Consider the following 170,699-nt stretch of genomic DNA (forward strand, 5'->3'; position numbering starts at 1 on the left):
GTGGGCGGTGGCCTCACCCTCGAGCTCCGGTCGCCTCGTAGGCTCGGCCTGCTTGCCGGCGGAGTGGTCGGTGGTGCCGCCGTCATCGCGGTCTGGACTGGCGTACTGCCGGTGCCCACCGCCGCCGTGCTCGGCATGGGGTCCGTGGTCGGCGCGGTGCTCGGCGTGTTCAGCGCCGGCGGGGCGCTGGTGGCCAACCCGGCGCTGACCGGGCTGTTCGACCAGTCCGTGGCGCACGCCACCACGGGCACCCTGGTCGTGGTCGTCGCGGTCGCTCTATTCAACACTCGGCACGGGCTGCGCAAGCAGGAGGTCGACTGGCGTACCGGCGCCCTGCTCGGGGTCATCGGCTTCCTACCGGCCACCCTGGGCGGGCTGCTCGCCACCAACGTTAACGCCTACGGCCCGCAGCTGGCGCTTGCCGTGCTGATGGGCTGGGCGGCGGTCAAGACCTGGGCCGGCGCCAAACGGTCCACCGACTTGGCGCTGGTCACCGGCAAGACCCGCCTGGCGCGGATCGTGCTCATCGGCACCGTCGCCGGGCTGCTCACCGGCATGCTCGGCGTCGGCGGCGCGTTCATGATCATCCCGGCGTTGGTGCTCGCCAGGATCATGGACTTCAAGGCGGCCGGTGACACCGTCGTCATGGTCACCGCGATCAACGCCCTCGGCGGCCTGACCAGTCGATTCGATCAGCTGGGCGCACTGGACTGGGGCGTAATCGGGCCGTTCGCCGCCGCCGCGGTCATCGCCGGCCTGATCGGCAAGCAGATCAAGGCGAAACTCCCGCTGCCGGTCCTGGAGCGGGGTTTCGCGGTGCTGCTGCTCGGCATCGCCGGTTACACCGGCTACACGGCCGGCCTCGCGCTCACCGGCTCGGCGCTCACCGCCGGGATCATCGCGGGCAACCTGGTGATCGGCGGTGCGCTGACCATCACTACCGCCGGCGCGAATACGGTGGCGCACCGTGTGCGCGGCGCGGTGTGGCTGGTGGGCAGCCTCTCGGCGGCACTGGCGATCGCGGCGGGACCGGTGTGGGGGCTGGTGCTTCCGCTCGCCTCGGCGATGGGGATGCTGCTGCGCGGCGTGTTCTCCGTGCTGCGCGGGGCGCTGCCCGGGAATCTGCCGGAGCGGATCGAGAACACCCGCTGGCTGTACCTGAGCCTGTACGGCGGGTACACGGCGACGTTCGTGCTGTCCCTGCACGCGAACGTGCCGGTCGGGGAGATGACCGCGTGGGTGTTCTGGGAGTCGATCGCGTTCGCGGCGGCGCACGTCGGGTTCATCTTCGCCGGCAAGCTGCCCCGGCTGGCCGCCGGCGACCGGGATGCCCTGGACCCGACGGTGAACAGCCTGCCTCGCCGGTGGGGCCGGTTCCTTACCATCGGGCTGTTCGACCTCGGCCACTGGTCGTGGCTCACCCGGCTGTCGCTGCCCGAGCGCGCCGGCGGCAAGGGATTCCTGGGTGATGCGCTGGCCGGCCACTGGCTGAAGGGTGCGGTGCTGATCACCATCGCCTCGATGGCGGTCGACATCGGCTACCAGGCGGTCAACTCGTTCATCAAGGAGATCCGCAACCTGGCGCATCGGATGCGCGGGCCACGGATCACCACCGTGCTCGACGACGGCGCGATGATCGTCGTCGCCGGCGGGTTGATGTGGTTGGCCAGCCCGACCGCCACCATCATCAGCGGTGCCGTGCTGGCCGGGGTGACCGCGTTCGTGCTGGGCTACCTCCGCAAGCGCGGCCCGACCACGGCCAGCCTGTGGAGCCAGATCACCGGTATCGCCGCCGAGCTGCGGTCGGTGCTCGGCAACTGGGCGCTGCCGTTGCCGAACGCGTGGCGCGCGGGGCTGTTCGGCATCGCGGCCGTGGCGGTCGAGCTCTCCCTGGAGCTGCTGCTGTTCACCAACGGGGCGAACGCCGCCCAGATCCCCGGGGTGCTGGTCCTCGGAGTGGCGCTGGTCGCGGCGCTGCGGGTGATGTGGTCGTGGTCGCTGATCCAGCAGCGGGCGCCGCCGTGGCTGTGGCGGTTGCTCGGCGTGTTGGCGCCGCCGTCGCGTCGGTACCTCGAGGCGGTATCCGCCACCTTCGAGACGCCGAGCCAGACCTCGGCGCGGATGCGCGAAGCCGAGCGGCTCGAGCCGTGGGTGACCGCGCGGACGCACCACGCCTACCCTGGGACGACCACAGTTGACCAGCTGGTTCAGTGGCTGGGCGCCTCGGCCAAGGTCGTCATCCTGGCCGCGCACGCCGCCGGGCTGACCGTGGACGAACCCGCCGGCACGGTCGCGCCAGCGAGACCGACCGGCCTCGGCGACACCTTGTCGCGCAAGCAGCTGAACCCCGAGCAACCGGGGCGGGTCCGGGCGGGCTTCGGCCGGCAGGTGGCTCGCGCGGTGACCGTGCTCGGGCTGACCGCCGGCGGGTTGCTGGCGGCCGCGGCTACCGCCTACGGCGCGCCGCTCGTCGACGGCACGCCACCGGTCCAAGCGGGTGCGCTGGTCGTCGACTGGGGCAGGGTTGCGCTGTACATGGCCGGCGTGATCATCGGTGTGGGCGGGCTGGGCTGGCTGTACCGTGCAAAGCTGCGTTCGATTCGGGACGGCGAACGCTACACGCTCGACGCCAGATCGCTCATCTGGATCCTGTTCGGCGCGCTCGCGCTTCGGCTACTGGTCTCGCCGGGCCTGCGCAACCTGGGACCGAGACCGTTCGATCTGTTCAACCACGTAGGGAACCTCCTGGGCGGCGCCCTGGTCGCGCTGGCCGCGGCGTGGCTCAAGGGCAAGATCGAGAAGCGCCGGACCGGCCGGGAGTACCTCACCGGCACGCGGCTGCGCGGCTTCTACCTCTGGTGGTTCCCCGTTGCGCTCCTGGTGACCGCTCTGATCAACACGATCAGCGAGACCCAGTGGCTCATCCAGCCGATCATCGAGCAGTTCCGCAACAAAGCCGCCCCGCCCAGCGTGGCCGACGCCCTCGACGTCATCTACAGCGTCGGATTCGGTGCGCTGACCATGCTGGCCGCCTTCGTACGCGATGACCGCGGAGCAAGCCCGTACGGCCATGCCGGCAACCTCACCTGGCACGCCGATCCGGCCTCGGAAGCGCCGATCGAGCGGGCCGCAAGCGAGGTGACGCTGGGGCGGAAGATCGAGGCCGGGGAGTACACCTGGCCCTCGGACCTGAACCTGGCCCGGCCCGGCGACGTTTGGCTGGCCTCGGCCGAGGAGCTCTTCGAACTGGCGCGGAACGTACATGGGTTGACCGCCCGTGACGCCCACCGGGCGATCGCGAGCACCATGGCGCACACCACCAGGACCGGGCGGGTGCTGGTACTCGACGCCTGGTGGAACCGGCTGACCCCCGAGCAGCGCGGTGTGGCGCTCGCGCATGAGGTTCGGGCACACCGGCACGGAACGGTCGTCGACCACGCCGCGGACACCGCCGACACCCTGGCCGAGCTGCGGCGGCTCGGCGTGGACCCCGCCTTGGTCGACGTCATCGCCACGCTGCTGGACTTCACGGCCGCACGGGAGTCACTGGAGACCTTCGAGGTGGCCGCGCTGCTCGACCGGCCGATCGAGCAGCTGTGGGACGCGGAACTGGTCGAGGGCCGGGCGATCGACGGCCTGTTCGAGCTGGTGGGCGAGCCGGTGTACGCCGACCCGGCCGGGTATCGGTTGTTCATCGACACTCGCGCGCTGGTGATGCTGCGTTCCGGCGCGCTGGACGCGAATCTCGTGTCGCTGTTGGCCGACCACAAGCTGGCGGAGCTGGCCGACGCCAGGGTGCCGAGCCACCGGCGGCCGGTCCGGCCGACGCTGCCATCGCTGCCACCGGCGTCCGAGCTGATGGCGCCGGCTGGGCAGCGCCGCCAGCGGGTGTGGGACTGGGGGCACCGGCTGGCCGAGATGACCGGCGAGACACCGCGGCTCACGCTGGGGGAGATCTTGCGCGCCCAGGGCATGGCCGGCCCGGCGAGGCTGATCGATCCGACCGAGGCGCGGCCCACCGGCGGCGCCCGGGTGTTCTACGGCGTCCCGGGCGCCGGCACCGCCGCCATGGTGGAGGCGATGCTCACCGCCCGGCCGTTCCCCGGCAAGGTCGCCGCGTGGGGTGGCAGCGGATATGGGTTCAGCGACAGACAGGGCGACGCGGCCGAGGGGATGGACGCTGGTGTGCGGCCGCTCGAGGGCTGGCTGCTGGCGCCGGGCGCGAACGTGGTCCGGTTCGAGTGGGCGCGGCGCGCGCAACAGGACGACATCGAACGAGCACTCCAGCTCGAGATGCCTCAGCTGGCCACGCCGCTGCGGGACCTCGGCGTGTGGGCGGCGCTGCGCGGCATCGACGCCCTCGAGTTCCGCAGCCCCTTCGACAGCCGGTACCTGGTGCTCAACCGGGCAGTGCTGCGCATCGAGACCCCGGCGGCCCTCCGGCCCGGGACCACAGGGACGGACCCGGCCGAGGAGCAACTGCGCGCCGAGCTGGCCACCGGCAACCCGCGGCTGCGCGAGATGCCGCACGGCCACGGCGGCGAGTCACGCGTGGACATCGACGGCCGTCCGGTGGCGGTCACCATGCCGAACCCGGAGAACACGCCGTGGGCGGATGGGAGATCCGTTCGGGAGATCGTGGCGTACCTGCTCGTCAAGGTCATCGGCTGGCCACACCTGGTCCCGCCGACCATCCTTTGGCATGGGCCGAACGGACTCGGCGCGGCACAGCGCTACCTCCCTGACCCCCGGGTCTTCCCGCTCAGCGCCCTCCAGCGTGAGGACGTGCAGCGGCTGGTGGCCCTTACCTACATCCTGCTGCACCTGAATCCGGACCCGATGAACGTCCCGGGCAGTCGCCGGGCCGACGGGGTGGTTCGGCCGTGGCTGTTCGGCCAGGAACGCTCCGCCCCCGGCGACGCGGCGATGGAGCTCACCACTCTCCCGCCCCTGGTGCAGGCATTCCTCCGATCGGGCGAGGAGCTCAGCCCCACCGTGCTGCGCGATCTGGTCGCCGCCGACGCCGGCCTGCTGTATCACCTGATCCGCGAGGCCGGCCTGGGCGTCAACGAAAGCGGCTGGTTGGTGACCAGGCTGGGGGAGATCCAGCACCTCGGCAGGATCACCGGCGAGACCCTGGAGGCCCAGCGGAACCGGGCCACCGGCAAGGGTGGCGCGCGGCAGGCGCGACCGACCAGCGAGACGACCAACGTCCCCCAGCGGGGGATCGTCGCGCCGCTGGCGTTGATCAGGCCCGAGCTGTCGCCGGCCGACGTGGAGTTGGACGGCCGGGAACTGACCCATGAAGAGAGCGAGGCGCTAGCTGACCAGCAGGACGCCTGGGACGAGGATCCACCCGTGCCGGGCGATCACGACGATTTGGTCAGGTTGTTCCGGCTATGGGTGGATGCCAGCATCGAGCGCCTGCTGGGCGGAGAGCTGAGCCGAGGCACCATCAACCAGCTCGCCGAGTTCGGCCGAACCGGTCCGATGCCCGACCTGTCGTTCCGCCTGTTGTCCACGCCGCCGCTGGACCCGGTGCTGAAGGTGGCGGCGCTGGCGGGCTACCACCGGGACGGTGACACGCTTCGGGTGTACGTCCGCGACCTGGCCGGGGTGGTCGCGGTGCTGGTCGAGACGGTGTTCGCCCCCTGGCTCGGGCTGAGCCCGGCCGAGTCACAGGTGGCGGCTGCTCTGGCGATCCGGGCGGTGCGTGGTCAGGAGGCCCTCGCCGGGTCCTGGGTGACCTCGCGTGACTTCGTCGCGGCCACGCAGGTCACCGTGGCCGCTCCCGACGCGCTCACCACCCTCAGCGATCAGCGTGCCGCCAACCTCCACCTGGGCATGCTCTTCTCCACCTGGGCGGAGTGGCTTGACCTGATCCGCGACTACCGGATAGACCTCATCAGCCTGTTCACCGGACGCGAGCTGGAGCCGCTGACCGACCCGGACTACGCGCAAGCCATCGCGCGGGCCGCCGGCCACGGGAACATGTACCCCGAGCGACTCGGCCAAGACCTGGCCGTGCGAGGCATCACCGTCACCGCGCTCAATGGTCCGGCGGACCTCATCGACCTGGTCGGCCGCCGGCCCGGGCGGTACGAACTGACCTGGAACCTGCTCGCCGACGGCACCTTGCCGATCCACTTCTCCCGCGAGGGTGCGTTCCAGGCCATCAACGCTCGCGGCCAGCCGGTGCTGGTCGCCGGCCAGGCCGTGGTCGAGGTCCTGGAGAACGGTGCGGTGGTCGGCCGAGAGTTGAACGTCCTCGCCGACTACCACGACCAGGAGCTGGGTGCGCTCGAACCCGAGCTGCTGCGGCTCGCCCACCGCGGGTGGGCACAGCGGGGGATCACCTTCCCGGAGACCGAGCGCGGACTGGATCGGCTGTCCCGGCTCGTGCTGTTCCTGCCGATGGGGACGGACCTGCCCACTCCGGTCCGGGTGGTCCTCGCCGCGGTGCTCGTGGTGGCCGTTGTGTTGCTGGCTGCGCGGTCCTGGCTCGGGTTCCTGGCCTCGGTCTGGGAGTGGGTGTCCCGGGTGCTGGGCCATCACCGCGGGATACTTGCCGTCACCGCGATCGCCGGGCTGCAGTGGTTGCTGACCGACGACCGGCTCTACGCCGCGATCGCGCTGGGCGCCGTGGGCGCGGCCGTACTGGCCGGGTTGCTCGGGTTGGATCCGTTGTTCGCCGTGAACACGGCCGCCGGGTTGAAGGCCGTGGTGACGGGGATCGCAAGCCTGGTGACTTCGGCGAAGGTGGACCGGCGCGGCCGGGCACACCCGCTGGCTTCGGACTTGGAGGAAGGCTGGGAGCCGGCCATCGATGCGACCGTGCGGCGGGCGCGACGGACCGGCAAACTCGAGCCGCGCGAGCACAACTGGTCGGAGGCGGCCAGGGACGCGCCGACCGTGATCCTCTACGACGCCGCCCATCACGCCACGCTGCTGGATGTGCGGTTGGGTGCCGGTGTCGGCGTCCGGGTGGTCGAGCGCCTGAGGGCCTACACCGCCGACGACGGACGGATCTTCCTGCCCGGCACCGCGCGGAAGCGATACAACACCGCACAGCTGGCACTGATCATCAACCACGAGTGGGGCGTCTACACCGGCGAGATCACCGACCACGACGCGCACGCCGAATGGACCCTGAACGCACTGCGCTACCTCGACTACCTCGGCAACCTGTCCGAGGGCATGACGTGGGAAGACCTGGCCGGCCGGCTCGGGATACTGGAGGATTTGGACGCGGTCGGCGGGCTGGAGATGCGCAAGCCGGACTCGGGGGAGGCGGCGAAGCCGGCCCGCGTGCGGGAACGCCATGTGCTGGGCTTGCTGGCCGGCGAGGAGCACGAGGTAGACCTGGTCTTCCAGAACGACGGGTACCCACAGTCGGTCCGAGACACCCTGGCCGACATGATCTCGCTGGTCACCAGCTCCGGGGAGCGGTGGCTGAACGGGGACCTGGTGCGCGAGACGGTGCGCATGGTCGCACTCGCCGACCTGTTGTCCCGTGACACACACGACGAGATGTTGAAGCGGGTGCGGGCGTTCTGGCTGCTGGTGCGCGAGCACAACCCAAGCGACCTCGACGCGCACGAGCGGACCAACCGGCTGTTGCGCGAGAGGCTGAGCAGGCTCCGAAACATCCACGAAGCCCATCGGGAACATTTGTTCGAGACGCTCTCGTCGGCGGTGCGGAGTCCGCATGGCCGGTGGCCGGTCAGCATCCAGATGGAGGCCATCGAGGGCTTGGACAAGCGAATCGGCGATGCGATCGACGTGTTGGGCCGGGACGACCACCTGCTCGAGATCTTCCGGTTGCACGAGGAGCGCGCGCAGCGGTTGCTTGAGGCGCGTGAGCTGAGCGCCGAGATCAAGGAGCCGCTGGCCAAGGCCGAACGGCTCGCGTTCGACGGCCTCACGGAATTGGGCTTCATGAAGCTCGGCGGCGGCTCGATAGACCTCTTCGAGGCCCTGACCACGCTGGCCACCTGGGACCGCCGAGCGGACGAGGCCCTGGCAAGCATCGAACCAGCGGGCCAGATCGGGTGGGCGGTGCAGATCCGCGGATACCTCCGCTCACTGCAGCGAGTGATCGCCGAGCAGCGCCGAGCGCTCACCGGGGGCGCAACGCGGCACAACAACTGGGGGGTGTTGGTCGGCGGGGCGCCCGCGGCGAGCGACTGGCTCCACAGCCTGATGCCCACCAACCCCATGGCGGCCGTCATGGTCACGCTCACCGCCGTGCTGGTGGTCATCCTGCTGGTATCCGAGTTGCGCAGCTCCGCAGGCAAGTTCCTCCGCTGGTTGCTGACCCGGGTCACCGGCCCGCCGGGCGAGGCAGCAACGACCGAGGCGCCCGCCGCCAGGTCCGACGACGACATCCAGATCGCCGCCGACCGCATCGCCGCCGTCTTCAGCCGCGCCGCCAACTACCTCGAGAGCGGGGAAGGGCACCCGATTGCGAGAAAGTTGGCAAACCACGCCATGATCGACCTCACCGTGGTCCACGCCAACCTTCGCTCCCGAGGGCTGGACGAGACGTCCCTCCGCGTGATCGATGACAACTTCCAAGCCCTGAAGTCCACGGTTGCCAAGCTCAATGAGGAAGGCGGTTGGGCGGCGGGATCGACCGAGGCGGGCACGCTGCGCATCGCCTCGGGCATGATCGCGCTGAATCTCGAGTGGTCGTTGTCGCGCGCGCAAGCGGTGCCGACCGTGATCGAAGCCGTCACCACCACTCCCTCGGAACACTCCGGGCCGGCTGTGGGCCAGCTCATCAACCGGGTCGACGAGCTCACGCTCAACGCCATTCATGCGGCCAACCAGTTCGTGAACCCGACGCCGGTGGGTACGCGGCGCACCAAGGCCCAGGAGCACGTAGCCGTTGGCCTGCTTGCCGCCCTGGCCGAGGCGATTGGTGCGCTGCGCGCGGCGGCGGCGCGGGCGGAGCCGGACGACGGGGACCGGGCGCGGATCGTGGCGGCGGCGGCCGAGCACCAGCACGATCAATGGCTGAGCCTGGTCCAGCCCGGTGTCCTCGGTGTTGGCGTGTTGGGCCGGGCCGATCGGGTGCTTCGGCTGGCCGTGCACCGGTTGGGCAGGGCGGCCGGCCTGCTCGCCGAGGAAATCAACGACGCGTTCCTCGAGGCCGCGGCGGTCCGGGATGAGCTGAACGACTACCGGGTGGCCGTCACCAAGGCTCAGGAGCCCGGCATGGCGGCGTTCACCAAAGGCTTGGACCCGCTGGTCGACGAGCTCGAGCTCTGGCTCAAGTCGATGCGGATGCGCGTCGACTGGACACCCGACCTGCCGGAACTGATGGCCGCCCTGATCGAACACGGCTCGGACACCGTGCGCGCCCTGACGGAGCCGGATCTTTCGGAGGTTCCGGGCGGCGCGGCTGAGGAGCTCTCGCCGCGTGCCGGCGCGCGGATCAACCCGTGGGTGCCGCGGATCGGTGCCGGGGTTGGCGTGTTCGCCGGTTTCGCGGTGGGTGGCTGGCTCGGGTCGGAGGCGCTCTGGTGGACCGGCGCCGTCGCGGCGGCGGTCCGGGTCGGGTTGCTGATCTGGCAGCGGCTGGCGGCCCGTGGCCCCACCGACGGGGCGGTGCCGAGCAACCGGCCGCAACCGATTGTCCAGGTGGTCCTCCACGTATTCGGCGGGGCGACCATCGGCGTCTTCCTGGCGCTCTCCCTGGTCGCGGCCGGGGTCGCCGGGACGGGCGTGATGATGACCGCCGCGTGGCCCACCTTTGTGGAACGGCGGCGGAACACTTCGGGAGACGGCCCGGAGCGGCTGATCGAGCTTTTCGACACCGAGCGCAACTGGTTTGCCGGTTTCCTGGCCGATGCGGCGCGCGCCACCGACGACGAGCGCCGGTCGGAGGCGTTGGACAAGGCGGTCCTGAGCTACCACGAGCTCGAGCAGCTGTTGGTCGAGCTGGAAACCACCTCGGGTGAGCTGCTGCCCCAGCAACAGCAGGTCATTGACGCCGCGCTCGCCTTCGTGATGGCCGTGTCCGGGCACGACCCCCGGTCCGCCGCGCTCCGCTTCGGGTGGACCGGCACCCGGGCCGTACTGGAGCTCGACGGGCCGGCCGGGAGGCTCACCATCGGCGCATCCGGCCAGGATCTCGCCGCCACCATCTACCGCTGGTCGCGGGTCTACCCGGCCGGTGAGCAAGGGCTCTTCGAGCTGGTCGCCGAGGCATGGCGGCACGGCGGGGAAGTGTTCGCGATGGACGACCTGCGGGTGTACGCCGCCCCGCTGGGCGAGGATCGGAGCCTGCTGCTGTCTCTGTGGCGCGGCGACCTGGATCGGCTCACCTTCGGTGACACGGGCGACCGGGTGCCGGATCCCGCCATGGCCGAGGCGCTCACCGAATCGCTGGCCTCGGCTGTCCGGGTCACCACCGCTTCGGGCATGGCGGTCAACGGGGTCGTGGTCGCGGACAAGTTTGTGGTGGCCCACGCACACATCGCCCGGGGGGCAGACGCCGCTGATCTCCTGGTCGACAACGTGCTGCCGGTGGACGACGCGGTCTTCGTGCCGACGCCGGTGTTCGGGCCGCTAGCGAAGGAGATCGCGAACGTCGTCGCCCTGCAACAGGACACCATGTCGTCCCAGCCGTGGCTCAACCTCGTCCTGCTACACGTCCCCGGGCTGCACAAACCGCCGGTACGGTTCCGCGGGGACGCCCTCACCACGTCGGACCGGCTGTTGCTCGCCGGCCACGACGGCGGATGGGGGCACAGCTACGGCGCCGTGCTTGAGACCGGCGCGGAAGTCCTCGCCGACCTGCCCGCCGATCCCAGGGATGCGGGAGCGCCGTTGTTCGACCCCGCCACCGGCGAGCTCGGCGCCATCCTGGCGCGCGGCGAACTGGGCACCGAGCGCGCCTTCGCCATCGAAGGGTGGGTGGTTGCTATCTTCGCCGGGCTCGGCATCGGGTTGTTCAGAGACCCGGCCGCGCGGGTCCGGCACGAGGTCACCGGGCGACTGCGGCTGATCAATGCCTGGGCCGAGCGCGCCGAAACTCAGGTCGCGGACTACTGGCACGCACTCGGGCACGAACTCGATGCGGCGGACGCCGCCCTGGCCGCCGTCCCGCCGCTGCTGGCTCGGTTCGCCGAGGGACCGGAGTTCGACGAGCTGCGCGCGAACGCCGATGCGACGGCGGCTCGGCTGGACGGGACCCGGGCAGCTATCGCGGCGGCCAGGGAGGCCAGGGCGGCGTCCAAGGAGCAAGCCCTGGCCCGGATCCATGACATGTTCCGCAAGGCATTCCCCGGCTTCGGCGCGGAGTGGGACGACGAAACGGACACGGGCTACCTGACCATGCCGCTGCTCGGCGCGGTGGCCGGTATGCCGAGCTGGCTGACCGGGTGGGCATCCTGGGGCTCGGGCTTGGTCATCGGCGCCGGCGTGGCGATCGTGGTGCTGAAGTACGCGCTGTCCCGCTTGCTCGACGTGGTCCAGTTCGTGGTGACCGTGCCTGTACTCAAGGTGCTCGATGAGCTCTACCGGCGAGGCGGCATGACCGAGGATCTCCAGCGGGAGCAGGCGATCCTGGCCCGCTACGGCCTGTTGGATGCGTCGTGGTTGGAGCGCCTTGCCGAGCTGCGGCAACAGGGCGCGCTGGCCGACCGGGAGCTCGATCATCAGCTGGCCGACCAGCTGCGGATGGCCCGCGACCTGCTGCCCCATGAGGTGCTCACCGATCCGGAGAAGGCCGGGTTCGAGCGGGTGACCGAGGACGGGGTGCGCAAGCTACGGCTCGCGCTGCCCGACGAGTCTCGTGCGTACTACATCGTCGGCACCCGTCTTGGCGCGGACCGGGCTGTCGGGCTGGACCCGCTCCAGAACGCGGTCGTCCAGCTGGCCGAAGAGGTCCGGCCGCTGGCCGAGGCATTGGGCCTGACGCCGTACCAGCTTATCGCCGAGCGGCTGCGCGGCCCGCACTCTTCGAAGGCGTACCGCCATGGGTTGAAGCTGCACGTGGCCGCGGACGAGTCGATGGCGTGGATCACCCGGAACGGCGAGCTGATCGACATCGACATCGCCGGCCACCCCGACGCGATCAAGCCGGCCACCGGGTCGCGCCTGGCCCACCAGCCGCTCCGGGGCAAACAGCGGATCTGGCCGGGTTGGCGGCGGGTGACGGACGGCGGTACCGGCGCTGGCGTCGGTACCAGGAGGTTGCTGCTCCTGGCCGTTGGGGCCGCGGTCAACGGGGCAATGCTCGCGGCATGGCTCGCGTCGGTGGCTCCCACGTCCGTGGTGGTGCTTCCCGTGGCGTTCGTGTTGACGTGGTTGGGCGCGAGGGCGTGGCCGGGAGATCAGCTCCGCACGATCATCCGGCTGATCCGCTACCTGGCCATCGGGGCCGCCATCGGCGTGCTCCTCGGACCCTCCCTGGCCCAGGCAATGGGGCTGGCCCAGGCAATGGGGCTGGCGAGCATGGTGTTCCCGAGTTGGCTGCTCCAGCAGCCGGGGGGTCGGCACGGGCGTGTTCACTCGCTGGCCTGGGACATGGAGAAGGCGGCGACCTCGGGTCCGGTCGTCGGGGCGACGGTGGCGCTGGCTGAGCGGGTTGGGTGGCTCGAGCCGCACGAGTACGACTGGTGGGGAGCGCCCGCCGACGCACCGACCGTGCACCTCATCTCGCCCACCCATCACGCCGAGCTGCTGGACGGGCAGTTGGGCGTCGGTCGTGGCGTCGAGGTGGCGGAGAACCAAATCGCCTACATCGCGGCCGACGGCCAGATATTCCTGCCCGTAACCGCGCGGGAGCGGTACACCCCCGCGCAGCTGGCGCTGATCATCAGGCACGCGGTCGGTGGGTACACCGGCGAGATCCCCATCGCCGACCTCGACGAGCATGCCGAGCTGACCCTGGCCGCCCTGCGCTACCTCGACTACCTCGGTGCACGCCCCACGGGCATGACGCGGGAACAGCTGGTCAACCGGCTCGGCCCGCTGGAGAGGTGGGCCGCTCTCGGCTCGCTGTGGCTGCGCGAGCCGTACACGGCCGAGGAGGAAGACGACGCCCCCGTCCGGGAGCACGAGGTGCTGGGGCTGGCACCCGACGGGGACGCCGGGGTGCGGCTGGTCTTCCAGACCGGGTACCGGGAGTCCCTCGAGAACACCCTGGCCGATATATTCGCGCTGGTCACGAGGAGCGGAGAGCGGTGGCTGAACGGGGACCTGCTGCGCGAGACCGTGCGCATGGTCGAGCTCGCCGGCCTGCTGTCCACTGACAAGCGCGACCAGATGTTCGGCCTGGTGCAGGACATCTGGCTGCTTGTGCGAATCCACGACCCGCGCGACATCGACATGCACGAGCGGTACACCCAGGACCTGATGGAGCTACTGGATCACGCGCGCGTCCTCCATGAGGCGAACAAGGCCCTGCGGTTCGCGAACCTGTCGGAGGCGGCCCTGGGTCGGCCGCACCGGCGGTCGGCGGCGAACCTGCCCGACGCGTTGCTGCGCCTTTCGGGCCTGACGGGAAAGCAGCTTGCCGACTGGTACGCACAGGAACGCAAGGCGCTGCGCGCGGTGGCCGGTACCCCGGAGGAAGCGGCGCGGATCTCCGCCCTCCAGGACGTGTGGGCGTGGTACCGCGCCAATCGTGACGATCGTTGGTTCGGCGCCCAGCTGGCGGCAGTCGACGGGCTGATCGGGCAGCTCAAGGACACCGTCGAGGTGTTGGAAGATCGGGGCGGCGGCCTGGGCCAGCTGATGGAGATTGCGCAGCTGCGCCGGGAGAGGCTGCTGAAGCTGCACGAGGCGCGGGACCTGAGTGTCGATGTCGTCACAGAGCTGGACGAAGCCGAAGACCTCGCGAGTGTGGCCATCAGGACGATGCGCTCCATCGGCCGCCTCGGCCGTTCGATCGATCTCAAAGCCATGCTGACGAACCTGGCCATGTGGGCCTCCTGGGTGAACGACGCGCTGGTGGCGATCCGTCCGGCGGGCGACATCGGGCGGGCGGGAGAGATCCGCAAGCGCCTGCTCGCGGCGCGGGACGAGATCGCCAAGCAGCGCCTGGCGCTCGCCGGGCGCGGTGGGCACAGTCACCCGTTGGCCTGGCTGTGGAAGTCCCGCTGGGCGCCGGGCGTCGAGGCCGACCTCCGGGGCATGACCGGGCCGGATGCGGTCGAGCTGGACGGGCACGGCTGGGCCGACGCGCGCGGGCCGCCCAGGTTGAAGATGTTCTCCGCCGCCGAGCTGGCCCGGCGGCAGGACCGACGGCCCGGCGTGCCCGGCGCGCTGGTAGCCGCGAACCTGATCGCCTACACCCTGGTTGAGGCGGACGGCAGCCGCACGATCTACGTGTCCGACATGTGGTGGCCGCTGCTCAGTGACGAGCAGAAGGCCGCGGTGATCGCCCACGAACTGCGCGCCACACCCGCCAACCACGACGCGGACGCCGACGACGCGCTGAATCGGCTGCGCGCCGGGGGAGTCACCGAGGACCTGGTCCGCGATATCGCGAGCGTGCTGGCCACGGTGACCCAGCGGGTGAACGCGGTCCACCTCGCCGCGACGGCCGACGGGCGGGGACGCGCACTGATGTTGGCCGGCCCGACGGCCCCTGGAGTCACCGAGGAACAGGTGCAGGGGTGGCAGACCGCCACCGATTCGGTGGACCGGTACTCGAACGGCTGGCGTCCGCCGGTCGTGGTGTCGCTGGCCCCGGCCCAGGTGGCGGAGCTGTTCGGCATCGACGAGGCGCGACTGCGCGAGGTCGGGCTGGCGCGGGTCGTCGCGATCGCCGGACACGCCTGGTACGCGCAGCTCTACGGCGGCCACCCGGACGTGCTGCTGCACTGGACCGATGACCCGGTGATCGACCTGGTCGACGGCCGCGAGACCGACCGGACCACGCGCACGGCGTACCTCGACCTCGCCGTGTTGGCCGCCATCGCCGCCTCGCCGGACCGCGAAAGCGTCCGACGGCTGGGCGAGCTGCTGGTCAACCCCGACCTGGCCGGCCTGAGCGGTCTGGAGCTGCCGGTGGGGTTGTCCGCGACCCTGCACCGGGCGATGCCTGGCAAGGACGACCGGTACTGGATGGACAGTGACCGGGCCTTGGCGCTGGCGGTGTCACTACCCGGCATCGGGCTGGACGCGGCGACGGTCCGGACCGCCCAGCGCTCGATGGTCGCCGTGATCACGCCCGATTACCGCTTCGCCGGCCACCCGTGGCGGTACAGCGCGCTCGGCATGCGGACTGACGACGGCGACGTGATCACCGCCGCCCACGTGGCCGTGGGCTACGCGGAGGATCTGCGGACCCTGCGGTTCAACGGGCACCCGGCCGACCTGGACTGGTCCGGCATCGACTACCCCCGCGGCCTCGCCCGGGCACGGGCACCTGGGCTCGCTGGACCTCCCGCCGGCGTCGAGCTCGCCACCGGGGAGCTCGCCCCGGGGACGGTCGTGGCGATGTTCTACGCCAAGGACGCCGACCAGGATGGCCGGCCCGTCTGGTCAACCATCATGTTCGGCTCGGTTGACGCCGAGCTGGCCCCCAGGATCTGGCCCGGCGCGGCCGTGGTGAACGCGCCCAGCTGGCGCGGTCTGGTCGGTGGCGTGGCCGTCGCCGCCGGTCCGGTCTGGGCCGGCCTGGTGAGCGCCCACGGCTGGGTCGACCACTCGCCGACGGAGGGCGAATCTCGCCGATGGGACAAGTCCGGCCGGTCGGGAGTCGAGCTGGTGCCGGCCGGCACCGTGTCGGATTTCCTCCGCGCCGCCCGCGGCCACGAGCGCGCGCTGGCCCGGCGCTGGAAGGTGACCTGGGGGATTCCCGTCTCGGTCGAACTGAGCCACATGCGGCCGAGGGGCACGGTTGGGCCGGGCGAGTACCGCTGGGACGAGGACCGCGGCCCCCGGCCAGACGTGGAGATATACGACGACGAGGAGCTCGAACGGCGGCTCGACTCGCGGCGGCCCAGATCGATGTCCGGCGCAACGGTGACCGGCAACCTGTACGCCTACCCACTGCTGGGCGTGGGCCCCCAGGGCTACAAGATCGCCGTGCTCAAATCCCGCTGGCAGCGGCTCAACGGGGCGCAGAAGCGGCTGGTCATCGAGTACGCGCACGACCTCGCCACCGGCAGGATCGGCATGGCCGAGCGCGACGCGTACACCAGGTGGACCCTGGGGATGCTGCGCGCCCTCGACTACCTCGGCGCGCTGCCAGAGGACATCGTCCCCGGGGAGCTCGCCGACCGGCGCCTCAGCGCGCTGGAGTCCGCGATCGCGGACGATGAGCTGCTGTTGAGCCGCCAAAAGCACCGGGTGATGGGCCTGAAACCGGCGATGCGGCTGGTCCTCAGCCCGCTGGATCACTCGGCTGCGCCCCTGCTGGACGGCACGATCGCGTTCACCACCGCCGCCGGTGAGCGGCTGCTGAACGGCGACCTGGTGCGGGAGACAGAGGAGATGGTGCGGCTCGCCAAGCTCCTCCCTGACCTGTACAAGCCGGTATTGGCCGAGGTCAAGGCGTTCTGGCGGCTGGTGCTGGCGCACGACCCAGCCGACTTCGACGAGCACACCCACGCACACCGGGTGTTGCTCGACATGCTGGCCAGGCTGCGCGCCGCCCACGAGCTGCGGAAGGAACAGCTGGTCAAGCAGTATTCCCTGGAGTTCCTCGGCCCGGTGGGCCAGCGCTCGCTGGACCCGAAGGCGCTCGCCAGGTTCCTGCCGGGTCCGGATCCGGTCCGGCAGCTGCTGGCCCGTTTGTTCGCCGAGGGGCGCAAGGACCTGCGGGCCGCCACCCCCGGCTCCGAGGACGCCGTGCTGCTGGCCGTGACCTTGCGGCGCCTGTTGGCGTTGTCGCCGGCCGATCTGGACGCCACCAAGCTGGCGAAGAAGCTGGCCGACGAGGAGACCAGGGAGAGGCGGACCAACGAGGCCCTCGGCCTGATGGGCAGGGAGGCCGATCCCGCGAATCCGCGGGACCAGCGGGTCAAGCGGCTCTTCCTGCTTCGCGCTGTGTCGCGGCAGTGGCAGGAGTGGCTCAGGCAGCTGGGCGCCCTCCGGTCCTTCACCGGGGGCAACGGCACCCCAGGTGAGCTGTCCGAGCTCGCCCACCATCCCGGTCGGGCACCGAAACTGGCCGACCTGATCCAAACCGGCGAGGTGGCCCACCGCGCGCCGCTGGAGACCCACGTCGACCCGATCGAGCGGGAAATCCTCGGCGAGGACACCCAGGCCAGGCTGCTGTACCCGGCCGGGCACGGCGGCGATGCCGAGGAACTGCTCAACGGCCAGATCGCGTTCACCACCCCCGACAGTTCCCGCTTCATCAGCGAGCGGGTCCTCCGGGAGACCGCCGACATGGTCGAGTTCGTCGGTCAGTTCTTCCCAGATGACCGGCAGCGGGTGCTGGAGGAGGTCCAGGCGTTCTGGAGGGGAGTGCTTGAGCACGAGGCCCGGTTCCACCCGCACGGCCCGGCCACCTCACGCAAGCACGAGGCCGACCGGCGCGAACGGGTCGATGAGCTGAACGAACTGCGCGCTGGCCACGCTGAGCGAGTGCTCCGGCTGGTCCCACAGCGGCGGCTGGACGATCGCGCCGGGCCGGGCCCCGAGACGTTGCGGCGGACCGCCCAGCTGCTCTGGCAGTGGAGCAAGCAGTTCAGCGCGCTGGGTGAGGTCCCAGGTGATCCGGCGGTATTTGAAGAAGCGCTGGCCGGGCTCGAGATGGTCGATACGGGTTGGACCGCAACGCTGCGCGCATGGCGGAAACAGGACCGCGCCAGCATCGACTTCATAGTCAGCCGGTTGGCGAACGGTGGCTTCGGGGAGACGGTTACCGAGTTCATCGCGGACAACACCACCATGATCTTCCGGGTCATGACAGGACAGCTCAGCGCGTGGGCGCGGGCGCTGCTGAGCATTCGCTTGACCACGACCACCAACATGGACGACGACGAGTTGTTGTCCGCGATCGGGCGCCAAGTACGGACCGCCAGGCAGCTCGAGCGGGAAGCGGTCTGGCTGCACCGTGCCGAACCGGTCGATATCCAGGTCGCGTTGCTGGCCGGTGTGCTGTCCTCGGCCGCCACGCAACTCGTCGACCGGGTCAAGGTTGTGTATGCAAACCTGTTGATGGCGGCGGCCGAGCGGCGAGTCGTTCACGGTTTCACCGAACTCGGTTTCGCGGACAAACGAAGCCGGCTCTACGACGTCACCGAGCAAGTCGACGCGGCCATGACGCTGTGGTTCAGCCTGGCCACCGGGTATCAGCACGGAGAAATGACCGCGCAGCTCCACCGGCTGAGCACACGCCTCGCCGAGTTGTACGCCGCGATCGACCCGATGCGCGACCACCTGTTGGCCGAGCGGATCCTCGACATACTCGACGACCGCGGCTCCCTCCAGCGGGTCAGCTTCCTGGCGCTTCTGCTGGGTGCCGATGAGGACGAGGTTCGGTCCGCCGCCGGAGGCTCGCCGTCGCTGACCGTGTCGTCCGACCAGATGCGGATCCATCGGCGTGACGGCGTTGGCTGGCGTGTTTGGCGATGGCTGAGGGCATTCGTCCGGGCGATGTGGCTGGCCGCGGCCGTGGTCGCGGTCTTGTTGCCGCTGTTCGGGGCCGGCCCCACCGGCGCGGTGGTTGGCACGGCCGCCGCCGTGTTCGGCGCTGGGTCGATCAGGATCGACCCGGCGGCCTGGCGGGCGGCGATCCAGAACGCCCGCCCGGTCACCCCGGATGAGCGGCGCCACATGGCCTCCGACCTGGACCTACGGCTGCGGCGGACGCCGCCCCCGATCAGCCCGTTCGCTCATGAGTACCGCAAGCTCCAGGAGCTCGCCCGAGAAGCCGTCGCCGTGCTGCACGGCCAGGCGCCTCGGTATATGCGCGCCCCGAACGAGGATCTGTTTTGGCTGGCCGAACCGCTGGTCGATGCCGAGACCGGCAGGCCGATCACGTCGGTGACCGAGGTACTCCCTTCGCGCATCCCGGACGAGCGCCGCTGGGAGCCTTACCGGAACGTGGAGTCGCGGATCTTCCTGTCCGACGAGATTGGCGCGCTGCGGCAGATCGTCGTGTCACGGCTGAGGGACGATCTCACCCCGCAACAGGCGGAGTACCTCGCCGAACTGGTCGTCCGGACCGTAGACGCGCCGGTCCAGGGACGCGCCGGCTGGCTGCCCGCCCGCATGGCCAGCGAGCGCGCCGAGTTCGCTCAACGGGACCCGGCCCGGTGGGCACTCGACGTGACCCGCGCACCGCTGGACCGGGCACGGCTGGCCGCGGTCTTCGCCGACAAACCCGGCTTCCAGCGGCTGGCGATCCACTTCCGCGACCTGATCGAACGGTTCGACCGGGAGCTGCTCGAGCCGGGCCGGCTGCCGGACCAGGTGCGCCTGCGGCTGCGCGCGGAACTGAACGCGCGGGCCGCCGAGGCTCACCAGCGCTTCCAGCGCCAGAGCGAAGGACCGCGCCACGACCGCGCGCCGGCTCAGCGGGAGGGCGCCAAGGTGCACACCCTCGCCATGGTGGTGGCCCTCGAGCTGCTGGCCGAGGCGGAGCGGCAGCGGGAGGGCGGCGACCAGGAACGCTTGGCGGATGCGGTGTACCGTCTGGCCTTCGCGCTGGCCGAGGCCGAGCTGGCCATGGCCCGCTTGCCTGCCGGGGTGCTGCGCCACGGGCCAGCGGCACGGCTGGGCTCGGCGCTGGGGCGGCTGGACACGCTGCGGGCCTCGGCTGACGCCGCCCGAGGGTGGCCGTTCGCCGAGGGACTCGAGCTGACGTTCGAATCCGGCGACACGCTGGTGATCGAGGGCGAGCGGCTGGCCCGGATCGCCCGGGAGGCCCAGGCATGGCTGCCCACCGCGCTGGACCAGCTGGACCGGGCCAAGTGGTTGCTGGCGGTGCTCGCGGAGCTGAGCCATAGCTCGGTCGAGCTCACCGAGGGGCTGGTCCGGGCGACCACGGGCCGCCCGGTCGCGCTGACCCCGGCCATGTACACCCGCAGCTTGATCCGCGACCTCCGGATGATGCTGACCGAGGTGGGCCCGGGCCGCTACCGGCTGGACGAGATGCGGCCGGCGCCGGTCGGCTTCGGCGTACCGGTGTACCTGCCCGGCGGCGGCGTCATCCACGCACCGATCGCCAGTACGCGCCAGCCCCACCACGGAGGGTTCCCGATCTCCGGCATCGGCTGGAACGGCGCGGTGGCCACCAACGCTGGCCCGGGGGGCGGCTCGTACGACGCGGCGGTGCTGGGCAACCGGGACGCGGTGACCGCCGCCGCGGTTGCCACCGGGGACCACCGGTCGGCCCGCCCGTGGGACGGCGCGCACCTCGCCGCCGAGATCGGGACGGCCGTGCCGCTCAGCTCGCTGCCGGCGGCGCTCGGCGTGCCGGCGTGGCGCGCGGAGACGGCGGCGCGCGCGGCCCTGCGGATGGTCTCGGCGGTGCCGGCCACCTACCGGTACGCCACCTCGGCGGCCAGCTACGCCTCGGCGCTGATCGTTCCAACCGGATACGGCCAGTCCGAGGCGGTGGTGGTGGCCACCGGCCGGACCGCCGTTTTCGTGCTCACCGCCGACGGAGTCGTCCAGGTCAACCGGCCCACGTCCGAGCCGTTCAGCAAGGATCTGGCCGAGGACGCGGCGTCCCTGCGCGCACACACCGTCCCGCTGCGGAAGGGCGACCGGGTCTTCCTGGTCACGGAGGGCGTCACCCGCTTCCTGTCGCCGGGTGCCGTCGAGCTGCTCGCCCTGCTCAACGGGGTGGCCGACCCGCTCACCGCCGCACGGAAGATCCTCGACTTCGTGCGGCGTGCCGGCGGCGTGGCCCCCGCGACGGTGGTCGTCCTCGCGCCGAGCGACACCGAGGCATTCACCGGGCTGCTCCCCGACGGTGACTGGATCGGCCGCGGCCGCGAGAACGGGGACGGTACGCCCGGGGAGCTGTCCGAGTTCGGTCACGATCCCGTTCGGGCGACGAAGCGGGCGGAGCTGATCCAGTCCGGCGAGCTGGCCCACCGCCCGCCGATGGACACCCACGTCGACCCGATCGAGCGAGAGATTCTTGGCGAGGACACCCAGGTCAGGCTGCTGTACCCGGCCGGATACGGCGGCGAGGCCGAGGAACTGCTAGACGGCCAGATCGCGTTCACCACCGCCGACGGTCTGCGTCTGATCAGCGAGCGGGTCTTCCGGGAGACCGTGGAGATTGTCGACTTCGCCGGCCCGGATCGGAAGCGGGTGCTGGCCGAGGTCCGGGAGTTCTGGCGGCTGGTGCTCGAGCACGAGGCCCGGTACCACCCGCACGGCCCCGCGACCTCGGCAGAGCACGAGGCCGACCGCCGCAGGCTGGTCAACGTGCTGCGCAAGCTTCGCAAGGAGCACAACGACCGGGTGACCCAGCGCCTTCCTCAGCGTTGGCTGGATCACCGGTCCGGGGTGCCGGCCGGGGCGTTCGAAGCGGTTGCGCAGCTGCTCTGGCGGTGGGACAGGATCCCCGGCCCGCTTGGGATGGCCGAGCCGAACCGGACGGCGTTCGAGCGAACGCTGTCGCTGATCGAGCGGACCAATCCGGTCTTGGTCTCGTTGCTCCGTGACTGGTGGGCGGAGGACAACGTGAACCTCGACTTCATTGAGGTGTTCATGCGGAACGCGAACCTCGGCGAGATGGTCGAATCACTCTCGGAGCAGGCACCCAAGATCGTCCTGACGCGGCAGCGCACATTCGACGGATGGGCGCAGGCACTGGTGAGCAGCCACCTCAGTCTGGCCGCCGACATGGATGACGGCGCCTTGCTGGCCGTGACCAGGCGCCAGGTACAAATCGCGCCGAGCCTGGCCCGGGAGGCGGTGCGACTGCACAAGCTGGGCGCCCGGCACTTCACCGAGTTCGGCGAGGCCACGCTGTTGACCGGGCAACTGTCAGTCGTGGCACCTCGGTTCCTCAACCAAGCCAGGATCGTGCACGGCGCTCTGCTGTTGGCGGCCGCCAAACGTCGACTCGTCCATGGCGCCGCGGACCAGCGGAACCAGCTCTACGAGATCACCGAGCTGCTCGACGAAGCCAGGGCACTGTTGCTCGGCGTGCCGTCGCCGTACCAGAACCGTGAACTGGCCAAGACATACGACCGGCTGGCAACAGCGCTCGGCGAGAAATACTCCGCGAGCGAGCCGAAGCGCAAGCGTTCGTTGGCCAAGCGGATCGGCGTCGTACTCGACCACCGTGGTTCCCCCCAGCGGGTCAGCTTCCTGGCGCTGCTACTGGGCGCCGAACCGGCGGACACCCGAACCGCCGCCGACGTCTCGTCGGCACTCACCCTCACGTACGACCGACAGCGGATCCATCGGGTGGCAAACGACCGTTGGCGGGATTGGTGGTGGAGCTGGCTGGGGCCGTTCATCGGGATCGTATGGCTGGTCGGCATCACGGCGGCTGTCTTGCTGCCGCTGTTCGACACCGTGCACGCGGACGCGCTGCTGGGCATGGCCGTCGTGGCGCGGTTCGTCATGCTCGACGAGCAGCGGCTCGAGCTGACCCGCGAGGTGGCCGAGACCCTGGCCGGGAATCGGGACTCGATGCGGTCGGTACAGGCGCAACTGCTCAAACAGCGCGTGCCGAAGGAGTTGGTGGACGCATTCGGCTTCTATTGGAGCAGCGAAGACACCCCACCTTCGATGGCCGCGGTTGCCCCCATGGTCGGGAAGTCACGCCAGGCGCTCTACCGAGGCTTCAGCCGGTACGGGCTGCCGAAGCGCCGCTCCGAGGAAGGGGTGCGCTACAGGACCCATCCATCGGCCTCGCCACGGCGGCACGCGACGCCGGAACACGACCCGGACTACGAACTGGCCTACTCCCCGGACGCGCTCGCGGACAAGGTGTGGGACCTGGCCATCGACCTGGGCCATTCGCCGTCCAGCCAAGTCTGGATCAACCGTGGGTTGACGCCTTCCGTGGCCTCCGTGAATCGGGTGTTCGGCCCATGGCCCGGGATGCTCAACGAGGTCGGCCTTCCCCCGCTGGTACAGGACTACACCGACACGCAGAAGCTCGCCGAGGTGGCCTCCGCCGCCGAGGACCTGGGGATTGACCCGAGCGAGCTGATCCGTGCGGACTACGAGCGCTGGCAGAAGCGGCAGCCGACGCCGCACCGGAAGCGAATCCCGACCGTCGGGACGCTCGGGGCGACGTTCGATGACTGGCCCGGAACGCTGGCGGCGCTGGAGAAGCTGTTGCCCAAGCGGCAGAAGAACCGCCGGGACGCGCTGCGCGCGTTGGCGGCATCGGCACCCTCGCGGCAGCCACTCACGGAGGCGGCGAAGGCCAACCGACCGGTGTTCTCGACCGAGCCGTCGACGCATGCCCATGCCACGCCGCACCAGCGGATCGACGGGTTGGACGAGCCCGTGGGCACCTGGTGGCGGCTGCACAACGAGTTGGGGTGGAGCACGTACATGATCGCGGCCTACACCGGGGCCGCCCGCTCCACCATCCAACGGAGGTTCGCCAAGCTGCCGAGTCGCAACCTCACCGAGGCCCGGCGGCTCGTCGCCATGCAGGACTGGGACGCCGCCCGGGAGGTCGCGCCGGCAGTGATCGCGGAGTGGCGCGGTGGTCTCATGGGCGAGGAGATCGCCGAGAAGCTCGAGCTGGATCCGACCCTCGTCGCGATGGCGCTGGACAACGGGGAGATCTCGGCGAAGGAGTTCACCGAACGCCGACGGGAGATGCGGCAGCACGGCCGCACCGCATCCGCCAGCGCGCCGGCGGTGGTCGCCGGGCTGGCGGGGGTCGCGTTGGTGACTGGCGGGTTGTGGCTGTTCGCGCCTGCGGGTGCGCACCCGGCGGTGCTGGCCGGGGCGGCGGTGGTTGCCATCCCCACCCTGGGACGGGGCTTCGACCCGGACTACGAACGGATGTACGCGGCCCGGTTGTGGGACCTGGCCATCAAACACCGCCGAACCCCGTCGAAGGAGATGTGGGAGGCCAGCGGCATGGCTCCTTCCTCGAGCTACCTCAGCAGGAACATCGGCCGGTGGGAGGACGTCACCGATGCGGCCCTGCTGCCGCGCTCGCCTCGGCACTACACGGACGAGCAGCTGCTGGCCGAAATGGCCGCCGCCGCCGTCGATGAGGGAGTTCCACCGTCCACGTTGACTCGCCGGATCTATCGCGGTTGGCAGGAGGGGCAGCAAAAGGGGCCCCGTGCCCGGCAGCGGAAGGGAATCCCGACCGAGACGGCGATGGTGAACCGGTGGGGTAGCTGGCCGGCGGCGCGGCTGGCGCTGATGGCTTATCTGGCGAAGTCCGACGAGCCCCTCGAGGCCGCGCTGGGGGAGTTGGCGGCCGCCGCTCCGTCCCGGATCCCGCTGACCAAGAGGGAGAAGCGGCGCCGGCTCGCAATACTTGCGCTGGCCGATCAACCGGCCAAGGCCGAGCCGGTGCCTCCGGTTCGAGTCGAAGACCTGCCCGAGCCCCTGGCCACCTGGAAGCGGCGGTACGACGAGGGCTGGAGCCTCCAAATGATCGCCGCCTACTACGCGGGCCCGGGGGTCAGCCTCACCACGGTCAGGCGGAAGTTCGCGAAGCTGCCAAAGCGGGATCACAAGCAGGCCACCCGGCTCGGGAAGCTGCAGGCCCGGGCGATCGTCGACAAGCACATGCCGAGGATCCGCGCGGAGCGGGACAACGGCCTGCACGGGGAACAGATCACCAGGAAACTCAGGTTGGCGCCCGGCGTCGTGGCAGCGGCGCTAGCTCGTGCCTACGAAAGGGAGCGGAGGCCGCACCGGAAGCCCTCGGGACGCGCGCGGGTGGGCAACGGTGGTCGGTTCGGCGGCGGGGTGGCGATCGACCTGACCGGCGAGCAGGTCCAGGAGCAGTTCCCGGAGGCCGAGGCGACCCGGCTGATCGACGGTGGTATGACGCTGGGCGCGGCGGGGCTGGCACATCTGGGGCACGTCGCGCCGGAGGAGTTCACCAAGGAGGAGCGGGACGACCTGGCCCGGCTGGCCGACTGGGTGGTGATCACCGACGAAGAACCCCTGGACCGTAGGTTGGTCGGCGGCAGCGGTTGGCGCGCCAACGGCAAGCCGGCGATCCTGGTGCCCAGGTGGGTGGCCGAGCTGGTATCCGAGCTGGTCGCGGCCGACCCCCGGTTCGCCCACTGGTGGCTGGAGTTCCTCCGCCACGAGCGCGACCTGCACATCAACCACGCCGAGCACACCGGCAAGCGCCACGACGCGCACAACGACGGCCTGGTCGGGTGGCTGCTGGCGGCCGAGGCAGTACGGGGCGGCGAAGGTACCCAGGAGGCGGCGGACCTCCAGTCCGGCGTCGCCCCATTGTCGATGTTGCGCGCGATCCGTCAGTCGGTCGATGGGCTGGCCCCATCGCGGCTGCCGGCAAGGTTCCCCACCACCTTCGGCTGGGCTCCCGCCGACCAGCCGAGCCTGGAGGAGCCGGAGGGCGAGATCCGGCGCCACGGGCTCGGCATCGACCGGCCGTTCGGCGACGCCCCGATCCCAGGGGTGTTCTACGGCGAACCGCATGTCATCCAGGTGAACGTCCGCTTCATTGACTCGGGCGATTCCGTGGCGTGGCGAACGCCGACCGGCGAGTGGCGTGAGGTGCTTTCGGAGGTCCTCGAGGTCGAAGATGTCGGGATCTTGGATGTCGGGGGGATGGGCTACGACGAGGGACTGACCGCGGTCACCGCTGCCGACGGGTTCCGGCTGTTCAGTTGGTTCGCCGTCCGCGAGGCCGTGGTGATGGTTCGGCTGGCCGCGCTGTTCGGCGACGATGTTCGTGCGCGGGTGTTGGACGAGGTGCGGGCCTGGCTCGGGCGCGTGCACGGGCACCTGAGTTACTTCCACCCGGGCGGACGCTGGTCTGTCCGGGACCGCGAGGAAGATCAGGGGGCGCTGCTCGAGGAGCTGTGGGAGCTGCGCCGAGCGCATGACGACCGCCTCGACACCCTGGTCGGGCTCATGCGGCGATTGGTCAGGGCACCCCGGGGCCACCGAGTCGTGCTCGAGGAGTTCGGCCGGCGCGTCAACGCCATCGACGACCTTGAGGACCGGGGTCCCGCCGTGCGGATACTGCGCGGCTACCTGCGGACGGACGAGCGCACGTTCGCCGCCGCGCTGGATGCCATGGCCGACGGAGGGCAGGTGGACATCGAGCTGCTGCCCGCCCGGAAGTGGGACATCGCCGTGTGGTTGTCGTCGGTTTTGGATGGCCTGCAGGTGCGGCAGTTGCGGATGGACCAGGAGATCACCCTGCGGGCGCTGGAGCGGGCCGAGGCCGCGCTCGCGGCCTCGCGGTTCGTGGACGAGGAGGACGCCGCCGAGCAACCCAGCTGGCGGAGGCTGACCCAACTGGTGGCACATCTGAACCTGCGTCTGCAGCGGATTGCCGCGCTGCTGGACGCGGTCGAGCCGGGCGACACCGACGCGGTCGGGGTGCTGGAGCAGCGGCTAGCGGAACTGTCCGCCCAGGTCGACTCCGCCGACCGGCGGCCCGGCGACACCGAGCCGGGCGACACCTCGCCGGTCCTGTCGCTCCTGGAGGAGCAGGCCGCCGAGGCGGACGCGATCGAGCGGGCCGTTTGGGAGATCGGCTACGGGGGGCCGACCGAGCGATTGACCCAGCTGCTCCGCGCGGTTCGAGCCAACATCGCGGACAAGCACCGGCAGTGGGATCCGCTGGTCGGGGCCGTCCCGGCTTGGCGGATCGCGGCCTTGCTCGACCGCCAGCCGGAGCAGACCGTGCCGGTGGATCGGCTGGCCTGGCTGTTCGAGCTCGACGCCGACCGGGTGCGCAATGAGGTCGCCGAGGCGAATGCGCTGGACATGGACGTGTGGGACGGTACTGAAATAGCGCGGCCCGCCGGTACCGTCCCCGGGCGGACGCAACTTCACCGGAGTTGGGGGGTGCTGGTCGGTGCGGCGTCCGCCGCGCGCGACTGGGCCGGTGATCACCCGGTGCTGGCCGCGCTGGCCGCCGTCGTAGTGATCGCGGCGGTGCTGGTGCTCGCGATGCCGGGCCGGTTGGCCCGGCTGTGGGAGCTGATTCGCGGCTTGGCCGCACGCGCCCCGCCGGCCCCGACCGCGGCGATCACGGTGACGGTGGCCGCGCTGGTGGTCGGCGGGCTGCTGCTGTCCGTTCCGGCCGGTGCGCAGCCGACGGCGCTGGCCGGCATGGCGATCGTCGTCGTCTTCCGAGGACGGAACGTCGAGCTCGACCTCGCCGTGGCCAGGCAGCTGGCGGGGGACGAGGACTCGATGAAGTCGGTACTTGCGCAGCTGCTGAAGAAGGGCGTGCCACCGAAGGTCGTGCGGGCTTTCGGCCTGTACTGGGGCAGCGACAAGGGCGAACCGATGCCTGTCCGCCTGGCCGCTTGGCAAGTCGAGCGCACGGGGCGGTGGCTGACCCTGGCACTTGCTGAATACGGGCTGCCCCAGCTCCCGGACGCGGAGAAGCACCAGCATCGGACCCGTCGGCCGGCCCTGAGGGGCGACAACCCCGACTACGAACGGGAGTACTCGTTCCTAGAGATCGCGGCCAAGCTGTGGGACCTGGCCATCGGGCGGCGCCGCACGCCGTCGAAGGAGCAGTGGGAAACCAGCCGAATGGTGCCTTCCTCGAGCTACCTCTACGACCATTACGGCCCGTGGGAAGACATCACCGACGCGGTTCTGCTGCCACCCTTGACCCAGCACGCCATGGACGTGCAGCTGCTCGCCGACCTGACCGCCGCCACCGTTGATGAGGGATTCGAACCGGGCACGTTGCCCTCGTCGAGATATAACGGTTGGCGGGCGCGCCAGCAAGACAAAACGAAGCCCCTTCACCAGCGGCGGAAGGGCATCCCGAACCTGAACACGCTGATCACACGGTTCGGTCGTTCTTGGGCGACGGTGAACGCGGCGCTGTTGGCCCACTTGGAGGAGACCGGCGAACCCTTCGGGGTCGCGCTGCACGACTTGGCCGCCAGGGCTCCGTCGCGGATCCCGCTGACTGACGAAGAGAAGCAACGCCGGTTGGCCATCCTCGCCGAACAAACCGAACAACCCACTAGCGCCGAGCCGGCCCCCGCCGTTCGCACCGACGATCTGCCCGAGCAGGTGGCCACCTGGTGGCGGCAGTACGTTGAAGCGGGCTGGAGCATCCCCATGATCGTGGCCTTCGCCGGAGTCCCCTACCGCGCTGTCTACGACGCGTTCGCAGAGCGCGATCTGCCGTACCGCCGTCACGCACAGGCCAACCGGCTCAAGGCACTTCAGGATTGGGATACCGCCGAGAAGGAAATGCCGGGAGTCGTCGCGGAACGGGACAAGGGGCTGGGCGGGAGACAAATCGCCGACAAACTCGGGCTGTCGGACCGCATTGTGGCAATGGCGCTGGCCAAGGACCACGAGGCGGATGTGCTACTGGCGCGGCAAACTCCCTGGTGGCCCGCCAACGCGCAGCCGGCTGCACCGGGCGGCCTGATGCGGGTCGCTTTCCGGGGCAAGCAGGTCGAACTGACCCCTGAGGTGGCCGAGCAACTGGCCCGGAACTGGCACTGGATGAGGTCAGTACTGAGGCAGCTGCGCGTCAACGGCGTGCCGAAGCGCGTTGTGCGGGGCTTCAAGCTGCATTGGCGTATCGGCGAAGGCGCACCGTTGTCCATCGCCCAAGCCGCCGCCCGGATGAAAGGCCGTGAAGCATGGTTGGCGGAGCAGTTCACTGAGTTCGGGCTGCCGATGCGCCCCGACGAGGAGCCAGGACCGGCGGCCATCGAAGGCGCCGATCCGTCGGCAGGGGACCCAGGCCATGACCACCCGCTGGCCTGGCGCCGGGTGCCGGCCTGGGAGAAGGCGTACCCAACCGCGTTGCTGGCGGTGGCCCTGACCAGTGTGGTCGATCCGGGTGAGTACGCCTCGCCGGCGGGTCGTGACTCGACGGCGGTGACGGTGCGGCGGGTTCTGGTCACCGAGCTGACCGAGCAGCTGGTCACGGAGCTGGGACCCGAGGTTGCCGCCGACGCGGCGGAGAACCTGGTCGCCCACAAGCTGGGCGACACGATCTTCGTGGTCAGCTTCTCGTGGGACGGGTTCAGCCCCGCGCAGAAGGCGGCGGTGATCAACCATGAGCGGCGCTCCGACCTCACCAAGCCCGCCGCCCACGAAGCGGACCGGCAGGCCACCCTGGCCACGATCCGCTACCTGGGCTTCCTCGGCGAGGACGGGCTGGAGGATGCCGCCCACCTGGTCGAGCAGGTGGAGGAGCGGCTCGCCCGGGGCGAGCTCACCCTCCGGGACCCGCGTCCACGGTGGGACGACGACCGACGCCTCGGGGAGTTCGAGCTGCTGGGCGAGCCGACCGGGGTGAAGGTCGTCTCCCCGGCGACGTTCGGGCACACCGAGGTCGAGCGGTTGCTGGACGGGCTGCTGGTGATGCGCACCAAGACCGGCGAGCGGCTGGTGAGCGAACGACAGTTGCGGGAGACCGTCGAGATCGCCGAGCTGGCTTGGTTCATTTCCGAGGATCTGGGTCGGTTGGTGGAGGAGAAGATCCAGGAGTTCTGGACGCGGGTGCTCACGCACCGCTCGTCCTCGGTCGACGAGCACGACCAGGCTGGCCGGGAGCTGCGCGCCGAGCTGAGTGGGCTCCAGGAGGCGCACCGGGCTCGGCCGGGAGAACTGGTCGGGCAGCTGCTGTGGGAGGTCCGGGGGCCGCTGGAGCTGCGGCTGTCGAGCATCGAAGGGCTGGACGGCTCGTTGCCGGCGGGCCAGCGCGCCGATGAACAGCTCATGGACCGCTGGCACCAAGAGGCTTGGAATGTGCTGAACGCCGGCGAGCCGTTGGACATCACCGGGCGGTTGGCGATCCTGGGGGACGTCCAGACATGGTGGGAGGCCAGGGGCGACCGCCTGGCGCTGCAGCTGGGCCACGCCCTGGCCGAGCAGGTGGCCGTCCGGGTGGCCGCCGGGGTGTCCTTGTTGGACCGGCTACAGAGCAGCAGCCTTGGCGACCAGGGCGACAACATCGAAGACCTGTCCGTGCTGGGCACGGTCGTGCGACTGCGGCAGGAGCGGCTCGCCCAGCTGATCGAGACGTACGAATCCGGCCCGGCGAAGCTGGCCCCGAAGGCGCGCGTGAATCGGATCCTGATCGAGGGCTCCGCGACGGCACCGTTCATCCGGCCGATCGAGCGCCTGGTGAGCCGGGACAAGGCGCTGGCCGAGCTCGCGGCCTGGACCCGTCGAGTGGGCAATGCGATCACCTTGGTTCATCAGATGGAGGACTCCCGATGGACCCGGACTACCCAGAAGAAGCTCCTCGACCTGTGGAACACGATCGGCGACCTGCGCGACGCCATCGCGGGTGACGACTCCGCCGGCCACGACCACGCGCTGTCCCTGCTCCCCCTGCGCGAGGACCAGGAACTCGGCGTTCGGATGATCTTGCCGGCGGTCGCGTGGCGGCGCTGGATCAGACCCGCCGAGTATGGCGGCCTGGCCGGGCGGGACCCGCCGAAGGTGAAACTGATCTCCGCCGCGCACCTGGCCAGCCTGTACGGCGAGGACGGCGAGTGGATCGCCGCGAACCTGTTCGCCTACCGGCTGGGCGACACCATCTACGTGCTGGACACCGCGTGGCACCGGTTCAACACCGCGCAGCGCGCGCTGGTCATCGCGCACGAGGCCCTCGGCGGTGGCGCCGGCCATGCGGCGCACGCCCGGTGGACCCTGGACATGCTGGCCGAGCTGGCCGACAACCGCCCGGCGCTGGGCGACCTGCTCCCGCGCACCCCCGCCGAGGCCGAAGCCGCCGCCGAGGTGATCGGCGCCACCATCGTTGAGCACCTCGCCACCCGCACCTACGGCGGGATGAGCCTGCGGTACGGCGGCCGGGGAACGCCCACTGGTCGCCCAGCCGCGGCGGTGCCGGTGCTGATCGAGATCATCGACCCGGCCGGGGCGGTGGTCGGCTCGGCGTCCGTGCGGTTCGAACGCAAGGGCAGCGACCGCCTGCACCTCGGACTCACAGACTGGTGGCTCGACCCATCGGCGCAGGGCAACGGCACTGCCACTGGGTTGCTGTGGACCCTCGAGGACTGGCTGGGCGGCTCGGGTGGCGGCCAGGCCACCGCCCAGGGCCGGGGCGCCGCCCGGTACTTCTTCGCCGCCCACGACTTCGGTTGGCCGCCGGGTGACGAGTTGGCGGCCGACGTGGTGCTCGCTCAACTCGGGTTGGCGAAAAAGGAGGTGGACACCGACGCCGCGCTGGTGCGCCGGCGGCTCGGCGGCGACAACGCGATCCATGCCGGCACGCTGCTGACCAAGTACGGAATGACCGACACGGACGCCCCACGGGCCGGGCACCGGAGTGCCCTGCTGGAGGCCCTGCTGACGCGGCTGAACCGGCAGAGCACCGCCGCCGCCGACATCCTGCACCAGGCCCGGACCCACCGGTTCGGCACCGACGGCTACCCGACGCCGCTGGAGATCTCGCTGGCCGGTTGGACCGGCCGGCGAGGCCCCGACGCGCGCTGGATCGGCAAGACCGCGCTGCGCGGCATGCCGCCCGTCACCGAGTCGACCTTCCAGGGCGCGAAGCCGGTCCCCGCGCACGGTGTCGCCGGGGCGCTCACCGAGCGGGTGTTGCGGCCGGAGCAGGCCGCTTCGGTGCGCCGGATGTTCGCCGAGGCGTGGGCGACCGGGCAGCTCACCGAGCTGACCCCCGGACAGCGAAAGGCCACCGGCCTGACCGATCGCCACGTGCGGATCGTGCCGACCGAGCTGATCAGGCGCCTGGCGAACGGCGACTTCGGTGTGCCGGTGGACGGGCTGGCGCTCTACCCCTGGGCCGACAGCCGCGTCCCCGGGGGCGTGCTCTACGGGCTGCCCGAGCCGGTGGCGAACGAGAGCATCGACCTGCGCGCGATCATCCGGGCGATCGAGGCGAGCCGGCCCGTCCAGGTGTACGACGAGGACTTGCCCGTCTTGTCGGACAACGCGGTGCACGCGTTCTGGGCCGACGCGCTCCGGCACGTCAAGGCTTACCGGACCATCGGCACCCCCGGCATGGAGCTCGCGCGGCGTGCGCTGATCGAGCGGTTGAACGCGCTGCGGGTGAACTGGGCAATGCCGGCGGTCGGCGAGCGGTGGGAGGACTTCGACAACCGGACCGCGGACACCCGAGCGCTCGACCTCGCCGGCCTGCTCACCGACAGTGAGCTGCCCGAACGGTACGCCGCGCTGCTCTGGCGGACCCTGGCCGAGGACCGGGCCACCGAGTGGTCGCTGGGCCGGTACGCCGACACCCCGTGGGCCGAGATGGCCGAGGCGTTGCCTGAGGTCCGGGCGCAGGACCTCGCCGACCTGATCGCCTACGCGACCGACCTCAGCACCGCCGCGCCGGAGCGGTTGCACGACCTGCAAGCCGAACTGGCCCAACGGGCGGCGCGGCGCCTCGAGCAGGCGCACGCCACCGACCGCGTGCGCATCTGGCTGACCGCCCTGGCCGACCGGGCGAGCAAGACCGAGGAGGTCGCTACCGCCGCGGCGTTCCTCACCCGGTTGACGGCGGAGGTGACACGGAGCGCCGAATTGTGGGGCGCCCTGGCCGAACTGGCGCGGCGGCCGGTCGATCCGGCGACGCTCGACCCGCAGCGGCTGTACCTGCTGATCGCCAAGGCCGAGGTCACCTTCGGCGAGCTGGCCGCCGCGGTCACCGAGGACGACCTGGCCCGGTTCCACCCGCTGGCCGAACTGCTGGAAGACGCCTACTCGCTGGTGCTGACCAAGGTCCAGGACCTGAGCGCCGAGGTGAAACTCAACCGGCTCCGGAGCGAGGTCGGCCGGCTGTATCGGCGGCTCAGCCATGGCGACGAGTCCCTGGCGGAATGGATCGCCGCCACGGTGGGCAGGGCACCGGGCGTTCAGGCAAGGCTGGGCCGGCTGACCTGGCTGATGCTCGAACCGGTGCTGGATCTGAAGTCGGCCGTCGACGAGGGCGATGGCACGCACCTGACGATCCACGGCGACACGGTCTACCTCACCCGGCTGAGCAATTGGCGGGACACCCCGGACAGCGACCTCGCCCGGATCGGTGCCCAGATTGACGCGGCCGTGGCGCGCCCGGTGGACCGGCTCACCGACACCGAGCAGGCGATGCGCCAGGTACTGGTCTGGCTGGATGAGCTCCACCGGACCGATGAAGCTTTCGAAGCAGAGTCCCGCGGCACGGACGACCTACGGCGAACTGAGATCGCCATCTATGAGATGCGGGCCTACAAGCTGTTCCGCCGCCTGGACCAGACCCAACAACTGTCGCCCGAGGCGCGGATCGTCAGTGTGCTGAGCCTGCGGCCGGGCCTGCCGGTCCGAGTGGTCACCCTGGCCGGGGTGCTGGACTGGGCGGGGCAGGCGCTGGCCGACGCCGCACGCGGCTCCCGAGAGCTCGACACTGACGCCAATCCCAGGGATGTCAAATCACTCATGAGGGGGAGGATCTGGCTGGCGGACGATGGTGCCCCGTCCGCGCCGGATAGTGGGGCGCTGGCCGACGGCGTGTCGGACGACGAGGCGAAGCGGCGCATGGACCCGGACATGCCGACCTTGGCCGCCCACGCCGAACAGCTGGTCAAACTGGACCTCACGAACCTGCTCGCGCATCCACGGCTGGCCGAGGTGGCCGAGCAGCTGACCGCGGTGAAGATCACCAAGGCGAAGCCGCTGGGGGGCAGGCTGCTCGGCTACGGCTGGCTACCCAAGGGCAGCGCGCCGGCCGTGGACGGCGTGATCCTGGTCCCGGTACACATCGCCGAGCTGGTGAACCTGCTGATCGGGCTCGACGAGGAGGTCATCCAATGGTGGATCGACTTCCTGCGCCACGAATGGGCGCACGTCCTCGGTGGTGAGCACACCGGTGCCGCGCACCGCGCGGAGTCGGAGGACCTGATCACCCGGTTGCGGGCCGAGGTGGCCCGGCTGCTAGGTGTGCACGTGGTCGACTGGACCCGGATTCCCACCGCGGTGCCAACCCGCTGGCTGGCCGGGCAGATGGCCCAGCCATCGCAGGGCAGCGGCGAGATCACTCAGCTCAGTGCCGAGGAACTGGCCGAGTTCCAGCGCTGGTCGGCCACCGAGGGCGCCGACCGTCCGGTCGTCGGCGGCCCGATCGCCGCCCCGCCGGGTGGGCTGGTCGGTGTGGTCGCCGAGGTAGGCGAGAACAGCCCGGTGGAGCTGGGGGAGCGCGGCCTGGAGGTCAGCTTCGGTCAGTGGCGCCAAGCGTCTCCCGAGCCCGCCAGGATGACCGGCATGGTCGCGCGCATCCCCGGCTACCAGGGGGTGGCGGTGGTCCCGGGCAGGCTGATCACGGAGTTCATGCGGTTCGTCCAGGACGAGCCGGCGCACGGCCTTCCGGCCATCCCGGCGGCCGAGCGGGACACGCCGCTCACCGGCATCGTGGCGGCCGCCGAACGCGGCGCGGGCGTGTACGAGGTGCGCCCGGAGCTGCTGAAGGCGTTCCTCGACCAGGTCGAATGGGCCAGCGACCGCCATCCGTTCCGGCCCTCGCGGTCCCGCGTGCTGGCCGACCACCAGCTCGAGGACCCCGAGCACACCTCGGTGCGGGCGGCGTTCGCCTGGGCGGAGGACCACGGCGGGTGGCTGGAGCAGGGCGGGCGGGAATGGCGAGCCGAGCTGGGGGCCTTCGCGCCGGGCCTGGTGGCGCTGCGGGAGTCCGTGCTGGAGCGGCTGGCCCTCGGCGAGTTCGGTGAAAGGGTGGAGGGGTTCATCCTCGACGTCTGGACCAGCGGGGACGGCAAGCGGATCGTGCTGTCCGAGGCGGTGGTCAACGAGATCGGGGCCCTGCTCCACGAGCTGGCCGTGGCCGGCGCGAGTGACCTGGTCGAGGTGACCGCTCAGGCACAGGAGTTCTGGACCGAGGTGCTCGCCTACGCACGAAAGTATCTCGTCGGCGAGGCCGAAGGCGGCGAGGCCGCCCGGCGTGCATTGCTCCTGAAGCTGGCGGCGCTGCGAGTCAGGTCGGCCCGGCTGTTCGTGGAGCGGATGTGGCCGGGGTCCGGCACGCGCACCGAGGACGCCCCGGAGCCCGGCTTCGACCTGTTCATCGTGGGTGAGCGGGAGGACTCCCCGGCCACGCTGTACTGGACCTGGCAGACCGAAGACCGGGAGGCGACCTCGGCGGCCGCCCGGGAGGCCGGCGAGGAGTGGGCCGCGCTGTTGGACGATCAGGCCGGCCCTCGGGAACATGATCTGCTCGACCTGCTCCTGATGATCCACCAGTTCGCCGGGGCCCAGCCGCGTCAGTGGCCCGCGATCCTGGCCATCCTGACCTCGAAGGCGGAGCGGGCCGAGGTGACGGCGGACACCGTCGCGGCGAGGCTGGCCGCGCTGCGCGCGTTCGCCGATCGCGCTGGGCTGGCCCATCCCGAACTGAACGCCGCGATCGCGTTCTTCGAAGTGTTGCGCGGGGAGACCCGACAACGGGCGGACCGGTGGGGAGCCGCGGTCCACGCGATGCACAAGCTGGCCGCGGCGGAGCGGTTCCGGGAGCCTGAACTGATCACCCAGATCCGGGAGGTCCTGGCCGAGCGGTATCGGCATCGCGGACCGGCCGGTGACTGGGTTCTGGACAGCGAGCAGGATTGGGAGCTTTCGCCCCTGGAAGGCGAGCTGGGCCAGCTTGCCAACCACCTCGACCGACTGCGGGACCGCCGAGTCCGCGGGGGGAACGCGACCCAGCGCCGCGCGGCGATGACGGCAGTTCTTGATCTCCTGGTCAACCTCGACACGGTCGAGCTCAACATCGGGGTCACCTCGGCTTACCTCGACGGGCAGGCCCGCGCGCGGGATGCACTGACCCGGGGCATATTGCTGCGTGAGCGCGCCTTCGCCCTGTTCCACGACCTGGACCGGTCCGGCGAGGAGCCACTGGCCAAGCGGATCCGCGGCGTGTTGTTCCTCCGAGGGGGCCGGCCGGTGAAGCGGAGCTGGCTGCAACGCCTGCTCGGCGTGCCCGGTGACGACGTGGTCAACGCCGTGTTCGAGGATTCCAGGCTGGATTTCAGCACCGACCTCGATCGTGCCCGCCAGGACGAGAACGCCACGGTCCACCTGGTCAAGCGGCCCGGTGGAATGGCGGCGGGGCGCACCTTCCCGCTGCTTGCGCTCGCGGTCCTCGCCGCCGGGGTGGTGGTGTACGTGGCGTACCGGACCGGGTTGTTGGACCGCCTGTGGGCTTGGCTGCTCGCCCGGTTGTCCGACATGGCGCCCAACGCTCCGCCGGCGCACGTCAACACGATGGGCATGGCCCCGGTGGGTCTCGCCGGCACCGACGGCGGGCACATTCCGGCCTGGGGCGGGGTGGCTTTCGCGGTGGTCATCGGGCTCGTGGTCGTCGGGTTGTCGGTCCGGAAGTACCGCGCCACACGACAGGTGGCCGGCGCGACCACCCCGGTGACCGAGGAGAAGCTGAAACGGGACGCCGAGCGGCTTGCCGAGGAGGCGGCCACGTACCTGGCCACGGGCGACGAACCGGCAGGCGGGCAGGCGTCGCCCAAGACCAGCAACCGGCCCTCCGCCGATGAAGAGTTCCGGTCCGTCGCCCAGCGGATGACACACGCCGCCAACCTGCTCAGCCGGGGGGAGCCGGAGGATCTGAGGGCGGCGGCCGAGGAACTCCAGAAGATCTCCGACGATCTGCTCCGCTACCAGGTTCGACTCGCCATGAGCCCGCACGACGACGGCCCGATGCTGAGCAGCGAGCTGACCGTGCACCAGGGGCGGGTCGAAGCGGCACAGAAGGCGGCGGTGACGCCCCGGACGAGCCCCGACGACGTGCTGCATCAGGTATTCGCGGCCGGCCTGCGGCAACAGGCCACACAGCTGGACGGGCTCGCGGAGCACGCCTCGAGGGTCCTCGACGGATCGGCGCCCGGCGATGCCGTCCCCGGGCGCAACGCCCGGCTGTCGCATCTCGCCCTCGGGGTCGGCTTCGCCCTGGGCGGCCTGCTGGGTGTGCTGGTGGGGCCCGCCGTGGTGATCCGGTTCGCATTGGTCGGCGGGGCGATCGCCTTTGTCGTCGCCTTCTTCCGGCCAAAGGCGGGTCAACCGCCTTGGCACCTGGCCGTGGGGGCGCTCGTCGGCGCCCTGCTCATCCCACTCATGGTGAACGGCTTGACCTGGGCGATCGGCGCACTCAGCGTGGTCGTCGCGACGCGCAGCCACCTGTTCCCGATGTTGACCGCCGTGGAAGCGGCAGGGAAGCGGGGGATCAGCCGAGCCGAACTACCCGGCGAGCTGCGCGCCCTCGGCCTGCCCGACATCGACCTCACCTCACTGGACAACCGCGCGCTGGTCCTGGTCAAGGCTGGTCTGATCACCCATGAGGTCATGCGCCCACGGGGCGGACAGCGCTACATCAGCTATCGGGCCACGGAACTGCTGCCCGAGTTGATGGGTTACCTCCGGGATCCGAGCACCTACCCCGACGAGCGCCCCTGGGCGGCGCTGGTCAAGGTATGGAACTGGCTGGCCCCGAACGCCGAATTCACGCCCAGCGAGCTGCCCATTCACGAGGTGGTCGCCGCGGTGCACGAGATGCTCGGCCGGTCCGCCGGATTGGCGCTGACCAGCCTGGTTCCGGAGAAGTCGGTCTGGGCATTGCTCGAGGCCATGACCGCCTTCCCGGAGGGCCTGACCACCGAGCAGGCCAGGGATCTCCTGACCACGTTCGGCCGGGAAGGGGTCACCGCGTGGCTGCCCGGATTGGCCCGGTTGGGCCTGCTGTGGGTCACCGACGACCGCTATCACCTTCCTGACCACACGTGGGAGATTCTCCTCTACCTGGACGACCCCTCCGGGTATCCGCCCAGGGTCGGCTCGGCGATGTGGGCGCTGGCCGCGCGGCTCATGGGGCCGGTCACCAAGCAGCACCTGACCAAGGTCGAACAAGGTCTCGAGGATCTGCTCGACTGGCTCGGTCGGATGAGCGACGGCCCGCTGGCCGGCACCGCCCTGCTCGCTCCGGAGCGCTCGGCCGGTCACATGCTCAGCGCAATTCGCCGCAAGGGCAGCACGGGCATGAGCCGCGACAAGCTGGTGGCGGCGCGGGGAGCCGCCCCGCCAACCCGGGTCGACTCTCGCCTGCCTGTCATGGCCGAGCGGGAGCTGATCAAGGCCACCGAGGACGGGCGTTACGTCTTCGGCAAGTTCGGGACGTTGCTGTGGGAGGCGCTGGAGGACCTGCACAACCGCCTGAACCCGGACACCCACTTCCTGTTGTCCTGGTTCGCCAAGATGCTGCGCGACGGTGGGCTGAGCCTGCGCGAAGACCTCAAGGCAACCGACCTGTTCAGCGAGCTGGCCGAGGAGCTGTACAAGATTCTCGACGCGGAGCTCGTGCAACCTCCGGGCTGGGTGGCGGCCGACTCGCCGTGGGCTCTGTTGTACCGGGTCGCACAGGCCGCGGATGGCGTCGCCGACGAACCGGGCGGCCCGGACGAGCGGCTGCTCGAGCAGCTCTCCGGGTTGGGGCTGCTCACCTGGACCATCGACGGGGACAGCGCGCGCTTCCGGGCCACACCGTCCGCCCGGGAGCTGTTGCGCGACCTGGCTGCCTGGGGGCGGATCGGGCGTGACGAGGACGACTCGGCCGGGCAGATCGGGGACGACGACTACTGGATGGCGGTGGAGCGGGCCGCCCCGGTGCTCGGCCGGCGGGCGACGGACACCGAGGTCGCCGAGGCGGTCGCGTTGTTGCGCGACGTGTCCGGCGCCCGGGTCGCCCCGCTGCTGACGCCATCCGGCAAGACCACGTTCGAGCTCCTGCGCGTGCTTGTCGCCCACCCCGACGGCATCACGGCCACCGAGATGCAAGCCACGCTGGACGGCTACGAATACCGCTCCGTGTCCGGCCAGCTGGTCATGGCGTGGCAAACCGGGCTAGCCGAGTACGCGCCGGATCATCGGCCGGGCAGCGACCCGAAGAATCATCTCTACAAGCCCAAGAAGCTGGCACGCCGAGTCGTGGATGCGCTGGCGAAGCCCGGTGACATCACCGACAACGCGGCGCGGCGGCTGGTCGGCCAGGCCAGGGCGTGGACCAGCGGAGAGCGGGCGCTCACCGTCTACTACAAGGGCCCCGGCAAGCTCGAGGACGTGGTGAGCGCGCTGAAGGCGGCGCTCGGCATCAAGGACGACGACCCGGAGAACGGTTCGGCCCGCTCGGCCATGTGGTCGTCCGGGGTGCTCGGCCTCGGCACCGGGCAGTCGACGGTCCCGCCCTCGGTCGGGGTGGCCCTGCTGGTCACCGTCGGGCTCGGTGTGCTGCTGGTGCGGATGTTGTCGCCGGAACGGGCTGGGACGCCGACCCGGGGCTCCCCGACCTGGTTCACCAGGCTGATCGAGACGCTGGTCCGCTGGTTCAAGATCGCCCTCCGCGCGGCGCTGTTCCTTCCGGTGTTGCTGCTGGTCACGGCGCTTCCAGCGGCGGCAACACCCCGCTCCCCAGAGGTGTTCGACGGGCTCACCACCGTCTACTGGTCCACCCCGCCGGGGCTGGTGGTCCTCGGCGCCGGTGTGCTCGGCATCATCTCGGCCTACCTGCTCCTCCAGCACCGCCCGCACCGGCAACCGCTGGCCGCGCAGGGTGGCCGAACCAAGCCCGCTGTCGACCGCAACAAGTTGTTGGCGTGGTTCCGCGCGGAGAGCAAGTGGATGTGGGGCAAGGCCAGCTATGACGATCTGACCGGGGCGCTCAGCCTGTACGGGTTGTACAAGCGGCTGGCGGCGATGGACCCGAGCGCGCCCGGGCGGAGGATCGCGGTCGCGGTGCTGGACCTCGACTCCTTCCGACCTTTCAACGATGAGTACGGCGAAGAGGAGGGTGACGAGGCGCTGCGGTTCGTGGCGGACACGTTGCGCGACCAGTTGCCGACCGACGCATCGATTGCTCGGGTGGGTGGCGACGAGTTCGTGGTCGTGCTGCGGGACATCAGCCAAGCGGACGCGGTGAAGGACCTGGAGTCGGTCAGGAACGTGGTGAACGTCCGCTACCGGCGTTCGGATCCCGTGATGACGATCAGCGTGGGCATCATGCACACCGACACCGCGCCGGTGAGCTTCGAGTGGCTCCGCGCGAACGCCGACAAGGTGCAGTACGCGGCCAAACGTTCCGGCCGCAACTTCGTCGCCTACCGGGACCCGGCAACCGGGCTGGTCAAGCTGGCCGGCGAGGCGTCCAGGCGTCGCGATGTGCCGAAGGAGGCCCTCGTCGTGGAGCCGGTGAAATACGTGCACAGCGTCGGCGCAATCCACCCGGTCGAGCCGGTGGAGATCGACCTGGTCGGGTTGACCGAGGAGGAGCGGGAAGCAGCCGAGGAGCACGCCCGCGCCCGGCATGCGTTCACCCACGACCCCCTCACCGGGGCGCTCAACCCACGTGGCCTCCGCCTCGAACTCCACGAGACCGGTTATGGCCTGAACGGAACCGGTCGCGGGGTCGGGCTGGTGCTGATCCAGCCGGACAGGTTCAGCGCCGTCAACAACGAGTTCGACCACAGCAAGGGAGACGAGGTGCTGCGCGGGCTGGCCGACCGCCTGCGCACCGCGTTCCCCACCGGCCTGGTCGCGCGCAACGGCAAGGAGTTCCTGGTGTTGCTCCGCGACGTCAGGCATTCGCAGATGATCAGCTCCGTCGAACGGCTCCGCCGCCGCGTCAGCCTGGTTAACCTCGTCCGCAGATGGCGGAAGGAGCCGGTCGTCACCATCCGGGCCGGGCTGGTGCACTCCAGCTCGTTGCCGGCCGACGCCGGCTCCCCGCCGGCCGAGGTCGGCCAGCTCGCCGCGCTTGCCAAGGGCCCGCTGCAGCTGGCGCGCAAGGTGCGGAACACGGTGGGCTTCTACCGGTCCGATGGCACGATCGGCGTGACCCGAGGCGACCCGACGCGTGCTGCCGACACCACCGAGGAGCGTCCCGGCCGGAGTGGCTCCCCAGGCTGGACAGCCAACTGGAACTGGGGATGGCTGGCCGGCGCGGCCGAGGCGCGCGACCAGTTCGGCGACCTTCCCGTGCACCCCGTGGTGTTCTTCCTCGTGGTGGGCGTCCTGGCACTCGTCGGTGTGCTGGTCACCCGGAAGGTGCTGGAGAAGACCGGCGCCCTGGGTCCGAGGGCACCACCGCCGGGCGCACAGCTGGTCGTCGTCGAGCTGGCCCGTGAGGGCGAGGGTCACGACCCGGAGCTGGTCCGGGCCTGGATGCCTGGGCTGATGAGCCGGGCGCACGAGGCCGAGGGCGCGGTGCTGCCGACCGGGCCGAGGGTGTGGGTGGTGCCGGCTCGGACGATGCCGCCCGGTGTGCTCTTGGTGAGCTGGGAAGGCGGCCGCCACGTGTACGTCTCGGCCGCCGCGTTGCGGTTGTCCCGGGTATTGATCCAGCGCGGTGTGCTGGACCAGCGCTTCTGGCACCGGATGCTCGGCGGTTTGGGCACCGAAGAGGCGGGGGCGCTGGCCAGCGAGCTGCGGCGGAAAAGCGAGGAGGCCGTCGACGAGGAAACCTGGCCGGTGAGCAAGCTGGACAACCGTCTGCGTGTTTCGGCCGGCGGGGGCAACCGCGACCTGGCCCACATCCCCGACGAATGGCTACAGATCACCTCGGGGAGCGAGCATCCCCACGTCGACCTGCCGGGCTGGATCGAGGAGGCGACCGGGCTTTCCCTGGACGACGCGACCAACCTCACCCGCGCCAGCTACGAGTCCTTCCGCAAGAACCGGACCCGGGACATCCTCTGGTGGGCCGCGCGGCTGATGGCCGTCCGGGCGGCGGCCGCCACCGGCCGGCCCGTCGAGGCGGAGATCGACGCGCTACTGGCCAGCTCGCGCGACGCCGGCAAGATCGTCATGGACTCCGAGCGGGTGTGGCAACAGCTGACCAACCTGGCTCCCGCGTTCGCGTTCTTCCCCGAGCAGCAGCGCCGCATCCGGGAGTTGGCCGAGCTGACCAACCGCATCGGGCTGGAAGCCGTAGCGCGCCGCGGCCGGGCCAGGGCGGTGTTGGCGCTCGCGCGCAAGATCGCCGAGACGCCCCCGACCGGCCGGTCCGGGGCGCTGTCCGAGCGCGGTGAACTCGACGGCGACCAGGTGTTGGCGGTCAACACCGCGCTGCGCGACAACGCCAAGCAGCTCCGCCCGCTTACCGGCACGGAGCGGAAGGCGCTCGGCCTGCGCGAGAACGATCCCCAGGAGCTGTGGCTGATACCCACCACGCTGCTGAAACGGCTGGCCCACGGTGAGTTCCTCGGTGTGGAGGTGCATGCCGTGGTCTTCTACACCTGGGAGGGCGACGACGCGCCTGGCGGCCTGGCGCGCGCGGTGGCCCAGCCGGTGCTGGAGCTGGCCCAGGGAGTGCGCACGCTTGCCCGCGAGGTCGACCCGACCCGGTTGGCCGAAACGGGCGACCATGTCCAGGCATTCTCCGCGCTGGGGCTGCACTTCGAGGAGAGATACCGGGACGCCGGCAAGACCATAGGCAGGTCCGCCGCACGCAAACGGGCACTCAAGGCGCTCAACAAGCTGCGCGCCGAGTACCTCGACCTGCTGGCCGAGGTGACGCGGCGGCCGTGGGAGTCTCACATGCCGGACTTCCGGCAGACCAGCGCCGGTCATGTGCTGGGCATGCTGGTCGACACCACGCCGCAGCTCACCGCCCCGGTCGCCGCCGAGCTCTGGCACTGGTTCATCACCGACCATGCCTGGGCCAGGCTGCCCCACTCGTTCGGCGAGACCCCCTGGCAGGAGCACGCCGCCCGATTCCGCCACGGGCGTGGGCATGACCTCGCCGACCTGTTGGGCGCCGCGTCCCGGGCCATGACCTACACCGGCTCGGATCTGGCCGACCTATGGGCGGACATCGAAGAGCGGATCGACGACGCCCTCGACGTGGCCCGCCGGATCGACCGGGCCGGGGCGGCGGCACTGCCCGACCTGGGTGACCGGGCCGACCAGGCGTTCCGGTTCCTCCGGGCGCTGCGCGCGGAGGCAATGCTGCAGGCGAACCGGTGGATCCGGCTCCGCGCGGCGCTGCGGGCCGGCGATCCCGGTAACGGTGCGCTGCACGGGGTCAAACTGGTCAGCCAGGTCTGGCGGGAGCTGCCCGACCTGGAGGGTCGGGATGCCGTGGCGGAGGCATTCGGCCAGGCGCAACGGTTGTGGCGAGCCGAGCGGCTGCTGCGCGCGGCGGGGTTCGGTGACCTGCCGCTCCTGGCGGACCTGGAAGGCCTGAAGCCCCGGGTCGCCGCGTTGTACGGGCGGCATCCGAGCATCGCCGGTAAGTCTCCGGTCGCCCAGCTGGCGGCGGTGCGGGACTCCCTGCCGACCCGTTCGGCCACGGTGGACGAGCTGGCCTGGCTGCTGCGCATGACGCCGGACGCGCTGCGCGACGACGTGCTTGAAGCACGGGGGAACCGCAAGCGCTTCCGGGTGCGTGATGAGACGGTGTTCCTGCGTGGTGAGCGGCCGGCGTCGGCACCCAGACCCCGGAACGAACCACGGCCGGCCCCCGAACTGACCGTGCCGCCCGCCCTGCCGGCGCAGTCCCGAACGCCCGCCGCGCCCACCGCGCTGGCTCGGCTGTTGCCGCTGATCGATGACCCGGCCCGGTTGTCCACCGACCTGTTCGACGTGCTGAACAACCCCACCGAGCTGCTGCCCGCCGGCATGGTGCGGCCCAGGATCCTCATCGCGCTGGCCAACTGGGCGATGGAGAACCGGCGGGCGGTGGAGCGGTTCCGCACCGAGGCGGCCGGCGCGGTGAGCAAGGCACAGCTGGACGCCATCGCCGAGGTGATCGAGCAGGCCCGAGGGGCAGACCTGGACGACCTCCGCGCGGCCGCCGCCCGGATGGTGGCGTACCGCGACGACCAGGAGCGGCGCGAGGAGCTGGTCACCGGCATGCGCAACCAACGGAGGGTGGCGCAGGAGCTGGCCCAGGAACTCGGCACGCTCTACGTCGAGCAGGCCAGGCTGGCGGCACGGGACGCCACCGCCGAGGCGACCCTCCTCTACCTGGGGCCGCTGCGCGACGTCGCCACCTCCCGCGCCGATCACTGGCGGATCCTGCTCCACGAGATGCAGGCGCCGTTGGCGCCGAGGACATGGGACCCGGCGAGCCAGCTCGACCGGATCATGGAGATCCTGCACCGGCTCGAGCCCGTCGGCGAGGTGGAAGCGCTCAACACCAAGCAGCGGCACACCAAGCTGCGCCGGGTGTTGGGCCTGCACGCCGAACTCTGGCTGGTCCTTGAGCCGCTCGGCGGACCCGCCTGGAGCGACGACCGCATCGGCCAAGCCGAGGAGCTGCTCATCCGTCGCTATGCCGACCTCGACCGGCCCTCCGGCGACGACCTGTTCGACAGGCTCTTCACCCTGCTGAGCCTGTACCCGGGTCGATCGGCCGCCCTGGCTCACATTCAGAACCTGCTCGGGGTCGATTACGACGAGCTGGTCACCGTCATTGGGGAGAACCAGCGGTGGTTCCACCTGGAAGGCGAGGTGCGGGTGCGGCTGGACCCCAAGCACGGCGACGGACCCCAGCGTCATGCCTCGGTGGGCACCGGCCTGCTCGGGCTGGCCCTGGCCGCCCGTGACTGGCTGGCCGCCCACCCCGGGTTCGTCGGCGGGGTGCTGGTGGTGGGCTCGGCGGTGCTCGGGCTGTGGTTGTTGGCCCGATGGGCGAAGCGGGCGACCGGCGGCCAGCTGGCGCGCGCGGTATGGGCACTGCTGGGTGTCGCGGTGGCGAGCACGGTGGTGCTGCACATCGTCGGAATCGGCCACGTGCTGCCTACCAAGCCGGTCAGCGCGTATGTGGTGGCCCCCGGTGGTATGGCGCTCCTCGCCGCCGCGGCGCTGGCCATGGCCGGTGCAGCCGAGCTGCTGGCCAGGCTGGTTGACCAGGCCAAGACCGCAGGTGTCACGCCGGTCCGAGTGCTGCTGCGGGGCGCCGCCGCGGCGCTGGTGGTGCTGGCGGCCTTCCCGATAAACCCCGGTGACCTGTGGACGTTCTCCTCGATCGTGCACCAGGCGGCGACCACGGTGCTCTTCGCGGGGGTGCTGTCGGCGGGTGTCCGGTTGGCCATCGACTTCCCCGGGACGCGCGAGCTGCGCATCGGAGCCTGGGTAGCGGGGGCGGCGGTCACCGCGCTCGTGGGGCAGGCTGTGCTGCTGCTGGTAGCCGGCGAGGACCTGCCGTGGCCGCTGTCCGGTGGCTTGACGGAGCGGGTCCTGCTGGCCGCCGGGGTAGCCGTGCTTGCGCTGGCCGCCGCCGCGCTCGCTGGGCGGCCCACCGACACCCGGCGCACCATGGCCGGCGCCCTCCGGGCGATCGCGCCGTCGTTGGCGAGGGTGGCGATCACGCTGGCCGGCATGTTTGCGTTGGCGGCGGCCGCCGCCCCGGCCGAGGGCCGAGGGGCTACCGGTCCACGGTCGCTCTCCGTCCCGGAACTCGTCACCATGGGGCTGGTCGTCGTGGCGATCGGCATCTACGCGCTCTTGCGCAACGGTTCCCCTGCCTGGCTGCACGCCGCGTGGCACCGCCTTCGGGACAATCGGGTCGCGGTCCCGGAACCGTCCCGGGCGGCCCCCCTCGGTGAGGGACCGCTGTACCTGAGCCTGGAGCTGGATGTATGGCTGCGGAAGTTCCGCATGCACAAGGCCGCCCGGCACGCGGAGGGGCGGCTGGGTGACCTCGGCCACGTGCGGCATGACCGGACGCCCACGCACGGGTTCGAGATCATCGCCAACCCGATGGGTTACCCGTGGGCGATCAAGCACTTCCCGTGGGAATTGCTGGCCGAGCTCAAGGCCTTGGGCGCCACCCCCGACCGGGCCGACCTGCGGGTCAACCTCAGCCGAACCGGGTTCGACTCGGCGGAGCACATCGAGCGGTGGATGCGGCTGATCCTGGAGAACTCGGATCAGATGATCATCTTGTCCCGGCGGCAGTCCAGCCTGGCCCTGCTCACCGCCGAGGAGCGGGAGCGCATCCCGGCCTACGCGCGGGCGCGGCTGCGCACCGGGAAAGACCTGGTGATCAACAACCGGAACCCGCTGGTCCTCCAGCTGCGGATCTTCGCAAGCACGTTGGACCCGGAGCTGGCCAAGGCCGCGCTGGCGTTCGCCGAGGCGTCGGTGGAGTACGCCCGGGGACACGTCGGCACGGACGCCTGGGACTGGGCGAGCTTCGCGCGCTGGGCCGCGTCGCGGGACGAGTACGCCCCGCTCGCCCGGGAGCTGCGCCGGCTGGGCCTCGGGCCCGAGGAAGAACCCGCCGGCGGACTGGCCGAGGCGTTCCATGCCGTGCTGAGGCGCCCGAACCACACGATGGACGACGTGCTCGACCAGGTCTTCGCCGTCGGTGACCTGCTGGCCGAGCACCTCGCCGGGTTGCCGGACCAGGAACGCCTGTTGGGCGACCTGCTCGCCGAACTGGGTGACACGCGGCGAACCAAGTTGGCGGTGCGGCGGGCGGTCAAGGCGCACCCGGGGCTGCGGAGGTCCTGGGACCGCCGGACGGTGTGGTACGTGCCGACCGACCCGGTGGGCGGGCCGGCCCCGGAGCCCGGCGATGTGGCCCGGGCAGAGTTCGAGCCGGTCGATGAAGCCGACCGAATCACCGCCGACGACCCGGAGGGGCGCCAGGCGTTGGCGGTGTTCGACAAGTACCAGGACTACGTCGGCCAGCTGTCGCCGAGCGCCGACGTTCGAGCCGAACTGGCCGCGCTGATGGCCGAGGTGCGGGCGAACATCTACTGGTCGAACAGCGAGGCGAGCTTCGTCCAGGCGGTGGGGGCCACCGAGTCCGGCTTGCCGCGCCTCGAGCTGGGGCTCTCCCGGACCGCATTGACGCTGTTGGCCAAGGACATCAGGAGCGCGTTCAATGAGCTTGGCCACCCGATCAGCAAGCCACTGTCCTTCGATCTCGCGTTGCGGCTGGTGTTGTGGCACGAGCAGACACATGTGTTGCAGCTGGCCTACCGGCTGGTCTTCGGCACGTGGATGGAGGACGACACGCTCGCGGCCGGACTGACGGTGCCGTTCGCCATCCCGCTGGGCGGTTCGATTACCCACCAGGTTCTGGAGCGCGAACGGATGGCCCATGGCGCGGCGATGGACCTGCTGGTCCAGCACATCCTGGCCCGCGACGACCTGGAGTTGACCGCCGCCCAGCGGCGCTACCTGCCGGACGTGCTGCGCTCGATACTCACCGACTCGTTGCACTACTCGGCGGCGCTGAACCGACACGGTGGCCCCACCGCCGCGACTCCAGAGCTGCCCGGCTACCTCTACTACCACCCGGGGCCGCTGGTGCGGACCGCCTTCGACTGGCTGAGCCGGGCTCCCCGGGGGCCGCACCTGGCGGAGTTCGGCCTGGCCGACGAGAGCGTCCTCGCGCGCATCCCCGGGCAGCGTCCCGAGCTGGAGTTCATCCATTGGGCACGCGGCCAGCTGGCCGAGCGGGTCGCCGAACCGGATGCCGAGTTCTGGGCGCGGGTGCTGACCGTGTTGACCACGTTGGCCCAGCTCCCCGAGGAGCCGTACTTCGGGCCGCAGGTACCCCAGCTGGAGGTGCTGTTCCAGCTACTCGACAGGTTCGGCCCCGGTGCCACGCCGGCTTCGGTGGCTGAGCTGCTCGGGGACGTCCACGCGCCGGCGTGGTTCGACCACCACTACCTCTACCGCTCCGGACTCGAGCGCAGCGCGAGGGAGTACGCCGAGCTCATCGCCGACCTGCGCCAGTCGGAGTGGTTCCTGCCCGGCTGGCGGCGGTTGGTGACCACGTTGATCGAGGTGGTTCGCCGGCCCGACCAGCCCGCCCCCAAGGAGGTGCGCGCGGCGCTCAACGGGCTGATGGGCGGGATACGGAGCGCCGAGGACCTGGACACCCAGCTCGAGCTGATCGCGCGGGCGGAGGTCGAGGTGCGCGGCCTGTCGCGGGCACATTCCGGTTGGGTGATCGAGAACGAGCGGCCGACCGACGCGCCTCGGTTCACGCGCATCCTGCCCGAGCTGATGAAACTCGACGAGCGGCACCGACGGGAGACGAACCGGCCCAGGGGGCCACCGGGGGTGCTGGAGATCGCGCTGACCGGGCAGGTCCGGGGGCTGCTCGGCACCGAGCTGGCGGACCTGCCGGACCGGATGATCGGGTTCTACTGGGCGGAACGCGACCTGATCGTGATGTTCGCGCCGATGGCCGCAAGGGTGCGCGCCGCCGGGATGTGGTGGCGGCTGGGGTATCACGAGGACTTCTTCCACCGGGAGGGGAACGAGCAGGGCCGCAACCGGTTCGGGCTGAACCACAAGCAGGACAGCGCCTTTATCGTCCAGGCGGTGCTGCACGGTGGCCCACAGGTGGCCGACGACGCGGCGCTGGCCCAGGCCGTTGCGTTGGCCCGGTTCTACGCGTCGCGGGAGCGGGGCGACCCGCGCGACGTCGCGCTCCGGCTGGCCTTCGAGGTGGCGTCGCTGCTGGTCGCGCACCTGCGGACGCGGCCAGACCAGGCCCGCCCGCTGGCCGAATTGGTGGCGGTGCTCGGTGACCCGGCGGACGAGGAGCTGGTGAAACGGGCCGTGGCGCGGCATCCCGGGCTGCGGCCGGTGGGTCAGGGCACCACCGTGCGGTACGTGCCGGTCGAGCCGGTCGGCGGCCCGGCGCCGACGGCCAGCGAGCCCGACCCGCAAAATCTGCCGGAGCCGGACGTCGGCACGCGGATCGTGTCCGACGGCGGGGACGGCAGCCGGGTCCTTGCCCTGCTCGGGAAGCTGTTCATCCAGGTTGGCAAGCTGCCGATGGACCAGCGCACCCGGAAGAACCTGCGCGACCTGCGAGCCCAGGTGTTGGCGAACAGCTACTGGGCGGAAGGGCCAACCAGCGTCGTTCATTCCTTGCCGGGTTCCGATGTGCCGGGCCTGCGGCTGTGGATATCCCGGACTCAGCTGGCCGCGTTCGAGCGGTTGGCGGTGGAGGCGTTCGAGCTGCTCGGCCATCCCCTCACCGCCAAGCCGGCCGCCGACCTCGGGACCCGGCTTCTGTTGGCCGGCGAGGTGGCCCGCGTGTTGCAGATCGCCTTCGGTGCCGGCCGGACCAAGCAGCAAGAACACCTGCTCAGCCATTTCGCCTTCGCCGCCGGGCTGTCCGCGCCGCTACCCATCCCGCACGGCGAACTGGTCACGCCGGAACACGTGGAGTGGGAGCGGTTCGCTCGCGGCCTCGGTATGCACCTGCTGGTCGAGCACGTGCTGGTCAAGTTCCGCACGCTGACCGAGACGCAGCGCTACTACCTTCCGGAGGTGCTGCGCTCGGTGTATACCGACGCCATCCACTCGGCGGCGCGGGACGGGCACGGCGGCCCCACCTCGGCGGTTCCCGCACTGCCCGGGTACCTCTACTACCACCCCGCGCCGGTGGTGCTGGCGATCCTCGCCTGGTACGCCGAGCCCCGCCGCGGCCTGCCGCTCGCCAACCCGGACGCCATCGCCTGGATGCCCGGCGCGCGCCCCGAGCTGGAGTTCCTCCACCGGTACCGGGCGCTGCTCCGCCACTGGCCGGCCGAGCCCCCCGCCGGGCTCGCCGACCAGGTGCGCGCCGCACTCACCGGACTCGCCCGCCGGCCGGAGCAGTTGGTGAGCGAGCTGCACCAGCGGCAGATCGAACTTGCGTTCGATCTGCTGGACCGGCTCGGGAGCGGCACCACCCCAGATGCGGTGGCCGCCCTGCTAGGTGCCGTCGACCAGCCGGCGTGGTTCGACGACTACTACCTCAGCCGGCCTGGGCTGGACTACGACCTGCGCTCCTACGGCAACATCATCGACCCGCTGCGCCGGGATCGAGGCCCCGCCGACCGGTTCCTGGCCGGCTGGCGGCACCTGGCGACCGCACTGATCGAGCTCACCCGCGCCCCCGACGGCCACCGCCAGTTCGACGTGGTGTCCGAGCTGCTCACCACGATGGCGATCAGGATCGGCGCGACCGACAAAGAGAGCGATCAGCTGAGCCTGCTCACCTCGGCCGAGGCCGCCGTGCGCGCACTGGCCGGCGCGAACGGGGACACCGGGGCAACAACCACCCCGGAGGACACGCCGGCGCGCGCCGGACCGGTCGGCCGGGTGGGCCAGACGGCCGGCCGGGTGCCTTCCAGCGGGCAGATAGTCGCCTCGGCCTGGTTCGACTCCGGCGGTGGGCGGGACGAGGACTACCAGCAGTTCGTCTTCTTCACCACGCGCGAGCTGCTCGAGGAGATCGACAAGCAGGGCACCTTCTCCGGGGTGCTGGGCGCCCTCAGCGAGCGGTACGGCCGAGTCCGGCGGATGGAGTTGCACCACGCCCTCTACCTGCTGGAAGGCTGGCTCATCAAGGGCCGCCGAGCCACCGGTTACGCACTCACCGACCTGGGGAAGGCGACGCTGAGGTTGCCCCGAGGGTCGATCTCCACCATGCAGGACTTCACGGTGCACGACGCGATGGGGCGGGCGCGGCACGCGCTCTCCCACGCACCGGGGCCGACGACGGTTGCCGATCTGCGGCGGATGCTCGGCTTCCTGGTAACTCGGCCGTTCGAGACATGGTCGCCGGTGGTCGGCACCTCGGAACCGAGCTCAGGGCTCGGTCGGCTGCTCAAGCTGGTGGGCGAGGGCGGCATGACGCCCGCCAAGCTGGCCAAGCTGCTCAAGCGACCGATCCGTGCCGTGCGGGCGGTGTTGGAAGAGCTTGTCCACGAGGGCTGGGTGCTGGAACGACACGGAAACTACGTGCTGGGTGTTCGGCAGGCGCGGCTGGTGGGCAAGCTCCGCGCGGACAATCTGGCCCCGACGCGCCGACTGTTCGACCGTTGGCCAGACTGGCCGGCCCGACCCGGTGCCGACTGGGCGGTGTTGTGGGCCGCGCTTGACCTGGTCGCGCCGGAACCCCGGGCCGCCCAGACCACGATCAGCAGCCTGTGGGATGCCCTGCGGCTGATGGACGAGCATGGCAAACCGATCCGCCGTAGCGTGCTCGCCAATGCGATGGGGTTGGACCCCGACGAGTTGCACGAACCGATGGAGGCGCTGGACGAGCTCGGCGTGGTACTCGCTACGCGTGCCCCGGGGGCCGTCCGCCCGTACACGTACGAGCTCACCCAGCCGGGCCAGTCGCTGTGGAACAGCCTGGTCGACGGACCCGCCGGAGTCACCGAGGCGATCGTCAGCGACTTGCTCCACGGATTGCCGACGCGGGACGAGCTGCTCGCGCACAAGCGCGAGTTCGACGAGCTGCTCGCGCACAAGCGCGAGTTCGACGAGCTGCTCGCGCCGGACACCGATGGCAGCACCCACGCGCAGCTGCCGTTCGGCCTGTTCACGGCATTCAAGGGCGCCGGCGCGATCGAGACGGTGAGCCAGCCAGCGCCAGCGATCGTGGTGTTCTGGTTCGTGGCGGTCGTGTTCACCACCGCGGCGGCGGTGCTGCTGGGCGTCATCGCCCTGGCGCATCGCGCGACTGAGCCTCGGTCGGTGCGGCTGGTAGCCAGCGCGGTCGATGAGCTGGCCCTGGTTGTCGGCGGACTCAACGCCGCCACCGCGCGCCGGCTGCGTGGCCTGCTCGCCTCGATACCCGGGCACGTCGATCAGTCGCCGGCCGAGCCGTCCGACCCCCGGCCGACGCGCGCGCAGCTGCTCGAGGAACCGGGCGAGCCGCTGACGCTGTGGTTGCCGGCGGGCTCGGTCAGCCAGCTCACCGCACATCTCGAGGACACGCTGGACAGGCGGATGCGCGAGCGGACGGCCGTCGCCATGCTGGTGTCCGCCGCCGTGGCCAACTACCTGTACCAGAACTTCGAGGGAACCGTCGCCTCGGCTTTCGCCGGGCGGGCCTACAGCGAGCTGCTCGCCGCCATGCCGGACACGATGGCGGCCGAGGTGTTCCTGCTGCTGCGGGAGCTGACCGACTTCGACCCGCCCGCCCAGGTCCGGGCCGCCGGCCAGCGCGCCCGTTCACCGCCGGCGGAGCGCACCGAAGCACGCCTGCGCGGCCTCATCCGGTTCGAGGGCTGGTGGAAGCAACAGCCGTTCTGGGCGCTCTATGTGGGTTTCGCGGCCGGGGCCATGATCACTCCGGTCTGGAACCCGATCCCGGTTGTGGTGATCGGGGTACTGATGGTCATCTTCGGCCGTGTGTTGTACGGGCGCGACGGCCCGAGGGTTGATCGGTGGTTGCGCACCCTGATGTGGGCCGCGGGCGGGCTCGCCGTCGGAGGGATCTGGATGCTGCCCTTTGCCGCCGGCGGCGGTGCCATGATCGGAATGACCGCGCGGCTGCAGCTGTACCCGGAGGAGGACCCACTCAGCGAGGACGAGGACGAACGGGTGGTGGAAGTGCTGTCCGACCGCAAGCTGCGGACCACCCCGTTGAGCCACGGCTTGACCGACGCTCCGGACGACCTACAGGTGCGGATGTTCGATGCCCTGCTGGTGGGCATGCTGGTCGGCCAGGACACGATCGACAAGATCGTCGAGTACCGCATCGGCAACACGGTGTACCTGCCAGACACTGTGGTCCGCCGCCTCTCCGAGGAACAGTTGCGCGCCGTGATCGCCTACGCGGCCAGCGATCTGGGCGACGACGTGGCCGGCCGGCGGCACGCCAACGCCCTGCGGCGTGATCTGCTCGGCACCGCGGCGGAGTTCGCTCGGGAGCAGATGGAGGCCCAGCAGCGGATCCAACTCGGCCGGCGGATCGGCGAGCTGGAACTGTTCCTGGACGAGGTGGACGCCACCACCTGGGAGCCGTCCACCGAGGCGTACCGCCGGCTGGGCGTACAGGCCAGGGCGCGGCTGATCGGCGCGCTCGCCGGGTTGGGGCTGATCGACGACGCGGTGGAGATGTATCGGGACGCCCTGGACTACCTGGTACTGCGCAGCGCGGCGCCGGGCCTGGTCAAGGCATGGCCGTCGGGACGCCCCGTTGCCCCGTTGCTCGACATCATGCGGACGAACCAGCACTGGGCAGCGCTGACCGTCGCCTTCATCACCGCCGACAGGCTGGCCGAGCCGGCGAAGATGATCGCCGAGGTACACCGCCGGGCTGAGCAGGACCACTATCTGGACGAATACCGTTGGGACTACGACGTCTCGCTCGCGGTATACGAATGGCTCGTCGACAAGCGCGGCACCCCGCGTGCGGACCAGTTCTTCGCCGGGAACGCGGCGGCGCCCGCGCTGCGCTTCGTACACGAGTTCCTCGAGGGCACCGAGTCGGAGAAGGCGGTTGGCCAGCTGACCCCGGGTCCGGCCAAGACATGGGCACAGGTCCAGATCGACGAGCAGAAGTGGCTGAAAAAGGAATCGGAGCTGGTCAACGAGTTGCTGACGGAAGCGGCCGATGACGACCAGTCGGTGCCCGACGCCGCGACCGTTGCGTACTTCCTGGCCGACCACATCCGTTTCCTGGTGCCAGCGCTGGCGCCCGATCAACGCGACCTGACCGACCTCACCCGGCACGGCTCACCGTGGACCGACCCGGCCAATTGGTCGGCGACCGAGTGGCTGGAGGTCCGGGCCGCGCTGCTCATCGGCGCCTGGTCACGGCTCGGCCCGGTCGACGCCCGGTTCTGGGCCACCGCGACGGCGGCCGTGCGGGAGCTCGTCGAAGCCGGGAACGTGCCACCTCCCACCTGGTCGCCGTTGCTGCGGCGCCGGCTCGCGGCGATGGTGGCCCGGCCGGTCGCGGACGCCGACCAGGCGGCCCACCGGGCACTGGTGCTGGGCTTGCTCGCACCGCGGCTCGATCGGGGCTCCGAGGAGGTGCGGACCGAGCGGCTGGTCGATCTGATCACGCTGTTGTTCGCCCCGGCATCCGGCAGCTACCGGAGAGCGCTGATGCGGGTACTCGACCAGTTGCCCGACAAACCGACCGTGACAAGCGCCTGGTTCAGGCTGATCGAGACGATAGCTGGGCTGACGCCGGCGCTGCGTGCGTACCGGCTCACCGAGAAGGTGGGCGACGAGCTGGCGGCGCTCGCGATGCATCTGGACGGGTTGACCAACCCGATTGCGATCACGGACCGGCTGGACGAGGTCACCGGTGCGCTGCGTGACCTGATCGACCGGGCGCTGGGACTTCCCGCCAGCTTGCTTCTCGATGAGGAGCTGATGAGGGTCCTGGTCGAGGAGCGCCCGACCCAGCCGGCGCTGGCCGGGCGGCTGGCCGCCTACGAGTCCGCGCTGCACGCTTTCCGCGGCCGCGCGTTGGCCGCCAGTGCCACCGCCCACTCCCTGGACAGCCTCGGGGCACCCCTGCCGGGGATCGCCCCGACCGTCCTGCCCGACGGCACGCGGGGACGGGTGCGGGTGTTGGACGACCTGGTCACCAAGATCGACCTATTGCGCCGCCGCTTCGGTGCCGAACTGGACGAGGCGACCCTGGCACTGCTCACCCACCCCCGGGCGGTGTGGGTGGGCGCGTTCGACGAGCACGAGCAGCTGCTCGGCTATGCGGTGGCGTTCCTCGGCGAGGGCGGCGTGGTCGAGCTGATTCCGACACACAACCTGACCCACCTGGACGTCCGGTACGCCGTCGAACTGTTCGTGGCCACCTGGGACTTTGTCGCCGGCCCGGCCACCTCGGTCACCCTGACCGCCGACGGGCACCGGTTCCTGCGCACCGCGGACGGCGCGGTCACCCTGCCGCACACCTGGCCCGGCGGCGGCCCGGCGATGGTGGACGGCGGCGACCTGAGCGATGAGCTGCGCAAACGCGCGGTGCACGTCATTGCCGAGCTGACCGGGCTGGACCCCCGGGACGGCGGCTGGCGGGACGAGCTGACCGACGCCGACCTGACCGACTTCGCCAAGCTGGGCGACGAAGAGGTGGCGCTGGCCGGTGCGAACGGCCTGCGGGTCAGCAACCGGTTCACCGCCGAGCTGCGCATCGCCGGGGTGACCGGGTTGGTCATGTGGGCCGGCTGGGACGGCTGGCTCTACACGGACACCGCCACGCTTGAGAAGCTGCTCAAGATGCGGCCGGCGAAACGCCGGAAGTTGATCCGCCACGAGCTGGCCGAGCTGGTCAACGCCAGGGCGCCGCCGGATCAGCGGCGCCCGCACCACGAACTGCCCGCCCCGCCGGACCTGTCCGAGCTGATCCCGCTGGTCGGCTCCCCGGGGGTCGGCGCGACCGGGTTCAAGGTGGGACCGACTCGCCTCCACCCGACCGTGCTGTGGGCGCATGAGATCGACCCTCGCTACCGCCCGGCGGTGGACGCCACGTTCCTGGTACGCACGCCGGATGGCGGCAGCGGAGCCGCGACACTGGTCCAGGTGGCCGGCCAGCTGGTGGTGCTGACCAAACGGCACCTGGTGCGCCACCACCCCACGGTGGACCTGGTGCTCGGCCGGCACACCTTCACCGGGCGGGTGCGGCCCGAACCTACGCTGGAGGCGCTGGCCGACGCGATGGTCGCCCTCGACCCGGCCGCTGCCGCCATGCCGCGCGAGGAACTGCTCGAGATGTTCCGTGTGATGGTGGCCCAGCTGCCCAAGGAGACGCGGGAGCACGTCACCGGCGTCGACATGGCGTTGGTGGACATCGACCCGAACGAACACCCCGAGGTCAGGCTGGTCGGGGTCGAGTTGGCCGATCTGGTGCCGGGGATCGGGGAACCGGTCGCGACGGTCGGCATGCCCGAGTGGCTTGCTCAGGCGGTGCTGATCGCGGAGTCGGGCCACACGGTGCTGCCCACCGTGACGGGCGGCTGGGCGGCACAGCACCGTTGGAGCACCAGCCCGCCCGCGCCACCGTGGCACCTGGTGGTCGCCGGGAACCCGGCGGTGCGGTCGGGCTACTCCGGGGGCGGGGGGTTCGTCATCCGGGTAGAGGATGGGCAGACCAAGGTCCAGCTGGTCGGGCTGATCGACAGGGTCTTCGGCAGCTTCGATCACACCGGGCGCGCGGACACGCCGGGGGCGGGCCTAACCGACACCCTGCTGATCCGGGCACTGTTGCTTGCGACCTGGCGTGCCGACAAGTCGACCCGGCCCGCCGCGCGCGCCCTGCTCGCCGAGCGTCGGCCGGCCGAGTCCGGTCCCTGGCGGGACAGCCCGATGTTGTTGGCCATCGCCCGTCAGGAGGTGGACGATGCGCGGCGACTGATCGCCAACGCCGGCTCCCTCCCGGACGAGGAGCTGATGGCGCTCGACGAGGCGGTGGATTCGATCGGTGTGGCGATCGACAACGCCCGGTTCACGACCCAGCGCAACCCGCGCCAGCTGGCCGCCGAGCTGCACGAACTGGACGATGCGCGCACCGCACTGATCGACCGGCTGTGGACCATCGCTGAACGGGAGACCACGCGGTTTGACCAGCATGCGCCGCTCATGCGGGTGGCGGAGGTCGTGTACGTGCTGGGCACCGTGTTCGCCGCGCTGCCCGACCCGCTCACCCGGGAGGCCATGGACCGCTTCGTCGAGTTCATCGCCGTGCTCTACCGGCTCGAGCTGCATGTGCAGAACCCGGACGAAGTGACGGACGAATCGGTCGAGGACGAACTGCTGCAGGTCTTCAGCGGCCTCATTGACGAGGCCGACTCGACGCTGCTGGCAGTGGCCCGGGCGGAGGGCGCGGTGCCGGCGGCATTGCCGGATCGCCCGGTGCTGGCCACCGCCAGGCGCAGAGCGGAGGAAGCTGACTACTGGCTGCAGGTCGCGACCATCCGGAGCGGTAACGGTGACGAAATCGACAACGTGCTCGTCGCGCTGGACGAGGCTGACCGGCAGCTAGCGGCCGCCCGGTTCCTGGGCCAGCGCGACCCATACGCGCTGCCCTTCAGCATCGACCGCACCGAGGCCGAGATCCGCGCGCTGCGCGCCGCCCAATCGTCGCCCGAACCAGAAACCGGTGGGGACCTGTCCGACGGCATGAGCCGCGCGGAGCGGGCGCGGTTCGAAGCGATAGTGCGAGAGCTGGTCAAAAAGGCCGCGCGGGGCGAACCTCGACCGCTGCCGCTGGACGTGCTCGGGGTCCCGATCCAGTTGCTGCACACCGAGCGCGCCAAACCGCTGCTGCGCCACCATGACCTGGCGGACCTGGCGGACCGGCCGGAACGGCTGCTCAGCTACGCGCTGTGGACCGCCGAGGGTCCGGTGAACGTGATGTTCGACGAGGTCTGGAAGTTGTTGTGGGACCTGACCGAGCTCAAACTGCTCGACCGGCTGTGGTGGGAACTGTTCGCGGCGCATGAGGGGCGACATCTCGTGGGTTCGTGGGCCGGCTTCGACCACGAGCTGCAGGCCGCGCTGCTGATGCGTGTGGTGCGGGCGGCGACCCCACTGGTGACGGCCCACCGGGTGCTGCTGGACATCGCGGAGAGCTCACGCCCGTCCACCGCAAGTCGCGAGCAGTTGGAGCTGATCGCCTACGCGCTGGCCCGCGCGGAGCTGGAGCTCGCCGGGCTGAGCCACGCCGAGCTGTTGCTGGCCGGGTTGCCGCTGGACCTGGCCGAGACGCTCACCGAACGCGTATACGCCATGACCGCCGACCTCGAAGCGCTGCGCGCGGCCAACCCCAGCTCGCCGCGCGGCGACGAACTCGACACGGTGGCCAGGACCTTGACCGGCCAGCTTTCCGCCGCCGGCGCGGACGAGGTCGTGATGATCGGCGAACGGGTACTGGCGGATCTCGCCGAACGGGCGCTGCCCTGGTTGCCCCAATCGCTCGGCGCCGAGGACCGGGAGCGTTGGCTGCGGGGCATGCTGGGCGGCCGGGTCACCCGCGTCGAGTGGATCGAGGGCGAGCTGCTCGTCCGGGTCGCCGCCACCATTCCAGTGGCGTTCTATCCCTCGGTGTCCAGTGGGGTGACCGAGGTGCTCGAGCTGCGGTTCGGCGAAACCGCGCCGGGGCGCTACGAGCTGCACGCGGTGTCCCCGGCGCCGTCCCTGTTGCCGGCGCGCGAGCCGGGTGGTGAAGCCGTGCACGCGCCGCTGACCAGTACCTCGGATGCGCCGAACCCGGGGCGGGTGGAGATCACCGTCATCGGTCATGGCTGGAAAGCAGCGATGGTCAGCGACAAGGGCAAGAAGCGCGTCAAGAACCCGGCGAAGGGGGTGAACCACGACACGGTGGTGATCGGTGAGCTGCCCGACGGCGGGTTCGTCGGGGTGCTCACCGACGGGGCCGGCGGCCGGCCCGTGCCCCGGGTCTCGTCGCGCCGCGCCGCCAAGTTCGGCGCGGCGGTGCAGCTCAGCTCGCCGGATCTGGCGATGCGGGACCCGGAGTGGCTCGCGAAATTCGCCGCGCACGGTGCGCACCGGACCGGGGTGGCTATCGATCCCGGGGCGAAGCCCGGAAGAGGCCCGGCGACCACTTATGTTTCCATGCAGGTCACCCGCCGGGAGGACGGGGGCCGGCGAGTCACCTCGTTGCCGTTCGGCGACAGCGTCCTCTTCCGGGGCACCCCGAAGCAGGTCGTCGCGGTGAACCATCCGAAGCACATCAACAACAAGCGGCACCTGCCCGCGGAGCTGATGGGTGACCCGCTGCCGCGTGGCGGGTTCACCACGCACAGCTTCGATCTCGACGACGAGGAGTGGCTGATCGCGGTCAGCGACGGGGTCACCGCGTACCTCAGCCCGAAGGACATCCAGGATCTGCTCAAGAGCTCGACCGATCCGATGACCGTGGCCCGGCGGATCGTCGCGCTCGCGCTGGCCAGGGGCGGCAAGGACCACATCACGGTCCTGGTGTTCGCACCCACCGAGCAGGGTGAGCCGAGGTCGGGCGAACGGCGCTCGGGCACGCTGGCCACCGGCCTGCTCGGGCTGGCCTCCGGCCATCTGGGCGAGGCTTCCGGCCCTCTCGGCGCGGGTCTCCCGCACATGCCGACTTCGGTGCCGATTTTGCTGGCCGTCGCGGTGGTCGGTTACCTGGTCCTGGCTCGGCTGGTCCGCCGGTTCATCGATGAGCACAGCCTGGCCGATCCCACCTGGCCGGCCCAGCTGGAGATGTTGTCCATGCCGGGCGGGCCGCTGGCCTGGCTGCTGTGGCGCACGATTCCCTCGGCGGTGACCGCCGAGCGACCGTTGCGCGCGCGCCAGCTGTGGTCGCTGCACCAGCGGATCAAGGGCCTGCCCCCGGCGCTGGCCGAGCCGGACCCCTACGCGGACCTGGGTAGCCAGGCGCGCGAGCTGGGGTGGAACCTGACCGAACCGCCCGCCGCCCAACCGGAGCTGGGTATCGGTCGGTGGCGTGCGTTGACGCCGGAGGAGTCCGCCGAGTTCGCGGCGGTCGCCCCCGGGCTGGTCGCGGCGCGGCTCGGGCCGGAGACGTTGATCCCGGCCGATCTGGCCACCGAGACGGCGGACGACATGGCGGTGGGCGTGCTGGCCGAGGACTGGTGGCGGCGGGCGCTCGCGAGGGACGGGGTGTTGTCCGCCGAGCTGCGCCAGGAGCTGGCCGACGCGTGGCGGTACGCGCCCGCCGCGCTGCTCGAACGGATCGCGGAGCTGCACGAGCGGATCGATGCGCTGACTGATGCCGGGCTGACCCACGACGACTTGTCCTGGCTGACCCGCGGTGCAAGGGCCGGGCTGACCCACGACGAGATGTCCAGGCTGCGCGCGGCGGTCGAGGAACGCTGGGTGTTGGAGGCGATCGCGCGCCGCTACGCCGACCGGTTCGTCGACCAGCACGGCGACGAGCACCGCGCGGCGCTGGTCGCCAGGGCCAGGGTCGATCTGGGGGCACTGGACGCGATGATCAAGAAAGCGTACCGGCCGGCGCGTTGGCGCTACGCCGAGGCGCTGCTCTCGGTCGCCTGGCAGCGACTGACCGGGCCTGGGCGGGGCGCCACCACTCTGGCGGAGCTGCTCGAGATCGCCGTCATGGCCCACGAGGCGTCCACCCACCTTCGATCCCGGCAGGCCCGCCAGCAACTCCAGGTGCCCTCGCGAGACCGGCTCATGCGGGCGCGGACCACGTTCGAGGCCGTCCGCACGGTGCTGCGCAACCGGTATGCGCGGCTCACCACGCCCGATCACCAGGCGGTGGAGGACCGGCCGCTGGACGAGCGGTTGGTCGAGCTGCTCGACGCGCTGGACCGCCCGGTGCACATCGGCCCGCTGGCCCTCCTGCTCAACGCTTGGCCAAGCATGGTGTACGAGTCCGCCGACGGGTCCGCCGCGCTGGACGTAGACGACACCGACCGGACGGTAAGCCGGCGCCCCGGCACATCCCGGCCTGGCCGGGGCGGTCCGGTGGTTGCGGACATGCCGAGCGCCCAGGCACAGACGCTGATGGATCCCCAGATGCCCGGCCTGCTCAGGGGCGCCGTCGAGCTGGAACGGAAGAGGTTCCCGTACCTGGTACGGGCGCCGCCGGAGCTGACCGGGCTCCTCGCGGAGCTGGTGGCGCTGGTACGGGTCACCGAGGAGGCGCCGCTGGGCGGGAAGCTGTACGGGTACGGCTGGCGGCCGACCGGGGAGATCCTGGTGCCGGCGCACCTCGCCACGCTGGTGAACGCGCTGATCGCCCGCGATTCGTCGTTCCTGTCCTGGTGGCTGGACTTCCTGCGGCACGAGCGGGACGAGCACCTGCGGGGCCACGACCACACCGGTGCGGAGCACGACGCCAAGATGGCCGCGCTGGTCGCAGGGCTGCACGAGGCCGTTGCACGGCTCACCGGTACCACCAGCGAGCCCGAGCTCGCCGTGGCGCTGGCCCGGTTCCTCTCGGTCGACCCCGGCACGGCGGGCGCGATGTTCCCGTACACCGCGCTCGAAGGTTCGTACCCCGGGCCCGCTGTTGGCCTGCGGTTGGGCGAGGCCGGAGTTCCGGCGGCCGGCCTGATCGATACCGGCGCGACGTTCACCCGCATGCCGATGAAGTGGGTGGAGCGGCTGGGCCTGCGCACCGACCCCGAGGCCGGCGATCGGGAGCCGATCGGGTTCGGGGTCGGTTGGCGGGCGACGCGGCCGGTCCAGGCCAGGTTGCTGGACGCGGACGGCAACCCGATGGGCGGGCTGCTGGGTAAACCGTTCTGGCTGTGGCCCGACTTCTACCCGGGGCTGGATTACCCGGTGTGGGGCCTGCTTGACCTGCTGCGGGTGTTCCCGACCACGTTCAGCGGCGCGGCCCAGCGGTTCGTGATGACCCGCCGGCCCGGCCCGGCACCCACCGACCGTCCGGTTCTCCAACCGGGTCGGTTCGTCTGGACCGATCAGTTGGCGCGGGACGCCATGCGGGCTCAGGAGAAGGCGCTGACCGCACCCGGCCGTGAGCTACCCGCGGATCTGCTCGGGCAGGTGCTGCGCGACCAGTCCGCCGAACAGGGTGGCCAGCTGCCGTTCTGGCCCGGGTACGCGGCCGACAGCCCCGGCGCGTTCCTGTGGGTGGATACCAAGCATCCCGACGGCCGGCGGTCGCAGGCATGGGCGTTGATGGACACCGGCGCGGACGTCGTGGCGTTCCCACCCGACGCCGCCGGCCAACTCGGTTACCTCGGCCGCGCCCGCCAGCGGGTTCCCCTCGTCTCGGTGACCGGTGCGAAGCCCGAACGACTGGCCGCCGACGCGCTCTGGCTCCGGGTGTTCGGGCTGTCCGAGGTTGTCTCGGTGCGGCCGCTCTTCACGGCCGCCGCGGAGGTCCCGGTGCTGGGTGCGCCGGTGCTGGCGCACCACACGGTCGGCGTCGACGGGGACGCCCGGACGTTCACCATCGCGCCGAACCCCGCCCCGAAGCACGCCCCGACACGCAACGTGGTGGCCCGCGCCTTCCTGCTGTTCCTGGCCATTCCGCTGGCCGCCGCACTGTGGCTGGGTGGGCAACTGCTGGCCGGTTCGGCCGCCTCGGCCACCGCGGCCCACGGTGTCGTCGGCACCCAGACGACGGTGTCCTTGGGCTGGCTGGCCTGGGTCGGTCCGGTGGTGGCCGGCATCGGCCTGGTGCTGCTGGTCGGGTGGTGGCTGCGCGCGCTGGTCGCGGCGCGGCGCGTTCCGGTGTGGCCGGGCGCCGCGAGCTGGGCGGAGATCCCGGACGCGCCGGACCCTGGCCGCCTCCCGTTGGCGGCGCTGGACCTGTGGCGGCTGCTGGCCTGGCGGTGGATCGACGAGGGCGGGGAGACCGGCTATACCGCCGCTGAGGTGCTGGACCTGGTGAACGCGGGTCACTGGCCGGGCGCTCCGACCTGGGCTGCGCGGCTGCTGGAGGTGGCGGCCGAGCAGAACCTCGGCGACGGCGGGATCGGCTGGCGGCTGGCCCTGCTGGTCGATCACGACCTGCTGGTCCGCGACGAGCACACCGGCCGCTACCGGCCGAGCGATGCGTTCGAGCGGCTGCGTGCCGATCTGCCGGGCACCGCCGTCCGGGCGCTGCTGCGCAACCCGACCGTCACCCTCGACGTGCCGGCCTTCGTCGTGCTGCCACCGGCCGACCAGGCGCGGGCGGTGCTGGCCGGGCCGCCGGACGCGGCGCGGGGACCGACCACCGGCACGCCCCGATGGCCCCGGCTGAGTGCACTGGTCATTGCGGTGGCCCGGTGGCTGGCCCGGATGCCGTTGCCTCGCGCCCGGCTCGGGGACCCGGAGACCCGGTTGACCAGGCTGCCGCACCGGCTGGCGTTCGTGCTGGCCGCGTCCGTCGCCGCCGGCGTAGCCGGCAGTGGGATCTACACCGCTACGAAGATCGCCGGCGCGATGCACACCGTGCCCAAGGCGGCGCTGTTCGCCACCGGGCTGGCCGGCAGCCTGGCCGGATTCGTCCTGCTCACCCGCTACTGGGCCAGCCGCTCGCCCCGGTTCATGAGCGTTTCGTCGCTGTTGGGCACCACCGGCGCCTACGGGCTGGTCGCGCTGGCATCCGGCCCGGTCGGCTACCTGACCGCCGGATTCCTGCTGGGCATGGGCGCCAACGCGATGTTCACCATCTACGACATCGCCAGCGGCTGGCTGCGCGAGACGAGGGCCAGGTTCGCCGAGTCGCTCAGCGCCTTCGTGCTGTTCGGGCTGACCTTCGTGCTCTCCGCGACGCTCGACGTGCAGGGCGCGCTGGTGGCGGCGGGGCAGGACCGGGCCGCGCTGGTCGACGCCACGCTCACCTCGGCGACCGGCGCACTGGTCGCCGCCCTGCTGATGTGGGCGACCACCCCGCCCAGGTTCGTCCCGCCGGATTCCACACCGAGCATCCCCGAGATGTTCGGCGCGCTGCGCGACCCGTTCACCGCCCGCGTCGGGAAGATCAACGCCTGGATCGCGGCCGCGCTGGGCATCTTCGACGGCACCTGGCGGCTGGCGCTGGCCCGGATGGAGGCGCCGGCCGGGCTGGAGTCGGTGTTCAACTACGGCCTCGTCGGCGGTGGGGCGCTGGTACTGGTCATCGCGCTGATCGCCGACTTCTCCAGCAAACCGTGGGGAGCGGTGAAGGACGGGCACGGGCCGGTGCAGCGGCACATCGGCGGGTTCCTCGGCGCGATGGGCATGCTGATGGCGATCAGCGGGCTCAGCTCGCTGATCACCCAGGCGGCCGGGGCACCGTTCCTCGGCATCGGGGTGACCAGCCTGCTGGGGGAGACCGCGTCCACCGGGTTGATGTTCGCCATCCAGGCCGCGGTCGCCATGCGGTTCCTTCATCTGACGCAGCGCGCGCTGGCGTTCGGCATGCTCGCCCTGATCAAGGCGAGCAGCCAGGTGATCGCCGCCTCGGTCGCCGGTTTCGTGGACAACGGGCAGACCCCGCTGCCCGCCGGCTGGGCCGGGGTGAGCATCGCGCTGGCGGTGGCCAGCAGCATGGCGCTGGTCGAGGCCGAGGCGCTGCGCCGGGTGGAGATGCGTACCCCGGGCAGCACACCGGCGCCGCCGGCCGGTTGGTGGCGCTGGGCGGCCGCCGGGGTGGGTGTGCTGGTCGGCCATACCGCCGCGCTCGGCGGAGCCGGCTGGCCGACCGCGGCCACGGCGGTGCTCGTCGCGCTGGCTGCCTGGGTCCGGCACGCCGTGATCACCCGGTCCGGCCGGTCGGCGAACGCCAGGGCGCCGCCGGTCCGGCTGTACTTCGCGGTGGCCGGTGTGCTGGCCGGCACCTGGGCGTATGTGCCGTTCATCGGCACCCCGATCGGGCATTGGACGCTGTTCTCCGCCGGGACGGCCGTACTGGTCATTGTGGTGCGCAAGGTCAAGGCGTTCTGGATGTCCCACTTCGACCATTCGCACGAGCACGACGAGGACCAGGAGCTGCCGCTGAGCGGGAAGATCTGGGCCACCGTGTTCACCCTCGGGACCGCGGCGGGGCTGCTCGCCACGGTGTGGATGCAGTACCAGACCGCCACCGGGCTGGCGCTGGACAGCGCCGCGGTGTTCAGCGAGATCCTGCACAACCTGATCGACGTCGCCCCCGCCGTCCCGATGATCATCTCGTACTGGATCAGTAAGACGAAGACGCGGATCATCTGGAAACGGATCGCCTACGGGGTCATCGTCGCGTCGATGACCGCGACCAGCGGATGGGTATTCGTCGAGTCGTGGCACCACCTGCTCCACCCGGAGGCGCTGAGCGTGGGCGCGGCACTGCCCGCGCTGCTCGGGCTGGTGGCCAACCTGGCGATCGCCAAGGCGCGCATGTGGTCCGGCAACCGGTGGGACGTGCGCGCGCTGCTGCTCGAGGGCCGGCACGCGGTGGCGGACGCGCTGGCCAGCATGGGCATCATCGCCGCCGTCGGCGTCGGGGTGACCGCGAAGGTGTTCGCCGCGCTGACCACCGGCGCGCTGGCCGAGCTGCTCGGCGTCACCGCACGCCTCGCCGACGGGTTCATCGGCGTCGGTGTCGGGTTCCTGCTCCTTCGCGCGGCCTGGGAGGTAGCCGTCGACGCGGGGCTGCGCCAGTTCTGGCGGTGGTTGCACACCGCCGCCGACCGGCTGGACATCGCCGAGCTGGTCACGCGGCTGGACGCCGTGAAGGCCCGGTTCGACGCCGCCAAACCGAGCCCGCACACCGAGGTGGACCCGCTGTTGGGGGGCATCCACCGGGTGCGCGACGAGCTGACCGCGCTGCCCACCGACCGCCGGGTCGATCCCGCCACCCTGAATGGCCTGGCCGAGCAGGCCATCGGGATGATCGACGCGCTGGACGGCTGGCTGGCCAAGCAGGCCGGGGCGGACGACAACGCCCGGCATGGGTTGTTCGCCGCGCTGCGGGTGCCCGGCTACCCGTGGTTCGTCCTCGGCGCACTGATCACGACCACCGGCACCTGGATGGCCGCCATCGCGCAGGACCTGCTGGTGCTGCAAATGTCCGGGCACAGCGCGCCCATGGTGGTGCTTGCCGCGTTGTTGCAGTTCGGCATCGCGGCGGTGCTGGCACCGGTGGGCGGCGTACTCGCCGGCCGTGCCAACCACCAGGTGATGCTGCGGGTGCTGAGCCTGATCGGGTTCGCCAACGCCGCCACGGTTGCATTGTTTGCGATGGTCGGGCTGCTGAGCCTGCCGGTGCTGCTGGTGTCCGCCGGGTTCACCGGTGTGCTGATGGGGCTCTCCCAACCGGTGCAGGACGAGATCGTCGATGCCCTGGTCGGGCGCGAGCGGGTGGTCAACGCCAACGCGTTGAACCTCCAGGTCATCAACTTCTCCCGGCTGCTCGGTGCGGCGACCGGGGCGACGCTGCTCTACCTGGTTGGCCCAAGCTGGCTGTTCCTGGCCAACGCGGCCAGTTTTCTCGCGGTAGCCGCGATCCTGGGCAAGCTCAAGATCAAGCACCAGAATTCGGCCAACGGAGACGCGCTGCGCGTGGCGTTCGCCAAGCTGGGGGTACGGCTGTTCTCCGGGGCGCGCTACGCCTGGCACAACCGGGTGCTGCGCATCGTGCTGCTGCTGGTGGTGCTGCCGGTCTCCTCGCTGGCCTGGAACACCAGCATCACGCTGCCGTTGCTGGCCGGCAACGCCTTCGGCGGAGGCGCGCTGTTGCTGGGCATCTTCTCCGGCGCGATCGCGGTGGGCGGGATGGCCGGCGGGCTGGTCAGCCTGTGGCTTTCCGCCAGGGCACAGGGCGCGAAGCCCCGGCTGCGGCTGGTGCTCGGCGCCGGGCTGGCGATGACCACCGCCGAGGGGGTGTCCGGACTGATGCCGCACCCGGCCACTGCGGTGGCCGCCACGGCGGTGTTCGGATTCTTCGCAATGATCTACTTCAACGCGGCGAACAGCAACGTCCAGCTCTCCGCCCGCGACGACATGCAGGCCAGGGTTACCGGCCTGTACTGGGTGGCGGCGTTTGCCGGCGCCCCGCTGGTGGTCCCGCAATACGGGCCGCTGGGCGACGCCAATCCCAGCGCACCCGCCGTCGTCGGCGGGTTCGCGGCGGCCGCCCTGATACTCCTCGCCGCGAGGCTGATCCGGAAGGTGTTGGCGCGCGAAGGCCCCGGGCTGAGCACGTTGGTCCGCCGGCTCGGGCTGGGCGCGGTGGGCGCGGCCGGGTTCATGCTGCTCACCGCCACTCCCGCCGCTGCCGAGGTGGCAGGGGCGATCGGCCAGCACGGCGGGACGGGCCTGGCGCTCGGCGTCGCGGCGGCCGTCGCGGTCCTGCTCTGGCGAGGTTTCGGGCGCAACCGATGGACCACCGGTCCGCACGAACGCGGTGCGGTCGGGCTCTCCGATGAACAGGCCGAGCAGTTCGGGCGCGTGCTGCCCGAACTGCCGGCCGAGGCATTCCTACCGGGTGAGCACGCTCTGCCATACGGTGCCCGAGGCCCACCGGTTCGTTTGCTTGTCCCCGCCGAGGCGCGGCCCATGCTTGATCAGCGGCAGCTTTTCGACGTGGTGGGTGCACTCATCGGCTACACCGACAGCTTGCCCGGGCACTTTGCGACGTTCATGTTCGAGGACGTCTGGTCCGAGATGCTGGCCCTGGATCTCGGTCCGGTGTTCTGGAACGCGTTCGGCGCGCACGAGAATGGCCACACCGACCTCACGTGGTTCGGCCCGGGTGCGGCGAGGACACACCGGGTGGACGCCTCGTTGTTGGTTCAGGCGCGTGACGCGGCGCGCCAGCGCAGGCTCGAGGCCGTGGAGCGGTGGCTCATGGTCCCGGCCGGCTCGTTGGCGCCCGAGGCGATTGCGCTGGTCGACCTGGGCGCGCTGCGTGCGGACTGGTGGGTCGAGGTGTGGGCGGCGCGGGGGGCGGCGGGGCCCGTACGAGAGGCGGAGCGCCGGATCGAGCAGGCCCGCCGCGACGCCGGACCAATGGTGCGGGCACGGTATCGCCTGCTGCGCGACTGGCTGTCGGAGAACAACCGGGAAGGACCCTCGCCCGAGCCCGGCGAACTCGCACGGGACCTTGACACGCTGAGCATGCTCGGTGAGTCCGGCGACCGGGCCTACCAGATATTCAGCGGGTGGCTGCGGCTGGAAGACCAGCAGCACGACCACTTGAGGGCGCGCGGCCTGGCGACGCTGGCCGGTGATCACAGGGCTCGCTTCCTCCAGCTGCTGGACGAGCTGGACCAGCAGGGGATCCGTGACATGCGGGGCTGGTCACAGGCGCTCACCGCCACGTTGATCGCCCGGGAAGTGCCCACCGAGGGGGAGAACGAGCCTCTGCCAGCACTATTGGTAATGGTCGAACGAGCCGGGCGGTTGGCCAGCGAAGCCGCGGTACTGCATGCAAACGCGACTCGACCCGGATTCCCGATGCCCGGGGTCGCCGAGGAGCTGGACGCACTGCAGCAGGTGCTGCGACACCGCCTGGGCAACGCTTTCGTGGTTCGCGCGGTGGCGCAGTTGGAGGCGGCCTGGAACCGACTCGGGTGGATCAAGGCCCCCGCGATGTCGCGCCTGGATGAGGCCGCCGAGTTGCTGGTAGAGGTCCAGGATTTCCTCGACTGGGCGGAGCCGGTCGAGCCCTGGCCGGGTTTGCGGGAACGTACCGAGGCCGCCGAGTCGGAGCTCAACGCACAGCAGGCGCGGCTGGACCAACAACCGAAGCACCCTCGGACCGTGGATGACGAGATCTCCCGGACCGTGCTGGTCTCCGACGACCGGGCCGACATCGGGATCGGCTACGTGGCCGACTATGACGCGGGGATCGCGCTCGTCGCCGCCGGCCCGAAGACGCTGGCGCTGGACCGCGGCCTGAGCCTGGGCCACAAGGTTATTGAGGACGCCGAGCTACGCGTTCCTACCCGGGCCGACCTCTACGGCGGGACCGACACCACCCCGATCGGGGTCACGGTTGTGATCGCACCCGAGATCGCCGCCGAGCGTGGGGACATGCCGTCGGAGGGTCGCTTCGCCGAGCCGCCACAGCTTGGGCAACGGCTGTGGCGGGTCAGCCGGACGACGCCGATCGGCGCCCGGGGCCCCGTGCTGGCCGGACGGGTCGTGGAGGTCAGCGAGAACGATCTCATCACCGAGACAACCGGCCTGCGGTCGCTGGCCACCACGCCTGGCACCGTGTTGTTCACCGAGGATGCCCGCCTCGCCGGGCTGAGCAACGGTGAGGTCGACGAAGCCCGCCAACTCGCCTTCTCGGCCGGGCTGCTGGCCGACGTGGTGCGGTGGGCGCGGGGCCGGCACGGCGGCGCGTTGGCGGTCAAGGCACTCGGGGACGCGCGGGACGGCTACCAAGCCGCGCTGCTGCGCGCCGAGCGCATCGAGCCGCTGCGGGTGACCCCGCACGGCGTGGCGTGGCTGGTGCCGGCGGACGACCTGCGCGCGAGCGGGGTAACCGAGGAGACGCTGGCCGACGTCATCGTTTACACGAACCCCATCGACGAGCAGGTGTACGTAACCGACGAAAAGCTGGCGGAGATCCGGATGCTCCAGGCGCTGGGCCTGCTCCGGGCCGGCTTCCTCGACCGGGCGCTGACCCACGAATGGACCTACCGGGTCAACCGCCCACGCGCACCCACCGACCTCGAGGAATGGCGTGAGCGGCGGCTCGCCAGCGCCCAGGCGTTGGTTCGGGAGTGGCTGGATGCCCATGAGGGACCCGTCGCGGCGCGCATCCCGCACGGTTCGGATCTCGATCCCCAGTGGCTGGTCGGCTTGGCCGAGATCGAACTGACCGAAACCCGGGAGGAGTACACCAAACGTGTCGGGGAGCTGCTCACCAGCTGGACGTACCTGTTGGATCGTCCCGAGGCAACCCTGGACGAGTTCACCGAGGAACTCGCCCAGCCCAGGAAGTACCTGGCCTGGATCAAGGCGCTGCTGCGTGGCGAGCCTGTCCCCGAGGTGCGGCGAGAGGTCCGCTTCGAGCTGAACGACAGCCCGATCTTCGACCCCATCCTCGGTTCGGCGGTCGACGCCATCGCCCGCTGGGACGAACACGTCGTGGTGGTCCGCGCCAGCGACCCGTGGGGCGCGGTGAACGTCGTGGCCCAGGCGCTCGCCCGGTGGGAAGGCCACCCCCTGGCCATCGCCCGCTACATCGGCATCCTTGCCGAGCTGCTCGCCAACGAGCCAGCACCCGCCGGCCGGCCGGGACCCTGGTTGCCCACCCAGGTGATGCGGGAGTGGCGGCTGGTCAATGAGCACAACCCGCTCGCCATCTGGGAGCTGATCCACAAAGGCCACGCCGTGCCCGGGCTGCCCGCCGACACACTCGCCGGGGACGGCATCGCCGCGCTCATCCGGCACTACGACGCCGAGTGGCGCAGGTTCCTGCTCGCCAGGGCGCCGGTCCTCCCGGCGACCGAGGCAGCGGTGAAACGCGCGTTCACCATCGCCGGCGCCGAGCTGGCGACGATCCTCAAATTCGAGTTCGACAAAGTCTGGGCTACGCCGATGGGCTCCCGGCTCGCGCGGAAGCGGGCCGAGCGCACCCATCGAGCGCAGTGGGGCAGCCAGGGCCTGACCACCGAGGCCGCCCACGACACGCTCAGGTACCTGGCCACCCGGCTTGCCGTGGCGGCCGCCCAACACAACGTGTTCCTGTCCGAGGACGAGCTAGTCGCGCTGGCCGGTCGGCTGCTGCACTGGGCCACCGCGGTGAGACCCCCGGATGTCCGCGAAAGCCGCGCGATGAGGGATCGTTGGCTGGCCCTGCGCAGCGCGGAGGCGCTCACCGCGGCCTTCGTCGACCTGCTTCCCCACCCCCTGCGCAGCGCGCTGCGGCTAGACGAGTTCCGGCGCAGCCCAATGTGGCCCCCTCTGGCGCGGCCCTCGAGAAACATCGTCGATCTTTACAACTGGCTGATCGCACGGGAGGACCGGATCCGCATCCCGGCCCAACCGACCCGCGCCGTCTCAACGACCGGCCGCACCCCGGACGCCGAGGAGGCTCACGCGGAGGCCCTGCACGAATACGTCCTTGCCCGGTTGGACCGGCGCGCGCGGGGCGAGGTATCCGTGACGACGTTGCTCGACCAGGCAGAACGCCTGCTCGCACGGGCGCCCGAGGCCGCACTGGAAGACCGGGCCATCCTCATCGACCGGGCCAAGGACCTGCTCGTCGGCGCGCACCGGCTTCCGGGTGTCCGCGTTGAGGCGGTCGTCACCCGGATGACGGAGCTGGAAGAGGCGCTCATCCGTGCGGCCGCCGAGTTCTGGGCTCGGCTCGCCCACCAAACCATCGAAACGGGGCTCCCGCGCGCCACCGACCGGGAGGAGAGGGACGCCGCCATACGTCGCATCGCCCTGGCGTTCATCTTCGCGCACGAGTGGAACCTCCCGGTAAAAACCGGCAACCCGGAGCCCCTGCGCTGGTCCAGCCATCCGAGCGAAGACGCGCTCACGGTGGCCCGCGCCCTCGCCGCCGCCGGGCTCATCCGCCTGCCGGCCCCTGCCGACCTGGCCGACCCGGCCGAGCTGCGCTACCACCTCATGTATCGCCTGCCGCTCGCCGGCTCGTGGGCATGGGTCGGCGATCTCACGGAGGGCCTCGGGGTCACCCGGGATCAGATCCTCGCGGCGTCGACCGGCCCGCTGCTGGTGTCAGCGAACGGCAAGGCGGTCGCCCGGCTCCCCGAGGGCGCGCCGCGGCCCACCGACGGCGTCACCCCGGCCCGGATCACCGGAATTCGCGGAGACGGGAAACAGCGGACGCTCCGTTTCAAGGCCAACAGGGAGCTCCTCACCGAAGTGGACGGCCTCGATTTCAGCTTCGGATACAACCCGCACGCCGCGCACGGGCGGTTGCCCGCCGCGCTGATCGACCACCGAGGCTGGTACCTGGTGAGCTTCGGCGCTCGCACCTGGGTCAACGAGGAGCTCGTCGACGCCACCGTCACCGAGCTGCGCGACGGCGACGAAATTGAGCTCGAAACCGAGCGCGGCAGAGCGAATTTCGTGTTCAACACCGGCGAGCACAGCCTGCCGGAACACCTAGGCAACCTTGGGCTCGTGCTTGTCCCGGCGACCGGCCCGAGGTGGGCCGGCCACCACCCGGGAGCCCTCGCCGACGGCGGCTCGGCGCTCATCGACCCGGCGGTCGTCGGCGTGGCCCTGGCGGCGGTGGTGGCCCTGGTGCTGTGGTGGCGGCACCACCGCGGTCACGCGGTGCCGTCGTTCCGCCCGGCCGCTTTGCTCGCCTGGCTCGTGGCCGCGCGCCAGCTCCACCAGGCACGGAACATCCTCGACGACCTCGAGCAGGAAGCCGGACCACGAGCCGGGCCGTGGTCCGCGATCCGAGCGGCAGTGGTTCAACCCGACATTTTGCTAAAGCTGGGTGTTCTCGTCGGTGTACTCGCCAACGCCCTAGGCCCGGGCTGGGCGGGCTGGGTGGTGCTCGCCGCGGGCGTCGCCGTCGTGCGCGGCACCGGCTGGTTGTACGGCGGTTCGCCGGCTGTGCGGGCAATCCCTCGGCCGCTGGCCGAGCTGCGCGCCTGGGCGCGCACGCCCAGCGGGGCCGCCATCACGCTGCGCGTCTACCACCTGGCCTGGGGGGCCATCGTCGGCGCCGGGATCACGCTGGCCCTGCACGCCGTGAACCCCACCGGCGGAGCCGTCGCGGCCGCCGGGGTGGTTGCCGGCGGCGGCCTGCGTCCCGGTGGGCCGGAGCCGACCGCCCCGACGCTGCGGGATCTGGTGGGGGCGGTAGCCACGAACCGGGAGACCCGGCTGGCTGATCTCGGCCCGCTCGTCGGCCTGCCGGTGAAGGAGCTTTCGGCCTGGATGAGCGGGCTCGCCACCTCGGGCGTGGTCGTCCCGCGGCGCAACCTGAACTACCGGGCAAGCCCGCTGGCCACGGAGGTGCTCACCGAGCTGGACCACCGGGCGGTGATCACGAACCGGGCATACCGGATGGTGACCGAGGCCCTTGCCCGACTGTTCGCCACCGAGCTGAACGCCGACCCGGCCGACGTCTTGGCCCGAGTTGCCGGCGTGTTGGAGCTCCGCGAGCTGGTCGCGGATCCCGCAGACCAGCTGCGGGTGCGGCTGGTCGCGCGGATCGCGTCGACCCAGGAGGTCACCCGCGCGCGGCTGCGTGCCGCCGAGCCGGGCGCCGGGGCTGAGCTCACTTCACGGCTGGCCGAGCTGGTCGGGGATGGGTTCATCACCGAAGGCACCCGGCGCGGCGGCGCCTCCTACCGGCGCGCCGAGCCGGCGCCCGGCACGGATTTCCAGTGGACCGGTCGGGACCTGCTGATCATGGTGCGCGCCGCCCCCGGGATCACCACCGCAGAGCTGGCCATGTTGGTCGACGTCCCGACGGAAACCCTCGCCGCGGCCATACGCGACCTGATCGACCGGCGGTTGCTCACCTCCGTGCGGCGACCGCACGGCTGGCCAGAAGTCCTACTGCCCACCGAACACATCCCGCGCCCGGCGGCCGAACGGTACTCGTTCGCCGATCTGCTGAGCGACCTACGCGAATCTCGAGGCTCCCTGCCCCGGTTGTTCGCGCGCCCCGGCGCGCCCGGAGCCGCCCTACTCATCGCCGGCCTGGCCGCCCTGCACGACCTGGGGCTGCTCGAGCCGCCCGGGCGTCCCGGCTTTGCGCCCCGGCTGAAGGTCGCCAAGCCGTTCGACCGCGTCCTCGAGCGGGACGCTGAGCTGGCACGCGCCCTCGCCGAGCTCGAGCTCGACGCGCCGACCACCGAGCTCGAGGCCGAGGTGGCGGCGAGCCGGGATCGTGCCCCGGCCTGGACCTCAACCGGCGCGGTCATCTCGACGCTCAAAGACCTGCTGCTCGCGGTGGCCACGCGCCAGGAGTTCGACGTCGAGCCATGGCGGCCGATGCTCGCCTGGTTCGCCGAGCAAGACCTCCTCGAGGACAGCGACGACGCGCCTAGTGGCTACGCCGCGACCAGGCAGGGTGCCGGGTTGCTGGCCGAGCTGGCGCGGCGCCGCGACTTCCGCACGGCCGGCCACCAACTGCTGCTCGGCATCCTGGATCATCTCCTGCGCGGGCCCGCCGAGCTCCGGCACGAGCTGATCGAGCGAAGCATCGCCGGGGTACTGGCCCGGCTCAGCTCCACCCGGTACAGCGCGCTTTTCATACACCCGGACAGCCGTGCACCAACCCCGCCCAGCCAGCCGTTCTCCGTCGACGAGCTGCTCACCCTGATCGGCCTCCGCCCGGGCATGACCGCCGCCGAACTGGCCGTGCTGGCCGGGATCGACCAACCCCAGCTGCGCCCGATCCTGGACGTGCTCACCGACCTGCGCCTGCTGCGAGCCGCGGGCACCGATGGCGAGACCGCGCGCCAGACCGACACCCACGCCCGCGACGGCGCCGCCGCGCCGATGCATGCCGAGCTGGACTCGGGGGCGGCCGTCGAGGCTGAGGACCGGACCGAGGCGGTCGAGCAGCTGGCGTACGCCATGACCATCCGGTTGACCGCCGGGTACAGGCGCATCGAGTACGAGCTGCGGATCGCCATGGCCGAGGTACCGAGCAGCCCGATCTACCTTCCGCCGGCCGAACGGCGGCCGTTCTCCTTCCTGGACCTGGTCGGCATGCTCACCGGGCGCGCGGGCCTGACTCCGGCCGGGCTGATCGTCATGCTGCACCGGCAGGGGGTTCCGCTCCCCCCGCACACGGTGCGCGCCGCGCTGGCCGCGCTGGAGCGCCGAGGCCTGCTCAGCGTGGACCCGGGCACGCTGGCCCTATCGCCGCACCCCGGCGTCGTTGAGTCGATCGCGGCCGGCACCCTGGCGGACACCCCGCTGTTCCGGGATGACACGCGCATCGAGCAGCTGGAGGCGGCGGCCGACCGGCTGGCCGGGTCGATCGGTGGCACGCGCGTCGACCCCGCCGTGCCGGTGCCGTCGATCCTCGACCTGCTCCTCTCCGTCCGGGACGCCTTCGAGGGCGGCGGAGGCCCGGCGAACGCCGGCAAGCGGGAAAGCCCGGTGACCGCCGCCCGGATCGCGGCGGAACTCTCGCTGGACGCCACGGAGGTGGCGTCCAGCCTGGACCGGCTGGTGACGCTCGGGTTCCTCACCGCCGGCCGGAGGCCAAGCAGGTATGGGCTGACCCCTTGGACCGGGGTGTTGCTCTACATGCTGGCGAATCCGGACGCCGTCGTGCACCCCCCACTCCGCGCGGCGGTGCGCGCGCTCGCCCGCTTGCTCGCGGCCGACGCGCGCTGGCGGGTCGGCCCGCACGACGGGGAAATCGCCTCGGCGCACCGACGGGTACGCCGGTTCGCCACCGAGCTGTGGGTCTCGCCCGAAACCCGCTCGTTGCGCGGGGCACTATCGCTGATCAGCACTCGCCCCTGGCTGGGCCTCACCGCGCTGGCCGCCCGGTACGGGGTGGCCGGGTATCAGGCGCAGCGCCGGATGGACAAGTTCGTTGAGGGGGGCCTGGTCGAGCGGCGCGGCGGCCAGGGCTGGGGGACCGTCCGATACCGGATCAACGACGAAGGGCTGGCCCTCTTCGCCGAGATCGACAATCGCGGGGTGATCCGGGACGAGGTCTATCGGCTGGTGCTCGGCGGCATCGACCGGCTGCTCGGCACGCCCTTCGCGCAGGACATGGGGCATGTCTTCCGCCTCATCGACGCCCTGCTCGAATTGCGCCAACGGCTCGCCGATCCGGCCGACCAGCACCGGGCGCGGTTGTTGGCGTTCGTCGCGGAACACCCTCGGGCGACGCTGCCGCTGATCGCCGCGACCGGCGTGCCGGCCACGGCCGGCCGGCTCGCCGAGCTCGTCGCGTTTGGCTTCCTCGTCCGCGACGGCACCGAGTACACCCTGGCCGAGCACGGTCCGCGGCGGGCACCGGACATCGAGGCGCCCACGGTGGACACCGTGCTGCGGATCATCGGCCGGGTACCCGGGGTCCTGGTGGCCGAGCTGGCCGCCATCACCGGCCTGACCCGGTCCCAGTTGGACCCGCTGATCGCCATGCTCTCGGATCTGGATCTCGCGGTGACGGTCCAGCTGCACAACTACGGGTACAACTACGGTTGGCGCGGCCTGTTGCTCACCGCCCGCGCGGTCGCGCTCCTCTCCGGTGCCCCCGAACGCAGCCTCGACCTCCCGGTCACGGTGTACCGCCACGAGCTCCGCGCCCGGTTGGACGCCATGCCGGCCAGTCAGACAGGCGAGCAGGCGGACTTCTTCTCGTTCGCCGACCTGTTGGGCCTGCTGACCGAACCGATCACGCTGGACCAGCTGCTCGAGTTGGCGATCGCCCGATTCACCGGCGTCGCGCCGGCCACCGTCGGTCTTGGGCTGGCCGAGCTGCTCCGGCTGCGTATGGTCGGTTACGACCGCGACGAGTCACCCCGCTACGCGCAGTTGCCCGACGTCTCCAGGGCGCTGCGTGCATTGCCGGCATTCGGCCGGGCGGGAGACGAACTGGCGGAACTGCTCGACTCGACGCCGGCCGGCCGCGCGGATGACCTCGAGTCCGCCCTCGACTGGGTCCGGACCGCGGCGGAGCCGCGCTCGAGCGAGGTTTTCACCAGCATCGACGCCCTGCTGCGCGGCATAGGCGAGGGGCTGGGCCGTGAGCGAATCGCAACCCTCACCCCGCTCGGCCGGGCCGATCTCGATCAGTGGCTGGCCTGGCTGATGGACCGGGGTCTCCTCGATGCCGGCCCCGGGGGCGACTACCGGTTGACCGACCTGGGCACGGAGCTGCTCGACGCGGCTGGCGCCCAACAGACCGATCTGCGCCGGTTGCTCGGCCTGGAGTTCGCCTCCATGGTGGCGGCCACCCAGGCGGAACTGGACGCCGCGCTGACGCGGTATCTCGACCTCCGGGAGGGCCGGGCGTCGACCCCGCCGTGGCGGACCGTGCTCCAGGAAATTGCCGACCGCCCCGGCATGTCCGGCGGGTCGGGACTGGACTGGTTCGTCGGCTGGGGCCTGCTGACGCCGACGGGTGACGGACACGCGCTGACCGACCGCGCGATCGGCCTGCTTACCGACCTGGACCAGCGCGCGAAGGTACGGAGCACCGCCCGCCGCCGGCTGCTGGACGCGCTGCACCAGTTGCTCGCCGCGCCGGCGGACCCGGAGCTCGCGGTGGTCCGCCGTGCCCTCCAACGGGTCCTGGGACAGCTCGGCGTCATACCGCGGAGCGTGGAGCACGAGCCCGTCCCGGTGGCGGACCTGTTCGCACTCGTGGATGCCCGGCCGGGGATCGCCTGGCAGGAGCTCGCACCCATGGTCGGGGTCGAGAGTGAGGCGTTCCGCTTGCTGCTCGCCGACCTCGCCGACCTCGGCCTGATCACCGTGGCCAGGTCCGATCGTCGAGGCTCCCGGCTGCTCTACTCGCTGCCCCTGAAGGCCACCGCGATGTTCGCCGACGTCGCCGCCCGCGCCGAGGTCGCCGACCTGGTACTCGGCGAAGCGCTGGAGCGGTTGGCACACGCGCTGACCACCGATCTCGCCGTCGGCCGGCACGAGGTCTCCTATGTGCTGCGCGTCGCGATGGCCGAGGTGCCGAGCAGCCCGATCTATCTGCCCCCCGGAGACCGCGTCCGGTTCTCGTTCCTCGACCTGGTGCGGCTCCTCGCCAACAACCCCGGTATCACGCTCCGGAAGCTGGTGTTGCAGGTGCACGTGCTCGGTTCGCCGCTGCGCCCCGCCGTGCTCCGAGACGGGCTGTCCGCGCTGCATCGCTGGGGAGTGCTGAAAGTGGGAGGCCGAGGGCAAGGAGGCCTGTATCTGCACCCCCGCGCCGTGTTGCTGGCCAAGCCGCAACCGCGCGGCGCGGCGCGAGAGTTGCGCGACCAGTTGGGCGCCGTCTGGCTGGGTGAGGACCAGCCGATCCACGGCATCTTTGCCGCGCTGGGCCCGCTCACCGGGTCCGCCCCGCGCCCCGAGGACCTGGCCAAGGTGTCGTTGCTGGACCTGCTGCGCGAGACCGCCGCGCGCGCCGGGGCCCCGCCAACCGTGGACGAGCTGCTCCGAGTGATCCCGCTGGAGCCCCGCCAGCTGACCCTGCTGCTCAGGAACCTCGCCAAGCTGCCGCGGCTGCTCGAGGGCAGCACACAGCCGGCCGACCAGCGGACGGCCCACCGGGTCGGCCATCCCAAGAACAGCTACCTGCTGTCCGAGGAGGCGGAGCGGGTACTCAGCCTGCTGGACCAGTTGGCCGATATCACCCACCTGCCGCTCCGCACCGCGCTGCGCGACCTCGACGAACTGCTGGACGCGGACGTGCGGCTGGCCCTCGGCCCAACTTACGTCGAGATCGAGGCCGCTCTCGGGCGGGTGCGGCGGCTGGTGGAGGCGCCCAAGCACTCCCCGCCATCACCAGCCGGTGGCGGCATTACCGCCCGGCCGGTGCGGGACAAGCACGAGGCGATCGTGGGCCTGCTCCAGCCCCATGTGGACGCGCGGGACGGCGGTTCCCGCCAGCACACCCGGGTCGCCAAGGTGGACTGGACGGAGGAGTTGGCCGAGGCGTTCGCCGGGATCGGCTTGCCCGGCTTCGCCGAGGGGACGATCGCCTACACGGTGCCGGACAGCCAGGGCCGGCCGTGGTGGGTGGAGTTCACCCAGGTCCGGGAGGAGACCGACCGGCTGATCCGGTACGGCTTCCTGGACGCCGACTTCAACCGGCAGCGGGACGAGCACGAGGCGCTCCACTCGCGGGGCAAGGCGCACTGGGACGGCCACGACGAGGAAGCGGCCGCGATCGTCGCCATGCGGGACGAGGCCCGCGCGCGGATGATCGATGCCACCGCGCTGGCCCTCGACGAGGTGACCGGGCTGCTGGCCGAGGTGAATCGGCGGCTGACCGGCACCGAGGATGATGAGCTGGCCGAGCTGATCACCCGTGCCGGGTCGCGGATGACCGACGCCATGCATTGGCTCGGCCCGTCCGGGCGGGATCGCTCGAACCCCACATACCACCCGGTGATGGCCATGCGGCTCGACGTGGTGCGCAACGTGTTCGCCCGCGTGCTGGCGGACTGGGGGAGGCGATACCGCAACGTCGAGCACCCGGGTGGCTGGTTCTGGCGGGTCACCCTTGAGCTGTTGCCGGGGCTGCGCGGCACCCTTGGTGACGTGGACCTGACCGACACGGTCAAGGTCCTGCGCCGTGTGTTGGGCGGGTCGTTGGGCGACGAGACCGTCGTCGAGCTGCGAAAACTGCTGCACCGGCCACCCGCCTGGATGCGCGTTGCGTTCGCCAGCAACGGCACCCGGCCGAGCTGGTTGGACGACCGGCCGTGGCGCGCGATGTCATTGCGCGCCCGGCTGCTCGTCGCGCTGCTCACCGCCGCGACCGACGCCGCTGGCTGGCTGGTCGAGCTGCCTCAGTCCGGCCGCGACCAGGACATCCTGCGAGGTCTGCTGACCGTTTTCACCGACTCGAGGCTGGCGCCGACGGCGGCCGCGCTGACCGCGCTCTGGGACGGGCTGCCCGAACAGACGGTCGTCGACCAGCGGGCGAAGTTCCTGAACGCCTGGATGGGCCTCGGCCACTCACTGGCCGGCATCGCCCAGGCGCTGATCGACCTGCGGCTGGTTGACGAAGCGGCCGCGCGGCTGGCCGGGCACACCAGTGACGAACAGCTCAAACGGGCCGAGGACGAGCTGCTCCGGCTACCCGGCCAGCACGTCGGAGAGCTGGTCGGCGCCGATCTGAACGAGGAGCTGCCACCGATCGAGCTCGAGCCGGGCACCGCCAGGTACCGGGCATTGATCAACTACCACGACGTGAGCGAACGCCTGCTGCTGGAGTCGTTCGCCCGGTACCTGGAGACGGTGCAGATCACCGACGGCGACGAGATGGTCGCCTCGGTGGCATTCCGGCAGGCCGTGCGCGCGGCGTTGCGGTCGACGTACGTGGCCCGTGAGCACACCCCCAACACGCTGGAGCGCACGGTTTCGGCCTCGGATCCGGTCAGTCGCCCCCACCCGGACGTGCCTGTGATCATCGGGGAGGCGTGGCACCCGGTGGAGGAGCTGGACCTCGGCCACGAGGAGGCGTGCGGCTACTCCTGCCTCGCGATGGTCGGCGGCCTGGCGCAATACCGGCAACACGCCCAGCACTACCTGTTGCACCCGCACATCGTGGTGATCTACGCCTGGCACCGCCGCGCCGACGGCAGCAAGGGCCCACGGCTGGCCCGGATCTCCGCGATCGTCACCGACCGGGGCATCCTGCCGCTGGACCACGGCCAGTCCAACAACCACGACCTCAACTTCGGCCCGTTGTTCACCGAGTACCTGACCGCGTGGGCGGCCAGGGCGAAGCTGCCGCTGCTGCTGTCCGCCGAGCCCAACCCGTACAACACCTACTACGACCCCGAGATGCTCCCCATCCCGGCCGGTGCCGAACTGACCGTGGAGACGGTCCGGCTACCCGGCTATGGCGACCGGTCGGTCACGATCTTCACCGACCTGTTCGGCCGGTCGGTGGACTTCCCCAGCACGCACAGCTTGGCAGTGTGGCGTTGGGTCCCGCCGACGATGGCCGACACCGGCGACGCGGTCCCGGCGCACGCCGACCAGGTCGGGCTGCTGCGCGCCAAGCTGGACGAGGCGGAAACCGCCATGGGTGAGTTCGCCTCCCGTGCCTTGTTTGCGGAGCGGATCGAGATCTGGCGGGCCGTCGAGCTGATCTTCGGTCAGGTGATCGACAGGCTCAGCACGGTGCCCGACGATGCCGCCGCGGAGATCTCCGAACGGCTGGCCGAGCTGGTGGACGGCTGGTCCGCGCTGGCCACCGTGCTCGACATCGCGCCCGCCGAGCGCAGCCTCCGGCGGTGGCTCACCGACCGAGGCCGGGCGGTGGGCGGCCTGCCTGGCGTGTTCGGTCTGTTCGGTGCCGACCCGGTGGTCCCCACGCGGCACGTCCAGTTCGTCAGCGAGCCCACCTCCTTCGGGGCCGTTATGGAGCTCACCGTCGTGGGGGCGGTACTGCTGGCGGCGGTGGTGCTGATCACCATAGGCATCCTCGGGGTGGTTCACCTGGTGTGGCAGAAGCCCGAGACCGAGGCGGCGCCCACCCTCGCACCGGCACAGCCGGAGACCACCGGACCGCCGGCCGATGTGGTGCACCGGCAGGTGCGCATCCGTGCCGAGCTGGCCCGGCTGGAAGCGAACCTGGCCGCGCTGGAGGCGCTTCGGCACACAGCGGTGCTCGGTGAGGCGGCACAGCGCCAGTACTGGGACCTGCGGGCCGACCGGGTACGGCTGCTGACCCATGCCGAGGACGTCGACGCGACGCTGGCCGCGTTCGCCGCGCTCGGGCCGGTGGACGACGCCGGCGCGGTGGAACGCGGGTACGCCTTCCGGGCACTTGCCCGGGCCGCCGACGACGTGGTGTACATGCTGTTCACCCGGCGCCCCGAGGACTTGCCGAGGTTGCTGGACGATCCGCCGAGCCAGGCGCACTGGATCGCGCTGGCCGTCGCGTGGGCCCGCGTGTTGGCGTCCGCCGGCAGGTTGGACGAGGTGGTGGCGCTGGCCGAGAAGGCCGAGACCGTGCCCAACTGGTTGCTGCCGGATCTAACGGCTCGGGCCGAGGACTTCGTGGAGCTGCGCCGGCGCGCGGGGGTGTACGGGGTCGAGCTGCCGTCCGCGCCGCTGCCCCGGATGCTCGAGGTGTCGCTGCTGCCGCCGAGGGACATGGTTGTGTACGGGTCGCTGCGCGGATTGGTGCGCGGCGGCGCCACGTGGGCGGCTGTGGCTTCGACATTCCGCTGGGAAGGCTCGGCGCGGATCCAGGCCCTCTGGATGGCCGCCCGCGTGGCCGAATGGCAAGCCCCGGAGACCCAGCCGATCGCCGACCCGGCCGTGGCGGGCTGGGCCGAGTGGTTGGCGGCGGCCGAGACGGTGGCTCGGCGCTCCACTACTGCCGACCAGGCCAACGACCACGTCGGCGTCGATCCCGGGGTGAGCTCGCACAACATCCTGGCCCAGCGGCTGTTGACCAGCGCCCTGGACTCCGTGACGAACCTGCGCGAGTGGTTTGCGGCGTTGCCGGCCGAGTATCGGGCCGTCGGCTCGCTGACCTTGTCCGGCGCGTTGACTGCCGAGTCGTCCGAGGCCGAGTACCCGGACTATCTGTCCGACGTGGCGATCGCCTTCGCCGGCACCTCGGCGACCGCCGCCTACCGGGAGGTCCTCGCCAGGGCACACGACCCGGAAGACCGGCGTGCCGACCTGCTGAACGTGCTGATCCGGCAGGTGCTCGCGCGCGGTGAGCCGGACGCGGACCTCGCGGTTGCCCTCACCACCGCCGCCAACCCGGCAGGTCGGCTGCCGCGCGAGGAGCTCATCGGCCTGGGGTTGGCGCCGGAGCAACTGCTCACGCTGGCGCGGCTGTGGGTCGACCCGTTGCCGCGGCGGCTGAGGGATCCGCTGAGCGAGCTGCTGAACCGGGCGCTGCCCACCGAGCCACCGAACCCCGCGCTGCCCAGCGAGCGGGTGGTGCGGGCCTGGCGGGAACTGGCCGCCACGTTCGTCGAGCTGGCCCCCGAGCTGTACCGGCACGACCGGATCGACCCCGCCACCTGGTACCTGGAAACGGCGGTCGACATGCTGCGGATGCCGACCGAGGACGACGCGGTGGCGGTGTTCGGCGGCCTCGCCGCCGGGGCTCGTTCGGCGTTGCTGGACTCGCGGCTCTGGGCGGCAAACCTGCCATGGCCGACCTCCGACTCGGGCATCAGGCTGAACGGGAAGCCGGCCATGGTCGGGGTGCTGCACGACCGGGTCCTGCTGGAGAAGCTGGCGAAGCGGACCGTGCGGCCATGGGTGGGCCGAAACGCGGCCTACCCGCATTTCGCGGTACTGGGCGTCTGGTGGGACGACAACGGGCGCCGGGGCGGCGACCCGCTGGCCTACCTGCCCGTGCTGCGGACCCCGCTCGGGTTGCTGCAGGTCGGCCCGATCGAAGTCACCTCGGCGGGAACCGAGGACACCTTCGCTCTCATGCTGCGCGCCTACGCCGCCCACCTGGTGCTCGAGCACGATGTCCAGCTGCTGGTGCACCGGCCGTGGGGCCTGGACGACCTGATCCCGCGGAACAGCTCACCGGCGGGTGAGTACACCCTGACGCTGCCGCTGGACGGCGTCAACCGGCTGGCATTGCCGGACGGCACGGAGCTGGGGCTGCCGGGCGAGCTGACCGTCGTCGGCTACCGTCCCGCCCGGTTCGGGGCGCTGTCCGGGCAGCCCGTGAAGGGCGAGCAAGCGGAGTCGCTGGCGAAGATGCTGGCCGAGCTGGCTGTCGACACCCTGCACCAGCCCAGTGCGCGGTGGCGCGAGCTGCTGGGCATCCGGTTCGACCCGGCCCTGCCACCCGTGGTGTTGGTGTTGCCCCCTGGACCGTTGGAACTCCTGGCCGACGGCCATTACGGCGTCCAGGTCCGCGACATCTACGCCACCACGCTGCCGGACCGCCGCCTGGTGCTGGTGTCGGAGCCGCTGCTGCAAGAGGCGGAGGGGATGCTGGCGCTGGCCGAGCTGTTCACCAACCAGCCGCCGGGCGCCGGCATGACCAAAGTCGCCGAAATACTCGCCGAGTTCGACACCGTGAAACCGGTCGAGGACTGGTTGCCCGAGATGCTGCGGCACGAGTTGCTGGAGCATTTGGCCCGCGAGGACGACGGCGACGAGCAGAGCCACGAGGACGACCGGGCGCGCCTCGCCGACTGGTTCACCGAGCTGCGTAAAAAGCACCGGCGGCTGTTCACCGAGGGGGTCGAGCTGCTGCTCACCGACCTGGCTGTGGCGTTCGCCGACCGCGGCCGGCCGATGACCGACGGCCGGGTGCCCGATGAGCTGGCCAGTGCGCTGCCCGAGGTGGCGCGCCTGCTCGAGGAGTGGTTTGCCGCCCAGCGCACGGCCGACATCGGTCCGAGCTTCCGTCACCGGCTGCTGGCCATGACCGTGGATGACGATCTCGCCGACTGGCTTGCCCTGGTCTCGAACGCCATCACCAACCGGGAGACACCGGTGCACGAGCTGACCGACAAGTTGTCCGCGCTGCTCGACGACACCAAGGCCACCCAGGTCCGCGCCCTGCGGGCGCTGCGCCTTCTGCGGCGGGTCGGTGCTCGAGATCCATCCACGGTGGAGCCTTCGGTCCAGTTCCTGATCGACCTTAACCGTGCGCTGTTCCAGCGCACCCAGCGGCTGACCAGCCTCATCCGCGAGCTGGCCGAACCTCGCGGCCCGGCCACCATCGAGCACACGCGGGTTCGCGCGCGGCTCAACTCGCTCGAGCGGACCATGGCCATCGCATGGAATCGGCACGACCGCGGCCAGGCGGAAGCACTCAACCAGGTGTACGCGGCGGCGGATCAGCTGGACTTGGCCGAGCGGCGGCTCGACGAGTACCCGCTCGGGCTGACGGCCGCCCGGTTGGCACACGCCGTCCAGCGGTCGTGGAGCGGGATCCGGTCCGCACACAACACGATGGACCCGCTGGTCCGTAAGTCCAGGCCCGAGCGGGTGATCGGCGTGCTGGGGCGGCAAGGCCCAATGCCGCTGACCCTGGTGGCCAAGCTGTTCAACGGGGCCGACCCGGAGGAGATCCGCCGCGAAACCGCGGGTCAGGCCCGGGTGGACGAGGACGGATATCTGCGGCTGGCCCCGCCCGGTGACGACACCGGCCCGGAAATCCGCTGGGGCGGCGGCCCGGCGAGGGTGATCGGCTGGCTGGTCGGGCTCGGCACGCTGGTCCCGCTGTTCCTCCAGCTGGCCGCCGAGTTGGCCGGCGCTGTGACCAGCGCCGCCCCGCTACGACCCGCGGCACAGGCCAGCACGTCGTCCGCCGGCTGGGTCGGTTGGGTGGTCGCGGCGATCGGCGTAGCGCTGGTCACGTTCGTCGTAGTGCGCCTCTACCTGCGGTGGCGCGATGTGGGCAGGCAGATCGTCCTGCGCGCCGAGCTGCGCATGCTGACCGACGATCTGGCCGACCTGTGGCGGCGGGCGCCACACACCGAGCTGAGGCAACGGGACCTGAACGACCTGAACGACGGGCGCGCGGACCTGGTACGCCTGTTGGCTCGCGCGGGCATGCTGGGCGAGGCGTTGACGCTGTTCGGGCAGATCACGGACGTCATGGCGGTGCACCGGGCAGCGCCGGACCTGGTGGCGGCATGGCGGGCCGCTGGACACCCGGCCGAAGCCCTGCCGGCGCTGCTCCCCACCCCCACTCACGTCGACGCGGTCGACTACGGCGCCGATGGCGGTGGGCCGTGGCCGGTATTCGCCTCCGGCAGGGGAGGCGACTTCCCCTTCGACGTGTTCTTCGACCGGTGGCGGCTCCGGCAGGCGGCCGAGTGGCAGCGGGACCTGCCCACGCGGTGGAAAGACCTGTCGCGGCTCACCCCGGCCACGGCGTTGGGTATCGCTCGGTTCGAGCGCCGCGCCGGCCACCGTGCCGCCCGGCGGGCGCAGGTGGTGACCGGGTTGGCACCGGCGGGCGCGCCGCCGTCCGCCACCCTCGTCAGAACGGCCCGGCGGCTGCTGCGCAAGCCGGGCACCCTCCCAGCCAGCTGGCGAGACCCGGTGCTGACGGCACTGTTCGACTCGGCCCTGTCCGTCGAACAGGCTCGGTGGCTGTTGGACACGGTCTCGCCGATCCGCGAACTGCCGGAGTTGACCGACGCCACCGAGGGGCTGGTCGAGCTGGCCCGGTTGGCCGCCGACCCGGAGTTCACCGAGCTACGAACCGAGCTTTATGCGCTGCTGTTCCGGCTGCTGAGCTGGTACCCGTCAGCCCGCGAACCGATGGTGGCGGCCTGGTTGCGGCTGGTCATCGCGGCGGTGCGCACCGCGCCGGCCCGCCCCGGCCCGCACCGAGGTGCGTCCCCGGCCGGCGAGCTGACCGACGCCTGGTACGCCCGGATCGCCGAGCAACCCCGGGGCGTACACCGGGTCGCCGCCGCGCTGGACGCCTTCGCGAGCGAGCTGCTCGGGCCCGCGCATCGCCCGGCGGGCGATCTCATGCCACTGCGCACACTGGACATCGAGGGCGAACGGGTGACCGTCGGCGCCATCACCGACCCGTTTGCGCTGTCCGGGCACCCGGCACACCCTGACGAGATCACGCTCGGCGTGTGGTCGGCCAGTGGCCGGGCGCTGGGCAAGGCCCGGGTGCTGGTGGTCACCGGTGGGGTGCTGTCGCTCGGCCCGGTTGACGGGGTTCCGCCGGCCGCACCCGCGCTGCGGGCCTATCTCGCCGAACGGGCCACCGGGCGCGGCCAAGGCCTGTTCGAGCTGCGCGCGATGCCCGAGGCCTGGCTGGTCCCTGCCGGCACCGAAGACTCGAAGCACGGGTACGCCACCGCCCGCCCCGCCGGCTGGTACCAGCTGGACACGCTGGCCGGCCCGATCGTCCTGGTCGACCCGATCGGCCCGGTCCGATCCAGCTGGTCCCCCAGCTCGGCCCGTGACCCCCCGAACCGCCTGACCAGGCTGCTGCGCTGGATCTTCCGGGCACTGGCCCTCTCGCCCGCGTTGATGATCATCAATGCGGGCTCGGCATTCGCCGACACGCTCGGTGTGCGCGAAGGTGTCCGCGGACCGACCGGTGTCCCGATGACGGTGCTGGTCGGGATGGGCGTGCTACTTGTCGTGCTGGTCCAGCTGGCCCGCGCTCACTTCGCTCTCGCCCGACGGTTGGTCACCATGCGAACCGACTCCGCCCGGCTCACCGACGAGCAGCGTCGGGAGATCGACGTGACGGTGCGCCCGATCGGCCGCGCGCTGGTCTCTGCCGAGGAACGCGCGGTCTACCACGGCGACCCGGACGGCTACTCCCCGGCGTGGCTGGCTCGGGCGGAAGAGGCCGTGCTGGAGATCCTGGCGGCCGACTTCACCGCCGGGGAGATCACGGATGTGGTACGGGCAGCCATCGCCCGTTGGGTGACCGACCTGGACGAGCGGTACCCGGCCGAGCTGCACGACGGCGAGCTGGCGCTGCGCGAGCTGATCAACGGGGAAAGGCCGGCGCTGGCAGCGGTGATGCGCGAGCTGCCTCGGTACGGCGCGTTGGCCCCGGAGGTGCTCGGGCACCGACGCGACCAGACCGTGTGGGTGGTGAGCCACCAGGACGCCGCTGACAGGTTGCGTGCCCGAGGGATCGACCCAGCGGTGTTGGAAGTGGTCCCGTTGTTCACCGCCGGTGGGGAGACGGTGATCACCGACTGGTGGGTGGGCCACCTGTGGTTGTTGACACATGTGGTGGACATGCCGGCGGGCGAGAAGTTGTGGGACTGGTTCGCGGAGGCGGTGGACCACGAACGGCGGTTCCACGCCACCCCGGGTGCCGATCAGACCGGTCACCGCGCCGACCGGGAACGCCTGGCGGAGCCGTTGCTCCGTGCCCAGGCGCTGCTCCGCGCTCGGCTGTCCGAGGACGCAGACGGCCCACTCGATCTGGCCAGCCTGGTCGGCCGCATGCTGGACGACGGTGACATCCCGCTCGTGTTCGAGCAGGTGAAGCCCATCGCCGACGTCACCGGCGAGTGGGCGCCGGGCGCGGGTTGGCCGACCGCGCGCGGTGGGTTGTGGGCATCCTTCGGGCGACTGTTGGGTGCCCGCACCGACGCGACGCGGCGCGCGGCGGCGATCGGCCTGCTGACGCGGCTGGATCGCCTGATCATCGAGTTCGGCCGGCTAGCCGAGGAGGAGCACCCCCACAGGGATCTCTCCACGCCGGACGAGATCCGTGCGGTGCTGACCGGTGTGGCGGACTCGCTCGGCCCGGACGGCTTGTTGGCGGTGCGCTCGGAAGCGGCCGGCGTGCTGGGCGCACCGAACATCGCGCCGGTGCTGCACGCACTAGGCGAGCTGGGTGCCCGCCCGGCGGTGCATTCCGGCGCCACCGTCGGGTCGCTGATGAAGCTGCTGCGCACCTGGGCCGGGGACGCGCTGGGCCTTACCGGGCTGTTCGGCCGTCAGGCCCGGGCGCCGGGCAGCGGGGCGACGTTGACCAACGCCCGGCTGCTCACCTCGGAGTGGGCGTACGCGCTGCGCGCGTTCGACGATCAGAACTACGGCGCGGATCACCACGCCGCCGGCATCGAGAAGATCGAACACACCGGGCCGGACGGCCGGCTATTGCTGCTGGGCTACCGCTGGGACCAGGCACCGGAGCAATCCCGTGACGTGGCCGAGCTGCTAACCGACGAGCTGCGGCTCGCGGCGGCGGGGGCCCGGTTCCGGGTCCGATGGCACCGGGGCGGGTTCGACCTGACGGTGCCGACGGTCTGGTACGACGGGCCCAGGCTCATCAAGGCACGCCGTGCCATGCGCGGCCTGGGACTGGTACGCCACACCATCCTGCACGCCACCGAACCGGCCAGCCACGAACACCACCGGCCCTCCGACAACTCGTGGGATGTCGCCGACCCGGAGCTCGACAAGGTCATCACGATCGCGGTGATGCACGCGCACACCCCGGTCGGGGCGGCGAGAACAGCGACGCTGCGCGTGCGGGGACCCCCCGGATACGCCCAGGCGCTGGTCATCCTCGCCAAGCTGCTGGTGCAACGCTGGCTCGATCACCAGGCGGACGCGCGGGTCGGCGCCCCGTTCGGCTTGCTCGCCGGGATCGACGGACTGCGCAGCACGTTCACCGGTGCCCCCGGGATGCTCGACTACACCGAGGCCGACCGTGCGGTGGTCGCGGCGGGGCTCGATGAGCTGGCCCGCATCGACGAACCGACCGCCGGGGTGCTCGCCGAATGGCGGGAGGTACGACGGGTCGGCTCACGCATCGTGTTCACCAGCGACGGCGCGACCGGGCGGTGGTTCGCCAAGGTCGACGCCCAGCTCACCGAGGAGATCGCCGAGTTCCGGTTGCGTGCCGTCGGTGGCTGGGTACGGGTGCTGCGCAGCGGTACGGGCGCCGATGACCCGGAGGTGCTGGCCGCCGTCCTCACGCGGGCGCACGCCAACGAGCTGCTCGCCGGTGAGGCCGCTGGGCTGGCCTCGGCGGCCTACTCCGCGCGCATCTCCCTCGTCCGGCGTGGGCACACCCCGCCCTGGCAGCTGATGCGCGCCGAACTCGTCGCCCGCGAACTGGCGCGCGAAACCCGGATGCTGGTCCGGTTCGACGAATGGGTGCGCCACCGCCTGTTGCTGGCGGCCGCCGAGCGCCACCTCGACGCTGACGGGCCGACCCGGTTCGACGAGGCCGCCGATCGCCTCGCCCAGGTGCGCCGCTACCTGGGCGACCCGTCGGTGCCCCGGCACGACGTGTTGTCCGAACTGACCGAAGCCGCGCTGCGCCGCCTCGCCGACGAATACGCGTCCATCGACGACCCGGACGGCACCGGCTCGCTCGCCGACCGCATCGGCACGGTCCTGGACCGCCGCGCCGCCCACCAGCTCCCGGCGCCGACGCCAGAAGCGCTGGCCATCCTGCTGCGGGCCGACCCCACCGACGGGTTGTTGGAAGCCGATCACGCCGCCCTGCTCATGCTGATCGCTGGATCCCGGGACGAGCGCGTGCCGGCGGGCGCGGGCTCCGTCGAGCGGGACCGGGAGCTGATCACCGAGCTGCACCGGGCGGCGCGACACCTGGCCGAGGTGTTCGCCGAGGCGGGTGTGCGCGAAGCCTCGCCCACCGGCGTGATCGCGTTGCTGCGCGCGGTGATCGACCGGCCCGGGACGCTGATCGCGAAGCTGCGCGACAGAGGGCTACCAGGGTTGTCGGAGCACGCCGGCCGGAGGGTGTTGTACCGGCTGGCGCAGGCCGGGTTGCTGCGTATCGAGCCCGGCGGGGACGTCTACCCGAACCGGGAGCTGACTGCGCTGCTGGTACGCACCGGAGTCATCCCCAAGAGCCGCCCCACACATGGCAGGCCGGCTGGCATCCCGCGTCGGGCCGATGTGCCGGAGAAGGCCATGGGCGCCACCTTGGGCGCGCTGGTCGAGGCCGATAGCCGGGGCCTGACCGTGGCGGAAGCGGCCATCCCCGATGTGGGGCGCGATCGCGTTTCGCGCCAACTGCAGGCGTACGTCGACTGGGGGCTGGCCACCGAGTCCTACGACGTCCCGGGGAGCCGCGTCATCCGGTACAGGGTGACGGCGGACGGCCGGGCGGTGTGGGTGGCAATTCACCGGCCGGCACCCCGCCCCCATCCAGCGTGGGACGGGCTTTCGGACTGGTTCGCTAGCACCCAGGTGCCGACGGCGCTCACCCTCGGCAGGGCGCGCGTCAAGTCGCTGATCTGGTCGCTGCGCGCCGATCCGAACAGCGGATTGGCCCCACGCCCGGAACCCGCCGCTGGCAAGAACTCGCTGCTGCACCTGCTGACCAAGATCGGGGCGGAAGGGAGGATGACCCCCGACGAAGCGGCGGCTGTCACCGGGCTCCGCCCGTCAACCAACGGAAACCGGATGTACGCCTTCACCTACCCGGAACTGGGGCTGCTGGTGCTGGGCAAGAACGGCCGCTTCCAGCTCTCCTGGCTGGGCAGGTACATCCTGGACGAGCTGGCCCGCCGGGCCGATGAACCGATCTGGGAGTACCAGCGGCTACTGGACGACCTCGCTGACCTGCTGGGCGGGTCTGCGAAGCTCGAACTGGGCGGGTCCGCCTTCGTGAGACTTGAGCAGGCCCTGGGAGACGTCGTCCAATACCAGGCCGCGCTGCTGGGCGTGCCGCCGGACGTGCTGCGCAACGGGCCGTCGGCGCCCCGGCCAGACACCGGCGAGCAGGTCGTGCCGGACGATCCGCCGGTCCGCCCCGCCGACGTCCGCGGGACGGCCGACGCCGAGCACCACGACATGGTGTTGGACTCGGCCGAGCTGGATGGTTTGCCGGAGGCCGATCGCTCCGCGCTGCTCGCGCTGGTCGCCGCCCACCGGGATGACCGGGAACATGAATTGATCATCCGGCTGCACCAAGCGGCGCGACAGCTGGCGGGACTGCGCGCCGGACTCCCCGGGGTGATCGCGGTGCTGCGCCCGGTGACCGAACGGCCCGGAATGGCGCTCGAAAACCTGCGCGACACCGGCTTGCCCGGGTTGTCGGAGCACACCGGCCGGCGGGAGCTGTACCGGCTGGCGCAGGCCGAGTTGCTGCGCATCGATCCCGGCGACGACATCTACCCGAACACGGAGCTGACCGCGCTGCTGGTGCGCGCCGGAGTCATCCCCGAACCCCGGCGGAAGGTGGGCAGGCCGGCGGGGATCCCGATCCGGGCCGATTCACCGGAAAAGGCCATGGGCGCCACTTTGGACGCACTGGTGGAGGCCGGTGAGCGGGGCCTGACCTTGGCGGAGGCGCTGGCGTTGGTCAGCGGGTTGTGGCGCGCCGTCGTATCAGCACAGCTCCAGGCGTACGCCGGCTGGGGTCTAGTCACCGAGACCCCGGTAGCGCCGGGCCGTGTCACCCCCCGCTACAGGGTGACGGCGGACGGCCGGGCTGTGTGGGCGGCAATTCACCGGCCGGCACCCCGCCCCCATCCGGCCTGGGACGAGCTCGCGGACTGGTTCACGAGCACCCTCGTACCGAAACCGGTCGCGCTCGGCACGGCGCGCGTCAAGTCGCTGATCTGGTCACTGCGCACCGAGCCCGACAGTGGACTGGCTCCACGCCCGGAACCCGTCTCCGGGAAGAACTCGCTGCCGCACCTGCTGACCATGGTCGGCGCCGAAGAAGGGGGACTGCTCCCCGATGAGGTGCAGGCGGTCGCCACCGGGCTCCGCCCGGTGGACAACCGAGGGCGCATGTACGCCCTCACCCAACCGGAACTCGAACTGCTGGTGCTGGGCAAGAACGGCCGCTTCCAGCTCTCCTGGCTGGGCAGGTACATCCTGGACGAGCTGGCCCGCCGGGCCGATGAACCGATCTGGGAGTACCAGCGGCTACTGGACGACCTCGCTGACCTGGCCGGCCGGACCACCAAACTCGAACCGGGCAAACCCGGCTACACACAGCTCGAGCAAGCCCTGCGCGACGTCGTCAGCTACCGCACCCAGCTGCCGCGCAACGGGCCATTGGCGATCCTGCTGGCCACAGGTGAGCAGATCATGCCGGACCAGGCCCGCCGGGAGCTGATCGAGCAAGGCATCAACAAACTGGGCAGCCAGCCGGTCGACGCCGACGACTACGCCCGGGTGCGGGCCGCCAGCAAGAACTGGTCGGACGACATCGAAGTGCGCGTCGTGGACGGACTCAACCACTGGTTGGCCAAGAACGACGCGGCCGATCTCGGCGTGCTCATGTACTTCCGCAACGAGGACGGCCGCCGGGTCATCTACCTGGACAAACACGTGCTGCGCGAGCTCCACTCGCTCGATCTCGCCCAGCGCACACTGCTAGCCGACCGAGAACTCGCCCGCGCACACGGCGTCACCGAAAAACACCTACTCAAGATGCCGCTGCCACGGACCCAGGTACTGATCGACCTGATCACCGGCGCACCGAAGGCAAACCGGCGAAACCACATCAACCAGCTGTTGACGGCCGCCGAAATCCATCTCGCCGCCGCTGAGCCGACCCGGTTCGACGAGGCCGCCGACCTGCTCGACCAGGTCCAGCGCTACCTGCGCAACACCTCGGTCTGGCTACCCAGCGGGTTGCGTCAACGGATCGAAGCCGCAGTGAGCAACCTCGGCGCCGGGTACAGGTCCATCGACGACCCGGACGACGTCCGCTCGCCCGCCGACCGCATCGGCACGGCACTGTACCGGCGACACATCCACCGACTCCTCGCGCCAACGCCCGAATCCCTGGCCATCCTGCTGCAGGTCCGCCCCGCCGACATCCGCAAGACGGTCGACGCCACCGCGCACCTGCCCTGGGCCCGAGGACCCGACGGCGGCGACACCGTCGCCTACGCCGGACAGATGCTGGCCGCCCAGCTCCAGGACCCGGCGGAGCTGGTGCCGTTCTTCGTCGACGAGTTCGTCGATGGAGGCGGAGCGCCGGAGGGTGTCCCCACCTACCCGGACTCCGTCGACGACCCGCAGGCGGACATCGGGTTCCGGCAGGTCCGGGACGAGCTGGACCGCATGCCGGAGGCCGATCGCTCGGCGCTGCTCGCGCTGGTCGCCAGCCACCAGGCCGAGCACAGGCCGGTGTGGGTCGGTGACCGATCGGGCAGCGGCGCCGCCGAGCGGGAACGCGAACTGATCATCCGCCTGTACCGGGCGGCGCGGCACCTGGCGGGGCTGCCCGCCGAACTCACCGCAGTGATCACGTTGCTGCGCACGGTCATCGAGCGGCCGGGAACACTGGTCAACAGCTTGCGCGGCACCGGCTTGACCGAGTTGTCGAGGCACACCGGCCGACGGGAGCTATACCGGCTGGCGCAGGCCGAGCTGCTGCGTATCGATCCCGGCGACGACATCTACCCGAACGAGGAGCTGACCGCGCTGCTGGTGCGCGCCGGAGTCATCTCCGAGCCTGGGCGCAAGCGGGGCAGGCCGATGGCGACCCCCATTCGGGCCGATGGTCTGGAAGAGGCCATGGGCTCCACCTTGGAGGCGCTGGTCAAGGCCCGTGGCCGGGGAACGACCTCGGCGGAAGCGGATCTGGCCAATCCGGGCGTTGGGTACGCCGGCGTTTCGCTCCAACTCCACGCATATGCCGACTGGGGTCTGGTCACCGAGTCCTACGACGAGCCGGGGAGCGACGTCATCCGGTACAGGGTGACGGCGGACGGCCTGGCGGTGTGGACGGGGATTCTGCGGCCGGCGCCGCGCTCCCACCCAGCATGGGACGAACTCGCGGACTGGTTCGCCAGCACCCTGGTGCCGACGGCGCTCACCCTCGGCAGGGCGCGCGTCAAGTCGCTGATCTGGTCACTACGCACCGACCCGGACAGCGGGCTGGCCCCGCGCCCAGTGCCAGTCGCCGGGAAGAACTCGCTGCTGCACCTGCTGACCGTGGCCGGGCAGGTGGAAGAGGGGAGGACCCCCGACGAGGCGGCGGCCGTCGCCGGGCTCGACCCGAAGGTCACCCAAAAACAGATGCGCGCGCTCGCCCACCCACGACTGGGGCTGCTCGCGCTGCTCGACGACGGCCGGTACCAGCTCTCCAAGCTGGGCAGGGACACCCTGGCGGCGCTCGCCCGCCGCGTCCACGAGCCGATCTGGGAGTACCAGCGACTGCTGGACGACCTGGCTGACCTAATGGGCGGGTCCGCAAAGCTCACCTTGAAGAACCCCGCCCTTGCGCAGCTCGAGCGGGCACTGAGCGACATCGTCAACTACCGCGCCGAGCCGCTGGGCGTGCCGCCGGACGTGCCGCGCAACAAACCGTTGTCGTCCCGGCCGGACCCGACCGGGACCCGACCCGAGCCGGATGACATATCGGAGGCCGCGCCCGGCGACGAGGTCCATCCGAACGAGCACCTGCCCGCGCTGTTCGTGCGTGCGGGGGTCATCCCCGAAACCCGGCGCAAGCGGATCCCGGTCCGGGCCGACGCGCCGGAAGAAGCCATGGTCGCCACCGGGGAGAGTTCGTCCCTGCACCTGCTGACCATGATCGGGTCGAGAGAAGAGGGGATGAGTCCCCAAGAGGCGGGGGCGGCCATCACCGGGGTCGACTCGGAGGTCACCCGAGGGCGCATGTACGTCTTCGCCGAAGCGAAATGGGGCCTTTTGGTCCGCTATCCCGACGGCCGCTATCGGCTCACCCTCCTGGCCGAGGACATCCTGGCCGATCTGGCCGGGCGCGCCACCCAGCCGATCCGGGAGTATCAGCGACTCCTGAACGACCTCGCTGACCTGCTCGGCAGGCCCACCGAACTCATCCGGGGCGAGCCCGACTATGAGCAGCTCAAGCACGCCCTGCACGAGGTCGTCAGCTACCGCGCCCAGCTGGCGCCCAACGGGCCGTTGGCGATCCGGCCGGCCACCGGCGAACAAGTCATGCCCGACCAAGCCCACCGGAAGCTGATCGAGCGGGGCATCGACCAACTGGGCAGCCACCCGGTCAACACCGACGACTACACCTTGGTGCGCGCAGCCAGCAAAAACTGGTCAGACGACATCGAAGTGCACGCCGTAAACGGACTCAACCACTGGTTGACCAAGAACGGAGCACCCCACCTCGGCGTACTGATGTACTTCCGCAACCAAACCGGCCGGCAGGTCATCTACCTGGACAAACTCGTCCTGCAAGGCCTGCGCTCCCTCAACCTCACCCAACGCACCCTGCTAGCCGACCGAGAACTCGCCCGCGTGCACGGCGTTCGCGACCAAGATCTGCTGAAAATGCCACTGCCGCCGACCCAGGTACTGATCGACCTGATCACCGGCGCACAGAAGGGGAGCCGGCCGAACCACGTCAACCAGCTGTTGGTCGCCGCCAAACGCCATCTCACCGATGGTGGACCGACCCGGTTCGACGAGGCCGCCGACCTACTCGACCAGGCCCGGAACTACCCACGCGACACCTCGATGCCACTACCCGACGAGTTGCACCAACAGATCGAAGCCGCGATAAGGGACCTCGGCGACACGTACGCGTCCATCGACGACCCCGACGACGTTCGCTCGCCCGCCGACCGCATCGGCACAGCGCTGTACCGGCGACACATCCACCGACTCCCCGCCCCGACGCCCGAATCCCTGGCCATCCTGCTGTGGGTCCGCCCCGCCGACATCCGCAAGACGGTCGACGCCGACCCGTACCTCACCTGGACCCAGAGACCCGACAACGGCGACACCGTCGCCCACACCGGACAGATGGCATCGGACTTCGCGTTCCGCGACGAGCTGGACCGCATATCGCAGGCCGATCGTTCGGCGCTGCTCCTGCTGATCGCCAGCCACCAGGGCGAACACGCGTCCGCCTGGCTCGGTGACCGCTTGGGGATCGGTGCCGCCGAGCGGGAAGGTGAACTGATCACCCGGCTTTACCTGGCGGCACGGGACCTGACGGAGCTGCGCGCCGGACCAACCGGGGTGATCGCGTTGCTGCGCACGGTGATCGACCGACCGGGATCAATGATCAACAAGTTGCGCAACACCCACCTGGCGGGGTTGTCGGAGCGCGCCGGCCGGCGGGTGTTGTACGGGCTGGCACAGGCCGAGCTGCTACGCATCGAGCCCGGCGACGACGTCTACCCGAACGAGGAACTGAGGGCGCTGTTGCTGCGCGCCGGAGTGGTTGCCGAACCCCGGCGCAAGCGGGGCAGGCCGCCGGGAATCCCGAACCGGGCCGATGTGCCGGAAGAGGCAATGGGCGCCACCTTGGGGGCGCTGGTCGAGGCCGGCGAAAGCGGTCTGATCGTGCGAGAGGCGCATGCGGCCAATCCGGACGTGGGACAAAGCAACGTTGCGCGCACGTTCCGGGCGTACGTCGACTGGGGGCTGGCCACCGAGTCCTTCGATGTATCAGGGAGCAGCATCCTCCGATACACGGTGACTGCGGACGGCCGGGCGGTGTGGGCGGGGATCCGCCGGCCGGCGCCCCGCCCTCATCCGGCGTGGGACGAGCTCGCGAAATGGTTCGCCAGCACCCTGGTACCGACGTCGGTCAGATACGGCAGGGCGCGGGTCAAGTCACTGATCTGGTTGCTGCGCGCCGACCCGGGAGGCGGGCTGGCACCGCGTCCGGTGCCCGCTGCCGGGGAGAACTCGTCGCTGCACCTGCTGACCTTGTTTGGCAAGGAACGGCTGACTCCGGACCAGGCGGCGGCGGCCGTCCCCGGGTTCACGGCGAGGTTCACCCGTAACCGGGTGGACGCCTTTGCTCACCGGGGGTTGGGGTTGTTGGTTCTGCGTCAGCGCGACCGTTACGAGCTCTCCGAGCTGGGCAGGGCTGTCCTGGATGAGCTGGCCCGCCGCGCCGACGAGCCTGCCTGGGAGTACCAGCGGCTGCTGGACGACCTCGCCGACCTGTTGGGCAGGGCCATCAGCGTCGCCCGGGGCGAGGCCAGTTTTACCCGCTTCAAGCGTGCCCTGGATGACGTAGTCGATTACCGCGCCGAGCTGCGGGCCCTGCGACCGAGCACACCGCCCGACCCGCGCCTGCCCGTGACCCGCGATCCCGGCGGTGAAGTCGAGGCGGCGGAAGAGATCCACGCCTGGAACCGACTCGAGCTGGATGGCATGCCGGAGGCCGATCGCTCGGCCCTGCTCGCACTGACCGCCACCCACCGGGATGACCGGGAACGTGAACTGATCACCCGGCTTTACCTGGCGGCACGGGACCTGACGGAGCCGCGCGCCGGACCAACCGGGGTGATCGCGTTGCTGCGCACGGTGATCGACCGACCGGGAACGCTGATCGACAAGTTGCGCAACACCCAACTGGCGGGGTTGTCGGAGCGCGCCGCTCGGCGGGTGCTGTACGGCCTTGCACAGGCCGAGCTGCTACGCATCGAGCCCGGCGACGACGTCTACCCGAACAACGAACTGACGGCGCTGCTGGTGCGCACCAGAGTCATCCCCGAACCCCGGCGCAAGCAGGGCAGACCGGGGTGGATGCCGAAGCGGGCGGGTGCGCCGGAGAAGGCCATGGGGGCCACCTTGGGGGCGCTGGTCAAGGCCGGTGATCGGGGCCTGACCGAGGCGGAGGCGGAGGCGGTAAGTGGGTTGAGGCGCGGCGCCCTTCCGGCCCAGATCGAGGCGTATGCCGGCTGGGGGCTGGTCACCGTGGCCTCGGAAAGCCCGGGTGGCGACCTCCGCATCAAGGTGACGGCGGACGGCCGGGCGCTGTGGGCGGGGATTCACCAGCCCGCGCCACGCCCTCACCCGGCCTGGGACGAACTCGCGAAATGGTTCACCAGCACCCTGGTGCCGACATCGGCCAGATATGGCAGGGCACGCGTCAAGTCGCTGATCTGGTCACTGCGCGCCGACCCGGACAGCGGGTTGGCGCCGCGTCCGGAACCCGTCGCCGGGAAGAACTCGTCGCTGTACCTGCTGACCTTGTTTGGCGCGAAAGGGGGCATGACTCCGTATAGGGCGGCCGCGGCCGTCACCGGGCTTACCGCAAGGTTCACCCGAAAGCGTGTGAACGCTTTCGTTCACCGGGGGCTGGGACTATTGGTCCCGGGCGAGGGCGGCCGTCACGAACTCTCCGAGCTGGGCAAGACCGTTCTGGACGAGCTGGCCCGCCGCGCCGACGAGCCCGTCTGGGAGTACCAGCGGCTGCTGGACGACCTCGCTGACCTGCTGGGCACGGCCACCTACGTCGCCCGGGGCGAGTTCAGCTTTACCACCCTCAAGCATGCCCTGGACGACGTCGCCGACTACCGCGCCCAACTGCTGGACGCGCAACCGGGCAACGGGCCGTTGGCGATCCGGCTGGCCACCGGCGAGCAAGTCATGCCCGACCGGAACCGTCGGGCACTGATCGAGCGGGGCATCGACAAGCTGGGCAGTGAGCCGGCAAGCTCCGATGAGTACGCCTTGGTGCGGGCAGCCAGCGAGGGCTGGTCGGACGACATCGAAGTGCGTGTCGTGCACCGGCTCAACCGCTGGTTGACCAAGAACGGTGAGCCCGATCTCGGCGTGCTGATGTACTTCCGCAACGAGGGCGGCCGGCGGGTCATCTACCTGGACGAACTGGTGTTGCGCGGGCTGCGCTCCGTCGATCTCACCCAACGCACCCTGCTGGCCGACCGAGAGCTTGCCCGCGTACACGGCGTCGCTGAGGAGCGCCTGCTGAGGATGCCACTCCCACCGGCTCGGGTACTGATCAACCTGGTCACCGGTGAGCGGGCGGACCGGGCGCGGACCGGGCGCCGGGTCGCCGCGCTGGTCGGCCTGCCGGTGGCGATCATGTTGGGGACCGCCCTGCCCGCCGCCGCCGATGTGCCGGGTGGGGTGCCGACCATTACCGGCTGGCCGGTGGCCGCCGCGCTGGGGCTCATCGGCGCGGTGGTGCTCGGCGGCATCTTCACCGCGTGGGTCCGCAACCGCCACCTCCCTCCGCCGGACGCCACACGGCCGGACGCCGGCCTGTCGGCCGGTGACACCGGCATGTTCGCCCCGATGCGGCGACGGGATACGCGGGTCTTCTTCATCGGGCAATGGTTCTCCGGGGCCGGCACCGCAATGCAGATCCTGGCTCAGGACTGGCTGGTGCTCCGGCTGACCGATTTCAGCGCGACGGCGGTCGGCGTGGCCACGCTGCTGCAGCTCGGGCCGACCTTCCTGAGCATCTGGGGCGGTGCGCTGGCGGACCGGATGAGCCAGCGCGGCATCCTGTTCGTCGGCAACCTCGTGCTGGGCGGGATCTCGCTGGTCCTCGGGTTCGCGGACCTGTTCGGCGCGGCCGGCCTGTGGCTGGTGTTCCCGCTGGCCCTGCTCACCGGCGTAGCCTCGGCGATCGAGACGCCGACCCGCTTCGCGTTCACCCCAAGGCTGGTGGCGGCGAACCAGATCCGGACCATGATCGCCTGGACCGCCGCACTCGCCCAGCTTTCGTTCATGGTGGGCACGCCGTTGGCCGGTTGGCTGATCAGCGCCGTCGGCACCGGGCCGGTCTTCCTGCTGAACGCGGCGAGCTACGGCGTGGTGGTGTGGACGCTGCTGAAGATCCGCACCGGGCGCGGGGAGATCCACCCACCGCTCGGCGGGTTCTGGCAGGCGGTACGGATAACCACCCGGTCGATCGCCGAGGGCGGGCGCACCATGGCCCGGCTGCCCAGGGTGCGCGTGGTGGTCCCGTTGACCTTCGTGCTGGGCGCCGTGGCGCTGAACAGTGGGGTGACGCTGCCGCCACTTTCCAGCGGGGTGTTCCACAGCGACGCGGCCGGCTTCGGGCTGCTGTCCGGCGCGGTGGCGGCCGGCTCGTTCTTCGGCACGGTGGTCTCCGCCTGGCTCGCCGCACGCGGCGGTGGCTCCGCACCCTCGCGGCGGTCGATCGTCACGGTCGCCCTGTTGTTCGGACTGTCAGCGATGGTCAGCGGGTCGATGCCCTCCCTGGAGAGCACCGCACTGGCGCTGCTGCCCTTCGGGTTCTTCTCGATGCTGTTCCTCACCATGGCCAGCTCCGCCATGCAGCTGAGCGTCGAGGAGTGGCTGCGGGGACTGGCGGGCGGGCTCTACCAGTCGGTGTCCCGGCTCGGTCCGGCGCTCGGCGGGTTGCTGCTCGGCGGGCTCGCTTCTGTTGGCCCGAGGGTCCCGTTGCAGATGGGCGGGCTGATCATGATCGTGGTGGCGCTGGCCGTGTTCAGCCCGACCGTACGGGCGGCGCTGCGCCGCATCACGGTCACCGGGCTGGTCACGCTCGGGCTGTTCGTCACCGGTGGCTTGGTGGAGCCGCCGCCGTTCATCGTGCCCGGCTCGGTGAAAGTCGCCGGCATGCTGGTGCTGCTCGGTGGACTGACGGTGGTGTCGGTGGGTCACCTCGCGCGCCACGCGCTGACCACCCGCGCGGCGCGGCGGACCGCCGGGACCGGGGCACTGGCCGCGCTGCGTGTGGCGCACAGTCAGCTGGCGCGAGCCCGGTCGCTGGCCGGCCACTCGGCGCCGGAGTGGCGGTTGTTGTCCCGCGCCCACGCTGACCTGGCGCGGCTGCTGGCAATGGCCGGCCAGGTGGACAACGCGCTGCGGGCTTTCCGCGAGCTGACGGACTACTCCCTGCTCCGCCTGGCCGCGCCCGACGTGGCGGCCGCCTGGCTGGGCACCGGCCGCCCCGGAGAGGCGCTGCTGGGCGCCGGGACCACCGAAGCACAGCGGGTCGCGCTGACCGTCGGCTGGGCACGCTGGCTGCGCCGGCCTTACCTGCCCAACGGGGAGTGGGCGTACGCGATGGAGCTGGCGCTGCTCAATGGGGGTCATGTCGCCACTTTCGACTCGCGGAGCCGGACGGGCCCGACGCTTGCCGAGCCGCTGCCGGCGGAGTTCGACGCCGCGGCCAGCGACTCCCACGCCGCCCTGGCCCGAGCCGTCACCGCGCTGCACGAAGCGCACGAGCTGTTGCTCACGCTTCCCGGCATCGGCCGGTCGGTGGGTCTCTTGCGGCTGATCCGAGGCGGCACGCCGGTCGTGCCCCGCGGGGCGGGGGCAGTTTCGCGCCGGCGACCGGCCGAGGAGCGGGCGCGGGACGCGGCCTGGCTGACCATGGCACTCGCCCCGATCGACGCCCCGGTGCCGGCCGAGCTCGGACCGGAGTTCCTGCGAACCGCGCGGACGGCGCTGGACCGGTTGGCCGAGCTGCCCGCCGAGGACCGTCCGGCCTGGGCCGAGTCACTGATGATCGTGCTGGCCGAGGTACGCCTCGCCGACCCGGACCTCCAGGCCGAGCTCGCCCGCGCGGTGCTCGCCTCAGCAAAGCCGGGGAACCCGGGCATGCCGCGATCGCGCAGCCCGCCGGACGAGAAGACCAAGAACGCGTTCCGCGAGCTGCTCACCAAGAACGAGCGCAACCGCGACTACCGGCGGTACCTGTCGGGGCAGGTCGTGTCGTGGTTCGGCACCTCGATGCTGCGCACCGCGCTGGATCTGCTGGCGGTGGCCCTCGGCGGGACGAGCGCCCTCGGCTGGATGCTCGCGGCGCAGACGCTGCCCGGCGTGCTGCTTGCCGCCCACGCCGGGGTGCTCGCCGACCGGGTGCGGGACAAGCGACGCGTCATGGTGGCGACCGAGGCCGCGCTTGCCGTGATCGGGCTGTCCACGAGCCTGCTCCACGGAACCCACCTGATGTCGTTGCCCTTGCTGTTCGCGCTGGGCACGCTGTCCACCGCCGTGATCACCCTTGAGCAGCCGACCCGAGGCGTGCTTGTCGTGCAGCTGGTCGGCAAGGACCGGATAGAGGCGGCGGGCGCGTTGATGACGCTGCTGGTCAACACCCTGGGCGTGCTCGGGCCGGCGATGGCCAGCCTGCTCATCGCGTGGTCCGGCGTCGGCTTGGTTTTTGCGATCGACGCTGTCAGCTACCTGGCGGTCGTCCTCGGGCTGTTGACGATCAAGCCGGTGTTGTCCGGACGTACCGAGCAGGCCAACCGCGAGCGCGGGTTGCTCCGTGCCGGACTCCGCTACGCCCGGAAGAGGTCGCTGGTCGCGGACGTGCTCGGGCTAGTACTGACGCAGAGCGTGCTGGTCGGCACGCTGGCCGTGGTGCTGCCGACACTGGCCTTCGGGGCATTCGGCGGCCCGGCCGCCTACCCGGTGTTGGCCACCGCACTGGCGATAGGCACCCTCGCCACGGCCGTCAAGAACACCCTCCGCCCGAAGGTGTCCGGCATTCGGCGGGTGATCGGCACCGCGCTGGCGCTCGACGCGTTCGCCCTGCTCACCGGCGTAGCGCCGAACCTTGTGCTGGCCGCCGCCGCGACGGCCGCCAGCGGCGCGGCGCTGCTCGCCTACGTCAACGCCGTCTACAACTACTTCCTCTCGATCGTCCCGGAAGAGATGCAGGGCCGGCAGCTGGGCCTGTACCTCCTGCTGTGGAACCTGGGCGCGCTGGTCAACGGGCCGTTGCTGGGTTTGCTCGGCGGGATGGATCCACGAGCGGCGAGCATCGTCGGCGGCGGGCTGGCGCTGACGCTGACCCTGGCCGCGGCCCCGGGACTGCGGCGCGCGGCGGCCGAGCACAACCCGAGCGAGACCGAGCCTGAGAGTGCCCCCGCCCGGGTGTGGACCCGGGTGCTGACGCGCCCGAGCGCCGTCACGCTGATCGTGCTTGCCCTCGCACTGTTCGGCGTCGAGGCCGCCGGGTTGGGGCTGGTCGGCTTGCTCATCGCCCGCGCCGGCCTGACGGCGTGGTCGCGGATCGGACGGGAAAACGCGTTCCGCGAACTGCTCGCCAAGAACGAGCGCAACCGTGGCTTCCGGCGGTACTTCTCCGGGCAGGCCGTGTCGTGGCTGGGCACCTCAATGCTGCGTACCGCGCTGGACGTGCTGGTGCTGATGCTCTCCCACAACGATCCGGTCGCCTTCGGCTTCATGCTCGCCGCACAGACGCTGCCCGGGGTGCTGCTGTCCGCCCCGGCCGGGGTGCTCGCCGACCGGGTGCGGGACAAGCGGCTTGTCCTGGTGGTGACCGTCGGAGTGGTGGGCGTGGTCGTGCTGGCCGTCGGCCTGCTCGAACGGACCGCACTGATCTCGCTGCCGCTGCTGTACGCGCTCGGTGCGCTGTCCAGCGCGGCGAACGCGCTGCAACCCCCGGCGCGTGGCGTGCTCACCCGGTACCTGGTCGGCCGGGATCGGCAGCCAGCGGCGAACGCGCTGATGTCGTTGATGACCAACACCCTGGGCGTGCTCGGCCCCGCGATGGCGAGCCTGATCATCACGAGTTTCGGCGTCGGCTGGGTGTTCGTGATCGACGGGCTCGCCTACATCGGCGCGATCCTCGGCCTGCTGGCGATCAAGCCGGTGTGGTCCGCGCTCTCCGAGCGGGCCGATGGCGAACGCGAGACACTGCGCGCCGGGTTCCGCTACGCACGGGGGAAACCACTGGTGGCGGCCGTGCTCGGCCTGGTACTCGTCCAGGGCGTCCTGGTCGGCACGCTGGCCGTGGCGCTGCCCACGCTCGCCTTCGGTGTGTTCGGCGGCCAGTACGCCTATCCGGTGCTGGCCACCGCGATGGCGACAGGCACCCTCGCCATCGCGATCTGGAACACCCGGCACACCAGACCGCCCGGGATCCGGCGGGTGGTCGGCACGGCGCTGGCGCTCGACGCGTTCGTCCTGCTCACCGGGCTGGCGCCGGAGCTGTGGCTGGCCGCCGTCGGGATGGCCGCGAGCGGCGTGGCGTTGATCGGCTACATCCAGGCGGTCAACAGCTACCTCCAGTTGATCGTTTCGGACAAAATGCTGGGCCGGCTGCTCGGCCTGTACTTCCTGCTGGTGAACCTGGGCGCGCTGGTCAACGGGCCGTTGCTGGGCTGGCTCGCCGGGATTCATCCGCGGGCGGCGGGCGTCGGCGGCGGCGGGCTGGCGCTGGCCCTGACCCTGGCCGCGGCGCCCGGACTGCTGCGCGCGGCGGCCACGCACGACCCCGGCGAGACCGCACCCCAAGCTGCCACGGACCGGGTGCGGACCCGGATGCGGTGGTTGCGCGGTGGTGGGGTCACCGTGTCCGCCGCCACCGGGCGGTCGGTGCGCACATTGGGCGGGCGAAGGCGGATTTCGGCCGCGATCGCGCGGCGACTGGGCGAAGCCGAGCGATTGCCTCCGGATCACGCGCTGTACCGGCGGGCCGACCCGCTGCGCCGGTGGCGGGCGCACGACGTGCGGTACTACCTGATGCCGGACCTGCGCGAGTTCCCGGCGCGGTACGCCGGCGCCGCCGACGCCCGGGTCGTGCTGTACGTGGCGCCGGATGCCGACGGGGTGTGGTCGGTGTTCGTCGACCCGGTGGTCGCCGCCGAACTGGTCACCCTGACCGTGGCCGAGCGCGATCTGCTGGCCGAGGGTGCGCTGGCCCGGGTCCTGCGTCCGAGACTGCGCGGCTCGAGAATGCCGGGCGCCGCCGTGCTGGCCCGGCTGGTCAACGCGCGCCCGCTCGGGTCGCGGGGGCTGGGCCTGCCTCTGGTCCGGCTGGGCCGGCGGGACGGTGTGCGCACCGTCGGGGGCCACGTCCTGAGCGATGGCCAGCGCAGGGTGGTGCGGTCCGAGTCCGAGTCCGGGCGGCCAGAGGTGCTTCGCCGGTGGCCCAAGGCGCGAAGGATGGTCGACGCCGTGGCGGCCTCCCGGCTGCCCGAATCGGTCGTCGGCCCGGCGCCCCGCGCCGAACTGGCCATCGGCACGCACTCGGTTTCGCACCGGGACGGCACGACCTGGCTCGGCGCAGGTGAGCTGGCCGATGTCGCTCCTTGGGTGGCCGGCCGGCCGCTGAATCCCAAGGACTACCGCGATCCGGCGATTCAGCGCCGGATGAGTGCGCAGCTCACCGGGCTGATGCTGCGCGCCGGCGACGACGTGCTGTGGCCGCCCAACCTGCTGCTGGGCTCAGACGGGTGGGTGCTCGCAATCGATCTGGAGGAGTCCGTGCTGGCCGGTGGCGACCTGGTGACGGAGCTGGACTTGGCGCTGGACGACTATCCGTCGCTGTTTGCCGGTTTGTCCGAGGCGGGGCTGCGCGGGCAGCTCACCCGGCTCGCCGAGCGGCGGGTCGAGCTGCTCGCCGAACTGCCCAACCAACGGCTGCGAGACCAACTCGCCAACCAGCTGGACTGGGTCGACCTCACCCTCGCGGCCGGACCGTTCGAGTCGATCCGCGCGCTGCTGGACGCCGTGCCGCCCCAGTTGGTCCACACTCCGCGCGACGTCGAGTGGGCCCGGCGCTGGGGGCTCGTCCCGGCGACCGCCCGGCTGATCACCCCTCTGGAGCTGGCTCAGCTGGCCCGCTCCGGCGCCGAGATCGCGGTGCACGACTTCGTCCCGGACCACGAACTGCCCGTCACACAGCGGTCGGGCACCGGCCGCTGGCTGGTCACCACCGGGGGTGGCCGATGACCGCGCGCGGCCCGCCTCTCGGGTCCTTCCCAGCCCCGAATCCCTCACCAGCATCCAGAAAAGGAACCGTCGAATGTTCTCCTTCACCACTACCCCGACCCGGCAGGTGCACCTGCACCCGGCATTGACCTACCTGCGCCTGGCCGACCTGGTGTGCCAGACGCTCGCCGACCACCGGGTGGACTGCGCGCCGCTGAGCTGGTTGTCCCACACGCTGGGGGAGCCCACGGCCGACCTGCGCACCACGATGGACTACGCGCTGCACCTGGGCATCTGCACGGACGGCACCGACGAGGTGGTGTACTGCCTGCCACGCCAGCCCATCGCCGCCGGGTTCATCCCGGCACACAGCGTTGGCCACATGCAGCTGCGCCTGCCTGGGCAGCGGCTGCGCCCGGCGCTGCTGATCACCGGGCACCGGGTCGGCCCGGTCCCGGAAAGCGAACGCGGCACGACGCTCGGCACCGGCGAGCTCGCCTACACCGTGGCCCGGCTGACCTCGATGGCGGCGAGCTGGCTGCCGGACAGCCCCGACCCGACCAGGTACCTGTTCGAGCTGATCGCCGAGGCCTGGTGGCACGCATCCGGCACCCGCCACCTCGGCGGTCTGGGTATTCACCGGGTCAACTTCGAGCAGCCGATCGCGTCCGGCCCGGAGGTGCCCGGCGAAACCACCAACCGGCTGGAACTGGTCACCGACCGACACCTGACCGGACACGAGTTGCTCAACCTCTATCCGATACCAGCTCGGGGGGTAACCCGATGAACCCGTCCTCACGCCGGCTGCGCCGAAGCGTCCTACCCGTCCGCGACTCGCGGGACACCGTCGGCACCGCAACGGTGATCGCGCCCGGATTCGCGCTGACCGCCCTGCACGTCATCATCATGGGCAACCCACGCGCCCTGACCGTGGGCTACCACCCCCGCCTGCCCGTCAGCGGCGTACGCACCCTTGCGCTGACCGAATACACGGGCGTACACGAACACGCCCGCCGTTCCCAACAACGCGCCCAACGCATGGTCTGGAACGACACCGACCACGCCCTCGCCACCGTGGACCTCGCCCTCCTAGAACTGCGCGGCCTGCACAACCCGCCCCTGCGCCCCCGCCCCACCCCCGTACACACCGGCGAGCACCTCGTCGTCGCCGGCTACCCGGGCGGCCACTGGAGCATCAACAAAGGCCCGGTCACCGGCACCGACGACGCCGACTTCGCCCTGCGGATGTTGCTCGGCCCCGGCGCCAGCGGCGCACCCGCCATCGACCACAGCAACCAGCTGGCCGGCATCGTCACCCTCGACCACGAACTTGCCACCATCTGCATCGGCCCCCGCCTGCTCGCCACCTTCCTGCACCAGTTACACGCGGTTCCCAGCTGAGTCGGCGCTCAGCGGAAGGCCTCGCGGTGATCGCGTGCCCACTGTTGGAAGGTGCGGGGTAGTTCCCCGGTGAGGTCGGCGACGGTCGAAGTGACCAGCGTCGAGGCGGAGCGGGTTTCGGCGGCCGACAACAGGGCGTCCACCAGGGCGGGTGGGCGGCCGTCGGCCAGCATCCGCCTTCGCGCCGCCGGAACGGGGACTTCCTCGAAGCGAAGCTCGCGGCCGACGGCCGCCCCGATCGCCCGGACCTGTTCGGGGCGGCTGATCACTTCGGGTCCGGTCAACAGGTGGGTCGCGTCGACGTGCGAGTCGTCGGTGAGCGCTCGGGCGGCTACGGCCGCGATGTCGCGTGGGTCGATGACCGCCGTCGGTGCGGTGAGCGGGCCGCGCACCACCCCGCTGGTGCGGACCTGCTCGGCCCAGGCCAGGGTGTTGCTGGCGATGGTGTCCGAGCGCAGCACCGTACGCGGTAGCCCGGACTCCTCGATCAGCCGTTCCATGTCGGCGTGCAGCTTGAAGATCGGGTCGACCCGCTCCTCGGGTCCGCCCGCGCCGACCGACGACAGGTAGACCAGGCGCCCGCCGTGCCGACCGATCGCCTCCAGCGCGGCGGACGCGCCATCGGTAGTGAGGAACGGCCAGACCAGGAAGACCGCCTGGACCTCGGTCAGTGACGCGGCCAGTGCATCCGGGTCCTCCAGGCTTCCGGTCGCGACCTCGACCCCGTCCGGCCGAAATGCGGTCGACCCCGGACGCACCAGGGCGGGGACGTCGGCCACACCCATGGCGCGGAGCTGGGCGAGCACGTGCCTTCCGACATTTCCGGTCGCCCCGGTCACCAGGATCATGCCGCGACCCCCTCCTCGGCGCGGGGGAAGAAGGGCAGCTCGATGTAGACGCGGTCGGCGGCGGCGAGGATCTTCGCGGCGTCGTCCACCGGCGGGTGGATCGCTTGGTTGATCTTCTTTTTGACGACCGCGCCCTCGGCGCCGGAAGCCATGACCCGGCGGTCCCAACCCCGGGTGAAGATCGCGCCGGCGCCGCCCAGGTCCAGGCAGGTGACGTACGGCCCAGCGGTGAACTCGCGCAACGGCAGGCCCAGCAGGTCGGCCGCCGCGTTGTACCCGGCGACCTTGCCCAGCGGGCTGGCGTGCTGGCAGGACTGCATGACGGTGTGCTCGGCATCGTAGGCCGCCGCGGCGGTGTCCCCGGCGACGAACACCTCGGGAAGCGCACGCAGCCGCCGGTCCACCGGCACCCGGCCGAGGTGGTCGAGCCGGTCGGAGACCTGCCGGGTCAGCTCGCTGGCCCGCATCCCCACGGACCAGACCACCGCGTCCGCGTCGACCCTGGTGCCGTCGGAGAGCACGGCGTATCCGTCGCCGACCTCGATCACCGTGGTGCCGAGGCGGCGTTCGATGCCCAGCTCGTCCAGCGCCGCCTCGATCTCATCCCGAGGCCCGGGGCCGAGCTGGTGCCCGACCACGTCAGACCGGTCCACCAGCAGCACCCGGCCCCGGGCGGCCAGCGCGGTCGCGGCCTCCAGGCCGACGAACCCGGCGCCGACGACCACCGCGGAATAGCCCTCCCGGTCGCGCAGGTGATCGGTGAGCCGCCGGGCGCCATCGAGGGTGTCGATGTCGAAGAGCCGCGCGGCGCCGGGCAGGCCTTGCGGCCGCACGAGCTTGCTGCCCGCCGCCAGCACCAGGCGGTCGTAGCCGATCTCCGCGCCGTCGGCCACCACCACCCGGCAGCCGGTATCGATCGTGCTCACCGTGGCCCGCAGGTGCTCGACGCCGATCGGCCCGAGGATCCTGCTCAGCTCCACCTTCGCCAGGTCCGGCTCCGGTTCGTACAGGCGCGGCCGAAGCACCAGGTGCTCGTTGGGCGCGATCAGCGTGATGCGCAGGTCCGCGTCGCCTCGGGCCAACGCCGCTCCGGCCGCGCTCCACACGCCCGCGAAACCGCCTCCGACGACCACAACGTGTGCCATCGTTTCGTCCTCTCCACCAGCCGCACCCACCGGAATCGGCGGGTTGGGGCAGGGAGACAAGATGGCGGCCTCAGATGTGACCGAGCTTCTCCGGATTGACCAGCCGCCGGAACGCGGTGATCCGCCCCTCGGCGATCTCCACGGTGTCCAGCCACACCAGCTCGCCGCCGACGTAGGTCGCCAGGGCCGGGTAGCCATTCACCTCGATGACCCGGGACGCGTCGGGGCGTCTGATCTCGATCTGTCTGATCGCCAACAGGGCGATTGCCTCGGAGCCGAGGACCGGCCTGCGCGCCGCGGTCACCCTTCCGCCGCCGTCGGCGACGTAGACGGCCTCGGGGTGCAGCAGCTCGATGAGGCCGGCCAGGTTCCCCGCGCCGGCGGCCGCCTTGAACGCTTTGAGCAGGCGTTCGGTGTCGGCCTTCGATGCCCTGGGCCGTTCCTCGACAGCGGCTACCCGTGCCCGGGCGCGGGAGGCCAGTTTGCGGCTGGCGGCGGGCGTGCCGCCGAGCACCTCGGCGATCTGGCCGAACGGGAAGTCGAAGACGTCGTGCAGTACCAGCGCGACACGTTCGGCGGGGGTCAGCGTCTCCATGACCAGCAGCATCGCGGTGCTCACCCACTCGTCCATGAGCACCTCGGCCGCCGCGTCGGGGCCGGTCAGCAGCGGTTCGGGCAGCCACGGCCCGACATAGGACTCGCGCCGCACACGCGCCGAGTTCAGCAGGTTGTAGGACGTCCGGGCGGCCACGGTGACCAGCCATGCGCGCGGATCCCGTACCTCGGACAGGTCGGCGGAGGCGGCGCGCAACCAGACCTCCTGCGTCACGTCCTCGGCCTCGGTCACGGTGCCCAGGATCCGGTAGGCAGCCCCGAAGACCGCCGGGCGATGCAATTCCCAGTCGGCTTCCGTCAACGGGCCGGTCAGTTCCACGCTGCCGATCCTAGGAGCCGCTGAATATTGTCGCCAGGATGACTGGCGAAACCGCCGATTCGATTTGTGGTGGAGATCACTAAACTCGGCGGCCATACAAATTGTGCCACGAAAGGCAATCGCGGGCATGCTGATTTCCCTACCCGCTCGGCCGCCGCAATTCTTTGATCCGACGACCGAGCCGGCATTCGACACCACTTTTGACTCCTGGCTCGTATACAGCTTCCGGGACGTGCACCAGCTGCTCAGTGATCGGGAGCGGTTCAGCTGTGAGTTCGGCAATTCGGTCGAGGATCCGGAGCACATCCATCCGACCCTGGCCGCCATGTGGGCCACCGACGGTAATCGGCACCGCGACCTGCGCGCCGCGGTGCCGAACCCGTTCAGACCGAGGACGCTGCACGGACTGGAGGCCGTGGTCAGAACGATCGTGCGGGACACCCTGGACGCGGCCCTGCCCAACCGGACCGGGTCCGTCGAGGCCGTCGAGGCGATCGCCAACCCGATCGCCACCCGGACCATCTGCCACGTCCTCCGGATGGATCCGAGCACGGTCACCACGGTGCGTAGCTGGCTCAACCGCACCTACGAGGTGGCCAGGACCACGCACACCCTGCCGGCCCAACCCGACGTGGTCGAGTTCTTCCGCACGCTGATCCGGGACCGCTGGGACATCCTCGGCAATAGCCTGATCGACGACCTCATCGCGGCCAGCAAGGGCGGGCACACGGTCGACGGGTGCCCGATGAGCGAATGGGACCTGATCGCCTACTGCACCATGCTGCTGTGGGCGGGCGTCGAGACCACGTCGACGGGAATTGCGAACGCATTGCTCTTCCTTACTCATTTCGGCTGTTTCGACCAGCTTCGTGCCGCTCCCGGCCTGGTTCACGGCGCTGTCGAAGAGACGCTGCGCTGGTATCCACCCTTTCCCGGAGTACGCCGGTGGGCTCGGCACGACACCGAGATCGCCGGCCACCGGATCGGCAAGGGGGAATGGATTACCGGCTGGTTGAGCGCGGCAAACCGCGATCCCCGAAAGTTCACCAACCCCAACACCTTCGACATTCGCCGGGGCAGCGCGCACCTGACCTTCGGCGAGGGCGCGCACTACTGCCTGGGTTCGCCGCTGGCCCGACTCGAGATGCGCGTGCTGCTGGAAGAACTGCTGCACCGGGACGTGCACCTGGAGACCGACCCCGAACGGCTTCCGCAACGGCGCATCTGGCTCGCCGATGTCCTCGAGCAGACCTACTTCAACTACCGGGCCTGACTCCGTGTTATCCGTGGTTGGCCCGGCCGCGCCGGCCCGATGGTTGGCCCTCGGCCCGTCCGTCGCGAGCCTGCTGTTGGTGGCGGCGAACCTGCGGGCCAGCCTGACCGGGGTGGGCCCGTTGCTGGACGAGGTGGCTGGCGACCTACACATGAGTTCGGTCTCGGCCGGGCTGCTGACGGCGGTGCCGCTGGTGGCGTTCGCGGCCGTCTCCCCGGCCGTTCCGGCGCTGGCCCGGCGGATCGGCATGGAACGGGCATTGCTCGCCGCGCTGCTCGGCCTGGTGGTCGGCGTCGCGGTCCGTTCCACGCCATCGCTGATCGCGCTGTTCGCCGGCACCGCCGTGCTCGGCGTGGCCATCGCGATCGGCAACGTGCTGCTTCCGGCCTTGATCAAGCGTGACTTCGCCGGCTCGATAGGCGCCCTGACCGGTGGTTGTGTGACCGTGATGGCGCTGTCCGGCGCGCTGGCCGCCGGCGTGGCGGTGCCGTTGAGCCAGGCCACGGCGGCCGGCTGGCGCACGGCGCTCGGCTATTGGCTGCTGCCGGCGCTGCTCGCCGCGTTCGTGTGGCTGCCGAGGGCGTTGGACCCGGCACCGGCGACGCCCACCCGGTCGGCCCGCCCGGTGCCGATACCGTGGCGAGCCGGGCTGGCCTGGGCGGTGACCCTGTTCATGGGCCTCCAGTCACTCGGCTACTACGTGCTCATCGCCTGGCTGCCCACGGTGCTGCACGGCAACGGGTTCACCGCCGAGGCGGCGGGTTGGTACCTGTTCGGCCAGCAGGCGCTCGCGGTGCTCACCAGCCTGGCCATCCCGCTGGCGATCCGCCGGCTGCCCGACCAGCGCCTGCTCGCCGCCGGGTGTTCGCTGGGCTCGCTGCTGGGCTTTCTGAGCCTGCTGGCGCTACCGCACCACCCGCTCGTCCCGGTGGTGCTGCTGGGTGTGGGGAGCGGCGCCAGCATCGTGCTCGCGCTTTCGTTCATGGGGCTGCGCACTCCCGACGCGCCGTCCACCGCCGCACTGTCCGGCATGGCGCAGGCGATCGGCTACCTGCTCGCCGCCACCGGGCCGGCGCTGTTCGGCCTGTTGCGCTCGGTCACCGGCGGCACCACCGCCCCCATCCTGCTGGTCTGCCTAACCGCCCTGGCGCAAGCGGTCGCCGGCTTCCTCGCCGGCCGGGGTTCGCTCCCCGGCGCCGACCACGAGCACCGCCCCCAGCAGGACGACGGCGAGCAGCGCGCCGGCCGCGGTGAGCGTGAGCCCGTCCGGGCGGAGCAGCGGCTGGCCGCGCAGCGCCTGCCACAGCGCCAGCAAGGTGACGCCGGCGTAGCCGGCCGAGGCGATCAGGACCAGCCGGGTGCGGACGGCCTCGCCGCTCAGCAGCCGCGCCCGCCCGGCCAGTAGCGCCAGCAGGATGGCCAGCAGCGGCAGCGCCTGGAGCGCGTGCAGCCCGACGAAGTGCGCGATCCGCAGGTCGCCGGCCGTGGTGCTCCACCCGGTGACCGGCATGATCGGCCCGCCGTCGAGGGCGCCGACGCTGTGCCCGCCGATGAACCCGGCGAAGCTCCCGTCCCGCATCGACGCACCTTGCGCCAGCGTCGGCCGGGTCATCAGGAATGCGATGCCGGCGCCGAACAGCGAGATCACCGTGCCGGCGCGGACCGCCAAGGTGAGCGGGCGGTCGCCCACCCGCCGGTACATCAGGTAGCCGGCGACCACCAGGTTGGCGAACCAGAGCACGGTGATCGCCGTCGCCATGGTGGCCCACATGGCGGCGTCCAGCGGCGTGACGACGTTGAAGTGGCTCTGCCGCCCCCGGAGGACCTGGGCGACGATGACCACGTACTCGATCACCAGGGTGATCGCGATGACCGTGGCGGACCACCTGGCCAGCCGGCTCCTGGGCAGGTAGGCCATCAGCCACGACCAGGTCGCGGCGTAGACGACGATGGACACCGCGAACTTGAACGGCTTGAACCAGATCGGCGACCCACCAGGACCCGGTCGTCGACGACCATGCCCACCAGCGAGATCACCACGAACGGCGCGGTCGCGACCGCGACCCACAGAAGCGGCCGGTGCCACTCCCGCATGCCCGGGCCACTCATCGGCGGTCGTCCGGCCGGGTCAGCACGTCGGCCAGCGCCAACAGCTCGGCGTGCGCCTCGGGTACCGGGCGCGCCAGGTCGAGTGCGTCCACGGCGTCGGCGAACGCCCGGCGGGCGCGCCGCTCGGCCGCCGCCCGGCCACCGGCGTCCTCGATCAGCGTGCTGAGCTCGGCGCACTCGCCGGCGCTGAACCGCGCCCGGCCCCGGTACCGGGTGGCGAACCGGCCGGCCGCCACCGTGCCCCCGGCCAGCGCGGCGACCACCGGCAACGTCTTCTTCCGGGCCTGCAGGTCGGTGTGCACGGGTTTGCCGATGGCCTCCGGGTCGCCCCAAAGACCGAGGATGTCGTCGACCAGTTGGAACGCGATCCCGAGGTTCTCCCCGAACTGCCGGAAATGCTCGGCCCGCCGCCCGTCGGTGCCCGCGCTCAGCGCGCCGAGGTAGCAGGCGTAGCCCATGAGCGCACCGGTCTTGCCGGCGGCCACGGCGAGCGCGTCGTCGGCGGTGATGCCCTCCTCCTTCTCGAAGGCGAGATCCAGGGACTGCCCGTACACCATCTCCAACAAGGTGTCGCACAACGTCGCGGAGTTGGTCTGGCCGAGCCTGGCCAGGCTCTTGAAGGCCAGCACCAGCAGCGCGTCGCCGAGCAGGATGGCGTCCGCGGTGCCGAACGCCGACCAGACGGTGCGGCGGTGCCGGCGCACCGTGCCGCCGTCCATCACGTCGTCGTGCAGCAAGGAGAAGTTGTGCACCAGCTCGACGGTCAGCGCGGCCGGCAGCGCGTGCTCGACCATCCCGCCGGCGGCCCGGGCGGACAACAGCGTGAGCGTCGGGCGGACCAACTTGCCCGGGTCTCCGATGGTGGGCCGGCCGTGGTCGTCGTACCAGCCGAAATGGTAGCCGGCGACGTCCCGCAGGCGTTCCGGAAGCTCGTTGGCGACGGCCCTCAGCTCCGGCAGCACCAGCGAACACAGCCCGCTCATCCGGTCCCGGATGTGGATCGCCCCGGCGGAACCGGTCAATCCTGGGGCACCGCCGTTCCCGTTCGACCGCATGCTCATCGCGGCGCGAACTCGGCCACCGAGATGGCCGCCACGGGACAGCGCCGGGCCGCGTCCCGGACCTCCCGCCAGAGCCACACCGGCGGGCGGGGGTATTGCACCACGACCACGCCGTCGCCCGTCCGCTCGGCGAACACCTCCGGGACGCTCGCGACGCAGTGCCCCGATGTGGCGCAGACGTTCTGGTCGACAGAGACGTGCACTGTGGTGCCTCTCGAGCGAGTGGTCGACTAGGAGCGCGACCGAAAACCGTTCAAAAGGCATCCAATTCCGAGCCAAATGACCGGCAAGTCACAATTGGCTCAGGTTAGCCATGGCCGGCGGAGCCTGGATCAGTGATGTTGCCAGTCCGGGCCAGGAGGAGAGCAGGCGATCGGTTCCTTCCGCCGTGCCGACCGAGATCCGAATGCCGAGCTGCGGATAGGGCTTGACCATGATTCCGGCTCGGGCAAGGGCCGCCGCGACGAGTTCGGCGCGTTCCGGCAGTGGTAGCCAGACGAAATTCCCATGCCCCGTGACCACCTCGACGCCGAGACCCGCCAGTCCGGCGGCCATCCTCGAGCGCTCGGAATTGACGCGCACCACGTTCCGCCGCATGTGGTCCGACCGCCCGAGCGCCTCGAGCGCGGCTGCCTCGGCGGGATTGGTCAGCGCGTAGGGCACCCCGGTGCGAGCCACCGCCTGTGCCAATGCCGGCTGCGCGATGCCGTAGCCCACCCGCAGCCCGGCCAGGGCATAGGCCTTCGAGAAGGTGCGCGTGATGATGACGTTGGGATGGCCGTGCACCAAATCGGGGCCGATGACCGCGTCAATATCAGAGACGAACTCCGCATAGGCGCCGTCGACCAGGACAATTACCTCGGGCGGCACCGCCGCGACGAACTCCTGAAGATCCCGTCGCCGGACTGCGCCCCCGGTGGGCGTGTTCGGGGTGCACACAATGATCAGCCGGGTGTTCGCGTTGATCCGTGTGCGCATGTCCTCGAGGTCGCAGCTGCCGTCGGCCTCGAGGGTCGCGAAGTTCGCGCGCATGCGCAGCGCGGCGGCAAGTGGCGGAAAGGCGTCGAAACTCGGCCAGGAGAAAATCACCTCACCCGGCCCGGCGGCCAACATCGCCTGCTGGATGACGCTGATGCTACCGCTCGCCGCCACTACCCAGTCCGGCTCGACGCAGTACTGCTCGGCGATGGCTGTGCGGAGTTCCAAGGCGTCCCAGCTGGGATAGCGGCGCACGTCCTCGATCGCGCCGCCGGCGGTCGCCCGCACGCCTTCCGGCGGCGCATACGGTAACTCGTTGCGATCCAGCCTGAGATCGTTCTCCGCCATGATCCACCGCCCCCGGAGGTCCTGAGCCGTGGGTCTGCGCGGCTCATCAGGCACGTGATCAGTGCCCTTATTTGAGGAGCCTACGAATTTCGATAGTTTGACGAATCGGCGATACCGCCAGTCTAGAACTCGTTCCACGGGTCCCGGACCGTGGCCGCTCCCGGCCATGATCGCCGAGTCTGGCGGTTGGACAGCACTCGCACCGGGGTACAGGAGTGACGCGTGTGGAACGCGATCGGCGGGGTTCCATGGTCATGTCGCGACTAGAGACGTTTCCGCCAGGCCAAAGGTCTCTCACCGCTACCTGATCATGAAGCTCCGCCGCCGGCCACACGCGGCGGGCGGTACCCGAGTCGCGGCAGACCAAATCACCCGCAACCGCCAGGATCTCGCCGCGGAGGATTAGGCAACAGCCTCATTTTCACGGTTCAACCGCCGACCGACGATCACCCCGCACGGCCACTTTCGGGCCAGCAGACGGGCCGTGAGGTCAGGGTAGGACGCGGTACGTCAGGTGGGTGACGGAGGTGGTTGCTCGCGACTCGATCTGTTCGAGGTTCAGCGGTGGGACTCCGTCGAACAGGCGTGTGCCGGCGCCGAGGGTGAACGGCACGATGTGCACCCGCAGCTCGTCGATCAGACCCGCCGCCAGGTACTGGTTCACCGTGGTCGCGCCGCCCACGACCGAAATGTCACCGTCCCCGGCCGCCTCCCGCGCACGCCTCAGTGCGGACTCGATGCCGTCGGTGACGAAGTGGAACGTGGTGCCGCCGTCCATCGGTTGCGGGTCACGCGGGTAGTGGGTGAGCACGAAGACCGGGACGTGGTACGGCGGGTTGTCGCCCCACCAGCCGTTCCACTCCCGGTCCCACTCGCCCCGCACGGGGCCGAACATGTTGCGGCCGAGGATGTACGCCCTGGCCGTTGTCATCCGGTCGATCTCGGCCCGGTTCTCCTCGGCGGCTTCGGCGTACCAGGCGTGCAGCCGGTCGCCCCAGCCGTCGCCGCCGTCGTCGCCGAACGGGCGTTGCTCGGTCTGGTTGTGCCCGGCCGAGTACCCGTCGAGCGTGATCGTCAGGTCACAGGTCACCTTCATTGCCACCGTCCTCCTCAGCGGACCAGGCCGTCCGCCCGCATCACGGTCCGGTTTCCCTCGCCGGTGGTCTGCGAGCTCCACACGACCGCGTGGGGAGCGCGGTAGAGCACCAGGTTGCCGTCCGTCTGTTGGATCAGCTGGTACTGCCCGTTCCGCGACCGCAGCGACTGGTCCGGGGCCAGTGACGCGCCCGAAGCCAGCACACCCGGACCGGACGGCGCGGCCGCGACCGACGCCGCCGGGGACATGCCACAGGTCCAGGCCGCGACCAGCACGACGCCCACGAGGCGCTTCCTCAACATGCCGCCGGACCCTACGGACGCGGGCATACCCCGCGGACCGGCAATCTCGCCAGTGTCCGCAGGGTAATTGAACAGGCAATTTCTTAATAAGTATTCTGAATAGGTGCTGCATGGCCGGGTCAGCGAGCAGTGGGCCTTGGACGGGAGGCTGTCCAAGGCCCGCACTGGTTGCGGTGGTGGGGTGGTGCTGCGCGGCGACCCGGGCATCGGCAAGAGCGCCCTGCTGGCTTACGCACGCCGACGGGCCGACGAGATGCACGTGCTCGAAGCGGCCGGGCTAGAGGCGGAAGCCAGCCTGGGCTACGCCACCCTGCACCAGCTGCTGTGGCCGGTGCTGGACCGGATCCAGCAGCTGCCCGAACCGCAGGCGCAGGCCCTCGGCGTGGTGTTCGGCCGGCACGAGGGACCCACTCCGGACCGGTTCCTGGTCTCGCTGGCGAGCCTGTCGCTGCTGTCCGAACTCGCCGGAGACCGGCCGGTGCTGTGTCTGGTCGACGACGCGCACTGGGCGGACCGGCCTTCGTTGGAGGTGCTGACCTTCCTCGGCCGGAGGCTGGCCGTGGAACCGATCGTCCTGCTGATGGCGGCCCGGGTCGGTGAGGGTGCACCGGTCGACACGGCCGGCCTGGATGAGCTAAGCCTGACCGGCCTGGCCCGGGAGCCGGCCCGCGCGCTGCTGTCCGAGCACGGCGGCAACCAGCTCACCCGCGACGAGCGGGAGCAGCTGCTGGTGGCCAGCGGCGGCAACCCGCTGGCCATCCGCGAGTTCGCCCGGTCCGGCCTGCACCCGAACGCCACCGGCGAACCGATGCCCCTCACCGAAGGGCTGCTTCAGGCGTTCCGGGCCAGGGTGCGGCAACAGGACCCGGCCACCCGGCAACTGCTGCTGCTCATCGCGGTGTCCGGGGGCGAGCAGGGGAACATCGTGCGGCAGGCGGCCGCCGCACTCGGGCTGAGCACCGGCCCGCTGCGCGCCGAGAACCTGGCCGAGCTGGTTGTCGACGGGGCACAGCCGAGATTTCGGCATCCGCTGATCCGATCCGCCGTCTACCAGGACGCGAAGCCGAGGGAGCGGCGCGCAGCGCACCGCGCGATGGCCGAGGCGTTGACGGACGAGCCGACCGAGCAGGACCGGCGCGCCTGGCATCTGGCGAACGCGGCCGAGTCCGCCGACGAGGCCGTCGCCCTCGAGCTGGAGCGATCAGCCGAACGAGCGCACCGGCTGGCCGGCCCGGCCGCCGCCGCCATCGCCCTGGAGCGGGCCGCGGACCTGAGCCCGGCGCATGATCACCGGCAACAGCGGTTGGTGGCCGCCGCGGCCGCGTGGCTCCAGGCGGGGGCCACCCCGCAGGCCACGGCGCTGCTGGACGGCGTCGAGGCCTCGAGCAAGTCGCTGGCCGACGACATCGCCGAGCTCCGCGCGCTCATCGCGCTGCGCACCGGCATGCCATCCGAAGCCGTGGCCCTGCTGTCCGAGATCATCCCGAACGCCCTGCACGGAGACCGGAGCAAGGCCATCCAGCTGTTGCTGCTGCTCGGCGAGGCCGGTTTCATGGCGGGGGCGCCGCGGGTCTGGCCCCGCATCGCCGCCGCGGCCGGGGAGCTGACCGCGCCGACCGCGACGGCGGAGGACCTGGTTGTACGGCTGCTCCAGGCGGTCCACTCCGCGCTCGCCGGTGACGGCGCCGGCCTGTCGGAGCGGGAGATCGTCGGCCTGGTGAGCCTGGACGATCCGTACGCCCTGGTCAGCGCCGGGGGAATGGTATCGATGATCGGCCACTACGAGCTTGCGCGGTGGCTCCGGGAACGGGCGACGCGGCGCGCGCGGAAGCTCGGTGCGGCCGGCAGCCTGGCTTGGATCCTGATCTCCCGGGTCGTCGAGGAACTGCTCGCCGGTCGTTTCCAAACCGCCCAGGCATACGCGGAGGAGGGCTACCGGCTGGCGGAGGAGACCAGCCAGCCGAACACCGCCTGCTGCCACCAGAGCCTGCTCGCGCTGCTCGCCGCCAACCTCGGCCGGCAGAGCGACACCAAGCGGCTCGCCGAGGAGTCACTGACCCAGGCGACGGTCCGCAACCTGCCCGACGTGGCGGCCTGGGCTCGCCACGCCCTCGGGTTGAACGACCTGGTCGCCGGGCGGGCCGGCGACGCGTTGCGCCAGCTGGAGGCGATGAGCCGCCCCGGCGCGGAGCCGACCCGGGTGGTGCTGCGCGCGGTGCCCGACCTGGTCGAGGCGGCCGTACGCGCCGGTGAGCCCGACCGGACCGATGCGCCGTTGGTCCGCTTCGACAACTGGGCACGCGGCACCGGAACCCCCGAGCTCCTGGCGCTGTCCGCGCGCTGCCACGCGCTGCTGGCTAAGGACGACGAGGGCACCGAGTCCGAGTTCGCCGCCGCGCTGGAGCTGCACGCCCGCGCCGGCTGGCCGATGGAAACCGCGCGCACCCAGCTGCTGCTCGGCGAGCACCTGCGGCGCAAACGCCGGCGCGCGGACGCCCGGGGCCCGTTGAACCAGGCCTTGGAGGCCTTCACCCGGCTCGGCGCCGCCGGCTGGGCGGACCGTGCGCGCGCCGAGCTCCGCGCCTCGGGCGAACCGAGCAGCGAGCCCGCCTCCAGCGCGATCGCCTCGTTAACCGCCCAGGAGCTGCGCATCGCCGTCGCGATCAGCGAGGGCGCCACCAACCGCGAGGTCGCCGCGCAGCTGTTCCTCAGCCCGCGCACCGTCGACTACCACCTGCGCAAGGTCTTCAACAAGCTCGGCATCGCCAGCCGCGCCGAACTGGTCCGCATCGTGCTCACCGGCCAGGAAGACGGTTCGCTCCCCGCCACCGCCAGCACCCCATACCCACGCTAGTGGCGTGTCGCCGCTAGCGCGTCGGCCAGCCCACGCCGGATTCCCAGCCTGACGCCGCACAGGAAACCGTCGCGCCGCATATGGTGCGAGATGTGCGGCGTCACGGTTTCTTGCGCAGCGTCCGGGTGACCGGTGTGCGACGTCCCCGAGTGACAGCCGGACCGGCGAAATCACTGATTCAGTTCTTTGTATCGCGAGGTAGTTTGGCTGGCGACCTCTGCGGAAATCACATCACGGTGTGCTTTCAATACTTCGTTTCGATCGCATTTGCTCGCGCCGTAACTCGCGCTGGCCGCCCTCGTTGAGGCGCACGAAAACCTCTCAGAATTTTTGGTGTACGCCGACTGGCAACATCGCGGTGACGCCGTCACGGCTCGTCGGAATGCCTTATAACAGCGCGGGCTACATTCGGAGGAATGAATGCCAGAGGAAACAAGCAGGTGGCGGAGCAAAAACTTCTGGCGAGCGCTTGCGGTGACCTGTGTGGTGGCGGCTGCCTTCCCCGTTGTATCGGGACTGGGCCAAGCCGAACCTGTCGACGGGTCGCGATGCCACGATCCCGGGGCGACCTATCAGACTGCGACCCCCGAGTCGGTGAACATCGATCAGGGCAAGCTACGGCGGGCGCTGGATTACTGGACCGCGCACGGCTCCGACACCGTCAAGGTCCTCCGCTACGACTGCCTCGTCGGCGAGAGCCGGCTCGACCCCGTTTCGGACAAGCTGCCGCACGTCATCTTCAGCCACACCAAGTCGATCCTCTCGCTGGTCGTCGGTCGCGCCGAGGAGCAGGGCCTGCTGAGCGTCGACGACCCGATCGGCAAGTACCTGCCCGAGGGGCTCGGCGACAGTGCGCACCGCGCGCTGACGATCAAGCATTTCCTCACGATGACCACTGGCCTCCGGATGAACTGGACCCGTGAGTTGGGCGGCCAGCTCAACGGGACGAAGCCCGACAGGGTCAGGGAGGCGCTCTCGCTGCCGATCGACCACCAGCCCGGGACCTGGTTCGAGTACGCCCAGACACCCCTCTTCGTCCTGACCTACGTCGTCGAACGGGCGACCCGCCAGGACTTCCAGGACTACGCCGACCAGCAGCTGCTGTCCAAGATGGGCATCCCACGCGACGACTGGTTCTGGGGCCGCGACCGGGCCGGGCACAGCGACGGACCGGGGTGGGCGGTGTTCATGCGCCCGGCGCACTTCCCTCGATTCGGCCAGTTGCTGATGAACGAGGGCACCTGGAACGGATCGCGGCTGGTCAACGCTTCCTACATCAAGGACATGCGCACCGGGACGAAGGCGAACCCGGGCTACGGCTACCTGTACTGGCTCAACAGCGCCGATCATTTCGTCAATGCGTCGATCTGGGGGCGGCACCAGATCAGTGGGACGCCGATCCCCACGGCACCAAAGGACATGTACTTCAGCTGGGGCTACGTCGGGCAGCACACCTTTGTCATCCCCAGCCTGCACATGATCGTCACGCGTACGGGCAACATCGCCCCGGACACGCTCGAGGCACTGGACGACCCGGGGAACGCCGCCATCATGGGCAGGCAGAAGAAGGCGTACTACGAGTTCTTCAAGCTCCTGATGGACGCGGTCAGCGACGCCCACCCCCCCGAGCCGCCGCCCTATCAGGCGAACCGGTGGACGTTCGACTTCGACGCGGGCGCGTGGGTGAACCCGCTGGAGAACCTCGCGGCCGTCAACCTCGGACCCAACGCACCGGAAGGCTGCATCCCGGGCGCCTGTGACGGGGCGGCCGGCTTCGAGGGTTACGCCCTCTTTGCCGGGGACGCCGCCCGAGCCATGATCAGCAGCGTTCACGACATCACCGGAACCGCCACGCCACCGCGCTAGGCCGCGTCCCGTTGAGCTTGATCATTGTTCCTGGCGGTCACCCGCGGCGGGGCCGGACTGGCGAGATCACTGATTCCATTGTTCGGTATCACGAGATAGTTTGAGTGGCGTACGAGTTGTCTTGGCCGGCGAAATACCGCGAACGGAATCGTATGGACATTGTTGCCGCGTGGACCGGCCTACTCGATTCCACCGCTGATGACCTGCTGACCGAAGTATCCGTGAACGAGTCAGGGCAGGTGTCGCCGTCGATTTACGAGACGGCACGGCTGGTGTCCACCGCGCGCTGGCTGGACGGTCACCAGGAACGACTGCTCTACCTGCTGGAACAGCAGCGACAGGACGGTAGCTGGGGCGGCCCGGACGGGTACGCGCTGGTGCCCACGCTGAGCGTGGTCGAGGCTTTCCTGGTCGAACTGTCCACCGGCAACCGCCTACGCGACCGAATTCACATTTCACTGGCGCGCGGAATTTCCTGGCTCCGCCGGAAGCCGGGTTCAATACCGGACACCATTGCCGCCGAGCTTATCGTGCCGTGGTTGGTCGAGGAGATAAACCAGCACCTCGACCACCGGCTGAATACACCAAGCCAGTTCAACCGCATCGCGCCGCACCGACTGCGGGAAGCGGCACGAAAGGGCAGCACCCTGCCCGCGAAGCTCTGGCACTCGCTCGAGGTGCTGGGCGCAGACGCGGCCCTGGTCCCGGTGCGCCCGGTGAACGGGACGGTGGGCGGTTCGGCGGCCGCCACCGCCGCCTGGCTCAGCGGGCGAGAGGGCGCCGGCCCGGATGCGCGCTCCGCGATCAGGCACCTCGACGCGCTCCAACAGCGCGGTGGCGGCCCGGTGCCCGGGGTCAGCCCGATCAGTGTGTTCGAGCGCGCGTGGGTCGTCTCGGCGCTGGCGGACGGGTCCATCGCCATCCCGACAGGCCTGGTCGAGAGCCTGCACGGCGCCCTCGGCGAGCACGGTGCCTCGGCCGGCGCCGGACTGCCCACCGACTCCGACGACACCGCCGGCGTGCTGTACGCGCTGGCCAAGGCGGGCCGGCCGGCGTCCCCGGCGAGCCTGTGGGAGTACGAGTCGACCGACCACTTCCAGTGTTTCCCAGGCGAGCGCACCCCGTCCACCAGCACCAACGCGCACATCATGGACGCACTGCTGCTGGACACCACCGAGCCTCCGGCACGTCGCCGGGCCGCGCTGACCAGGATCGCGGCCTGGCTGTGTGGCCAACAGACACCGGAGGGCTGCTGGTGGGACAAGTGGCACGCCTCGCCCTACTACGCCACCGTCTGTTGCGCGCTCGCCCTGCACCGCACGGGTGGCCGACGGAGCGCTGTCGGCGCCGCGATCCGCTGGGTGCTGGACAACCAGCGACCGGACGGGTCATGGGGTCGGTGGACGGGCACCGTGGAAGAGACCGCCTACGCGGTACAGACGCTGCTGGCCACGGCCCGCACGCCGACCAGCCCGGTGGTGGCCGAAGCCGCCGCCCGGGGCTGCGCTTTCTTGGTCAGGGCGGACCGCGCCGAGCCCGCGAATCCGCCACTCTGGCATGACAAGGACCTGTACACGCCGGCCGCGGTGGTGTCGGCGGCGAGGTTGGCGGCCCTGCGGATGTTCGCCCGGCACCCCGAGGCGGCCGCGCACCGCCACCGCTTCCCGCCGTGCCCCCGGCCGCGCCGGGCCGGAACCGCCGTGGGCCGTGCCACCCGGTGAACGCCAACGGGCTCCGTTTCGCGTTCCGGACGGTGGCGTTCCTGGACTCGATCGCCGACGATCCGCGTGGCCTGGTGGAGCTCGGTGCCGGGCGGTTGCTGGTGTGGCACCCGGAGGCCCTCGGCCAGATCTTCCGGGCCGACAAGGACATGAGCCTGGCCAGCAGCGATACGCTCCGCCCGCTGGTGGGGGACCGGTCACTGCTGTTCGCCAACGGGCCACGCCATCGCGCCTACCGAAGGGTGGTCGGCGACCGGCTACGCGGCAACCGGGCCGACTACCGGGACGCCATCGCCGAAGCGACCGAGCACGCCGTCCGCGACCTGCTGTCCGCCGGCGGCGTCAGCCTGCCGGACTGGACGCGCCTGCTCACGCTGCGGATCATCGCTCGGATCGTGCTGGGGGATACGCCCGATGCCCTGCTGAGGATGTTCGCCACCTGGGTGGAGAGCGCGCTGGGCACCCGGCGGCGGACCCTGCTCTACCGGTACTTCCGCGTGCACGCGCCTTCGCCGTGGCGCACCTTCCTGAGCCGGCGCGCGGATGTCGACCAGTGCCTGCTCGCCACCGTTCGGCGGAACCGGCCGGGCGCCCTGGTCGACCCGCTGCGGGACCCGGACGGCCCGCTCGGTGAGCTGGACGACGGCGAGCTGCGCGACCAGGTGGTGTCCCTGCTGTTCGCCGGCCACGAGACCACCGCCTCCGCCGTCGCGGCCACCCTCTTCTGGCTGGAGCGCCACCCCGGGATCCGCGACGGAATCCGCGATGAGCTCGCCGCGACCGGCGACGACGGCTCGTCGGCGGACCGGGTTCCGTTGCTGGACGCGGCCTGCCGGGAGTCGCTGCGGCTGTCCCCGCCCGCGATGCTCGCGGGGAACCGGGTGCCGGGGGAGGACATACGGCTGCTCGACCGGCCGGTGGCCGCCGGCACCGAGCTGACACCCTGCATCTACCTCGCCCACCGGCAGTACCCGAACCCCGGCACGTTCGACCCGGGGCGGTTCGCCGCCGCCCGGCCCAGCGGTCACGAGTACCTGCCGTTCGGCGGCGGCACCCGCCGCTGTCTCGGGGCCGACCTGGCGATGCTGGAACTGCGCATGGTGGTCGCCGCCGTGCTGCGCCGGGTGGACCTGACCTGTGTCAACCCGCGCGCGGGGCGGCCAACTGTGCGCGGCCCGGCGATGGGTGTGAGCCGAGACCTCCGGATGGTGGCGCGGCCATGCCGGCGGTGACCGATCTGCTCCGGCTGCACCGCCTGGAGTACCCCTTCCCGGTGATTTACCTGTGCCACGTCGGATGGGGCGCGTGCTACGCGGTGGCCAGCGTGGCCGAGCTGCCGCGCCCCGCCACGCTGATCACCATGCTGGCCAACCTGCTGCCCTTCGTCGCGATGAACGCGCTCAACTCGGCGCTGGACATCAAGGCCGATGCCGCGACCGCCGGCAAACGGAGCGTGTCCCAAGCCGCCGGAAGGGTCGGCTCCCGCGTCACCATCGGGTGCGCGCTGGGTGAGATGGCCCTCGCGGTGCTGCTCGCGACCGGCGTGGCGGTACGGCTCGACCGGCCGGTCGTCGCGGTCACGGTCGGGTTGGCCGTGCTGATCCACCTGCTCTACAACTTGGAACCGGTCCGGCTCAAACGACGCGGCCTGGCCAATCCACTCTCGCTCGGCCTGACCTTCGCCGTGTTGCCGTGCCTGTCCACCTTTACCGCGGCCGCCGGCGTTCCGTCGGCGCAGGTGTGGCTGATCTTCGCCGGTATCGGGTTGCTCCTGGTGGGGCGGACACTGTGGTGGTCCGTGCCGGACCTGCCGGCCGATGCCGCAGTCGGGGACCGGACGCCGGTGGTGCTGTACGGCGTGCGCCGGGCGTTGATCATCGCGTGCGCGGCGACGACCGCGGCACTCCTGCTGCTCGGAGCGGGCATAGCGTGGCGATACGGTCTGGCGCCGGCCGTCGTTGTGGTTGTGACGAGCGGGGCCTTTCTGGCTGAGAAGCTGCGTCTGCTGTCCGGCGGCAACCGGGCAAGGCTTCCGCACGAGCGCCAGATGCGCCGCCACACGCTCACCCTGGTGATGATCGCGGACCTGGTGTTGTGCGCCGTTCCGCTGCACGCTGCCGGCGGCAACCCATGAGACCGAGCAGGAAGGGTGACATGCCCGATCTCTCCGAGCCCGCCCCAGTGCCCGTGCGGGCGCAGATCCTGGCCACCGAGCACTGGAGCCTGCTGGCCACCCGGAGCCTGGCCTGGAGCGAGAGCTTCAGCCGTGCCAGCTGGTTCGTCACGGTGGTGTCGGCGACGGTGGTTGCGCTCGCGCTGGTGGCGGACAGCACCGACTTCGGCCCCGGCTTCCGGCTGTTCGCGCTGGTGCTCATCCCGTTGCTGATCGTCATCGGCCTGGCCACCGTGGTCCGGCTGGTGCAGCTCAACAGCGAGGACGTCGAGCTGGTCGTCGGGATGAACCGGTTGCGCAGGGGTTACCTCGACCTCGCGCCGGAGCTCGAGGGCTACTTCATCACCGGCCACCAGGAGGACGTCGCCGGGATCATGCGGACATACGGCGCCCACCGCACGCGGATCCCGGCGGCGCAGTACCTGTCCAGCATCGCGCTGCTGGTCAGCGTGATCGTCGCGGTGCTCGTCGGCGCGCTGGCCGGCCTGATCGGCAACACGTTCCACGCCGGGCTCGAGGTCGCCGTCGTCATCGGCATCGCGGCCGGCCTGGCCGCCCTGACAACCCTGGTTCTGCTCGTCGTCCGGCACGTCAACCACACCTGGCATCGGCGCTAGTGGCGGCCGGCTGGCGACCCTCACCCACGCTTGATCGCCATCCGTGGCGGCTGAACCGCGATTTTCGCGGCTCAACCGCCAGAAACCGCGACCACTCCACCGGCAGGTGTGTAGGTGACCGGCGAGGCCATTTCCATGGTTCCGGGTGCGGCCGACCGATGGCGCGGAGCCCGCAGTCGAGTCGTGATCATCAGGCCCTGGTGGCCACTTCAAGCGGCCCGGAGCGGCCGTGGCGTCCTGTTGACCATGTAATCGGTGATCATCAGCGGCCCGGCGGCCGGCCCCCGTTCGGGGCATCAGCGGAGCAGGACGGGCAGGCTGGCCAGGCCGTGCGCGAGCATCTGGGGTGGCCAGGTCAGCTCGCCGGCCGGCACCGCGAGCCGTAGCCGAGGGAAGCGGGCCAGCAGGGCGCCCAGCGCGATCTTCCCCTCGAGGCGGGCCAGCGGGGCACCAGGGCAATGGTGGATGCCGTGGCCGAACGCGATGTGGTGCACCTCGTCCCGAGTGATGTCCAGCCGGGCCGGATCGGCGATCCAGCCGGGGGCACGGTTGGCCGCCAGCAGCCCCAGGACAACGACCTCACCGGCCGGGATGGTGACGGCGCCGACCCGCACCGGTTCGGCGGTCAGGTAGGGCGGCGAGAGCTGCAACGGCGGCGCAAAGCGCAGCAGCTCCTCAAGGGCACCGGACAGCCGATGCGGCTCGGCGCGGAGCAGGGCGAGCTGGTGGGGATGGGTGAGCAGGGCGTGTACGCCGTTGCCGATGAGGTTGGCGGTGGTCTCATGGCCGGCGATGACGAGAGTCACGATCGTCCCGACCAGCTCGTCCTCGGTAAGCCGGTCACCGCCGTCGCGGGCGATGGTCAAGGCGGTGATCAGATCGTCGGTCGGTTTCGAGCGTTTGTCCGCGATCAGGCGCCGGACGTAGGCGTGCATCTCGGTGGTGGCCGCTACATAGGTGTCGACGCCGGCGTAGTTGCCGATCATCATCGCGCTGGACCAGCGCCGGAAGGCGGCGCGGTCGACATCAGGAATGCCGAGCAGCTCACACACCACGGCGACGGGCAGGGGATAGGCGTAGCCGGTGATCAGATCTACTTCGCCGACCTCACTCAGTGCGTCGAGCAGCTGATCGGCGATCTCCCGGATCCGGGGCGCCAACTGGTCGACACGGCGGCGGGTGAAGGTCGCGCTCACCAGACCGCGCAGCCGGGTGTGATCGGGCGGGTTGCGGTAGACCAGGTTGCTAGCGGCCGCCGCTCGCACGTCGAGCGGCATGCGGTCGGCCATCGGGCCGGCCGACAGGGGTCCTTTAACCACTCGCCGGTCGGTGAGGAGCCGGCGGACGTCGTCACGACCAGTGATCAACCACGCCGGCGCGCCGGTCGGCAGCGTGATCCGGTGCGCCGAGCCGGAACGGGCCAGCTCGGCGTAGACGGCATACCGCTGCCCGGGTGCGCTCGCGGTGAACGGATCCGCGGCCATGCAAAGCCTCCGCACGCTAGAGCAGGTCGTGGATTCTGATCGGTAGGTGCCGGATCCGCCGGCCGGTGGCGTGGAAGACGGCGTTGGCGATGGCCGGCGCGACGCCCACCGCGCCGAGCTCACCGATGCCCTTGGCGCCGAGTGGACCGGCGTGCATGTCCTCGTCCGTGACGAACTCGAGGTCGAGCGCACCGATGTCGGCGTTCACCGGGACGATGTAGCCGGCCAGGTTCTTGGACAGGAACCGGCCGAGGTTGGGCTCGAACACCGACCGCTCCAGCAGGGCTTGCCCGTAGCCCCAGATGAATCCGCCGGTCATCTGGCTGTGCGCGGCCAGCGGGTTGATGATCCGGCCGGCGCCGTAGCGGCCGACGGCCCGGCTCAGCCGGATTAGCCCGAGGTCCGGGTCGACACGGATCTCGACGAAGATCGCCCCGTAGTTGTGCATCGAGTACCGCTTCGAGCGGCCGGCGGCGCGGGTGTCGTCCTCGGGCGCCCAGCGACCTTCCGCCTCGAGCATCGGGATCCCGGCATCCTCCAGGGAATCGAGCCCGCCGATGGCCTCCAGTTTGTCCCGGACCTCGGTGGCGGCCGCCCGGACCGCCGCGCCGAGGCCGATGGTGGACATCGAGCCGATGGTTCCGGTGTGTGCGGGCAGCTCGGTGTCGCCGTGCCGCACCTCGACGCGCTCGGGCTCGCAGCCGAGCGTCTCGGACGCCACGAGCTGGACCATGGCGGGCAGTCCGGAACCGATCTCCTGCATCCCGGTCTCCACCACGATCCGGCCGTCCGGGTGCGCCTGGACGCGGGCCGAGGACGGCGCCTGGTAGGTGTCCATGGTGGCCGAGGCCATGCCCCAGCCGATCAGCTCGCGGCCGTCGCGCATCGAGCCGACGGGTCCGCGCTCGGCCCAGCCGAACCGCGCCGCGCCCGCGCGCAGGCACTCGACCAGCGTGCGGGAGGAGTACGGCCGGCCGGTCATCGGGTCGACCGACGGCTCGTTGCGCAGCCGCGGCTCCACCGGGTCGATGCCGAGCTCGTGGGCCAGCTCGTCCATGGCCGATTCCAGGGCGAACATGCCGGGGCCCTCGTTGGGCGCGCGCATCGCGGTCGGGTTCGGCCGGTCCACCTGCTCTACCCGGGTGTGCACGGCGATCGCGGGGCTGTCGTAGAGCCAGGTCGCGGCGTCGGTGGTGTTCTCCACGTAGTAGTTGTCGGTCCGGGCGGTGGCGTTCACCGAATGGTGGCGGATGGCGGTGAGCCGCCCTTCGGCGGTGGCGCCCAGGTCGATGGTCTGCCGGGTCGCCGGCTGGTGGCCGCACAGGGTGAACATCTGCGCCCTGGTCAGCAGCAGCTTCACCGGGTGCCCGATCGCCTTGGCCGCGCCGGCGGCCAGTGGCAGGTGCGGCCAGACGAAGCCCTTGCAGCCGAACCCGCCGCCGATGTACCGGCAGATCACCCGCACCCGTTCGGTGGGCAGGCCGAACAGCTCGGCCATGGCGGCCTGGGTGATGGTCACGGTCTGGGTCGACGTGTACAGCACCAGCTGGTCGTCGTCCCAGGACGCGATCGTGACGGCCGGCTCGATCGGGCTGTGGTGGCGGTCGGAGGTGGTGTAGGTGCGGGTCACCGCGGTGGCGGCCGCCGCGAGCCCGGCCGGCACGTCGCCGATGCTCTCGTCCGGGTGTTCGCTGAGCAGGTGGCCGCTCGCCGCCGGTTCCTCGGTGACCTGGCCGAAGAGGACCGGGGGAACGAGGTCGGTGTAGCGCGGTGTCACCAGGGCGGCCGCGTACCGGGCCTGTTCCCAGGTCTGCGCGAGCACCAGCGCGATCGGTTGGCCCTCGTAATGGATTCGGTCGTCCTGCATGGGCAGCGTCTGCTCGCCGAGCGGCGGCGAGGCGACCGGGTTCAGCCGGGGCATGTCCCGGTGGGAGAGCACCGCCACGACCCCTGGCGCCTGGCGTGCCGCCTCGGCGTCCAGCGCGGCGAGCCGACCCACCGGGACGGTGGCGGTGACCAGCGCCGCGATCAGGGTGTCCCAGGTCGGCAGGTCCGCCACGTAGTGTGCCGCGCCGGTCAGCTTGGCCGGGCCGTCCGGCCGGCGGAGTCCGGTGGTCATGCCGCCGCCTCCTGGAGCGCCCGTACCGCCGCGCGCTGGGCCAGCACGACCTTGTACTCGTTGTCCGGCAGCGGACGGGCGTCGCCGAACGACCACTCGACCGCAGCGCGCAGCGCCGACTCGTCGTGGATGTCCAAACCGGCCAAGGCCTCTTCGGCGGCCCACAACCGCCACGGCCGGTGCGCCACCCCGCCGAGCGCCAGCCGGGCCTCGGTGATCAGCGTCCCGTCCAGGCACACGGCGGCGGCGGCCGAGACGACCGCGAACTCGTAGGAGACCCGCTCGCGCACCTTGAGGTAGTGCGACCGCCGCGCGTCCAGCCCGTCGGGAACCTCCACCGAGGTGATCAACTCACCGGGCCGCAGCTCGTTGTGCGCCGCCGGATCAGGGTCGGGGAGACGGTGGAACTCGGTCGCGCGGATCTCCCGCGCGCCGTCCGCACCGTGCACGACCACCGTGGCGTCCAGTGCGGCGAGGGCCACCGCGAGGTCGGACGGCTGGGTGGCCACACACTCGGGGATCCAGCCGAAGATCGCCGCCGAGCCGGTGTCGCCCGTATGCGCCGCGCATCCCGAACCGGGCACGCGCTTGTTGCAGGGCAGCGCGTAATCGGCCCGGAAGTACGGGCAACGGGTGCGCTGCATCAGGTTCCCGCCGATGGTGGCCATGTTGCGCAGCTGCGGCGAGGCCGCGCGCAGCAGCGACTGGGCCAGCACCGGGAACCGGTCCGCGACGACCGGATGCGCCGCCACGTCGCTCATCCGCGCCAGCGCACCGATCCGGAGCACGCCATCCTCGACGGTGATGCCATCGAGCGGCAGACCGGTGATGTCGATCAGCCGGGCCGGTGACTCGATGCCCTCCTTGAGCCAGTTGACCAGCTCGGTGCCGCCGGCAATGAACGCGGACTCCGGATGCCGCAGCGCGGCCAGCGCGTCCTCGACGGTGAACACCCGCTGGTAGTCGAACGTGCGCATCATCGCGCCACCTCCGGCGATGCCGCCGCCTCGGACACCGCGGCGACGATCTGCGGATACGCCGCACAGCGGCAGATGTTTCCGCTCATCCACTCACGAATCTCGTCGGCCGAACCGGCATGCCCTTCGGCAATGCAACCGACCGCGGAAATCACCTGCCCCGGCGTGCAGAATCCGCATTGGAACGCGTCGCACTCCAGGAAAGCGCGCTGCACCGGATGCAGCTCACCCCGGTTCGCCAGTCCCTCGATCGTCATTACCTCGGCGCCGTCCGCGGCGAGGGCGAGCATCATGCATGACAGCACCCGCCGGCCGTTCACCATGACCGTGCACGCCCCGCATTCGCCCCGGTCACAGCCCTTCTTGGTGCCGGTCAGGCCCAGCCGGTCGCGCAGCGCGTCCACCAGCGTCGCCCTGGGATCGACCGCGATCTCGCGTTCCGCGCCGTTGACTCTCGCGGTCAACCGACACTCGGTAATCACGTCCGCCATTTCGTCCCCACCTCGATTTCGACGACCTCGCAAGCTACCGCCAACGATTCGTGGGTGAACCGGTCAAGTCGCCAGTCTGTGCCCGTGTCGGGCGAGCCGGCCCGGTACGGCGGTTCGGGGTGGCGACCGGCGATCTTGCCGATTCGCGGATGGCGGGGCGTCGCTAGGTTTCAGCGGTCTGCCGCTCGACCCGCATTGGGGACCTACCGTGAGGTTAGTACGAATAGTCGGGACCGCTCTTCCGGCGTTCTTGATATTGGCGTCGTTGGCGCCGAGCACGGCTGCCGCCGCTGAGCCGTCGCGGCTTTCTGCGTCTACCGCCGGCATCGACAAACAGAAATGCGAGGAGCGTAGGCAGAGATTTGTGAAGAAGAACCCCAAATGGCGGGTGTCGCATTGCTATCGAGATCCAGCGCACGGATGGGCGTGGACCTACAAGGTGATCGACTAGTGTCGAAAGGCTCTCACGTGCGCAAGCTGATCGCGTCGCTGTTGCCGGTTGTCACCGCGTTCGGGATGACCGTCGTGTTCACCCCGACGGCCGGCGCGGCGCCGTGCGCCTTCTCCAAGGCGGGACGCACCGGCACCTACCGGCACTGCGCGAACAGCTTCGCGCTGATCAAGTTCGTGTGGAGCAACGGCGCCTCCGGCACCACCTGCCTGGGGCCGTGGGGTGAGACGAAGCTCTACCCGGACGGCCGGCACGAGGTGACGAGGGCATACCGCGTATCGAAGCCGCCGAGCACCATGAAGAACGCGCAGGGCAAGACCATCTGCCGGGCCGGTCAGCCCTCCGCCTGAGTGGCCATCAGAACGCTGACGGGCGCCGCGGTGCCGAGCGCACGCTCGTACCGGAGACCGGCGCGCTCGAAGAGATCTCGGAACTCCCGGTCGGTCCGTTCATCCGGCATCTCCATCGCCATGACCCGCGCCCCAGGCGCCGCGGCGGCGCGCACGTTGGACAGGATCCGCACCGCCTCCGCGTCGTCCCGGCCGCGCAGGGCGCCCGACAGAAGGTAGGTGTCCGCACCGGACGGGACCGAGGCCAGCACATCGCCGGCCACCAGGCGGAGTCGCTCGCCGAGCTGCCACTCGGCGAGCTTCGACTCCGCACCGGATATGCGGTCAGGCCGGTCGAAAGCCACACCGGCCAGGTGCGGCCACCGGGCGAGCAGCTGGGCCAGCACGAGGCCGTCCCCGCAACCGATGTCGACCACCTGGCTGGCGTCGGCAAAGTCGCAGCACTCGATGGCCGCCCTCTTCAGGGAATCAGTGAATGGCTTGCACACGGGCATTCACTCGGTCCTGGAGGTGGGGGAGCAGGTGCATGTCGCGGCTGAAGTCCGAGTCGGCGCGGAACTCCATCGCGTAGATGGGCGTGTCCGGACTCAGGTTGACCACCGCGTGCGGAATCGGCGCCGGAATGTGCACGAACTGCCCGGGACCCTGATGCGTCTCGTTCTCGAGTTCCTCCCCCCACAGGGTCAGCGCATGACCACCGGTGACCACCACGATGACGTCCGTATCGCGGTGCTGGTGCGCCCGCGCCGCCCAGGCTGGCGGGACCTCCAGCACGCCCCCGGATATGCCGCTGGTGCACACCCCCGGCCGGCTGACCACCGGGCTGATCCGCAGGCCGTGCGGTTCGGCGACCGCGGGTATGTCCGCGGGATCGACCAGTACCAGCGCGCGGCTGGTACTCAGGATTCGTTCGGATGCACCACTCACCTGGGGCTCCTTGGCTGGGTTCGGGCGGGGACAAGCCCCTCCGTGGCTCGAAAGTACTCAGCCAAAAATCTTTTCGGACCGGTGAAATCGCCGGTCCTAGATGTTGTAGGTCTACGCGCTAGTCACCCGAGCTGGCTATATTGGCCGGCCTCATGGGAGATCAGCGGAATTCCCCATCCGGGGCGCCGGAACAGGCAGGGCTGCGCGGGCGCACCGCGGAGCTGGCTGCCATTCGCACCGCTCTGGAACAGACGCGCGCCGGCATGGGTGGCGCCCTCGTCATCAGCGGCGAACCCGGCATCGGCAAAAGCGCCCTGCTCGACGGCGCCACCAAATATGCCGATGGCATGCGCGTGCTGCGCACCGCCGGCGTCCAACCGGAGCGGGACCTGGGCTACGCCACCATGTACCGCCTGCTGCGGCCCCTCCTCGGCGGTATCGCGGATCTTCCGTCGGCCCAGGCCGACGCGCTCGACCGGGTGTTCGGCCGACCGGGCGCCGGGCCCACGCCCGACCGGTTCCTCATCGCGTTGGCCACGCTGACCCTGCTGTCCGACGCCGCGCAGGCGCAACCGCTGCTGTGCCTGATCGATGACGCGCACTGGGCCGACCAGCCCTCACTGGACGCGCTGTCGTTCGCCTCGCGCCGGCTGCGGGCCGAACCCATCGCGCTGTTCTTCGCCACCCGATTGCCCGAAGGCAGGCCCGGCCCGCTCGCGGGTTTGCCGGAGCTACCCCTCACCGGGCTGGATGCCGCGTCGGCGCGGCGGCTGCTCCGGGAACACACCGGCGGATCCTTGCCGGCCAGCGACGAGGAGCTGCTGCTGCGCACGGCGGCCGGCAACCCGCTCGCGCTCCGGGAGCTGCCGGCCAGCGTGCCGCCCGGTGGCCCGACCGGCGAGCCGCTGCCGTTGGTGGACCGGCTCCAGGAGGCCTTCCTCGCCCAGCTGCTCCCGTTGAGCGGCCCGGCGCGCGAGCTCCTCCTGCTGGCCGCGGTCGACGGGTCCGGCTGGCTGCACATCCTGCGCCGGGCAACGGCGACGCACCTCGATGCACCGGTGGACCTGGACTCGGCCCTGGACGAGCTGCGCGGGCTGCTGTCGGTCTCCTCCCTTACCGTCGAGTTCCGCCATCCGCTGGTTCGCTCGGCGGTGTTCCACTCCGCGTCCGTCGACCGGCGCCGCGCGGCGCACCTGGCGCTCGCGGCGGCCCTGGAGCACGAGCCAGCCGAGCGGGATCGCCGGGCCTGGCATCTCGGCCGGGCCACCGACGACCCCGACGAAACCGTCGCGGCCGAGCTCGAACGTGCCGCCGACCGGCAGACCCACCGGGGCGGTCCGGCGGCCGCTGCCGCCGCGCTGGCCCGAGCCGCCCAGCTCACCCCGCCCGGCCCGGACCGGGCTCGCCGGCTGGTCGCGGCCGCGACCGCATCCTGGTACGGCGGCGACGCCGCCCGCGCCGAGGAACGCCTGGCACTGGCCGAGCGGATCGACACCCGCACACCGGACACCGCGACCCGCATCACCATGTTGCGGGCGCTCATCGAGCTGCGGACCGGGGACGCGGCCAACTCGCTGCGGCTGCTCCGGCCGGTCGTGCGCCAGGCGTCCGGGCAGGATCCGACCACCGCGGTCGAGGTGCTCAAGCTGTTCCTCGAGGCCAGCTACCACGCCGGCGACGCCAACGCGTGGGGAGACGTCGCCGAGGCCATCGAGGGCATGCCGCTGCTGGGCGAGCACCCCGACCTGGTGCTGCTGCGGGTCATCCAGGCCGGCGTGCGGGTCCGGACGGGCGCGCCGGCGGCCCTCGCGGAGAGCGATCTCGGCCTGATCGAGCAGTGGACCGACCCCGAAGGGCTGTGCTGGGGGGCCGCCGCCTGCTGGTACCTGGGTGACAAACGGCGTTACCGCCGGCTGTACCGCAAGGCGCTGGAACGCGCGCACAGCGTCGGCGCCATCGGCACCGTCACCTGGGTGCTCGTGCACGTCGTCCGCGACGAGATGACCACCGGCCGGGTACACACCGCGGCCGGCTTCGCGGAGGACGGCAAACGGCACGCCGCCGAGACCGGCCAGCCCAACCTCGCCTGCTGGTTCGACAGCGCGCTCGCCGTCCTCGCGGCGCTCGCCGGTCGCGGGGAACAGGCCCGTGACCTGGCCGACCAGGTTCTCCAAGTCGCCGTCCGGCGCAATCTGGTCGCGGCCGCGGTGCAGGCCCGCCAGGCCCTGGGGCTGGTGGCGCTCGCCGAGGGCCACGGTGAGCAGGCGTTGGGGCACCTGCTCGACACGCCCGATCACCTGCTGCACCCCGCGTTCGTGCTGGGGAACGTGCCCGACGCCGTCGAAGCCGCGCACCGCATGGGCCGACTCGAACTGGTCGCCAAGCCGGTCGGCCGCTTCGTGCGGTGGGCCGAGGCCACCGGCTCGCCGGAGCTGCGCGCGCTGGCCGCCCGGTGCCAGGCGCTAACCGGGACGGAGGAACCCGAGCCAGCCTTCCGGCGCGCGCTGGAACTGCATCCGGTCGACGAACAGCCCGTCGACCGCGCCCGCACCCAGCTGCTCTACGGCGAGTACCTGCGCCGCGCCCGCCGCCGGGGCGATGCCCGGCGGCTGCTGCGCGCAGCCCTGGAGTCCTTCGAGCAGCTGGGCATGGACGTCTGGGCCGACCGCGCCCGCGACGAGCTGCGCGCCACCGGCGAAACCCCCACCAGCCCCACCCGCGACACACTCACCACCCTCACACCCCAAGAACTACGCATCGCCCGCGCCGCCGCCGAAGGCGCCACCAACCGCGAAATCGCCACCCAACTCTTCGTCAGCCCCCGCACCATCGACTACCACCTACGCAAGATCTTCCAAAAAACCGGCATCACCTCCCGCGTCGAGCTCATCCTGCTCACCCTGCCCAGGGCCGAGCAGCGTTAAGACTGGCGACTTCACCGGTGCAAGGTTTCCTTTAGCTGAGTAATTTCAAACCAGCTGAACAACCAATCCCGAAAAGCCGCCACTCGATTGCGACGCTTTCCGATGAACAACACCACCCGTATTGAGGTCCAGCAACCGGAACACGACCCGGCCACCTGCCAGCTCCCCGGATGCTGCGCGCCTACCCCGGAACACCCTGGTCGGGAGGGTGAGGTCCGGTACTGCAGCCCGGATCACCGCAACAAGGCGATGCGGCAACGACGCCTCGGCAAGTACGAGTAATCGGTTTCCACCGGAATCGACCGGGCGCCGCGGCAGCGGAACTTACCGACATTAAGATGATTGGCTCAATGGCAGAACCGCTGACCGGCCGGGACGTCCCCCGTGGGCGCACCGCCGAGCGAGCTGCCATTCGCGCCTTCCTGGACAAGGCCCGCGCCGGCACCGGCGGCGCGCTGGTGCTGCGCGGCGAGCCGGGTATCGGCAAGAGCACCCTGCTCGACGACTCCGCCGAGCAGGCGAACGGCATGCGCGTGCTGCGCACGGCCGGGGTCGAACCGGAACGCGATCTGGGCCACGCCACCATGCACCGCCTGTTGCAGCCGCTGCTCGAGGGCATCGGAGGGCTTCCACCAGCCCAGGCAACGGCCCTCGACACGGTGTTCGGCCGCCGCACGGATAGCGAGGATCCGGCGCCGGACCGGTTCCTGGTTGCGTTGGCGACCCTGACGCTGTTGTCGGACGCCGCGCGGGCCCGGCCGCTGCTGTGCCTGATCGACGATGCGCACTGGGCTGACCAACCGTCGGTGGATGCGCTGTTGTTCGCCGCCCGCAGGGTCGGGGCCGAGCCGATCGCGTTCCTGATCGCGACGCGATCGGCCGACGGTGAGCACGGTGGTTTCCCGAGCCTGCCGGAGCTGCGGCTGACCGGCCTGGACCGGGGCTCGGCACGCGAGCTGCTGCGGGAGCACGCCGGGGGGTCGCTGGCTCCGACCGACGAGGAGTTGCTGCTCCGCACCGCGGCCGGCAACCCGCTCGCGCTCCGGGAGCTGCCGGCCAGCCTGCCGCCGGGCGGCCCTCGCGGCGCGCCGTTGCCACTGGTCGACCGGCTCCAGGAGACCTTTGCCGCCCAGTTGCACAGGCTGAGCGACCCAGCTCGCGAGCTGCTCCTGCTGGCCGCCGCCGACGGATCGGGCCAGCTCAGCCTCTTACGGCGGGCCGCGACGGAAGACCTGGAACCGGCCCTGGACGAGCTTCGCGGCCTGCTCGTGGTCGACCCGCACAGCGTCCGGTTCCGGCATCCGCTGGTTCGCTCGGCGGTGTTCCACGCCGCATCGCTCACCCGGCGCAAGGCCGCGCACCTGGCACTCGCGGCGGCCCTCGGTAGCCAGCCAGCTCAGTCGCACCGCCGGGCCTGGCACCTCGGGCAAGGCACCGACGGGCCGGACGAGGCGGTCGCGGCCGAGCTCGAACGCGCGGCCGAACAGGAGAACCAGCGGGCCGGCCCGGCGGCGGCGGCCACCGCGCTCGTCCGGGCCGCCGAGCTCAGCCCGCCCGGCCCCGACCAGGCGCGGCGACTGGTCGAAGCGTCGATCGCCACCTGGCGCAGCGGTGACGCGACGCGTGCCGTACAACGCCTCGAGGCGGCCGAACGCCTGGACACGCACACGCCGGACACCAGGATTCGGGTCACCATGCTGCGCGCGCTGATCGCGCTGCGGGCCGGGGACCCGACCGACACGCTGCACTTGCTGCAACCGTTCGTGCGCGCCGTGCCGATGCTGGACCCGACCAGCGCCGTCGAGGTGCTCATGCTGTACGGGGAGGCCAGCTACCACGCCGGCGCCCCGGGGGCGTGGCGGGACATCATTGAGGCGGTCGAGAACCTGCCGCTCGCCGGCGACGAGCCCGATGTGGTGCTGCTCCGACTGACCCGCGCGCTCGGGCGGGTGGGCGCGGGCACCCCGCCGCCCGCGCTCTCGGACACCGAGCTCGGCGTCCTAGAGAGGTTGACCGACTCCTGGCGGTTGTGTTGGGCGGGCGCCCTCTTCTGGGGCCTCGGCGACCTGGAACGCTGTCGCCGGCTGCGCCGCAGGGCACTCGAGCGGGCCAACGCGCTCGGGGCGGTCAGCACCATTGCCTGTGTGCTCGTGTTCGTCGTCGCCGACGAGATCGCCGCGGGCCGCTTCCAGATCGCGACCGGCCTGGCGGAGGACGGGCGACAACACGCGGCGGACACCGGCCAGCCCAACCTGGTCTCCTGGTTCGACAGCGCCCTGGCCGCCCTCGCCGGCCTGGCCGGCGGCGAGGCGGCGACCCGCGAGCTGGCGGACCGGGTGCTCGCCGAGCCCGTGCGGCGCGGCCTGGTCACGGCGACCCTGCAGGCCCGCCAGGCGCTAGGCCTGGTGGAGCTCGCCGCCGGACGCGCCGAGCAGGCACTCCAGTACCTGCGCCCGCTCGATGCGCCCGACACCACGGGGCATCCGGGTCTCGTCGGCTTCATGCTGAGCAACGTCCCGGACCTGGTCGAGGCGGCTTATCGGCTCGGCCAGCCAGAACTGGCCGCCGAGCCGCTCGGCCGGTTCGTCCGGTGGACGGAGACCACCGGCTCACCGGAACAGCGTGCCCTGGCCACCCGTTGCCAGGCACTGGTGGGCACGAACGAGGCCGAGAAGGCCTTCCGGCGCGCGCTGGACCTGCACCCGGTCGGCGAACAGCCGGTGGTCCGCGCGCGCACCCAGCTGCTCTACGGCGAGTACCTGCGCCGCGCCCGCCGCCGGGGCGACGCCCGCCCGCTGCTGCGGGCCGCCCTCGAATCCTTCGAGCACCTCGGCGCCAAGGCCTGGGCCGAGCGCGCCCGCGACGAGCTGCGCGCCACCGGCGAAACCCCCACCAACCCCACCCGCGACACCCTCACCACCCTCACACCCCAAGAACTACGCATCGCCCGCGCCGCCGCCGAAGGCGCCACCAACCGCGAAATCGCCGCCCAACTCTTCGTCAGCCCCCGCACCATCGACTACCACCTACGCAAGATCTTCCAAAAAACCGGCATCACCTCCCGCGTCGAGCTGATCCTGCTCACCCTGCCCAACGCCGATCAGCCTTCAGGCTCCTGAACGTCTCATCGCCGGGACGAGCGGACGCGGCCGCTTTCCGGCGGCGCCGCCCGCGAGGTGGAACATCAGCACCGCAACGCTCGACAGCCCGCCGCGTCGTGCGTCGTGACCAGCGTGTCTGGTGCGACGGCAATACCGGCGGCGATGGCTACAGCCAGCACGATGAACGTGCCGGCGAGCATCCTCCGAATCATTTTGTTCACCCCCTCGGTTGGTCGGTCCCTTGGTCCGGGGTTCGTAGGACGTAGCCAACGCCGCGAATGTTGTGAATCATCGCCGGCTGGCCCCGGTCCACCTTTGCCCGCAATCTGGACATGAAGGTCTCGACCACGTTCTGGCTGTCCTGGTAGTCGTACGGCCAGACATGTTCGAGGATTTGCACTCGCCCGAGAATCCGGTCCGAGTTCTGCATGAGAAACCGGAGCAATGCGAACTCGGTGAGGCTCAGGTGGATGGGCTGACCGGCCCGGCTGACGCGGTGGGATTCCTCCGACAGCTCGAGGTCGGCGCAGCGCAGCAAGGCACCCTCGGACTGATGCGCGGGGCTGCTCCGGCGCAGCACCGCCCGGACCCGGGCGATCAGTTCAGCCGGGCTGAACGGTTTCGTCAGGTAGTCGCCGCCGCCGAGGGTCAGACCGGGCAACCTGCTGCGCAGCTCAGTGCCCGGGGTGAGGAAGAGCGCGGGAACCGCGACGCTCCGACCGCGCTGGCGGCGGGTGACGGCGAACCCGTCCTGGACCACAACGCTCGGCGCCCAGGATTCGGCCACGGTGACCGCCTCCTCGCCGGGGCCAGCGACCCGGAGCGGGTAACCGGTGTAGCTCAGAGCGGCACGGAGCAGGTCCCGCATTTCGCGATCGTCGCCGACGATCAGCAGACGCGGTCGATTACCAGGCTGGTCGCAGAGGGCCACCGAAGCGTGGCCCGGACTGTCGTCTCGATACATCACAAGGCACCTTTACGAAGTTGCTTGGGACCACGTCCGAAGCAGAAGTCGCTTGTGATGTGGCGTGCAGGTCACCGAACTCGGACTGGAACGCGCACGACAGGTTGCACATGGTAGCGCGGCTTTAGAAGGATTAACAGCTCGCTCGCGACTGATCGTCGACGCTTTCGCCGTCAGCTCGCCAGCGGCGGCGCGCCAGTCTGCTCGGCGAGGGTCAGCCGGGGTTTGAGGTAACCGATCAGCGGCGGGACGACGAGTACCAGGGCCAGCGTGGTCCAGCCCAGGTAGCCCTTCCGGACCGTCTCACCGGCGCCGACCACCAGCAGCCCGATGATCAGGACGACCACCTCGATGGACGCCCGGACCGGCCAGATCCGGAGGCCGTACCGTTGCACCATGCCGGTCATCAACCCGTCTCGCGGGCCGGGGCCGAGGTTCGCGGCGAGGTAGAACGCGGTGCCGCCGGCGAACAGGGCGGCGCCGGGGCCGACCATGGCCAGCCGCGTCCACTGGTCCCAGACCGCCGGGAAGAGCTCGAGCGCGCGGTCGCACGCCCAGCCGGGCACCAGCACCCCGCAGATGGTGCCGACCCCCGGCCGCACCCGCAGGAACAGCCAGCCGAGCAGCACGACGGCGTTGGTCAGCTGAATGCACACGCCGACCGTCCAGCCGGTCTTCTCGGACAGGCCCATGTGCCAGATGTCCCACGGCATCAGGCCCAGGGAACACCGCACCAGCACGGCCATGCCGACGCCCATGATCGCGCTGCCGGCGAACATCTGCAGCAGCCGCAGGCCCAACCGTGCCGACAACCGCACGGGTCAGACCCGGTCGAGAATGGTCCGTCGATCCTCCGGCGGGGCGAAGTCCGCCCTGAGCTCGGCGGCCCGGCGTTGCACGACGGCTTCCAGCTCGGGCAGCAGTGTGACGTCCTCGTTGAAGTACGGGTCCGACCGGCATTCGACCAGAACGCACCGCCAGGGCGCCGCGTTGATGCCGACGTGCGGCTGACCGGCCGGAATCAGGAAGGAGTCTCCCGGCTCGTGCCGGTATTCGTTCTCCAGTCGCTCGCCGATAAGGGTCGTCACATTTCCCTCGAGGACGATCACGATCATGTCATGCATATCGTGCACGTGCGCGGCGGCGGCGTGACCGGCCGGCATGACGACGAACCCCGAGGACACCTGGGCGCCCTTGGCGATGGCGGGTGTGAGAACCTGGCGCTGCGGAGCCCGGAACCCGGCCAGTGTGTGCAACGGAGCATGGTGCCACTCAACGGTCAAGGCGTCCCCCCGATAACGTTTTCCCCAGCGTCGGACGGGAATGTTCCGAGATCGTTCCGGGCAAATTCCTTGGCAATACTTTCGCGATACCTTCGTGGTCACCCGGACTCCGTGTGACAGGGTTGCCGACGAGACCGGACCGCCTTGGGCGGCCGCGACGCCGGAACTAGCGAAATCACCGATACGCCGGCCGGCACCTGACCGTTAATCTTTCGAAAGATTATTAAGGGGGATTCGGCAGGACTGGCGGTGCATCATCGTGGAACTCGACAAATTAGGGCATTGGCGGGCCGCTGTTTTCGGGTTGGTCACCGGGGCGCTACGCACGACCCGGTTCCGCTGGTACAGCCCACCGTCCGATTCCGGGGCGCACGAGATTCCGGGGATGCCGGGCATGACCCTGGTGTGCGGCGAGTCGGAGGACGATCCGGCATTGTCCAGGCTGGCCCGTCGCGCCTCGGCCCGGGCCGCCGGGCTGTGCGACTTCCTCGAGTCCGACGAGCTGAGCCCGGGGAAGCGCGCCATCCACGAGGCGCGAGGCGACCGGCCAGATGCCGCCTTCGTCTACTCCGAGCTCGACGTGCGGGGGAGCACGGAGTTCGTCGCCGTCCAGCGATTATCGCGGCTCCGGCCCAGCTTTCGGTGCTACTCCGACGTCACGTTGCTGACCGGGCACTGCCTGTTCTCCAGCCGGAGCCTGCGCCTGCACACCTCGCGGGGCACCGTCGCCGGCATACAGCGCGCCGGTTTCGGCGTGGCCGCCGAAGGGATCATCGAGGACATCTCGGTGGACAGTCGCCTGAGCCTCTACGAGCTCGAGACGTGCGCGCGACTGGCCCGGTTGGTCGCCGCGATCAGGGACCAGATCGACGGAGAGACCCCGATCGTGCTCTCCCAGCCCCGCACGCAGTACCAACTCCACCTACTGGATTCCTACCAAAACGGAAATATCAGCCTGGCGCTGCTGCGCCGCTGGATCGAACTGGTAGACGAACGCTGCGCCCAGGTCGCGGAAAGGTTTCTCACCGACCTGCGCTCCGCGTGCCGTTATTCATTAGGCAATTTAACCGTGCTGCTCACGGACAGCCTCAGTGACTTCGACCCTTTCCTGCGCGAGGAGATTCGCGCCGGCGAGGTGCCCGGCCCGTCGGAGGTGTTGCGCCGGCTGGCGGCCAACGATCCGACCTTCGCCCTGCTCTCTGGCCTCGCGCGACCCCGGAGTTGGGCCGAGCTCGGGCACCTCGGCCACACGGCGGAGTACCTGCGCCGGTCGATCACCATCGGCACCCGGCCCCGGCGCCTGCTCATCGCGGTCGAAGACCCGATCGAACGCCGGCTTCTCATCGAGGCCAAAGCCCTCGCCGCCCGCATCCGCGAGCACAGCCCGGCGGCCGTGAGCCAGGCCATCGCCGTTTACCCGTTGGAGCGGGTGTTCGTGCACGACGGCGCGCGGCGGACGCAGGTCCACCACCACGATCCGGGCTTCGGCGCGGCCGGCCCGAGCGGTCGGATGGTCTACCCGCCCGAACTGATCACTCAGCTGCACCACTAGCTCAGGCGTTCCTCCCCATCTCGGCGCGCAACCGGTCCTCCTGGGCGCGCAGCTCGGGGGTGAACTCCTCGCCGAAGTCCTCCGCCTCGAACACCTGACGTAGCTCGATGACGAACTCACCGCTCTCCGGCCGAGGCGCCCGCTTCAACCAATCCACGGCCTCGTCGAACGACTTCGCCCGCAACAGCCAGAAACCCGCGATCAACTCCTTGGTCTCCGCGAACGGACCGTCCAGCACCTTGGTCCCCTCGGCGGTGTGCACCAGCCGGCACCCACGCGAGCTGGGGTGCAGCCCCTCGCCGGCCAGCATCACGCCGGCCTTGACCAGCTCCTCGTTGTACTCACCCATCGCGGCCAGCTCCCGCTCGGTCGGCATCCCGCCGGCCTCGGACCGCTCGTCCGCCTTCACAATCGCCATGAACCGCATCGCTTTCTCCCTCTGTCTGGCGCACAGACGCTATCGACGCGGCGGCGAACGGGGATCAGCTAGATCGCCAGTTCCGCCGGCGCCCAGCTATCCCGTAGCGATCACACTCGTTGGGCATGACGTGGCCTTTCTCGGGATGTCCTTGGTGTCGGTGCTGCTGGCCGGCGCACTGCTCGGGACCGGTGGGGGAGCGCCGAGGCACTGCGCGGAAGAACGGATCCCGGTCTCGGTGCGGGAGGGCGGCGGCGTCGCGGGGACGGTGGCCGCCACCTGGTGCACCCCGAACAACTGGTCCGCGGGGCCGCACCGCACCGACGTGCTGGTCGCCGGCGCGACCTACAACCGCGACTACTGGGACTGGCCCCAGCACGACTACTCCTATGTGCACCGGACGCTGCGGTCCGGGCGGGCCACCCTCAACTTCGACCGACTCGGCACCGGGCGCAGCTCCGCTCCCGCCGGCCCGCCGACCGACGTGGTCGCCGATGCCTGGGTGCTGCACCAGGTGATCGGCTGGGTCCGGCACCAGCGGCCGACCGAGGTCAACGTGATCGGCCACTCGCTGGGCTCGATCGTGGTCACCAAGGAGGCGGCCCGCTGGCGCGACGCCGACCGGGTGGTGATCACCGGCATCCTGCACCTGCCCGGCGTCGGCACCAACTCGGCGGGCTTCGCCACCAGCCTGTACCCGGCCGGGTTGGACCCTCGGTTCGCCGGCGTCGACCGCACCGGTTACCTGACCACGCTGCCCGGCCGGCGCGGCCCGACGTTCTACGACCCGCGCTCGGCCGACCCAGAAGTGATCCAGCGCGACGAGGAGCACAAGGACCTCGCCACGGTCGGGGAGCTCGCGCAGAGCGTGGTCGAGCTGGAGACGCCGGCGCTGCTCAACACCACCCGGCGGATCACCGCGCCGGTGCTGCTGGTGATGGGGGCGACCGACAACATCTTCTGCAACCTGGCCGTCGACTGCCGTTCGGCGGAGAGCGTGCGCACGAACGAGGCGCCCTACTACGCCGGAGCGGCCAGGCTCGATGCGGTAACCGTGCCGGACACCGCACACAACCTCACCCTGCACCCGTCCGCGGACCGTTCCTTCCGCGCCATCGACGACTGGCTGCGTTAGCTGTAACCGCCGAACGACCCGTCAGCAGGCCGCGACGACCTCAATCTCGATCAGCGCGCCCGGGATGGCCAGCCGAGAGATCTCGACGGTCGTACTGGTTGGCGGGGCGCCGGTGAAGTACCTCGACCGGATCGCGACGTACTCGCCCACCGCGTCCATGTCGGTGAGGAACGTCCGGATATTGACGACGTTGTCGAACGTCGCGCCGTGTGCCTTGAGGATCTCGCCGATTGTCTCGAGCACGAACTCCGCCTGCTCGCTCATGCTCCCGCCACCGACGAGCCGGCCCGCCGAGTCGACCGCGAGCTGCCCGGCGACGAACAGCAGGGTGCCGTCGCCGACGGCCAGCCGGCCGACGTGGGAGTACGTGCCGACGGGCGCCGGCACGGTCGCGGGGTTGTCAAAGGTGATCTGCACGAACAGCTCCTATCGGGTCGGCCTTGCGGCCAGGCTATGGCGACACGATTCATGCGACCAGCGAAGATCTTGCAGAGCTACCATGCGAGTAACGCATGAGTCATGGAGGCCGTGATGGACACCGCCTGGCTGGAGGTCTTCCGCGAAGTCGCGCGGCGCGGGTCGTTCACCGCCGCGGCGAAGGCCCTGGGCTACACGCAGTCCGCCATCTCGCGGCAGATCTCCTCGCTGGAGAGCGCGGCCGATGCGCCGCTGTTCGACCGGCTGCCGCGCGGCGTACGTCTCACCGCCGAAGGCCACTGCCTGCTCGGCCACGCGGAGGCCGTACTCGACCGGCTCGACACCGCGCGAAGCGACCTCGCCGCCCTTCGCGACCTGGCCGGCGGCCGACTGCGAATCGGCGCCTTCCCCACCGCCGACGCCTCACTGATCCCCCGGGCGATCGCCGCCTTCCAGCACTCCCACCCCAAGGTCACGCTGTCCCTGGTCGAACACCTGACACCCGACCAACTGACCCAGCTACACAGCGGCGACATCGACCTGGCGGTGGTGAGCACCGCGCCGTCCTGGCCGCTCGACACCGACCGCCTCGACCTGCACCACCTGCTCGACGACACGATGTTCGTGGCGCTGCCACCGACCCATCCACTCGTCGGCCAGGGCGTACTACGGCTGGCCCAACTCGCCGAGGAACGCTGGGTCGCCGGCCGCGGCCGACTGGACGACACCTTGATCACCGCCAGCGCGCGGGCCGGCTTCCGGCCGCGGATCGAGCTGATGACCGCCGAGTGGATCGCCAAGCAGGGCCTGGTCGCGGCCGGGCTGGGCATCACACTCATCCCGTCACTGGCGGTGGATGCCACCCGGCCAGACATCGCCCTCGCCCCGCTGCACCGCGATGACGTACCGGCCCGGGCCGTGTACGCCGCCACGCTGGACGGCCTGACCAAGCCGCCGGCAGTCACCGCGTTCCTCGAGTATCTAGACACCGCGGCCGCGGAAGTTACCGACGAGATCGCCAGCCGGGTGAACAGCTGACCGGCACCCGCTCGCCGGTGGCGCGGGTGGAGCAACCCACGTATCCGGCACGTTCCGGGAACACACTTAGTGAATTTTTTCAGCACGCCCGTTGAAGTGTTGTGACTCTTTTTTATCCTGTATATAGGTAGCCCGAATTCTAGGCAACCCGACTCAGCGATTACTGGAAAGTAATTAGTTCCAGTAAGCAGCTTGGCAGTCGAAGGAAAGGGCCTGAAGGGTCATCTGTTGGGCGCAGTGAATGCTGACGTAACGTGTGCACCACCCGCGCTTCCAGCCACCCGGACGTGGGAAAACGGCGAGTTGTCCATCCCGCAGACGGGTGTCGCTCCAGCTGGCCGACGAACACGCAAAGAGGCTTGCCGAAAATAGCTCCCGCGTGGCAGGTTTTATTTAGTCGCATTTCTTCGGTGGGCCATAAGTCAGCGTTAATCCTTATCCGGAAAGGACCGATATTGCCCGGTTCAGCGCGCGTCCACGGGGAATTATGAACCGAAACAGCACACTTAAAAACGTCACGGTGCTCGGTGCCGGAGCATCCGGCCTGGTCGCGGCCGGCGAGCTGCGGCGTCGGGGTCACCGGGTGCGGGTGCTGGAGGCGCGGCCGACGCCGGGTGGCCGGGTGCGTACCCGGCGGTTCGGCGGCGACGGCGGGCCGTTGGTCGAGATGGGCGCGATGCGCATCCCGGCTGCCCACCGGCGCACCCTCCGCCTGATCGAACGCCTCAATCTGCGGCACCGGCTGCGCCGGTTTCGCACGCTGTTTTCCGACGAGGCCAGCTATCTGGCCACGCCCCAGGGGCACCTCCGGGTGAGCGAAGCTTCGACGGAGCTGGTGCGGCAGTTGCGGTTGCCCCAGCCGCACCGGTACCGGGAGGAGACCGTGCTGTGCGCGGCGTGGCTGGTGGCGAGTATCCGGGCGGTCGCGCCCGGGCCGTATTTACAGAGCTTGGGACCGGGCCTGGCGACACGGCTGGCCGAGCTGCTGGATGACGTGGACGTGCGGCCGTTCCTCAGCGGGGACCGGCTGGACGTGAACCGGTTCCTCGCGGCCAACCGTGATCTCGCCGAGGGCGGCCCGTTGCGCTATTTCTTCGACGACGTGGCTACCGAGCTGTCCGAGGCGCTGTTTCGCCTGGCCGGCGGGATGGACCAGCTCATCCAGAAGCTCGCCGAGCGGCTGCCCGGGTGCATCGAGACGAACACCTGGGTGCTCGGCCTGCACGTGCAGCCCGGCTGCGTGCTGGTGGAGGCCCAGCACGGCGGCAAGACGACGGTCATGCCGTGCGAGCAGGTGCTGTGCACGCTGCCGTTCTCCGTATTGCGCCGGCTGCGGCTGAGCGGCATCGACGGCGACAAGCTCGCGCTGATCCACGGCATGCGCTACTGGCCGGGCACCAAGATCGCCGTGCACTGCCGGGAGGCGTTCTGGGTGCGGGACGGGATCGGCGGTGGCGGGTCGTTCGTCGGCGGTCTGGTCCGGCAGGCCTACTACCCGCCGGTGGAGCACGACCCGCGCAACGGCGCGGCGTTCCTGGCCAGCTACACCATCGGCCCGGACGCGGAGCTGATCGACGGGCTGCCCCGGCGGGAACGGGTCACCGCCGTGCTGGACGGGCTGGCCGCCATCCACCCCGCGCTGGCCGAGCCCGGGATGGTGCTGGGCGTGGCGTCCCAGGCGTGGGGCGAGGACCCGACCGCGCTGGGCGCCGCGTCGCTGCGCTGGAGCAAGGACCCGGCCACCGCCGCCCGGGAGCGCGACCTGGCCGCTCGGCCCAGCGGCCGGTTGTTCTTCGCCGGTGAGCACTGCTCGGCGCATCCGGCGTGGTTGGAGGGGGCCGTCGAGTCCGCTGAGGCGGCGGCCGAGCAGATCCACACGTATCACCCGCTGGAACAGCTGACCCGTGCCTAGGAGCGTGATGTTGGAAACCGATGTGCTGGTCGTCGGCGGTGGCCCGGCCGGCTTGGCGATGGCGCTGGAGCTGCGCTCACGCAAGATCGATTTCGTGCTGCTGGACCGGGGCGGCGGTGCGGCACCCGATCCCGGCGTCATCGGGCCGCGCGCCATGGAGCTGTTCCGGCGGTGGGGGGTGGCCGGGGAGATCCGGCGCGCCGGCTGGCCGGCGGACCACCCGCTGGACTGCGCCTGGGTCACCCGGGTCGGCGGCCACGAGCTGTTCCGGCTGCCCCGGCACACCGTGGCCACCCGACCGCCGTTCCGGCACACCCCGGAGCCGCCCGCGATCTGCCCCCGGCACTGGCTGGAGCCGTTGCTGCGCGGCGAGCTGCGCGGCTACCCGGACGGCCCGGTGTGGCCGCGGTCCCAGCTGCGGGAGTTCGCCGCCGACCGGGACGGGATCACCGCGACGGTGTCGGACACGGTCACCGGGCTGAGCTCGCGGGTGCGCGCCCGGTACCTGGTGGCCACCGAGCCCGACCCGATGGTCCGCATAGCCTGTGGGATCGATGCGCCGTCCCGGTACGCCGCGCAGCGGTTCCGGGAGATCCTGTTCCACGCGCCCCGGTTGCGCGAGCAGCTGGGCGAGCGGCACGCGGCGCTCCTCTACCTGATGGCGTCGGCGGCGGTGCGCTACCCGCTGGTCGCGGTGGACGGCACCGGGCGGTACCGGGTGACCATTCACGCGGCGGAACACGCCGCTCGCCGGGCAGACGCGGCGACCCTGGTCCGGGATCTGCTCGAGCAGCCCACCCCGGCGCGGGTGCTCGAGGACACCGAGTGGGTGCTGCGCGCCCGGGTGGCCGAGCGGTTCCAGCACGGGCGGGTGTTCCTGGTCGGCGAGGCCGCGCACGCGCTCGCGCCGGCCGGCGGGTTCGGCCAGGACCTGGGCATCTGCGACGCGGCGAACCTGGGCTGGAAACTGGCCGCCGCGCTGGACGGCTGGGCCGGCCCCGGCCTGCTGGCCAGCTACACCGCCGAACGCCGGCCGACGGCGTTGGAGGCGCTGGCCAAGGCGCAGCGCAACCTGCACCGCACCCAAGTGCGCGTGCTGCCCGAGGAGCTGAACGACGAGACCCCGGACGGCGAGCGCGCCCGGCGGGCGATGAGCGCGCGGCTGGCCGGCGACGGCGCGGCCCGCGAGTTCGACGCCCCGGAGATCGCCCTCGGTTTCCAGTACCCGGAGTCGCCGATCGTGGTGGCCGACCCGGCGGCGGAGGGCGACCGCGACCGGCGGCCGAACACCCGCCCCGGCTCGCGGGCGCCGCACGCCTGGATCCGGCCCGGCCTGTCCACCTTGGACCTGTTCGGCGACGGCTTCGTGCTGCTGCGCACCGGGGACGCCATCGGCGCCGAACCCGGGCCGTGGGCCAAGGCGTTCGCCGCCCGGGGCGTGCCGCTTCGGGTGCTGGACCAGCCCGAGGTGGCGGAGACCTACCAGCGCCCGCTGGTGCTGGTCCGCCCGGACGGGCACGTGGCCTGGCGGGGCAACCGGCCGCCGGACGACCTGCGCCGGCTGGCCGACACGGTGCGCGGGGGTCGGTCCGGATGACCTACTTCGACTTACAGGACTGGACGCCGGCCGACTTCGCCGACCCGTACCCGCGCTACCGAGCGTTCCGCGAGCAAGGCCCGGTGCACCGGGGGACCGACGGCGCGTGGTGGGTCTTCGACCACCGCACCACCCGGGAGGTGCTGCTCAGCCGGGACTTCGGGCACGGCACCGACCGGCCGAAGGTACCCGGCTGCCCGGCGATCAACCGGACGGTGAACGACTGGCCGGTGTTCATGAACCCGCCGAGGCACACCGCGATACGCAAGCTGATCAGCCCGCCGTTCCTGCCCAAGGCGGTAACCGACCGGCGGCCGCGGATCAGGCAGATCGCCGAGGAGATGGCGGCGAAGCTGGCCGCGCAGCCGGATTTCGACCTGGTCACCGAGTTCGCGGTGCCGTTCCCGGTGCGGGTGGTCGCCGAGCTGCTCGGCACACCGGCCGAGGAGGGCGCCTGGCTGAGCGAGCGCCTGACCGGGCTGCGCGAAATCGCCAGGATGCCCACCGCCGGCATGCCGGTGCCGCCGGATTACCCGCGCGCGGAACAAGCGGCGGTGGAACTGGCCGAGTTCGTCGGCGAGCTGATCGTCGCCCGCCGCCGCCGGCCCAGGACGGACCTGATCTCCGCGCTCACCCGCGAGCGGGAGTGGTCGGACGAGGAGCTGGCGCACACCTGCGTCAGCGTGCTGATCGCCGCGCACGACAGCGCCGCGACGCTGATCGCCAAGGCGGTGCTGGCGCTGCACCGATTCCCCCGGCTGCGGCAACGATTACGCGAGGAGCCGACGCTGATGCCGGAGGCGGTGGAGGAGATCGCCCGCTACGACAGCCCGGTCCAGTTGATCAGCCGGGCGGCGTTGCGGGACACCGAGCTGGCCGGGCACCGGATCCGCCGGGACGAGGTGGTGGTGCTGCTGCTCGGCGCGGCCAACCGGGACCCGGGCGAGTTCGACGCCCCGGACGAGCCGCGACTGGGCCGCCCGGCCAACCCGCATCTGGCGTTCAGCGTGGGCCTGCACTTCTGCCTGGGCGCGCACCTGGCCAGGGCGCAGGCGGCGATCGGGCTGCATGCCCTGCTCACCGCGTTGCCCCGCATGCGGGTGCTCGAGGACACCGTCGAGTACGGCAACTACCTGGCCTTCCACGGGCCGCTGCACGTCCAGGTACGCACCGCCGACCAAGGAGACCCCGCATGACCGGCTCGCTCGCGCCCGACTTCGAGGCCCTGTACCGGGGCGAGTCCCTGTACCCGGAGGGCCATCCGCTGCGTGCGGTGTTCCAGGACATCGTGCCGTGGGACATCGGCGGGCCGCAGCGGCCGCTGGTCCGGCTGGTCGCCGACGGCGGGTTGCGCGGGCACGTGCTGGACGCCGGCTGCGGGCTCGGTGACAGTGCGCTGTACCTGGCCGGACGGGGTTACCGGGTCACCGCGTTCGACAACTCGCCGGCGGCCATCCGCCGGGCCACCGCGCGCGCCGAGTCGCTGGGCGTGTCGGTGGAGTTCCTGATCGCCGACGCGACCGCGCTGGACGACCTGGCCGACCACAGTTTCGACACCATCCTGGACAACGGCCTGCTGCACAGTCTGGACCCGGCCGGCCGGGCCGCCTACCTGGCCGCGTTGCGCCGGGCCGCCGCGCCGGAGGCCCGGCTCTACGTCGTCTGCTGGACCGACGACACCCCCAGCCAGCTGCGGCCGCCGCACCAGGACGACGCGGAGGGGACGCGGCGCACGTTGACCGAGGCGGGCTGGGCGGTGACCCGGTTCGACTGGACCCAGTACGCCTTCAACTCCGCGCTGACCAGGGAGATCCTGCACCAGGCGATGGAGGTCACCGGCGCCGGCGAGGAGGGGCGGTGCTACGTGGACCGGCTGGCCACCGACGAGCACGGCCGGCTGCTGCTGCCCCTGTGGTCGATCACCGCCGAGGTGTTCCGGTGACCGCCACCCCGTACTTCGACGACTTCGCCGAGCTCTACGAGCGGGTGTCCCGGGTGCGCGACGGGGCCGGCGGTCCGGTGCGGGAGTGGCTGCTGGGGCAGTTTCCGCCGGGGGAGCGCGCGCTGGACGTCGGCTGCGGCACCGGCAACAACTGCGCGTTGCTGGCCGAGCACTACGCCGAGGTCACCGGGGTGGACGTGTCACCGGGGATGCTGGCGCTGGCCGAGGCCAAGCCCACCCGGGTGCCGGTGCGCTACCAGTGCCGGGCCGCGCTGGACCTGCGTCCGGCCGACCCCGGCGAGTTTGACCTGGTCATGTCGGTGAACGCGGTGTTCTTCATGGGGCCGTTGGCGGAAGTCCTGCGCACGCTGGCCGCGCTGGTCGCGCCCGGCGGCCGCCTGGTGGTCATCGACGTGAACCGGCCGGACGAACCGCCACCCGACGGCGACAACCCGCACGCGTTCGACACCGCGCGGATGATCTACGAGAGGTACCGGGACGCCGACGCAGCCGCCGACACGCTGCGCATGATGCTGCACCCGCGCTGGCTGGAGATGAAGCGCCGGCACGTGGCCCCCACCTGGGCCGAGTTCGCCCGGTCCTACCGGGCGGCGCTGCCCGGGGTGCGGCTGACCCGGGACGTGCTCCCCGGCATGAGCGGCGCCGTATGGGAGCGCCGGTGAGCGTTTTCGACACTCCGAAGGTGCACTTCGCCGGCACGGCGGTGACCCGGCTGCCCACCGGCCCCCGGTCCGGGCAGCTGGACCTGGCCACCAACCGGCCCGTCGACACTTCCGATGGCGGCCGGAACCCGGGCGGGAACGGGCACTTCTGGGTGGACGCCAAGGTGGTCGGCTGCGAGCTGCGCGCCGGCGAGGTGGACACGACCGAGCCGCTGGTGGGCCGGTCGCTGGACCTGTGGGGGCACTACTGCGCGCACCTGGGCAGCACCGCCAACCGGGCGCGGGTGTTCGACGTGGACCCGGCGTCCAACTGGACCACCACGGTGATGCTGGGGCAGCTGGCGCTGGGCCGGTTGGGCCGTTCGCACGAGGTCGGCTACCTGGTCACTGGGTACGTAACCGGCATGTGCCCGCCGCGCTGGCAGAACTGGTCACACATCGTCGAGGTGTGTCGGCAACCCCTGGCGTCCTGGTTCCGACACTCGGTGGTCCACCAGTTCGCGCTGGAGCACCCGCACTGGTTGGACGGTGCGGAGTACTCCCCGGCGCTGACCGCGTTGCGTTCCCTGCTGGCTGAGGGGGAGGCGGACGGGCTGGTGGTGCAGTTCGCGCTGACCAACATGGCCACCCCGGCGGGCAACGACCAGCCGGACCGCTGGGACCTGCGCGGCACGCTCGCCCCCTGGCACGCTTCGGAGTTGCGCACCTATCCGGCCGGGCGGCTGCTCTACCCGCCGGCGGGCGGGCCGCTGCACAACCTGACCGTGCGGGTGGACCCGTCGTGGGTGGGGTTCAACCTGGTCACCGCGCTGCCGGTGACCGGGCGGGCGCCCCGGGGCGTGCCGGGCGGCACCCACCGGCTCGGCCCGCTGGTGGACCACGGCGACCTGTGGCTGCGCGCCGAGTCCGGGGAACCGCTTGCCCGGGTGCCCCGCGAGCTGTACCTGGGTCCGGCGTACCGGCTCGGTTCCGGCGTGCTCACGGTGCCCCGGCTGAACGGCGACTCGGGTCAGCCGCTGGTGGTGACGGCGGGGGAGAGCGACGAACCGCTGCTGGTGGAGCGCCAGACCGTGGTGCAGACGGACGAGGCGGCTCTCTTCCTGGAACACCCGGATGCGACGAGCGGGCGGCATTTCCCGGTACGGGTGCCCGTGCGGTCCTACGTGCGCGGCGAGCCGGCGGCGGTACCCCGGATCCGGGTGCGGCAGTTCGTCAACCCGCGCGGGCTGCCCCGCGACCCGGTGGCCGCCTCGCCGTCCGCGCGGGCCGCCGACCTGCGGGTGGCCGCATTCCGGGCCGGCGAGCAGTCGTCCTACTTGTCCGAGGTCCGGCTCGCCACCGACCGGCACGGCACCGGGGTGTTGGACCTGCGCGGGGTGCGCGGCGGTTCGGCCCGGGTGCTGTTGCTGCCCGACGGCGACCCGCCGCCGGTGGACGAGACCGAGCCCGGGTCGGCAACCGTCGGCTACGACAACGACGACTCGCTGGGTTACTGGTCCTCGGTGGGTTCGCTGGCCGTGCGGGTGCTGCCGGACCACTGGCACCTGGACGCCCTGGCCGATGAAGAGATCACCTTCGAACTGCTGTACCGGGAGGTGTTCGAGCCCTACGAGCGGCTCTACTCGTTCATGCGCGACGAGGTGTTCAGCCTGGCCGAGGAGTGCAAGGTGGAGCCCTACGCCCGGCTTACCTGGCACGCCTGCGACCCGGGCAACCGGGACAAGACCTTCTACATGCCGCCCACCCGGGACCTCACCGCCCCGCAGACCCGGCTGCTGCGCCGCTACATGTTCGCCGTGGAAGCGACCCGGCAGGGACCGGTCTCCCCGCTGGCCGCGCCGACCCAGGTCGCGGCGGTCACCACCCGGGAAAACCTGCTGGACGCGCTGCGCCACGCCGCCGCGATCGAGCTGGCCGGCATGACCCAGTACCTCTACGCCGCCTACTCCATCCCCACCCACACCGCCGCTACCCGGCTGGTCACGCTGGGGGAGTGGACGCCCGCACAGCTGCGGCTGGCCTGCGGCGACGGCCCGGACAGCCTGCGCGGCGGCATGCGCGGCAGCCTGCTCGCCGTGGCCAAGGAGGAGATGATCCACTTCCTGGTGGTCAACAACATCATCATGGCCATGGGGGAGCCGTTCCACCTGCCCGAGGTGGACTTCGGCACGTTCAACGCGAACACCCGGGTGCCACTGGAGTTCGCCCTGGAACGGTTCGGGCTCGGCAGCGTGCAACGGTTCATCGACCTGGAACGGCCGCACACCGGACTTGCTCAGGGGGACGGGTACGGCTCGTTGAGTGAGCTGTACGCGGCCATCCGCGACGGCCTGCACCGGGTACCAGACGCGCTGCTGGTGGACCGGGGGGCCGGCGGCGGGCAGCACCACCTGTTCATGCGCGAGTCGGTGAACGCCGTGCACCCCGACTACCAACTCGAGGTGGACGACCTGGCCAGCGCGTTGTTCGCGATCGACTTCGTCACCGAGCACGGCGAAGGCGGGGTGCTCGGCGACTCCGTCGAGGAATCGCACTACGCCACCTTCCAGCGACTGCACCGGGAACTGGCCACGCAGGCACCGTGGAGCCCCTCCTACCCGGTGCCGCGCAACCCCACCCTCGGCACCGGCACCCTCGCCAAGGAACCCCTGACCTACGAGCCCGCGCGGCAGGTCGCCACGGTGTTCAACCGCACCTACGCGACCTCCATGCAGCTGATGGTGCAGCACTTCGCCGGCTGGCCGGACGACAACCCACGCCGCGCCCGGCTGATGAACTGGGCGCTGGACCTCATGGTCGGCGTGCTGCGCCCCACTGCTGAACTGCTGGTCACCGTGCCCTCGGGCCGCCCCGGCTACACCGCCGGCCCCACCTTCGAGCTGGACCGCATCCCCGAGTACCTACCCCGCCCAGCCGCGGCCGCGACGCGCATCGCGCGGGAGCTGGACGACATAGCGGCCCTGGCCGACAAGTGCGACAACCTGTCCCACACGGTGGCCGCGCTACTCCGACACACCGCCGACGACCTCCGCGCCAACCCACCCGGCTAAGAGCCCATCCTCACACCGCGGTTCGCGCCGCCCAGCCCGCACCGAGCCCAAGGACGGACTACGTCGGGGTGCTGGACGGCCGGACCGCCGATCACCTCGTCGGCCAGGCCGTAGACCACCGCCTCGGGCGCGGTGAACCAGCGGTGTGCTCGGCGGCGAGTTCGGCTCAGTGGTCGATCGGGTGCGGCAGCGGCATCGGCGGCACGGTGGGCTTCGGCAGCTTCACCGGCGGAATGTGTGAGGGCACGGACGAGCCGACGATTCCCTTCACAAAGTTCATGATCTTCTGGATGAAGTCGTCAACGGCCTTGTACACGTCGCGGCCCGAGGGATTCCGCTCACCCGGCGCGATGTGAGAGCCCTGCGAACCGCTCGACTGCTGTTTGCCGGCCTGCTCGCGCAGGCAGCGCAGCGTGTCACAGTCGCTCAACTCCGAGACACTCTGCTGCCCACCCGAACGCTGACCACCGCCTCCACCACCGAGCAGGTTGGTGGTCCAATCATTGTCGACCCCATCGTCACCGCCGCCGTCGCCCTGTTGGCCGGCCTGGTGGACGGCAACCGCCGGCTGGGCCATCGCCACGCCCGGCGCGACGCCAGCGAAGACAGCACACAGCACACCACCGGCGACCGTGATCTTTCCGAGCGACCCTGCACAGGCCATCGCTATTCCCCCAAGAAGTGGCGGCCAAGCCAAGCCATTGATCACGGCCCTTTGACCAGGCGTCTCAACCCAAGTTCGCGCAACATCAACTTGTCACAGCTCGCTCGGGACCCGTCCCGGGCAACAACCAGACAGCCCGCAACTGGGCATCGTTAACCAGCAGGGGCGCTCGCCCTCGGCGTGGAGCCGGGCCTGCCCTACGCGGGGCGATGCCGCTACCGGAGAACGCCGACGAGAGCCACTTCGTCGGCGCACTGTTCGGTGAGGCGCTGCAAGTGGTACCGGCGGAGACCGTGGACCTCGTGGTTTCGGCCACCGCCGAGATAGTCATTGAGGGCCACATCGCGCTGGACGAGCAGGTGATGGAAGGGCCGATGAACGAGTACCCCGGCTACAACGCCTTCGACGCCTCACCGAAGCCACTGTTCCCGGTAAGCGCCGTCACCTACCGCGACGACGCCATCCTGCCCGTGGTGGCCGCCGGTCCGCCGGTGGAGGAGGACCACACCGGCACCATGCACGTCGCCGAGATCCTCTACCAGCTGCGCGACGCCGGACTGCCGGTGGCGTCCACCTGGTTCTCCTACGAGTCCGCGCCGCACTGGTTGATCGTCTCGGTCCGCGCTGAGTGGCACGAGACGCTGAACATCCACTCCGGTGAGCTGGCGCGGCGGATCGGCGACATCGTGTTCACCGGCAAAGCCGGCTTCGGCGTGCCCAAGGTGCTGCTGGTCGAGGACGACATCGACATCACCGACGTCAACGAGGTCGTCTGGGCCTTCGCCACCCGCGCCCATCCCGAGCAGGGTGAAGTGCACTTCCCCGCCAAGCCCACCGCCGCCCTGTCGGTGTACCTGGACGAGCAGGAACAGCACACCTACCGGGCCGGCAAGGTGATCTACAACTGTCTACTGGCCGAGCTGTTCCCCCCGGACAAGCGACCGGTCAAGGGCACCTTCGAGAACGGCTGGCCGGCCGACATCCAGCGGCGCGTCCTGAGCAACTGGCGGCCTCACGGGTATAGATAGTGCGCCGGGTGCGGAAGGCTGGCGGCATGGGCAAGGTCTCCGTACACGCACGGTCTCGGTCGACGACTACGCCAGTGGGCGCGTCGAGGAGTCCGGCGAACCCAGAGCCCGGTTCTTCGACGCGATGGCGGCGGCCAGCGCGGCTGCCTCCGACGCGGATGACGTGCTGACCGCCGATGGCGTGATCCACCTGCGCTACGAGGTTGTGACCAGGCCGGAGAGGTAGGCGAAGGCGACCAGCTGTGCCCGGTCACGGGCTCCGAGTTTGGTCATGGAACGGCTCACGTGGGTTTTCACCGTGGCGTTGCTGATGAACAGCGACTGGGCTATTTCGGCGTTGTTCATGCCGGCCGCCACGAGCGCGGTGACCTCGCGTTCCCTGGCGGTCAGTGACTCGAGCGCGTGCGGGCTGATCCGTGGTGCTCCGGGCCGGCCGCCGAGCTGGGCGATGAGCCGGCGGGTGAGTCCCGGTGAGAGGAGCTCCTCGCCGCCGGCGACGACCCGGATCCCGTGCAGGAGCTGCTCGGGTTGGGTGTTCTTGACCAGGAATCCGCCGGCACCGGCGCCGAGCGCGTCGATCACGTACTCGTCGATGTCGAAGGTGGTCAGGATGAGGATCCGCACGCTCGCCAGATGGGGGTCGCCGGCGATCTCCCGGGTCGCGGCCAGGCCGTCCATCCCGGGCATCTGGATGTCCATGAGTACGACGTCCGGGATGTGGGCACGGGCGAGCTCGACGGCCTCGGCGCCGGTCGCGGCCTCGCCGACGACGGTCATGGTCGGGTCGGATTCGATCAGCACGCGGAAGCCGCCACGCACGGCGGCGTGGTCGTCCGCGATGAGTACCCGGGTCATGTCGGCTCCCGCGCCGGCAATGTACAGGCCACTTCGAACCCGCCTCCGGTAGGGGAGCCGGCGTGGAACCGCCCGCCGGCCAGCGCCACCCGTTCGCGCATTCCGGCGATGCCGTGCCCGCCCGGGGGCGGGTGGCCGGGGACGCCCACGCCGTTGTCGGTGATCGTCAGCTCGAGCCGGTCGGGCCGGTGGTCGATGGTCAGCCGCACCTCGGTGGCCCGGGCGTGGCGGCGCACGTTGGTCAGCGCCTCCTGCACGATTCGGTACGCGGCGAGGTCCGTGGCCGGCGGTAGGGCTTCGGGGGTTCCCCGGGTGTGTACCTCGACGCGCAGACCGTTGGCTCGGGCGGAGTCGAGCAGCGCATCGAGGTCGCCCAGACCTGGTTCTGGGCGGCCGCCCGGGTCGGGTTCCGCGTCGGCCCGCAGTTGGGCGAACAGCGGCCTTGCTTCGGCCAGGCCTTCGTCACTGAGTTTCTTGATCATCTCGAGGGCGGTGATCGCCTGGTCCGGGCGGTTTCGCGCCACGTGCAGTGCGGCGCCGGCCTGGACGCTGATCGCGGCCATCGCGTGGCCGAAGATGTCGTGCAGGTCCCGGGCCAGGCGCACCCGGTCCTCGAGCAGCAGCCGCCGTTCCGCCTCCGCCGTCGCCTGGGCCTGGCGGGTCAGCCGGTCGACGATCGCCCGCTGATGCTGGCGGTAGTAGAACATGGTGGCGCCGGCCGCGGCCGCCGCGATACTCACCGCCACCGCGTTCAGGATGGGTTCTTCGCGCAGGTCCGGTCTTGCGTGGACCAGCACGATGAGCGCCGTCGTGGTGTTCATCAGCGCGCCGACGGCGCCGGCCCGCCAACCCCTGGCGGCGGCAAGCGTGTAGCAGGCGATCAGCGGCGCCAGCATGATTCCCCGGCCGGGGTGGCCGGTGAGCGACCAGGTGGCGGCGGCCACCTCGGCGACCAGCAGCGCCGCCAGCGGGTAGCGGCGGCGCATCAGTACGGCCCCGGCCGCGGCCAGGATCAGCGCCGATCCGCCGACGCCGACGGCCTGCCCGGTCGGCTCTCCTCGGCCGGCCAGCAATGCCGCCACCAGCGCACCGGCGGCCACCACGAAGGCCAGCAGCGCGTCCAACAGGACCCGCCGGGGCGCGGCGATGCTCATCCGCTCACTGTCTTCTCGAAAACCCTGGCTGGAAAGCCCTCGGGCGAGGAAATACGCCCCGGGACGTAGCCGCATACGGTCGTGGGTTGACGACGGACGGCATGCGTCGCCGGCATCGTGGCCGAATGAACATCCGCGAGGCGTTCGTGGTGGCCGTCCGCGCGCTGCGGGTGAACAAGCTGCGCTCGATCCTCACCACGCTGGGCATCATCATCGGGGTGAGCTCGGTGATCACGCTGGTCGGTGTCGGGGACGGCATGCGGGCCGGCTTCGCGGACACCTTCGGCAGGCGGGCGAACCAGCTCGACATCACCAAGGCCGTCGGCGGCGTCATCGGCGGTGACGTACGGGACCTGACCAATTCCGACGTGGCCGCGCTGGTCGTTCCCGGGCGGGCACCGGCGGTCTCGAGCGCCACGCCGGTGGTCACCGGATCGACCGTGGCCAGCTACCGCGAACGCCAGGTCCTGGCCGACGTGGTTGGTTCGACGGCCGACTATTTCCGGGTGGCCAACCGGGAGGTGGTGTCCGGCGTCGCCTTCACCGCCACGCAGCGAGGCGGCAAGGACCGGGTGGCAGTGCTGGGCCCCAACGTGGCGGCCGCGCTCTTCCCCGGCGGCCCGGGTGAAGCCATCGGGCAGACCGTCCGCCTCACCCGAACCAACTTCACCGTCGTCGGCGTGCTGCGCGGCGACGGGCGATCGGATGACGTCGTCGTGGTGCCCATCGAGACCGCGCGGGGCTATCTGGTTGGTGCCCCCGACCAGGTCAACCAGATCATCGTCAAGGCGACCTCGCCCAATCTCATGGCGGCGGCGCGCCGCCAGGTCACGGCTGTCCTGGACGAGCAACATCTGATCCGGACACCGTCCCGGCGCGATTTCAAGATCAGCACCTTCGAGGCGCAGCTGCGCGACATGAACCGGACCCTGGGTTTCATCTCCGCCTTCATCGTGGCCATCGGCGGAGTATCCATGCTGGTCGGCGGCATCGGCGTAGCGAACATCATGCTCGTGTCGGTGACCGAACGAACCCGTGAGATCGGCATCCGCAAGGCCATCGGCGCCCGGCACAGCGCGATCATGAAGCAGTTCCTGATCGAGTCGCTGATGCTCGCCGCGGTCGGCGGTGTGCTCGGCATGGTGATCGGCGTCGGGTTCACGCTCACCGCCGCACAGGTCATCCCTCGGCTCGCGCCTCAGTTCGGCGCACCGACCGTGTCCATTCCGGCGACCGTCATCTCGTTCTCCGCGAGCCTGGTCGTCGGCCTGCTCGCCGGTGGATACCCCGCCTATCGCGCCGCCCGGCTGCGCCCGGTCGAAGCGCTGCGCCACAGCTGACCGGATCAGCCCATGGACTTTGCGCCGTCCAGGGACTCTCGGATGATGTCGGCGTGCCCGGAGTGCTGGGCGGTCTCGGCGATGATGTGCATGAACACCCGCCGGGCCGACCAACGCGCTCCCGGCTCGAACCACGGCGCCTCGGGCAGCGGGTGGTCGGCATCCAGCGACGGCAGCTCGGCGAGCACGCCGGCCAGGGTCTCGCCGGGCAGCATCTTGAACTGGTTGGCGTACGCGGCGTAGTCGTCCTCGGAGAACGTCATCGCGTTCAGGCCTTCCAGAATGAAGGTCACCCACCGGCGCTCGACCCGGGCCACGTGCTTGATGAGACCGCCCAGGCACAGCTCGCTCTTGGTGGTACGCAGCCCGGCCTGCTCATCAGTCAGGTCACGGGTGGTGTTGCGCAGGAAAAACCGTGCTGGGCCAGCCAGACCAGTGCGAGGTCTTGGCGTTGGCGGATGCGGTCGCGGAAGTGGGTGGGCCGGTATCCGCAGTTCGGGCAGGTGATGCCGGGGCGCGGCGCGTGGGGTGTGGGGTGTGGGGCAGTGGCGTGCCTGAGCGGGGCGGGGGCGGGTTCTGGGATCGCGGCCGGATCAGCTGGAGCGGTGGACCCGGGGATGACCGCGATGCGTGGCCGCGTCCCGGCGTGGTGGCTGGTCGGGCCGGAGCGTTTCGCCGGGCCGGGGCGTTGGGCGAAGCGCGATGTGTCGGCCAGTCGCGGGCGTTCGGGCGGCGTGCCGATTTCGGTCGAAGGTGGGGGAGTGGCGCCGCCTTCGGTGTCGTCGACACCTGCTGGCGTGGCTGAACCGGACTGTTGAAGCGACTGAACCAGCGAGGGTTTGCGGACGCGGGGCCGGTTGCCGAGGGTGGATTTGTCCAGGTAGCCGTACAGGGTGCCGCGTTTGACGCTGAGCTGTTCGGCGATCTGGGCGACGGTGTGGGCACCCTCGTCGTAGAGGCGTTGCGCGATCCGCGCCTGCTCGGGGGTGAGTTTCGGCGCCGCGGCGCGCGGGTGTGGTACGGCCGCGTAGTCGGCGGCGCGGGCCGTGCCTGGGCGCGGTCCAAGGCACGGACGCGTGCTTCACGAGCACCAAGATGGCTGCCGTTCCGCTCGCGTGAGTCGAGCTCGTCCGGGGATGTTGACGTCACCCGTCTGAAGGTCGTCCTGACGTCACGCTCGGCCTACCCGCAGCGGCAGCGCGGCCAGGTTGCGCACCATGAGCGTGGGCAGGTAGCGCAATTGGTCGGTCGCCAGACTGATGTGCGGGAAGGCGTCCAGCAGTGCGCGGACAGCAATCCGGCTCTCGGTACGGGCCAGCGTTGACCCGATACAGACGTGGATGCCCTGTCCGAACGCCAGGTGGTGGGTGGCCCTGTCCCTACCGGGCAGGTAGATGTCTGGGGACTCGAACTTCTCGGGGTCGCGGTTGATCGCGCCCCACATCAGAGCCACCGGCGTGCCGGCCGCCAGTGTTTTGCCCCCTAGCTGGGTCTCGCGTGTGGTCAGCCGCAGTTGGTAGCCGGCGGGAGGTTGAGTGCGCAGGGTTTCCTCGATCGTTGCGGCCAGCAGTTGCTCATCTCCGCCGCGGACCTGCTCGAGCAGCTCTGGGCGGTGGAGAAGCTCGAGGATGTGCGAGCTGATCAGACCGCGCGTGGTGTCGCTACCGGCGCTGATCAGCTGCATGAGGATCGTGACGAGCTCCTCTCGGGTCAGCGGCGGCTCGCCGTCGGCGTGCCCGTGGACCAGGTCCGAGAGCAGGTCATCGCCGCGGTCGCGGCGCCGTTCGGCAATCCGGTCGAGCAAATAGTGCTGCATCTGTACGGTGTGCTGGGCAGCCCGCAGGTCCTGCTCCTGCGGCAATAGGGATCCCAACCGGGCGAGGAACGAGTCGGTCCAGGTGTGGAAAAACTCCTGGTCCTGGCGGGGCACTCCGAGGATGTTGCCGATGACTCCCACCGAAATCGGCACCGCGTAGTCGGCCACGAGCTCGATCTCACCCTCGTGTGGCATGGCCGCGATACACGCCTGCGCGAGGTCCTGGATGACTAATCGCAGCAGGCGGATGCGGCGCGGTGAGAAGGCAGCCCGCACAAGCTGGGCGTGCCGCGCATGCACGGCGCCATCTGCCCAGACCAGGGCGGCGACGGGGGTGACCCCGTCGCGCAACACGTCCGACACAGCCGGTCGAGGCGGATTGATCGACAGGCCAGAGCGGAACATCGCGAAGGTGTTCGACGAGAAGGTACCCGGATCGCGCAACACTGTGACCGCGTCCCGGTAGCGGGTCACCATGTGGAATCCCATCTCGGGGCAGAAGTGCACCGGATCCCGCTCGCGAATCCGCCCGAGCGGCCCGTACGGGTCCGCGTAGGTATCCGGGGCGGCCATGCTGGGCAGCGCCTCGATCGCGCGAGCTACCGACGAGGGCGCACCTTCACAGACATCAAAGTCGGGGGAGGTAGCCATGGGATTCTCCCTCAGGCGATCACGCGGCAAGAGTCCGAATAAGAAGCGATAGTAGCCACCGAACGGGAGTGACTACCATATATGATTCGCGGGCGGAGCGGTGACGCACGCACGTCTGTGACAATGGCCCGATGTCCTCCGCCGCGCACCAGGTCAGCGATGAGGCCGCCGTCGAGCACCCGACCAGCCTGCGTGAACTGAAGAAGTCGCAGACCCGCCAGCGGCTGGTGGACGCGGCGCTGCGACTGTTCGCCGCGCAGGGATACGCCCAAACCTCGGTGGAGGAGATCGCCCGCACCGCGCAGTTCGGCGTGACCACGTTCTTCCGGCACTTCCCGACCAAGGAAGATGTCGCCTTCCACGACCAGAGCGACATGATGCGCGAGATGCCCAAGGCGCTCACCGGGAAGTCACCGGACGAAATCTGGCCGACCGTGCGAGACACGATGCTGGGGTACCTCCAGGCCTTCCAGGACTCCGAAACCGGCCTCGACCAGATCCGGCGCACGCTGTGGCTACAGGAACCCGCGGTGACCCGGCGCTACGCCGAGATCTGCCTGCGGTGGGAAAACGTGGTCGCGAACGTGCTCGCCGACGGACTCGGCCTCGACCCGGACCGCGAACCGTACCCGCGGATGGCCGCGGCCGTGCTGATCGCCTCGGCACGCGCCGCGCTCTGGCACCAGCATCGATACGGCGGCTCACTCGTGGAGTACGCCCACCACTGCTTGGCCGTGCTCGAGCCCTCGCTGGCTCAGCCACCCCTCTCCGGTGCTTCCGACCGCTGACCACAGCGCCGCTGTCAATTTCCGAAGTCGACTGCGCGGATGTCCGAAGCGGGGCGCACAGGTTGCAACGAGTGCGTGCTGAATCACTGGCTCACAGGCCGATTCCGATGAGTGCGTTGTCGGTCCATTGGTCGACGATGCGGATGTAATCGTGCAGTGCGGAGGAGTTGGGTTTCCAGCCGCCTTGGGCGGCGATGTCGTCACTTCGTATCGCCTGCCTGCGTCGAGGCCACAGCTCACGCCCTTGGCGCTGGACTCCCGCGCTCTAGCCCATCTGGTGTCAACAACGGCCGAAAAACTGAGCAGGTTGCAACGGCTTCCGAACTCGGCAAAAATTTCTAGGGACGGTCGATCTTTGTGGTGAACATGTGAGGGCCGCCGCCGTCACCGCATCCGTAACAGTGGTAGGTGTTATGGGCCGGTCGACAATGGAAGGCGCTTGAACCACAGAATGGACAGATTCCCCTCATCCCCGCGCCGGATCGGATTAGGGCGGTGTGCTGACCCACAAGCTCGGTGATGTCCTGCGGGTCAGGCGGATCTGGTGTCGCCGTCGCGACCGGCATGGTCGCACGATACTCGCCGGCTAGGTCCCGGTTCCGCAACGCTCATTACTGATCCCTTTACTGGCAACGCCCACCCGCAGCGCACCCAGCAATGCTCACGAGAAGCGTCCTTCGTCGAAGGTCGGTCGCAGCTCACCGAACCGCGCCGGGATTAGTCGCGGATCGAAGCATGGCATCACTAGGGCGTCGGATCATGATGAGCCCGCCCTCAAAAAGTGGCGAGCGAACCCAGCGACGCCATACGGGAGTTCTTGCATCTAACGAAACTCTCGACCTTCTTAAATCGCCGATAAGCTACCTTATGTCAGGTAAATGAGACATTATTGCATCTGATGACCGACGTCATTCTTCCCTCGCCGGCCGACAGCGATGTGCCTCAGATAAGCATTGACCAGCGCTAACTTGCTCGAGATGCGCGCGCGTCGCACTCGGATGCACTTGACGGCGCCGTCCGCCAGTCAGTCACTGGCGATCCGAGCTACTGCCTGACCTGGCCGTCTGCCATGCTCTTGCATCAGATGCATGATTCGGTCAGTGGATGACTAGGCTGGTGCCGGATGGACGAGGAAGTCGTGGGCCGCGTGGTGCCGCTGCGTGGGCTGGCTCGTCGGGACCGGGCTGACCAGGTGGTCGCCGACATGCTTGAGGGTTGGCGGCGGCAACAGCTGGCGCGGAACCTCTCGTTCACCACGATCGACTCGCGCGCCCAGCTGGTGAACCGCTTCCTGCGGCACTGCAACGAGATGCCCTGGCGCTGGACCGTGGCGCATGTGGACGAGTTCTTCGGTGATCTGCGCGCCGAGCACCACTTGGGTCGTTCCACCATCCGCGCCTACCAGAACGCGTTGCGGCTGTTCTGTGACTACCTGACCGATCCCCGCTACGACTGGGATCGTGTTTGTGAACGCGCGTTCGGGACGCACCCGAGCCAGGTGGTGCACGAGTGGAACAGCGTGGGGCACCATCAGGACAACGAACAGGATCCGCGCAAGCGGGCCTTCACCCGCGAGGAGCTGCAGGCGTTCTTCGACCGCGCCGACGACGAGGTGGCCCGGATCCGCCGGCTCGGTCGGAAGGGCTGGTTGCCGGCCTTCCGTGACGCGGTGCTGTTCAAGGTTGCCTATGGCTGGGGGCTGCGGCGCAATGAGGTCCGCCACCTGCAGACCGTTGATTTCTCCCGCAACCCGCACGCCCGCGAGTTTGGCCGGTTCGGCCAGCTGCAGGTCCGCTACGGCAAGGCTCACGCCGGCTCGGCACCCAAGCGCCGCGGCGTGCTGACCGTCCGATCCTGGTCTGCGGAGACGGTCGAGCAGTGGATCCGCCACGGCCTGCCGCTGCTGGGCGGTGGGCTGGACCTGTTCCCCACCGAACGCGGCACCCTTGTCTCCGAGGCCGCCCTGGGTGCCCGGTTCCGCCGCTACCGCGACGAGCTCGAGTTGGCGGCCGGGCTGGACATGCACTCGTTCCGCCGCAGTTACGTCACCCACCTGCTCGAGGACGGCGTCGACCCGATGTTCGTCCAGCACCAGGTCGGCCACGAGCACGCTTCGACCACCGCGCTCTACAGCTGTGTGTCCAGCGACTACCGCACCCGAACCCTGCGGCACGCCCTGGACACCTGCCTCAACGAGGCCCTGGCCACCGCGCCCCGTGGTCGGGCCGGTCAGGATTGACCGATGCAGCGCGACGTCGACTACCACTGGCACCTCAGCGAGCTGATGGCTCGCCGAGGCCTGCACAACAGCACCGACCTGGCCCCGCTGCTGCGCGAACGCGGCATCAACCTCTCCCCTTCGCAGGTCTACCGGGTGGTCACCCAACGCCCGGAGCGGGTCTCGCTCAAGCTCCTGGCGGCGCTCTGCGACATCTTCGACTGCGGCATCGGTGACCTCATCACCGTCACCGCCACCAACACGGCCCGGTCCCGCCGGGCCGCCGGCGGCGACAGCACCGTCGTGTCGGACCCGAACGTGGTGAGCATGAACGAGCTGCGGCCGCTGCGCGCCCGCGTCACCCGCGATGACTGACCCCGACCCACCCGAATCCCCCGCCCGGCGGCCACGCGGACGCCCCCGCACCAGCGGCCACTACCGCTGCGACCGATGCGGACGCCTGGCCGGCAAGCTGCGCACCCGCTGGCCCGAGGGCGGAATCTGCGGCACCTGCTTCCACCACGCCGTGCGCACCTTCGGCACCTGCCGTTGCGGCCACCACGGCATGCTGCCCGGCCTCGACGGTCTCAATAACGGCCACCCGGCCTGCCGCCGCTGCGCGGGCATCACCACCGACCTGGACTGCCAGCGCTGCGGCGTCGAGGCCGAGCACTACCGGCGCGGGCTCTGCGCCCGCTGCTGCCTGCGCGACGACCTCACCGCCCTGCTCCCCCCGGCCGCTCCCCCGGCGCCGCCCATCTCGCGGTTGATCAACGTGCTCTGCGAGGTCGAGCGCCCGGAAAGCATCCACACCTGGAAACGCAACCCCCAGGTCCAGGCACTGCTACGCGGACTCGGTGACGGCACCCTGGCCCTCACCCACGAGGCCTTCGACCAGGCCGACGGCGCACAGATGGTCGGGCACCTGCGCGACTTGCTGGTCCACCACGGGCTGCTCCCCCACCGCGACCTCACCCGCTTCGAGAACTGGCTCCACCGGCGACTGGCCGAGACGCACCCGGCCTGGGTCCGACGAATGTTGGAGCAGTACGCCACCTGGCACCACATCCGCGAGATCCGCGGCCGCATCAGCCGCGGCCAGGACGCCGGCGGGCGGGTGCACACGGCCAAGCAAGAGATCACCGAGATCGGCCGGCTGCTGAGCTGGCTGGACAAGAAGAACACCACCCTGGCCACCTGCACCCAACGACAGATCGACACCTGGCTCGCGGCCGGCCCTTCCACCCGCTCAGCGGTGCGGCCGTTCCTGCACTGGGCCCACCGACAACGCCTCGCACCCAAACTGACCATCGTCCGACGCCACGCCCACAGCACCCCGATGATCACCCACGAGACCCGCATGCGGTGGCTCGCGCTCTGCCTGCGCGAGGAACCCGCCACCCGCGCCTACCGGGTCGCCGCGACCCTGCTGCTGCTCTACGCCCAACCCCTGGTCCGCATCGCCGCCCTGCGCTGCGACCAGATCCTCACCACCCCGACCGGACCGGCGATCCTGCTCGGCAACGAGCCCGCCGCCCTCGTCGCACCCTTCGACCAGCTGCTGCTCGAGCACCTCAAACACCGGCCGAACACGCAAACCGGCAACACCAACAGCCCCTGGCTGTTCCCCAGCACCCACGCCGGCCGCCACCTGCACCCCAACACCCTCATGAGCCGGCTACGCACCCTCGGGATCGACCTACGCGGAGCCCGCAACGCCGCACTCAAGCAACTGGTCCAGCAAGCTCCCCCACCGATCGTCGCCTCCCAACTCGGCTACGACCCCGCGGTCACCCAACGCCACGCCGAACAAGCCGCCCAACCCGATGCGCACTACGCCGCCCTGATCCGCGGTTAGCCCGGGTCCGACGATGCTGACTCGGACCCGGGCACCGGTCAGCCCTTCGACGAGCGAGGATCCCGGCTCCGCGGGTAAGTGTTCCGCTCGCTGATCTCGTTGTTCTTGTTGTGGATGAAGTGCTCCACACCGCGCTCGATCGCCATCTCGCGGCCGGCGGCCTGGGCCTCAGCCTTCGTCGGAGCGCTGTTCGACGCCCGCACGTTGCCCTCGACCTTGTTGACCCACCGATCCCCGTGCTTCGTAGTGTGAATATCGCCCTTTGCCAACTTCCGCACCTCACTGCCTCGAACGGTGAGAACGAGCTACCGGCGGCCCCGCGGAGACGAGCTGGAACCTTCGAGACCCTGTGGATCACGACACACCATGCGCCGTCTGCTTCCGCGCTTCGTCGACATCTGCGAAGGTGACGAGCCCGGGGTGGGCGCAGCTGCAATGCGCCCACCCCGGTTCTCAATCACGCGTACTGCGTCAAACGCCAGGTGACAGCCTTACCGCCATAGGGCGGCATGGTGTTGCCCTCCGCGATGGGTGCGGTAGTCGTCGGACTCCCGACGACCTTCCACACCCCAGACTGCGGGCAACGCTGACCAGTGCGTGCAGTACTGCCGATGGGCGCGGCCACGTGGACCTCCTCTCGCAACTCGTTCCCAGGCAAGCCCGAACGAGCCCACCCACCATCAGAGTTACTTACGCCAACGTGTTTCCGCACTTCATCACGGTGAGTTGACATAACAAGGCGGCCAGCGGCTCGGCATCACTCAGTCGAGTGAGTCCCTGCCGCGCCGAACGGCGCTTCCGAGATGGGGAACGGCACCAGGATTACTGCCGAAGAGAACAGTCGCCCTCACCGGCAAGCTGCATTGACCTGCGAAGACATACTATCGGCCGCGCGCGGGCGGTACTGCATAGCGGCAACGCGGGTTCAGCCGTGATCAGCCGTCACACGGTCGCCCTCACGGAGCTGACCACCCGTAGACTTTGGCGTATGGCCAGTGACCGAGAACGACTGCGCCACATCGTTGACGCCCTCAGTGATGACGAGGCGCGGGAATTGCTGGCGGTCGTGCGTCAACGTTCCGGCGAGCAGGCGCCGAAGAGACGGCCGTCCTGGGTCGGCGCGCTGCACGAAGGACCCGACTTTGCCAAGCAGGCCAAGGAAACTATTCGCGCCGAGCTGAGCGGCGGGCAGTGATCCTCGCTGACGCCAGTGTCTTATTGGCAGCGGCCAACCAAGATGAACATGAGCACCGTGAATGCGCCGAAGTGGCCCTGGCCGAACGCCTACGCCTCGTCGAGGTAGCGACACTCGACCGCCGGAACTTCACAGTTGTCCGGCCTTCTCATTGCGCGACGTTCTCGATCCTCCCGTAGGCATCACCAGGCCGACTGATATCGCGCACCGCGAACTCGAAGTCCTCTGCGCCCTCCTCGCGGAAGGCGAACGTGGCCGTTCACTGCACCGAAGTGATCGCCGTCTGGGGGCCGGCCGGACGTGGTCCCGCTGCTGGTCGATCTGTCCGCCCGACGATGCCGCGGCCGATCACCACGGCGGTCCGCACAGAAATCGGTGCGCATCGACGACCGCGATCCGGACGGAATCGAAGGAGAGCCGTTCCCGACTCCCCCGGTGATCCAATCCCGCGGTGATGCTTGGATGACCGGCCTCGAATACGCTTCCAGCGACCCGACCCGTTTCGCGCGGTCCGGAGCGCACGCGGCGAAATGCTGATCGCCGTCGGCTGCCTGGCGGCCGCCGTGACCACACTGCTGGTCGTGCCGTTGACCGCGGCCACCCTGCTCATCATGCTCGGCGTCGGTTGGCAGATGCTCGCCCATGCCAGCGCCCCGGCCCTCGCCCTCATCGCGGAGCGGGATCTCCGGCGGCAGGGTGAGCGGCCGTCATTGTGTGACGTCTCGAACCCAGGCCACCGGTGGCGACCGCTTCGGCGGCCGGATAGGCCCGTCCGCCGGCCGTCACCCGAAGCCGGTCACATGCATCCCATCGGTCACACCAGCACAACGGAACCATCACGCCAGGTTTATCTAAATCACAGTTTGGGTAGCGACCTCGAGGCCAGGCCGGCGACTTGCCAGGCAATTGCTATGGCAACTGACTGGATCGCGAGGCATTCGACCCCGTTTCGACCCGCATCGGAATCGCTGGGAACCTACCACGAAGGTTCGGTTCGGTCTAATTCTGGCGGGCTCCGTCGATACCGCCAGCCGTGGAACAATTCCGGCATTACGCCGGCCGCCGGAGACCGCTGTCAACCCGAGCGCGGAGCCTCGGACCGTCCCGCCGGCCGGGTCGAACCCAGCGTATCCCCTGGTCAGACTGTACGCCCGCCGTTCACCCGGAGACGGGTCGCGGGTCGAGCGGCCGCGCACGGGCACTACCCCGCCGGCGCCTCACCCGGCTCCCCGAGGTTCCTGCTCGCACGCACAAAAGAAAACCGAGCTAAGAGAATTTTGGTCCGACGTACCACGCGGCCGAATAACAATAAATAAATAGGGCGGCAAACCGCCCAGCCCCTCGGCTCGGACGGGTCGTCCGGGCTTCGTTTCGATTGGGTAACTGCCGGCCGGAGCACCCGGTAACAGGCCCGCTGATCGGGTCGACAGCGTCGTTGCACAGGTTAATCACAGCCTGACTTGCGCAAGCGGAGGGGAAACCGATGACGGCGCTCGTGGAGTCCAGCGAGGACTACTGGCAGGACGTGCTGCGGGCCGGCGGGTACACCGCGCTCCCCCGATGGGCGCGCCACCCACAGCCGGGGACAGCGGAGCACACGGTCGCCGTCTCCGGCGAGGTGGCGGCGTCGCTGCGCCGGTTGGCCGGCGAGTTGGGTGTTCCGGTGCACGACGTGCTGTTGGCCGCGCACGCGAGGGTGTTGGCCGCGTTGACCGGTGAGGTTGAGGTGACCACGGGTTGTGTGGTCGACGGTGTGGCGTTGCCGTGTCGTCTCGACGTGGAGTCCGCGAGCTGGCGGTCGTTGGCGGCCGCGGTGGCACAGGTCGAGACGCGGCTGCGCGCGCATGCCGGTTTCGCGCCCGAGGCACTGCGCGAGGGGCCGGCCGAGCCGTTGTTCGACACGGTTTTCGATCCGGCCGGTGAGGGCTCCGGCCTGGGCCTTCCCGATGGTGTCGTCCTGGGGGTTGGGGCGCCGGAGTCGGGCGAGGGGTTCGAGCCGCGGCTGCGGTACCGGACCGAGGCGCTGGACGCCGACGCGGCCGCTCGGATCGCCGGCTACTTCGGCCGGGCGTGTGAGCTGATCGCGGCCGATCCCGACGCGGATCCTCGCGGGCAGAGCCTGCTGGGCGCGGAGGAGCTGCGGTTGCAGTTGGTGGGGATGGCCGGGCCGTCCCGGGAGTTGCCGGATGTGCGGCCGCACCAGTTGTTCGAGCAGCGGGTCCGGCTACACCCCGACGAGGTCGCCGCCCGCCACGCCGGCCACCAGCTGACCTATGCGCAGGTGAACGCGCGGGCCAACCGGGTCGCCCGCGCCCTGCACGCCGCCGGGGTCGGGCGTGAGGACGTGGTGGCGGTGGTCACCGAACGCAACCTGGACTGGCTGGTCGCGGTGTTGGCGGTGTTCAAGGCCGGCGGCGTGTACCTGCCGATCGAGCCGCACTTCCCGGCCGAACGGATCGCCACCACCCTGCGCCGCGCCGACTGCGCCCTGGCCCTGACCGAACCCGACTCCACCCAGACTCTCGACGCCGCGCTGGCGCAGCTGCCGGGTGTGCCCACCCTGTTCGTCGCCGACGCCTACACCCAGGACCTGGCGGACACCGATCTGGACGTGGCAATCGACCCCGGGCAGTTGGCGTACATCTATTTCACCTCCGGGTCGACCGGGGAACCCAAGGGCGCGATGTGTGAACACGCCGGGATGCTCAACCACCTGTTCGCCAAGATCGACGACCTGGACATCACCCACGGCAGCGTGGTCGCGCAGATCGCGCCGCAATGTTTCGACATCTCCCTGTGGCAACTCCTCGCCCCCCTGCTGGTCGGTGGACGGACCCTGCTGGTCGAGCAGGAGGTGATCCTGGATGCCGCCCGGTTCGTCGACACCCTCC

57 protein-coding genes and 1 pseudogene are annotated in these 170,699 nt (G+C 70.7%); 31 read left to right on the forward strand and 27 right to left on the reverse strand.

Features of this window, described 5'->3' with window-relative positions:
- The first annotated feature begins 111 nt into the window (after positions 1-111).
- From ABEB12_RS20285 to ABEB12_RS20295, 3 genes are all read left to right on the forward strand, one after another.
- Positions 112-104,721, forward strand: a complete 104,610-nt coding sequence (locus ABEB12_RS20285; RefSeq protein WP_345702983.1) for an MFS transporter — start codon at positions 112-114, stop codon at positions 104,719-104,721.
- A gap of 73 nt (positions 104,722-104,794) precedes the next feature.
- Positions 104,795-105,487 carry a hypothetical protein gene (locus ABEB12_RS20290; protein WP_185063359.1) on the forward strand — a complete coding sequence of 231 codons (693 nt, stop codon included), beginning with the start codon at positions 104,795-104,797 and terminating at the stop codon, positions 105,485-105,487.
- Positions 105,484-106,101, forward strand: a complete 618-nt coding sequence (locus ABEB12_RS20295; RefSeq protein ID WP_185063358.1) for a trypsin-like peptidase domain-containing protein — start codon at positions 105,484-105,486, stop codon at positions 106,099-106,101. The genes ABEB12_RS20290 and ABEB12_RS20295 overlap by 4 nt, the downstream gene beginning before the upstream one ends.
- 8 nt (positions 106,102-106,109) lie before the next feature.
- Here ABEB12_RS20295 and ABEB12_RS20300 read toward each other — a convergent pair whose 3' ends face one another.
- The 3 genes from ABEB12_RS20300 to sigJ form a co-directional block, all read right to left on the reverse strand.
- Positions 106,110-106,949: an NAD(P)H-binding protein gene (locus tag ABEB12_RS20300; RefSeq protein ID WP_185063357.1), complete on the reverse strand. Its 840-nt coding sequence runs from the start codon at positions 106,947-106,949 to the stop codon at positions 106,110-106,112.
- On the reverse strand, positions 106,946-108,094 hold the full coding sequence (locus tag ABEB12_RS20305; RefSeq protein WP_185063356.1) for an FAD-dependent oxidoreductase: 1,149 nt from the start codon (positions 108,092-108,094) through the stop codon (positions 106,946-106,948). Before ABEB12_RS20305 ends, ABEB12_RS20300 begins: the two co-directional genes overlap by 4 nt.
- 70 nt (positions 108,095-108,164) lie before the next feature.
- A complete protein-coding gene (gene sigJ, locus ABEB12_RS20310; protein ID WP_345702984.1) occupies positions 108,165-109,028 on the reverse strand; it encodes an RNA polymerase sigma factor SigJ in 864 nt (287 codons plus the stop codon).
- Positions 109,029-109,260: 232 nt separating this feature from the next.
- On the opposite strand from sigJ, the gene ABEB12_RS20315 reads away from it, so the two are divergent.
- On the forward strand, positions 109,261-110,301 hold the full coding sequence (locus ABEB12_RS20315) for a cytochrome P450 (RefSeq protein WP_185063355.1): 1,041 nt from the start codon (positions 109,261-109,263) through the stop codon (positions 110,299-110,301).
- 4 nt (positions 110,302-110,305) lie between these two features.
- Positions 110,306-111,706 carry an MFS transporter gene (locus ABEB12_RS20320; RefSeq protein ID WP_185063354.1) on the forward strand — a complete coding sequence of 467 codons (1,401 nt, stop codon included), beginning with the start codon at positions 110,306-110,308 and terminating at the stop codon, positions 111,704-111,706.
- Between the two features lie 700 nt (positions 111,707-112,406).
- Here ABEB12_RS20320 and ABEB12_RS20325 read toward each other — a convergent pair.
- The 5 genes from ABEB12_RS20325 to ABEB12_RS20345 form a co-directional block, all read right to left on the reverse strand.
- Positions 112,407-113,471, reverse strand: coding sequence for a polyprenyl synthetase family protein (locus ABEB12_RS20325; protein WP_185063353.1), 1,065 nt, complete (start codon positions 113,469-113,471; stop codon positions 112,407-112,409).
- A complete protein-coding gene (locus tag ABEB12_RS20330) occupies positions 113,468-113,674 on the reverse strand; it encodes a ferredoxin (protein ID WP_185063352.1) in 207 nt (68 codons plus the stop codon). Before ABEB12_RS20330 ends, ABEB12_RS20325 begins: the two co-directional genes overlap by 4 nt.
- Positions 113,675-113,762: 88 nt before the next feature.
- Complete coding sequence (locus tag ABEB12_RS20335) at positions 113,763-114,797, reverse strand: aminotransferase class I/II-fold pyridoxal phosphate-dependent enzyme (protein WP_185063351.1); 1,035 nt, start codon at positions 114,795-114,797, stop codon at positions 113,763-113,765.
- A 490-nt stretch (positions 114,798-115,287) separates the two neighbouring features.
- Positions 115,288-115,893: a dihydrofolate reductase family protein gene (locus ABEB12_RS20340; RefSeq protein ID WP_185063350.1), complete on the reverse strand. Its 606-nt coding sequence runs from the start codon at positions 115,891-115,893 to the stop codon at positions 115,288-115,290.
- A gap of 14 nt (positions 115,894-115,907) precedes the next feature.
- On the reverse strand, positions 115,908-116,195 hold the full coding sequence (locus ABEB12_RS20345; RefSeq protein WP_185063349.1) for a hypothetical protein: 288 nt from the start codon (positions 116,193-116,195) through the stop codon (positions 115,908-115,910).
- Positions 116,196-116,298: 103 nt separating this feature from the next.
- Here ABEB12_RS20345 and ABEB12_RS20350 point away from each other — a divergent pair, with 103 nt between their 5' ends.
- The 6 genes from ABEB12_RS20350 to ABEB12_RS20375 all read left to right on the forward strand — a co-directional run bounded on the left by ABEB12_RS20350 (position 116,299) and on the right by ABEB12_RS20375 (position 125,426).
- Positions 116,299-119,049, forward strand: a complete 2,751-nt coding sequence (locus tag ABEB12_RS20350; RefSeq protein WP_185063348.1) for an AAA family ATPase — start codon at positions 116,299-116,301, stop codon at positions 119,047-119,049.
- Positions 119,050-119,643: 594 nt separating this feature from the next.
- Positions 119,644-120,915, forward strand: coding sequence for a serine hydrolase (locus tag ABEB12_RS20355; RefSeq protein WP_185063347.1), 1,272 nt, complete (start codon positions 119,644-119,646; stop codon positions 120,913-120,915).
- Between the two features lie 239 nt (positions 120,916-121,154).
- Positions 121,155-122,636, forward strand: coding sequence for a prenyltransferase/squalene oxidase repeat-containing protein (locus tag ABEB12_RS20360; protein ID WP_221498440.1), 1,482 nt, complete (start codon positions 121,155-121,157; stop codon positions 122,634-122,636).
- The gene (locus tag ABEB12_RS20365; RefSeq protein ID WP_185063345.1) at positions 122,633-123,868 is read left to right on the forward strand and encodes a cytochrome P450; all 1,236 of its coding nucleotides are present in this window, start codon (positions 122,633-122,635) and stop codon (positions 123,866-123,868) included. The genes ABEB12_RS20360 and ABEB12_RS20365 overlap by 4 nt, the downstream gene beginning before the upstream one ends.
- Positions 123,856-124,770: a UbiA family prenyltransferase gene (locus ABEB12_RS20370; RefSeq protein ID WP_185063344.1), complete on the forward strand. Its 915-nt coding sequence runs from the start codon at positions 123,856-123,858 to the stop codon at positions 124,768-124,770. Before ABEB12_RS20365 ends, ABEB12_RS20370 begins: the two co-directional genes overlap by 13 nt.
- A 20-nt stretch (positions 124,771-124,790) precedes the next feature.
- Positions 124,791-125,426: a hypothetical protein gene (locus ABEB12_RS20375; RefSeq protein ID WP_185063343.1), complete on the forward strand. Its 636-nt coding sequence runs from the start codon at positions 124,791-124,793 to the stop codon at positions 125,424-125,426.
- A 296-nt stretch (positions 125,427-125,722) separates the two neighbouring features.
- Here ABEB12_RS20375 and ABEB12_RS20380 read toward each other — a convergent pair whose 3' ends face one another.
- From ABEB12_RS20380 to ABEB12_RS20395, 4 genes are read right to left on the reverse strand one after another with little or no spacing between them, the layout of a single operon-like run.
- Positions 125,723-126,910, reverse strand: coding sequence for a cytochrome P450 (locus ABEB12_RS20380; RefSeq protein WP_185063342.1), 1,188 nt, complete (start codon positions 126,908-126,910; stop codon positions 125,723-125,725).
- Positions 126,911-126,926: 16 nt separating this feature from the next.
- Entirely contained in the window at positions 126,927-129,029 is a 2,103-nt protein-coding gene (locus ABEB12_RS20385) for a molybdopterin cofactor-binding domain-containing protein (protein WP_185063341.1), read from the reverse strand.
- Positions 129,026-130,009, reverse strand: a complete 984-nt coding sequence (locus tag ABEB12_RS20390; RefSeq protein WP_345702985.1) for an FAD binding domain-containing protein — start codon at positions 130,007-130,009, stop codon at positions 129,026-129,028. Before ABEB12_RS20390 ends, ABEB12_RS20385 begins: the two co-directional genes overlap by 4 nt.
- Positions 130,006-130,497, reverse strand: a complete 492-nt coding sequence (locus ABEB12_RS20395) for a 2Fe-2S iron-sulfur cluster-binding protein (protein ID WP_185063340.1) — start codon at positions 130,495-130,497, stop codon at positions 130,006-130,008. The genes ABEB12_RS20390 and ABEB12_RS20395 overlap by 4 nt, the downstream gene beginning before the upstream one ends.
- A gap of 450 nt (positions 130,498-130,947) precedes the next feature.
- On the opposite strand from ABEB12_RS20395, the gene ABEB12_RS20400 reads away from it, so the two are divergent.
- Positions 130,948-131,298 carry a DUF6355 family natural product biosynthesis protein gene (locus tag ABEB12_RS20400; RefSeq protein ID WP_185063339.1) on the forward strand — a complete coding sequence of 117 codons (351 nt, stop codon included), beginning with the start codon at positions 130,948-130,950 and terminating at the stop codon, positions 131,296-131,298.
- Here the strand turns inward: ABEB12_RS20400 and ABEB12_RS20405 are convergent.
- Both ABEB12_RS20405 and ABEB12_RS20410 read right to left on the reverse strand, forming a co-directional pair.
- Positions 131,283-131,786 carry a methyltransferase gene (locus ABEB12_RS20405; protein ID WP_185063338.1) on the reverse strand — a complete coding sequence of 168 codons (504 nt, stop codon included), beginning with the start codon at positions 131,784-131,786 and terminating at the stop codon, positions 131,283-131,285. The genes ABEB12_RS20400 and ABEB12_RS20405 overlap by 16 nt on opposite strands.
- The gene (locus ABEB12_RS20410; protein ID WP_185063337.1) at positions 131,767-132,225 is read right to left on the reverse strand and encodes a cupin domain-containing protein; all 459 of its coding nucleotides are present in this window, start codon (positions 132,223-132,225) and stop codon (positions 131,767-131,769) included. The genes ABEB12_RS20405 and ABEB12_RS20410 overlap by 20 nt, the downstream gene beginning before the upstream one ends.
- Positions 132,226-132,377: 152 nt before the next feature.
- Here ABEB12_RS20410 and ABEB12_RS20415 point away from each other — a divergent pair, with 152 nt between their 5' ends.
- Positions 132,378-135,149 carry an AAA family ATPase gene (locus tag ABEB12_RS20415; protein WP_185063336.1) on the forward strand — a complete coding sequence of 924 codons (2,772 nt, stop codon included), beginning with the start codon at positions 132,378-132,380 and terminating at the stop codon, positions 135,147-135,149.
- A 350-nt stretch (positions 135,150-135,499) separates the two neighbouring features.
- The gene (locus ABEB12_RS20420; protein WP_185063335.1) at positions 135,500-138,268 is read left to right on the forward strand and encodes an AAA family ATPase; all 2,769 of its coding nucleotides are present in this window, start codon (positions 135,500-135,502) and stop codon (positions 138,266-138,268) included.
- A 199-nt stretch (positions 138,269-138,467) separates the two neighbouring features.
- Here the strand turns inward: ABEB12_RS20420 and ABEB12_RS20425 are convergent, their stop codons facing one another.
- The 3 genes from ABEB12_RS20425 to ABEB12_RS20435 form a co-directional block, all read right to left on the reverse strand.
- Positions 138,468-139,214, reverse strand: a complete 747-nt coding sequence (locus tag ABEB12_RS20425) for a winged helix-turn-helix domain-containing protein (RefSeq protein WP_185063334.1) — start codon at positions 139,212-139,214, stop codon at positions 138,468-138,470.
- Between the two features lie 173 nt (positions 139,215-139,387).
- Entirely contained in the window at positions 139,388-140,032 is a 645-nt protein-coding gene (locus ABEB12_RS20430) for a YitT family protein (protein WP_185063333.1), read from the reverse strand.
- A 3-nt stretch (positions 140,033-140,035) separates the two neighbouring features.
- Complete coding sequence (locus ABEB12_RS20435; RefSeq protein ID WP_185063332.1) at positions 140,036-140,470, reverse strand: cupin domain-containing protein; 435 nt, start codon at positions 140,468-140,470, stop codon at positions 140,036-140,038.
- Positions 140,471-140,756: 286 nt separating this feature from the next.
- Here ABEB12_RS20435 and ABEB12_RS20440 point away from each other — a divergent pair, with 286 nt between their 5' ends.
- Entirely contained in the window at positions 140,757-142,049 is a 1,293-nt protein-coding gene (locus ABEB12_RS20440; protein ID WP_185063331.1) for a hypothetical protein, read from the forward strand.
- Between the two features lies 1 nt (position 142,050).
- Here the strand turns inward: ABEB12_RS20440 and ABEB12_RS20445 are convergent, their stop codons facing one another.
- The gene (locus ABEB12_RS20445; RefSeq protein WP_185063330.1) at positions 142,051-142,476 is read right to left on the reverse strand and encodes a YciI family protein; all 426 of its coding nucleotides are present in this window, start codon (positions 142,474-142,476) and stop codon (positions 142,051-142,053) included.
- A gap of 136 nt (positions 142,477-142,612) precedes the next feature.
- Here ABEB12_RS20445 and ABEB12_RS20450 point away from each other — a divergent pair, with 136 nt between their 5' ends.
- A complete protein-coding gene (locus tag ABEB12_RS20450) occupies positions 142,613-143,602 on the forward strand; it encodes an alpha/beta fold hydrolase (protein ID WP_185063329.1) in 990 nt (329 codons plus the stop codon).
- Between the two features lie 21 nt (positions 143,603-143,623).
- On the opposite strand, the gene ABEB12_RS20455 is transcribed toward ABEB12_RS20450, so the two are convergent.
- Positions 143,624-144,019, reverse strand: coding sequence for a RidA family protein (locus ABEB12_RS20455; protein WP_345702986.1), 396 nt, complete (start codon positions 144,017-144,019; stop codon positions 143,624-143,626).
- Positions 144,020-144,133: 114 nt separating this feature from the next.
- Between ABEB12_RS20455 and ABEB12_RS20460 the strand changes: the two genes are divergently transcribed.
- The 7 genes from ABEB12_RS20460 (at position 144,134) to ABEB12_RS20490 (ending at position 154,241) form a co-directional block, all read left to right on the forward strand.
- Positions 144,134-145,057, forward strand: a complete 924-nt coding sequence (locus ABEB12_RS20460; protein ID WP_185063328.1) for a LysR substrate-binding domain-containing protein — start codon at positions 144,134-144,136, stop codon at positions 145,055-145,057.
- A 520-nt stretch (positions 145,058-145,577) separates the two neighbouring features.
- The gene (locus tag ABEB12_RS20465; protein ID WP_185063327.1) at positions 145,578-146,969 is read left to right on the forward strand and encodes an FAD-dependent oxidoreductase; all 1,392 of its coding nucleotides are present in this window, start codon (positions 145,578-145,580) and stop codon (positions 146,967-146,969) included.
- A gap of 7 nt (positions 146,970-146,976) precedes the next feature.
- A complete protein-coding gene (locus tag ABEB12_RS20470; RefSeq protein ID WP_185063326.1) occupies positions 146,977-148,566 on the forward strand; it encodes an FAD-dependent monooxygenase in 1,590 nt (529 codons plus the stop codon).
- Positions 148,563-149,762 carry a cytochrome P450 gene (locus ABEB12_RS20475; protein ID WP_185063325.1) on the forward strand — a complete coding sequence of 400 codons (1,200 nt, stop codon included), beginning with the start codon at positions 148,563-148,565 and terminating at the stop codon, positions 149,760-149,762. Before ABEB12_RS20470 ends, ABEB12_RS20475 begins: the two co-directional genes overlap by 4 nt.
- A complete protein-coding gene (locus ABEB12_RS20480) occupies positions 149,759-150,508 on the forward strand; it encodes a methyltransferase domain-containing protein (RefSeq protein ID WP_185063324.1) in 750 nt (249 codons plus the stop codon). The genes ABEB12_RS20475 and ABEB12_RS20480 overlap by 4 nt, the downstream gene beginning before the upstream one ends.
- Positions 150,505-151,191: a methyltransferase domain-containing protein gene (locus tag ABEB12_RS20485; RefSeq protein ID WP_185063323.1), complete on the forward strand. Its 687-nt coding sequence runs from the start codon at positions 150,505-150,507 to the stop codon at positions 151,189-151,191. The genes ABEB12_RS20480 and ABEB12_RS20485 overlap by 4 nt, the downstream gene beginning before the upstream one ends.
- Positions 151,188-154,241, forward strand: a complete 3,054-nt coding sequence (locus ABEB12_RS20490; RefSeq protein WP_185063322.1) for a ferritin-like domain-containing protein — start codon at positions 151,188-151,190, stop codon at positions 154,239-154,241. Before ABEB12_RS20485 ends, ABEB12_RS20490 begins: the two co-directional genes overlap by 4 nt.
- Before the next feature lie 166 nt (positions 154,242-154,407).
- Here ABEB12_RS20490 and ABEB12_RS20495 read toward each other — a convergent pair whose 3' ends face one another.
- Positions 154,408-154,905 carry a hypothetical protein gene (locus ABEB12_RS20495; protein WP_185063321.1) on the reverse strand — a complete coding sequence of 166 codons (498 nt, stop codon included), beginning with the start codon at positions 154,903-154,905 and terminating at the stop codon, positions 154,408-154,410.
- Between the two features lie 209 nt (positions 154,906-155,114).
- Between ABEB12_RS20495 and ABEB12_RS20500 the strand changes: the two genes are divergently transcribed.
- Positions 155,115-155,933 carry a UbiD family decarboxylase domain-containing protein gene (locus ABEB12_RS20500; RefSeq protein ID WP_185063320.1) on the forward strand — a complete coding sequence of 273 codons (819 nt, stop codon included), beginning with the start codon at positions 155,115-155,117 and terminating at the stop codon, positions 155,931-155,933.
- Between the two features lie 195 nt (positions 155,934-156,128).
- Here ABEB12_RS20500 and ABEB12_RS20505 read toward each other — a convergent pair whose 3' ends face one another.
- Positions 156,129-156,788 carry a response regulator gene (locus ABEB12_RS20505; RefSeq protein ID WP_185063319.1) on the reverse strand — a complete coding sequence of 220 codons (660 nt, stop codon included), beginning with the start codon at positions 156,786-156,788 and terminating at the stop codon, positions 156,129-156,131.
- Positions 156,785-157,942 (reverse strand): histidine kinase, encoded by a 1,158-nt coding sequence (locus ABEB12_RS20510; RefSeq protein ID WP_185063318.1) that lies wholly within the window; start codon positions 157,940-157,942, stop codon positions 156,785-156,787. Before ABEB12_RS20510 ends, ABEB12_RS20505 begins: the two co-directional genes overlap by 4 nt.
- 125 nt (positions 157,943-158,067) lie before the next feature.
- Here ABEB12_RS20510 and ABEB12_RS20515 point away from each other — a divergent pair, with 125 nt between their 5' ends.
- Positions 158,068-159,282, forward strand: a complete 1,215-nt coding sequence (locus ABEB12_RS20515; RefSeq protein ID WP_185063317.1) for an ABC transporter permease — start codon at positions 158,068-158,070, stop codon at positions 159,280-159,282.
- A gap of 5 nt (positions 159,283-159,287) precedes the next feature.
- Here ABEB12_RS20515 and ABEB12_RS20520 read toward each other — a convergent pair whose 3' ends face one another.
- From ABEB12_RS20520 to ABEB12_RS20525, 3 genes and pseudogenes are all read right to left on the reverse strand, one after another.
- The gene (locus ABEB12_RS20520) at positions 159,288-159,713 is read right to left on the reverse strand and encodes a DinB family protein (RefSeq protein ID WP_345702988.1); all 426 of its coding nucleotides are present in this window, start codon (positions 159,711-159,713) and stop codon (positions 159,288-159,290) included.
- Positions 159,665-160,267, reverse strand: a pseudogene (locus tag ABEB12_RS42150) (hypothetical protein); the annotation flags it as partial. The pseudogene ABEB12_RS42150 and the gene ABEB12_RS20520, both read right to left, overlap by 49 nt.
- A gap of 186 nt (positions 160,268-160,453) precedes the next feature.
- On the reverse strand, positions 160,454-161,749 hold the full coding sequence (locus ABEB12_RS20525; protein ID WP_185063316.1) for a cytochrome P450: 1,296 nt from the start codon (positions 161,747-161,749) through the stop codon (positions 160,454-160,456).
- 131 nt (positions 161,750-161,880) lie between these two features.
- Between ABEB12_RS20525 and ABEB12_RS20530 the strand changes: the two genes are divergently transcribed.
- Positions 161,881-162,537 (forward strand): TetR family transcriptional regulator, encoded by a 657-nt coding sequence (locus ABEB12_RS20530; RefSeq protein ID WP_185063315.1) that lies wholly within the window; start codon positions 161,881-161,883, stop codon positions 162,535-162,537.
- 338 nt (positions 162,538-162,875) lie between these two features.
- Here ABEB12_RS20530 and ABEB12_RS42155 read toward each other — a convergent pair whose 3' ends face one another.
- Entirely contained in the window at positions 162,876-163,103 is a 228-nt protein-coding gene (locus tag ABEB12_RS42155; RefSeq protein WP_185063314.1) for a CHC2 zinc finger domain-containing protein, read from the reverse strand.
- Between the two features lie 557 nt (positions 163,104-163,660).
- On the opposite strand from ABEB12_RS42155, the gene ABEB12_RS20535 reads away from it, so the two are divergent.
- From ABEB12_RS20535 to ABEB12_RS20545, 3 genes are read left to right on the forward strand one after another with little or no spacing between them, the layout of a single operon-like run.
- Positions 163,661-164,776, forward strand: coding sequence for a tyrosine-type recombinase/integrase (locus ABEB12_RS20535; RefSeq protein ID WP_185063313.1), 1,116 nt, complete (start codon positions 163,661-163,663; stop codon positions 164,774-164,776).
- 3 nt (positions 164,777-164,779) lie between these two features.
- Positions 164,780-165,130 carry a helix-turn-helix domain-containing protein gene (locus ABEB12_RS20540; protein WP_185063312.1) on the forward strand — a complete coding sequence of 117 codons (351 nt, stop codon included), beginning with the start codon at positions 164,780-164,782 and terminating at the stop codon, positions 165,128-165,130.
- Positions 165,123-166,613, forward strand: coding sequence for a recombinase XerD (locus tag ABEB12_RS20545; RefSeq protein WP_185063311.1), 1,491 nt, complete (start codon positions 165,123-165,125; stop codon positions 166,611-166,613). Before ABEB12_RS20540 ends, ABEB12_RS20545 begins: the two co-directional genes overlap by 8 nt.
- Before the next feature lie 38 nt (positions 166,614-166,651).
- Here ABEB12_RS20545 and ABEB12_RS20550 read toward each other — a convergent pair whose 3' ends face one another.
- The gene (locus ABEB12_RS20550; protein ID WP_185063310.1) at positions 166,652-166,882 is read right to left on the reverse strand and encodes a DUF2188 domain-containing protein; all 231 of its coding nucleotides are present in this window, start codon (positions 166,880-166,882) and stop codon (positions 166,652-166,654) included.
- Between the two features lie 719 nt (positions 166,883-167,601).
- On the opposite strand from ABEB12_RS20550, the gene ABEB12_RS20555 reads away from it, so the two are divergent.
- Positions 167,602-167,808, forward strand: a complete 207-nt coding sequence (locus tag ABEB12_RS20555; protein ID WP_185063309.1) for a hypothetical protein — start codon at positions 167,602-167,604, stop codon at positions 167,806-167,808.
- Positions 167,809-169,291: 1,483 nt separating this feature from the next.
- A partial coding sequence (locus ABEB12_RS20560) for an AMP-binding protein (RefSeq protein WP_345702987.1) occupies positions 169,292-170,699 on the forward strand: 1,408 nt, incomplete at its 3' end.

It is taken from the genome of Actinospineispora eucalypti (assembly GCF_039543365.1).
GTDB lineage: Bacteria > Actinomycetota > Actinomycetes > Mycobacteriales > Pseudonocardiaceae > Pseudonocardia > Pseudonocardia eucalypti.

Bases quoted from the DNA above. Each gene is read 5' to 3' on its own strand.
- ABEB12_RS20290 (WP_185063359.1), top strand. From the start codon at position 104,795: ATGTTCTCCTTCACCACTACCCCGACCCGGCAGGTGCACCTGCACCCG.
- ABEB12_RS20295 (WP_185063358.1), top strand. From the start codon at position 105,484: ATGAACCCGTCCTCACGCCGGCTGCGCCGAAGCGTCCTACCCGTCCGC.
- ABEB12_RS20300 (WP_185063357.1), bottom strand. From the start codon at position 106,949: ATGATCCTGGTGACCGGGGCGACCGGAAATGTCGGAAGGCACGTGCTC.
- ABEB12_RS20305 (WP_185063356.1), bottom strand. From the start codon at position 108,094: ATGGCACACGTTGTGGTCGTCGGAGGCGGTTTCGCGGGCGTGTGGAGC.
- ABEB12_RS20325 (WP_185063353.1), bottom strand. From the start codon at position 113,471: ATGAGCATGCGGTCGAACGGGAACGGCGGTGCCCCAGGATTGACCGGT.
- ABEB12_RS20335 (WP_185063351.1), bottom strand. From the start codon at position 114,797: ATGGCGGAGAACGATCTCAGGCTGGATCGCAACGAGTTACCGTATGCG.
- ABEB12_RS20340 (WP_185063350.1), bottom strand. From the start codon at position 115,893: ATGAAGGTGACCTGTGACCTGACGATCACGCTCGACGGGTACTCGGCC.
- ABEB12_RS20345 (WP_185063349.1), bottom strand. From the start codon at position 116,195: ATGTTGAGGAAGCGCCTCGTGGGCGTCGTGCTGGTCGCGGCCTGGACC.
- ABEB12_RS20370 (WP_185063344.1), top strand. From the start codon at position 123,856: ATGCCGGCGGTGACCGATCTGCTCCGGCTGCACCGCCTGGAGTACCCC.
- ABEB12_RS20375 (WP_185063343.1), top strand. From the start codon at position 124,791: ATGCCCGATCTCTCCGAGCCCGCCCCAGTGCCCGTGCGGGCGCAGATC.
- ABEB12_RS20380 (WP_185063342.1), bottom strand. From the start codon at position 126,910: ATGGCCGCGGATCCGTTCACCGCGAGCGCACCCGGGCAGCGGTATGCC.
- ABEB12_RS20385 (WP_185063341.1), bottom strand. From the start codon at position 129,029: ATGACCACCGGACTCCGCCGGCCGGACGGCCCGGCCAAGCTGACCGGC.
- ABEB12_RS20390 (WP_345702985.1), bottom strand. From the start codon at position 130,009: ATGATGCGCACGTTCGACTACCAGCGGGTGTTCACCGTCGAGGACGCG.
- ABEB12_RS20395 (WP_185063340.1), bottom strand. From the start codon at position 130,497: ATGGCGGACGTGATTACCGAGTGTCGGTTGACCGCGAGAGTCAACGGC.
- ABEB12_RS20415 (WP_185063336.1), top strand. From the start codon at position 132,378: ATGGGAGATCAGCGGAATTCCCCATCCGGGGCGCCGGAACAGGCAGGG.
- ABEB12_RS20420 (WP_185063335.1), top strand. From the start codon at position 135,500: ATGGCAGAACCGCTGACCGGCCGGGACGTCCCCCGTGGGCGCACCGCC.
- ABEB12_RS20425 (WP_185063334.1), bottom strand. From the start codon at position 139,214: ATGTATCGAGACGACAGTCCGGGCCACGCTTCGGTGGCCCTCTGCGAC.
- ABEB12_RS20445 (WP_185063330.1), bottom strand. From the start codon at position 142,476: ATGCGGTTCATGGCGATTGTGAAGGCGGACGAGCGGTCCGAGGCCGGC.
- ABEB12_RS20450 (WP_185063329.1), top strand. From the start codon at position 142,613: ATGTCCTTGGTGTCGGTGCTGCTGGCCGGCGCACTGCTCGGGACCGGT.
- ABEB12_RS20460 (WP_185063328.1), top strand. From the start codon at position 144,134: ATGGACACCGCCTGGCTGGAGGTCTTCCGCGAAGTCGCGCGGCGCGGG.
- ABEB12_RS20470 (WP_185063326.1), top strand. From the start codon at position 146,977: ATGTTGGAAACCGATGTGCTGGTCGTCGGCGGTGGCCCGGCCGGCTTG.
- ABEB12_RS20475 (WP_185063325.1), top strand. From the start codon at position 148,563: ATGACCTACTTCGACTTACAGGACTGGACGCCGGCCGACTTCGCCGAC.
- ABEB12_RS20480 (WP_185063324.1), top strand. From the start codon at position 149,759: ATGACCGGCTCGCTCGCGCCCGACTTCGAGGCCCTGTACCGGGGCGAG.
- ABEB12_RS20495 (WP_185063321.1), bottom strand. From the start codon at position 154,905: ATGGCCTGTGCAGGGTCGCTCGGAAAGATCACGGTCGCCGGTGGTGTG.
- ABEB12_RS20500 (WP_185063320.1), top strand. From the start codon at position 155,115: ATGCCGCTACCGGAGAACGCCGACGAGAGCCACTTCGTCGGCGCACTG.
- ABEB12_RS20505 (WP_185063319.1), bottom strand. From the start codon at position 156,788: ATGACCCGGGTACTCATCGCGGACGACCACGCCGCCGTGCGTGGCGGC.
- ABEB12_RS20510 (WP_185063318.1), bottom strand. From the start codon at position 157,942: ATGAGCATCGCCGCGCCCCGGCGGGTCCTGTTGGACGCGCTGCTGGCC.
- ABEB12_RS20515 (WP_185063317.1), top strand. From the start codon at position 158,068: ATGAACATCCGCGAGGCGTTCGTGGTGGCCGTCCGCGCGCTGCGGGTG.
- ABEB12_RS20525 (WP_185063316.1), bottom strand. From the start codon at position 161,749: ATGGCTACCTCCCCCGACTTTGATGTCTGTGAAGGTGCGCCCTCGTCG.
- ABEB12_RS20530 (WP_185063315.1), top strand. From the start codon at position 161,881: ATGTCCTCCGCCGCGCACCAGGTCAGCGATGAGGCCGCCGTCGAGCAC.
- ABEB12_RS42155 (WP_185063314.1), bottom strand. From the start codon at position 163,103: ATGCCGGTCGCGACGGCGACACCAGATCCGCCTGACCCGCAGGACATC.
- ABEB12_RS20535 (WP_185063313.1), top strand. From the start codon at position 163,661: ATGGACGAGGAAGTCGTGGGCCGCGTGGTGCCGCTGCGTGGGCTGGCT.
- ABEB12_RS20540 (WP_185063312.1), top strand. From the start codon at position 164,780: ATGCAGCGCGACGTCGACTACCACTGGCACCTCAGCGAGCTGATGGCT.
- ABEB12_RS20545 (WP_185063311.1), top strand. From the start codon at position 165,123: ATGACTGACCCCGACCCACCCGAATCCCCCGCCCGGCGGCCACGCGGA.
- ABEB12_RS20555 (WP_185063309.1), top strand. From the start codon at position 167,602: ATGGCCAGTGACCGAGAACGACTGCGCCACATCGTTGACGCCCTCAGT.